Annotated in this window: 217 protein-coding genes, 3 tRNA genes, 1 other RNA gene, 1 pseudogene and 2 riboswitches (1 of these 224 running past the window's edge); of the genes and pseudogenes, 90 read left to right on the top strand and 132 right to left on the bottom strand. The window is 60.0% G+C overall.

Going from position 1 to position 228,554, the window contains the following annotated elements:
• The first annotated feature begins 326 nt into the window (after window positions 1-326).
• From ACOH1Z_RS10870 to galK, 4 genes are all read left to right on the top strand, one after another.
• On the top strand, window positions 327-812 hold the full coding sequence (locus ACOH1Z_RS10870; RefSeq protein ID WP_449648515.1) for a GNAT family N-acetyltransferase: 486 nt from the start codon (window positions 327-329) through the stop codon (window positions 810-812).
• 120 nt (window positions 813-932) lie between these two features.
• Entirely contained in the window at window positions 933-1,925 is a 993-nt protein-coding gene (galE, locus tag ACOH1Z_RS10875) for a UDP-glucose 4-epimerase GalE (RefSeq protein ID WP_449648516.1), read from the top strand.
• Window positions 1,922-3,031, top strand: a complete 1,110-nt coding sequence (gene galT, locus ACOH1Z_RS10880; RefSeq protein WP_449648517.1) for a galactose-1-phosphate uridylyltransferase — start codon at window positions 1,922-1,924, stop codon at window positions 3,029-3,031. The genes galE and galT overlap by 4 nt, the downstream gene beginning before the upstream one ends.
• The gene (gene galK / locus ACOH1Z_RS10885; protein ID WP_449648518.1) at window positions 3,028-4,218 is read left to right on the top strand and encodes a galactokinase; all 1,191 of its coding nucleotides are present in this window, start codon (window positions 3,028-3,030) and stop codon (window positions 4,216-4,218) included. The genes galT and galK overlap by 4 nt, the downstream gene beginning before the upstream one ends.
• A gap of 70 nt (window positions 4,219-4,288) precedes the next feature.
• Here galK and ssrA read toward each other — a convergent pair.
• Window positions 4,289-4,663, bottom strand: a transfer-messenger RNA (tmRNA) gene (gene ssrA / locus ACOH1Z_RS10890).
• Between the two features lie 164 nt (window positions 4,664-4,827).
• Here ssrA and ACOH1Z_RS10895 point away from each other — a divergent pair.
• Window positions 4,828-5,100, top strand: coding sequence for a glutaredoxin domain-containing protein (locus ACOH1Z_RS10895; RefSeq protein WP_449648519.1), 273 nt, complete (start codon window positions 4,828-4,830; stop codon window positions 5,098-5,100).
• Between the two features lie 24 nt (window positions 5,101-5,124).
• Here ACOH1Z_RS10895 and smpB read toward each other — a convergent pair whose 3' ends face one another.
• From smpB to prfB, 4 genes are all read right to left on the bottom strand, one after another.
• Window positions 5,125-5,604 (bottom strand): SsrA-binding protein SmpB, encoded by a 480-nt coding sequence (gene smpB, locus ACOH1Z_RS10900; RefSeq protein ID WP_009771737.1) that lies wholly within the window; start codon window positions 5,602-5,604, stop codon window positions 5,125-5,127.
• A gap of 94 nt (window positions 5,605-5,698) precedes the next feature.
• On the bottom strand, window positions 5,699-6,616 hold the full coding sequence (ftsX, locus tag ACOH1Z_RS10905; RefSeq protein ID WP_449648520.1) for a permease-like cell division protein FtsX: 918 nt from the start codon (window positions 6,614-6,616) through the stop codon (window positions 5,699-5,701).
• Complete coding sequence (ftsE, locus tag ACOH1Z_RS10910) at window positions 6,613-7,404, bottom strand: cell division ATP-binding protein FtsE (protein ID WP_449648521.1); 792 nt, start codon at window positions 7,402-7,404, stop codon at window positions 6,613-6,615. The genes ftsX and ftsE overlap by 4 nt, the downstream gene beginning before the upstream one ends.
• A 143-nt stretch (window positions 7,405-7,547) precedes the next feature.
• Window positions 7,548-8,654: a peptide chain release factor 2 gene (gene prfB, locus ACOH1Z_RS10915; RefSeq protein WP_449648522.1), complete on the bottom strand. Its 1,107-nt coding sequence runs from the start codon at window positions 8,652-8,654 to the stop codon at window positions 7,548-7,550.
• A 108-nt stretch (window positions 8,655-8,762) separates the two neighbouring features.
• On the opposite strand from prfB, the gene ACOH1Z_RS10920 reads away from it, so the two are divergent.
• Together ACOH1Z_RS10920 and ACOH1Z_RS10925 are read left to right on the top strand one after the other, a co-directional pair.
• Window positions 8,763-10,019 carry an MFS transporter gene (locus ACOH1Z_RS10920; RefSeq protein ID WP_449648523.1) on the top strand — a complete coding sequence of 419 codons (1,257 nt, stop codon included), beginning with the start codon at window positions 8,763-8,765 and terminating at the stop codon, window positions 10,017-10,019.
• A complete protein-coding gene (locus ACOH1Z_RS10925) occupies window positions 10,016-10,657 on the top strand; it encodes a LysE family translocator (RefSeq protein ID WP_449648524.1) in 642 nt (213 codons plus the stop codon). Before ACOH1Z_RS10920 ends, ACOH1Z_RS10925 begins: the two co-directional genes overlap by 4 nt.
• Here the strand turns inward: ACOH1Z_RS10925 and ACOH1Z_RS10930 are convergent.
• The 7 genes from ACOH1Z_RS10930 to ACOH1Z_RS10960 form a co-directional block, all read right to left on the bottom strand.
• Window positions 10,647-11,300 carry an SDR family oxidoreductase gene (locus ACOH1Z_RS10930; protein ID WP_449648525.1) on the bottom strand — a complete coding sequence of 218 codons (654 nt, stop codon included), beginning with the start codon at window positions 11,298-11,300 and terminating at the stop codon, window positions 10,647-10,649. The genes ACOH1Z_RS10925 and ACOH1Z_RS10930 overlap by 11 nt on opposite strands.
• 133 nt (window positions 11,301-11,433) lie before the next feature.
• Window positions 11,434-11,880, bottom strand: a complete 447-nt coding sequence (locus ACOH1Z_RS10935; RefSeq protein ID WP_449648526.1) for a Tad domain-containing protein — start codon at window positions 11,878-11,880, stop codon at window positions 11,434-11,436.
• The gene (locus tag ACOH1Z_RS10940; protein ID WP_449648527.1) at window positions 11,877-12,371 is read right to left on the bottom strand and encodes a hypothetical protein; all 495 of its coding nucleotides are present in this window, start codon (window positions 12,369-12,371) and stop codon (window positions 11,877-11,879) included. Before ACOH1Z_RS10940 ends, ACOH1Z_RS10935 begins: the two co-directional genes overlap by 4 nt.
• Window positions 12,346-12,726 (bottom strand): TadE family protein, encoded by a 381-nt coding sequence (locus tag ACOH1Z_RS10945; protein WP_449648783.1) that lies wholly within the window; start codon window positions 12,724-12,726, stop codon window positions 12,346-12,348. The genes ACOH1Z_RS10940 and ACOH1Z_RS10945 overlap by 26 nt, the downstream gene beginning before the upstream one ends.
• Window positions 12,727-12,797: 71 nt before the next feature.
• The gene (locus tag ACOH1Z_RS10950) at window positions 12,798-12,995 is read right to left on the bottom strand and encodes a hypothetical protein (RefSeq protein ID WP_449648528.1); all 198 of its coding nucleotides are present in this window, start codon (window positions 12,993-12,995) and stop codon (window positions 12,798-12,800) included.
• A gap of 48 nt (window positions 12,996-13,043) precedes the next feature.
• The gene (locus ACOH1Z_RS10955) at window positions 13,044-14,885 is read right to left on the bottom strand and encodes a BCCT family transporter (protein ID WP_449648529.1); all 1,842 of its coding nucleotides are present in this window, start codon (window positions 14,883-14,885) and stop codon (window positions 13,044-13,046) included.
• A 122-nt stretch (window positions 14,886-15,007) separates the two neighbouring features.
• Entirely contained in the window at window positions 15,008-16,054 is a 1,047-nt protein-coding gene (locus ACOH1Z_RS10960; RefSeq protein WP_449648530.1) for a Gfo/Idh/MocA family protein, read from the bottom strand.
• Window positions 16,055-16,185: 131 nt separating this feature from the next.
• Between ACOH1Z_RS10960 and ACOH1Z_RS10965 the strand changes: the two genes are divergently transcribed.
• Together ACOH1Z_RS10965 and ACOH1Z_RS10970 are read left to right on the top strand one after the other, a co-directional pair.
• Window positions 16,186-17,946, top strand: a complete 1,761-nt coding sequence (locus tag ACOH1Z_RS10965; RefSeq protein WP_449648531.1) for a dynamin family protein — start codon at window positions 16,186-16,188, stop codon at window positions 17,944-17,946.
• Complete coding sequence (locus ACOH1Z_RS10970; RefSeq protein ID WP_449648532.1) at window positions 17,943-19,547, top strand: GTPase family protein; 1,605 nt, start codon at window positions 17,943-17,945, stop codon at window positions 19,545-19,547. The genes ACOH1Z_RS10965 and ACOH1Z_RS10970 overlap by 4 nt, the downstream gene beginning before the upstream one ends.
• On the opposite strand, the gene ACOH1Z_RS10975 is transcribed toward ACOH1Z_RS10970, so the two are convergent.
• The 3 genes from ACOH1Z_RS10975 to ACOH1Z_RS10985 are packed head-to-tail and all read right to left on the bottom strand — an operon-like array spanning window position 19,544 to window position 22,574.
• Window positions 19,544-20,482, bottom strand: a complete 939-nt coding sequence (locus ACOH1Z_RS10975) for a type II secretion system F family protein (RefSeq protein WP_449648533.1) — start codon at window positions 20,480-20,482, stop codon at window positions 19,544-19,546. The genes ACOH1Z_RS10970 and ACOH1Z_RS10975 overlap by 4 nt on opposite strands.
• Window positions 20,479-21,345 (bottom strand): type II secretion system F family protein, encoded by an 867-nt coding sequence (locus tag ACOH1Z_RS10980; RefSeq protein ID WP_449648534.1) that lies wholly within the window; start codon window positions 21,343-21,345, stop codon window positions 20,479-20,481. Before ACOH1Z_RS10980 ends, ACOH1Z_RS10975 begins: the two co-directional genes overlap by 4 nt.
• Window positions 21,342-22,574 (bottom strand): TadA family conjugal transfer-associated ATPase, encoded by a 1,233-nt coding sequence (locus ACOH1Z_RS10985; protein ID WP_449648535.1) that lies wholly within the window; start codon window positions 22,572-22,574, stop codon window positions 21,342-21,344. The genes ACOH1Z_RS10980 and ACOH1Z_RS10985 overlap by 4 nt, the downstream gene beginning before the upstream one ends.
• Before the next feature lie 137 nt (window positions 22,575-22,711).
• Here ACOH1Z_RS10985 and ACOH1Z_RS10990 point away from each other — a divergent pair, with 137 nt between their 5' ends.
• On the top strand, window positions 22,712-23,077 hold the full coding sequence (locus ACOH1Z_RS10990; protein WP_449648536.1) for an ArsR/SmtB family transcription factor: 366 nt from the start codon (window positions 22,712-22,714) through the stop codon (window positions 23,075-23,077).
• The gene (locus tag ACOH1Z_RS10995; RefSeq protein ID WP_449648537.1) at window positions 23,074-24,708 is read left to right on the top strand and encodes a SulP family inorganic anion transporter; all 1,635 of its coding nucleotides are present in this window, start codon (window positions 23,074-23,076) and stop codon (window positions 24,706-24,708) included. The genes ACOH1Z_RS10990 and ACOH1Z_RS10995 overlap by 4 nt, the downstream gene beginning before the upstream one ends.
• A gap of 9 nt (window positions 24,709-24,717) precedes the next feature.
• On the opposite strand, the gene ACOH1Z_RS11000 is transcribed toward ACOH1Z_RS10995, so the two are convergent.
• The 5 genes from ACOH1Z_RS11000 to chvE all read right to left on the bottom strand — a co-directional run bounded on the left by ACOH1Z_RS11000 (window position 24,718) and on the right by chvE (window position 31,324).
• Complete coding sequence (locus tag ACOH1Z_RS11000; protein WP_449648538.1) at window positions 24,718-26,127, bottom strand: GH1 family beta-glucosidase; 1,410 nt, start codon at window positions 26,125-26,127, stop codon at window positions 24,718-24,720.
• Between the two features lie 41 nt (window positions 26,128-26,168).
• On the bottom strand, window positions 26,169-27,356 hold the full coding sequence (locus ACOH1Z_RS11005; RefSeq protein WP_449648539.1) for an ROK family protein: 1,188 nt from the start codon (window positions 27,354-27,356) through the stop codon (window positions 26,169-26,171).
• 42 nt (window positions 27,357-27,398) lie between these two features.
• On the bottom strand, window positions 27,399-28,598 hold the full coding sequence (gene mmsB / locus ACOH1Z_RS11010; RefSeq protein ID WP_449648540.1) for a multiple monosaccharide ABC transporter permease: 1,200 nt from the start codon (window positions 28,596-28,598) through the stop codon (window positions 27,399-27,401).
• Window positions 28,599-28,602: 4 nt separating this feature from the next.
• Window positions 28,603-30,132 carry a multiple monosaccharide ABC transporter ATP-binding protein gene (gene mmsA, locus ACOH1Z_RS11015; protein WP_449648541.1) on the bottom strand — a complete coding sequence of 510 codons (1,530 nt, stop codon included), beginning with the start codon at window positions 30,130-30,132 and terminating at the stop codon, window positions 28,603-28,605.
• An 88-nt stretch (window positions 30,133-30,220) separates the two neighbouring features.
• Window positions 30,221-31,324: a multiple monosaccharide ABC transporter substrate-binding protein gene (chvE, locus tag ACOH1Z_RS11020; protein WP_449648542.1), complete on the bottom strand. Its 1,104-nt coding sequence runs from the start codon at window positions 31,322-31,324 to the stop codon at window positions 30,221-30,223.
• A 356-nt stretch (window positions 31,325-31,680) separates the two neighbouring features.
• On the opposite strand from chvE, the gene xylA reads away from it, so the two are divergent.
• Both xylA and xylB read left to right on the top strand, forming a co-directional pair.
• Window positions 31,681-32,871, top strand: a complete 1,191-nt coding sequence (gene xylA, locus ACOH1Z_RS11025; protein WP_449648543.1) for a xylose isomerase — start codon at window positions 31,681-31,683, stop codon at window positions 32,869-32,871.
• Window positions 32,872-34,266, top strand: coding sequence for a xylulokinase (xylB, locus tag ACOH1Z_RS11030; RefSeq protein ID WP_449648544.1), 1,395 nt, complete (start codon window positions 32,872-32,874; stop codon window positions 34,264-34,266).
• On the opposite strand, the gene ACOH1Z_RS11035 is transcribed toward xylB, so the two are convergent.
• Complete coding sequence (locus ACOH1Z_RS11035) at window positions 34,254-34,763, bottom strand: MarR family winged helix-turn-helix transcriptional regulator (protein WP_449648545.1); 510 nt, start codon at window positions 34,761-34,763, stop codon at window positions 34,254-34,256. The two genes, xylB and ACOH1Z_RS11035, sit on opposite strands and share 13 nt — an antisense overlap.
• A gap of 93 nt (window positions 34,764-34,856) precedes the next feature.
• Here ACOH1Z_RS11035 and ACOH1Z_RS11040 point away from each other — a divergent pair, with 93 nt between their 5' ends.
• The 4 genes from ACOH1Z_RS11040 (at window position 34,857) to ACOH1Z_RS11055 (ending at window position 38,067) form a co-directional block, all read left to right on the top strand.
• Window positions 34,857-35,768: an EamA family transporter gene (locus ACOH1Z_RS11040; protein ID WP_449648546.1), complete on the top strand. Its 912-nt coding sequence runs from the start codon at window positions 34,857-34,859 to the stop codon at window positions 35,766-35,768.
• 190 nt (window positions 35,769-35,958) lie between these two features.
• Window positions 35,959-36,537 carry a GTP-binding protein gene (locus ACOH1Z_RS11045; RefSeq protein WP_449648547.1) on the top strand — a complete coding sequence of 193 codons (579 nt, stop codon included), beginning with the start codon at window positions 35,959-35,961 and terminating at the stop codon, window positions 36,535-36,537.
• A complete protein-coding gene (locus tag ACOH1Z_RS11050) occupies window positions 36,534-36,935 on the top strand; it encodes a roadblock/LC7 domain-containing protein (RefSeq protein ID WP_449648548.1) in 402 nt (133 codons plus the stop codon). Before ACOH1Z_RS11045 ends, ACOH1Z_RS11050 begins: the two co-directional genes overlap by 4 nt.
• Before the next feature lie 175 nt (window positions 36,936-37,110).
• A complete protein-coding gene (locus ACOH1Z_RS11055; protein WP_449648549.1) occupies window positions 37,111-38,067 on the top strand; it encodes a DUF2510 domain-containing protein in 957 nt (318 codons plus the stop codon).
• 103 nt (window positions 38,068-38,170) lie between these two features.
• Here ACOH1Z_RS11055 and ACOH1Z_RS11060 read toward each other — a convergent pair whose 3' ends face one another.
• Window positions 38,171-39,238, bottom strand: coding sequence for a TauD/TfdA family dioxygenase (locus ACOH1Z_RS11060; protein ID WP_449648550.1), 1,068 nt, complete (start codon window positions 39,236-39,238; stop codon window positions 38,171-38,173).
• Between the two features lie 142 nt (window positions 39,239-39,380).
• Here ACOH1Z_RS11060 and ACOH1Z_RS11065 point away from each other — a divergent pair.
• Window positions 39,381-39,462: transfer RNA gene (locus tag ACOH1Z_RS11065), tRNA-Leu, on the top strand.
• Window positions 39,463-39,590: 128 nt separating this feature from the next.
• Window positions 39,591-40,328, top strand: coding sequence for a DedA family protein (locus tag ACOH1Z_RS11070; RefSeq protein WP_449648551.1), 738 nt, complete (start codon window positions 39,591-39,593; stop codon window positions 40,326-40,328).
• A gap of 51 nt (window positions 40,329-40,379) precedes the next feature.
• On the opposite strand, the gene ACOH1Z_RS11075 is transcribed toward ACOH1Z_RS11070, so the two are convergent.
• The 4 genes from ACOH1Z_RS11075 to murI are packed head-to-tail and all read right to left on the bottom strand — an operon-like array spanning window position 40,380 to window position 43,217.
• Window positions 40,380-40,919: a HEAT repeat domain-containing protein gene (locus tag ACOH1Z_RS11075; RefSeq protein ID WP_449648552.1), complete on the bottom strand. Its 540-nt coding sequence runs from the start codon at window positions 40,917-40,919 to the stop codon at window positions 40,380-40,382.
• Between the two features lie 49 nt (window positions 40,920-40,968).
• Window positions 40,969-41,574, bottom strand: a complete 606-nt coding sequence (gene rdgB / locus ACOH1Z_RS11080) for an RdgB/HAM1 family non-canonical purine NTP pyrophosphatase (RefSeq protein ID WP_449648553.1) — start codon at window positions 41,572-41,574, stop codon at window positions 40,969-40,971.
• A complete protein-coding gene (gene rph / locus ACOH1Z_RS11085; RefSeq protein ID WP_449648554.1) occupies window positions 41,574-42,338 on the bottom strand; it encodes a ribonuclease PH in 765 nt (254 codons plus the stop codon). Before rph ends, rdgB begins: the two co-directional genes overlap by 1 nt.
• Window positions 42,339-42,380: 42 nt before the next feature.
• A complete protein-coding gene (gene murI / locus ACOH1Z_RS11090; RefSeq protein WP_449648555.1) occupies window positions 42,381-43,217 on the bottom strand; it encodes a glutamate racemase in 837 nt (278 codons plus the stop codon).
• Between the two features lie 66 nt (window positions 43,218-43,283).
• Between murI and ACOH1Z_RS11095 the strand changes: the two are divergent.
• A pseudogene (locus tag ACOH1Z_RS11095) lies at window positions 43,284-44,582 on the top strand (nicotinate phosphoribosyltransferase); the annotation flags it as partial.
• A gap of 3 nt (window positions 44,583-44,585) precedes the next feature.
• On the opposite strand, the gene ACOH1Z_RS11100 reads toward ACOH1Z_RS11095, so the two are convergent.
• Genes ACOH1Z_RS11100 through ACOH1Z_RS11110 form a run of 3 tightly spaced genes read right to left on the bottom strand, consistent with a single transcriptional unit; the run spans window position 44,586 to window position 48,252 of the window.
• Window positions 44,586-44,846: a DUF3039 domain-containing protein gene (locus ACOH1Z_RS11100; RefSeq protein WP_449648556.1), complete on the bottom strand. Its 261-nt coding sequence runs from the start codon at window positions 44,844-44,846 to the stop codon at window positions 44,586-44,588.
• A 29-nt stretch (window positions 44,847-44,875) separates the two neighbouring features.
• Window positions 44,876-46,447: a hypothetical protein gene (locus tag ACOH1Z_RS11105; protein WP_449648557.1), complete on the bottom strand. Its 1,572-nt coding sequence runs from the start codon at window positions 46,445-46,447 to the stop codon at window positions 44,876-44,878.
• Entirely contained in the window at window positions 46,423-48,252 is a 1,830-nt protein-coding gene (locus tag ACOH1Z_RS11110; RefSeq protein ID WP_449648558.1) for an ABC transporter ATP-binding protein, read from the bottom strand. Before ACOH1Z_RS11110 ends, ACOH1Z_RS11105 begins: the two co-directional genes overlap by 25 nt.
• Before the next feature lie 202 nt (window positions 48,253-48,454).
• Here ACOH1Z_RS11110 and ACOH1Z_RS11115 point away from each other — a divergent pair, with 202 nt between their 5' ends.
• The 4 genes from ACOH1Z_RS11115 to ACOH1Z_RS11130 all read left to right on the top strand — a co-directional run bounded on the left by ACOH1Z_RS11115 (window position 48,455) and on the right by ACOH1Z_RS11130 (window position 51,768).
• A complete protein-coding gene (locus tag ACOH1Z_RS11115; protein ID WP_449648559.1) occupies window positions 48,455-49,147 on the top strand; it encodes a phosphocholine cytidylyltransferase family protein in 693 nt (230 codons plus the stop codon).
• A 145-nt stretch (window positions 49,148-49,292) separates the two neighbouring features.
• Window positions 49,293-50,093: an ABC transporter permease gene (locus ACOH1Z_RS11120; RefSeq protein ID WP_449648560.1), complete on the top strand. Its 801-nt coding sequence runs from the start codon at window positions 49,293-49,295 to the stop codon at window positions 50,091-50,093.
• Entirely contained in the window at window positions 50,093-50,845 is a 753-nt protein-coding gene (locus tag ACOH1Z_RS11125; protein WP_449648561.1) for an ABC transporter ATP-binding protein, read from the top strand. Before ACOH1Z_RS11120 ends, ACOH1Z_RS11125 begins: the two co-directional genes overlap by 1 nt.
• Before the next feature lie 41 nt (window positions 50,846-50,886).
• Entirely contained in the window at window positions 50,887-51,768 is an 882-nt protein-coding gene (locus tag ACOH1Z_RS11130) for a hypothetical protein (protein WP_449648562.1), read from the top strand.
• A gap of 3 nt (window positions 51,769-51,771) precedes the next feature.
• On the opposite strand, the gene ACOH1Z_RS11135 is transcribed toward ACOH1Z_RS11130, so the two are convergent.
• The gene (locus ACOH1Z_RS11135; protein WP_449648563.1) at window positions 51,772-53,064 is read right to left on the bottom strand and encodes a CDP-glycerol glycerophosphotransferase family protein; all 1,293 of its coding nucleotides are present in this window, start codon (window positions 53,062-53,064) and stop codon (window positions 51,772-51,774) included.
• A gap of 190 nt (window positions 53,065-53,254) precedes the next feature.
• Between ACOH1Z_RS11135 and ACOH1Z_RS11140 the strand changes: the two genes are divergently transcribed.
• Window positions 53,255-55,183, top strand: a complete 1,929-nt coding sequence (locus ACOH1Z_RS11140) for a DEAD/DEAH box helicase (protein ID WP_449648564.1) — start codon at window positions 53,255-53,257, stop codon at window positions 55,181-55,183.
• 79 nt (window positions 55,184-55,262) lie between these two features.
• Here ACOH1Z_RS11140 and ACOH1Z_RS11145 read toward each other — a convergent pair whose 3' ends face one another.
• From ACOH1Z_RS11145 to ACOH1Z_RS11170, 6 genes are all read right to left on the bottom strand, one after another.
• A complete protein-coding gene (locus ACOH1Z_RS11145) occupies window positions 55,263-56,129 on the bottom strand; it encodes a glycosyltransferase family 2 protein (RefSeq protein WP_449648565.1) in 867 nt (288 codons plus the stop codon).
• Window positions 56,126-56,944 carry a CDP-alcohol phosphatidyltransferase family protein gene (locus tag ACOH1Z_RS11150; RefSeq protein ID WP_449648566.1) on the bottom strand — a complete coding sequence of 273 codons (819 nt, stop codon included), beginning with the start codon at window positions 56,942-56,944 and terminating at the stop codon, window positions 56,126-56,128. The genes ACOH1Z_RS11145 and ACOH1Z_RS11150 overlap by 4 nt, the downstream gene beginning before the upstream one ends.
• Before the next feature lie 4 nt (window positions 56,945-56,948).
• Window positions 56,949-57,977, bottom strand: coding sequence for a glycosyltransferase family 2 protein (locus ACOH1Z_RS11155; protein ID WP_449648784.1), 1,029 nt, complete (start codon window positions 57,975-57,977; stop codon window positions 56,949-56,951).
• A gap of 129 nt (window positions 57,978-58,106) precedes the next feature.
• Complete coding sequence (locus ACOH1Z_RS11160) at window positions 58,107-59,594, bottom strand: S1C family serine protease (protein ID WP_449648567.1); 1,488 nt, start codon at window positions 59,592-59,594, stop codon at window positions 58,107-58,109.
• A 171-nt stretch (window positions 59,595-59,765) separates the two neighbouring features.
• Entirely contained in the window at window positions 59,766-60,590 is an 825-nt protein-coding gene (locus ACOH1Z_RS11165; protein ID WP_449648568.1) for a PKD domain-containing protein, read from the bottom strand.
• Window positions 60,584-61,135, bottom strand: coding sequence for a hypothetical protein (locus tag ACOH1Z_RS11170; protein ID WP_449648569.1), 552 nt, complete (start codon window positions 61,133-61,135; stop codon window positions 60,584-60,586). The genes ACOH1Z_RS11165 and ACOH1Z_RS11170 overlap by 7 nt, the downstream gene beginning before the upstream one ends.
• Before the next feature lie 94 nt (window positions 61,136-61,229).
• On the opposite strand from ACOH1Z_RS11170, the gene ACOH1Z_RS11175 reads away from it, so the two are divergent.
• On the top strand, window positions 61,230-62,432 hold the full coding sequence (locus ACOH1Z_RS11175; protein WP_449648570.1) for an aminotransferase class I/II-fold pyridoxal phosphate-dependent enzyme: 1,203 nt from the start codon (window positions 61,230-61,232) through the stop codon (window positions 62,430-62,432).
• Window positions 62,433-62,444: 12 nt separating this feature from the next.
• Here the strand turns inward: ACOH1Z_RS11175 and ACOH1Z_RS11180 are convergent, their stop codons facing one another.
• The 7 genes from ACOH1Z_RS11180 to ACOH1Z_RS11210 form a co-directional block, all read right to left on the bottom strand.
• Window positions 62,445-63,260 (bottom strand): carbon-nitrogen hydrolase family protein, encoded by an 816-nt coding sequence (locus tag ACOH1Z_RS11180; protein ID WP_449648571.1) that lies wholly within the window; start codon window positions 63,258-63,260, stop codon window positions 62,445-62,447.
• A 54-nt stretch (window positions 63,261-63,314) separates the two neighbouring features.
• On the bottom strand, window positions 63,315-64,541 hold the full coding sequence (locus ACOH1Z_RS11185) for an NAD(P)/FAD-dependent oxidoreductase (RefSeq protein ID WP_449648572.1): 1,227 nt from the start codon (window positions 64,539-64,541) through the stop codon (window positions 63,315-63,317).
• A complete protein-coding gene (locus ACOH1Z_RS11190; RefSeq protein WP_009774276.1) occupies window positions 64,541-64,732 on the bottom strand; it encodes a ferredoxin in 192 nt (63 codons plus the stop codon). The genes ACOH1Z_RS11185 and ACOH1Z_RS11190 overlap by 1 nt, the downstream gene beginning before the upstream one ends.
• Entirely contained in the window at window positions 64,729-65,607 is an 879-nt protein-coding gene (locus tag ACOH1Z_RS11195; RefSeq protein ID WP_449648573.1) for a fumarylacetoacetate hydrolase family protein, read from the bottom strand. Before ACOH1Z_RS11195 ends, ACOH1Z_RS11190 begins: the two co-directional genes overlap by 4 nt.
• On the bottom strand, window positions 65,600-66,511 hold the full coding sequence (locus tag ACOH1Z_RS11200; protein ID WP_197138967.1) for a DODA-type extradiol aromatic ring-opening family dioxygenase: 912 nt from the start codon (window positions 66,509-66,511) through the stop codon (window positions 65,600-65,602). Before ACOH1Z_RS11200 ends, ACOH1Z_RS11195 begins: the two co-directional genes overlap by 8 nt.
• 2 nt (window positions 66,512-66,513) lie before the next feature.
• A complete protein-coding gene (locus ACOH1Z_RS11205; RefSeq protein WP_449648574.1) occupies window positions 66,514-67,977 on the bottom strand; it encodes an aldehyde dehydrogenase in 1,464 nt (487 codons plus the stop codon).
• A 121-nt stretch (window positions 67,978-68,098) separates the two neighbouring features.
• Window positions 68,099-68,599 carry a MarR family winged helix-turn-helix transcriptional regulator gene (locus ACOH1Z_RS11210; RefSeq protein ID WP_449648575.1) on the bottom strand — a complete coding sequence of 167 codons (501 nt, stop codon included), beginning with the start codon at window positions 68,597-68,599 and terminating at the stop codon, window positions 68,099-68,101.
• Window positions 68,600-68,746: 147 nt separating this feature from the next.
• Between ACOH1Z_RS11210 and ACOH1Z_RS11215 the strand changes: the two genes are divergently transcribed.
• From ACOH1Z_RS11215 to ACOH1Z_RS11225, 3 genes are all read left to right on the top strand, one after another.
• A complete protein-coding gene (locus ACOH1Z_RS11215; protein ID WP_449648576.1) occupies window positions 68,747-69,991 on the top strand; it encodes a cytochrome P450 in 1,245 nt (414 codons plus the stop codon).
• A 21-nt stretch (window positions 69,992-70,012) separates the two neighbouring features.
• Complete coding sequence (locus ACOH1Z_RS11220) at window positions 70,013-71,383, top strand: pyridoxal phosphate-dependent decarboxylase family protein (RefSeq protein WP_449648577.1); 1,371 nt, start codon at window positions 70,013-70,015, stop codon at window positions 71,381-71,383.
• 66 nt (window positions 71,384-71,449) lie between these two features.
• Window positions 71,450-71,797 carry a cupin domain-containing protein gene (locus ACOH1Z_RS11225; RefSeq protein WP_449648578.1) on the top strand — a complete coding sequence of 116 codons (348 nt, stop codon included), beginning with the start codon at window positions 71,450-71,452 and terminating at the stop codon, window positions 71,795-71,797.
• Window positions 71,798-71,822: 25 nt separating this feature from the next.
• On the opposite strand, the gene ACOH1Z_RS11230 is transcribed toward ACOH1Z_RS11225, so the two are convergent.
• Window positions 71,823-72,530 carry a type 1 glutamine amidotransferase gene (locus tag ACOH1Z_RS11230; RefSeq protein WP_449648579.1) on the bottom strand — a complete coding sequence of 236 codons (708 nt, stop codon included), beginning with the start codon at window positions 72,528-72,530 and terminating at the stop codon, window positions 71,823-71,825.
• 110 nt (window positions 72,531-72,640) lie between these two features.
• Between ACOH1Z_RS11230 and ACOH1Z_RS11235 the strand changes: the two genes are divergently transcribed.
• Both ACOH1Z_RS11235 and ACOH1Z_RS11240 read left to right on the top strand, forming a co-directional pair.
• Window positions 72,641-73,987 (top strand): glutamine synthetase family protein, encoded by a 1,347-nt coding sequence (locus ACOH1Z_RS11235; RefSeq protein WP_449648580.1) that lies wholly within the window; start codon window positions 72,641-72,643, stop codon window positions 73,985-73,987.
• Between the two features lie 74 nt (window positions 73,988-74,061).
• Window positions 74,062-74,646, top strand: a complete 585-nt coding sequence (locus ACOH1Z_RS11240; protein WP_449648581.1) for a dienelactone hydrolase family protein — start codon at window positions 74,062-74,064, stop codon at window positions 74,644-74,646.
• Between the two features lie 91 nt (window positions 74,647-74,737).
• On the opposite strand, the gene ACOH1Z_RS11245 is transcribed toward ACOH1Z_RS11240, so the two are convergent.
• Window positions 74,738-75,547 carry an acetoacetate decarboxylase family protein gene (locus tag ACOH1Z_RS11245; RefSeq protein WP_449648582.1) on the bottom strand — a complete coding sequence of 270 codons (810 nt, stop codon included), beginning with the start codon at window positions 75,545-75,547 and terminating at the stop codon, window positions 74,738-74,740.
• A gap of 143 nt (window positions 75,548-75,690) precedes the next feature.
• Here ACOH1Z_RS11245 and ACOH1Z_RS11250 point away from each other — a divergent pair, with 143 nt between their 5' ends.
• Complete coding sequence (locus ACOH1Z_RS11250; protein WP_449648583.1) at window positions 75,691-77,187, top strand: APC family permease; 1,497 nt, start codon at window positions 75,691-75,693, stop codon at window positions 77,185-77,187.
• Window positions 77,188-77,280: 93 nt separating this feature from the next.
• Here the strand turns inward: ACOH1Z_RS11250 and ACOH1Z_RS11255 are convergent, their stop codons facing one another.
• Together ACOH1Z_RS11255 and ACOH1Z_RS11260 are read right to left on the bottom strand one after the other, a co-directional pair.
• Window positions 77,281-78,141, bottom strand: a complete 861-nt coding sequence (locus ACOH1Z_RS11255) for a sulfurtransferase (RefSeq protein ID WP_449648584.1) — start codon at window positions 78,139-78,141, stop codon at window positions 77,281-77,283.
• Between the two features lie 116 nt (window positions 78,142-78,257).
• Window positions 78,258-79,802 carry an amino acid permease gene (locus ACOH1Z_RS11260; protein WP_449648585.1) on the bottom strand — a complete coding sequence of 515 codons (1,545 nt, stop codon included), beginning with the start codon at window positions 79,800-79,802 and terminating at the stop codon, window positions 78,258-78,260.
• A gap of 218 nt (window positions 79,803-80,020) precedes the next feature.
• Between ACOH1Z_RS11260 and ACOH1Z_RS11265 the strand changes: the two genes are divergently transcribed.
• From ACOH1Z_RS11265 to ACOH1Z_RS11290, 6 genes are all read left to right on the top strand, one after another.
• Window positions 80,021-81,388: a glutamine synthetase family protein gene (locus tag ACOH1Z_RS11265; RefSeq protein ID WP_449648586.1), complete on the top strand. Its 1,368-nt coding sequence runs from the start codon at window positions 80,021-80,023 to the stop codon at window positions 81,386-81,388.
• Window positions 81,369-82,118, top strand: coding sequence for a gamma-glutamyl-gamma-aminobutyrate hydrolase family protein (locus ACOH1Z_RS11270; RefSeq protein WP_449648587.1), 750 nt, complete (start codon window positions 81,369-81,371; stop codon window positions 82,116-82,118). The genes ACOH1Z_RS11265 and ACOH1Z_RS11270 overlap by 20 nt, the downstream gene beginning before the upstream one ends.
• Entirely contained in the window at window positions 82,115-83,476 is a 1,362-nt protein-coding gene (locus tag ACOH1Z_RS11275) for an aldehyde dehydrogenase family protein (protein WP_449648588.1), read from the top strand. The genes ACOH1Z_RS11270 and ACOH1Z_RS11275 overlap by 4 nt, the downstream gene beginning before the upstream one ends.
• A 33-nt stretch (window positions 83,477-83,509) precedes the next feature.
• Entirely contained in the window at window positions 83,510-84,298 is a 789-nt protein-coding gene (locus tag ACOH1Z_RS11280; protein ID WP_449648589.1) for a 3-oxoacyl-ACP reductase, read from the top strand.
• Window positions 84,298-85,041, top strand: a complete 744-nt coding sequence (locus ACOH1Z_RS11285) for a FadR/GntR family transcriptional regulator (protein WP_449648590.1) — start codon at window positions 84,298-84,300, stop codon at window positions 85,039-85,041. Before ACOH1Z_RS11280 ends, ACOH1Z_RS11285 begins: the two co-directional genes overlap by 1 nt.
• Before the next feature lie 68 nt (window positions 85,042-85,109).
• On the top strand, window positions 85,110-87,314 hold the full coding sequence (locus ACOH1Z_RS11290) for a S9 family peptidase (RefSeq protein WP_449648591.1): 2,205 nt from the start codon (window positions 85,110-85,112) through the stop codon (window positions 87,312-87,314).
• A gap of 28 nt (window positions 87,315-87,342) precedes the next feature.
• Here ACOH1Z_RS11290 and nadE read toward each other — a convergent pair whose 3' ends face one another.
• Window positions 87,343-88,167, bottom strand: coding sequence for an NAD(+) synthase (gene nadE, locus ACOH1Z_RS11295; protein ID WP_449648592.1), 825 nt, complete (start codon window positions 88,165-88,167; stop codon window positions 87,343-87,345).
• A 112-nt stretch (window positions 88,168-88,279) separates the two neighbouring features.
• Here nadE and ACOH1Z_RS11300 point away from each other — a divergent pair, with 112 nt between their 5' ends.
• The gene (locus ACOH1Z_RS11300; RefSeq protein ID WP_449648593.1) at window positions 88,280-88,552 is read left to right on the top strand and encodes a hypothetical protein; all 273 of its coding nucleotides are present in this window, start codon (window positions 88,280-88,282) and stop codon (window positions 88,550-88,552) included.
• Between the two features lie 31 nt (window positions 88,553-88,583).
• Here ACOH1Z_RS11300 and ACOH1Z_RS11305 read toward each other — a convergent pair whose 3' ends face one another.
• Window positions 88,584-88,976 (bottom strand): VOC family protein, encoded by a 393-nt coding sequence (locus ACOH1Z_RS11305; protein ID WP_449648594.1) that lies wholly within the window; start codon window positions 88,974-88,976, stop codon window positions 88,584-88,586.
• Between the two features lie 265 nt (window positions 88,977-89,241).
• Here ACOH1Z_RS11305 and ACOH1Z_RS11310 point away from each other — a divergent pair, with 265 nt between their 5' ends.
• On the top strand, window positions 89,242-91,119 hold the full coding sequence (locus tag ACOH1Z_RS11310) for a threonine/serine exporter family protein (protein ID WP_449648595.1): 1,878 nt from the start codon (window positions 89,242-89,244) through the stop codon (window positions 91,117-91,119).
• An 85-nt stretch (window positions 91,120-91,204) separates the two neighbouring features.
• Here the strand turns inward: ACOH1Z_RS11310 and ACOH1Z_RS11315 are convergent.
• The 3 genes from ACOH1Z_RS11315 to ACOH1Z_RS11325 form a co-directional block, all read right to left on the bottom strand.
• Window positions 91,205-91,281: transfer RNA gene (locus ACOH1Z_RS11315), tRNA-Met, on the bottom strand.
• An 89-nt stretch (window positions 91,282-91,370) separates the two neighbouring features.
• Window positions 91,371-94,256: a UPF0182 family membrane protein gene (locus ACOH1Z_RS11320; protein WP_449648596.1), complete on the bottom strand. Its 2,886-nt coding sequence runs from the start codon at window positions 94,254-94,256 to the stop codon at window positions 91,371-91,373.
• 123 nt (window positions 94,257-94,379) lie between these two features.
• Complete coding sequence (locus ACOH1Z_RS11325; RefSeq protein ID WP_449648597.1) at window positions 94,380-95,492, bottom strand: YlbL family protein; 1,113 nt, start codon at window positions 95,490-95,492, stop codon at window positions 94,380-94,382.
• A 108-nt stretch (window positions 95,493-95,600) separates the two neighbouring features.
• On the opposite strand from ACOH1Z_RS11325, the gene ACOH1Z_RS11330 reads away from it, so the two are divergent.
• Window positions 95,601-96,944, top strand: coding sequence for a zinc-dependent metalloprotease (locus tag ACOH1Z_RS11330; RefSeq protein WP_449648598.1), 1,344 nt, complete (start codon window positions 95,601-95,603; stop codon window positions 96,942-96,944).
• Between the two features lie 90 nt (window positions 96,945-97,034).
• Window positions 97,035-97,925, top strand: a complete 891-nt coding sequence (locus tag ACOH1Z_RS11335) for a hypothetical protein (protein ID WP_449648599.1) — start codon at window positions 97,035-97,037, stop codon at window positions 97,923-97,925.
• Here ACOH1Z_RS11335 and ACOH1Z_RS11340 read toward each other — a convergent pair.
• Together ACOH1Z_RS11340 and nudC are read right to left on the bottom strand one after the other, a co-directional pair.
• The gene (locus ACOH1Z_RS11340) at window positions 97,846-99,537 is read right to left on the bottom strand and encodes an ATP-dependent helicase (protein ID WP_449648600.1); all 1,692 of its coding nucleotides are present in this window, start codon (window positions 99,535-99,537) and stop codon (window positions 97,846-97,848) included. The two genes, ACOH1Z_RS11335 and ACOH1Z_RS11340, sit on opposite strands and share 80 nt — an antisense overlap.
• Window positions 99,534-100,460 (bottom strand): NAD(+) diphosphatase, encoded by a 927-nt coding sequence (gene nudC, locus ACOH1Z_RS11345; RefSeq protein WP_449648601.1) that lies wholly within the window; start codon window positions 100,458-100,460, stop codon window positions 99,534-99,536. Before nudC ends, ACOH1Z_RS11340 begins: the two co-directional genes overlap by 4 nt.
• Window positions 100,461-100,527: 67 nt before the next feature.
• On the opposite strand from nudC, the gene ACOH1Z_RS11350 reads away from it, so the two are divergent.
• Entirely contained in the window at window positions 100,528-101,529 is a 1,002-nt protein-coding gene (locus ACOH1Z_RS11350; RefSeq protein WP_449648602.1) for a phosphotransferase, read from the top strand.
• Between the two features lie 56 nt (window positions 101,530-101,585).
• Here ACOH1Z_RS11350 and ACOH1Z_RS11355 read toward each other — a convergent pair whose 3' ends face one another.
• Complete coding sequence (locus ACOH1Z_RS11355; protein ID WP_449648603.1) at window positions 101,586-103,052, bottom strand: MFS transporter; 1,467 nt, start codon at window positions 103,050-103,052, stop codon at window positions 101,586-101,588.
• A gap of 88 nt (window positions 103,053-103,140) precedes the next feature.
• On the opposite strand from ACOH1Z_RS11355, the gene ACOH1Z_RS11360 reads away from it, so the two are divergent.
• Complete coding sequence (locus ACOH1Z_RS11360) at window positions 103,141-103,989, top strand: LysR substrate-binding domain-containing protein (RefSeq protein ID WP_449648604.1); 849 nt, start codon at window positions 103,141-103,143, stop codon at window positions 103,987-103,989.
• 52 nt (window positions 103,990-104,041) lie between these two features.
• Here ACOH1Z_RS11360 and ACOH1Z_RS11365 read toward each other — a convergent pair whose 3' ends face one another.
• Window positions 104,042-107,293 (bottom strand): ATP-dependent helicase, encoded by a 3,252-nt coding sequence (locus ACOH1Z_RS11365; protein ID WP_449648605.1) that lies wholly within the window; start codon window positions 107,291-107,293, stop codon window positions 104,042-104,044.
• Entirely contained in the window at window positions 107,290-110,391 is a 3,102-nt protein-coding gene (locus ACOH1Z_RS11370; RefSeq protein WP_449648606.1) for an ATP-dependent helicase, read from the bottom strand. Before ACOH1Z_RS11370 ends, ACOH1Z_RS11365 begins: the two co-directional genes overlap by 4 nt.
• A 73-nt stretch (window positions 110,392-110,464) precedes the next feature.
• On the opposite strand from ACOH1Z_RS11370, the gene ACOH1Z_RS11375 reads away from it, so the two are divergent.
• Window positions 110,465-110,689, top strand: coding sequence for a DUF3107 domain-containing protein (locus ACOH1Z_RS11375; protein WP_449625159.1), 225 nt, complete (start codon window positions 110,465-110,467; stop codon window positions 110,687-110,689).
• Between the two features lies 1 nt (window position 110,690).
• Window positions 110,691-110,981, top strand: a complete 291-nt coding sequence (locus tag ACOH1Z_RS11380) for a hypothetical protein (protein ID WP_449648607.1) — start codon at window positions 110,691-110,693, stop codon at window positions 110,979-110,981.
• An 8-nt stretch (window positions 110,982-110,989) separates the two neighbouring features.
• On the opposite strand, the gene ACOH1Z_RS11385 is transcribed toward ACOH1Z_RS11380, so the two are convergent.
• Complete coding sequence (locus ACOH1Z_RS11385) at window positions 110,990-111,706, bottom strand: ferritin-like fold-containing protein (protein ID WP_449648608.1); 717 nt, start codon at window positions 111,704-111,706, stop codon at window positions 110,990-110,992.
• A 175-nt stretch (window positions 111,707-111,881) separates the two neighbouring features.
• Between ACOH1Z_RS11385 and ACOH1Z_RS11390 the strand changes: the two genes are divergently transcribed.
• On the top strand, window positions 111,882-113,399 hold the full coding sequence (locus tag ACOH1Z_RS11390) for a DEAD/DEAH box helicase (RefSeq protein WP_449648609.1): 1,518 nt from the start codon (window positions 111,882-111,884) through the stop codon (window positions 113,397-113,399).
• 70 nt (window positions 113,400-113,469) lie between these two features.
• Here the strand turns inward: ACOH1Z_RS11390 and ACOH1Z_RS11395 are convergent, their stop codons facing one another.
• A complete protein-coding gene (locus ACOH1Z_RS11395; RefSeq protein ID WP_449648785.1) occupies window positions 113,470-114,804 on the bottom strand; it encodes an MFS transporter in 1,335 nt (444 codons plus the stop codon).
• Window positions 114,805-115,077: 273 nt separating this feature from the next.
• Between ACOH1Z_RS11395 and ACOH1Z_RS11400 the strand changes: the two genes are divergently transcribed.
• The gene (locus tag ACOH1Z_RS11400) at window positions 115,078-115,689 is read left to right on the top strand and encodes a hypothetical protein (RefSeq protein WP_449648610.1); all 612 of its coding nucleotides are present in this window, start codon (window positions 115,078-115,080) and stop codon (window positions 115,687-115,689) included.
• On the opposite strand, the gene ACOH1Z_RS11405 is transcribed toward ACOH1Z_RS11400, so the two are convergent.
• From ACOH1Z_RS11405 to ACOH1Z_RS11415, 3 genes are all read right to left on the bottom strand, one after another.
• On the bottom strand, window positions 115,637-116,590 hold the full coding sequence (locus tag ACOH1Z_RS11405) for an L-lactate dehydrogenase (RefSeq protein ID WP_449648611.1): 954 nt from the start codon (window positions 116,588-116,590) through the stop codon (window positions 115,637-115,639). The two genes, ACOH1Z_RS11400 and ACOH1Z_RS11405, sit on opposite strands and share 53 nt — an antisense overlap.
• A 68-nt stretch (window positions 116,591-116,658) precedes the next feature.
• Window positions 116,659-117,057, bottom strand: coding sequence for a hypothetical protein (locus tag ACOH1Z_RS11410; RefSeq protein WP_449648612.1), 399 nt, complete (start codon window positions 117,055-117,057; stop codon window positions 116,659-116,661).
• A 65-nt stretch (window positions 117,058-117,122) separates the two neighbouring features.
• A complete protein-coding gene (locus ACOH1Z_RS11415) occupies window positions 117,123-117,860 on the bottom strand; it encodes an NAD(P)-dependent oxidoreductase (RefSeq protein ID WP_449648613.1) in 738 nt (245 codons plus the stop codon).
• Window positions 117,861-117,947: 87 nt separating this feature from the next.
• Here ACOH1Z_RS11415 and ACOH1Z_RS11420 point away from each other — a divergent pair, with 87 nt between their 5' ends.
• Window positions 117,948-118,652 carry a TetR/AcrR family transcriptional regulator gene (locus ACOH1Z_RS11420; protein ID WP_449648614.1) on the top strand — a complete coding sequence of 235 codons (705 nt, stop codon included), beginning with the start codon at window positions 117,948-117,950 and terminating at the stop codon, window positions 118,650-118,652.
• Here ACOH1Z_RS11420 and ACOH1Z_RS11425 read toward each other — a convergent pair.
• Together ACOH1Z_RS11425 and ACOH1Z_RS11430 are read right to left on the bottom strand one after the other, a co-directional pair.
• Complete coding sequence (locus ACOH1Z_RS11425) at window positions 118,649-119,821, bottom strand: MalY/PatB family protein (RefSeq protein ID WP_449648615.1); 1,173 nt, start codon at window positions 119,819-119,821, stop codon at window positions 118,649-118,651. The two genes, ACOH1Z_RS11420 and ACOH1Z_RS11425, sit on opposite strands and share 4 nt — an antisense overlap.
• Window positions 119,822-119,879: 58 nt before the next feature.
• Window positions 119,880-120,746 (bottom strand): PHP domain-containing protein, encoded by an 867-nt coding sequence (locus ACOH1Z_RS11430; protein ID WP_449648616.1) that lies wholly within the window; start codon window positions 120,744-120,746, stop codon window positions 119,880-119,882.
• Between the two features lie 33 nt (window positions 120,747-120,779).
• Here ACOH1Z_RS11430 and ACOH1Z_RS11435 point away from each other — a divergent pair, with 33 nt between their 5' ends.
• Both ACOH1Z_RS11435 and ACOH1Z_RS11440 read left to right on the top strand, forming a co-directional pair.
• Window positions 120,780-121,793 carry an endonuclease/exonuclease/phosphatase family protein gene (locus tag ACOH1Z_RS11435; RefSeq protein WP_449648617.1) on the top strand — a complete coding sequence of 338 codons (1,014 nt, stop codon included), beginning with the start codon at window positions 120,780-120,782 and terminating at the stop codon, window positions 121,791-121,793.
• Window positions 121,794-121,835: 42 nt separating this feature from the next.
• Window positions 121,836-123,314, top strand: a complete 1,479-nt coding sequence (locus tag ACOH1Z_RS11440) for an aminopeptidase P family protein (RefSeq protein WP_449648618.1) — start codon at window positions 121,836-121,838, stop codon at window positions 123,312-123,314.
• A gap of 62 nt (window positions 123,315-123,376) precedes the next feature.
• Here ACOH1Z_RS11440 and ACOH1Z_RS11445 read toward each other — a convergent pair whose 3' ends face one another.
• Window positions 123,377-123,955, bottom strand: coding sequence for a YflT domain-containing protein (locus tag ACOH1Z_RS11445; protein WP_449648619.1), 579 nt, complete (start codon window positions 123,953-123,955; stop codon window positions 123,377-123,379).
• Window positions 123,956-123,991: 36 nt separating this feature from the next.
• On the opposite strand from ACOH1Z_RS11445, the gene ACOH1Z_RS11450 reads away from it, so the two are divergent.
• The 5 genes from ACOH1Z_RS11450 (at window position 123,992) to ACOH1Z_RS11470 (ending at window position 127,804) form a co-directional block, all read left to right on the top strand.
• Window positions 123,992-125,323, top strand: a complete 1,332-nt coding sequence (locus ACOH1Z_RS11450) for a magnesium transporter MgtE N-terminal domain-containing protein (protein WP_449648620.1) — start codon at window positions 123,992-123,994, stop codon at window positions 125,321-125,323.
• Window positions 125,310-125,846, top strand: coding sequence for a DUF1003 domain-containing protein (locus ACOH1Z_RS11455; protein WP_449648621.1), 537 nt, complete (start codon window positions 125,310-125,312; stop codon window positions 125,844-125,846). The genes ACOH1Z_RS11450 and ACOH1Z_RS11455 overlap by 14 nt, the downstream gene beginning before the upstream one ends.
• On the top strand, window positions 125,843-127,006 hold the full coding sequence (locus ACOH1Z_RS11460) for a P-loop NTPase (protein WP_449648622.1): 1,164 nt from the start codon (window positions 125,843-125,845) through the stop codon (window positions 127,004-127,006). The genes ACOH1Z_RS11455 and ACOH1Z_RS11460 overlap by 4 nt, the downstream gene beginning before the upstream one ends.
• A gap of 94 nt (window positions 127,007-127,100) precedes the next feature.
• Entirely contained in the window at window positions 127,101-127,583 is a 483-nt protein-coding gene (locus ACOH1Z_RS11465) for a DUF2975 domain-containing protein (protein ID WP_449648623.1), read from the top strand.
• The gene (locus ACOH1Z_RS11470) at window positions 127,583-127,804 is read left to right on the top strand and encodes a helix-turn-helix domain-containing protein (protein ID WP_449648624.1); all 222 of its coding nucleotides are present in this window, start codon (window positions 127,583-127,585) and stop codon (window positions 127,802-127,804) included. Before ACOH1Z_RS11465 ends, ACOH1Z_RS11470 begins: the two co-directional genes overlap by 1 nt.
• A 101-nt stretch (window positions 127,805-127,905) precedes the next feature.
• Here ACOH1Z_RS11470 and ACOH1Z_RS11475 read toward each other — a convergent pair whose 3' ends face one another.
• Window positions 127,906-128,028, bottom strand: coding sequence for a hypothetical protein (locus ACOH1Z_RS11475; protein ID WP_449648625.1), 123 nt, complete (start codon window positions 128,026-128,028; stop codon window positions 127,906-127,908).
• A 71-nt stretch (window positions 128,029-128,099) separates the two neighbouring features.
• On the opposite strand from ACOH1Z_RS11475, the gene ACOH1Z_RS11480 reads away from it, so the two are divergent.
• Entirely contained in the window at window positions 128,100-129,044 is a 945-nt protein-coding gene (locus ACOH1Z_RS11480) for a LysR family transcriptional regulator (protein ID WP_449648626.1), read from the top strand.
• A gap of 14 nt (window positions 129,045-129,058) precedes the next feature.
• On the opposite strand, the gene ACOH1Z_RS11485 is transcribed toward ACOH1Z_RS11480, so the two are convergent.
• Window positions 129,059-130,549 (bottom strand): pyridoxal phosphate-dependent decarboxylase family protein, encoded by a 1,491-nt coding sequence (locus tag ACOH1Z_RS11485; protein WP_449648627.1) that lies wholly within the window; start codon window positions 130,547-130,549, stop codon window positions 129,059-129,061.
• Entirely contained in the window at window positions 130,546-131,934 is a 1,389-nt protein-coding gene (locus tag ACOH1Z_RS11490) for an MFS transporter (RefSeq protein WP_449648628.1), read from the bottom strand. Before ACOH1Z_RS11490 ends, ACOH1Z_RS11485 begins: the two co-directional genes overlap by 4 nt.
• A 60-nt stretch (window positions 131,935-131,994) precedes the next feature.
• On the opposite strand from ACOH1Z_RS11490, the gene ACOH1Z_RS11495 reads away from it, so the two are divergent.
• Complete coding sequence (locus ACOH1Z_RS11495; RefSeq protein WP_449648629.1) at window positions 131,995-133,557, top strand: succinic semialdehyde dehydrogenase; 1,563 nt, start codon at window positions 131,995-131,997, stop codon at window positions 133,555-133,557.
• Here the strand turns inward: ACOH1Z_RS11495 and ACOH1Z_RS11500 are convergent.
• A complete protein-coding gene (locus ACOH1Z_RS11500) occupies window positions 133,554-133,937 on the bottom strand; it encodes a sec-independent translocase (RefSeq protein WP_449648630.1) in 384 nt (127 codons plus the stop codon). The genes ACOH1Z_RS11495 and ACOH1Z_RS11500 overlap by 4 nt on opposite strands.
• Before the next feature lie 62 nt (window positions 133,938-133,999).
• On the opposite strand from ACOH1Z_RS11500, the gene ACOH1Z_RS11505 reads away from it, so the two are divergent.
• Together ACOH1Z_RS11505 and uvrA are read left to right on the top strand one after the other, a co-directional pair.
• Window positions 134,000-134,632: an O-methyltransferase gene (locus tag ACOH1Z_RS11505; protein WP_449648631.1), complete on the top strand. Its 633-nt coding sequence runs from the start codon at window positions 134,000-134,002 to the stop codon at window positions 134,630-134,632.
• A 99-nt stretch (window positions 134,633-134,731) separates the two neighbouring features.
• Entirely contained in the window at window positions 134,732-137,242 is a 2,511-nt protein-coding gene (uvrA, locus tag ACOH1Z_RS11510) for an excinuclease ABC subunit UvrA (protein ID WP_449648632.1), read from the top strand.
• 107 nt (window positions 137,243-137,349) lie between these two features.
• On the opposite strand, the gene ACOH1Z_RS11515 is transcribed toward uvrA, so the two are convergent.
• From ACOH1Z_RS11515 to dapE, 3 genes are all read right to left on the bottom strand, one after another.
• Window positions 137,350-137,523 carry a DUF3117 domain-containing protein gene (locus ACOH1Z_RS11515; protein WP_009774258.1) on the bottom strand — a complete coding sequence of 58 codons (174 nt, stop codon included), beginning with the start codon at window positions 137,521-137,523 and terminating at the stop codon, window positions 137,350-137,352.
• A gap of 94 nt (window positions 137,524-137,617) precedes the next feature.
• Entirely contained in the window at window positions 137,618-138,847 is a 1,230-nt protein-coding gene (locus tag ACOH1Z_RS11520) for a hypothetical protein (protein WP_449648633.1), read from the bottom strand.
• Entirely contained in the window at window positions 138,829-139,926 is a 1,098-nt protein-coding gene (gene dapE / locus ACOH1Z_RS11525) for a succinyl-diaminopimelate desuccinylase (protein WP_449648634.1), read from the bottom strand. Before dapE ends, ACOH1Z_RS11520 begins: the two co-directional genes overlap by 19 nt.
• Before the next feature lie 26 nt (window positions 139,927-139,952).
• Here dapE and dapD point away from each other — a divergent pair, with 26 nt between their 5' ends.
• Window positions 139,953-140,894, top strand: a complete 942-nt coding sequence (gene dapD / locus ACOH1Z_RS11530; protein WP_449648635.1) for a 2,3,4,5-tetrahydropyridine-2,6-dicarboxylate N-succinyltransferase — start codon at window positions 139,953-139,955, stop codon at window positions 140,892-140,894.
• An 81-nt stretch (window positions 140,895-140,975) separates the two neighbouring features.
• On the opposite strand, the gene ACOH1Z_RS11535 is transcribed toward dapD, so the two are convergent.
• The 4 genes from ACOH1Z_RS11535 to ACOH1Z_RS11550 form a co-directional block, all read right to left on the bottom strand.
• Window positions 140,976-142,271, bottom strand: coding sequence for a citrate synthase (locus ACOH1Z_RS11535; RefSeq protein ID WP_449648636.1), 1,296 nt, complete (start codon window positions 142,269-142,271; stop codon window positions 140,976-140,978).
• A 99-nt stretch (window positions 142,272-142,370) separates the two neighbouring features.
• Window positions 142,371-143,477: a succinyldiaminopimelate transaminase gene (gene dapC / locus ACOH1Z_RS11540; protein WP_449648637.1), complete on the bottom strand. Its 1,107-nt coding sequence runs from the start codon at window positions 143,475-143,477 to the stop codon at window positions 142,371-142,373.
• Window positions 143,477-143,812, bottom strand: a complete 336-nt coding sequence (gene fdxA, locus ACOH1Z_RS11545) for a ferredoxin (protein WP_449648638.1) — start codon at window positions 143,810-143,812, stop codon at window positions 143,477-143,479. Before fdxA ends, dapC begins: the two co-directional genes overlap by 1 nt.
• Window positions 143,809-144,810, bottom strand: a complete 1,002-nt coding sequence (locus tag ACOH1Z_RS11550) for a PIG-L family deacetylase (RefSeq protein ID WP_449648639.1) — start codon at window positions 144,808-144,810, stop codon at window positions 143,809-143,811. The genes fdxA and ACOH1Z_RS11550 overlap by 4 nt, the downstream gene beginning before the upstream one ends.
• A 115-nt stretch (window positions 144,811-144,925) precedes the next feature.
• Between ACOH1Z_RS11550 and efeU the strand changes: the two genes are divergently transcribed.
• The 3 genes from efeU to efeB are packed head-to-tail and all read left to right on the top strand — an operon-like array spanning window position 144,926 to window position 148,250.
• Complete coding sequence (gene efeU, locus ACOH1Z_RS11555) at window positions 144,926-145,783, top strand: iron uptake transporter permease EfeU (protein WP_449648640.1); 858 nt, start codon at window positions 144,926-144,928, stop codon at window positions 145,781-145,783.
• Window positions 145,783-146,955, top strand: coding sequence for an iron uptake system protein EfeO (gene efeO, locus ACOH1Z_RS11560; RefSeq protein WP_449648641.1), 1,173 nt, complete (start codon window positions 145,783-145,785; stop codon window positions 146,953-146,955). The genes efeU and efeO overlap by 1 nt, the downstream gene beginning before the upstream one ends.
• Window positions 146,956-146,984: 29 nt before the next feature.
• Window positions 146,985-148,250 (top strand): iron uptake transporter deferrochelatase/peroxidase subunit, encoded by a 1,266-nt coding sequence (gene efeB, locus ACOH1Z_RS11565; protein WP_449648642.1) that lies wholly within the window; start codon window positions 146,985-146,987, stop codon window positions 148,248-148,250.
• A 100-nt stretch (window positions 148,251-148,350) separates the two neighbouring features.
• Here the strand turns inward: efeB and ACOH1Z_RS11570 are convergent, their stop codons facing one another.
• The 7 genes from ACOH1Z_RS11570 to ACOH1Z_RS11600 form a co-directional block, all read right to left on the bottom strand.
• A complete protein-coding gene (locus ACOH1Z_RS11570; RefSeq protein ID WP_449648643.1) occupies window positions 148,351-148,803 on the bottom strand; it encodes a hypothetical protein in 453 nt (150 codons plus the stop codon).
• A 163-nt stretch (window positions 148,804-148,966) separates the two neighbouring features.
• A complete protein-coding gene (gene typA, locus ACOH1Z_RS11575; protein WP_449648644.1) occupies window positions 148,967-150,874 on the bottom strand; it encodes a translational GTPase TypA in 1,908 nt (635 codons plus the stop codon).
• Window positions 150,875-151,078: 204 nt separating this feature from the next.
• Complete coding sequence (locus ACOH1Z_RS11580) at window positions 151,079-152,881, bottom strand: ABC transporter family substrate-binding protein (RefSeq protein ID WP_449648645.1); 1,803 nt, start codon at window positions 152,879-152,881, stop codon at window positions 151,079-151,081.
• Window positions 152,882-152,984: 103 nt separating this feature from the next.
• Window positions 152,985-154,736 carry a dipeptide ABC transporter ATP-binding protein gene (locus tag ACOH1Z_RS11585; RefSeq protein ID WP_449648646.1) on the bottom strand — a complete coding sequence of 584 codons (1,752 nt, stop codon included), beginning with the start codon at window positions 154,734-154,736 and terminating at the stop codon, window positions 152,985-152,987.
• The gene (locus ACOH1Z_RS11590) at window positions 154,733-155,692 is read right to left on the bottom strand and encodes an ABC transporter permease (protein WP_449648647.1); all 960 of its coding nucleotides are present in this window, start codon (window positions 155,690-155,692) and stop codon (window positions 154,733-154,735) included. The genes ACOH1Z_RS11585 and ACOH1Z_RS11590 overlap by 4 nt, the downstream gene beginning before the upstream one ends.
• Window positions 155,682-156,611 carry an ABC transporter permease gene (locus ACOH1Z_RS11595; RefSeq protein WP_449648648.1) on the bottom strand — a complete coding sequence of 310 codons (930 nt, stop codon included), beginning with the start codon at window positions 156,609-156,611 and terminating at the stop codon, window positions 155,682-155,684. The genes ACOH1Z_RS11590 and ACOH1Z_RS11595 overlap by 11 nt, the downstream gene beginning before the upstream one ends.
• A 138-nt stretch (window positions 156,612-156,749) precedes the next feature.
• Window positions 156,750-158,357, bottom strand: a complete 1,608-nt coding sequence (locus ACOH1Z_RS11600; RefSeq protein ID WP_449648649.1) for a peptide ABC transporter substrate-binding protein — start codon at window positions 158,355-158,357, stop codon at window positions 156,750-156,752.
• Between the two features lie 373 nt (window positions 158,358-158,730).
• Here ACOH1Z_RS11600 and ACOH1Z_RS11605 point away from each other — a divergent pair, with 373 nt between their 5' ends.
• The 3 genes from ACOH1Z_RS11605 (at window position 158,731) to ACOH1Z_RS11615 (ending at window position 160,545) form a co-directional block, all read left to right on the top strand.
• On the top strand, window positions 158,731-159,522 hold the full coding sequence (locus ACOH1Z_RS11605; protein ID WP_449648650.1) for a CPBP family intramembrane glutamic endopeptidase: 792 nt from the start codon (window positions 158,731-158,733) through the stop codon (window positions 159,520-159,522).
• A 78-nt stretch (window positions 159,523-159,600) separates the two neighbouring features.
• Complete coding sequence (locus ACOH1Z_RS11610) at window positions 159,601-160,077, top strand: GyrI-like domain-containing protein (RefSeq protein ID WP_449648651.1); 477 nt, start codon at window positions 159,601-159,603, stop codon at window positions 160,075-160,077.
• 45 nt (window positions 160,078-160,122) lie between these two features.
• Entirely contained in the window at window positions 160,123-160,545 is a 423-nt protein-coding gene (locus ACOH1Z_RS11615) for a VOC family protein (protein WP_449648652.1), read from the top strand.
• A 41-nt stretch (window positions 160,546-160,586) separates the two neighbouring features.
• Here the strand turns inward: ACOH1Z_RS11615 and ACOH1Z_RS11620 are convergent, their stop codons facing one another.
• The 5 genes from ACOH1Z_RS11620 to ACOH1Z_RS11640 all read right to left on the bottom strand — a co-directional run bounded on the left by ACOH1Z_RS11620 (window position 160,587) and on the right by ACOH1Z_RS11640 (window position 167,872).
• Entirely contained in the window at window positions 160,587-162,299 is a 1,713-nt protein-coding gene (locus tag ACOH1Z_RS11620; protein ID WP_449648653.1) for a VWA domain-containing protein, read from the bottom strand.
• Window positions 162,300-162,649: 350 nt separating this feature from the next.
• Window positions 162,650-165,574, bottom strand: coding sequence for an aminomethyl-transferring glycine dehydrogenase (gene gcvP / locus ACOH1Z_RS11625; protein WP_449648654.1), 2,925 nt, complete (start codon window positions 165,572-165,574; stop codon window positions 162,650-162,652).
• Entirely contained in the window at window positions 165,574-165,945 is a 372-nt protein-coding gene (gene gcvH, locus ACOH1Z_RS11630; protein ID WP_449648655.1) for a glycine cleavage system protein GcvH, read from the bottom strand. The genes gcvP and gcvH overlap by 1 nt, the downstream gene beginning before the upstream one ends.
• A gap of 2 nt (window positions 165,946-165,947) precedes the next feature.
• Entirely contained in the window at window positions 165,948-167,105 is a 1,158-nt protein-coding gene (gene gcvT, locus ACOH1Z_RS11635) for a glycine cleavage system aminomethyltransferase GcvT (RefSeq protein ID WP_449648656.1), read from the bottom strand.
• 34 nt (window positions 167,106-167,139) lie between these two features.
• Window positions 167,140-167,242: riboswitch (glycine riboswitch) on the bottom strand.
• A 1-nt stretch (window position 167,243) separates the two neighbouring features.
• A riboswitch (glycine riboswitch) is annotated at window positions 167,244-167,364 on the bottom strand.
• 76 nt (window positions 167,365-167,440) lie between these two features.
• The gene (locus tag ACOH1Z_RS11640) at window positions 167,441-167,872 is read right to left on the bottom strand and encodes an Lrp/AsnC family transcriptional regulator (protein WP_449648657.1); all 432 of its coding nucleotides are present in this window, start codon (window positions 167,870-167,872) and stop codon (window positions 167,441-167,443) included.
• A gap of 130 nt (window positions 167,873-168,002) precedes the next feature.
• Here ACOH1Z_RS11640 and ocd point away from each other — a divergent pair, with 130 nt between their 5' ends.
• Both ocd and ctlX read left to right on the top strand, forming a co-directional pair.
• A complete protein-coding gene (ocd, locus tag ACOH1Z_RS11645) occupies window positions 168,003-169,034 on the top strand; it encodes an ornithine cyclodeaminase (protein ID WP_449648658.1) in 1,032 nt (343 codons plus the stop codon).
• Between the two features lie 7 nt (window positions 169,035-169,041).
• The gene (ctlX, locus tag ACOH1Z_RS11650) at window positions 169,042-170,034 is read left to right on the top strand and encodes a citrulline utilization hydrolase CtlX (protein WP_449648659.1); all 993 of its coding nucleotides are present in this window, start codon (window positions 169,042-169,044) and stop codon (window positions 170,032-170,034) included.
• An 89-nt stretch (window positions 170,035-170,123) separates the two neighbouring features.
• Here ctlX and ACOH1Z_RS11655 read toward each other — a convergent pair whose 3' ends face one another.
• Both ACOH1Z_RS11655 and ACOH1Z_RS11660 read right to left on the bottom strand, forming a co-directional pair.
• Complete coding sequence (locus ACOH1Z_RS11655) at window positions 170,124-171,785, bottom strand: VWA domain-containing protein (RefSeq protein WP_449648660.1); 1,662 nt, start codon at window positions 171,783-171,785, stop codon at window positions 170,124-170,126.
• 296 nt (window positions 171,786-172,081) lie between these two features.
• Window positions 172,082-172,471 (bottom strand): PPOX class F420-dependent oxidoreductase, encoded by a 390-nt coding sequence (locus tag ACOH1Z_RS11660; RefSeq protein WP_449648661.1) that lies wholly within the window; start codon window positions 172,469-172,471, stop codon window positions 172,082-172,084.
• Between ACOH1Z_RS11660 and ACOH1Z_RS11665 the strand changes: the two genes are divergently transcribed.
• The gene (locus ACOH1Z_RS11665; RefSeq protein WP_449648662.1) at window positions 172,460-173,569 is read left to right on the top strand and encodes a prenyltransferase/squalene oxidase repeat-containing protein; all 1,110 of its coding nucleotides are present in this window, start codon (window positions 172,460-172,462) and stop codon (window positions 173,567-173,569) included. The genes ACOH1Z_RS11660 and ACOH1Z_RS11665 overlap by 12 nt on opposite strands.
• 153 nt (window positions 173,570-173,722) lie before the next feature.
• On the opposite strand, the gene ACOH1Z_RS11670 is transcribed toward ACOH1Z_RS11665, so the two are convergent.
• The 5 genes from ACOH1Z_RS11670 to ACOH1Z_RS11690 form a co-directional block, all read right to left on the bottom strand.
• Window positions 173,723-174,760, bottom strand: coding sequence for an LLM class flavin-dependent oxidoreductase (locus ACOH1Z_RS11670; RefSeq protein ID WP_449648663.1), 1,038 nt, complete (start codon window positions 174,758-174,760; stop codon window positions 173,723-173,725).
• Entirely contained in the window at window positions 174,757-175,752 is a 996-nt protein-coding gene (locus tag ACOH1Z_RS11675) for a Ppx/GppA phosphatase family protein (RefSeq protein ID WP_449648664.1), read from the bottom strand. The genes ACOH1Z_RS11670 and ACOH1Z_RS11675 overlap by 4 nt, the downstream gene beginning before the upstream one ends.
• A gap of 33 nt (window positions 175,753-175,785) precedes the next feature.
• Window positions 175,786-176,274, bottom strand: coding sequence for an SOUL family heme-binding protein (locus tag ACOH1Z_RS11680; RefSeq protein ID WP_449648665.1), 489 nt, complete (start codon window positions 176,272-176,274; stop codon window positions 175,786-175,788).
• An 80-nt stretch (window positions 176,275-176,354) separates the two neighbouring features.
• Window positions 176,355-176,747 (bottom strand): DUF2510 domain-containing protein, encoded by a 393-nt coding sequence (locus ACOH1Z_RS11685; RefSeq protein WP_449648666.1) that lies wholly within the window; start codon window positions 176,745-176,747, stop codon window positions 176,355-176,357.
• A gap of 89 nt (window positions 176,748-176,836) precedes the next feature.
• Entirely contained in the window at window positions 176,837-177,196 is a 360-nt protein-coding gene (locus ACOH1Z_RS11690; RefSeq protein WP_449648667.1) for a zinc ribbon domain-containing protein YjdM, read from the bottom strand.
• Window positions 177,197-177,379: 183 nt separating this feature from the next.
• Here ACOH1Z_RS11690 and ACOH1Z_RS11695 point away from each other — a divergent pair, with 183 nt between their 5' ends.
• Window positions 177,380-177,964 carry a nitroreductase family protein gene (locus ACOH1Z_RS11695; protein ID WP_449648668.1) on the top strand — a complete coding sequence of 195 codons (585 nt, stop codon included), beginning with the start codon at window positions 177,380-177,382 and terminating at the stop codon, window positions 177,962-177,964.
• A 55-nt stretch (window positions 177,965-178,019) separates the two neighbouring features.
• On the opposite strand, the gene ACOH1Z_RS11700 is transcribed toward ACOH1Z_RS11695, so the two are convergent.
• From ACOH1Z_RS11700 to ACOH1Z_RS11715, 4 genes are all read right to left on the bottom strand, one after another.
• The gene (locus ACOH1Z_RS11700) at window positions 178,020-178,283 is read right to left on the bottom strand and encodes a hypothetical protein (protein WP_449648669.1); all 264 of its coding nucleotides are present in this window, start codon (window positions 178,281-178,283) and stop codon (window positions 178,020-178,022) included.
• Between the two features lie 122 nt (window positions 178,284-178,405).
• A complete protein-coding gene (locus tag ACOH1Z_RS11705; RefSeq protein WP_449648670.1) occupies window positions 178,406-179,080 on the bottom strand; it encodes an SDR family NAD(P)-dependent oxidoreductase in 675 nt (224 codons plus the stop codon).
• A 124-nt stretch (window positions 179,081-179,204) separates the two neighbouring features.
• Window positions 179,205-179,345 carry a hypothetical protein gene (locus ACOH1Z_RS11710; RefSeq protein ID WP_449648671.1) on the bottom strand — a complete coding sequence of 47 codons (141 nt, stop codon included), beginning with the start codon at window positions 179,343-179,345 and terminating at the stop codon, window positions 179,205-179,207.
• A 256-nt stretch (window positions 179,346-179,601) separates the two neighbouring features.
• Window positions 179,602-179,859, bottom strand: a complete 258-nt coding sequence (locus tag ACOH1Z_RS11715) for a DUF4190 domain-containing protein (RefSeq protein WP_449648672.1) — start codon at window positions 179,857-179,859, stop codon at window positions 179,602-179,604.
• A 176-nt stretch (window positions 179,860-180,035) separates the two neighbouring features.
• Here ACOH1Z_RS11715 and ACOH1Z_RS11720 point away from each other — a divergent pair, with 176 nt between their 5' ends.
• Entirely contained in the window at window positions 180,036-180,992 is a 957-nt protein-coding gene (locus ACOH1Z_RS11720; RefSeq protein ID WP_449648673.1) for a class II glutamine amidotransferase, read from the top strand.
• 119 nt (window positions 180,993-181,111) lie between these two features.
• Here ACOH1Z_RS11720 and ychF read toward each other — a convergent pair whose 3' ends face one another.
• The 3 genes from ychF to ACOH1Z_RS11735 form a co-directional block, all read right to left on the bottom strand.
• Entirely contained in the window at window positions 181,112-182,188 is a 1,077-nt protein-coding gene (gene ychF, locus ACOH1Z_RS11725) for a redox-regulated ATPase YchF (protein ID WP_449648674.1), read from the bottom strand.
• Window positions 182,189-182,262: 74 nt separating this feature from the next.
• Window positions 182,263-183,759 carry a CoA-acylating methylmalonate-semialdehyde dehydrogenase gene (locus ACOH1Z_RS11730; protein WP_449648675.1) on the bottom strand — a complete coding sequence of 499 codons (1,497 nt, stop codon included), beginning with the start codon at window positions 183,757-183,759 and terminating at the stop codon, window positions 182,263-182,265.
• A 109-nt stretch (window positions 183,760-183,868) separates the two neighbouring features.
• A complete protein-coding gene (locus ACOH1Z_RS11735) occupies window positions 183,869-184,789 on the bottom strand; it encodes a LysR family transcriptional regulator (RefSeq protein WP_449648676.1) in 921 nt (306 codons plus the stop codon).
• Window positions 184,790-184,869: 80 nt separating this feature from the next.
• Here ACOH1Z_RS11735 and ACOH1Z_RS11740 point away from each other — a divergent pair, with 80 nt between their 5' ends.
• A complete protein-coding gene (locus ACOH1Z_RS11740) occupies window positions 184,870-186,180 on the top strand; it encodes a DNA recombination protein RmuC (RefSeq protein WP_449648677.1) in 1,311 nt (436 codons plus the stop codon).
• 44 nt (window positions 186,181-186,224) lie between these two features.
• Here ACOH1Z_RS11740 and glpX read toward each other — a convergent pair whose 3' ends face one another.
• On the bottom strand, window positions 186,225-187,214 hold the full coding sequence (gene glpX / locus ACOH1Z_RS11745; protein WP_449648678.1) for a class II fructose-bisphosphatase: 990 nt from the start codon (window positions 187,212-187,214) through the stop codon (window positions 186,225-186,227).
• 212 nt (window positions 187,215-187,426) lie between these two features.
• On the opposite strand from glpX, the gene fbaA reads away from it, so the two are divergent.
• Window positions 187,427-188,452, top strand: a complete 1,026-nt coding sequence (gene fbaA / locus ACOH1Z_RS11750) for a class II fructose-bisphosphate aldolase (RefSeq protein WP_449648679.1) — start codon at window positions 187,427-187,429, stop codon at window positions 188,450-188,452.
• A 65-nt stretch (window positions 188,453-188,517) separates the two neighbouring features.
• Here fbaA and ACOH1Z_RS11755 read toward each other — a convergent pair whose 3' ends face one another.
• Window positions 188,518-189,129 carry a DUF6264 family protein gene (locus tag ACOH1Z_RS11755; RefSeq protein WP_449648680.1) on the bottom strand — a complete coding sequence of 204 codons (612 nt, stop codon included), beginning with the start codon at window positions 189,127-189,129 and terminating at the stop codon, window positions 188,518-188,520.
• Between the two features lie 3 nt (window positions 189,130-189,132).
• Window positions 189,133-190,179 carry a 4-hydroxy-3-methylbut-2-enyl diphosphate reductase gene (locus ACOH1Z_RS11760; protein ID WP_449648786.1) on the bottom strand — a complete coding sequence of 349 codons (1,047 nt, stop codon included), beginning with the start codon at window positions 190,177-190,179 and terminating at the stop codon, window positions 189,133-189,135.
• Window positions 190,180-190,314: 135 nt separating this feature from the next.
• On the opposite strand from ACOH1Z_RS11760, the gene xseA reads away from it, so the two are divergent.
• The 5 genes from xseA to ACOH1Z_RS11785 are packed head-to-tail and all read left to right on the top strand — an operon-like array spanning window position 190,315 to window position 194,540.
• A complete protein-coding gene (xseA, locus tag ACOH1Z_RS11765; protein WP_449648681.1) occupies window positions 190,315-191,535 on the top strand; it encodes an exodeoxyribonuclease VII large subunit in 1,221 nt (406 codons plus the stop codon).
• A gap of 19 nt (window positions 191,536-191,554) precedes the next feature.
• Window positions 191,555-191,809 (top strand): exodeoxyribonuclease VII small subunit, encoded by a 255-nt coding sequence (locus tag ACOH1Z_RS11770; protein ID WP_449648682.1) that lies wholly within the window; start codon window positions 191,555-191,557, stop codon window positions 191,807-191,809.
• Window positions 191,809-192,450 (top strand): DUF4245 domain-containing protein, encoded by a 642-nt coding sequence (locus ACOH1Z_RS11775; RefSeq protein WP_449648683.1) that lies wholly within the window; start codon window positions 191,809-191,811, stop codon window positions 192,448-192,450. Before ACOH1Z_RS11770 ends, ACOH1Z_RS11775 begins: the two co-directional genes overlap by 1 nt.
• Window positions 192,447-193,088 (top strand): carbonic anhydrase, encoded by a 642-nt coding sequence (locus ACOH1Z_RS11780; RefSeq protein ID WP_449648684.1) that lies wholly within the window; start codon window positions 192,447-192,449, stop codon window positions 193,086-193,088. Before ACOH1Z_RS11775 ends, ACOH1Z_RS11780 begins: the two co-directional genes overlap by 4 nt.
• 54 nt (window positions 193,089-193,142) lie before the next feature.
• The gene (locus ACOH1Z_RS11785) at window positions 193,143-194,540 is read left to right on the top strand and encodes a class II fumarate hydratase (RefSeq protein WP_449648685.1); all 1,398 of its coding nucleotides are present in this window, start codon (window positions 193,143-193,145) and stop codon (window positions 194,538-194,540) included.
• Here the strand turns inward: ACOH1Z_RS11785 and ACOH1Z_RS11790 are convergent.
• The 3 genes from ACOH1Z_RS11790 to ACOH1Z_RS11800 form a co-directional block, all read right to left on the bottom strand.
• Window positions 194,537-195,304, bottom strand: coding sequence for a fumarate hydratase (locus ACOH1Z_RS11790; protein WP_449648686.1), 768 nt, complete (start codon window positions 195,302-195,304; stop codon window positions 194,537-194,539). The two genes, ACOH1Z_RS11785 and ACOH1Z_RS11790, sit on opposite strands and share 4 nt — an antisense overlap.
• A gap of 73 nt (window positions 195,305-195,377) precedes the next feature.
• On the bottom strand, window positions 195,378-196,751 hold the full coding sequence (gene phoH2, locus ACOH1Z_RS11795; protein ID WP_449648787.1) for an RNA 5'-3' helicase PhoH2: 1,374 nt from the start codon (window positions 196,749-196,751) through the stop codon (window positions 195,378-195,380).
• A 231-nt stretch (window positions 196,752-196,982) separates the two neighbouring features.
• Window positions 196,983-197,768 carry an isoprenyl transferase gene (locus ACOH1Z_RS11800; protein WP_449648687.1) on the bottom strand — a complete coding sequence of 262 codons (786 nt, stop codon included), beginning with the start codon at window positions 197,766-197,768 and terminating at the stop codon, window positions 196,983-196,985.
• A 63-nt stretch (window positions 197,769-197,831) separates the two neighbouring features.
• On the opposite strand from ACOH1Z_RS11800, the gene trhA reads away from it, so the two are divergent.
• Window positions 197,832-198,581 carry a PAQR family membrane homeostasis protein TrhA gene (trhA, locus tag ACOH1Z_RS11805; protein WP_449648688.1) on the top strand — a complete coding sequence of 250 codons (750 nt, stop codon included), beginning with the start codon at window positions 197,832-197,834 and terminating at the stop codon, window positions 198,579-198,581.
• Between the two features lie 27 nt (window positions 198,582-198,608).
• Here the strand turns inward: trhA and ACOH1Z_RS11810 are convergent, their stop codons facing one another.
• Window positions 198,609-198,986 carry a hypothetical protein gene (locus ACOH1Z_RS11810; RefSeq protein WP_449648689.1) on the bottom strand — a complete coding sequence of 126 codons (378 nt, stop codon included), beginning with the start codon at window positions 198,984-198,986 and terminating at the stop codon, window positions 198,609-198,611.
• A gap of 84 nt (window positions 198,987-199,070) precedes the next feature.
• On the opposite strand from ACOH1Z_RS11810, the gene ACOH1Z_RS11815 reads away from it, so the two are divergent.
• Both ACOH1Z_RS11815 and greA read left to right on the top strand, forming a co-directional pair.
• Entirely contained in the window at window positions 199,071-199,547 is a 477-nt protein-coding gene (locus ACOH1Z_RS11815) for a DUF4307 domain-containing protein (protein WP_449648690.1), read from the top strand.
• Between the two features lie 67 nt (window positions 199,548-199,614).
• Window positions 199,615-200,106 carry a transcription elongation factor GreA gene (gene greA, locus ACOH1Z_RS11820; RefSeq protein WP_449648691.1) on the top strand — a complete coding sequence of 164 codons (492 nt, stop codon included), beginning with the start codon at window positions 199,615-199,617 and terminating at the stop codon, window positions 200,104-200,106.
• Window positions 200,107-200,134: 28 nt separating this feature from the next.
• Here the strand turns inward: greA and ilvA are convergent, their stop codons facing one another.
• The 6 genes from ilvA to ACOH1Z_RS11850 form a co-directional block, all read right to left on the bottom strand.
• Window positions 200,135-201,373: a threonine ammonia-lyase gene (gene ilvA / locus ACOH1Z_RS11825; RefSeq protein ID WP_449648692.1), complete on the bottom strand. Its 1,239-nt coding sequence runs from the start codon at window positions 201,371-201,373 to the stop codon at window positions 200,135-200,137.
• Entirely contained in the window at window positions 201,363-202,457 is a 1,095-nt protein-coding gene (locus ACOH1Z_RS11830; protein WP_449648693.1) for an AI-2E family transporter, read from the bottom strand. Before ACOH1Z_RS11830 ends, ilvA begins: the two co-directional genes overlap by 11 nt.
• A 135-nt stretch (window positions 202,458-202,592) precedes the next feature.
• Complete coding sequence (locus ACOH1Z_RS11835; protein ID WP_449648694.1) at window positions 202,593-203,687, bottom strand: ABC transporter ATP-binding protein; 1,095 nt, start codon at window positions 203,685-203,687, stop codon at window positions 202,593-202,595.
• Window positions 203,684-204,544 carry an ABC transporter permease gene (locus ACOH1Z_RS11840; protein WP_449648695.1) on the bottom strand — a complete coding sequence of 287 codons (861 nt, stop codon included), beginning with the start codon at window positions 204,542-204,544 and terminating at the stop codon, window positions 203,684-203,686. Before ACOH1Z_RS11840 ends, ACOH1Z_RS11835 begins: the two co-directional genes overlap by 4 nt.
• On the bottom strand, window positions 204,541-205,482 hold the full coding sequence (locus ACOH1Z_RS11845) for an ABC transporter permease (RefSeq protein ID WP_449648696.1): 942 nt from the start codon (window positions 205,480-205,482) through the stop codon (window positions 204,541-204,543). The genes ACOH1Z_RS11840 and ACOH1Z_RS11845 overlap by 4 nt, the downstream gene beginning before the upstream one ends.
• Before the next feature lie 36 nt (window positions 205,483-205,518).
• A complete protein-coding gene (locus tag ACOH1Z_RS11850; protein WP_449648697.1) occupies window positions 205,519-206,631 on the bottom strand; it encodes an ABC transporter substrate-binding protein in 1,113 nt (370 codons plus the stop codon).
• Between the two features lie 205 nt (window positions 206,632-206,836).
• On the opposite strand from ACOH1Z_RS11850, the gene ACOH1Z_RS11855 reads away from it, so the two are divergent.
• A complete protein-coding gene (locus tag ACOH1Z_RS11855; protein ID WP_449648698.1) occupies window positions 206,837-208,069 on the top strand; it encodes a winged helix-turn-helix domain-containing protein in 1,233 nt (410 codons plus the stop codon).
• Here the strand turns inward: ACOH1Z_RS11855 and ACOH1Z_RS11860 are convergent, their stop codons facing one another.
• The 5 genes from ACOH1Z_RS11860 to ACOH1Z_RS11880 all read right to left on the bottom strand — a co-directional run bounded on the left by ACOH1Z_RS11860 (window position 208,070) and on the right by ACOH1Z_RS11880 (window position 213,385).
• Window positions 208,070-208,954: a M48 family metallopeptidase gene (locus ACOH1Z_RS11860; RefSeq protein ID WP_449648699.1), complete on the bottom strand. Its 885-nt coding sequence runs from the start codon at window positions 208,952-208,954 to the stop codon at window positions 208,070-208,072. It lies immediately after the preceding gene.
• A gap of 37 nt (window positions 208,955-208,991) precedes the next feature.
• Window positions 208,992-209,558, bottom strand: a complete 567-nt coding sequence (locus ACOH1Z_RS11865; RefSeq protein ID WP_449648700.1) for a LemA family protein — start codon at window positions 209,556-209,558, stop codon at window positions 208,992-208,994.
• Between the two features lie 78 nt (window positions 209,559-209,636).
• Entirely contained in the window at window positions 209,637-210,779 is a 1,143-nt protein-coding gene (locus ACOH1Z_RS11870) for an FAD-dependent monooxygenase (RefSeq protein WP_449648701.1), read from the bottom strand.
• A gap of 27 nt (window positions 210,780-210,806) precedes the next feature.
• The gene (locus ACOH1Z_RS11875; RefSeq protein ID WP_449648702.1) at window positions 210,807-212,162 is read right to left on the bottom strand and encodes a D-arabinono-1,4-lactone oxidase; all 1,356 of its coding nucleotides are present in this window, start codon (window positions 212,160-212,162) and stop codon (window positions 210,807-210,809) included.
• Window positions 212,159-213,385, bottom strand: coding sequence for an amino acid deaminase/aldolase (locus ACOH1Z_RS11880; RefSeq protein ID WP_449648703.1), 1,227 nt, complete (start codon window positions 213,383-213,385; stop codon window positions 212,159-212,161). The genes ACOH1Z_RS11875 and ACOH1Z_RS11880 overlap by 4 nt, the downstream gene beginning before the upstream one ends.
• A gap of 165 nt (window positions 213,386-213,550) precedes the next feature.
• Here ACOH1Z_RS11880 and ACOH1Z_RS11885 point away from each other — a divergent pair, with 165 nt between their 5' ends.
• Window positions 213,551-213,853 carry a putative quinol monooxygenase gene (locus tag ACOH1Z_RS11885; protein ID WP_449648704.1) on the top strand — a complete coding sequence of 101 codons (303 nt, stop codon included), beginning with the start codon at window positions 213,551-213,553 and terminating at the stop codon, window positions 213,851-213,853.
• On the opposite strand, the gene ACOH1Z_RS11890 is transcribed toward ACOH1Z_RS11885, so the two are convergent.
• The gene (locus tag ACOH1Z_RS11890) at window positions 213,850-214,095 is read right to left on the bottom strand and encodes a PLDc N-terminal domain-containing protein (protein WP_449648705.1); all 246 of its coding nucleotides are present in this window, start codon (window positions 214,093-214,095) and stop codon (window positions 213,850-213,852) included. The two genes, ACOH1Z_RS11885 and ACOH1Z_RS11890, sit on opposite strands and share 4 nt — an antisense overlap.
• 63 nt (window positions 214,096-214,158) lie before the next feature.
• Window positions 214,159-214,845, bottom strand: coding sequence for an aquaporin (locus tag ACOH1Z_RS11895; RefSeq protein ID WP_449648706.1), 687 nt, complete (start codon window positions 214,843-214,845; stop codon window positions 214,159-214,161).
• Window positions 214,846-214,911: 66 nt separating this feature from the next.
• On the opposite strand from ACOH1Z_RS11895, the gene ACOH1Z_RS11900 reads away from it, so the two are divergent.
• Together ACOH1Z_RS11900 and ACOH1Z_RS11905 are read left to right on the top strand one after the other, a co-directional pair.
• A complete protein-coding gene (locus ACOH1Z_RS11900) occupies window positions 214,912-215,883 on the top strand; it encodes a metalloregulator ArsR/SmtB family transcription factor (RefSeq protein WP_449648707.1) in 972 nt (323 codons plus the stop codon).
• Between the two features lie 74 nt (window positions 215,884-215,957).
• Window positions 215,958-216,392, top strand: a complete 435-nt coding sequence (locus tag ACOH1Z_RS11905) for an arsenate reductase ArsC (protein ID WP_449648708.1) — start codon at window positions 215,958-215,960, stop codon at window positions 216,390-216,392.
• Window positions 216,393-216,499: 107 nt separating this feature from the next.
• On the opposite strand, the gene ACOH1Z_RS11910 is transcribed toward ACOH1Z_RS11905, so the two are convergent.
• The 10 genes from ACOH1Z_RS11910 to mazG form a co-directional block, all read right to left on the bottom strand.
• Window positions 216,500-216,573: transfer RNA gene (locus ACOH1Z_RS11910), tRNA-Leu, on the bottom strand.
• Window positions 216,574-216,606: 33 nt separating this feature from the next.
• On the bottom strand, window positions 216,607-217,923 hold the full coding sequence (locus tag ACOH1Z_RS11915) for an NAD(P)/FAD-dependent oxidoreductase (protein ID WP_449648709.1): 1,317 nt from the start codon (window positions 217,921-217,923) through the stop codon (window positions 216,607-216,609).
• A 40-nt stretch (window positions 217,924-217,963) separates the two neighbouring features.
• Window positions 217,964-219,217, bottom strand: coding sequence for a S8 family serine peptidase (locus tag ACOH1Z_RS11920; protein WP_449648710.1), 1,254 nt, complete (start codon window positions 219,215-219,217; stop codon window positions 217,964-217,966).
• A complete protein-coding gene (locus ACOH1Z_RS11925) occupies window positions 219,214-219,783 on the bottom strand; it encodes a DUF501 domain-containing protein (RefSeq protein ID WP_449648711.1) in 570 nt (189 codons plus the stop codon). The genes ACOH1Z_RS11920 and ACOH1Z_RS11925 overlap by 4 nt, the downstream gene beginning before the upstream one ends.
• Window positions 219,780-220,286 carry an FtsB family cell division protein gene (locus tag ACOH1Z_RS11930; protein WP_449648712.1) on the bottom strand — a complete coding sequence of 169 codons (507 nt, stop codon included), beginning with the start codon at window positions 220,284-220,286 and terminating at the stop codon, window positions 219,780-219,782. The genes ACOH1Z_RS11925 and ACOH1Z_RS11930 overlap by 4 nt, the downstream gene beginning before the upstream one ends.
• A 30-nt stretch (window positions 220,287-220,316) precedes the next feature.
• On the bottom strand, window positions 220,317-221,597 hold the full coding sequence (gene eno, locus ACOH1Z_RS11935; RefSeq protein ID WP_449648713.1) for a phosphopyruvate hydratase: 1,281 nt from the start codon (window positions 221,595-221,597) through the stop codon (window positions 220,317-220,319).
• Window positions 221,598-221,657: 60 nt separating this feature from the next.
• Window positions 221,658-222,611, bottom strand: a complete 954-nt coding sequence (locus tag ACOH1Z_RS11940; RefSeq protein WP_449648788.1) for a CPBP family intramembrane glutamic endopeptidase — start codon at window positions 222,609-222,611, stop codon at window positions 221,658-221,660.
• A 40-nt stretch (window positions 222,612-222,651) separates the two neighbouring features.
• Entirely contained in the window at window positions 222,652-223,944 is a 1,293-nt protein-coding gene (gene hisS, locus ACOH1Z_RS11945) for a histidine--tRNA ligase (RefSeq protein ID WP_449648714.1), read from the bottom strand.
• 36 nt (window positions 223,945-223,980) lie between these two features.
• Window positions 223,981-224,580, bottom strand: coding sequence for a TetR/AcrR family transcriptional regulator (locus ACOH1Z_RS11950; protein ID WP_449648715.1), 600 nt, complete (start codon window positions 224,578-224,580; stop codon window positions 223,981-223,983).
• A gap of 264 nt (window positions 224,581-224,844) precedes the next feature.
• A complete protein-coding gene (mazG, locus tag ACOH1Z_RS11955; RefSeq protein ID WP_449648716.1) occupies window positions 224,845-225,510 on the bottom strand; it encodes a nucleoside triphosphate pyrophosphohydrolase in 666 nt (221 codons plus the stop codon).
• Window positions 225,511-225,609: 99 nt separating this feature from the next.
• Here mazG and ACOH1Z_RS11960 point away from each other — a divergent pair, with 99 nt between their 5' ends.
• The 4 genes from ACOH1Z_RS11960 to ACOH1Z_RS11975 form a co-directional block, all read left to right on the top strand.
• Entirely contained in the window at window positions 225,610-226,401 is a 792-nt protein-coding gene (locus ACOH1Z_RS11960; protein ID WP_449648717.1) for an SGNH/GDSL hydrolase family protein, read from the top strand.
• Window positions 226,402-226,422: 21 nt separating this feature from the next.
• Window positions 226,423-226,986, top strand: a complete 564-nt coding sequence (locus ACOH1Z_RS11965) for a thermonuclease family protein (RefSeq protein WP_449648718.1) — start codon at window positions 226,423-226,425, stop codon at window positions 226,984-226,986.
• Window positions 226,987-227,116: 130 nt separating this feature from the next.
• The gene (locus tag ACOH1Z_RS11970) at window positions 227,117-228,487 is read left to right on the top strand and encodes an enolase-like domain-containing protein (RefSeq protein ID WP_449648719.1); all 1,371 of its coding nucleotides are present in this window, start codon (window positions 227,117-227,119) and stop codon (window positions 228,485-228,487) included.
• Window positions 228,480-228,554, top strand: the 5' portion of a protein-coding gene (locus ACOH1Z_RS11975) for a FadR/GntR family transcriptional regulator (RefSeq protein ID WP_449648720.1). Its footprint extends 618 nt past the window's final position; only the first 75 of its 693 coding nucleotides appear in the window; the start codon lies at window positions 228,480-228,482; its stop codon lies off the right edge, out of view. The genes ACOH1Z_RS11970 and ACOH1Z_RS11975 overlap by 8 nt, the downstream gene beginning before the upstream one ends.

The following is a 228,554-nucleotide window of genomic DNA, read 5'->3' on the forward strand; positions in this document are numbered from 1 at the left end:
ATCCTAAGATCTGACACCGAAACCCACAAGAGGTAAAACGATGTTTGACTCGACCCGAACCATAAAAGATTCCGGAGAATGGTGGTCCCCACTTGAGGCCGGAAACCTAGCAGCAGAACTGCCCGGGACTTCCGCACCTTTGGGGTGACAAGAGGAAACATTACGTGCATTCCTGCCCCCTCACCAACACCAACCACATCCCGGGCGTGTCTTTGCAACATCCTCAACAAAACACTGAGACCTAGCTAACGAAGGGACTCCGGAAACAGACAACCACGCCACAGTTTTGGAAGCAGCAATAGGACGTACTGCGAGAAGATAGTTCTATGCCCAGTTTCACCACACGCGCCGCGCGGCTCGATGATGCCGAAGAGCTCGCCTCCGTGCATACGAAATCGTGGAAAGAGACCTACACCGGGCAGTTCCCCGAACAAGCTTGGAGCGACGAAGCGCGACTTCGTCGAGAAGCAATGTGGAACGAACTACTCCTCGACGCGAACGTGACAACAGTGGTCGCTGAGATCGACGCACGAATCGTGGGGTTCGCACACGCGGAACACAACCGGGATGAACCAGCTTTGCCTGCCGAAGAACTCAAGATGATTTATGTTCTGGCGGAAGCGCATGGCTCTGGTGCCGGCCAAGCACTCCTCGACGCTGCACTGGGCGGCGCAGCGGCAAGCGTGTGGGTGCTTGAGCAGAATCTTCGAGCTCGATCGTTCTATGCCCGAAACCGATTCATGCCGGACGGCAAAGTGCGAGAGATGGATTTCAATCCGAACATCCGGGAACTTCGTCTCGTTCGCCGCTGAGGTCGGGCGCGCAGAAGACTGAGGTTGGACGCACGAACCTATTAGTCATACAATTGGATCGCTCGCAGAGTGAAAAGCTGCAATCGTGGCTGGACCACTGCCCAGACACGAGGAATCCCGATGACTTGGTTGGTAACCGGCGGCGCCGGCTATATAGGCGCACACGTCGTTCGCGCATTAGTTAACGCTCAGATGGACGCCATCGTCGTCGATGACCTCTCGAGCGGTTTCGAGGGCTTCATTCCTGACGGAGTGCCCTTCATCCAGGCGAGCATCCTCGACAAGGACGCTCTTGCCGCAGCGATGATCGCCCACAACGTTACTGGCGTCGTCCACGTTGCTGGATTCAAATATGCCGGAGTCTCAGTCGAACGACCACTGCACACCTACGCGCAGAACGTCACCGGCACCCTCTCCCTGCTCGAAGCAATGCAGGAATGCGCCATCGAGCAGATCGTGTTTTCGTCAAGCGCCGCAGTCTTCGGAACGCCAGACGTCGACCAGGTCACCGAAAGCACAGCGAAAGCTCCCCTCTCCCCCTACGGCGAATCTAAACTCATCGGCGAATGGCTACTTCGTGACCAAGCAGTAGCGGCAGGGCTGCGGCACACCTCGTTGCGATACTTCAACGTCGTCGGCTCCGGAGATCCAACGATCTACGACACCAGCCCCCACAACCTCTTTCCACTCGTGTTCGAAGCCCTCGTCGAAGGTCGCGTACCGCGCATCTACGGCAACGACTACCCGACACCGGACGGCACCAACGTGCGCGACTACGTGCACGTTGCCGACATTGCGGCCGCCCACGTCGCCGCCGCTCGTCGGCTCGACTCTCGCCAAGAAATCGAGCCCGCCTACAACCTCGGAAGTGGCGATGGGCTATCTGTGGCTCAAATCATGAGCGCTGTGGCATCCGTCACTGGAATCGAATTCACTCCAGAAATAGCACCGCGCCGCGCTGGTGATCCGCCCCGCATCGTCGCCAACGGCGACCTAGCCACTCGAGACCTCGACTGGAAAATGCGGCATACCGCAGAAGAAATGGTTCGTAGCGCTTGGGAAGCACGCCTTCGTGCCACAACCGCCAACGGCACAAACGGAAGTGCAGAATGAGCCCCACAATCACGAAACGACCAACGACTCTTGCCGATGGCCGAGAGCTCATCTACTTCGACGACGCAGACACCACTCTCGGCGAAGAACGATCCGTCGACAGCCGCACCCTCGATCCTCGACCGGCCACCGCAACCATGAGGCAAGACATCATGACCGGCGAATGGGTGTCGATAGCGGCCGCTCGCCAGAACCGTGTCTTTCTTCCCCCCGCCGATCAAGACCCCCTTGCGCCCCAAACAGCGAATAATCCCTCAGAGGTTCCGGCGCTCTATGACGTCGCCGTTTTCGAAAACCGTTCGCCATCCTTTGGTCCAGCACTTGCCGGCAGTGAAAACAGTCCGACCGGTCTTGACGATCTCGCCGAGCTCGGGCTCGGACGCACTCGGAGTTCCATCGGGCGCTGTGAAGTGGTGTGCTTCAGCCCCGACCACGAAGGATCGTTCGGCACCCAGACGGCCAGTCGGGCACGAACAGTCATCGAAGCCTGGGCCGACCGAACGGAAGCCCTATCGGCACTCGATGGCGTGCAGCAAGTGTTTCCGTTTGAGAACCGCGGAGAAGCAATCGGCGTAACCCTTCTCCACCCCCATGGCCAGATCTACTCTTACCCCTACATCACACCGAAGACGCAACGCACCCTCGACTCGATCGAGCTAATCGGCTCCGACATGTTTCAGCGCATCCTCGACTTCGAACGTGCAGGAGACCGCGTTGTACTTAGCGGAGAACACTGGACAGCTTTCGTGCCATTCGCCGCTCGCTGGCCCATCGAGATCCACATGCTTCCGCATCGCCAAATCCCCGACTTCGCGGCAACCTCAGACGCAGAACGAGACGAACTCGCCACGCTCTACCTGAAACTGCTCACAGGCGTCGATGCAATCTACGACTCCCCCACGCCATACATTGCCGCGTGGCACCAGGCTCCCGTTAATCGCGCGCGCGATACCTACCGGCTCCACCTTCAACTAACGTCGCCTCGTCGCGCGGCAGACAAACTGAAATATCTTGCAGGCTCGGAATCGGCAATGGGCGCGTGGATCGCCGACGTCACACCCGAAGCCGCTGCCGCAAACATCCGAAAGGCAATTGAACGAGCATGAGCGACACAGTGGAACAACTAAGCGAACGCTTCGTCGCCGTCGCCGGGCACGCTCCGAATGGCGTGTGGTCGGCACCGGGGCGCGTCAACCTCATCGGTGAGCACACCGACTACAACGAAGGTTTCGTTCTCCCGTTCGCGATTGACCGCAGAACCCGTGCCGCCGTTGGTCTTCGCACCGACGGAATAATTCGCGTAACCAGCACCTTCGATGACACCTCGGTGGAGTTTCCGTTAGCAGATCTCGACGCGGCACGTATCGCTGGACGTATCACCGGATGGAGCGCGTACCCCCTCGGAGTCGCCTGGGCACTCGGACAACACGGCGCAGACCTCACCGCAGTTGCGGGTGTGGATATCCTCATCGATTCCACCGTTCCCGTCGGGGCCGGACTGTCATCATCCGCCGCCATCGAGAGCTCAGTGGCACTTGCGCTCAACGACCTATGGAATCTCGGATTCTCCCGCGAAAAGCTCGCGGAAGTGGGCCAGCTCGCGGAAAACGACGTCGTCGGCGCTCCCACAGGAATCATGGATCAGTCAGCATCGTTGCTCGGGGCGACCGACTCGGCAGTGTTCCTAGATTGCCGTTCGCTCGAAGTCGAAGTGGTGCCGCTCGGACTTGCACAAGCTGAGCTGAGCATCCTCGTGATGGATACGCGCGTATCCCATTCCCACGCCACTGGAGGCTACGCAGAACGCCGCGCTGCCTGCGAAGCAGGAGCGGCAGCTATGGGAACTAGCTCATTGCGCGACGTCAGCGTCGATGACCTCGAGCGTGCGCGCGAACTCCTCGACGACGTTACTTTCCGCCGCGTGCGCCACGTCGTCACAGAAAACCAACGGGTACTCGACACGGTACGTGCACTCAACGCTGACGGTCCATTGGCGATCGGTGCTCTGCTCGATGCTTCGCATGTTTCGATGCGCGACGACTTCGAAATCTCTATCCCCGAACTTGATCTCGCCGTGGAGACCGCTCAAACGCATGGCGCAATTGGCGCCCGGATGACCGGTGGAGGTTTCGGCGGCGCCGCAATCGCACTCGTGCCCCACGCTCGCGTCTCCGAAGTAGAAGCCGCCGTAAAAGTAACGTTCGCCAATCACGGATACATCGAACCGGTCACCTTCACCGTGACGCCCTCCGAGGGCGCCAAGCGCAACGAAGGTCCATCAACTTCAGCGTGAGGCTCGAGGTACTGTGCCCTGCAGACAGGGCACGGCACCGAAAGAAACTTCACAACGCGACAACGACCGGTGGTGGAGATGGGGGGAATTGAACCCCCGTCCACTGCTGTAATTCTGTGCCTTCTACGGGTGTAGCTTGTGCAGACGTTCTACTCGGCTCTGATCTTTGCCACAAGCACCTAGATCAACAAGCCCAGCCAGAGTGCAAGTCCCACGTAGCCCTCAGGCGTAACTACGCAGCAATCTCTCTAAATTGCGCCAGAGTCCGGGTAGAGAGCATTCCCGGTCTGACGGACTTCTTTAGTGCGCTCGCTTAGGCAGCGAGGGCGAAGTCAGTGCGCTTTGAATTGGCACTTATAGTTTGCAGTCATCGTTAACGAGATAAGGCTGCATTCTCGACCCGCTTCTCACAGTTTTGCAGGCAATGTCGAAACCGATCATCCCCCTGTGTGGGTCGTTGTCGCGCTGTGGAGTTATCAAATTTGCCCAATGAACAGGCAGCCCTCAATTGTAGTTCAGAAGGAGCGCACAAGCTAGCCCACGACTGGCTCACACGCTGGAAGCGAACGTGGGGCAGAGCATCAGCATCTCGCCCGTAAAGTTGGATTCATGAGTGAAACCACAGAGGCATTGCCAACCAAGATCCAAATGTTCGGCGCGGATTGGTGCCGCGACTGCCGCCGCTCAGAAGCACTCCTCAATTCACTGGGTGTCGAGTGGGACAAGATCGACGTCGAAAAGGATCCAACCGCTGCGGACCGTGCTCACGCCATCAGCGGACGCTTGAACATCCCCGTCGTGCACTTTCCCGACGGAACATTCCAGGTAGAGCCCAGCGACAAAGAACTCACAGCAAAGATCGAAGAACTCGCCGCGATCTAACTGACGCGAGCGACAAGCCTGGGGCTATTCGCCCATGTTCTTGCGGGCAGAGATAGCCCGATCTGACTCACGCTTGTCTTGGCGCTCTCGCAGTGTCTGCCGCTTGTCATACTCACGCTTACCCTTGGCAACCGCGAGTTCGACCTTGGCCCGACCATCCAGAAAATAGATCGACAAAGGCACGAGCGTATAGCCGCCCTGCTTGATCTTGTTGTGAATCTTGAGGATCTGCTCCTTGTGGAGGAGCATCTTGCGCTTGCGACGCGGAGGATGGTTATTCCACGAGCCCTGAAAGAACTCAGGAATGTGCACGGCATCCAACCAGGCTTCAGCATGGTCGTCGATGTAGCCGTAGCCATCGATCAGACTTGCACGACCCAAACGCAGAGATTTGACCTCAGTACCCGACAGCACAAGACCAGCCTCAAAGGTGTCTTCGATGCTGTAGTCATGGCGCGCCTTACGGTTGCTGGCAACAACCTTCCGGTCACCTTCCTTGGGCATGATTCACTTCTCTCTCAGATACGTTGGGGTGCACAATGCTACGACGGATGCCGACAGTGCAGCAGACCAGTCTAGCGCGCGAGCTACCCGCAGCCTAGACCTTCAAATATCGACTGATCGCGACGCCAGCGGAAATCGCGGCAAGACCAGCCCCAGCCACAATCAGGATGGGCACGACCAGTAGTGCTTCATCCATTCCCAACAGGCTCGTATTCACCGGCAGCGTTGAGGCCAAGTAACCCCGCACGAAGAACTGAACGATCGCAACGATCGCTCCCCCGGCCAATACCGAACCGATGAGGGAGGCGAAGACTCCTTCGAGGATGAACGGAGTCTGGATGAAGCGGTTCGAAGCCCCAACGAGCCGCATGATGCCGAGCTCTCTTCGCCGCGAGAACGCACTAAGCCGAATGGTCGTGGCAATCAACAGGACCGCAGCGACAAGCATGAGCCCAGCCACTCCAATCGCCGTGAAACTGGCGGCGTTCAAGATGGAAAAAATTGGTTCAAGATAGGCGCGCTGATCTTGCACACTCTCGACGCCGGCCAGACCAGAAAGACTCTCGATCAACACATCAGCTTGCTCGGGATCAACAAGATTGACCCGGAAACTTTCGTTAAGCGTCTCGGGCGTGATGATCCCGGCGAACGTGGTGTCAGCAAACTGTTCCGTGAAGTTTTCGTAGGCCTGCTCATGAGTCTCGAATTGAACCTCATTGATATAGGGCGCCAACGTCGCGGAATCCAGCTGCTGCTGCACAGCATCAATTTGGTCTTCGGTTGCCTCAGCAAGCGTGCAATTGCCGGTCGTATCAATATCGGTACACATGTAGACCGCAACCTGGGCGCGGTCATACCAGTAGCCCTTCATCTGCCCGATCTGCATCTGCAGCAGAATCGACGCCCCCACGAAAGTGAGGGAGATGAACGTCACCAAAACAACAGAGACCACCATCGAAAGGTTACGACGGAGCCCACTACCAACCTCGCCAAGAATCAGACCGAGCCTCATGCGTCGAGCCCCCCACCGTGCGACCGCGGTGAAACCACAGTCTGGGCCGAACCCGTGGGGTCGCTAGCAGCAGGATGCGGAATTCGCTCCTGAACAGGAACCGTCTGCGTTTGGTAGCCACCCTGGCGCTCATCGCGCACAATCTGACCACCAATTAGTTCGATTACGCGGCGCTTCATCTGATCAACAATGCCCGCATCGTGGGTTGCCATAAGAACAGTCGTGCCGCCCAAGTTGATTCGCTCAAGCAGCGTCATGATGCCAGCCGCGGTAGCGGGGTCGAGGTTACCTGTTGGCTCATCCGCGAGCATGATGGCTGGCTTATTGACCACCGCGCGAGCGATAGCAACGCGCTGCTGCTCACCGCCAGAAAGTTCATGAGGAAACCGTCCTGACTTGCCGGCGAGACCGACCATCTTGAGAGCATCCGGAACTGCCTCTTGAATGAAGCCACGACTCTTGCCGATCACCTGCAACGTGAACGCCACATTGTCAAAGACAGTCTTGTTTGGCAGCAGCCGGAAGTCCTGAAAAACAACGCCGAGATTGCGGCGAAAATATGGGACCTTGCGGCTCGACAAAGTATTCAAGTGCTGACCCAGCACGTGAATAGACCCCTTAGTTGGGTTCTCCTCCTTGAGGATCAACCGCAAAAAACTTGACTTACCTGATCCAGAAGCGCCAACCAAGAAGACGAACTCGCCCTTGAGAATCTCAAGATCGACCGAGTTCAGCGCCGGCCTGGTGGTGCCCGGATAGGACTTCGAAACAGCATCAAAACGAATCATTTGAAGTCAGCCTAAAGACGTGCAGCACGGAACCGGTCAACGACGCACCGGGTGACGAGACTCACAGGTGGCCCAGTTCAGGTCACACCGTGGCTGAAATGAACTCGCGGGAAGCCACGGTTGGTGAGGTCACTGGTCTGGGGTTACTTGATGACGCGCTTGCGCCACTTGATGCCAGCAGAGATAAAGCCATCCAAATCACCATCGAACACATTCGAGGGATTGTTGACCTCGAACTCGGTGCGAAGATCCTTCACCATTTGATACGGGGCCAACACGTAGCTGCGCATCTGGTCACCCCAGCTCGCGGTGATTACGCCAGCGATTTCCTTCTTCGTTGCCGCCTCTTGCTCACGCTGCAATAAAAGCAACCGTGACTGCAGCACACGCATTGCCGCAGCACGGTTCTGAATCTGGCTCTTCTCATTCTGGCAGCTCACAACAATGCCGGTCGGCAAGTGAGTGATACGCACCGCAGAGTCCGTCGTGTTGACCGACTGACCACCAGGACCGGAAGAACGGAAGACATCAACACGGATGTCGTTCTCCGGAACTTCAACAACATCCGTCGTCTCAATAAGAGGAACAACCTCGACCGCAGCAAAACTCGTCTGGCGCTTGCCCGCAGAGTTGAACGGGCTCATGCGTACCAGACGGTGGGTACCAGCCTCGACACTGAGCGTTCCGAAAGCGAAGGGAGCGTCAACCTCGAACGTCGCCGACTTGATGCCGGCTTCTTCGGCGTAGCTCGTGTCAAGAACACGCGTCGGATACGAGTGCTGCTCGGCGTAGCGCAAGTACATGCGCAACAGCATTTCGGCGAAGTCAGCGGCGTCGACGCCTCCCGCTCCAGCGCGAATGGTGATGACGGCGGGGCGCTGATCGAACTCGCCATTGAGGAGAGTTTGGACCTCGAGGTCGCCGAGAGTCTTCTTGATTCCGGTGAGTTCAGTGCGGGCATCCGCTGCCGCCTGAGCATCACTTTCTTCATTGGCAAGTTGAACCATGATCTCAATGTCATCGAGTCGACTCGAAATGGAATTGATCTTGGCAAGTTCGGCCTGACGGTGGCTGAGGTCACTTGTGACCTTTTGCGCCTTGTCGGTGTCGTCCCAGAGATCGGGGGCACCCGCCAGTTCACTCAGTTCGGCAATTTCTGCCGCAAGTCGGTCGGTGTCGACTACCTGGCGAATGTCCGCAAAAGTGGAGCGTAGTGCCGCGATGTCGTCAGAAAAGTCCAGTTCATCCATGTCACCAACCAGACTACCCGCGATGCCCAAGGGACACCCGATCGGTCGTCCGATCTGGTTGCTGAGGCTGCCAGTGATGCGTGCCCTCACGACATACGATGGACGACGATGAGCACAACAGAACAATCCTTTAGCTGGCGCTCGATAGGGCTGCCCGTTCTTTTACCGACGCTGCTGTTTTCTATTGGTGAAGGCGCGATTATTCCGCTGATTCCGATCGCCGCTGACAGTCTGGGGGCGTCGCTGGCAATTGCGGGCCTCGTTGCGGCGGTTCTGACTCTCGGCGAGTTGTTCGGCAATATTCCGAGTGGATGGCTCATCTCTCGCATCGGCGAACGCCCGGCCATGATCGGCGCTAGTGCACTCTCGATCATCGGAGTTGTTGTCGCAATTCTCGCGCCCAACCCGGTAGCGCTCGGATTCGGGGTGCTTCTCATTGGCCTCGCGGCGGCCGTATTCGCGTTGGCCCGGCACGCTTTTCTTACCAGCTTTGTTCCCGTGTCCTATCGCGCTCGGGCGCTGTCGACTCTGGGCGGCACGTTCCGTCTTGGCGTCTTCATAGGACCGTTCATCTCTGCAGGAATTATCCACCTCACCGGAACGGTGATCGCCGCTTTCTGGATCCACGTCGTTGCTGCCATCGCAGCCGCACTTGTACTCATTCTCTTGCCAGACCCCGCGACCACGTTTGGTGCCGTGCATACCTCACGGGTTAATGATCGAACCCTCCGCGACGGAGAAGCTCTCGTGGAGCAAGAAGCCCACGGACTCTTCGCCACGATCCGACGCAACCGCGCTGTGCTTTCGCGCCTCGGTCTTGGTGCAGCGGTGATCGGTGCAATGCGCGCCAGTCGCCAGGTCATCCTCCCCTTGTGGGCCGTCAGCATAGGCATCGCCGACGCCAACACCGCCATCATTATCGGAATTGCCGGCGCCGTTGACTTCGCTCTCTTCTATACCGGCGGTCAGATCATGGATCGCTTCGGTCGCCTCTGGACAGCAGTGCCATCACTCATTGGCCTCGGAATCGGGCACCTCGTGCTCTCTGTCACTCACGACGTGAGCGCTAACACAGCGTGGTTCATCTTTGCCGCCATGTTCTTGTCTCTTGCCAACGGGCTCGGCAGTGGGATTCTCATGACGCTCGGGGCTGACCTCGCTCCCCCTAAGAACCCGGCACCCTTCCTTGGCGCATGGCGATTCACCGGCGGCGTGGGCCAAGCGGCCTCGCCGCTAATGATCGCGGGAATCACCGCCATCGCATCAATATCATTCGCCGCCGGCGCGGTAGGAATCTTGGGACTGATCGGGGCCGGAATAATGCTGCGCTACGTTCCGCGCTACATCCAGAAGCCGCAGAAGTGATCCCCACCGCAAACCTGATCGCATTCGTCCTGGTGGCCATGCCCATCATCCTGATTCCAGGCCCGAGCGTGCTTTTTCTGATCGGTCGATCTCTATCGTTGGGAAAACTCGGCGGCATCATCAGTTCGCTCGGAAACGCCACTGGCGGAGTTGTGCTTGTGATCGGTGTCGCCTTTGGCGTCGGCACGATCATCGCGCAATCAGTGATCGCCTTTACCGTGGTGAAATATTTGGGCGCTGCGTACCTGATCTACCTCGGAGTGCAGGCGATTCGCCACCGAAATGCTCATGCTGCGACGGATGCCGCTTCCCCGAAGAAGAGCTCGCAGTGGAAGGTTTTCAGCCAAGGTTTCGTTGTCGGAATCACGAATCCCAAAGCGACCGTGTTCTTTGTTGCCGTGCTCCCCCAATTTGTGAGCTTCAGCTCCGGGAGCGTGCAGCTTCAACTGCTCGTGCTCGGCATGCTCTTCATGGGAATCGCCGTGATTACTGACACGACGTGGGCGGTAGCGGCGGGGTTCGCGCGCGACTGGTTTGCGCGTTCACCCCACCGCATAACCACGCTGTCAGCAATCGGCGGTGTTGCTCTTATCGTGCTAGGCGTCGGTTCGTTGTTTATCCCGCACGCTAAGCAATAGCGGCAATAGCCTCGGAGATCGGAGTTGACCCATCCATGAACTCGATGGTCTGCCCGATGGTGTTGTCGCTGTCTATCACCGTGGCAATGACTCGAGCCACATTATCGCGCGCTGCATGCTCGGCCGTCGCGGCAGCGCCAACGTCGATTTTTCCTGATGCGGGTTCGCTGGAGAGCGATCCTGGATCAACAATTGTGTACTGCAGCGGTCCCTTGCGGAGGTGGTCGTCGGCAGCAGCCTTCGATTCGGCGTAGGCGAAGAAGTCATTATCTTCCGGCACACCATGATCGAGGCTCGCGCCCTTGTACGAGAGCATGACGTAGCGGTGAACGCCAGCGTGAGCCGCAGCATCCATCGTTCGAATAGCGGCGTCGCGGTCGACGGCGTAGGTGCGTTCGGGGCTTCCACCACCCGCACCGGCAGCGAAGACTACGGCGTCGTGTCCGGTGAAGATTTCAGATAGCTCTGCGGCACTGAGCGCCTCGATATCTGCGACAACGGGCATCGCACCGGTAGCGCTAATCTCCGCTTCTTGATCGGCGTTGCGAATCAGGGAGTGCACATGGTGACCTTCGCCACTAAGTATTTCTGCGAGGCTCATGGCAATCTTGCCGTGGCCGCCGACGATAACGATTCGTTTCATGGCTATCTCCTTCGTGGGGGTTGCACACTTTCGTCAAGTGCACCCTCTACGCTACGAAGCGAAGCTCCCTGTTTGCTGCACGAACGTTTGCTAAATACTGCTGGAGCGCTTGCTGGGCATGCCCCATTACTGGCTAGGAAAACACCGATCGCGCGGTTGCAGTGACGTCAATTCGGATGCCCTCCGGCACAAGTAGCGAGACGAACGGTGGCTTCCAGTATGCGGAAAGGGAAACTGTCGCACTCGCCGCGTCGTTCGTCGTCGCTTCTTCGATCCGAAGCTCAGAAAATCCGTCGCCGCGATTCGCCGTGACATAACTGGCAACCGCCGAGGCGACTTTCGCGTTGGTGAGTTGTGGCCGATAGCCCGTTGGGGTGAGTTCGACATCATCGAGGTCATAGGACTCGGCACCGACGAGCGCTGCTCCATCGGCGAGAGTAAAGAGTCGTTTTCGTTCGAGGTAGAGCGAAGTGGCGGCGACGACCATAAAGACGAGGACGAGCGAGAGGAAGGAGTAAAAGATCGTGAGGAGGAGCGCCGACCCTCGCTCACCGTCGAATCCCTCTTCTCTCGGTGTCATCGAGAACCTCTAAATTGTGAAACTTGTTGAGTAGCCGTGGCATCAAGGGGAATCTGCGCGGGAAAGTTTCCTGTGAGCACCGGCGGCGCGAGCGGCAAAGCTATGTCAACGGCAATGGTGACCGTGACGTAGCCACGACGAGTGAGACAGTTCGCCGGGTCGGGTGAGCAGACGATCTCTACCGAGGCATCCGAGGGATCGATCCCGTAATTGTTGAGAGCAAATTCGATAGCGCGCTCCGCAGAACTTTCGGCCTCAGCGAGAGTGTCTGCCTGAACGAACACACGCACTGCTTGGCGAGCAGCGCCCTCGGCGGCCAAAGCGCCACCTTGGATCGCAGACATCGTCAGGACCAAATAAACGAGAGGGATGAGCATGATCATTCCCACGGTGATGAACTCAAGGGTTGACGAACCTGCGTCGTCGCCCAGGCTCCCCCATTTGCGTTGAGCGAGCCGGATGACGCTAGCGAACCTGTTCGATGGGGGCAAAGCCAGACACCTCCAAACCGTCGTCAATGCCGATCAAACCGAATAGCGGCAGTGGTGTGCGCACGGTGACAATCACCGAGGGCTGGCCGAGGTGGTTGGTGGCGTTTGCTGTGACGTCGGCGGCATAGCCGGGCGAGAGCGCAGTCGAAATGAGGTCTTGAGAGCGTGCAACACCATCGGCGAGTGAAGTATCGGCGAGTGAAGCGAAGCGCGCACCCTCCGCCGCGGCATCCAACACCGTGTTTCGGATGTGCAGGGCAAGCCCCAACTGGATAACGCTCAGAGTGAGCACCGTCAACAATGCTGATACGAGAACAAACTCGACAATCGCCGAGCCAGTCTCGTCAGCTCGCAGCCGCGCAACGGCCGCGTGGCCCCAAGTGTTTGAGCGCGGTGCGGAGCAAGAGCCGCTAGCAGCGGGGCACACTAGAAGCCTGTTACGCGATCAATCGCCTGTTCGAACACCGAGCTGAGTGCTGGCCCCGCAAGACCCCAAATTATGATCACAAGACCTGCGGTCATCAACGTAATCAGCACCCAGCCCGGCACGTCGCCTCGCTCTGAGTTGAGCGTTCGGGTGCCTCGGGTAAGCCCGCTCGTCAGAATGATTTGAGATGATTTCACTCTGCCATCATTGAGGGAAACACAATTGCTTGCGCGATTTTTCCACAGCTAGTCAGAGCGGGGATCGACCTCGGGCCCGTCCTGTAGACGCTGCACTTCATCTTCAACGATTGCGTCGGCCTGAGCGATGTTGTCTGGCAGGATCAGCCCCTTGTCGGCAAGAATTGCATCCTCTGTTCCCTGCGAGATTCCTCCGCCTGTCTGAACAGCCTTCTTGCGAAGACGATCAAGAGCCGCGCGCAGCGGGTTAGAGGGCTCACGCAGAAGCGGCGCCTCAACTTCGAGGCCGTAGAAATCACCAATGTGGTCGACAAATTGTGCGCGCTGAGCTCGTTCATAGGCCCGTCGCTCCCGGCTAAAGGCGATTACTGTCGCCGCGCACATCATCAACATGACGATACTGAAGGGCAACGCGGAGAGAATTGCTGCGGTCTGCAGGGTTTGAAGGCCACCAGTGATCAGCAAAGCGATCGCCAAGAACGACGCAAGCAGTGCGAAGAAAATCCGTATGCGCTTCGGCGGTTCTGCCGAGCCACCAGTGGCGATCATCGACATCACAAGCGCGCCCGAATCAGCCGAGGTGATGAAGAAGATTCCGATCAGGAGAATCGCACCGAACGTGAGAGCGGTGCCCGCTGGCAATCCGGCGAGCAGGTCGAAGAGAGCCGAGTCGGCATCCACTGACCCGTCAGCGGCAATGAGTCCGCCCTGACCGTAGAGCTCGCGATAGATCGCGTTGCCGCCGAGCACACTGAACCAGAGGAATGTGAGCACGGTGGGAACCAGCATCACACCGCCAACAAATTCGCGCACAGTGCGGCCCTTGGAAACACGGGCGATGAAGACACCAACGAACGGGGCCCACGACATCCACCAACCCCAGTAGAACGTTGTCCAGCCCGCTTGCCACTGTTCGCCAGCATCGCCGGCGTAGGCGCTGACGTTGAAAGCGAGGCCGATGAAGCCTTGGAGGTAGTTACCCATGGACTGCACAAATTCACGGAAAAGGAACGCGGTCGGGCCGACGATCAACAGGAACACAAGCAGCACGGCCGCCAGAAGCAGGTTGGTGGTCGATAACCACTTCATGCCCTTTCCGATACCGGAGACCAGGGAGAGGATCGTGAACGCGACGATAACGATGATGACCATGATCTGGGTGGTCAGGTTCGACTCGGCTACGCCGGTCTTTTCAAGACCTGCCGAGATCTGGAGCACACCTAAGCCGAGCGAGGTAGCAACACCAAAGACTGTTCCGACCAATGCAATGACATCGATGAGGTTGCCCCAACCGCCGCGAACTCGCTTGCCGAGCAGTGGCTCCAGTGTCCAGCGGATCGAGATCGGGCGGCCACGACGGTGAATCGCGTAGGCGAGTGCCAGCCCGACAACCACGTAAATCGCCCACGCGTGCACACCCCAGTGCAGGAAGGTTTGGCTCATCGCTTTTTGCGCGAGCTCAATCTCTGTTCCGGTGACGCCGGGTCGCGGGTTCGCGAAATGACTGAGCGGTTCGGCAACACCGTAGAAGACGAGACCGATGCCCATACCGGCAGCGAAGAGGAAGGAGATCCAGGAGATCATCGAGAACTCAGGCTCGTCGTCATCCTTACCCAGCTTGATGTCGCCAAATCGGCTGAAGCCGAGCCATAGCGCGAAGGCTACAAAGAATGCCGCGATAAGTACGTAGTACCAGCTGAACGAATTGATGACGCTCGACTGTAAAGTGTCGAACACTGTCTTAGAGATCTTGGGCGCGAGCATCGAGAACGCCGTGATGACGATGATGATGCCTGCGGCCGGCCAGAAGACCCACGGTGCAAGAAACTTCGTTGCTTTAGGCCTCTCCGGTGCACCTGGTTCGGTGGGGAGGGTCGATTCTGCGGTCATGGCAACTCCGATCGCGTGGTTTTGACGCTAATCAGCGTACAGACTCATTCCGCTGCACACTCACCATTTCCCCGTATTGGCTGTGCTCGCAACGCGACTTCCTCGTGGTTGATCCGGTGGCGCTACTGCTCCGAATCGAAGCGATATCCCAATTGCCAGCGAGCGCTGTCGATGGTGTCGAGGATGGCGACCGTCTCGTCGAGTGAATGCACGGGTGATTCGGTGAGCCCCTGCGCTACATAACCGGCGAGTGCTGTTGCTTGATAGCTGAGTCCGCGGTGGCCGACAACGCCTGTCTCGTCGTTCCAGTGAATTGATTCCCCACTGAAGCCGGGCTGAGAAAGAGTGAGGCTACTCGGGGTGAAGAAGGCTCCGCCGACCTGAAGTAGTGCAGCGGTGCCCGCAACAAATGCCGTGATGGGAGTGCGTGCGAGCAACGTTGTGCTGAGTTGGGCTTGAGCCGCGCCCTCGTAGCTGAGAGTAAGGAGGGATTGGGCATCCACCCCGGTCTCAATGAGCGAGCCGACGTTGTGGATGGCGGTTGGGGTACCCAGAATTTGCGAAGCGAAGGCGATCGGGTAGATGCCGAGGTCGAGCAGGGCTCCTCCCCCACTCTCGAGCGAGCGAACCCGATGCCCCTCCGGGATGAACTGGCCGTGATCGGCAGTGACGAGGTGGATTTCGCCGAAGGTGCCGTCGGCCATGAGCTGGGTGATGATCGAGGTTTGGGGAAGGTAGCGAGTCCACATCGCTTCCATCGCGAAAACTCCGGCGGCGCGGGCGGCGGCAACAATCTCGCGGGCTTCGGCCCCGGTCATTGCGAAGGGTTTCTCGACCAGAATGTGTTTGCCCGCGGCGATGGACTGAAGCGCGAGATCGCGGTGCACGTGCTGCTGGGCGGCAATGTAAACAACGTCAACGTCGGGATTGGCGAGAAGTTCGGCGTAGTCGCCGTAGGCGTTCGCGATGCCCCAGGTGTTGGCAAAGTCTTGGGCACGGTCGAGGCTGCGGGATGCCACGGCGACAAGTTTTTGCTCGGTGTGGGCTTGCACGGCGGCGGCGAACGTCGCGGCGATTCCACCGGGCGCCAGGATGCCCCAGCGCAGTGCTGGCACGGAGTCTGCAGGAGGAATGATTGGGGCTGGGAACGTGGTGGGGAACAATTTCATCCTTGTCGTTGTCGCGCCACCTGCTTACCGCAGGCCTCGACCAGTCTAGAACCCGAGCGTCACTCCAGAACATGGCGCGGTTGCTGTCAAAAAAGTTAGCGAACTGGCTCCGCACCCGGCATGCTTAAGCGGTGACCGACAATAGTGTGCCCGCGATCGTGTCACTCGAGCGCCTGCGAGCCTCGCTCGCTGATGCTGGCTTGACGGTGACTCTTGACGATGTTGCGGTGCAGCGAGAAGCTGCGGCGGCGGCTGTACGTCAAATCGATGATTACATTCGCCCACGGCTTGCCGATCTTGATGCTCCTCTTCTTGCGGTGGTCGGTGGGTCGACGGGCGCGGGTAAGTCAACGATCGTGAACGCCCTACTCGGTGTCGCGACGACGCGTGCCGGCGTAATCCGTCCCACCACTCGTCAACCCATTCTTGTTCATGCTCCCGTTGATGCCGGGTGGTTTGCGAGCGACCGAATTTTGCCGGGGCTCGCGCGCGTGCGCGGGCGAATTAGTGCCCCAGGCACGCCAGCGTCGAGTGCGGGAGATGCGCCCGAAAAGTCGCGCATCGGCGAGCTCATGCTGCTTGAGCATGAAAGTGTTCCCCGTTCACTCGCGATTATTGATGCACCGGACATCGACTCGGTCGCAGACGAAAATCGCGCCCTCGCCTCGCAATTGTTGGCTGCTGCCGATTTGTGGCTGTTTGTCACGACCGCCAATCGCTACGCCGATGCGGTGCCGTGGCGACTACTCGAAAGCGCCGCAGCACGATCGATCACCGTGGGCATCGTGCTCAACCGCGTGCCGCCGGGAGCTGTTGCTGAGGTGTTGCCCGATCTGCGCGAAATGCTCGCTGAGCGTGGTCTTTCCGATGCTCCCGTGTTCTCTATTGACGAGCAGCCGCTCGACGAACTCGGAATGCTTCCCGCTGGTGCCGTCGCCGGTGCGCGCGCTTGGCTCGAGGGAATCGCCAGCGACCGCGAAGCCCGCACGCGCATCGCTGCCCGCACCCTGAGCGGCGCGATCACTGACCTCGACCGTCACGTGAGGCTCATTGCGGATGCCCGGCAGCAGCAACTCGACTGGCTCGACTCCGTGCATGCTGCCGCCGCTGCGCACTATGAGACCGCAATCAAGGCCGTGGACGAAGCCACTCAGAACGGCGCACTGATGCGCGGTGAGGTGCTGGCACGCTGGCAAGACTTCGTAGGAACCTCCGACTTCTTTCGCAAAGTTGATTCGTGGTTCTCGCGCACCCGCGACAAAGCGACCGCCTGGATTACGGGCAAGCCGAGCCCTGTTGTCGAGGTCGAGACCCAGATCGAGACGGGATTGCAGGCTGTCATCGCTGACCAGGCCGGGCGGGCGGCTGCAGCTGTGTGGGCCGATCTTGAGCGCAGCGCTCCTGGTCGCTCGATCGCGGAGCAGCATCCGACGCTGTCAGCTGAGAGCCCGGAACTGCGTCAGGCCACGACGTCGATGATTCGGGAGTGGCAGGGCGCGCTGATGCAGCTCATTCATGACAATGCGGGCAACAAGCGCATCCGGGCACGCGTGCTTTCGCTCGGCCTGAATGTCGTAACGGTTGCGCTCATGATTGTCGTGTTTGCGTCAACCGGTGGCCTGACGGGTGGCGAGATTGCGATCGCCGGCGGTTCTGCTGTGCTCGGTCAAAAACTGTTGGAGACCGTCTTCGGCGAGGATGCCGTGCGTCACCTTGCGAGCCAGGCCCGCCTCGATCTGCAGGAGCGTGTGCGCGCCCTCTTCGATACCGAGATCGCGCGAGTGGATGCGGCGATGGAACCTCTCCGTTTCGGTGCGGACCCCGCAACCTTGCGACGCGAATCGCAGGTGCTCATCGACGACGTGGCGCGCGCGGCGAGGAACGACTCGTGAGCGCGGCCAAGCCGAGCCTCGATGAGCGCATTGCCGCTCTGCGCACCGTGACCGAGGCGGGGGTTGGGCGCATCCCCTCCGAGCTTATGGATGACGCTCGCGCGCTTGTGCAGCAAGCGGAGGCACGTCGCTCGCGCTCATCCGAACACACGGTGGTTGGCGTTTTTGGTGCGACCGGTTCTGGCAAATCAAGTCTCGTGAATGCGCTCGTGGGCGCTGAGGTGGCGGTCGCTCATGTGCGCCGCCCGACTACCTCGCAACCCCTTGCCGTGCTGTGGGATGCCGCGGGTTCTGCCGACCTGCTCGACTGGCTAGAGATTCGCGAGCGTGTCGAACGCCCGATGCCGATTGACCCGCGCGCCAGCAAGCTCGTGCTCGTTGACCTGCCAGACGTGGACTCGGTTGAGGCCAGCAATCGCGCGGTCGCCGAACGACTTGCTGGTCAAGTGGATGCTCTGATCTGGGTTGTTGACCCGCAAAAGTATGCCGACGACGTGTTGCACGCGCAGTTCATTGCGCCTCATGCCCGTCATGCTGCGGTGACTCTGGTCGTGCTCAATCAGGTGGATCTGTTGAGCGCGGATGATCGTGTCGCTGTCGTGAAGTCGCTGCAAGCGATTGTCGAACGGGACGGCCTCCCCCGTGCCCGGGTGTTGCCGGTGAGCGCCCGCACGGGTGAAGGTATTGATGCTTTGCGCGCCGCGATCGGTGACCTTGCCGCGTCGAAGGCGGTGCGGGATGCGCGGCTGAGCGCTGACGTGCAAACTCTTGCCGCCCGCATTGACGACCCCGGCACGCCGCAGAAGGTGAGCGCGAAGAGCACGGCCCGCCTGCGCGACGAGGTCGGCACCGCTGCGGGTGTCGACATCGTGGCATCCGCTGTTGCACGCTCGTACCGCAAGCGTTCCGGGCAGGCGACGGGCTGGCCGCTCGTGTCATGGATTGGTCGCTTGCGGGCTGACCCCCTCACCCGGCTGGGTCTTGGTCCGAAGCGTCGCGGCGATGACCCGGATGTTCACCGCACGAGTATGCCGCTGTTGAGTGCCGGTGCCCAAGCTCGGATGTCGATGGCGGTGCGCACGTTCACTGACGAAACCGTGGCGAGCGTTTCGCCCCCGTGGCGGGCTGCCGCCCGCACCACGGCGGAGCAGGCTCTCGACGCCCTGCCCTCCACTCTCGATCTTGCGATCGCTCGCACGCCGTTGCCCGCGAAGGGTTCCTGGTGGTGGGTGCTGGTCGGCATCGTGCAGTGGATCGCCGTTGTTATCGGATTGGGCGGAGCCCTGTGGCTCGTCGGTGCGGCGTTGTTGCCCACCTTCGGCTTGCCGGCGTTCCCGCTCCCTGCCGTTGAGGAAGGTCCGTTGGCAGGTTGGGCGATACCGACGCTGCTCTTAATTGCAGCGGTACTGATCGGCATCGTGCTTGGCTTGCTTTCGGCGGCGCTCAGCGCCCTGACTGCAGGTGGCCGCCGCCGTCGTGCCCGCCGTCGCCTTCTCGCTTCTGTTGACGAGGTTGTGCAGCGGGATGTTGTGGCTCCCGTGGTCGCGGCTCTTGAGCAGGCGCGTGCGGTGTCGGCCGCGCTGCAGATCGCGTGGCGCTAGAACCCGACCTGCAACACGAAGATGCCAGGGAAAATCGCGAACGCGATGGTGATCGGCAGGATGAGGAACACGAGGGGGAAGAGCATCGCGACCTCCTTCTTGCCGGCGAGCTCGAGCAGTTCGCGCTTGGACTCTTCGCGAGCATCCTGCGCCTGAGCTTGCAGCACTTCTGATAGCGGGGAGCCACGATCGAGCGCGCCCAGAATCTGGTCGACACAGCGCGCAAAGGGTGGGAGTTCGAGCTCGCGCGAAAGCGCACCCAACGTTTCGCCGAACGGGAGTCCCGTGTTCACGGACGCCACAACGCGGGCGAGTTCGCGCGAAAGCTCGCCGCCGCTGACCTGCGAAACGCGGCGCACGGCATCCAGAATTCCCTCACCAGCAGAGAGGCTCAATGCGAGGAACTCAAGCACTACTGGCAACTCGGCGGCGAGACGACGGATGCGGTTCTTCGCAGATCGCTGAAGAAGATAATCGCGCACCGTGATTCCGACAACGCCACCAACCACCACCAGCACCGCCTGCGCGACAAGGGGAACCTGCTGCGCGTTCGCGACTGTCACGTCGAAGACGACCCCCAACAGTGCACCGCCGAGCACCGCAAGTAGTTGCTGTGAGCGATAAGTTTCGACGCTCATCTCAGAACCGGCCTGACGCAGACGTCGCGCAATAAGATCGCCACCGCCAGCAACTGACGCCAAACTGCTGCGCAACCAGCGAACCGCAGGAACGAACAGCACCCCCAAGACAGGAAGTGGACCGATCGAGCGCGGTGCGACATGCTCGCGGGCGCCCGCCGAAACGTCGATCACATACGGGGCAACACGGTTTGCGAGTGTCGGCCGACTGAGACGCGGGATGAGACTGAGAATCGACCACAGGCCGAGCCCGCCGGCGATGCCAACAACGATGGCCCAGGCGAGAGAGTCGCTCATGCGAACCACCTCGGCTGCTCGGGAAGTCGGCCGATGCCCGCCATGATTCGGTAGGCAATAACGGACAGCGCAAGCCCAGCGACTATGAGCGCGATTCCTCCCGTTGAGTTGTAGGCGAGAGCAGCCTCAGGGCGGGTGGTGAGCAGAAACAGAACAACCCATGGCGCCGCCAGACCAAGGCGGGCCGCGTTCATTACCCACGACTGGCGCGCCTCGATCTCGGATCGGATCGCCGCCTCCTGGCGCAAATACACGCTCAAGCTTCGCAAGACGTTGGTGAGTTCACTCCCGCCGACCTCGCGTGACATCCGCAAGGTTTCGAGGATGCGGTCGGCAACAGGATCGGCGAGCGCTACCTTCAATTCGTCGACAGCGATGGAGAAATTGCCGGTCGTTCGATAGCGCCGAGAGAAGGACACGAATGCGCTGCGGGTCGCTGCTGGACCAGTCTGCGCCAGTGTCATGAGGCTGTCGGGGAGGGCAAGCCCCGATCGCACAGCCGAAACCAGCTGATCAACTACGTCTGGCCATACAACCCGGGTTGCTCGACGTCGAACCCGCGCACGCCAACTGATTGCGAGCGTTGGCGCTACGAGCGCGGTTGCCGCGGCACAGACCACGACAGCAAGAACTGTAGTGAGCACAAGCGTGAGCGCGCCAACCGCCAGCGCGAGCACAAGAGAAACGATCACGACCACGGCGGGGCTTGTTGTGGGGAGCCCCGCCTGTACGAGTCGTTCTCGCATCCGGCGAGACCACGCTGAACGTTCACGCGCTTGGCGTTCGCGGCGTGCCGGCCACATAAAGGTCGCAGCGATCAGCACTGTGCCCACCGAGAGCGTGATGCCAAGCAGGAGACTCACGCGACTGCCGTCAACAACAGCGAAACGGGGTCGGTTCCGGCAGCATGGAATTTGGCTAACCGCGCCGGAATTGCACCGGTGTGGACGAGCGTGCCCTGTACCGTGCGAAAGAGAGCCATGCTTTCGACCGCCCCTTCGCTAACTTCACCACTGAGCGACGCGATCTCAACAACCCGCCTAGTGCCCTGTGATGTCAGCTCGCAGTGCACGACGACATCCACAGAGCTGGCAACGGTGGGTACGACAAAGCTGGAGTCGATGTTGCGGCCGGCGAGCAGGGGCAGGGTGCACAGCTTGACGAGCGCTTCGCGAGCACTGTTGGCGTGGATGCTCGACATCCCCGGCAGCCCACTATTGAGAGCGATGAGGAGGTCGAGAGACTCGGCATCGCGCACTTCGCCGACGACGATCCGGTCGGGGCGCATCCGCAACGCTTCTTTGATGAGGCGCCGCAGACTGATCTCACCGGTTCCTTCGAGGCTGGGCTGACGGCACTGCATACCGACGCTGTCGCGACTAGGAACGCTCAGCTCGAACGTCTCCTCAACCGTCACGACTCGTTCGTTGGGCCGCCCGGCAGCAAGCAGCGCATTGAGCATTGTGGTCTTACCGCTCTGCGTAGCACCAGACACCACAATGTTTTGGCCAGACAACACGCACAGTCGCAAATAGTCGGCGGCATGCTGGGTGAGGCTGCCGAGTTCGACCAAACGATCAAGGTCGCGGATGTGTTTGCTGAACTTGCGTACGTTCACCGCCCAGTGTTTGCGAGTGACATCGGGAATGACCACGTGCAGTCGCGAACCATCAGGCAGCGAGGCATCAACAAACGGAGAACTAAGGTCAACACGGCGACCGGAGGTTTGCAGCATCCGCTCGACGAGGTCTCGAACTTGAGAGTCAGTGAGGCGGATGCCCGTGAACTCGGGAACCCCGTTGCGGGCAACAAAGATCTGCTCGGGTCCGTTAATCCAGAGCTCCTCAACGGTGTCATCGTCAAAGAACGGCTGGAGCGGACCGTACCCGGTCAGCGCAGCTACCACCTCGCGGGCAGCCTGCGCCTCGTCCCCGAGCAACGGCACTGAACCACCAAGAGCACGCTCGCTGTAACGCCGCACCTCATCGCGAACGTAACGCGAGGCAAGTTCGCTGTCGCGCGAGAGGTCAACCCCGTCACGACGTACACGTTGGCGAACCTGATCGGCGATGGTCGCCAGAGCGTTAGACATGCTCATATTGTGTCGAGCGGGCGCGAGAACGCCTTCCCGTTGTCCACAGGAACCATTGCGGGGAGGCAGATCGGCAGCGCTCCTATTGTTGATATGATGATTCCATCAAGTCATCAAGCAAAGACGAGGAACGCAGCATGGATCTTCTCGATGAGCGCAGGCCGCTCTACGAAATCAAAGCGAATCTCTTCAAGGGGCTCGCGCATCCGTACCGTATTCGTGTGCTCGAAATCTTGTCGAGCACCGACGAAGCGTCGGTCACCATGATGCTCGTCGATACGGGGCTCGAAGCATCCCACCTCTCCCAACATCTTTCGGTGCTGCGCCGCTACGGCCTCGTCGTCTCCGAACGCCGCGCCAGCGTCGTTTACTACCGTCTCGCGCTCCCCCAGATCGCCGAACTACTGCGCGTAGCCCGCGTGCTCCTCAGCGAGATCCTCACCGATGCCGGCAGCCAACGCGGGCTCGTCGAAAGCCTTCCCGCGATTCCGGATGCCCGATGAAGCGCTCGTGGCGCACACTGCTCCCCAGCCTGAGCGACTACCGCGAACTGCGCACGAGCTGGCGCGGCGACCTGCTCGCCGGAGTCACCGTCGGCATCGTCGCGCTCCCCCTCGCGCTTGCCTTCGGGGTGAGCTCCGGAGTCGGCGCCGAAGCCGGACTCATCACGGCCATCGTCGCCGGCCTCGTCGCTGCCGTCTTCGGCGGCTCCAACATCCAAGTTTCCGGCCCCACCGGCGCAATGGTCGTCGTGCTCGCGCCGATCGTCGTCAGCCAAGGCGTGGAAGCGGTCGCGATCGTCACCCTGCTCGCGGGCATCATCGTCGCGATCGCCGGCGTGCTGCGGCTTGGACGCACCGTCAGCTACATCCCCTGGCCCGTCATCGAAGGCTTCACCGTTGGCATCGGCATCATCATCTTTCTGCAACAACTACCATCCGCGCTCGGCACCGAAGGCACAGACCACCCCACCAACGTCATCCTCGCCGCTGGGGCCTTCATCGCCGCCGCCGAATGGCCCGCCGCCCTCATACCCCTCGCCGTCGTCGCCACCGTGATCGCGATCATGCTGCTGCTCTCACGAATCAGCGGACGCCTGCCCGCATCATTCATCGCCATCGCGGTCGTCACGATCGCCGCTCAAGCCCTCAACCTTCCGCTGGCGACCATCGGCGAACTTCCCGCCTCGCTGCCCGCACCCTCCGTACCCTCGTTCAACTTCGACCTCACCACCCTCATCGGGCCCGCGTTTGCCGTCGCCGCCCTCGCCGCCATCGAATCGCTACTCTCCGCCCGCGTCGCCTCGAGCATGTCCGACACTGGGCCATACAACGCCGACCGCGAACTCGTTGGCCAAGGTCTGGCATCCGTTGCCTCCAGCTTCTTTGGTGGGATGCCGGCCACCGGCGCCATTGCCCGCACCGCCGTGAATGTGCGCTCAGGCGGTCGCACTCGACTCTCTGCAGTTGTGCATGCCCTCGCGCTGCTCGTGGTCGTGTACCTCGCCGCTCAGGTCGTGGCGGTCATCCCTCTAGCCGCGCTCTCGGGTGTCCTCATGGCCACCGCCGCCCGCATGGTCTCGCCCACCCTCATAAAAACGATGCTGCGAACCGGCAAATCTGAAGCCGCCGTCTTCGTTATCACCGGTGTGATCACCGTGAGCTTCGACCTCATCATTGCCGTCGGAATCGGCATTGCCGCCGCCGCCTTCTTCGCCCTCCGAGCGATGAGCAAAGCCAGTGGCGTTCACCGCGAAGAACTGCCCGGCTCCCCGGAACCCGGCGACGAACGCATCGCCCTCTTCCGCATCGACGGCTCGCTCTTCTTCGGAGCAGCAGAACGCCTCATCGATCGCATCAACGAACACGAAGGACTCGAAGTCGTCATCGTGCGCCTCTCACAACTGCACCTCATCGATGCCACCGGAGCGCACACCCTCACGGAGCTCATCACCGCCCTCGAAAAGCGCGGCGTGACCGTGATCATCAAAGGCATCCGTCCAGAACATCTCGATGTGCTCAGGCGGCTCGGCGTCATCCGCTCCCTACGCCACCCGAATCACCTGTTCGAAGAGCTCACGCCCGCGATCGAACACGGCCGCTCACACATTCGGCGCGCCATGCTCTCCCCGTAGGCTCGCGCCCTACTTCAGCGCCGGGGTCACCTTGGTCTTAGCCACGTCAGACACCCACAACCCACTGTCTTTCACGATGCGTTCTTGAGTGTCGTAGTCGACCCGCACGATGCCGAAGCGCTTCGAGTAGCCGTAGCCCCACTCGAAGTTGTCGAGGAGCGACCACACGAGATAACCCTGCAGATTCACCCCACGCTCGATAGCGCGATGGGCTGCAGTGAAGTGCCGGTTGAGATAGTCGACCCGCTCGGGATCATGCACCCGACCATCCGTCACCTCATCATCGAACGCGGCACCATTCTCGGTGATCATGAGGGGAAGATCAGGGAAGCGTTCGCCGAGATCGACCAACAACTCTTCGAGACCATCGGGCGCAATATTCCACCCCATCGCGGTATACGGGCCCGGCTGCTCAAGGAACTCGACATCTCTGCTGCCCGGCCACGGTGATCCGCCCATATCTTTGTGACCGTCATTGTTGATACGCACCGTCAAGCCGTCCCACATCTTCACCGTAACGGTGGAGTAATAGTTGACGCCCAAGAAGTCGAGAGGCTGGTGGATGCTCTCCACATCGCCCGCGTGAACGAACGACCAATCGGTTACCTCACTCGTGTCAGCAATGAGGTCATCGTCGTACCGGCCAAGCAACATGGGGCTCGTGAACGCACGATTGGCGAGAGCATCGATGCGACGGGTCGCTTCGGCATCCCCGCCCCGAATCACATGGAAGTTCAGAGTCGCCGACACCTCGGGCGAATTAGTAGCGGCAGCACGGATGCGCGGAACCGCTAAACCGTGCGCCAAGTTGAGGTGGTGAACCGCGGCGAGCGCATCGGCACCATCCATGCGGCCAGGAGCATGCGCACCCGAACCGTAGCCGAGATACGCCGAGCACCACGGCTCATTCAGAGTTGTCCAGGTGTGTACGCGATCGCCAAGCGCTGTCGCCGCGAGTTCTGCGTAGTCCGCAAACCGCAGCGCCGTGTCACGCTCGGGCCAGCCACCCTCATCTTCAAGCTCTTGGGGAAGATCCCAGTGATACAGGGTGGCAATGGGGCGGATGCCGCGGCTCAACAGTCCATCGACAAGTCTCGAGTAGAACGACACTCCCTCAGGGTTTATCGCACCGGAGCCTCCGGGCTGAAGGCGCGGCCAGGAGATCGAGAAGCGGTAGGCGTCGAGTCCCATCTCCGCCATGAGATCGAGGTCAGTCTCGAAACGGTAGTAGTGATCGTCGGCGACATCGCCAGTGTCACCGTTCCACGTCTTATCCGGTGTGTGACTAAAGGTGTCCCAAATTGATTCAGTGCGACCGCCATCACGAGCGGCACCCTCCACTTGGTAGGCCGCCGTTGCTGATCCGACAATGAAGTTCGGCGGAAAAACGAGGCCACTATCGCGGTAATCAGGATTCATGGAATAACCCTAAGCCTCAGGCCCGCCAAAAAGGCAAACGTTTACACCGCAGAAGGATCGTCCAGAAGAGGAGCAAAGGCGAGTTCGGCGGCACCGATCATCAGAAGGTCTGCTCCGAGCTGCGCTGGAACGATTTTTACTCCCTCGAATGATGCCTCAAGCGCTTGCGAACCTACACGTTCAATGAGGAACTCGGGATCGGCCGAGAAAATGGATGCCAAGAAACCACCAAGCACGATGACTTCGGGATTGAGAACGTTGACAGCGTTTCGCAGCGAGGTGCCGAGCGAAAGCAATTGGCGACGCACAAGCGCACTGACTACAGGGTCGGTGGATTCGCGCAGAGCCGCATCGAAGGTTTCGGAGTCAACATTGGTCAGGCCGAGAGCGTGCACGAGATCCGCCCGGTTCACCTCCGTCTCAAGGGTCCCCTCTTCACGCGTTCCCGTCTCGGTGGCACTGTTCACCACACGCACATGACCGAACTCTCCCGCATAGCCGGCACGGCCTGTCAGCGGGAGTCCGCCGCTGATGATGCCGCCACCAATACCGCTAGCACCACCGTTGAGGTAGATCAGATCAGAAATTCCGCGACCGGCACCATAAATGTGTTCCGCGAGCGCACCAACGCTGGCATCGTTCGCGGTCCAGACGGGGTAGCCGGTTGCTGCAGCCAGAAGCTGGCTAACTGGCTCATCCCGCCATTCCAAGTGAGGTGCCCACCGCACCAAACCGTCTTCGACGCGAACCAAACCGGGAGCAGCAACACCAATGCCGACCACCCGACCGGCAGTCTCGTATCCACCTTTGAGGCTCTCGATGATGACACTTGAGATCTTCACGAACTCAGTCACCGTTGATGGCGTGTCTGTCTCATAGCGGATGCGCTTGAGTAGTGTGCCGTCGAGGCCAACTACTCCGACGGTGATGGCATCGACCTCGGGGTTGATCGCAATCGCGACGGTGCGAGCATCCGCGTTCACCATCGGCGATGGACGACCAACCTGACGCGTTGGATCAGGTTCACTTTCGTAGGCAAGCCCCAGTTCGCTCAATTCGGCTACGAGAGCCGCGATTGTTGAGCGGTTCAGCCCGGTTTGCGATGTCAGCTGCGACCGCAATTGCGCCCCGCGATGGAGGAGCGTGAGCACGCGTGACAGATTGTGGCGCCGAGTGCGATCGCCCTTGCCACCGGTGCCGCTTGACGGCGGCAGAGAGTTACTGTTCACGGGCTGATCCACTCGGTTAGCAACGAATACGTGCGACTAAGCCTAGCGACGTCCCGCGCGACGCTTGCTCATGACATCGAAAGCGACGGCGAGCAATAGCACGAGTCCCTTGATGGCCTGCTGCCACGCGGCATCCACGGAAAGAATCGACAAGCCCATATTGAGCACGCCCATGATGAGCGCCCCAATGACAGCACCGATGACTGTTCCGACACCACCGGTCACGGCAGCACCACCGATGAAGACTGCAGCAATTGCATCGAGTTCGAAGTTTTGCCCGGCAGACGCAACTGCGCCACCGGCCCGGGCTGTTGTGACGACCCCGGCAAGTCCAGCCAGCACGCCCATGTTCACGAAGACGAAGAAGTTAATCCACGAGGTCTTCACGCCGCTCATTTGGGCGGCGAACAAGTTTCCACCGATCGCATACACGTGACGGCCGAACACCGTTTGATTGAGCACAAAAGTGAACAGCAGGATGAGCACAGCCAGAATGATCAGGATGATCGGTGTGCCACGGTAGGCCGATAGCTGGAACGTCAGCGCGATAATGGCGACCGCGGCGATAACATTCTTAGCCCAGAACGAGATCCCGCTCTCGACCGGCAATTCGAGGCGGCGCTGTTTTGCGCGGTTGCGCAACTGCTGACCGATGAGCAACGCTGCAGCGAGAACACCGAGCAGAATCGTGAGGATGTCGCGATCACCACGCCCCTCACCGATCGTGCCAAACAGCTCAGGCAACCAGCCGCCACCAATAGCGTTGAACTCGCTGGGAAGAGCATTGATTGTTCCACCGGTCAGAAAGACCAGGGTGAGGCCGCGGAAGAGGAGCATGCCGGCCAGCGTCACAATGAAGGCTGGGATGCCGACGAAGGCAACCCAGAACCCTTGCCACGCGCCGACAGCAGCCCCCAAGAGAAGCGCGAGGATTACAGCGCCCCACCAGGGAAGCCCCCACTGGGTCATCGAGATCGCTGAGACCGCACCGACCATGGCAACCAGCGAACCGACCGAGAGGTCGATGTGGCCGGCGATGATCACGATCACCATGCCAACTGCAAGGATGAGGACGTAGGCGTTCTGCTGGATCAGGTTGTTGATATTTCCGGGCAGCAGCAGCCGGCCATCCGTAAGCACTTGGAAGAGTAGGACGATTACGGCGAGTGCCGCAAGGATGCCGTACTGCCGAAGGTCGATCTGAACTTTGGGTCGCTTGCGGGCTTTAGTGGTGTCGCTCATCGGGTTAGTCCTTTCCCGCGGTCATCAAGTGCATGAGTCGTTCTTGGGTTGCTTCGGCGCGATCGACCTCGCCAGTGATTGTGCCCTCGGAGATCGCATAGATGCGGTCACACAGCCCGAGGAGTTCCGGAAGTTCAGACGAGATCACGACGACTGCTTTGCCCTGCGATGCCAAGTCGTTGATGATTCCGTAGATCTCGTATTTGGCACCGACATCGATTCCTCGCGTCGGTTCGTCGAGGATCAGGATGTCGGGGCCAGAGAACATCCACTTGCTCAGGACAACCTTTTGCTGGTTTCCGCCAGACAGGTTTCCCGAAAGCACAGAGACATTGGGAGTCTTGATGTTCATTTGTCCGCGGTAGCCCTCTGCCACCTTGTTTTCAGAGAAGCGGTCAACGATTCCCCAGCGCGAGATTTTCGATAGCGCTGCAGCCGAAATGTTGACGGCGATGCTGCCGATCAGATTGAGGCCGAAGTGTTTGCGATCTTCGGTGGCATAGGCAATTCCGTGGCGAATTGCTTCGCTGACAGTCTTGACCGAAATCTCGGCACCCTTTTTATAGGCAGTGCCGCTGATATGGCTGCCGTAGGACCGCCCGAAGATACTCATGGCCAACTCGGTGCGGCCAGCCCCCATCAGGCCGGCAAAACCAACGATCTCTCCGGCTCGAACCGAGAATGATGCGTTCTCGACCACCTTTCGAGTCGTATCGACCGGATGATGCACCGTCCAGTTCTCCACCCGAAACAACTCTTCGCCAATCTCTGGCGTGTGCGGCGGGAACATGCTGTCGAGGTCACGCCCGACCATTGCGCGGATGATTCTGGCTTCCGAAGCATCCTGTTCATCCATCGCGAATGTCTCGATCGTCTTGCCGTCGCGAATGATCGTGACTTTGTCCGCAATGTTGCGAATCTCTTTGAGCTTGTGCGAAATGATGATGCACGTGATGCCTTGACCGCGCAGGCTGCGAATGAGATCGAGTAGATGCGCAGAGTCTTCATCGTTGAGAGCCGCCGTCGGCTCATCCAGAATCAACAGCTTGACCTTCTTGGAGAGCGCTTTGGCGATCTCCACGAGTTGCTGCTTGCCGACACCAAGTTCAAGAACCCTCGTGCTTGGCTGCTCGTCGAGACCGACGCGGGCGAGCAAGAGCGTTGCTTCGCGATTGGTCTTGGCCCAGTCGACAACGCCCCTGGTGGCGATCTCATTGCCGAGGAAGATGTTTTCCGCGATAGAGAGGTAGGGACTCAACGCGAGTTCCTGATGGATGATGACGATGCCGTCGTGTTCAGAGTCATTGATCGACTTGTACGCGGTTTCGTGGTTTTCGAAGGTGATGCTGCCGTCATAGCTGCCCGCGGGGTAGACCCCACTGAGCACCTTCATAAGGGTTGATTTTCCGGCGCCGTTTTCGCCGCAAATAGCGTGAACGTGCCCGCGCTCGACCTCGAGGCTGACGCCGTCGAGTGCGCGGACTCCGCCGCTGAAGTCTTTGGTAATCGTGTTCATGCTGAGGATTGCAGTCATGATTAGCTCCGCTCGCAGTGACTTTCAGGGGACGGCAACTGCGCCGTCCCCTGATCGTCGAATCGTATTGCTTCTGACTCAGTGCGGGCTAGAGTCCTACGTCTGACGCCTTGAGGAAGCCGGAGTCAATGAGCTTGGACTGAACGTCATCCTTGACTACAACCTCAGGAGTGATGAGGAACGAAGGAACAACCTTTTCACCGTTGTCGTACGTTTCGGTGTCGTTGATCTCAGGCTCATCGCCGTTGAGGATTGCTTCGACAAATCCGAAGACAACCTTGCCGAGTTCACGGGTGTCTTTCCAGACTGTCATCGACTGCTCACCGGCGAGGATGTTGACCACGCTGGCTTTGTCACCGTCTTGACCTGTCAGCAGGGGCCAGTCGTCGCCGACCGTGTAGCCAGCGCTACGAAGTGAAGCTGCGATGCCTTGCGCCAAGCTGTCGTTCGGGGAGAGAACGACGTCGATCTTGTCTCCACCGGTGTAGAACGATGCAATGCGGTTGTCGAGCTCGGCCTGAGCCGAGTCTGACTTCCAGCCGAGGATTCCGATGCTTGCCCAGTCGTCATTGCTGGCGGGCGACTTACCGGAGGGAACAACCAACTGTCCGCTCTCGACGTAGGGAAGCAGAACATCCCAGGCACCGGAGAAGAAGAACTTCGCGTTGTTGTCGTCGGGGCTGCCGGCGAAAGGCTCGAGATTGAATGGACCTGCGCCATCAGCCAATCCGAGCTGTGCCTCGATGAATTCACCCTGGAGCTGGCCCACCTTGTAGTTGTCGAATGTTGCGTAGTAGTCAACGTCGGGCGTTCCATTAATGAGACGGTCGTAGGCGATGACGGTGATGTCTTGCGCCTTGGCGTCTGCAAGCACGGGGGCAAGCAGCTTTCCGTCAATCGCGGCGATGACAAGAACGTCGACGCCAGAAGCAATCTGGTTCTGAATCTGGCTAATCTGAGTGTCAGCCTTGTCGTCTGCATACTGAAGGTCTGCAGAGTAGCCGGCATCTTCGAGCTGAGCCTTGAGGCCCTCGCCGTCATTGATCCAGCGTTCGAGGCTTCGCGTCGGCATCGAAATTCCGACGCTGCCGAGGTTGTCGCCGCCGGCGCCTGAGCCACCGCTGCTGCAGGCAGCGAGCCCAAGTGCCATCACAGTCGCCGCTGCGACCGCAATTATCTTCTTCATTGACATCGTGTTGTCCCTTTCGAATGTGATTGCCGTACAAGAGCCGGAAGCACTGCGAGTGTTGCCGGCAGAGGGCCGAGCGTGTTCCTCGCGAAAGGGAAGGTGTCGCATCGGTTGCCCGAGGCGTGCGTTACTTCGTTGTATCGCGAGGGCTGCGCTGGGCACCCCTTTTGTTGACATTGAGAACATATATGGGTTTACGGGTTGAACGCAACATCAATTCCGAAAATCGCATAACAATTCGCTGTTAACCGCAGTAGTCGCCGAGTGTTGAGCATGCGAGCTCCACATTGACGGAATGGCTTCACCCCAGTAAGTTGTTACAAATAACTTATTGCCACAGTCGTCAACGGAGATCAAAAATGTCTACACAACCAACCCCAGCCGACAAGTTCTCCTTCGGGCTCTGGACAATCGGCTACAACGGCGCAGATCCGTTCGGCGGCCCCACCCGTGCCCCCCTCGATGTTGTGCACGCTGTCGAGAAGCTCGCCGAATTGGGCGCCTACGGCCTCACATTCCACGACGACGATCTCTTCGACTTCGGAACAACCGACGCCGAGCGCCAAAAACAGATTGACCGCCTCAAGCAGGCCCTCAGCGACACCGGGATGATCGTTCCGATGGTCACAACCAACCTCTTCAGCGCCCCCGTCTTCAAAGACGGCGGCTTCACTTCCAACGACCGCGGTGTTCGTCGCTTCGCAATGCGCAAAGCAATGCGTCAACTCGAACTCGGCGTTGAACTCGGCGCCAAAACCTTCGTCATGTGGGGCGGACGCGAAGGGGCAGAGTACGACTCCGCCAAGAACGTGCGTGCCGCGCTCGAGCGCTACCGCGAAGCCCTCAACCTCTTTGGCGACTACGTCACAGAAAAGGGCTACGACATCCGCTTCGCTATCGAGCCCAAGCCCAACGAGCCACGCGGCGACATCTTGCTGCCCACAGTTGGTCACGCGATGGCCTTCATCGAAACCCTCGAGCGCCCAGAACTGTTCGGAGTGAACCCCGAAGTTGGGCACGAGCAAATGGCTGGATTGAACTTTACGTCGGGCATCGCCCAGGCGCTTTACCAAGACAAGCTCTTCCACATCGATCTCAACGGCCAACGCGGAATCAAGTACGACCAAGACCTCGTCTTCGGCCACGGCGACCTCCACAACGCGTTCTCGCTCGTCGACCTGCTCGAAAACGGTGGGCCAAACGGTGGCCAGAGCTACACCGGTCCCCGCCACTTCGACTACAAGCCGAGCCGTACCGAAGATGAAACCGGTGTGTGGGATTCCGCAGCAGCCAACATGCGAACCTACCTGTTACTCAAGGAGCGTGCCGCGGCATTCCGCGCCGACCCTGACGTTCAAGAAGCACTGGTCGCAGCGCGCGTCTTCGAGCTCTCGGAGAACACTCTCGGCGAGAATGAAAGCTATGACGACCTGCTCGCCGACCGCGCATCGTACGAAGACTTCGACACCGATGCCTACTTCAATGGCAAAGGCTTCGGCTTTGTGCGCCTTCAGCAGCTGGCGACCGAACACCTCATGGGTGCCCGCTAAATGACGCTCGTCGCGGGGGTTGACTCGTCAACCCAGTCCTGCAAAATTGTGATCGTGGATGCCCTGACCGGAGCGCTCGTCCGCTCCGGTCGCGCGTCTCACCCCGCAGGCACCGAAGTTGATCCCGAATATTGGTGGTCGGCCCTCCGCGACGCAATTTCGGATGCCGGAGGCCTCGAGGACGTCTCCGCGATTTCGGTCGGTGGACAGCAGCATGGCATGGTCGTTCTGGATGCCGCCGGCCGCGTCATCCGCCCCGCCCTGCTGTGGAATGACACTCGCTCTGCTGCTGCCGCCAACACCCTCAGTTCGGAGTTCCCCGATCTTACCGAGCGCACAGGCTCCGCGCCGGTCGCATCGTTCACGTCAACGAAACTGCGCTGGTTGCGCGATAACGAGCCGGAGAATGCCGCTCGTGTTGCGGCGGTCTGCTTACCCCACGATTGGCTAACCTGGCGCTTGCGCGGTTTCGGCCCCGAGAATGCCGACCTGACCCAACTGACCACTGACCGATCAGATGCCAGCGGAACGGGCTATTTCAGCTCGGTGACGAACGAGTACGACGACGAGGTGCTCACCGCTGCCCTTGGTCGCGGCATGGCAGCCGATGGGGTGGTACTGCCCCGCGTCATTGCCCCAGGTGAGCCTGCTGGAACCGTGGCAGGAACTGCGACCCAGATTGCGTGCGGAGCTGGCGACAATGCCGCGGCCGCACTGGGGCTTGGCGCACGCGCCGGGGATGTCGTCGTCTCCATCGGCACGAGCGGCACAGTTTTCGCCGTTGCCGAGACTCAGGTGCCTGACGCCTCCGGCACAGTGGCCGGATTCGCGGACGCCAGCGGAAACTTCCTTCCCCTCGTCGCGACGATGAATGCGGCCAGAGTGCTTGACAGCACGGCGGCTCTCCTTGGCGTCGATCACCACGAACTCGGCGCACTCGCGCTCGTAGCTGAAGCCGGTTCTGGCGGTCTCGTTCTGCAGCCCTATTTCGAAGGCGAACGAACCCCTAACCTTCCGGATGCCACGGCAACCCTGTTCGGCATGACTCTCGCGTCAACGACCCGCCCGTCACTCGCGCGCGCCGCCATCGAGGGCCTGCTGTGTGGTCTCGCTGATGGTCTCGACGCTCTCCGCACCCAAGGAGTCTCAGCTCACCGCATCCTGCTCATCGGTGGTGCTGCCCAAAATCCTGCCGTGTCGACAATTGCGTCTCAAGTTTTCGTCGTGCCTGTCGTTGTCCCCGAGCCTGGTGAATACGTCGCGCTCGGCGCTGCAGCGCAGGCCGCGTGGGTGCTGACCGGGGCTCGACCAGACTGGAAGATTGCGACAGTGGCGGAACCGGCATCCGATTATCGCCCGGTGATTCGCGAGCAGTACGCCCGCTACTCGGTCTGAGCCGGGCCACTTTCGTGCGCGCCGAGAAGTGCACCAAGTAACTTCTCGAGTTGGCGTCTCTCGGCAGGAGTGAGCGACTCGAGCAGGCGTTCTTCGTTCTCGATGTGATCGGCGAGCGCAGCTTCGATGACTTCCGCGCCGCGCTCAGTGAGAGCCACGCATACTGCGCGGCGGTTCTCGGGGTCGATTTCGCGCGAGATGAACTCTTTTGCGACGAGTCGATCCAGTCGATTGGTGATGGCCCCTGAAGTGACCATGGCGCTGTCGGAGAGGGCTCCGGCGGTGAGTCCGCGGGGTCCAGCATCGGAGCGCAATAGCGTGGCAAGGATGTCAAACTCCCCCGGCTGCAAGCCGTGCGTCGCAAACACGTCGCTCTGCGCTCGCTCGAGCAGGCGCGTTACTCGGGAGAGGCGCCCAAGGACGCCCATCGCTGAGACGTCGAGCTCTGGTCGCACGTGTGCCCATTGGGCGAGGATGCGATCGACGCTGTCTGCCATGAGCTTCCCTAATCCCTCAACGTTGAACTGTTTGACGGATTCAGCATAACTCTCTATATTGTTTAACGTTCAACTATTTAGCATTGAGGAATTATGACGCAGCTACGCGACACCATGGTCACCGCGATCGCACCAATTGCCTGGGGCACCACGTACATCGTGACTACACAGCTGCTGCCCGATGGCCATCCGCTATTTGCCTCACTCGTGCGCGCCTTACCCGCGGGTCTCATAGCGCTCGCCCTCGCGCGACAATTGCCCAGCGGCGCGTGGTGGTGGAAGTCGCTCGTGCTCGGCATCCTCAATATCGGCGCCTTCTTCCCCCTCCTCTTCATCGCTGCATATCGCCTACCCGGCGGCGTCGCCGCCACCCTCGGTGCCGCCCAACCACTGATCGTCGCTGTACTTATCGTCGTGATTTTGCGCCAGAGTGCACCCTGGCGACTCGTCATCTGGGGCATCGTTGGCGCGCTCGGCGTGGCACTGATTGTGCTGCGAGCAACGGCGCAACTCGACACTCTCGGGCTTGTCGCCGGACTCGCGGGCACGGCATCCATGGCAGTCGGCGTAATCTTGTCGAAGCACTGGGGAAAGCCACCCGAGGTGTCGGCCCTCGGATATGCAGGCTGGCTTTTGACCGCCGGCGGAGTGTTCCTATTGCCGATCACCATCATCAGCGAAGGAATACCGGCAGCCCTGGATGGGCCAGCAATCGCTGGCTATGCGTGGCTCGGCATCGTCGGCGGCCTCGTAGCGTACACACTCTGGTTTCGGGGAATACGCCTCGTGCCGCTGACCTCAGTGGCAGTGCTCGGATTGCTCTCGCCGTTAACGGCAGCAGCACTCGGCACGCTTCTTCTCGGAGAACGCTTCAGCCCCCTGCAACTAATCGGCTTTGCGCTTGCCTTGGCCGCGATTGTCGGAGCTCAGATTCCCTCCCGGTCCGCTCGAGTCGCTCGACCAGCTCCAGAACGTACCCCGATGTACCCCGATTCTTCTCGCTAAATTGGTCTAGAAATAGGGCGAATTCTCAGCAACGGCCCCACGTGTTGAGGGGACAGACAGAACGTTCTATGCAGTAATTGTCTAGGCAATTTTCACCGACACCCAAACGGGGGGCTACTACCCCGCATCGGGGGCTTGCATGCTTCAGTAAGAAAGAAGCATAAGAACTACTCCTGGGGGGAGGTATCAGATGTCAGAGCACGTAATCCTGTTTGCAGGGCCCATGGGCGCAGGTAAAACCACTGCCATCCGTGCCCTCAGCGAGATCGAAGTTGTCAGTACAGAAGCCGCGAACAGCGACCGAGCTTCAGCAGACAAAGCGACAACAACGGTTGCTCTCGACTACGGCGAGATCAGCGTCAACGACGCAGAAAAGGTTCGCCTCTACGGCATCCCTGGCCAGAAGCGCTTTGACTTCATGTGGACCATCCTCGCGGAGCGAGCCGAAGGTCTCGTGCTCCTCATCAACGCCGATGCCGAAAACCCCGTCGAGACCGCTATCGAGTACGTCAAAGAATTCTTCGCCCTCTATGAGCGCGGTGGAATTGTCATCGGGCTCACTCGTGCCGATCTCGTGCCCCAAGCACTCATCGAGGAGTACGCCAACACCCTGGCCGACGAAATGCCCGATGTTCTTATTCCGGTATTCACCGTGGATGCTCGTTCGAACGCAGACATGAACGTGCTGCTCATGACGGTGGTTGCCAACGTCGAACTCAAACGTGCTGTTGCCGCCAACTCAGCACTGACATCAGGGAGGGCACGATGATTGTCGCAACCCACCTGGACCCCACATACATTTCGCGCGGCGAACTTGCCCTCAGCGGACTCAAAGAACTTGCCCCGTCACTGGCCTACGCCACGGTCCTCACCGAGGATGGCTTCAGCGTCGTCAGTGTTGAAGGCAACGCAGTCGACAGCAACCGCTTCGCGAGCATGGCCAGTTCAACTCAAGCCCTCGCCGATGCTGTTGCCCGAGAACTTCAACTCGGAGACAACGAGTTTGTGATCGTCGCGGCCCAACAGGGCCACGTCGTGCAGGTACGAGTCGACGGCCATCCGCTGGTGCTCGCTGCCCTCTTCACCGACAAAGAGACGATCGGCAAATCACTTGCCGCTGCTCGGCGAACTGCACGAAGGCTCACCGTCTTTCTTACCGTCGAGTAACACACAGTTTTCACCCGCATAACCCGAACCACCCGAAGCAGGACCAGTAAATACGAACAGCGAACGATCACTCGTCTAACCCGCAGATCGAACGCTGAATCGAGGAATTTTACCCGCGAGCAGGACCGCGGTGCACCCTCGGCACCGTACACGAATTCACGCAGGAGGCGTGAAGATGACTACATACACAACCCACATCCCCGCCGGCTGGTACCCCGACCCGCTTGGACTCCCCCAGCTTCGCTGGTGGGACAACCACACGTGGACTGACCAGATCTCTGGAGCGCGCGCCCCCCTCGTGCACCAGCTCGTTGACTTCGCTGACCCCACAGAGCTCGAGGGCGACGCCACCATTCACGCCGCTGCCGAACCCGAGTCGGCAGCGACGGGTGGCGCCGTCCCTCCTGAATCAACCTCTACAACGAGCACGCTTCGCCAGCTTGAAGCACCGCTTCCCGAGGACGCCGTAGATTCGGCGACTGCAGGCGATCCCACCGCCGGCTACCGCGATCCCTCCGATGACGACACTGACTTCACCGTTGTCGCCTCTGAGTGGGCTCAAGTCGCCGAAGCGATCAAGATTGCCTCAAGCAACAAGCAGGCAACGGTGTTGGCGATCACGTCATCCAGCTTTCCCATGCTCGTCATCGATGTATTCGAGCGTTCGTACTGGTGGAAAGCCGAAATCGCTGACTTCCCCACGTTCCCGGTGAGTATCAACATCCGCAGCCATGTACGCGATGAAGTAATCATGCCCAGTGGTGCAGGGTTCGATCTGAGCTCACTGCTGTGGATGGTCGGCCTCAACGCCTACGCTCACGCTCCCGCGCCGTGGCTCACCGACGGTGCACGCTACCGTTTGCGCCGCTGGCCAAACATCACGAACCTTCCGCACGATGCCGACCAGCTGCGCATGACCTCGATCCTGAGTCACGCCCCACTCTCGGCGAAAGAACTGGCTGCCATCGCAGAGACTGAGCCTCGTTCGGCCCACGCTCTCGTTGCTGCCCTCAGCCTGATGAACATCCTGCGGGTTCTTCCTGGTGCGAACGAGGAAGAATTTGGGGCCGCCCCAGCAACACCGGCACCCCGCGGATTCTTCGCTCGCCTGCGTGGTCGCCACAGCAAATAGCATTTAACGCACGAACGCGAGCCGTCTGCCTGAGCAGACGACCCGCGTTGTGACGAACCAGCTAGCCCTAGGGCTAGCGTTGGCTCGCTATGAATCCGTGCCTTTAGCTGTGGACCGCAGCGAGCGTGCGACGATCCTCGAGCAGCTGTGGCCAGAGCTTGCGGCGGTCGCGAACAACGAAGCCACGCGCAATGAAACGGTCCTTACCGTCGAAGCGGGGGGCATACATAGAGCGACCGTGCATAGCACGCAGGTTGTCGAGCATGAGCAAGTCACCCGCCTGCAACACGTGAGCATCGCGGTGTTCGATGTAGGTCTCAACAACCTTGCCGAGGAGGCGCTGGGCTTCAGCGGTGATGCCGTGCATGAGGTCCTGGTCAACGAGAATGTACGGGTCATCTTCTGGACCGGTGAGGATCGGGAAGGGGCCGCGTACGTCATCCGGACGAGGAATGTACGGCTGGAAGGACTCGTCAATTGTGGTTGCCCACAGCGGCTGGCGCAGCTTTGCTACGTCTTCGGCTGACATGTGCTGCACAAGCTTGCGACCCGAGAATGCATAGGTCTTAGCGTTTTCGTCGCCACGAAGGGCACCGAGGATCACGTAGTCAGGCTTGAAGACAGAGAAGCACTGCTCGGTGTGAGCTTCAAGCTCAACCTTCGAGCCCTGCGACTGCTGGGTGACAGCAAGCTTCGGGTTCGGAACCATGTCTTGGATGAGGTGGCCGTTGCCCTCAGCCTCGTAAGCGACCATGCTTCCGAGGAGGTGCGCGAGCATCCCCATCTCCTTAGCGAAGACGGTGCGAGCACCGAGACCGCTCTTGTTGTCGAGCGGGGTATCTGTCAGGTCTTCATCGACGTACAGTCCACGCACAACCATGATGCCGGCTTCAGAGCCAACTTCAGCAAAATTCAGAACAGCTGCACGAACCTCTTCGGGCAAGCTAAACGCTGCCGCCAGAGCCTGGCGACCGAAGTCATCCGGGTTCTCATTCGGGTGAGCGGTAATTCGCTCTGCAGCAGTATGGATCGCTTCGGCAGTAGCCGAGTCGAGAGTGAACAGGCTCGATTGGAGCTCGTGAACGGTAATGTCGCTCTCCTTGCTTCGTGCGGCGCGCAAGCTGTGGCTCATATGGCTCTTGGCAGGCGCGATCGCGGACATCGTCTCCATAGGGAAGACACCTCTCAAATTACACCCTTCGGGCCCAAAAGTAAGGGCGTCGTCAACGAATCTCGGGGCGTGCACAGCAAAAACGAAGCATTAGCAGAGGTGAACCACGGCGCCCATTTCTCGCGATAAGATTGTCCGGCCAGCGGGAGTGGTGAAATTGGTATACACGCAGGATTTAGGTTCCTGTGCTTTCGAGCGTGCGGGTTCAAGTCCCGCCTTCCGCACAACTGTTTTTCTTCCATTCCGGGGGTAATCCCCACAGCGGTGACTCCGTGACTCGCGATACTCTTCTGGTAGTTCATTGCTAACGTCGCCGACTACGCGCACCTAGCCGACGATTCTGGAGAACCTTTTGGTAGGCACCGCCCTCATCCCCTGGCTAGACCCGAACAACCTCATTGAGGGTTTCGGAGCCTTTGCCTTGCTCGGTGTTGCCTTCATCGTTTTCGCGGAAACGGGACTACTCGTCGGCTTTCTCCTGCCCGGTGACACCCTTCTGGTCATTGCCGGCGTCCTCACGTTCACCGGCGTTATCGGCTTCGACATCTGGTGGGTCTGTCTGGCCATAAGCGTCGCTGCATTCCTCGGCGGCGAAGTCGGATACCTGATTGGGCACAAGGTGGGCCCTCGGATATTCGAGCGAAAAGAAACCGGGCTTTTTAGCGTCGAAAATGTGAAACGCACCAACGCCTTCTTCAGCCGCTTCGGCGGCCTCGCCGTCATTCTGGCTCGCTTCGTTCCTGTCGTGCGCACCTTCGCCCCGGTCGCTGCTGGCGTTGGCCACATGGACTACCGCAAATACTCCATCTACAACGCCATTGGAGCGCTTATCTGGGGTTCAGGCCTCACGTTCGCAGGCTACCTGCTCGGCTACATTCCGCCGTTGCGTGACTTCATCGTCGAATACATCGACCTCATTCTTCTCGCCGCTGTCACCGTCTCAGTGCTCCCCACCGCGTACCACTACTTCCGGTCGTCCTACAAAGCGAAAAAGGCACGCGATGCGGGTCGGGCAGACGCCATCAGCGATGCCGAAGCAGAGCAGCTTTCGCTGCACCCCAAAGACTTCGACCAGAACCTCGACGACTAAGCGGGGTCTGCTCAGCGGGGTCTGCTACTCGGGTCTGCTGAGCGAGTTCTGCTAACCGAGACGCTTACGAAGAGCAGCGACAGCCTGCTGAGCGCTGCGACGAACTTCAATGTCTTCATCCTTGACGAGGGCAGACATCGCATCGATATCGTCAGCTGTGCCGACCGTGCCCAGGGCGCGGGCGGCTGAGGCGCGAACGCGGGGAGTTTCATCCGAGAGGAGCGCCACAAGCTGCTCACGAGCGTCGAGTCGACGAGTGGCAACAACACGCGTCGCCATCTCACGCACTCGCCACGCTTGATTGCTGAGGGTGGTGACTACGGCATCCGCAGCACTGTCATCCCAGGCGTGCAGCAGGGCACGGGTGCCCCACAGTTCTGGCCAATAGAGCACAGGGGCGCCGTCGAGAATGCCCTGAGCGTGCTCTCCTCCGACGATCAGCAGAAACTCTTTGCCCTCGTTGTTGCCCGCGATAAGCGAGACGGCGCGTTCGACAATGACAGCTTCACCATGTCGTTCGCTGGCGGCCGCGATGCGGGCGGCAATGGGGAGTTCAAGATCTACGGCGTGGGGATCATCATGTTCAGACACCCCACAACTGTACGTTGTTGTGCTGTGTGTGCCGACCGAAGCCCGCGTTTTAGCTTGTGCCGAGCAGTTGAGCGCGAACCGTGGGCATAAGTGCGGTGAATGCCTGAGCTCGGTGGCTGAGGGCGTCTTTCTGCTCTGATGTCAGATCTGCCGATGTTCCCTGCTGACCGTCCGGACGAAAAATGGGGTCGTAGCCGAAGCCCTCAGCACCACTGCGCTCGGTCGCGATCGTGCCAGGCCAGAGCGCGAGTTCAACAAACTCGTGAGTCTCAGCACCGGTGATGGCTGCAGGAACCACGAGGGCGGCGGCACAGGCAAACTGGGCGGCGCGATCATCCACGCCGTCCATATTCGCGAGCAGTAGCTCAAGGTTGTCCGTGTCATCGCGCGTGCCCGCGTACCGCGCCGAGTGGATGCCTGGGGCACCGCCAAGCGCATCAACACAGATTCCGGAGTCGTCAGCGAGCGCCGGCAATCCGGTGTGGGCGGATGCTGCCCGTGCCTTGATCAACGCGTTCGCCTGAAACGTGTCGCCATCCTCTACCGGCTCTGGCCCGTTATAGGCGACGAGTTCGAGGCCGTCGAGCGCTGGGCCAAGGATGCGGCGCAACTCAGCGACTTTGTGAGCGTTGTGGGTGGCGAGGACGACTTGCATTAGTTGGCGGCTGCTCCAGTGGTATCTGCATCAGGAGTGTCTTCGGCGAGCGATGCGACTTGCATGGCGGTGAGGTCAACAGCTCCGGCGAGCGCAAGGTCGAGAAGGGAGTCGAGTTCGCGACGGTCGAATGGTGCGCCTTCGGCTGTGCCCTGAACCTCGACGAAGAGACCGCGGCCGGTGACGACAACGTTCATGTCGGTCTCGGCGCGAACGTCTTCGACGTAGGCGAGGTCGAGCATCGGCTCACCGTCGATGATTCCGACGCTGACGGCAGCGAGCGAGTCAAAGAGGGCCTTCGAGTTCTTGCCGATGAACTTCTTCTCGCGACCCCACTCGATCGCGTCAGCGAGTGCAACATAGGCACCGGTGATGGCTGCCGTACGGGTACCGCCGTCGGCCTGAAGAACGTCGCAGTCAATCACGATCGTGTTCTCGCCCAGAGCCTTCATGTCGACGACAGCGCGCAGGCTGCGACCGATGAGGCGCGAGATCTCGTGAGTGCGGCCGCCAACCTTGCCCTTGACGGCTTCGCGGTCCATACGGCTGTTCGTGCTGCGGGGAAGCATCGAGTACTCGGCCGTGACCCAGCCCTTGCCCTTACCCGCCATCCACCGCGGAACGCCATTGGTGAAGGAAGCTGTGCACAGCACCTTGGTCTTGCCGAAGGAAATCAGCGCTGAACCCTCAGCCTGGTCGCTCCACCCGCGCTCGATCGTGACTTTGCGGAGTTCGTTGTTTTCGCGACCATCGTGACGTGTCATGTGCTTCTCTCTATCGGTAATTCGGGGTCGTGGTGAAGCTGCTCAGGGCAGCGGCGGGAGATTAATCACGCCAGTATCAAAAGTTTCGACGCGCACAACGTTTGGCCCCATGAAGCGGGACGCCAAACGGGTGAAGCCTGATTTGTCTGGCCCGGTCGCTTCAAAGGTGTGACTCGCTGGTTGAGACGGATCGCGCAGCAGGTCGTGCGCCACAAGGGTGCTGTAGACGTCAAAGGCGGTCTCTTCAGCACTCGAGACGAGGGTAACGTCGCGGCCCATCACATACTGAATTGCGGCCGAAATGTGCGGATAGTGGGTGCAGCCAAGCACGAGAGTGTCAATCTCGGCGGCTTTGAGCGGTGCAAGATATTCCTCGGCCACCGCGAGCACTTCCGGCCCGGTCGTGACTCCCGCTTCTACAAACTCCACAAATCGTGGGCAGGCTTGAGTAAATAGTTCGATGTCGGATGCCGCAGCAAAAGCATCCTCATAAGCACGCGACTTAATCGTGCCCTCGGTGCCAATCACTCCGACGCGACGATTGCGGGTCTGACGCACTGCCGCCCTCGTGGCGGGCTGGATCACTTCAACAACCTCGATGCCATACGCCTCGGTGTACCGCTCGCGTGCATCCCGCAGCATCGCAGCAGAGGCGGTATTGCAGGCAATCACGAGCAACTTCACCCCATCGTCAACGAGACGATCCATCACTTCGAGGGCATAGCGCCGAACATCCGCTATCGGCTTGGGTCCATACGGCGAGTGAAGAGTGTCACCAACGTAAACGATCGACTCGTGGGGCAACTGGTCGATGATGGCACGGGCTACGGTGAGGCCGCCAACTCCGGAGTCGAAAACGCCAATGGGTGCATCAGTCACGCTCTCAATCGTAGTGGGGGATGTCCGTTGAGACCCTGACAGCCCTCACGGTCTGTCGCGTACGCTAATCAGGTGAGTACCGCTCTGCTAACTGACCAATACGAGCTCACCATGCTCGACGCCGCAATCGGCAGTGGCCGCCATGAACGCCCCTGCGTTTTCGAAGTGTTTGCCCGCCGACTTCCCGACAGCCGTCGCTACGGCGTTGTCGCTGGAACCGGTCGCCTTCTTGAACTGGTTGAACAGTTTCGTTTCGGCGACGACGAGTTGTCGTTCTTGAAGCAGAACAAGATCGTTGGACCAAACACCATCGACTGGCTAGCCAACTACCGCTTTACCGGAAACATCACGGGCTACCGCGAAGGTGATGCCTACTTCCCCGGCTCTCCCGTGCTCATCGTCGAGGGCTCATTTGCTGAGGCTGTACTGCTCGAAACTTTGGCGTTGAGCGTGCTCAACTATGACTCCGCCGTGGCATCCGCTGCTGCGCGCATGGTGTCTGCCGCCGACGCGCGACCCATCGCCGAGATGGGATCACGTCGCACTGGCGAACGTTCTGCCGTGGCATCCGCTCGCGCCGCCTATGTTGCAGGGTTCAGCGCAACGAGCAATCTCGAAGCCGGTCGCAGTTGGGGCGTGCCAACGATGGGTACCGCAGCACACTCATTCACGCTCTTGCACGATTCAGAAGAAGAAGCATTTCAGGCACAGGTTGATGCTTTTGGGCCTTCGACGACACTGCTCGTCGACACCTATGATGTCGAAACGGCAGTAGCGCTTGCGGTCAAGGTCGCTGGCCCTGACCTTGGCGCGGTGCGAATCGACTCTGGTGACCTTGCCGTTCAGGTCGCTGCCGTTCGCGCTCAACTAGATTCTCTGGGTGCAACCAACACCCGCATTACCGTCACCAATGACCTCGACGAGCATGCGATTGCTGCGCTGCGGGCGGCACCCGTCAACTCGTTTGGTGTGGGAACTTCGGTCGTTACCGGCTCGGGGCATCCCGCTGCTGGCATGGTCTACAAGCTGGTGGCCCACCACAACGACGCCGGTGAGTGGGTGTCTGTTGCCAAGAAATCGACAGCAAAAGCTACTGTCGGTGGGCACAAAGCTGCCATCAGAACTCTCGAAGGCGGTCTGGCCGAAACCGAGTTGATTTATCAGGCTTCTGAGGGCCGCCCCGCGGTGACGGGTCGCGACCTCATTGTTGACCTGGTCTCGAATGGGTCGGCGGATGCTCGTTGGCTTGGTCGCGAAGGAACCCTTGCCGCACGGGAGCACCACCAGAACGCTCTGGCAGAGCTTCCCCAAAACGCTTTCCGGCTGTCACGAGGCGAACCCGTTGTGCCAACCGTGTACCGCTAAGAGCTAGGCTTTCATCTTTTCGTAGACCTCTTTGCAGGTCGGGCACACAGGAAACTTCTCAGGGTCGCGGCCCGGGGTCCACAGCTTTCCGCAGAGTGCGCGGATGGGTTTGCCGGAGAGCGCTGATTCCATGATTTTGTTCTTGGGCGCATAGTGCGAGAAGCGTTCGTGGTCGCCCTCTTCAACCTGCTCTTGATTGAGCAGTTCTTCAAGTTCGCGGTCGAGAGTGTCGGTTCCGCCGCCAGTGTGATCGGTGTCAGCCATGCGTCAATTCTACTTCTGCAGAACCCATTTTAGTTCTGTGAAGAAAGTGCGAGCAGTTCTGGGCCTCGACGCACCATAATGCGGCCGCCCCAGTACACGCCGATGACCATGATGATCAACCCAAGCGAAACGCCAACCAAGAGCGCGGCCCAGTGGGGTTGAAGGTCGGTGAACGGGTTGAAGAACACTACGGCGAGCACGGGGACCGCGAACAGAAGGGTCAACGCGAAGGTCAAACTTTGCACTGTTGCAGCATTGGAGACGAGCGCTTGGGGCTGCATGAATGCGCCGTGACCCGGAAGCGGCGCGGCGTACGGGAACGCGGCCGAACTGACGCTCGAAATTCCGAGCCCAGTGAAGAGAACGCAAAGGCTGAGCCCGATCAGTCCTGGCAGCGCAACGGAGTTGCCAACGATGAGAACGGTGACGATGCTCCCGATGATGGCTAGGGAAATTCCGACCATCAAGTTGGGAACAATTCGCCCCCAGCGGTCGTCAGCACCGCGAGTGTGAGCTGATACGTGAGTCCACAGCGCGGTGTTGTCATGCGCTACGTCATTGTGCGCGCTCCAGCCGAGGAACAGACACATGACGGGAACGGGGATCCACGCAATGACGTCAGCTCCGATTCCTCCAACGAGGAGGGCGGCAACCATACCGATAGGAATGATGGGGATGGCAGCAAGCGCAACGAAGTAGCGGGCGTCACGCGCCCAGTAGCTGAGGCTTCGTGCCGCAATCGCCCCTAGCGGTGTTGATGGCATGACGCGGAACCAGCCCAAGCCAGAACGATAGGTCTCTACGGCACTTCTCTCCGGGCGCGAAAGCACGTAGCCGAGCAGAAAATACCATGCGGCGGCGAGCACAACAAGGAATCCGAAGGCCATCCCGAGCCGAGCGGCCGCTCCACTTACGTCGCCGGCGACGCTGGCGGCCGGCGCGCTGAAGGCGACCCCCAGCGGCGTCCATTCGAGAACGGAAGCTACTCGGCGTAGCACTGGCAGTACTTGCGATTGGTAGTCAGCTAGTGCGAGCAGCACGGCGATGGGCAGCGACGCAACGACGAGGGTCACTGCGGCAAAGCCGAAGCCTTCGCGCAGTCGGCGAGTGCTCAAATAGCGCGCTGCGACAAGGCTTGCTAGGCGGGAACCAATAACTGCGGTGGCGATCACGATGAGGCCAGAGACAACGGCGACGAGGGCGGATGTAACTGCTCCCGACCAGGCAACGACCTGAGCAACCACCAAACCAACCAACATGAGGGTGGGGATGCTGATGGCGCCGGCGAGCAGTAACAGCAGCGCGAGCCGGAGCCGGCTGAGCGGCAGGTAGGAGAACCGGCGGGGGTCTAGCGCATCATCCGCGTTCCAGCCGAGCGGCATGAGGAGGAATCCCGCGAGCAACACTGACCCGAAGACAATTAGCGTGCTACTGGCGACTTCTGCGGTGGTTTCACGCAGGTTTGCGACGGCAATGACCGCAATCACAAAAAGGGCAGCGCTATAGAGCAGCACCAAGACCATGCTTGAGGCAACGAGTGGCCCTCGACGGAACGTGTTCGCGAGGAGGGTCAGTTTCAGTCGGAGAAACTGCTCAACCACTCGAGCCCTCCCCCACTGGAGTTTGTTCCGGTCAACTGCACGAAGCGATCTTCCAGCGACATACCGTTGCGAACTTCATCAATTGTTCCGTCGGCCAGCAGAGTGCCTTCAACAATTACGGCGACGTGGCTGCAGACACGCTGCACAAGTTCCATGCGGTGGCTGGAGAGCAGCACAGTTCCGCCAGCGTTCACATACTGCTTGAGGATGCGGGTGACAGTTGCGGCGGACACCGGGTCAACGGACTCAAATGGTTCGTCGAGCACCAGCAGTCGCGGTGAGTGAATCATGGCGGCGGCGAGCGCGACCTTCTTGAGCATGCCGGATGAGTAGTCGCTCACGAGCCGGCCCATCACGTCATCAAGACCGAATGCTGTTGCCAAGTCTGAGGAACGCTTGCGCACCTCAGCGGCGTTGAGGCCACGCAATACTCCCGAGTAGTACAGCAACTGCGAGCCTGTCAGGCGATCGAAGATGCGAAGACGGTCGGGAAGCACACCGATAGAGCGTTTGGCGATCTCTGGGGAATCCCACACATCGATCCCATTGACGCTTGCCGTTCCCGAATCTGGGCGCAAGAGGCCTGTAATCATCGACAGGGTTGTCGTTTTTCCTGCACCGTTTGGGCCGACGATGCCGTAAAAGACTCCAGCACGAACGTTGAGATCGATGTCGTTAACAGCAACCGTCTCGCCAAAGTCTTTCGTCAGACCGCGAACCTTCAAAACGATGTCGCCGGATGTCGGCTCAAGTGCATGAGACAGCGTCTGAACGGCAACCACACCGTCACTCTCGGACACAAGCTCTGGCTCAGGTTCTGCCTCTGGTGAGGGCTCCGGCACCAACTCGGGTTCCGGCTCTGGCTCTGGCTCTGGCTCTGGCTCAGGCTCTGGCTCTGGCTCTGGCTGAGGCTCGATTTCGGGTACGAGAACAGGCTCGAGAACAGGCTCAGGTTCGACTTCAGCCTCGAGAGCTAACCCTCGTTCGAGTTCTTCGTCGTCTGGCTCTGGCTCGGCGACTTTCTCGGGTGCGGGTGCAGCAACAGCAAATTGAGCCGCGAGCGCGCGCAACCGAGCAAGGCCTACGAGAACAGCGTCGGGCTTTTCCGTAGGTTCAGGAGCCGCAGCCTCGACTTCAGCGCTCGTGGCCTCAGCTTCAGGTGCGATCGTCGTTTCCGCAGCCACTTCCGTGACTTCGGTGGGCTCAGCATCAGGTTCTGACGTCACAGCGGGCTCAGCAGCTGCAGGAACTACCGATACTGATTTCTCGAGGTGGGCGGCAGTTGTTGCCTCGCCAGAAGAACTATGTGGGGAAGGAACAGCCTCCGCTGCGTTGGGGACGGAGTCACCAGGTGTCGCGCTAGTCGGCTGCGATTCGCTGGCGTTCGACATAATCGGCTTCCGCACCCCTGATCGTGGCGCCCTCGGCTTGGGGTCTGTCGACCTTGGCACCGTCGGCTTGGGGGCAGCTGGCTTAGGAGTCGTTGAGCGCGGCGTTGACGTTCGTGACGCTGTCGGCGTCGCGCCAGCAGCTTTCCCCGTCGACGCGCCCGATCCTGCTGCTTTACTTGCGGCAGCCTTAGTGGCGGCAGCCTTCGCCGCAGCAGCGCTCTTAACAGGAGCGGTTTTGGATGCGGCGGGTTTCTTGGCGGCAGGCTTACGAGTAGCAGAGGATGTAGACGTGGCGGGGCTCGATTGTGCTTGAGTTCCGCGGGCCGCAGCGGGCTTCCGGGGGCTCGTTGCGGGCTTCGTTGCCGGCGTTTCTACAGTCTTCTTGCCCTCGTCGGGTGTTTGGGCGTTTTCCACTGTCCAAACCTACCAATCAGATGCCGAGCGCATGAGCGAGTATCACAAATAGACAACAACCCCGCAAAATCGATGGAGTTCTCGGCGGGCACCGTTAGCCTGACTATCGCACAAGGGTGTGTCGATATTACCAATCTCGGGTGAACAACAGGTTAATCACTTAGCCTCATCCCCGAATCCCAGAACTACTGAGGAGACCACCATGACTACACAAGTCGTAATTTTAGCTGCCGGAATGGGCAGTCGCTTGGGCCGTTCGCTCCCGAAGCCGCTTACTGAGCTCAATGATGGCCGCACCATCATGCAGCAGCAGTTCGACAACATCCACCACGCGTTTGGCACCAACGTCAAGGTGACCATCGTTGTTGGCTACAAGCTTGAGCACATCATCGAAGCGTTCCCCGAAGCATCGTTCGTATACAACGAGCAGTACGACCAGACCAACACGTCCAAGAGCCTCATGCGTGCACTGCAGGCATCAACTCCCGGTGGAGTTCTCTGGATGAACGGTGACGTTGTCTTCGACCCGACCGCTCTTGAGCGCGCCGCCGTCATGGTCGCTCGCGACCAGTCCTTCGTGAGCGTCAACACGGCAAAGGTTTCTGACGAAGAAGTCAAGTACACGACCGACGCCGAGGGCTTCATCAAGGAACTCTCCAAGACCGTCAAGGGCGGCCTCGGCGAAGCCGTTGGCATCAACTACATTTCGCGCGACGCCAAGGCAACACTGTTGCGCCACCTCAAGAAGGTTGGCGACCAGGACTACTTCGAGCGCGGCATCGAGCTCGCAATTGACGAAGATCGTCTGCTCATCGAGCCGATCGATATCTCAGACCTCTACGCCATTGAGGTTGACTTCGCTGAAGACCTCGAGCGCGCAAACCTCTTCGTCTAGGCAAAACTTTTCGGCTCCACGAGCCATGCAGCAACGCCCGCCCCGCACACAGTGCAGGGCGGGCGTTGCTGATTAAAGCGAAGAATCGCTCACCCTGCTGCGAATGAGTACAGCTTCTGTCGAATTGCCCGCTTACTATTGGGGCGTGGCGAACACAGCATTGGGCCGGCCAGCATGGTCTCCCCTCACCCGATATCGCCGCACTCTCTGGTTGCTCACTGTCCGTGACCTGCGCGTGCGGTACTCCACCTCAGCCCTTGGCTACGTGTGGAGCATCCTCGACCCCCTGGTAATGGCGGGCATCTACTGGTTCGTTTTCACACAGGTCTTTGACCGCACCGTTGGCGAACAGCCGTACATCGTTTTCCTCCTTACCGCCCTATTACCGTGGATGTGGTTCAACGGCGCTGTGTCGGATGCCACCCGCGCCTACCTGCGTGAGGCCAAGCTCATCCGGTCCACCAAAATCCCTCGCACGATCTGGGTCGCGCGCCTCGTACTTTCCAAGGGAATCGAGTTCATTGCTAGCCTGCCGGTGCTCGCGTTCTTTGCCATCGCCACTGGAGCGGTCTTGCACTGGGAAGCGGTGTACTTCGTTCTGGGAGTAGTGCTCCAGGCGATTCTTACCGTTGGTGTCGGACTCATCGTCGCGCCGCTCGTGGTCTTTTTCCGCGATCTTGAGCGAGCAACCAAGCTTGCTTTGCGCTTTCTGTTTTATGCCTCCCCCATCATTTATGGCATCCCCGATCTTGCGAGGTTGGGGCTCGACGGACTCGCTGCGTTCAACCCGCTCGCCGGGATTTTTTCGCTCTACCGAGCAGCATTCTTCCCTGACCAACTCGACTGGTACGCGGTGCTCATCGGAGCTCTCATGAGCCTCATTTTGGTTGCCGTCGGAATCCTTGTCTTCGTGCGCACCGAACGTGCCGTGCTGAAGGAGATCTAGTGCCCGACAATTTTGTGATTCAGGTGCAGGATGCCGGCATCCGTTTTCGACTCAATCGACGGTCCCGTCGCAACTTCAAAGACCTTTTTGCCGGTCGCAAACGCCGCGCACGCGCCGATGAGTTTTGGGCGCTGCGCAATGTGAGCTTCGATGTCACGGCCGGCGAAGCAATCGGTGTCGTAGGACGCAACGGTCAAGGCAAGTCGACCCTCCTCAAACTTGTTGCCGAGGTCATGCTCGCCGACGAAGGCCACGTGCAGGTTGGCCAAGGAGTCGCCCCGCTCATCGAGATCACGGGAGGTTTCGTTGACGATCTCAGCGTGCGCGACAATGTGTACCTGACCGCTGGGCTGCACGGCATGACGAAACGGGAAATCAGCGAGCGATTCGACGAGATCATCGGTTTCGCCGAGATTGAACGCTTCATCGATACGCCGTACAAACATCTCTCGAGCGGAATGAAGGTGCGCATTGCCTTCGCAGTAATTTCCCGCCTTGAAGAACCCATCATTCTGGTGGATGAGGTTCTCGCGGTCGGAGACAAAGCGTTCCGCGAAAAGTGCTACCGCCGCATAGAAGATCTCCTTGAGGGCGGGCGAACACTCTTCTTCGTCTCCCACAATGAGCGAGATCTGCGCCGCTTCTGCAGCCGCGGACTCTACCTCGATAAGGGTGAACTCGTGCTCGATGGACCCATCAACGATGTGCTGGCGCGATACAACGAAGATTACGGTTCCTCAACACCAACCTAATTCTCGGGATGGCATCAGATCACTCCGGTACGGTTAAACCCATGGCTTCTAGCGAACTAAACACGTCGCACCCCATGGTTGTGCGTGGTATCGACCGCGTTCTCACGGTTCAGCGTCCCGTCGTGCTCGCTCACATTCGCAGCATCCGAAAAGGCAAGCCGAACGCGAGCACCGATGAAATCATCGCGATTCTTGAACGACGCTATCTTGCCGCAGTGACGACCGGCGGTGCCCTCGTTGGCGCCAGCGCTGCCATTCCGGCAGTCGGCACCGGAGCGTCGTTGGCGCTCTCCAGCGTTGAAACGGCTGGCTTTCTGGAGGCAAGTGCCCTCTTCGCCCAATCTGTCACCGAAGTTCACGGAATCGTCGTTGACGATCCTGACCGCGCACGAGCCCTAGTAATGACAATGGTGCTTGGCACCGCCGGCAGCGACCTCGTGAAGCAGCTCGCCGCTCAAGCCACGGGAACCGGCGCTGTTCGCTCTGCCTATTGGGGTGAAACCCTCGCCAAGGGAGTGCCTACCGCGCTGATGGGCCCCCTCGCCGACCGCATCAAACGCACCTTCATGAAAAAGTTCGCAGCAGCCCAGGGCACCAACATTGTTGGTCGACTCATTCCCTTCGGTATTGGCGCTGTGATCGGTGGTGGTGGCAACCACATTTTGGGGCGACAGATCATCCGCACCGCACGCCAAGGGTTTGGTCCAGCACCAGCCACCCTGCCGTCGTGGCTCGAACCCGTACTCGTCATCAAGGCAGCCAAGACACCCAAGCCCGCCAAAGAACCCAAAGCGCGGGGCGACCGCAAGCGTGCACGACCGTTGACCACGTTGCGCAAAAAGACAGGGTGGGTCGAACTGGAGAGCTTCGCCGACCTCAACGATCACGTCGACATTGATGCCCTAACGGATGACCGCCCCTAGTCGCTACTCGGCAGCAGGTGACTCGTCGTCGTCATCCTCAAAAGGATCGCCTTCGCTGCCCTGACGGTCACCAATGTGGATCTGGGCGTGACGGTGCCAGAGCGCTACCAGCGACTCCACTGCGTCGTGGAACCGGGCTGTCGCAGCACCGGGACTGGTATCGCCAAAGTGACGTTCCGCCCAATACCCCAAACGTTCTTGCGCTTCAGCATCAAACTGAACTCGCTCGACGATCGACAAAATATTTTCTGCCTGATCAGCGGGCAACCACTCGCACGCTCCTAGGTACCCTGCCTCATCGATATCGGCCAAAGGCGATGCCGGGCGAGCAACAATCAACGGTTTGCCCGTGGCGAGCCGGTCATAGACCATTGCCGAAACGTCAGTGATCGCGACATCCGCCGCCACCAACTGCCAACCCAGCTCATTTCCGTCATCGTAAATGTGCTGAACTGAAGGATCAGTCTCGTTGGCTTCAGCAATCGCCGCAATGATCGCAACGTTCGCATTCTTGTACTCCGTGTCAACAACGCCACTTCGGGGGTGCGGACGGTAAATGAAGCGGTGCTTGTCGCTGGCAAGCACCGCTGTGGCCAGAGCAACACCGTGAGTCGCAATGGAACCGTATGCTGCAGCTTCGCGGTCGCCCTCCCACGTTGGCGCATAGAGAACGACAATGCGGTCATCCGGTGTGTAAGGCAGCTCACCAGCGAAATGATCGGCCTGCGGTCGCCCGATCGGGATGGCCCGCTTCTTGAGATCGAAATCCCAGAGCTTATGGCTGAGGCGATCAAGGGCAGCCTCCCCGGCCACGAAACTGAAGTCGTAAGCCTTGAACTGGTTGGTCGTCATGTACATCTTGTCGCTCTCACCATGATTGATGAAAACGTGCCACATGCGGCCATAGCGGAACATCTGAAAGTTTTTGGCATTCTGATTGACGTAAAACACAATCTTCAGCGGCTGCTCCGAAACGAACTGTTCAAGCTCAGAAACGCGACGCAGGTAAACAGTGGGAACTGGCGCCTCATCCCACAACGCCAACACCGAACTGGGAGACCGGGCGATGATCGAAACCGGAAAACGCTTAGAGAGCTCGGCAAGCGGTGCGTACCACTGACGCATTTGGTAAAGATTTACTTTGGTGTCAGCAAAGTAGACGGCGATGCTTACGGAGCCAGGAGTCGGTAGCGGATGTTCGCCAACGATCTGGGCGACTCGACGTCGATTGCGGCGCGAGCGCAGCATTGTGCGCACCACTTTGCGGGCAGTCGTGAAGTCTTTCAGTAGCGCCATGGTCTCAATCAAATCAGTGGTGGGCCGGTGCAACGCACTTCCCACCACACCGTTATCGAGCCGATGCTGATGCGGTGGAGTGAAATTGGGCCGCTCTTTCGATAGTACTCGCCATCGTTGATCTGGCATTGGTGGGGCAGAGTACTGGAATCCGCAGGTTTTCGCAGGTTTAGAAGGTACGATTGATAGAATGACCGATTCTGATTCAACCGCACCGTCTGACTCCACCGAGACCGCGATCACTTTCTCCGACCTCGCGCTCAGCGATGCGGTATTGAAAGCGGTCCGTGACATTGGCTACGAGACGCCTTCGGCTATCCAAGCAGCCACTATTCCTACTCTTCTGGAGGGGCGTGACGTAGTCGGCCTCGCCCAGACCGGCACGGGAAAAACCGCAGCGTTCGCGCTACCAATTCTCTCGCGCCTCGACGTTTCCCAGAGCAAGCCCCAGGCTCTCGTGCTCTCCCCTACTCGCGAACTCGCGTTGCAGGTGTGTGAGGCTTTCGAGAAGTACGCAACCCACATGCGTGGCGTACACGTGCTTCCCGTTTACGGCGGCCAGGCCTACGGCGTGCAGCTGTCGGCCCTGCGCCGCGGTGTTCACGTTGTTGTCGGTACTCCCGGCCGCATCATGGACCACCTCGCTAAGGGCACCCTTGACCTTTCCGAGCTCAAGTACCTCGTTCTCGATGAGGCCGACGAAATGCTCAAAATGGGTTTCGCCGAAGACGTTGAGACGATCCTCGCCGATACCCCAGATGACAAACAGGTTGCACTCTTCTCAGCCACGATGCCGGCTCAGATCCGCCGCATCTCCAAGAAGTACCTGAACAACGCTGAAGAAATCACCGTCAAGTCGCAGACCACGACTTCGGCAAACACGAGCCAGCGCTACCTCGTTGTCTCGTACCCGCAGAAGGTCGACGCGTTGACGCGCATCCTCGAGGTTGAAAACTTTGAGGGCATGATCGTCTTCGTTCGCACCAAGAGCGAAACCGAAAACTTGGCTGAGAAGCTGCGGGCTCGAGGCTACTCAGCTGCAGCAATCAGTGGTGATGTAGCTCAAGCTCAGCGTGAGCGAACCGTCAACCAGCTCAAGTCGGGCAAGCTCGACATCCTCGTCGCAACAGACGTTGCTGCTCGTGGGCTCGACGTTGACCGCATCAGCCACGTCGTCAACTTCGACATCCCGGTTGACACTGAGTCGTACGTTCACCGCATTGGTCGCACCGGCCGCGCAGGTCGCAGCGGTTCAGCAATCAGCTTTGTGACCCCTCGCGAGCGTCGATTGCTCACCGCAATCGAGAAGGCAACGCGTCAGCCACTCACCCAGATGCAGCTTCCCTCCGTTGAAGATGTCAACTCCACGCGACTCACTCGCTTTGATGACGCCATCACTGAGGCGCTCAACCAGCAGCCGCGCATTTCTGCTTTCCGCGACATCATTGCCCACTATGTTGAGCACCACGATATTCCTGAGGCGGATGTTGCTGCCGCCCTTGCCGTTGTAGCTCAGGGTGAGACTCCCCTGCTGCTGTCGGCAGAAGAGGAACGCGCCCAGCGGTTCACGGAGCGCGAGGAGCGCAATTCGCGCAACGACCGCCCCGAGCGTGGTGGCGACCGCGGCAGTGACCGCGGCGACCGCCCAGAACGTCGCCCACGCTCTACCAAGCCGATGACGGCGTACCGCATTGAGGTTGGCAAGCGCCAGCGCGTTGAGCCCCGCCAGATCGTTGGCGCTCTCGCCAATGAGGGTGGGCTAAACCGTGACGACTTCGGTCACATCCAGATTCGTCCAGACTTCTCGCTCGTCGAGTTGCCCGCCGACATGTCGAAAGATGTGTTGGATCGCCTCCGCGATACCCGCATTAGCGGAAAGCTGATCGAGATCAGCCCCGACCGCAAGGCAAATGGCGGCGGAGCACGGGGCGGCGACGGAAAGTACCCGAGCCGCGATCGTTCCTTCGAGGGTGGCGCTCGCGCCAACCGCGAACGTGAAGAGTCACGTGGCTACAACAAGCGCGACTCGAGCCCTCGTGATGACGCTGGACGTGACAGCGGTTCTCGCGACAGCGGCAGCCGGTACGAAGATCGTCCGACGCGCAAGCCACGCAGCTAGCAGCATCTTTGCTTCAGCGGCAGCCTCGACACGGAAACGTGGAGGCTGCCGCTGAGTCAGTTAACGGGTGTTAGAGGAACTAGATCACCGGAGGGCGACCGGCACGGGCCATCCGCATCACGGTTTCCCAACTGAGGCTGCGACGGCCACCAGGATTCTGGCTCCATCCCGCAAACCAACCGCCCCACCACGCTCGCATGCCGACAGGGTTTCTCGCGGATCTCAGAATCTGTATTGCCGTCCAACTGGCGACATAGACGGGAACGAGGAGCACCGGCAGGTTGCGTTTCGCTAACCAGATGCGGTTGCGGGCGTTGAGTCGGTAGTAGTAGCTGTGGCGGGCAGGGTCGATAGCGGGATGATTCGCGACCAGATCGCCGGCATACCAAGCTCGCTTTCCTGCTCCCCACACTCTCCACGCAAGCTCTATGCCTTCATGGGCATAAAAGTACGGGTCGCCCCAGCCGCCGATCTCATCGAACAGGGCGCGAGGCATGAGCACAGCGCCCTCCCACACCGAAAAGACGTCACTGGGGTGCCGCGGGTCGCCCTTGCGAATGCGTGGGATCCAGCGGCGAGGATTCTCTTTGCCTTCAGCGTCTTCCACGCGCGGCTGCAGAAGCCCAATTGTGGGATCAGCAACTATCTTCTCAACAGCATCGCGCAAGAATGTTGGTGACGGGATGCTGGCATCGTCGTCGAGGAAGAATATCCAGTCACCGTGCACGTGGTCGACGCCGCGATTGCGACCAGCGGGAATACCTAAGTTGTCGGCCAGGTGTAGGCCGCGCACGCCATCCGGGAGCCCAACCGGTTCCCAGCCGTTGCCGACGACGATGATGTCGAGATCAACATCCTGCTGCGCCTGAAGGGTGGCCAGTCCTCGGGCGAGGTCGTCGGGGCGCTTTCCCTGCGAAAGGGAAACAACACCAATTCGGTGGATCATGAGCGAACGCGCTTGGACGCCATAATCGCTACGAAATGCCCAGCCAACGCGAGTGCTGCGAGTGGAAGCAGGATGAGGAGCACGGTGCGTTCTGCAGCGAGTGCGGGCACAAAGAGGGCGATGATTGCTGTTGCAAACGCGATCATCGTCAGTTCTACCGAGTGGTACAGGCGGTGGAAGGGAACGAATCGCGCGAGCCGACGCAGTTTCGCGACGAGGCTGTGGCTGGGTTCTGCTTCGCCCTTGCGGTCGCTCAGTTTCTCAAGACCGGCATTGGCGCGTGCGACATGAACCATGTCGTTGAGTGCTTTGTTGAGCACGATGAGGAGTGCGAGCGCGAAGCCTGCGGTTGTCCAGGCGAAGTCTGCAGGAAAGTCGAGAGGCCAGCCTGCAGCCCGGATGCCGAGAGCAATGGGGATGAGGGCTTCGGTGCTGTAGTGCCCGACCTTGTCAAGGAACACTCCTGCCGGTGAGCGCGTGTTCCGCCAGCGGGCGACTTCACCGTCGCTGCAGTCGACGAGCATTTGCATTTGGCCGAGGATGAGAGCGAGGGCGGCGCCGGTGAATCCGGGGATGAGGAGGGCGGCGGCGGTTAGCCAGCCGGTGAGGATCATGAGGCCGGTTACGCCGTTGGCGCTGATGGATGTCTTCAGCAGCATCCAGGTGAGGTACGGCGAGATGTCGCGTAGGTAGAGCGAGGCCGTCCAGTGTTCGGCATTGGCACGCATCCGAACTTCTGGTGGTTGCGTTACTTCTCGTAGTTGCGCGATGCTCTGCGGTCGGGCTGAGGGGTCTGCTGGTGTGGGGGTGGACACGCTGTTACCTTCCCGTATGCGCAGTGATGTTCTTGGTGAGCTTGAGGAATCCGAGGATGAAGCCGGTGCCCCATCCGAAGTGGATGCACGGCAATACGATCAGATACCAAAGACCTGATCGTAGCCCCTCTTTTGCTGCGGCGATGCCGGAGGCGGCGAGCACGAAGAGTGCGTAGATGATCGGGGCGATGTAGGCGAGGCTCAGCCAGCTCGCGTTTGTGGCGCTGCCAGTGATTCCCAGGATGAGTCCGAGGAGCGTGCCGAGCACGGCTAGGGGTGGCGCAAAGTAGCGCAGAGAGTTTGCGGTGCCGAAGCGGCGGGCGAGTTCTCCACGCCAGATTCCGGTGGCCACAAATTGGCGGATGAGTTTGCGAAGACTCGAGCGCGGACGGTAAACGACTTGAAGTTCTGGGGTGAACCACACTGTTCCGCCGCTTGCGCGGAGTCGACGGTTGAGTTCCCAGTCTTGACCGCGTTTGATGTCTTCGTCGAAGAGTCCGACTTCGACGAGGCGGTCACGTTGAAACACTCCGAGGTAGGCGGTGTCTGCTGGTCCAGCTTTTCCCCCGGTGTGGTGTTGGGTTCCGCCGAGACCTTCTGGTGAGCCGTAGGCGTGGGCGACGGCACGCTCGAACGGCGTGCGGCCTTCAGCTTTCATGATGCCGCCAACGTTGTCGGCACCGGTGCGTTCGAGCGTTTCGACTGCGATGCGGGTGTAGCTGGGTGGCAGCACGGAGTGGGCGTCTACCCGCACAACGATGGGGTGGGTTGAGGCGCGAATGGCGGCGTTGAGGCCACCAGGGGTGGAACCGAGTTCGTTAGGAATGTGACGGATGCGCGGATCGAGGCGCGCCATTTCGTCGATGACAGCGTTTGTTCCGTCGACGCTGGGGCCGAGCGCAAGCACGATTTCGAAGGAGCCTTCGTAATCTTGCGCGGTGAGGCTGTCGACGGCGGCCTCAATGTGCTCAACTTCGTTGAGTACGGGCATCACGTATGAAACACCCGTGAGGGCTTGAGCCTTCTTTGCCATGTGTTCCAATACGTCAGACTGAATTGTCGGTCGAGCTTATCGCGTTGGCCGCCGACTGCGGTGGTTACACACGTAAACGGCACGCACAGGCGTTGGCCTGTGCGTGCCGCGCACGTGGTTCGGTTCGCGTTACTGGAGCGAACCTAGGGTGACGTCGACGGTGTATCCCTTGCCGTCGCGCACGTAAGTGATGCTGGTGGTTTCGCCGGCCGAGTACGCACGTACTTGGGCGGTGAGGTCAGTCTTGTTGGTGATGGGGAGACCGTCGAAGCTGGTGACGATGTCGCCTACTTTGAGTCCGGCATCCGCTGCTGCTCCGCCGTCTGAGATGCCGACGATGCTTGCGCCAACAACTTCGGCATCGCTCTGGGCGGGGTCGTCTGTGACGTCGGCGACGGATGCTCCGAGAAGGCCGTGGGTTGCTGTGCCGCTTTCGAGGATTTCGTTTGCGACGCGGCTGGCGAGATTTGCGGGGATCGCGAATCCAACACCGATGCTGCCTGCGGTGCCACCAGAGGAGGCAATGGCTACGTTGATTCCGATGAGTTCACCGTCTGAGTTCAGTAGTGCACCTCCGGAGTTTCCGGGGTTGATGGCGGCATCCGTTTGTATCACCGAGAGCGCCACTGAGGCTTCGTTTGCTGTGCTTTGACCGCCGTTGCCGTTTTCGCCGAAGAGGTCAAAGTTCCACAGGTCGGGGGCTTGGCTTCCGTCGGGCTCTGGAGCAGTTTCGGGGTCTTCTGGCAGGGCCGATGATGCGATGGTAATGCTGCGGTTGAGGGCACTGACGATTCCGCTGGTGACGGTACCGGAGAGCCCGAGGGGTGCACCGATAGCGACGGTGGCATCTCCAACGTTGAGTTTGCTGGAGTCTGCAATATCTATGAAGGGCATATCGCTAGCGTCATCAATGTGAATGACGGCGATGTCTGAGATGGAGTCAAAGCCGACGACTGTTGCTGAGAGGAGGCGGCCATCGTTGGTGGTGACGGTGACTTTCGGGTCTGCGACTTTGCCGTCGAGGGTCACTACGTGGGCGTTGGTGATGACGTTGCCGTCTGCGCTGATAATGACGCCTGATCCGCTGCCGCCGGTGTTTTGCCCGCTCACGTTGATGGTGACGATGGCGGGTGCTGCTTTTGCTACCACGGAGGTCACGAGGGTGGCGTTGCCGGGGTCGTTGATGGTGATGGCGGCGGGGCTTGTTGATCCGCTAACGGCTGAGGTTGCTTGGTTGCCGACTGCCCAGAGTGCTACGCCTGCTCCGGAGGCGCCTCCGAGGAGCGCGACGATGGCGAAGCCAGCGACGAGTCCGAGTGTCATGCCGGATTTCTTTTTGGGGGCTGCAGTTTCTGTGTTGGCGTCAGCGGCGGCGGCGGTCGCGCCAGGGCCGAAGCTTGCTTCGGTTGCAGCGTTGGGCGTCCCTGCCGGGGCTGGGTAGGCGCTGGTGACGGCGGTGCCGGGGGTTGCGGGTGCTGCGGGTGCTGCTTCCACTGGTGCGGTTTCGTTTGCTACGGCATCTGTGGATGAAGTTTGTGTGGGTTCGGGGTTGTTGCTTGGGGTGCTGTTTTCTTCGGGGTTATTGCTGGGGTCGGATTCTTGGGGGTTCTCGGTCATGGGGTGCTCCTTTCAGCGGTGCTAGCCTCCATCGCCAACCTGTGCATTCTATTTAGGTCGGCTGTGGGTGGGCTGCGCGCTAGGCAGGAGTTCGTCGGGGTGTTGCGTTGTTGTTGTTGGTGGGTTGGTGGGTTGGTGGGTTGGTTGGTTGATTGGTGAGTGTTGTGGTTGTTAGCAGCCGATTCCGGTGGGGTTGGTGTTGCAGTCTTGGTCGACGAGCACTGTGGTGGCGTGGCCGGCTGTTGCGGTGAGTGGTGGGGCGTTGATGGTGAGGGTTCCGATGACGTTTTGCCAGTTGGTTCCTGCGACCCGGTATTCGGCGGTGTAGGTGACGGCGAGGGTGATTGTGTAGTTGCCGGGTTGGTTGTAGATGTGGCTTGTGGGTGTTGGGTCGAATTCGGCGATCTTGTATTTGGCCCAGGTTGCGCCTGCGGAGTTGAGGCTTGTAGTGGTTCCGTCGCCGTAGTTCCAGTTGTATCCAACGGGCGTGAATCGCACTTGGGCGGTTCCACCAAAGAGGGTGCCGTTGACGATGTGGGCGGATGCGGTGGCATAGAAGTTGGTGTCTAGACCCACGATCATCCACTGGTTGGGTTGCATTGCCGCGACTGGCGTTTGCGGTCGGAAGCTTGCGATGTCAGAGATGGTGATGGGGCCGGACGCTGTGTCAGCGGCGGGTGGCGTCCACGGCACGCACGGAAGTCGCTGAAGATCACACCAACTCTCCCCCACAGAGTTGACTGGCTCTATGGGAGCCTCAAAACTGACGCCATCCGCAGAGTTGTCGTTCGGCGCGGTGCCGCCCGTCGCGGGCACCTCGGTTGTGGCGCCGAGCTCGACGTACCCATCCCCGACAGTTCCGGTAGCCGGACATGCCGGTCCATCATCAAGTTCATCGCCGGCTTGACAAGTAACTGTTGAGGCGACGCCGCCGACCACCGAGGGAATGAGCGTGCCGGAAGCGACAACTATCAAAATAAGTAGATGGTTCAACAAGGTGACTGCTTCCACGGCTGTCGATCAGACAGGAAAAGTTTTTTGTCACTAGGTGAGTAGTCAAAACTGACTTGAACTATCCGCGGTGGCACATCGTCGTCCTTCACTCGGCTGCCGCTTGCATCGACGAGAAATGCCTTGGAGAGATCCTCACACACGTAGATCGTCACGAGTTCTTTTGCTGATCCATCTCGCGAATACCTCTGCAATTCAACCTGATCGAACGTAATGTCTGACGTCGAGTGTTTACCCTCGGATGCTAGTCGCGAGTAGACCGCGATTGCATCTTCCAATTCAGCCCCCACCGCTACGGATTCAAGGAGCACTTCGTCAACAGCCGCATTGCGTAGCGTCACGTTGATTACACGCACGTACTCCGCATAGGCCTCCTCCGCCGCCGCAAGGGCTTCTTCGTCGGTCGCGTAGGGCGCAACGAAGGTGGAGGTCGGTTGAGGTGGGGCCGCAGCATCGGGCGGCGCGCATCCGCTCAGCAAAGTGAGGAGGAGCGCGCCACCCGACGCACGTACGAGGTTCGGTAGCCGCATATGTCGACGCTAAACAGCCCACACGAATGAGGTGCTCGACTTTCCACAGCCAAAAACTGAAACCGGCCCCGCAACTCGTTAGGCTTGCGGAACAATGACTGTTACTGGATCTTGGGAACGCGCCGCCAATGGCGCCATGCTGCTCGGCACCGACGGGCAATTGAGCCAAACAATCTTCGCCGAAATGTCGGCACTCGCCGTGAGCACCGGCGCCATCAACCTCGGGCAAGGATTCCCGGACGAAGATGGCCCCATCGAAGTTTTGGATGCCGCACGCAAAGCCATCAGCGATGGTGTCAACCAATACCCGCCAGGCAATGGCCTTCCCGTGCTGCGCAATGCAATCGCCGAACACCAAGAGCGTTTTTACGGAATCGAAATTGATCCAGACACCGAAGTGCTCGCGACAGCAGGTGCAACCGAAGCGCTAGCAGCAACAATCCTCGCACTCACTAACGAAGGCGACGAGGTCATCACCCTCGAACCCTTCTACGACGCCTACGGCGCCATAATCAACTACGCGCGCGCCACCCACGTGACCGTTCCGCTGCGGGCCCCCGACTTTCAGCCCAACCACGACGACATCGAAGCAGCGTTCAGCGGACGCACCCGACTGATCATCCTCAACAGCCCCCACAACCCCACTGGCAGCGTTCTCAGTCGCGAAACCCTCGAACTCATCGTTGAACTCGCGCACAAATACGATGCCCTCATCGTGACCGACGAAGTCTACGAACACATCACCTTCGGCCACGAACACATCCCCATCGCGAGCCTGCCCGGTGCCTTCGACCGCACCATCAGCATCTCCAGCGGCGGAAAAACGTTCAACACCACCGGCTGGAAAATTGGCTGGATCACCGCACCACAGCCCATCCTGCAAGCCATCATGGCGGTCAAGCAGTACCTCACCTACGTCAACGGTGCACCATTCCAACCCGCAATCGCTGTCGGTCTCGGGCTACCAGATGACTACTTCGACGGCCTCGCCAGCGGTCTCGCCAGCAAACGCGACACCCTCGGCGCAGGTCTACGCAGTGCAGGATTCGACGTCACCACACCCCAAGCTGGCTACTTCATCATCGCGGATGCCGCACCCCTCGGAGTCACGGATGCTGCCGACTTCTGCCGCACCCTGCCCGACCTCGCGGGTGTCGTCGGAATCCCCGTCACCGCCTTCGTACACCCCGAAAACCACGGCGACTACAACACGCTCATCCGCTTCGCGTTCTGCAAACAAACCGACGTGCTCGACCGCGCTGCCGCCCAGCTCTCCGGAATGAAACCGCGCCACTAAGTCCTGGGAGCGCTACCGCTCTTCGCGCGGATGCACACCATAACGGCGCAGCTCCAGCGCGGGATTGATCGCCCTCACCTCATCAAGGCGAGCGTGCTCAATGTGGGCGACCGCGACATCCGTTCGCTCACCAATCGTCACCAACTCAACGCCCATCGGGTCGACGACCATGCTGTGGCCAACACCAATTGGCGGTGCATGATCGGCGGCCGCCACAAAAATAGTGTTCTCAATCGCCCGTGCCGTGAGAAGTGTGCGCCAGTGATACTCCTTCAGCGGCCCACGCACCCACTCGGCAGGCACGACAATGAGGTTGGCTCCGGCATCCACCAAACGGCGAGACACTTCAGGGAAACGGATGTCGTAACAGGTCTGCAAACCGACAGTGAAGCCCTCCCACGAGAACGTCTCCGGCGCACCAATCGACCCCGGAATGACCCAGTCGGATTCTCGCTGACCAAACGCATCGTAGAGATGCTGCTTGCGGTAAGTCGCAACCAGAGCACCTGTCGGAGCGATCGCCACGAGAGTGTTCGAGAAGCGGCCGATTTCATTGCTCGACTCCAACATTCCGGCAGCGACATGAATGCGCAACCGCTGCGCTAATGACGTCAGCGCCTGAACGAAAGGACCATCGAGAGGTTCGGCCGCCGCCAACCAGTCATCACCCATTGTCGGCGTGAAGTAGGCCGAGTACTCGGGGAACACCACAAAGCTCGCACCACGTGACGCCGCCCGCTCAGCAAGCTCAGTGATCGTCGCGATGTTCCCATCGCGATCGTCACCGGGGGCGAACTGGGCTACAGCAATAGTCGAAGCGGAAGTCATTCCCCCACCCTACGACCCGACCCCAGCAACAGGCCGGGAACGAAAGCAGAAAAGCTAAACGCCACCCTCAGCAATGAGTTTGCGATACGGCAGCAGCGCGGCCTTCATGCCAACACCCAGCACGCCAACGAGACGGTTGTCGCGGTAGTAGCCCACGGCAGCCTGCTCGGTGAGATCCCCTTCGAGGATGCGGATGTCATCATCCGACACCAAACCCAAAAGGCCATAAGCCTGCAGCTTGATCTCGAACTGGTTCGACCAGAATGAGGGCATCGGAGCGAACGGTTTCGCCACGACCTCAGCAAAGGTTTCATCGTCGGCCAGGCGCGCCGCCAACACAGCACCAGCACGCTTGCCGGTGTCAGTCGGAATATTCCAGTGCTCGATTCGACGCGGAACATCATCGAACATGGGGTTCGGAAAGCGCGCAATATCGCCAACGACATAAACATCATCGCGAGCGACACCATCGACAGTCACGGCGCGCATCGCATTATCGGCGAGCACCCCATCACTCAAATCGAGATCAGTGCCCTCAAGCCACTCAATGTTGCAGTCCGATCCGACCGACTCGATCAGAACGTCAGTATCAATGACACGGCCGTCGCTCAGCTCAACAGACTCAACCGAAGTCTCGCCATTGATCGCCGCAACCGTCACGCCAGAGAAAATGTCCACGCCCTCCTCGGTGAGCCGGCGGCGCATTTCTTTCGCCACCAACGACCCAAGTGGACGAATCATCGGTTCAACGCTCGGCGTCACAATCGTGACCGAGCAACCCAACTTGCGAGCGGTTGCGCTCAGTTCGCAACCCAAGAAGCCCGAACCGACAACAACAACGCGCGCACCCTCAGTGAGCTCTGCGCGCAACGCCATCGCGTCATCCAGTGAACGAACAACGTGACGGCCAGCAATCGGGGCAAAATCCAAGCGGCGAGCTCGCAGGCCCGTCGCGATAACGAGCGCACGCCACTCCTGCACGTTGCCGTCGTCAGTGGTCAGGGTTCGCGCATCAAGGTCGACCGCGGATGCCCGCACCCCGAGCATCCACTCAACATCACCCATCTCAGCGCGCGACGGAAACGCCACAGCCTCGTGGGTCACGTCCGTGGCCAACACCTCTTTCGACAGAGGCGGACGGTTATAGGGCGCATGCAGCTCGTCGCCAACTACGCGGATCGCACCGGTGTAGCCCGAACGACGAAGAGACTCCGCCGCGCGCAGCCCACCCATCGCCGCACCGACAATAACGACCGGTGCGGCGGGGTTAGCCTCAGACACTATTCGACGATTCGAATGGCCTGCATCGGGCACACATCAACAGCGGCTTCAATGTTGTCGCGCTCCGAGTCGGGCGCTTCCGCCACATACTCAAGCTTGTCGTCGTCGTTGAGCTTGAAGTTGTCTGGTGCCTCGAACACACACTGGCCGTAGTGCTGGCACTGGTTCATGTCGACTTCAATTTTGATCATCGCTTTTCCTCAACTTTCGACGGGTAGAGATCTTTCGACGGAGTTCGAATGCCTCGGAACTCCCAGTCGCCACCCATTGCGGTCGACATTACCTCTTCACTCTCCGTGGGCTGTGCCCCCACGTCGGTGCGGATCGGAGTCGGGCCCGTAACGATACGGTTCGTGAGCTTGCCCAGGCCTTCAACTTCGACCTCGACAACGTCGCCAGGCTGCACCGGACGCGAGAACGCTGGCGTTCCCGAGAACAGCATGTCGCCGGGGCTCAGCGTGATCGTGCGTGCGATGTCGGCCACGAGGTAGTTCATGTCCCACTCCATGTTGTCGGTGTTGTCGTCTTGCTTGACCTCACCGTTCACGATGGTGCGCAACTGCTTGCCGCGGAAATCCCAGTCCGTGACGAGACCGGGGCCGACCGGGGCGAGCGTGTCGCTTCCCTTGACGCGCAGCATTGAACCGGCATCCGTGTCTCGGAAATCGTGCAGACCGTAGTCGTTGCCGATCGAGTAACCGGCGATATAGTCGCTGGCCTGCTCTGGCGAAACGTTGCGGCACGTACGACCGATAACGATGACAATTTCACCCTCGAAGTTCAACCACTTGCAGCCTTCAGGCCGCACAACATCACCCTTGTGGGTGTTGAGTGCGGTAACCGGCTTCTGGAAGTAGGTCGGAGCCGACGGCAGCTTCGTCATGAACTCTTCAGTGCGACTCGCGTAGTTCAAGTGCACAGCGATGATCTTGCTCGGCTCGGTCGGCGGCAAATGGATGGCATCTTCGACGCCAACCTCGCGGCCGTCGCCAGCGACGAGAGTCTCGCCGTGGCGCGTTACCTGCGTCGGGTATCCATCAAGAAGTATTCTGCGGAGTTCAGTCACGAGAGAGAACCACATCCTTTGCTGCTGGGAAGCCACCTTCTGGCTTCGGGAACCACACGTGCACCTGACCGGTGCCGATGGAGTTTTCGTAATCGCTGTACATTACGCCGGGAGCGGTGCACGCTTCTTCGCCAATGGCGCCAGCGGTCATGAGCCAGTGGCCGAACATGGCCTCGGGGCGAACCTTCTGGAACGCGGGCATGGTTTCCAACACCTGCGCGTGGTCGCCGGCCTTGAACCAGTCGAGACGTTCGTAATCTGCCTCGCGGGCAGCATCCGAGAAAATGTGGGCCGGATCGGCCATCTCGTGCTTGCGCAGATCGCGCAGCTTGTAGAACGTGTGCGAAAGTGCACCAGAAGCGAGCAGGATGACGCGACGGTCGCTCTTGGCGATCGCCTCACCAATGGCACGCCCCGCGCGCAAGAAGTCTTCATCGGTCGCGGTCTGGCAGATCGAGACGCTCACCCACTTCTTGTCGGGGAGACCCTTGCCCAGGTACTCCCACAGGTTGATTGTGGCGTACATGATCGGCAGATATTCGTCGTCGATCGGAGTGATCCAGGTGCCGTTCTTTTCGGCCTGCTCCCCCATGAGCTTTGCGAGCTCGGGGTCTCCAATGAAGTCGTAGGGAACGCCGCTCATTCCGCGGGGCAGCTCTTCTGACGTGAACTTGCCGTGACGACGCTCGTGCGCCGTGACAACAAACTCAACCGTGGTCGCCCAGTGGCTATCGAGTACGACGACTGTGTCGTAATCGTCATTCTCGAAGTAGTCCTTGCGGAGTCGTTCGAGGCCTTCGACGAGCGTTGAATCTTTGCCCTCATTGAGTTCCATGCGGATCTCTTTGGGCAACATGATCGTAGGTACGTGAGCGATCAGCCCAGCGCCAACAACTTCTCCCATGACTATTCCTTCCATCCGTTCGGTGAAACCACCGTGTTCTTTACATCTGCGTAGAAATCAAACGACCAAGTGCCGCCCTCGCGGCCAACCCCCGACTTCTTGGAGCCGCCGAAGGGGGCCCGCAAGTCGCGCACGAAGAAGCAGTTGACCCAGATCGTGCCGGCCACCAGCTGCTTGGCGATAACGTCGGCGTGCTCGCGGTTGCCCGAAACGAGAATGGCGGCGAGACCGAATTCGGTGCCGTTCGCCATGTCGACGAGTTCGTCATCCGTCGTGAAGGTCTGCATCGTCAGCACCGGCCCGAAGACCTCCTGCGTGACAATTTCACTGCCGACCTCGGGGTTCTTGACGAGCGTCGGCGAGAAGTAGAGCCCGCCGAGTTCAGCGTTGGGGCCGCCTCCGAAGAGGATGTCTGCTCCGCCTTCTTTCGCGCGATCGACGAATCCCTTAATGCGCTCGAAGTGCACGCGGTGAACCTGCGGACCGATGTCGGTCTCGAGGTCGCGCGGGTCACCCTGGCGCAGGGTCGCGACCTTGGCCTTGAATGCTTCGGCAAAGGCATCCGCAATGTTCTCGTGAACAAGAATGCGCGTGCCCGAGAGGCAGACCTGCCCAGCGTTGTCGTACTGCTCAACCGCGAGGGTAGCCGCGAGTTCAAGGTCGGCGTCTTCCATCACGATGCAGGGGCTCTTACCGCCGAGCTCGAAGCTGCACGGAGTGAGGTTGTCAGCGGCCGCGCGGGCAATCGACTTGGCCGTCGGCACCGAGCCGGTGAACGAAATGCGGCTGAGGTCGGGGTGGGCGACAAGCGCGGCGCCCGCTTCTTTTCCGTACCCCTGAACGACGTTGAACACGCCGGCGGGAAGGCCAGCTTCGGCGGTGATGTCGGCGAAGAGGGAGGCCGTGAGCGGCGTCCATTCGGCCGGCTTCAGCACGACCGTGTCGCCAGCGGCGAGCGCCGGGGCGATCTTCCACGTGGCGAGCATCAGCGGTGCGTTCCACGGCGTGATGAGCGCGGCGACTCCCGAAGGGTCCCACGAGACGTGGTTGTTGTGGCCTCGAGTTTCGAAGTCGGGATGCCCGAGGTCGTTCACGAGGTAGTCAGCGAAGAAACGGAAGTTGTGGGCCACTCGCGGCATCACGCCGCGCAGGTGGCTGCGCAGCAGCGCGCCGTTGTCCATCGTCTCAACGTTGGCGAGGTCGCTGACACGTTCTTCGACGAGGTCGGCGATCTTGTGCATGATCGCTGCACGGTCCTGGGGGCTGGTGGCAGCCCAGCCGGGGAAGGCGGCGCGAGCGGCGGCGACGGCCAGGTCAACTTCGCGTTGACCGCCTCGGGAGATCTCACCGAGTGCGCTGGCATCGATCGGTGACACGTTGGTGAAGGTGTCGTCTGAGGCGACGCGTTCTCCATTGATGAAGTGCCGCGTATCGACGGTCACTCCGGCTACTTCAACGTTGGTCATAGTGTTCCCGTCTCGAATCGCTCGCCGTTAAGTCATTCGGATGCTAATGACTTACCTTAGCGAGTGATTCGAGCCCAAACAAGAGTTCGGGGCATTCGGCAACTAAAAAACCGCGGGAAAGCTAGTTCTTTGGCTCGACACCAGCGGTAATCACTCGAAGCATCTCCGCGAGCTCTTCACGCTTGTTGGGATCTACGGGGCCAGTAACGGCCTGCTCCTGCAGGTTGAACGCAGGAAAAAGCTCCACCATCAGTTCGCGGCCGCGATCAGTGAGCTTCACCACAACTAGACGACCGTCACTGACGCTGCGAGCGCGAGTGAGCCAGCCACGACGCTCGAGAGTGGAGAGAACGCCGGTGAGAGTGGCTTTCGAAAATCCTCCTTCGAGCGCGATCTGGCGCGTCTCGATGGGCTCCCAAATCCACGTGACCCACAGCACAACAAAAGCCGTCCACGACAGGTTGTGCTCAGAAAGCACCGTGCGTTCAAAGTGGTTCCGCACGGCGTTCGCTGCGCGAAACAGATTCGAAGCAACTGCCATCGCCGAGTAGTCCAGCGGTAACCCGCCAACTTTCTCCTGCACTTGACGCTCTGTTTCAGTGAGTGTGTGTGGTCCGGCCACGGAGGGTCCCCTCGCTCGCATTTAGCTGTCGTTACTCTATCCAACCCCCGGCGTTCAGAAAGTTTTTGTCCGCATCGCTCGCAGAATCGTGACGATGTGGCATATTGTTTGTATCCAAACAACCCACGGAGGATTGAGTTGACTTCAATGGCGAACGTCACCCTGGCAGACCTAGATCTGTTCGAGAACGGCACACCCTGGAACGTATTCGACAAGCTTCGAGCAGAGGCACCCGTGCACTGGTCGGAAGAACCGGCGCCCAACCACGGCTTCTGGTCGCTCACTCGGTACCACGACATCGTCTCCGTGTTGCGAGACACCGAGACGTTCTCGAGCGAACGCGGAACCGTCAACCTCGAAGAACTCGACGCTGACCAAATCGAAGCACGCAAATCGATGCTCGAAACCGATGGCGTTCGTCATCGTGCGCTGCGTCGTCTCATGCAGGGCGAGTTCACCCCTCGGGCGGTTGCGGGCTACGAGACCTTCCTCCGTGGTCTCACCGCCAGCACTCTCGATGCGGCATTCGCGAACAAAGAATTCGAATTCGTTGACCAGGTCGCGGCCGACTTCCCCATCCGTGTGCTCGCCAAAATGCTTGACGTGCCAGACACCGATATCTACAAGCTCATTGACTGGGGCAACCGGATGATCGGCAACGACGATCCGGAACACGCCGATGTTCTCGCGAGCTCCGCTGAGAGCGAGCAGTACCGGCTCTTGCCGTTCCGCTCCCCCGCCGCCCTCGAAGTGTTCGAATACGGCAACGCTCTTGCCAACGAACGCCGCGGCAAAGACGGCACCGACCTCGTCTCGCGCCTCGTCAATCAGACGCCAATGGACGGCAAGGAACTCAGCGAGCGCGACTTCAACAGCTACTTCCTGCTGCTCGTCGTCGCCGGCAATGAAACCACGCGCCACACGATCACTCACTCCATGAACTACCTCATGGACAACCCTGACCAGATGGCTCTCCTGCAGGAAAAGCCCGAGCTGATCCCCTGGGCTGTTGAAGAATTCCTGCGCATGGCCAGCCCGGTCTACCACTTCCGTCGCACTGCGACGAAAGACACCGAGATCAACGGCCAGGCCATCAAAGAAGGCCAGAAGGTCGTCACGTGGTTCGCTGCAGGCAACCGTGACCCCGAAGTGTTCGAAAACCCATACAAGATGGATGTCACCCGTAACCCCAACGAGCACATGGCATTCGGTCGCGGAGGCCCGCACATGTGTCTCGGAAACTCTCTTGCACGGCTAGAGATCCGTATCATGTTCGAGAACCTGTTGCCCCGGATCTCCGGAATGACGAAGCTCAGTGAACCTGACCGTCTGCGCAGCAATTTCGTCAACGGAATCAAACGACTCCCGGTAAGCGTCGAACTAGCAAAGTAGGCCCATGAGCGAGGTAGTCACATGAGTGAAGTTCGGCCACAAGGCAGACCACACGCAGTATGGGGCGACGAGACTGAAGTAGTACAGCTCGCCCTCGACTGGACCGCCAAGCGAATGGTTCGCGAAACCGACCCACTGTCGACAGCACGGCCTGCAGCCGAGTTGGCGGCAGCGGTCGGCGACGCGATCCGCCCGGAAGGCATTGGTGGCGCAGAAGCACTGCGCATTTTTGACGAAATTCTTGAGCCAGCAACTCGCGCTCAAGATGACCCGCTCAACCTCGCCTACATTGCTGCCGCTCCCACCCGAGCTGCAGTCGCCTTCGACCTCGTCACGAGTGCGGCCAATATTTTTGGCGGCCTCTGGGAGTCCGGTGCTGGCGCAATCTTCGCCGAAAATCAAGCCCTTGAGTGGATCATCAGCCTGCTCGACTGGCCAGACACCGCCGGCGGCACGTTCGTCTCTGGCGGCACCTCCGGCAACCTCTCCGCGCTCATGACCGCGCGCGAAACGGCCAAGACTCGTCGCGGCGGACGCCCGGCCGGCGGTTGGCAACTTGCCTGCACCACGAACGCTCACTCATCGATCAACTCCGCCGCGAAAGCGCTCGACGTTGACGTCGTCGATGTCCCCATTGACGAGCGAGGGCACATGACCGGGGCAGCCCTGCGGGCCGTTCTCGAACAGTCACCCAACGTCTTTGCTGTCGTGGCATCCGCTGGAACAACCAACGAAGGCCTCGTCGACGACCTTGCCGACATCGCCGAAGTGTGCGAAGAGTTCGGTGTGTGGATGCACGTCGACGGCGCCTATGGCGGTGCAGGGCTCGCAGCCCCGAGCATCCGCCACCTCTTCGACGGAATTGAACGGGCAGACAGCTTTATCGTCGACCCCCACAAGTGGCTCTTTGCGCCCTATGACTGTTGTGCCCTCGTGTATCGCCAGCCTGAGCTAGCGCGCGCCGTACACTCCCAGCACGCCAGCTATCTGGATGCGATCGACCGCAATGAGTGGAACCCAAGCGAGCTCGCCCTGCACCTCTCGCGTCGCGTGCGCGGGCTGCCGCTGTGGTTCAGCCTCGCCACCCACGGCACCGACAAGTATCGAGATGCCATCGAAAGCTCGGTGACGACGGCGCGCGAAGTCGCCCGTGCGATTGAGGCGACCGACTACCTCGAAATCGTGCGCGAACCCGAACTCTCGGTGCTGCTTTTTGTGCGCACTGGCTGGACCGCTGAGCAGTATTCCGAGTGGTCTAAACAGTCTGCGCACGACGGCGTCATCCTGTGCGTGCCGACCTCCTGGCGCGGCCAAAGCGTGTTGCGGCTTGCTTTCGTGAACCCTGACACCGAGACCGTCACAGTGATGGCGGCCCTCGAAACGCTGCGCTGAGGCGGCCCTGCGGTAGCTTTACCCTAGGGCGCAGTGCGGCGACCCGAGCAGGAAGGGCGTCACGAAATGAAGACAACGGTTTCTTTGACTGAGATGGCAGCGACGGAATTGGCGAGTGCTGTCGCGTCGAATAATGGGCGCAGCGCCGTGACCATCTGCGGTGGACGCGATGCCCAGCTCCGACAGACCCTAATGGCCCTTCGCGCCGGTGAGGGCCTCTCCGACCACTCCAGCCCCGGAGAAGCTACGTTGCAAGTTCTCCTTGGCCACATCACGCTGCGCACCGCCGACGAGTCGTGGGAGGGCACGCCAGGTGATCTCCTGCCGATCCCGACCGCGCTTCATGCCGTGGACGCGCTCGAAGATTCTGTGTTTCTCCTCACCGTGGTCAAAGCTCAACCGTCAAAATCCTGAAGACTCTTTTGTCGCGATCGTGCTGTTAGCCGAGCTTGGCTACGCGGTCGAGGAAGGCATCAACGAGTGCAGCAGTGCGCTGGCCCGCGACCCCTTCTTCCGCGCGCGTTTGCGCGATCATGGCCGCAGGGTTCTGCCCGTCGGCGACCACTTCGTCGATGCCGCCCTGATCGAGCCAGCCCTCGAGAATCGCGGCGTTGAGCTCGGGATGAAACTGCACGGCAAGACTGCGGCCGTAAGTAAATGCTTGAGGCGCAACCGGGTTGCGGGCAATTTCGACGGCGCCGGCGGGCATCGTCCACTGGTCATAGTGAAACTGAAACCACGGGCCATTCGATACAAGCGAGGTGTCGTCACTGTGAATCGCCGTCCAGCCGATTTCGGCCTTCTCGCCCCGCGCTACGGTGCCGCCGAGGGCGCGAGCAATGAGCTGTCCTCCGAAGCAAATTCCGAGCACCGGGATGTCCGCCTCGATAGTCGCACGCACCCAGTCAAGTTCCGGAGCCAACCAACGGCCGATGCAGGCGTCATCCCACGCCCCCCACGGCGCACCCATGGGAATCACAAGGTCGTATTGCGACACATCCGGAAATTCGAAGTCCACATTGGGGTTATCGAAATTCTCCTCGGCGACAACCATGATTTCGTCAATCTCAAAGCCGCGCTCACGCAGTCGATCGCCGACTGGGCCGCTGGCGGTGACGTGATCGTGTTGCACCAAGAGAGCTCTCATCTGTGTACCTTTCAGGTAAATTTCTCGCGATGAGTGGACAGCCACACCGCTATGTGGCTTAGTATCTCACTAATCGTTCAGTGCCGAACGATTTATTTTTCGGAGGAAGAATGACTCTCGACATAGCAGCGCTTCAAGCAGACTTGCAGGCAAAAGGGATCGATGTTCTGCGCCTGATTTTCCCGGACGTGCTCGGAATTACCCGCTCAAAAGATCTTCTCGTCAGCCAACTGCACCACAGCAAGTCACCGCTGTTTTGCCAAGGAGTCTGGGTCACAACCACGGGCGGCGATGTGCTCGATGGCAACGACATCATGACATCCGGTCTTCCCGACCTTCTGACCCAGATCGACCCGAATACGCTGACGATGATGCCGTGGGAGCCTGGTGTCGCGATGGTGGTCGGTGACGCCTTCAACCCCGACCACAGTGTCAGCGAGGTTGCGCCCCGATCCGTTCTGCAGAGTGTGATCGCCCAATACAAAGCCATCGGCCTCACCCCCACCCTCGGCCCAGAGCTTGAGTTTTATATCGCGAATTACGACGAAGAGAACGGCTGGAGCCGCAGCCTCAGCCGCACCGGTCGCGTCTACACAACCGGCGAAAGCGTCGACCCAGGCGGACAGTTTCTCCACCTCATGCGCATGCTCGACGGTATGGATATCGGTGTCTTCGCCGGCAACCACGAATTCAGTCCCTCGCAGTACGAGATCAATCTTTGGCATTCCGAAGCTCTGGATGCCGCCGACCGAACCTTCCTCTTCAAAACGGCAGTCCGCGACATCGTCGCTCACACTGGCAAGCACGCTCTCTTCGTTGGCAAGCCGTGGGACGACGAAGGCGGAAGTGGATTCCACCTTCACTTCTCGGTCGTCGACGAACAGGGAAACAACATCATGTCGGATGGCGGGCAAGGCCTCTCGGAGGTCGCCAACCACATGATTGCTGGCATCCTCGAAAACGCCGGAGCCATCGCAGCGCTCTCGAACCCCACGGTAAACGCCTACAAGCGACTTGGACCAGACACGCTCGCTCCGTACCGCGCCAACTGGGGCCACGATAACCGCAGCGCAATGCTGCGAGTTCCGCCCGAGCGCGGCGCCGGCACCCGACTCGAAATGCGACTCGGGGATGCTGCCGCAAACCCGTACCTGCTCATCGCCTCCGTTCTGGCCGCCGGCCTTGACGGCATCACACGGAGCCTCACAGCCCCAGCGCCGGTCGCAGGATGGGCGTACGAAGACAACTCCGCCCCCATCCTGCCGATGTCGCTCAAGGCCGCTCTCGACGCCTTAGACGACGACACCGTTATGCGAAGCGCAATGGGCAGCACAATCATCGATGTCTTCAGCGTGCTTAAGCGTGACGAAGTGCGCCGCTACGAAGACTCAGTCGCCGACAACAACACCCGCGACGTAAGCCAATGGGAGATCGACGAGTACTTCGCCGACTACTAAATCGCTAGCGCGAATGTGTGTCTGCGACGCCCGCCTCTTGACAGAGTGTCAGTCGTCGCAGGCACACTGCTTTCATGACAAATATCGCGTTGTTTCACTCCGTTCTTGGCGCACGCCCTGGCTTTGATGATGCGGCCGAGCGGCTGCGAGCCGAGGGTCACAACGTCACCGCTGTCGATCAGTACGATGGCCGCACCTTCGACTCGTATGACGAAGCGAGCGAGTTCGCCGAAGCCATTGGTTACCCAGCGCTCATGAGTCTCGCCGCGCAGGCCGTCGAGCACCTGCCTGATGGTTTCATCACAGCAGGGTTCTCCAACGGTGGCGGCATGGCGGAGTACGTAGCGACCCAGCGAAATGTGGCTGGAGTTCTGATGTTCTCGGGTGCGTTAGATCTGTCGATGCTCGGCGTCGACGCCTGGCCCGCCGGGGTTCCCGCTCAAATTCACTACGCGCTCGATGATCCTTTTCGCAGCCAGGCCGAGATAGACGCGGTCACGCAATTGGTGCGCGCTGCGGGAGCGCCAGTCGAGGTGTTCGACTATCCGGGTGCCGGCCACTTGTTTACCGACAGCTCCCTGCCAGCAGAGTTTGACGCAGAATCCACTGAACTGCTGTGGTCCCGTGTGCTGCCGTTCTGCGCGTCGCCTCCGGCCTAGCGCGTAGCGTTCATTTTTCTGGTCCCGGGCTCAATAACGCACGAAGCCCCGCCGAGCAGGTCGGCGGGGCTTCTCTTGGTACTAAAGAAACTTAGATCGCCTGTGAGCGGTCCTCTACGAGTTCGCCACCATTGAACGTGACACCGATCTCGCGATAGTAGCCGCCGAGAATCTCTTCGACGGGCAGAATCGAGTGCAGTTCATCCCACTGCGAGTCACCCAAGTGAAGTTCCGCATCGCCCTTCCAGGTTTCGCCGATCTCAACATCAGTGCCACCCATGGTGATGAGCTGGTCGAGCGACATGCCGGCATCCTTGCTAATGGATGGCATGAACCGGCTGTGCAGCATCTTGTGCCCGTTGACAAAACCATTGCTCTCGGCAGGCTCGCGCAGCGTAACAACCGCGGACGCGAGGCGGTGATCGTAGGCCGCGATGGAGGCACCGAATTGGCCGCCGTTCTCGAGCTTTGGCGTTGCCTTGCCGGCATTGAACACCCGCGTGACCGCGATGTTGCCGAGCTTCTTGGGGTAACCCTGGAACCAACCACGGCCGATGGCGAAGTCTTTGTTCACCCAAATGGCGACGCAGCGGCTGTACACGATGCCCTTGTGCGAGCAACGCACAACCATGAACGCTTCGAGATACTGGGCGCGCACGGGGTCTAGCAGCTCGAGGCCGCCAGTGCTGCACGATTGCCAGTCAGCCCAGACGATGGCAACGGCGCCAGGCTGCTCAGGGGCAAGGTCAATATCGTCAGGAAGAATCGCGCGCACGTTTGCTGGATCGGTCAAATACTCGACAGTGAGTAGCGTTCCCGAGTAGTACCAGGGCATCTTCGGCACGAGCGAACTTGACCCTTGCGGGGTGAGCGGGGGAAGGAATCCTTTGAGTTCGGTCATGCGCCAGAGTGTAGCCCAAAACGGTTCGTATCCGAATGAATTTCCTAAATAGCTTGACTAAGACACCCTGTCTTCGCCATTGTTGTACCCAACTCGTTCGGATACGGACGACATTGATTGAGAACTCAACGAGGAGTTTCACCATGGCGCTTGACCAGAAATCCCAGGAAAGCCCCGATCGGACCCTGCGCAAAGGGCGACTCGGCGTAATCGGAATTGTCTTCTTTGTTGTGGCAGCAGCCGCACCGCTCGTCGGAATGACTGGCGCGGTACCCGTCGCCATCGTTCTTGGCAACGGAGCAGCAGCCCCCGGTGCTTACCTATTCGCGGGAATCATCCTTCTCTTGTTCAGCGTCGGCTATGCCGCGATGAGCCAGCGTGTAACCAACGCCGGAGCTTTCTTCGCGTACATCGGGCGCGGACTCGGTCGCAACGCCGGAATCGCAGGATCATTCGTTTCGGTGCTTGCCTACCTCACGATTCAGCTCGCAATCTACGGCTTCTTCGGCGGCGTCATGGCCGGCCAGGTCGGGCTGCTCCCCTGGTGGGGCTGGACACTTCTCGCCTGGCTCGTCGTTACCGCGCTCTCACTGGCGCGAGTCGACATCGGAGCCAAGCTGCTCGGTGTGCTGATGCTCGCCGAACTTACGGTGCTCATCATCGCGGCCGTCGCGATCCTCGCCGATGGTGGCCCAGAAGGGCTCAACTGGGCAGCATCCTTCTCCCCTGACCTGATTCTGGCCGGTGGCCTTGCCGGTTCCGCCGGAATCGCATTCGCCTTCGCCTTCGCATCGTTCATCGGATTCGAAGCAACTGCCATCTACGGCGAGGAAAGCAAGGACCCGAAGCGCGCAGTACCCCGCGCTACGTACCTCGCGGTTGGCCTCATCACGGTGCTCTTCGCGTTCACTGCATTCGCACTTGTCACCGGAATGGGCGCCTCAAACGTTATCGAAGAGACCCTTGAACGCTCGGCAGGTCTCGAAGACCCCGCCGCAGTACTGTTCACCCTTGCCAGCCAATATGTTGGCCCGTGGCTCGCAACGCTCATGAGCATCCTCGTACTATCGAGCCTGTTTGCTGGACTTCTCGCCTTCCAGAACGCGGCAAGCCGGTACCTCTTCGCCCTCGGCCGCGGTGGCGTCATCGCCAGCTCAGTCGGAACCGTGAACGGTCGCGGAGCTCCTGGCCGCGCATCCATCATCGTGTCGATCATCACCGGAATCGTGATGTTCCTCTTCGCTGTCTTCCAGCTCGACCCCATCGGCAACATGTTCTTCTGGTTCAGTGGCCTCGCAGTTGTAGCGATTGTGCTGATTGAAGCGCTCGTCTGCATCGCGATCATCCGCTTCTTCCTGCAGAACAAGGGCACCGAAAACATCTTCGTCACGATGATCGCGCCGATCCTGGCCTTCATCGGTCTCGTGCTCGCCGAGTACCTACTGATGTCGCGCTTCGGCCTCCTTGCCGGTGAACTCACGCTTAATGCCGGTGTTGACCCGACGGTCACCGCATTCGGACTCAACGCCTTCGGTTGGTTCCTCGTGCTCTCCCCATTCATCGTTCTCGTGATCGGCTACATCGTGTCGCTGACCCGCAAGAACCTCAACGAAGAACTACTGCAGGACGTTATTTCCTAACCTCTGCGCACGAAGGGCCTCGACACTGCGGTGTCGGGGCCCTTCGTAGTTAACAGGACAGGTGCGGCGTTGCGAGCTACGCAGTGGTTCGAGTTACGGGGTAGCGCCGGTCGCGACCGGTCGCTCGGGCTGGTTGGCCCACGCCGACCAGGAACCAGGAAAGAGCGCCGGTCGGAAGCCAGCAACGGTTAACGCCAGAGCATCGTGCGCCGCCGTAACTCCAGAGCCGCAATACACCCCAACCGCCCGATCGAGGCTGACACCGAGGGCCTCATAGCGCTCGCGCAACGTTTCGGGATCGAGGAAGTGACCAGCATCATTGAGGTTGCCCGAGGTGGGTGCGCTGATCGCTCCCGGGATGTGACCGGCTCGGGGATCGATTGGCTCGACCTCACCGCGGTAGCGCTCGCCCGCCCGCGCATCAAGCAGCACACCAGTCTCGGCAAGAGCGGCAGCGTCATCCGTGCTCAATACAGGTTCGTTGCCGGCACTCAGCGTTACCGTGCCGGGTTGAGCGTTCTTGATGTCAGCTAAACCTGCTGCGAGTGGATGCCAGGCCGCCGTCCACGCGGAAAGCGCACCATCGAGCACCCGCACGTTCTCGACACCCATGTAGCGCAGCAGCCACCAAGCGCGGCCCGCGGCGAGACTATTCCAGTCGTCGTACACAACAACGGTGTCGCCATCGTTGATCCCCCAGCGTCGCGCGACTGACTGGAAATCTGCCACAGCAGGAAGAGGATGGCGACCTTCGTGAGGTTCACCGTGACGCGCGAGTTCGGTATCAAGATCGACATAGACGGCTCCGGGAATATGACCCGCCTCATAGAGAGGTAGCCCGTCTGGTCCGCCCAAACTCCAGCGCACATCGAGAACACGAATGGGTGCTCCCCCACTGGCTGCGTCGTCGAGCAGCGTAGCGAGTTCATTCGCGGTGATGAGGGGATGAGGCATCCGATGCTCCGATCATTGGGGTGGTTCCATGATCGCACTCCGAGCAGTCATTCGCTGCGGTGAAATTGTGTTCCCGTCGACGCGACGAACGCAGCCGACGGGAACACAAGAACTCCTTAGATGCGGGGTTCGTCCCGACCGTCGGTGGCGAGGAGTTCCTCCTCGACGGCACCGCCATAGCCCTCCTTCTGAGGATCGCCGTGGAGACCGCCAGAGATTGCGTACTCCTCCTCAGGCGAAAGCACGAGACGCTTGCGACCGTAGAGGGCAAAGATGACGAGCATCACGATGTAGACCACCGCAATTGCACCGATGGCGGGGCGAGCGGGTTCGTTGATGAAGAACCCAAAGAAGATCGCCAACGAAAGAACGCCGGCGATGATCGCACCGGGAACACCCCAAGGGCTGCGGTACGGGCGGCTCGCGTTCGGGAACTTCTTGCGCAGGATCAAGAACGACACCATCTGCAGAACGTAAGCGATCACGGCACCCCACACGGCAATGTTCAGAACGATCGCACCGGCTACACCGTCGGCGCCACCGAGCGAATCAACAAGCACGAGCGCCACGTAGCCGATGATCGCGCCTACGAGCAGGGCGACCGCGGGAGTCTGACGCTTACCCGTGAGCGAAAGGAACTTCGGGTAGTAGCCAGCGCGAGACAGCGAGTACATGTTGCGCCCATAGGCGAACATGATTCCCTGCAGCGATGCGAGTAGTCCGATCAGTGCAAACAGGGCTAGAGCTGCAGCGGCCTGGTCGCCCACGATGGCGCGGAAGCCGTCGAGCAGTGGCTCGCCCGAGCTCGAAATCGTGTCGGCTCCGACGATGCCCGTGTTAAGGAACAGCACCAACAGTCCCGTGATGATCAGGGTTGTGCGTGCGATCAAACCAGCCTTGGGAATGTCGCGAACCGGGTCGTGTGCCTCTTCAGCGGCGAGAGGAAGTTCCTCAATGCCGAGGAAGAACCACATCGCGTAGGGAAGCGCGAACAGGATCGGAATCACGCCGTGCGGCAGGAACGATGACTGCCCAGGATCCGGAGCGATGTCGAACAGGTTGTCCCAGCTGAAAAGGCCGGAGAATGCTGCCATCGCCGAGAACACAAGAAGGATAGCGATCGAAATTACCGCAACAATGATCGCGAATTTGAAGGAAATCGCCGCACCCGCGGAGTTGAGGCCGATGAAGACGGCGTAGAGGATTAGCCACCAGACGGGGGTGGGAAGCGAGAAGTCCAACAAATTGCTTGTAATGAAATCTACATAGCCCGCAGAGAAGTAGACGATTACCGCGGTAGTTGCGACGTATTCGATTGTCTCAGCGAGGCCGGTGACGAAACCGCCCCAGGGTCCCATTGCTGCTCGGGCGAAGGAATACGCGCCTCCCGTATGCGGCATGGCCGAGGCCATCTCACCGATGCTGAAGATCATTCCGTAGTACATGAAGATGAGGAGTGCGAAAGCGATCAGCATTCCGCCGAAACCGGCAAAGCCGATTCCGAAGTTCCAACCGGAGAAGTCTCCTGAGATAACGGCGGCGACGGCGAGACCCCAAAGGCCCCAGATTCCGGCGGTGCGTTTGAGGGTGCGTTTTTCGAAATACCCGGCCTCAGCCGTGGTGTATTTCACCCCGGAGACGTTCAGTGTGTCTTTGGACATCCTGTTTCCTTTGCGCTCTGGTTGGGTGCAACGACGGGTCGGGCACACAACTCTGTGAGAATCCTTGCGATGACTATACGGCGATCAATGGTTGTTGACTACCCATAATCACGAGAATTTTGCCGGTTTGACGCGAGTATTGTGACCACATCCCTCGGGTATCTGTGTTCTAATGGTTGGAAAGTGCACCATTTGACTCGCTCAATGAGGAGAAGTTTATGACCGCCCACTCCGGAAACCTCACGCTCGATGAACTGTCGGCAGACGTCGCGTCCGGCGCGATCGACACAGTCCTCGTGGCATTCACTGACATGCAGGGGCGACTCGTGGGCAAGCGACTGTCGGCACGACTCTTTCTGGAGGATGCCGCCGCTCACGGTGCTGAGTGCTGCAACTACTTGCTCGCTGTAGACGTCGACATGAACACCGTCGAGGGCTACGCGATGTCGAGCTGGTCGCGCGGCTACGGCGACATGGTCATGGTGCCAGATCTGGCAACGCTTCGTCGTGCTCCCTGGCTCGTAGCCACTGCGCTTGTTACCGCCGACCTCCAGTGGCACGACGAATCGCCCGTCGCGCCCTCGCCCCGCCAGATTCTCAAAGCCCAGCTTGATCGTCTCGCCGAACGCGGCCTCGACACCTTCGTCGCTACAGAGCTCGAATTCATCGTCTTCGATGACAGCTACCGGGAGGCATGGAAGAAGGGCTACCGGGAGCTCTCCGCTGCCACCGACTACAACATTGACTACAACGTACTGGCGTCTACGCGCATGGAACCGCTGCTCCGCGACATCCGTAACGGTATGGATGGCGCCGGAATGTACTGCGAAGGCGTCAAAGGCGAGTGCAATCCTGGCCAGCAAGAGATCGGCTTCCGCTACGCCTCAGCACTCGACACCTGCGACAACCACTCGATCTACAAGAACGGCGCGAAAGAAATCGCCGACGCCCACGGTAAGAGCCTCACCTTTATGGCGAAGTACAACGAGAAGGAGGGCAATAGCTGCCACATCCACATCAGCCTGCGGGGAACGGACGGAACCGCAGTGTTTGCCGATAAGGATGCCGAACATGGCATGTCAAAAATGTTCCGCCATTTCATCGCCGGTCAACTCGCGGTCATGCGCGAACTCACTCTCTTCTCTGCCCCGAACATCAATTCCTACAAGCGCTATGTTCCGGGAAGCTTTGCGCCGACCGCGCTGGCCTGGGGGCTCGACAACCGCACTTGTGCGCTTCGCGTCGTCGGTCAGGGACACGGAATGCGAGTAGAGAACCGCGTTCCCGGCGGCGACGTGAACCAGTACTTGGCCGTCAGCGCCCTCATCGCAGCAGGGCTCTATGGGATCGACAATGAGCTCGAACTCGACGATGCCTACGAAGGTAATGCGTACACGAGCGACGTAGCCCGAGTGCCGTCCTCGCTACGGGAAGCCACCGAACTGTTCGCGGCCTCGACGTTCGCCAGGGAAGCCTTTGGCGATGAAGTGGTCGACCACTACCTCAACTACGCCGCCGTTGAGCTAGCGGCCTACGACTCGGCAGTTACCGATTGGGAAAAGGTGCGTGGCTTTGAGCGTCTCTGATCGGCCCGTTATCGGCCTGACTACCTACCTCGAACAAGCTCAGACCGGTGTGTGGGATGTTCCCGCCGCGTTTCTACCGAAGGCCTACTTCGAGGCGGTCACTCGCGCTGGCGGCATCGCGGTGCTACTTCCACCACAGCCCGTGAGCCCAGAAATCGCCCGTCGGGTGCTTCAAGGGCTTGACGGACTCATCATCACCGGGGGCAAAGACTTCGACCCAGCGCGCTATGGCCAAGAACCGCACCCGACCACCGACGAACCTCGACTCGACCGCGACGCGTGGGAAGACGAACTCGTTCGCCAAGCGCTCGATGCCGACCTGCCGTTCCTTGGCATCTGCCGTGGTGCTCAAGTGCTCAACGTCGCCCTCGGTGGCACCCTGCACCAGCACCTACCTGACGTCGTTGGCCACGGAAATTACCAGGTGGGTGGCGGCATCTTCAGCCATCTTCCCGTCGAGATAGAAGCCAATTCGCAGATCGACCAAGTGCTCGGCGGTCAAGCTGAGCCTCTTGTTGTTCCGCTCTATCACCACCAAGCAATCGATCGCCTCGCCGACGGACTCGTCGTCACGGCACGCACGAGCGACGACGTGATTGAAGCTGTCGAACTGCCGTCAGCAACCTTCGCGGTTGCCGTTCAATGGCATCCCGAGGCAGCACCAGAAGACATCCGACTGTTCGAAGGGCTCGTCGAAGCGGCGCGTCACTACCGAAAGGCTCTCGCGTGAGCACCTACACCGTCATCAACCCAGCGACTGAGGCCGAGATCGGCACAGTCGATCTGCTCGATATCGAAGCGACGGATGCGGCAATCGCCCGTGCCGCCGTCGCCCAGAAGGCGTGGGCTCGCGTCTCACCCGCCGACAAGGCGCTGATGTTGCGCCGCTTCGCGCAGACGGTAGACGGCGACCTCGAAAATCTTGCTGCACTGGAGGTCAGCAACTCCGGGCATCCGATCTCGCAGGCTCGGTGGGAAGCCGGTCACGTTCGCGACGTTCTCAACTATTACGCTTCAGCCCCTGAGCGGATGTTCGGCCAGCAGATTCCCGTGGCTGGCGGCCTCAACGTGACGTTCCACGAACCTCTCGGCGTCGTTGGTGTTATTACGCCGTGGAACTTTCCCATGACGATCGCCGCATGGGGATTCGCGCCGGCCCTTGCGGCAGGCAACGCAGTGGTGCTGAAGCCTGCTGAGTGGACTCCGCTCACGAGCATCCGACTGGGCGAACTCGCTCTCGAAGCCGGCCTTCCCGAGGGACTGTTCCAGGTTCTGCCTGGCAAGGGTTCCGTCGTCGGCGAGCGCTTCGTCACCAACCCCACCGTGCGCAAAGTCGTCTTCACCGGGTCGACCGCTGTGGGCAAACAAATTATGGCCGGATGCGCGGACCAAGTGAAACGGGTCACGCTAGAGCTCGGCGGAAAGAGCGCCAATATCGTGTTCGCGGATGCCGACCTGGAGAAGGCGGCCGCTGCAGCACCCTACGGAGTTTTCGAAAACGCTGGCCAGGATTGCTGTGCCCGCAGCCGCATCCTCGTCGAACGCAGTGCTTACGACCGTTTCATGGAACTTCTTGAGCCTGCCGTTGCTGGCGTGCGCGTTGGCGACCCCAATGATGAAGCGACCGAGATGGGTCCGCTGGTTTCAGCCAAACACTTGGCTTCGGTGCAGTCGTATGTGCCCGCGGATGCGCCCGTCGCGTTCCGCGGAAACGCCCCGGACGGGCCAGGCTACTGGTTCGCGCCCACCGTACTCACCCCTGAATCGCGCCAGGACCGCTGTGTCACCGACGAGATCTTCGGGCCCGTCGTGACGGTGCTGCCGTTCGACGACGAAAACGATGCACTCCAATTGGCCAACGATTCTGAATATGGGCTCTCTGGTTCTATCTGGACGAGGGATGTCAGCCGAGCCATCCGGGTGTCTCGCGGCGTCGAAGCCGGCAACCTGTCGGTCAACTCGCACTCGTCAGTACGTTATTCGACTCCGTTTGGCGGCTTCAAGCAATCCGGCCTCGGCCGCGAACTCGGCCCCGATGCACCACTGAACTTCACCGAAACCAAAAATGTTTTCATCGCCGTCGACTGACAAATTCACCCCTTCCCACTCAAGGAGCACCGAATGAGCATCACCCCTATCGACCTCACGCAGCGCCTCGCCGGCAAAGTCGCCGTCATCACCGGCGGCGCGAGCGGAATCGGTCTCGCCACTGCGCGCCGATTCGCTGCCGAGGGTGCAACCGTCATCATCGGTGACATGGACGAGACAACAGGTCTCGCGGCCGCTGAGCTTGTTGGTGGCCACTTCATCAAGGTCAACGTAACCAACGAGGAACAGGTGAATGCGCTGTTCGACACCACCGCCAGCACGTACGGGTCAGTCGACATCGCTTTCAACAACGCCGGAATTTCACCGCCGGAAGACGACTCGATCGTCACTACAGAGTTGCCGGCGTGGGAGAAAGTTCAAGACGTCAACCTCAAGTCGGTTTACCTCTGCTGCCGTGCAGCCCTCCGCCACATGGTCAAGCAGGGCAAGGGGTCGATCATCAACACGGCATCCTTCGTCGCTATCATGGGATCAGCGACCAGCCAGATTTCCTACACGGCGTCTAAGGGTGGCGTGCTAGCGATGAGCCGTGAGTTGGGCGTGCAGTTTGCCCGGGAGGGAATTCGAGTCAATGCACTCTGCCCCGGCCCCACGAGCACTCCCCTCCTCCAAGAGCTTTTTGCCAAGGACCCTGAACGGGCCGCTCGCCGTCTCGTCCACATCCCGATGGGCCGCTTCGCTGAGGCAGAAGAACTTGCTGCCGCGGTTGCGTTCCTTGCTAGCGATGACTCATCGTTCATCACCGCGTCGACATTCATCGTTGATGGCGGCATCAGCTCTGCCTACACGACGCCCCTGTAATGGATGAGCCGACCGGTCTCCACGGCGAGTTGCTGCTGCGCCCTGTGCGTGGGGGCAACTCGTTCGAGGAGACCGTTCAGCGCCTCCTCCAGACGGTTCGTCTCGGGCTCGTCGCTCCCGGCGAACGGTTGCCCGCCGAACGGGAACTCGCCACGATGCTCTCGGTCAGCAGAGACACCGTGCGTGACGCTATCGCCTCGCTCAGCGACGCTGGCTATTTGGTGTCTCGACGCGGTCGCTACGGGGGAACGTTCGTCAGCGATGTTCTGCCGACACATATTCCGGGAACAGCTCACGACGATGCGCTCGAACCGGCACGCGACCTATCCCCGGAAGCTATCGAAGACACGCTGACCCTGCGAGAAATTCTTGAAGTCGGAGGGGCGCGCCACGCAGCGGGTCGTGCCCTCACCCAGAGCGAGCGCGAACTGCTGTGGCTGAGTCTTGCTGAGGCGAATGCCGCCACCGATGAGGAATATCGCCGCCTTGATTCGCGCTTCCACCTTATGATTGGCGAACTTGCCGGATCTGCCTCGCTAACACCGCTCATCGCAGACGTGCGCATGAGGGTGAACGAACTACTCGACAACATTCCCTCGCTCGGCCCCAACATCGCGCACTCGAACGCTCAGCACGAGCAGATCGCTATCGCTATCCTGACCGGGCGACCTGACGCCGCGGCACAAGCAATGAGCGAACACCTAGCAGGGACTGCTCTCCTGCTACGCGGGTTCCTCGAGTAGCAGTTACTCGTAACCAATTCGGTCTCCTGTCGTGCCCGCTACTCAGAAATCGGGCATACGCTGAAGGCATGCTCACCCCACCTGAAGCCGCAAAGGTTCCTACCGAACGCATCCAGCATGGCGACCACTACGTCGACAATTACGAGTGGATGCGCGACAAAGAGAGCCCCGAGACCCTCGCGCATCTCCATGCCGAGAATGCCTTCACATCGGCCCGCACGAGTCACCTCAGTGTGTTGCAAGAGCAGATCTTTGAGGAGATCAAGGCCCGCACGCAGGAGACCGATCTGAGCGTTCCGGTTCGCCGGGGTCAGTGGTGGTATTTCAGCCGCACTGAAGAGGGCAAGCAGTACCCGATCCACTGCCGCGCACCGATCGCGGATGCCACTGACTGGAATCCCCCGACGATTGCCGAGCCTGCTGCTGGTGCGGATGCTGCTGGCGTTCCCGCCACGCTCCCGGGTGAGCAAATACTCCTCGACGACAACATCGAAGCTGAGGGTCACGACTTCTTCAGCCTTGGCTCGTTCTCGCTCAGCGACGACGGAACGCTGCTGCTCTACGGCGTCGACACTGAGGGCGATGAGCGCTACACGTTGCGCGTGCGCCAACTCGGTGACTCCGCTGCGGCAAGCACCGCGAGCAGCGCCACTGACGCGGACGCCGTCATCCGCTTCAGTGCAGCCAATGACCTGCCTGACGAGATTCCGGGCACCGCGGGCGGCGCGCTTTGGGATGCCACGGGCAAGTATGTCTTCTATACGACGGTTGATGATGCGTGGCGCCCCGATACCGTCTGGCGCTACGAGCTGGGCACTGCTGCGGCATCCGCGGTGCAGGTTTTTCATGAACCTGACGAAAGTTTCTGGGTGGGCGTTGGTCGTTCACGCAGTGGCAAGTATGTGGCGATCGAGGCAGGCTCGCGCCTGACGAGCGAGACGCGACTGCTCGACACGAGCGACCCGACCGGCGAGTTCGAGATTGTCTGGCCGCGCGAAGTTGGCGTTGAGTACGACGTCGAGCATGTTGTGGTTGGCACGCAAGATCGACTGCTGATTGTGCACAACAAGGACGCAATTAACTTCGAATTGGTCAGTGTTGCGGCGGCGGATCCCCTCGGCGAGCGCCGCGTGATCCTCCCCCACAACGAAGCAGTGCGCCTCGAGGGTGTGGATGCCTTCAAGGACTTCGTGGCAATCGAGTACCGTCGTGAGGGCCTCACTCGTGTGGCGATCGCAATCGTTCCGAAGAATGGCGGACGGTACGAAGACATTCCCCACGAGCTGAAGTTCGACGACGAACTCTTCACCGTTGGCCTCAGCTCAAACCCCGAGTGGAACCAGCCGAGCATCCGCCTCAGCTATGGCAGCTTCGTGACACCGACGATCGTGTACGACTACCTCGTAGATGACAACGAGCTTGTCATGCGCAAACAGCAGCCGGTGCTTGGCCGCTTTGACCCCGCGCTGTATACCCAACGTCGAGAGTGGGCCACCGCCTCCGACGGAACTCGCGTGCCGATTTCACTCGTCTACCGCAACGACCTTGTGGTGCCAGGAACCCCAGCACCGACCGTGCTCTACGGTTACGGGTCCTATGAGATCAGCATCGACCCCGGCTTCGCTGTCGGCCGCCTCAGCTTGCTCGACCGCGGCATAGTCTTCGCTGTCGCTCACGTGCGCGGTGGTGGCGAACTGGGTCGCACGTGGTATGAGGGCGGTAAGAAACTCCACAAGCGCAACACGTTCACCGACTTCGTGGCGTGCGCCCATCACCTCATCGACACCGACATGACCGCCAGTGACCGCCTCGTCGCTGAGGGCGGAAGCGCCGGCGGCCTGCTCATGGGCGCCGTCGCGAACCTTGCACCGCAACTGTTCTCGGGTATCCTCGCGGTCGTCCCCTTCGTTGACCCCCTCACCTCGATCCTCGATCCATCGCTGCCGTTAACGGTCATCGAATGGGATGAGTGGGGCGACCCTCTCCACAATGAGGAGGTTTACTACTACATGAAGTCGTACTCCCCCATCGAGAACGTGCACGACACCCACTACCCGCGCATCCTTGCAGTGACGTCGCTCAATGACACCCGCGTGCTCTATGTCGAGCCAGCTAAATGGGTTGCCCGACTGCGCGAAGTGGGGGCGGATGCTCTGCTCAAGACCGAGATGGCGGCCGGCCACGGCGGCGTTTCCGGTCGCTACGACGCGTGGCGCGAACGTGCCTTCAACTACGCGTGGATGGTGGATGTGACGCGGGACTCGCGAGGCTGATCGCGCGCGTCACAGGCGGACTAGCGCGCTATTCGGTCCACCACTCGTCGTACATTGACACGGGAACGGTGCGCTTGTGGCGCGTGTTGAGGTACTTCGTCTCGATCTCCACGGCGACCTCGGCAGGCACGTCGCGGCCCTCGAGGTAGTCGTCGATGTGGTCATAGGTTACGCCGAGGTTGGCTTCGTCGGCCTGGCCCGGCGTATGGTCGAGCAGGTCAGCGGTGGGAACTTTTTCGTAGAGGCGCTCTGGCGCCCCTAGCTCAACGAGAAGCTGCTTGCCCTGACGTTTGGTGAGCGCCGTGAGAGGCAAGACATCGGCACCGCCGTCGCCGAACTTGGTAAAGAAGCCCGTGACGGCTTCGGCCGCGTGGTCTGTTCCGACTACAAGGTAGCCGAGCTGCCCGGCGATGGCGTATTGCGCCACCATGCGCTCGCGAGCCTTCACGTTGCCCTTGTTGAAGTCCGTTATTGGCTCCCCCAGGGCATCCGCAAACTCGGCTGCGATGCCGTCGACGGCTCGCTGGATGTTGAACGTCACTTCGCGGTCCGCTTCAATAAAGTCGAGCGCCAGTTGCGCATCGTCCTCGTCGTGCTGCACCCCGTGCGGCAGTCGGACGGCCACAAACTGTGCCTCGGCACCCTCCGCGCGCAGCTCTGCAACGGCGAGTTGGCACAGTCGGCCGGCGAGCGAGGAATCCTGCCCGCCGCTGATCCCCAACACGAGACCCTTGGCGTGTGATGCCTTCAGGTATTCCTTGAGAAAGTCGATGCGCATGCGGATCTGCTCACCAGCGTCGATCGTGGGTTGGGTGTTCAAGTCGTAGATGATGCGCGCCTGCAACGGAGTCATACGTTAAATCTAACCCCGCGACACCTCATTAGGATTGTTCACTTTTGCTGCGCCGCGAACTAGCAGCGGGTTAGCCTGAAACTGTTACGCCCACGAAACACAGGAGCCCAGGATGATCGACCAACTACTTCGCCCCAAGGTTGCCTTCTGGGCGGGAGCTGCCCTTACGCTCGCCAGCTTCATTGTGTTTAACTTTCTGCTTCCGGCCCTGTACCTCGCCATACAGTCGATCTACTTCCCCATGACCCAGCAGTTCGTCGGGGCTCTCACCGCGGGGGTTGAATCTCTCGGCCAACTTGCACGCCTTTTCGGCCCCGCTTTGGTGGTTGGTGCGCTCATCCTTCTGAAGATCGAACGTGCGGCTGCAACAACGCCCCGCGCCTAGATCTACGAGGCTTCTGAAACTCACGCGTGAACTAGCCGAGCTCTTGCGCAATTTCCCAAGGAAGCCCTGACGGGTCAAGAAACACCGCAGTGCGGCGGCCCCACGGTCGATCAATGGGGCCGTTGACGAGGTCAACGCCCCACTCGCCCAGAGCAGCACACACGGCATCTACATCGGCCACATTCACCGTCAACATCACGGATGCCGCGGCCCCCGATTTCGCGATCGGTTCTGGTGTTACGAGCGCTGGGGCTTCCGTTCGCGCCAACACGTTGATCACGATGGCACCGATGCGCAGTGCGACCGAGACTTCGTCTTCGAAGAGGATGGGCGCCCCAAACACTGCCGTGTAAAACTCCCGAGATGCCGGAATGTTATCGGAGAACACGGTAATGGCTTCAACATTGTCAAGCGAGCTGATCATTGGTCTTACCTTTCCTTAGCAACGCAATGTCCAGAACATTACTCAGGCATGGTGGTCCCGGCCGGTTTTACATAGCTGCGCACGAATCCCGAGCCCAGGAGTGGGCACCACTTTAACCCCGAACAGCAGTTAACCGTGAGTCACGTTGACGATCGTGCAGGGGCGGGGCACACTTCGTCAATTCGTTGGCAATTCTTGGCTGTCTCGACCGATTGCGCGTACGTTTCATAGAAGCTGGTTCGCTAGAGGAGGATGTCGACTGCCTATGGGAGACTCTCTGCGCCGCCTCAGCATTGTCGTGCTTCTCGTGGTTGCCTGCGCCGGAAGCGTTCCCTCCCTTGCTGTTCCCGCTTCAGCTACCGTCCCCGTGTTAGCGGCTGCAGCGGGGAGTGCCCATTGGCCTACTCACGCCGCAGGATATGCGACGCCGATGACCACACCGGTAACGGCAATCGATGATCCGACCGATCCCGTCGCCCCCGTTCCCGGAGAGACAATCCCAACCCCCGCCCCTGTCCCTACGGGCGCACCAACGACCACTCTTCCTCCGGTTTCAACGCAGACTCCGACTCCGACACCGACAGACACTCAGGCGCCGACCCCGACCGATAGCCCAACGCCTACCGAGACGCCCGCCGTCGACGAAGCGGACGAAGTCATCCCCCTCCCGTCGGTTCCGCCCAGTATCGCGACCACAAACGTGTCGCTCACGTCACTGCTCATTGCAGTCGCTGTGCTCGCCGGCAGCATCCTTGTGCTGTGGCTTGTGCTTCGTCGACGTTCCAGCGCCGCTGCAGCCACCACCGCGACCTCGTCACTCACCCGGGCACAGCCTGCGACCGTCGTGCTCGATTCACTGGCGGATGTCGGCGAAGTCATGATCGATAGCGGCTACCCCGTGAGTATGGTGCGGACCGCCTTGCACGATGTTGCAACCGCGAACGGGTACGCCTCAGCGGAAGTCGTTGTCTTCCCGACAGCGCTGTTTGTATCGCTTGATGACAACGGCGCCACTCTTACGCGAGCAGTATCGGCCGGCGGGCAGTCCTACCTCCTCCACCAGGTAGACGTAATTGATCGCGTAGTGAAAGTGGGTCGGGTTCGTTCCGGTTCGAGCGCGTGGGTCACGCGGCAGCTGACGAAAATGCGGGAGCTCGCACCGCCATTCACCAGCGCCCAACGCGTGCTCGCCTATGCCCTCACCACCGGCGCAATCTCCGTGCTCCTTGGCTCATCCTGGCTCGGAGTCCTCATCGCGGCACTCTTGGGCGCCGGCGTCGGCACACTACTCTTACTCAGCGAACATCTACCGGCAAGCTTCAACGCCCTCGTGATCGTCGGCGCGGCCCTCGGATCGTCACTGATCGTGCTGCTGGCTGCCCGTGCCGCAGATGATCCTGGAGTCCTGCCTTCTCTGGTGGCTCCGGTCGTCATCTTGCTCCCCGGAGGTCTACTGACCACCGCCGTCATCGAGCTTGCCACCGGGCACATAATGTCGGGGTCCGCACGCGCAGCTGCGGGAGCAATGCGACTGTTGCTGCTCGCCGTAGGCATCGTCTCCGCCGCAGCCCTCGTCGGCGTTCCCGCACTCGAGCTCACCGCCACCAGCGAACCGCTGGGCCCCATCGCACCCTGGGTTGCTGTTGCCGTGTTCGGCGTCGGGATCACCATCTACCAGTGCGCCCGACCAACATCGATTCCGTGGATCCTGCTCGTGCTCTACGTTGCCTACGGCGCGCAGGTGATCGGTGACGTGCTCTTCGGCGGAGTGCTTTCCGCGCTCATCGGCGCGATCGCCATGACTCCGGTTGCCGTACTCGTGGCCAGACACCGCACCGGCCCTCCCGCGATTGTTAGCTTCCTTCCGGCATTCTGGTTGCTCGTGCCTGGCGGGCTCGGACTCGTCGGAGTCACCGAGGTACTGGGCGGAAACGATGGCAGCAGCACCTTGATCACGATGCTCGGCACCATGATCGCCATCGCCCTCGGTGTGCTCATCGGACTCGCCGCATCCAGTGCATTCCGCGATCGCAGACTGCCGAACCTTTTCGATTTCCTCGAACCTGTTCCTGACGCCGACCGTGAGACGCAACCGGTTCCGACTAAGACGCCGCGCCAGACGAAGGATCCCGAGAACACGTAAGTCGCCCAGGCACCGATCTCGCTCATGTCACTTGCGTCGCTTAACGCAAAAGTCCCGGTCTCTTTCGAGACCGGGACTTTTTACGTGGTTGCGGGGACAGGATTTGAACCTGCGACCTCTGGGTTATGAGCCCAGCGAGCTACCGAACTGCTCCACCCCGCGGCGTGCTTAAAGACTAACACAGGGTGAACGGTGCCAAGACCGAACTCAGCGGGCTCGCAGTGTGCTGCGGCCCGCTGAGTCAGAATCGGCTACTGGATTGCGGCGATTGCCCGCTCGATTGCGGCGACCATTTCCTTGTCAGCTTCCGCTGCGGCAACGAGGTCGTTAGCGGCGTAGGCGGCGTTGCGGTCAGCAAGTGCTGCCTTGTAGTCAGCAATTGCCTTGTCGAGCACGGGGTTGTCACCCGGCGTTACTGGGTCGACAGGCGCATCCGGATCAACAGGGGCATCGGGGTCAACGGGAACTTCAGGATCTACCGGAACCTCACCATCGCCAGCTTCAGCACCAGAGTCTCCACCGAACAAGGTGTCGAGCGCCTGATCGAGAGTGTCCTCGAAGGCAATCTCATCACCGAATGACACGAGAACCTTGCGCAGTAGCGGGTACTGCGTTCCGCTCGTTGACTGCACGTAGACGGGCTGCACGTAGAGCAGTCCCCCACCAACCGGCAGCGTCAGCAAGTTACCGAGCTTAACCTCAGTCTCACCGCGCTGGAGCAGAGCCAACTGGTTGGCAACAATGGTGTCAGTGTTGAAGCTGTTCTGCACCTGACCTGGACCCGGGATGGTGTCCTTCTTCGGCAGGTTCAGCAGGGTCAACTTGCCGTAGTCGGGCCCAGCATCCGAGTTCGCCGTGAGGTAACCGGTGAGAACGCTTCGTGTTGCGTCCGCGCTCCCCTTAGGAATGAACGTCGAGTAGAGCGTGAATGCGGGGTCTTCCGTTCCCGGTACCTGCATTGTCAGGTAGTAGGGCGGCTGAAGCGAACCAGTTGTCGAAACCGGGTCTTCAGGGCTGACCCACTGGTCATCACTCGAGTAGAACGAGCCGGCATCCGTCACGTGGAAGGAACCCAGAATCTCGCGCTGCGCCTTGAACAGGTCAGAGGGGTAGCGCACGTGATCCAACAGTTCAACGCTCATGTCGCTCTGCGGAAGCAAAGTGTTCGGGAAGATCTTGTTCCACGTCTTCAGAACAGGATCAGCGTCATCCCAGGCATACAACTTCACCGAGCCGTCATAGGCGTCAACAGTCGCCTTGACCGAGTTGCGGATGTAGTTGATGTCATCGAGCGCAAACTGTGGTGCCGGTGTGTTGGTGTCGGCAATCGCGCTAGACAGTTGCTCGACCTGTGAGTAAGGGTAGTTTGCGCCCGTCGTGTAGCCGTCGACGATCCATACAATGCGACCGTCCACAATGGCCGGGTACACGTCTCTATCGACGGTGAGGTACGGGGCAACCTTCTTGACACGGTCGAGAGGTTCACGGTCATACAGAATCTGCGACTTCTCAGTAACAGCTGACGAAAGGAAGATCTGCTCCGACTGGAACTTGATCGCATAGACAAGCTTCTTGAAGATGTTGTCTAGTACCGGTCCGCCGTCACCCTGGAAAGTGGTAGTCGCATTCTGGTTGCTATCTTCGCCACCGGACGGGTAGTCGAGCTCAATGTCGTCTGAGCCTTCAGGCGCACCAACGATCGAGTACTCCGGAGACTTTTCACCGAAGTAGACACGAGATTCGAAGTCGCCTAGTGCACCGGTGCTGGGGATGCCAGACTGCAGGAAGACGGGCTGGCCGTCAGCGGCACGCTGGTTACCGAAAGCCGCAACGACGCCATAGCCGTGGGTGTAGACGACAGCATTGTTGTACCACGATTGCGAATCGCCAAGTCCAGACTGGTTGAGCTCGCGGACCGCAATAACGGTGTCTTGAGTTTCGCCATCAATTTCGTAGCGGTCGACATCGAGGTGGCTGTCGAACTGGTAATACTGCTTGAACTGCTCGAGCTGGGCAAAGGCCTGCGGCGCGATAGCAGGGTCAAGAATTCGAATATTCGCCGTGGTCGTTGCGTCTTCACGCAACGCCCCTGGTTCAGCATCGGTAGTGGCGCTATAAGGAATCTCTTCGACATCAGCGACACCGTACGCGTCTCGAGTTGCCTGAATACTTCGATCGATATATTCGGCCTCGTAGGTGCGCGCGTTGGGATCTACCTGGAAGCGCTGAACGACCCACGGGTAAAGGTTTCCGACGACGAGACCGCTGATCAGCAAGAGTGCTGTACCGATCATGGGCAGTCGCCAGCGGCCGATGATGGCCGTAACAATGAAGAGAATCGCGACGATTGCCGCGATGCCGGCGAGAATCGCGCGACCGGGGATGGTGGCATTCGCTTCGGTGTAGCTTGCACCGGTTTGCAGGAAGCCTTGGCTCGCCGAATACAGCGTCGTGTACTGGTCAAGCCAGATGCTGACGGCCTGAAGGGCGAAGAAGAGGCCTGCAGTAATCGCCAACTGGATGCGTGCCGAACGCGAAATGCGAACCTCACGACCATGCACGCTGAGAGCACCGTAGAGGTAGCTCGTAGCAAGCGCTCCGACGAAGGAAACCAGCAGCACTGCTGAAGCGAAGCCAACGATGCCGTGATACATCGGCAGTTCGTAGAAGTAGAACCCGATATCAAGGTTGAACTGGGGATCAACTTCGCCGAATGACGTGCGGTTCAACCACTGAAGAGCCACAGGCCAGCTACCGGCTGCCGAGACGCCACCGAAGATTCCCAAGAGCACGGGGATGCCGACCATGGCGAGCTTGCGCAGCGGCTCAACAACCTGCTGGTAGCCCTCGAGTTGCGCATTGAGTTTCGCGTAGATCGGGCGAGCGCGGAAGGCAACGAGCAGGCTGATACCCACTGGAACTGCCATCGCCACAAATCCGATGACGAACATTACAGCGTTGGCGATCCACTGGGTGGTGAGCACCTCAAGATACCCAGCCTGGTCAAACCAGAGAACGTCCGCATAGAGATTGGAGAACAAGAAGAAAGCAACAACAATGACGGCGAGAATTATCGCCGTAATCGTAAACGCAGACCTCGTCTTGCTCGGTGGGGCTGATTGGGTTTGGCTCGACACAGTACTTCGCTCCTGAAATTGGGGGCCTAGAGGTATCTTAAAGGTGTTTCATGGGCGTAGGGCAGATGATCGCTCTCAGCGTGACTCTCGGCAAAGCTCAGGGCAACGATCACTCAGTTGCGCTCAGCTTGCATCGCACGACGGTAGCCCGGCTCCGCTTAGCCCAGCACGAATGCTGGCAAGCGCAACGAGGGCATCGTTGAGATCGTCGATTGCATAAACGGTGAGGCCCTTGGGGATGTTTCCCACAACCTCATCGCAGTTTTCGATGGGCGCGAAGAAGAAGCTCGCTCCTGCTCCACGGGCTCCATACATCTTTTGTTGGATTCCACCGATGGGGCCCACATCGCCGCTTGCGGTGATTGTTCCGGTGCCCGCGATTTCTTCGCCGCCGTTGATTGCACCGGGGGTCAGCTTGTCAATGATCCCGAGCGCAAACATCATTCCCGCACTCGGACCGCCAACGTTTTCCAACTGAATTTTGACATCAACGGGGAAGTTATAGGCACTACCGACAATTACCCCAATTACTGCAATCGGATCGTCACCCTCAGTGAGGGTCGGGATGATTTCTTCCGTCTGCTCTTCGCCATCACGTTCAAAGACCACCGTGGCCGGCTTCGTCGTGCCATTCGCGGCAATCTCATCGCGAAGGCCGGTGACGTCAGCGAAAGTCTCGTCGTTTACTGACCGGATGATGTCGCCAGCCTGCAGCACGCCATCCGATGGTCCACCTGCGCTCGTCTCAGCAACCGTGAGCGTTGCATCGAATTCGTAACCGCGTTCAGAGAGGGCGGCAGCGATCGCTTCCTGCTGCGAGCTTTCCATCTGGATACGGCCAGCTTCGGTCGACTCTTCGATGGTCACGCCGACCGGATAGACAGCTTCGACGGGCACAATGGCGCGACTGCGATCGAAGAAAGCTGCGCCAACCTCGAACCAGCTGAGTGGTGAATCCGGGTTTCCCCGCACGTTCACGGTGAGCATGTCGAGCGCGCCCTTAGTGGGATACGTCGTCTCGACCGGGATCTGGATGAGCGGCACCTGCGCGCCCTCGATTTCTACGTCACCCAAGGTGTCGTAGACGGGGCCGGGTTGCTCGATGATGTACGGCGATGGAACGAGTGTTGCTAGCAGCGTGCCGATGAGCGCAACACTGAGAATCAGCCATCCTAGCCAGCCACTTCGGGCGCGGCGCGATGACGGTTCGGGACGATTATCAGTAAACAGGGCCACCTAGGTCCTTACGGGGTGGAAGCGGTGTTCGCCACAGGCGCACGGTAAGAGTTACTAGCCTAGGTCAAAACTCAGCCGCGCACGGCATCGAGCGAGTAGCGTTAAAACATGGCTGACGATGCTGACAACAATTCCGAAGACGAGTTCCGCGACATGATGCGCGAGTTCCTCTCCGGTGATGGTGAAATCGATCCGGCGAAACTTGCTGCCGCCGCGGGGCTCCCGAACGACCCCGCCATGATCCAACAATTGCTCAGTCAACTGCAGAATGCCTTAGGCAAGAGCGGCGATGGGATCAATTGGGACATCGCCCTAGAGCAAGCCAAGAACATTGCTTCTCAGAGCACCGTGGTTTCCCTTCCCGCCGAGCGTTCCAAGCTCGAGCAGGCGCTCCACGTTGCATCGCTCTGGCTCAATGAGGTCACAGATATCTCCGAACTCACGGTAGAACCTAAGCTTTTGAGCCGCAGCGAATGGGTATCAATCACGATGCCGATTTGGACCCAGCTTGCCGAGCCGGTGGCAAACTCAATCGCCAATTCCCTCACCGATGTTCTCAAGCAGAACGCGCCAGAAGAGATGAACGAAATGCTTTCCGGCGCAAGCAAGGTGATGCGCGACATCGGCGGCACTCTGTTTGCTATGCAACTTGGCCAGGTCGTCGGCCAGCTCTCGAGCGAAGTCGTTTCTGGTGGCGACATTGGCATCCCGTTGCTCGATGAACAGCAAGCAGCTCTTATCCCGCAAAGCGTCTTCGCTTTCGGCAATGGCCTCGACATTCCCGACGAAGAGGTGCACCTGTATTTGGCAGTGCGAGAGCTTGCTCACGCCAGGCTGTTTCGGCACGCACGGTGGCTTCGACTGCAATTGCTCACGTCGATCACGGCGTACGCCCACGACATCCACATTGATTCGGATGCGATTGCTGAGCTTGCGAGCGGTTTCGACCCGAATAATCCTGAAGAGCTGCGCGACGCTATGACTAACGGTTCGCTGATTCCACCGAAGAGCGAAGAGCAGCGCGAAGCACTTGAACGGCTAGAGACCGTTCTTGCACTTGTCGAAGGATGGGTGGATGTCGTTACCGCCGCAGCGACCACGCGCTTGCCTGCCCGCGGTGCGATCGCCGAGACCGTGCGTCGACGCCGAGCATCCGGTGGACCTGCAGAATCCGCCTTCGCTACTCTCGTCGGCCTCGAGCTTCGACCACGCCGGTTGCGTGAAGCAGCAGCGATGTGGCAACACGTCAGCGACGAACTTGGTGCAGAGATGCGCGATTCGCTCTGGTCACACCCCGACGTGATGCCGACAGCCGCAGATATTGACGACCCCGCTGCCCTTGTTGCTCGACTCCGTGACGGTGGCAGCACGCCAGACGACATCGATCAGGCCATCGACGCGCTTCTTAACGACGAATCCGGAGACCGCCCCCACGAGGGCGACAACTCCTAATTCACGAGCCGGGGAGCGCCGACATCGGGAACTCTCGTTGCGCTGTGGAATCTTCGCACTGACCGCTCGGACAGTGTGCACAATGGGCACATGATCCTGCGAGTAGACCCCCGACTACCACTGGTGTGGCGCTCCCCCACGAGCGCCCAAATCGGCATTGACCCTCCCGCCGTCGTACTGGCCCATGTCACCGACGCGCAAGAAAAGATTCTCTCCGCTCTCGTGGCTGGCATCAGTCGTAGCGGTCTCGGCATGCTCTCCAAATCGCATCCTGCTGATTGCGACGACCTGCTCGACGCCCTCTCTGGCGTGCTCCTCGCGACACCGCCTCAGTCACCAAGCGCCAACGTTGCTGTACTCGGTGTTGGTTCCTTGGCCGAATCGATTGCCCGTGTTCTCGCCGCTAGCGGAGTGAACGTTCGTGTCGCTGAGCACGCGGATGAGTTGGTCGACCCCGATCCTGATCTCGCGATTATGGTTGGCCACTACGTAATCGCCCCCTCGGTGCATTCGCATTGGTTGCGACGGGATATACCTCACATCCCCGTGGTGATTTCAGACTCTGGCGCCGAGATCGGCCCAGTGGTCACTCCTGGAATCACCGGATGCCTCCTCTGCGTCGAGCTTCACCGTCGCGATGCCGATGCAGCTTGGCCCGCTATTGCCACTCAGCTGATGGGGCGGTCTTCCCACGCAGAAACGCCGGTGCTCATTGCGGAAGCTGCGGCAGAAGCGTGCCGGATGGCGCTTCATCGTTTGGGTCGCGTCGGCTACACCGTCTTTGATCAGACGCCGGCCGACGCAACATCATCGGTGCGCATCGATCACTCAACGGGGCGGCGTGATGAAAGCTTGCGGTTCCGTCACCCCGAGTGCGGATGCCAGCAAATTGGCGCCGTGGCTAGGGTTGTGAACGATCGCGCACATCGTCCAGAAAGCGACTGGGGGCACGACGCCCAGCCCGACCTGTTTGTGCGCTAGCTGACCAAGACATCCCGAGTGATCGGCGTGCACGAGTAATTCCGACGTAGAGCAACCGTCGCTCTTCGTCGATCGCTTCGGGGGTGCGGGCATAGCTAATCGGCAGCAGGCCCTCGTTGAGCCCGACAATGTGCACGCAATCCCATTCCAAGCCTTTTGCCGAGTGCAGGGTGGCGAGGTTTACTGCGGAGCGCAATGGTTCATTGTTGCTGCTCTGACGGTCAACAAGGTCGGCCACAAATTCGCGAAGAGTCATCTCTTCTGGTGCATCCTCGGCTAGGCGCATGATCACGTTGAGAGATTCCCACCGGTCCCGAACAGCACCAGCACTCTGAGGAGGTTCTTGCGACCATCCGATAGATCTCAAAACATCGCTGACTGACTTGAAGAGTGGCTCTGTTGCTGTCGTAATGGAGGCTCCGCGCAACAGCATGATCGCTTCTTTGACCTCGCGCTGGTCAAAGAAGCGGGTTGCTCCGCGAACAAGGAATGGCACCCCAGCTGCAGCTAGCGCAGCCTCGATTGGTTGCGACTGAGCGTTGATGCGGTAGAGCACCGCAATCTCTTCAGGGCTGGTTCCGGCCGCAATCTGCCCCGCAATGGTCTCCGCAATGGCAGTCGCCTCAGCTTGATCATCGTCGTAGGCGGTAACTGCAGGGATCCCGGAGTGTTCTTTCGTCGCCGACTGCAGGGTTAGCGCCCCCGGCTGATTCGCCATCAGTTTGTTCGCCGTGTGCACGATCTCGGGAGTTGACCGGTAGTTGCGTTCGAGTCGCAACACGATTGCGTTGTCATGCTGCGAGGCGAAACGCAGCAGGAAGTCAGGGCTTGCTCCCGCAAAGGAGTAAATAGTCTGGCTGACGTCGCCAACCACACAGAGATCATCACGGTCTCCCACCCACAATCGCAGCAGCTCATGCTGAAGTGGCGAAACGTCCTGATACTCATCAACGACAAAAAAGCGGTATTGCTCACGCACTTGCTGCGCGATACGAGGTTCCGCTTCGATCATTCCGGCCGCGGCAAGAAGTACATCTTCAAAGTCAATCTGGCGGCGGGCATCCTTGGTGGATTCATACGCTGCCTGCAACGCGACCATGCGGTCAACGGTGAGCGCTGCCGGCATTGTTCGTTCAGCGTTTCCATACTGCTCGATCGACATGCGGGAGGTCTTGCGCCATTCAATCTCCGCCGCAACATCGCGAAGAGTGGCGGTGTCGAGCTTGATTTTTAGAGAGTCGGCGGCATGCGCGATCATCCGCGCCTTGCCCTCAAGCAGTCTCGGCATGGTTCCGCCGATAGTTTGCGGCCAAAACGCGTTGAGTTGAGAGAGTGCTGAAGCGTGAAATGTTCGAGCGGAAACGCCTTCCGCGCCCAAGCTGCGAAGGCGGCCCCGCAGTTCACCGGCGGCGCGGTTCGTGAAGGTGAGCGCCATAACTCGACCCGGAGGATAGACACCGGTGGCAACCCCATAAGCGATGCGGTGAGTGATCGCTCGAGTCTTTCCCGTTCCGGCGCCGGCGAGAAGACAGACCGGCCCTAGGAGGGCTTCGGCAGCCTGCCGCTGGCCCTCATCGAGCGCGTCGAGTAGTTCGTTTGCTTCTAGAGTCACGGTTGCTCGTCAATCGGCTGGCCGTACCAGTGCTCGATGATGGCGCGAGCAATAGACGAATGACCCGGCAGGCGGATCTGAGTTAACGACGCAGCGAGTTCGTCCCGGCTGAACCAACGCAGGTCGAGGATTTCGGTTCCGTCTGGGGTTCCTAGCCCAGTGAATCCTGGAGCGACTGAGGCTGTGAATCCGAGCATGAGTGATGCCGGGAATGGCCAGGGCTGGCTGCCCAAATAGACCGGGTCGACTACTGGCACTCCCGATTCTTCAAGGATTTCGCGCTGAACGGCCGACTCCAGTGACTCTCCAGGCTCGACGAATCCGGCGAGGAGGGAGTAACGGTTCGACTCCCAGAGGGCGTTGGAACCCAATAGGAGCCTGTCGTTCTGATCCGTGACGCCGACGATGATGGCGGGGTCGGTTCGCGGAAAAACTTCGAGCTTTGACGCGACATCACGGCGCACCCATCCGGCCTTTTCTACGACAGTCGGCTCTCCGGTCCGCGGAGAAAAGAGGTGCGAAGAATGCCAGTTCAATATCGCCAGAGCTTCGGTAAAGAGTCCGGCATCCCGGTCGCTCAATTGGGTAGCGATGGAACGTAAATTGCCCCAGTTTGCTTCGGCGAAATGCCCGGCGTCCTGAAGCTCGACGGTCACGATCGGGGTGCCAACGGGCTCAGGGCTCGTGGTCGACATCGACCGTCCCAAGTAGACGACAGTATGGCCGCGATCGATTGCATCCGGACGTAGCAGAGCGAGCGAACCATCAGCCGCGAGCAGTGCGGAACCGTCAAATATCGGCAAAACTCTCGTAGCCGGATCGCGCCACAAGCGGTCGAGAAGTCGAGGGTCTTCTCTCGCAAGGTGGTCACGATCAATTTCATATCGCGATAGTGGCAGGCGTGAAAGAAAAGCCTGTGACATGTATCGACCCCGTCCCAAGTGCGTGGCGTGCGGCAAATGCGCGTCTGAGCAACCTACCCTGAGTGTTATGGCCAGATCACATCTCACTCTAGCCGCGCTGGCGACCTCTGCTGTCGAAGGACTCGATGTTGCCGCAGCCGCACCGTTCGGCACCGGCAACGGAAACGACTTCGACTCCGCGCTCATTACCGGGCGCGACGGCAAGCACTGGATTATTCGAGTGCCCCGAAACACTTCAGCAGAAAATGTGCAGTCCGCCGACCTCGTAGCGCTACGCGCGCTCAGCGCCGGTGTTCGCACCAGACTGCCGTTCGCTGTCACCAGCTATGCCGGCCAAGTTCCGGTTGGCCAAACTCGCGGAATCGTCTACGAATTTGTCTATGGCAGCAAAGTGCCCATGCGTTCGTACACCACAGGGCCGGGCTCGCTTTCAGCCTCAATCGGCACCGCCATCGCAGCAATTCACAGCCTGCCGACAAGCTTTGTCGCGGATGCCGGACTCCCCGTGCAGACCGCAGGCGAAAGTCTGCGATCGTGCATTTCGATTATCGACCGTGCCGCGGCCACAAAGCTCGTTCCCGCTGGACTACTCGAGCGCTGGCGCGAAGCCACTGAAGATTCCAAACTCTGGCAGTTTCAGCCAACCGTGGTCAACGGTTCCCTCGTCTCAGATTCCTTCTTGACCGCAGACAACGCGGTCACGGGTGTGCTGGGTTGGCAAGACATCAAAGTCGGCGACCCCGCGACAGACCTCCAGTGGCTCCTCGGCCCCCGCAATGACGCCATCATCGAATCAGCGTTTGGTGCCTACGCGGATGCCCGTGGTGCCGGAGATCGTCAACTCAAGCAGCGCGCCACCTTCTATGCGGAGCTTTCGGTAGCCAAGTGGCTCCTCCACGGGACTGAAGTGCGCAGCACCGAAATTGTCGACGACGCCGTTGAAATGCTCACCACATTGCTCGACGACATCCGAGACGATGTTATGAACCCGATTAGCGCCAACACAATGCCCACCATGGCCGTCGACGAGGTCGAAGCCATGCTGCGCAAGAACAACCACGCGGTCTAACGCTTTCGTTCCGCTTGCGCGGCGCCTGGTCGATGGCTGTCAGCGCAGGTGTTGGGCTACCTGTTGAAACGATCCTCTTGCTCCGAACGGCGCTTGGTCGCTGAGCGCGAAAGCGAGGAACGCAGTCGGCGCAGCTTGTTGTGAGCAATGGGCACCTGTACGGCATCCGCATCGACGATGGTGATCGGCTCGGTAATGGCACGCGACTGATGCCGGGGCACTATCGCGACCCACCGGCCCTTTCGGCGCGGAGCCACTGTGACCGTAAGCTGACCCGATCGCGCCAGAACGATTGCGATCACTATCGCGACAACAGCGGGCACTCCCCCAGCAATGACGAACGCTACTTTGGCGCCCAAGAGCTCGGCGATGGTTCCCATGAGCGGACCGCCGACTGCTTGACCGCCAAGAATTACCATCACCCAGAAGGCCATAACGCGACCACGGATGACCAGGTTCGATGACAGCTGAACCATTGTTTCGGCAGCCGTCATGAGGAGCAGGCGGCTGAGACCAATGCCGATGAGCACACCGAGAAATAGTCCGTAGATCGGAACGATTCCCGCGAGCATCATCATTGCTCCGTAGAGCACCGCCCCGAAGATGATCGTTCTCAGCCGAAGGCTCGCCCGGCGGGCTGACGCGAGCGCCCCGAGCAAAGCTCCAATCGCGGCGAGCGAGTTGTAGAGGCCATAACCGCTGGCACCGGTGCCGTAAACAGTGTTCGCCATCGCGGCGAGCAGCGTCGGCATTGGCATTCCGAACACGGCGACGACGAAAATCATCACCATGGTCCAGAACAGGGTGGGCTTTTTGCGAATGTACCGGATTGCTTCGCGAATTTGGCCCTTGGATTCCGGAGCGCGAGGCGCGATCAGCAACTCGTTCTTGCGCATCGATGCAAGGATCACCACGCCGATAACCACCGCGACCGCGTTAATGCCGATCGCCCAGCCGGAACCAGCCGCGACAATGAGCACCCCGCTGAGCGCCGGCCCCAAGAAGGCACCGGAGTGGAAAATTGAGGCGTTCAGGCTGATGGCGTTGCGCAAGTGGCGAGGACCAACGAGCTCATTCACGAAGACGGCACGCGCCGGGTTATCGAAAACTTGGATGATGCCCATGAACAACACCAACAAGTACACGAGCCAGAGCTGTGCCGCACCCATGATTGTGATGATGGCGAGAGAAAGACTAAGCAGCCCGATGATCGACTGCGCGACCATGAGTGTCGCCCGCTTATCGAAACGATCAGCGATGACGCCGGCATAGGCCCCAAGAACGATGGTCGGAGTGAACTGGATCGCGATCGTCAGACCAACGAGCGCAACGTTTCCCGTGAGCTCAAGAACGAGCCAATCAACAGCGATGCGTTGCACCCAAGCAGCGGTGTAGGCGATGAACTGGGCGATCACATAGAGGCGGTAGTTGTGCAGCCGAAGGGAACTGAAGGTGTCGCGCCAGAGTGGGCGTTGCATGACTGCCGAGATAGGCACAGTTGCCGGAGAGGTCTCAGATGTCATAGCCACGTATTCAACCGTATTGTCTCGGCACTCATTCCAGTGCATAATCGAGCCTATAAATTCAATTACGTTTCGTAATGGAGCACTGGTGTTTGATCCCGTACTGCTGAAATCGTTTGTCGCTGTCGCCGACACGCTCAGCTTCACCGACGCCGCCCGAACGTTGACTCTGAGCCAGCCGACGATTAGCCAGCACATCCGCAAACTCGAGGCTGCCGCTGGCCGTAATCTTGTCGTTCGCGATACTCGCGCGGTATATCTCACTGACAACGGCGAAGCGATGCTTGGCTTTGCTCGCGCGATTTTGGCGGAACAGGATCAGGCGGTGAAGTACTTCACGGGATCGGCGATGCGCGGTCGTTTGCGCTTCGGTTCTGCCGACGACTTGGCGCTCAATGAGTTGCCGGGCATCCTGCGCAATTTTCGTCAGCTCTATCCACAGATCAATCTCGAACTCACCGTCAGCCAAAGTGGCGCTCTGGTCCGACGCCTTCAGGCTGGCCAACTCGACCTGATTTTTGTGAAGCAAGGGACAGGTATTGAAGGCGGGCGACTAGTGCGCCGCGACCGAATGGTGTGGATGGGCCACAAGAGTACGACCCTTGAGGCTGGTGCACCGGTTCCGCTGATTGTCTATCAGGCACCCAGTCTGGGGCGTGCCTATGCAATGCGCGCTCTCGAAGCTAACGGCCGTACCTGGCGGATTACGTGCAACGTGAAAGAGGTGAATGGAGCTCTCGCCGCTGTTCGGGCGGGAATCGGTATTGCCGTGTTTCCGCAGTCTCTCATTCCGGCGGATCTTGCTCAGTTGCCCGCCACTTTCGAGTTGCCAGAACTCGGCGACGTCGACTTCGTTTTGCTTGACAACCCGCTTGCCGCCCGTGAGCCCATCGATGCGCTCAGTACAGCGATTCTTAGCCGCCCAGCGCTGCTTTAGCCCGCTGCGGCTGTCTTGACTCTAGACAGGCGTCTAGTCACTAGGCCGGCGTCTAGCCGCCGAAGCTCGGAGCCGCACCGACGGATCGTTCCCAAGCCCCACGAAGTTCGCTTTCGCTCGAGATGTGTTCGGGGCGAACCACTGTGTCGTCAGCCACAAAGTAGAACGCTGCATCGATCTTGTCTGGCGCGATGCCTTTCCACTGCGCGTACGCCAGTCGGTAGAGCGCGAGTTGCAATTGCTTGGCTTCAAGATCGGCGGCATCCCGCGGGGCACGGCCCGTCTTCCAGTCGACAATCTCAAATCGGTCGCCATCGGAGTACACGGCATCGATCTTGCAGATCACGACCCGGTCGTTGAAGGGAACGTGAATCTCAATCTCAACGTCGACGGGCTTGCGCGTTGCCCAGGCTGAACGTTCGAAAGTGGACTGCAACTCGGCAAGCTTTTTGGCATCCGTTGCACCGTCGGTGTCGTCACCGTCGAGCTCGATGGGTAGAGCATCGAGCGTCTCTGCGGATGCCGAGGCACCGAAGCGAGCTTCGACCCACTCATGGAATTGGGTTCCCAATCGCGTGGCGCGGTACGGCTTTTCGGGCATGGGGCGCCGCAGCGAGAGCGCGACCGCTTCGGGGTCGGCGATGTAGTCCTTGAATCGAGAGGCGGGAATTCGTTGAGGCAGCGGTGTGCGCTTGGCTTCGCTCGCGGCTCTGTTGCGTTCGGCAACGAGAAGGTCAATCTCGTGCGACCACTGGCCGTCGCCGCCGGGATCTGCCGTTCGAACGAGGTGAGCGGCCACTTCTACGCTGGTGCGACGATTACCGAGTGGGTCGAAGGGCCAGAGCGGGTCGACGACATCGTTCAGCGTTGGATTTTCGTCGTTCACTGGGTCAGTCGGCAACTCGGCGATGAGTGCACGTTCTTGGAGTTCTTGCAGAAAAATGCTGGGCGCTTGCGGCTTGCTGCGGCTCGACCAGAATGACCCGGTCAGCAGCAGATTGTCGCGCGCTCGAGTGATCGCGACGTAGCCGAGTCGTCGCTCTTCTGCTTGATGACGGTCAGCGAGAGCTGCCTTGAAATCTTTGAGAGAGGCATCGAAGTCGGACTGGTAGTTTGCGGTTTCCCATTCCAATTCGGGAAGCTCAGCGGCATCGCCACGGAAGGCGAAGGGAAGCTTGCCGAAACCTACCCAGCCTTTTCCTTCCCGCGATGTCGCAGGGACTTCTCCGGCAGACAGCCGCGGCAGTGCGACCAGATCCCATTCCAACCCCTTGGAGGCGTGGATCGTGAGCAATTGCACGGTGCCGGCTTCGGCATCGTCGCTGCGCGGCCCCATCATGTCTTGCTGCGCAGCCCTCCTCAACCACGACAAGAAGCTGCCGAGGTTGGCTTGATCGTCACTGGCAAGAAAGCCAGCGAGCTCATCGTGAAACGCATAAAGGTTGGCCATGCCCTGGGCCTGGGGACGACTAGCGACGACCTCAATATCGAGGAGCAGTTCCTGCTCAAGAAGCCGCACAAGGTCACCGAGGTCAAGGCCAGCTCGCGAACGGAAGAACGCCAATTGCTTTGCTGCGGCTTTGAGCCGCGAAACACCTTCTTCGCTAAACGCCTCAAGCTGCGAATGCGTGGCGGGTGCTTCACCAACAAAGTCGAGAGCATCGACAATGGATGCCGAATCATCGACCGCGACGGAGTCCCGCATGTGTTGCTTCACTTCGTCGCTCAGCTCGTGTTGCGTGACGGAGCGGCTGAGCAACCACCGCGAGAGTCCGGCGAGTGCTTGCAGGTCGCGGGTGCCGATGGACCAGCGTGCGCCCGATAGTAGCCGGATGAGCTCTGACCCTGCTGTGGGGTCGTGGATTACGGTGAGCGCGCTGACGAGATCGACGATTTCTGGTGTTGACAGCAGTCCGCCTATTCCCAGCACGTGGTACGGAACTTCTTCGGCCCCGAGTGCTGCGGCGAAGCGATCCATGTCGCTGCGCCGTCGGAACAGGATGGCCGCCGTTGGCGGCGAAGGAGCAATCGCGTCGGGGTTGGGGTCGTAGCGGTTCCAAGTTTGCGGCGCGAGCGCTCGCGAAAACCATGTGGCGACTCCCCTGGCCTCTTCGTCGATGTGTTCAAAGTAGTGGGCGTCGATTGTGCCCTCGGGGGCGGCGGGACGTGCATCCAGTGATTCGACGCGCACTGGTGAACGAACACTGAGCGGTTCGACGATGACGTTGGCGGCGTCAAGCACACGAGTGGCGTTGCGCCAGCTTGTAGAGAGGGCAAAGTATTGAGCGTCACCGTTGTCGGTGAAGTCGCGACTGAAGCGGGCGAGGTTTGCAGCGCTCGCTCCGCGCCAGCCGTAGATCGACTGGTGGGGGTCGCCGACGGCCATGACCGAGTGGTTGCTGAATAGTCGCGCGAGCAGTCGCGTTTGCACGACGCTGGTGTCTTGATATTCGTCGAGCAGCACTACCCGGTAGCGGTCTTGGTAGTGCTCTACGACATCGGAGGAGCGCTCGCTCACTTCGAGAGCGAGAGCAACCTGGTCGCTGAATTCAAGCAACCCCTGCTGTCGTTTCTGCTGGGCGTACTGCACGGCCAACGCGAGCAATGGCGCGAGCGATCCGACCTCGTTGACGGCTTCAACTACAGAGACATAGGGGGTCTTCTTGCGTGCGGTTTCGGCATAGGGCAGCTCGGAAAGTTCGGTAAACCGCTTCGCGTAAGCTGCGACGTCGTCGGCGTTTGCCACGTTGTCGCTGAGCGCGTGGCTCAGGCTCAGCACCGCCTCAGTGAGGGCATTGATGGACTTTTCGAGTCCGATGAGTCGTTCATCAGTGCTCGCGACGACGAGCTTGCGGGCCAGTTGCCATGAGGAGGGATCGTTGAGCAGGGTCGACTCTGGTTCCCGGCCGATCAGCAGTGCATTTTCGGTGAACAGCGCACTGGCGAAAGAGTTGTAGGTGGAGATTGTGGGCTGGTCGAACTCGATCGATGCGGTTTCTGGCGTGGCCGTGAATCGTTCGGGATGCCGATCTTGCACGTCGCGCAGGATCGCTATGCGTTCGCTGACCCGCTTGCTGAGCGAGCCGGCCGCTTTGCGGGTGAAGGTGAGTCCGAGGATCTGATCTGGCGTGGCGAGGTTGTTGGCAACCAGCCACACCACGCGGCTTGCCATGGTGTCGGTTTTTCCACTGCCCGCACCGGCAACAACAAGCGCGGGAGTTAGCGGAGCCTCAATGACGACCTGCTGTTGCGGTGTTGGCGCGTGGATTCCCATGAGCCCGGCGAGTTCTACGGAAGAGATCATCGGGCGCTCACCGCCGGCACGACGTGGATGCGGCAATTGCCGAAACTCCACGGGTCGGTGCAGTGGCTGCTCATTCGGGCCACGAAGACATTGGAGGCCATTCCTCGTGCGTCGTCGATCACTCTCTGACGGAAAAGTTCGAGCTGTTCATCGGTCATCGGTGCCTGTTTCGGGTCAACATAGTCCCGGGTCTTAGCACTCGGCGACAGCACGACAAGTTTGGCACCACCATTGGCGAGCCCCTCAGGCACTCCCTCGATCGCCCCGGACGCAAAGGCAAGCTGATACGCCGCAAGCTGAGGATGGTCGGCAACAGCGCTGTCGGTGGATGGTTCGTTCTTGCCAGTCTTGAGGTCAACGATCACTGCTGTTGTTCCCCCATACAGTTCGACACGGTCAATCTTTCCGCTGAGCAGAGCCTGCTGGAGCGGAAGCTTAAATTGCATCTCGTTGCTGATGAGTTCTCCTCCATCGGCGGCGAAATCACGCAGATACGTCGCCAAGTGTTGAGTGAGTTTGCGGGCTCTCAGCTTCTCGGCTTCCGACTGCCACGATGCCTCAAAACTCATTTCGTCCCAGCGGTCTTCGACGGCACGAAAGAGAGCCTCGGCGGTGAAGTCAGTTGCCGTCTCGGCAACGCCATGGATGAGCGTTCCCAAGTTTGAGGCGACGTTCGACGTTGATCCCCCCAACTGATCGATCGCCCAGTGCAGCGGACAGCTTTCGAACGATTCCATGCGCGATGGCGAAACTCGCACTTCGGCATCAGGATCACTCAGATCAACAAGCGGCGCCGTCGTGCTTGGGTCGCGCAGTCCGTACCACGAGCTGGGGTCGGCACCAGGAACGCCCTCCTGCGCGAGCCGCGCGAGAGAGGCTGCTGCCGGACCGGGGTTCGCCGAGCTCGTGAGTTCACGCCGAAGCACCCCGACTAGTCCGCGCAAGCTCAGCGGTGGTCGAGCGCGCAGGGGTTCATCCGGCGTTGGGATCAGCGTGAGGAAGGGTGATGGCATGTTGTCATCACCCGCGACTGCGGTAACAATTACTTCACTCGTGGCCCGCGAGACTGCTTGGGCGAACATCCGCAACTCGTCGTGCAAAACTTCACGGCGACGGTCGGCGACCGCCAGCTTTTCGCCAGCCAGCACTCGAGGCAGATCGTGTGCGCCGAGGAGTGAACCACGCACGCGCAGGTTGGGCCACACGTTCTCTTGCAGTCCGGCGATGACAACAACGTCGAACTCTTGGCCGATGACGGATGCCGGTGTTCCGACTGTGACGGAGTCCACGATGGAGCGAGCAGCAAGAGTGTCTTCTGACACGTCTGCCGAGAGCCACTCGTTGAGGAAAACGTTGGCGGGGGCATCCGGTCGACGTTCGACGAAACGTTTGGCGGAAGAGAACAGGGCGACGACGGCATCGAGGTGGCGATTGGCTTCTTCAGCGACAACGCCCGAGCCGAGTGCTTGAGCGAACCAGCGGTCGGCGAGGCCGCTGCGTTGCCATGCACCCCACAGCAACTCTTCGATCGTGTCGCCGGCGTCTCCCGCGGCAGCGGTCTCGCGGAGGTTCTTGGCCACGGCAGCGGCCTGCCGGGCTACCCGCGTCTCGATGCTGGTGAACCCTGCCGGTGCGGCTAGGGCGCTGGCGATGAGTTGATCGGCCGGCTCGTAGTTTTCGGCAGCCAGCGCTTCGTGGCGCAGGGCTGCTTTCAAGCGGCGCAATGACACGGCGTCGAATCCGCCGACTGAGCTGGAAAGCAACTCGACCGCCGTCGCAGCGTCGAGCGCTCGACGCCCCAACGCAAGTTCGAGGAGAACGATCAAACCATTCACGCTGAACTCATCTCGAACCGCACTGCGAGCACTTGACACACTCGTAACAACTTCGAGTGTGCGCAACTGGCGTGCGAGCGACGGAATCAGCGAGCCGGTGCGCACAATTACCGCCATGCGCGACCACGGCACTGATTCAAGAACGTGCTTCTCCCGAAGGCTTCGAGCGATGAATGCCACTTCTTCTGCCGGGGTCGCCAACTGATAACTATGGATGCTCGACGGCGCGGTCGCGACCGCCGGCGACTTGCGCTGCTCAAGAAGCCCAGAGACTCCGATGCGCTGCGTGAGCTCGGTCACGGTATGGCGGAGAGCTGCGCTGTGCCGGTGCACAGAGGAAAGAAAAAGCGTCTGGCAGTTATCGAGCTGAAGCCGCAACGCCCAGGCCGCGAGAACGGCAGGCTGAGCACCCCGGAACGATCCCGTTGTGAGATCAGGGTCGCCAAACCCGATAATCGTGATGCCGCGACTGGCGAGCGCCCGCAGCAAAGAAATGGTGGCTTCTGTGAGCTCGTGGGCATCATCCACAATCACCAAACGCAGTCGGTCGATTGCGGCATAGTGGCCGTCAGCGACGAGTGCGGCAGCCTCGGCGAGCAATTCACTCGCATCGAAGTGTCGGTCGCGATAACTGGCCTTCACGGCGTCGTAAACAGAAATGAACGCGGATGCCGCCACCCACTCCGGGCGATCGGTGCGTTCGCCCAACTCTCTGAGCTCGTGGGGCGTGACGCCGAATTCGACACAGCGCATCATGAGATCTCGCAACTCGGTGCGGAACCCCCGAAGCTTGCGCACGTCAGGATCGAGGTGGGCTGGCCACGGCGCACCCGCATGGTCGGCAATTTCGCCGGCTAACAGGTCGGAGATGATTTGGTCTTGCTCGGCGCCGGTGAGCAGCGTGGGGGCGCCTTCGCCAGCAGCAGCAGCGGCCTCGCGAATCACTTCGAAGGCCAGCGAGTTTGCCGTGCGAGCCATCGGCCCAAGAGTGGGAGCGTCGATTCGGGCTGCGAGGCGATCTCTCAGTGCCGTAGCGCTCTGGCGAGTCGCCGACAACACAACAATCTGCTCAGGAGACCACCCGCGATTGTGAACCCGTTCGGCCACCACCGCTACGAGCGTCTCGGTTTTACCCGAGCCTGGCGCTCCAACCACAATCGCGCTCACGCCTTCCGTGAGCTCGACGACGGCTCGCTGAGAAGCATCGAGCGTGTGCGGCTCGGGTGCCGCGACATCCGCGCGCCCAGCGGGCAATGTGACCATGAATCAACGTTATCTGGATGCGCTGACAGAGAACGGACATTCACCGACTCTGGTTGTGTCGTAATCTTGGCGTGTGGACATAAGCATCGGTATCAACAACAGCCCCCGTGAGATCAACTTTGAGTCGGCACAGTCGTCGAGCGAGGTTGAGTCGATCATTGCCGAGGCATTGAACTCGGACGCCAAGTATGTGAGCCTGCGCGACGCCAAAGGCAAGCTCTACATCGTTCCGACCGTGGCTGTCGCCTACGTCGAACTCGGCGAAGAAGAATCTCGCCGCGTCGGATTCGTGGCCTAGCGTGGAACTGCTCTTCGTCACCGTCATCGGTGCGTCGATCGCCGCAATTTTGCGTTACATGTTGCCATCACGCGGCCTGTACGGTTCCGCACTGCTGCCTGCTGTCGGTGCCGCCGTCACAGCAACCGTGTGGGTTGCTCTCGTGTGGATCGGGCTCACCTTTGATGGCACCTGGATCTGGGTTATTAGCCTCGTAGCCGGTGGCGGTGCAGCTCTCGCTACCGCACTGCTGCTTCCTCGCTACCGTGAAGCGGCGGATGCTCGCGCGTTCGACGACTTGGCCCGCGGCTAGATCATTCGCTAGGCAGTAAGGCCGAGCGCATCCATTCTGCGGGTGTGAGCGGCAATGAGTTCGGTGAAGACCGGCTCAACCTGTGCCTCGGTCGATCGCGTGTGATCGGGGAAAACAAGAGCTGACCGCGCAGCGAGCATCATGTCGCCGACGAGCCGCCGACCCCACATTGCTAGGCGAGAGTCGAGTCTCGGGTTGGCGTCGATCGCTGCCTGGAGGTATTCCGCAAGCACTTTCTCGCCAGATTCTCCCGAGAAGATAGCGACGAGGCGTGTGTGCGACTCTGTGGGAAGGCCCGCAGCGAGTCGCGCATAGAAATCATCGAAGAATCCGGCACTCAAGTAGGCCGTAATCATTGCCTCGTACCAGTCGGCACCGCGGGCGACCCGCTCGAACTGGTCGAATGCTTCGGTGAACGGATCCATCACTTCTGCCGGCGATCCGCCAGCTTTAACAATTTCGGCGACGAGAGCGCGGTGCTTGCCCAGAGACAGTTCTGCTGCTTTGCCGATGGCAGTTTTGGCTGCAGTTGTTGGGGCGTTGGTGATGACCCTGGACAGATTTTCAAAGATCATGAGTTGCACGTAAGCCGCACGCCCCAAGAACCCGAGGATGTCGGGAGCGAACTCCGCTAGCGCTATTTTTTCGGTCGGCAAATCGTGGGAACGTGACCGAAGGCGAGGCACTTCGATGCGTCCTGACGTGCGTGAAAACCACTTAACCACGCAGCTAGCTTAGAGCGTGTTTGTGCTAGGTCCCGCTGCAACGACTCGCCTCGCCGCCTCGCTTCACGGCTTCAGCCCAGTCCGACCCGCTAAACTTCGGGCATCCCCCCGAATCTGGAGGGGGTCCGGCGCCCCAGGTCAAAAAGGGCGCATCGCACCTAGACGGGCTTCATACGTGACTTTCTCAGAACTCAATATCGATCAGGACATGGTCGATGCTCTTGCCACCAAGGGCATCATCGAACCTTTCCCCATCCAAACTCAAACCATCCCCATGGGTCTTGCCGGCCAAGACATCATTGGGCAAGCAAAGACCGGTACCGGCAAGACGCTCGGCTTCGGCCTCCCCGTATTGCAGTCGCTTGGCCTCGATCCTGAGCCAGGCGTAAAAGCGCTCATCGTCGTTCCGACTCGTGAACTGTGTGTTCAGGTTGCCGAAGACCTCGTTCTTGCAGCATCGAACCGGTCAACCAAGATTGCCGCGATCTACGGCGGCAAGGCCTACGAGGGCCAGGTCGAACAGATCAAGGCCGGCGCGCAGGTCATCGTCGGCACGCCCGGTCGTTTGCTCGACCTCGCCAGCCAGCGCATGCTGTCGCTGAAAGACATCAAGGTGATGGTCTTGGATGAGGCAGACAAGATGCTCGACCTCGGCTTCCTCGCCGACATCGAGAAGCTGTTCGCGCAGACGCCTCCTACTCGTCACACGATGCTGTTCTCCGCAACGATGCCAGGCCCGATCGTGGCTCTCGCTCGTCGCTTCATGAACAAGCCCATTCACATCCGCGCCACCGACCCCGATGAGGGCCTGACGCAGAAGAACATCAAGCACGTCGTTTACCGCGCGCACAACCTCGACAAAGACGAGGTCATCGCGCGCATCCTGCAGGCCGAGGGCCGCGGCAAGACTGTTGTCTTCACGCGCACCAAGCGTGCTGCTGCCAAGCTTGTTGAAGAGCTGAACGACCGCGGCTTCAACGCTGCTGCCGTGCACGGTGACCTCAACCAGGAGCAGCGTGAGCGCGCCATGGCTGCGTTCAAGGCTGGCAAGAAAGACATTCTTATCGCGACGGATGTTGCGGCTCGCGGAATTGACGTCAATGACGTTACCCACGTGATCAACCACACCATCCCCGACGACCACGACACCTACCTGCACCGCGCTGGCCGTACCGGTCGCGCAGGCAAGACCGGTGTTGCTGTCACGTTCGTGGACTGGGCAGACATGCTCAAGTGGACCCACATCAACAAGGCGCTCGAGATGGGCATCCCTGAGCCGACCGAGACCTACTCCTCGAGCCCGCACCTTTTCAGCGACCTCGACATCCCTGAGGGAACCAAGGGCCGCCTACCCGGATCCCACGCACCGGTAGTGCGCGCGGCTGCGACTGGTGGCTCGGGGTCAAACGCTGGTGGCCGTACCGGCTCCGGTTCGGGCAATGGTCGAGGCCGCGACTCGCAGCGCTCAGGCGAAGCCTCGTCGCGACCGCCCCGCAGCCGTTCACGAGCTGCCGGATCTGACTCGTCTTCCCACAGCGATAGTGGTTCTGTTTCTAGTGCGCGTACCTCCGACGAGAACGTTCGCCCTGAGGGTGGCGGCACCCACGATGGTGGAGCACCGGCGCGCCGCAAGCGCACTCGTCGTCGCCGTGGCGGAAACGAAGGCGCACCTACCGCGCCTCCCACCGCTTAGGTCGCTCAAGACTCACGGTTAATCAGAAAGCCCCACCTCGCGTGGGGCTTTCTGCGTTGGTGTCACCCGCTCAGTTGTGCTCCAGCGGTTCGGTAGCAGGCACCGATTGCGTTGTTCCGGCGTATTGCTTCGAGAGGAATCGATACGACTTTGTGGAGAAGGCGACGACCGCGACTACCACCATGAGCGATCCCGCGATGAGGAAGACGAGAGCGATTCCGCGTGCGGCTCCGTCGCCGAGTAGCCACCTGAAGGCATCCTGTCCGTTCTGAGAATCCATGTACGGGATGATGAGAAATTGGGCGATGGGTGCGATCGCGAATGCTGTAATCGGCGCCGCAGCTGCTTCGAAGGCTTGGGCGAATCCAAATACTCTGCCCTGCGTGCGGTACGGCACGATCTTCTGAATGACGGTCTGCTCTGCTGCTTCAACCGCAGGAACCAGAGTCATGTAAAGGAGGATGCCGCCAGCATAAAGCCACCACCAGTCGCGGATCGTGAACATGGCCCCGAGAATCCCCATGAGGCCAACGAGAAACAGCATGGTTCGGATGGGGTTGCGCCCCAGCCCGAACTTGGCGACGAGCAGTCCGCCGATGATGAATCCACTCGACGATACGCCGAGCACAATTCCCCACAGCTCCACAGGAAATAGTTCAAGTCCGTAGGGGTCCATGAGCGCAATGTAGACGCCGCCGATGAGGTTGTTGAATGTCGAGAAAATGATGAGCGCAAAGAGCCCGGTAGCGGCGCGAACGGCGGTGATACTCCCCCGCAGGTCGACGAGTGGTGAGCGCCCGCCTTCCTCGGGTTCCGGCTTGTCTTCCGGAATGCGCAACACCGTGAGATGGATGAGGGCGGCAGCCGACAGCGCGATGGCAATAACCAAAGTCCAGCCCATCCCGAGTATTCCAATCGAGAGCCCGCTGAACACGCTCGTCACCAAAAAGGAGAGGCCCTGAACCGTGCCAACCATGCCATTGGCGTTGGCGTGGCGCTCGCGAGGAACCAACAGGGTCACAGTTGTCGAGAGTGCGATATTACGCATGTTTTCGATGACAGCACCGAAGAGGATAATGCCGGCAAAGATCCAATACATGGGCCCGCCGAGGTTGAGCAGAACAGACTCGGGAAAGATCGCGTAGAGAGTTCCCGCGATGCCGAACGCCACGAGCGTGACCATACCGGCGAAGAGCATGACGGTGTGCTTGCGGTGTCGATCAACAATGGTGCCGAAGACCATCGAAAATGCCGCAACCAGAAGCATGTAGGCGCCGCCAATAATGCCCGTTGCGAGCACCGACCTCGTCTCAAGATAGACCCAGAAAGTCAGCGCGAACCACAAGTAACTCGTGGTGATATTTGCTACTGCAGTATTGACGAGAATCTGCAGAAATGTTGTCATCCCACCGGGCACCGGTCCTCGAGCGGGGGTCGTGTCGGATGAGGTTTCGTTGAACTCAACCATTTGCTGATTTTACACATCTCGCCGCATTGTGCAGCGGCAAACGGGGCACTGGTTTTATCGGAATAACAGGCGCACAATAGAACAAAGTTCCTCAGCGCACGGTAGCCAAGGAGGAGAACTATGCCGGTGCAACAGAAGAACGCTTCACCAGACTTCATGCCCGTTCTTTCGGCCGGACGTCACCGAAACCCACGCCGGGGTGGATGTTTCATGGAGTTCGCCTCATACCTTGCCGGAGAAAAGTGGAGCGACCATCCGCCATGCACCCATCCGGCACTCGCCCTGTTAGCGCGAATGGTCAATGACTGCACCTCTGACCGCGAGCGTTCAGAACTGGCCGAACTCATCCCTTCGGTGATCGGAGTGACCAGCGCGGACCCTCGCATACAGCTCCGCATCGCGCTTCGCGCCGCAACTATGGCGCTCCCCGTCGCCAGCGAGGGGCGTCAACGGGCACTGGCAGTGGGAATCATCTCAACGCAGGCACGATTGGCTGAGCTCGAACCCTTCCTCGGGGCTACGCTCGCCAGCGATGTTGCTTCCGCGTTTGCGCAAGCACCGGCAGCCGAAAAGTGGGCGAAAAAGTTCAGTGCTCAGTACCGCGTTGAGGGGCACGGTCGTGCCGTTACGTGCATGACAGACTCCATCATCCGCACAGCTGTGGTTGGCATCGCTGAAGGCTGCTCGCCCCGAGCAGACCAGCGAATGCGGCAACTGCTCCGGAGCGCAATCGAAGATTGTCGCGCCATCGTCGATGGCAACGCCACCCCTACTGTCGTAGCGAGTCGGCTACCCGTCGGAGCCCGGTCGCGGACTCGGTGAGCAGTCGCAGCTCGTTCTCGCTAAACGTTGTCTCCTTGATCGGCGTTACGCCAGAAGCGCTCACGATGCATGGCACCGAGAGGGCAACACCACTGAGCCCGTGGAAATCGGTGAGCACTGGCGCGACCGGCATGACGGAACGCTTGTCTCCCAGGATCGCCTCGACGATGTGAGCCGAAGACAAGCCGATCGCGTAGTTCGTCGCACCCTTGCCTTCGATCACCTTGTAGGCGGCATCGCGGACGCCGATGGCAATGTCGTCGAGTTCCTCCTGCGTCATACGCGGGTGACCTTCGCACTCCCATTCAAGAACCGGGACCCCGCCGATCGTTGCCCGGGACCACAGCGGGAACTCCGAATCACCGTGCTCTCCAATGATTGACGCGTGAACGCTGGATGGCGAGACCCCGGCACGCTCGGCGAGCTTCCACCGCAGTCGCGAAGTATCGAGCACGGTTCCCGACGCAAAAATGCGCTCAGGCGGGAGACCAGACTGTTCTTGGGCAAGCACCGTAAGAACATCACACGGGTTCGTGACGATGACATAGATCGCGTTCGGAGCTACCTCGATCAGCTGGGGAATGATAGTGCCGAGCATCCGAGCATTGACATCGGCAAGCTCAAGTCGAGTCTGGCCCGGGTTCTGCTTCGCACCAGCCGTGATGACAACAACGTGCGAGCCTGCCGCCACCGAAATGTCGCTTCCGCCGATGATCTGGCTCGACCCTGTGAACTGGGTGCCGTGGGCGAGGTCGAGTACTTCGGCATCCACCTTCTTGGTCGCTATGTCGTAGAGCGCAATCTGCCGAGCGGATCCCCGGATCAGGGCCGCGTAAGCAGCACTCGCGCCGACGCTGCCGGCGCCCACGATGGTCAGTTTGGAGTTCTCGACAACGCTCATGCGATCAGTGTGGCACGCAGCGCTCTCGGTCGCCTCACGAAGTTCGTGAAGGCGTTGACGTGGGCGCGCTACTCGAACGAAGGGGGAAGGAGATTGTAGACAACAGCGATGCCCGCCAGGAGCGCATACAAAAGTGCAATGACACGGAATTGCAGACTCCGTCTGGTCAACTTCTGGGCCGGTCCGTCGATCATTTCGGGTTCGCTTGACTTCGCCCGACGCGATAACACCAGAGCAGTTGCGAACAGCAACGCAGTCGTTCCCGCGAGCATGACAGGCCAGTACCAAAGGAGGAATATGAGGAGCCATGATCCTGAGGGGCCCTCGATGCGCTCCTGCTGAACAGCGATCATATAGAGCAGGCCCATAACCGGGCTTAGATACAGAAAGAGAATTGCAATCGCTGGAATGGTGGCGACAACGCACAGCAAGAAATAGCCAGCTATCTTTCTGAGCGCATGTTGCATAATGCGATCATGACAGATAATCACCCTTTCCGAGCTTTCCGCCCGCGCGAGGTTAGCGGCTGCAGCTATGCGTGCGCGGACGAAGCGTGTGCCACGGCGGATTCGCTGCGGCATCCGACGATTGCTGGCGCTTGGCCGATGAGGGCGTCATTGGTGATCGCCTCCACCATGAAGAGGGCAAAGTCGGTTCGGCGTGTGAGGTTGCTCTCGAGAATGGGGTCTCCAATGGCAGAACTCCACACTGGCAGTCCCTCACTCTCGCCTTCCTCAAGGTCGCTCCCGCGCACGAGCGTCCAGCGGGTGTCGCTCGCGAAGATGCGTTCGGCTGCACGAGACTGGTCGGCGATGTCGACAGCGCGCACCAACTTGGCGAGCCAGGATGCGATGGCAACGGTCGCGAGGAACTTACGCGAGTAGACGTCGTTTGCGCTCGCACGCACGTGCCAGCCACACGAGAAGATCAGGCGAGCATCTGGTTGCGCAAAGTCGAGCACGGCTTGCGCTGTGCGGGATGAATAGTCGCGCACACCCCACGGCGCGAGCACGGTAAGCACGGCGCTACAACCTGCTACGGCGCGTTCGATAACGCTGCGATCAGAGGTCTCACCAGCAATCACGGTGATGCGGTTGCCGAAGTGGTCGAGTTTCGCCACGCTCTTCTGGCGACACACTCCAACGACCTCATAGCCGCGATCGAGTGCGTGGGCGGCCAGATATTGACCGAGCTTTCCGGAGATTCCGACGATGCACACCCGCTTGCGTGCTGGTGGCGGTGTTGGACGGCTACTGGCTGACGTGCTCATGGTGATCCTCTCACATTAACCTTACGTTGTAAGTTAACCTTACGCAGTAAGATAGTCAATACCCCCAAACCGACCAGGAGAATTCGCGTGGCAGACTCGAATCGAGCACGACCAACCAAGAAACGCACGCCCATCACGCGTCAGGCCGTTCTCCTCGCCGCCCTAGAGCTCGCCGACGCTGAAGGCTCCGAGGCCCTCACGATGCGTAAACTCGCGGATCGTCTCGGCGTCGAAGCGATGTCGATCTACTATCACGTGCCCAATAAAGAGGCGATCCTCACGGGCCTCGTCGACCTCGTCTTTGCCGAAATCGCGTTGCCAACCAGTGAGAACGGCTGGCGCGCTGCCATGCATGACCGCGCACTCTCGGCCCGAGACGCTCTCATTCGCCACCGCTGGGCGATCGGCCTCATGGACTCGCGTCGAGATCCTGGGCTCGCCACTCTTCGCCACCACGACGCCGTCATCGGTGTGCTCCGCGCCGGTGGCTTCTCCATCGCCGGCACCGCACACGCCTTCTCCGCTCTCGACAGCTACATTTACGGCTTCGTCATGCAAGAGCTCAGCCTGCCATTCGACACCTCAGAAGAACTCACCGAAGTTGCCGAGGCAATCGTCACCGAGATGCCCGCCGGTGAATTTCCGCACCTGACGGAGATGGCCGTCGGACACGCATTACTCCCCGGCTACAGCTACGCCAACGAATTTGAGATCGGTCTCGACCTCATCCTCAACTCTCTCGAACAGCGACTGCCGCTCCCCGGCTGGGGCGAGGAAGCCACCAGCCGCTAGGCAGTCATTGCCGCAGCAAGCTGCGCGATAATGCGCTCAAGAATCGGGCGAGACGTCGCCAAGTTCACGCGAATGTGGCCAGCGCCGACAGCGCCGTACCCCACACCTCCATTGACTCGGATGCCCGCCTTCTCGGCCAGCATTTCCGCAAGTTCTGACTCATCCGAGTAGGCGCGCAAATCAAGCCACGCCAAATAGGTGCCCTGCATGGGAGCCATGCGGGCCTCAGGCAACAGCTCAGCGAGCGCCGCCCGAGCGTACTCAATGTTGCCCTCAATGTACTCGCGCACCTCGAGCAGCCACGGCTCACCACGAAGGTAGGCGGCCGTGTTGAGCTTCATCCCTGGCGTGCTGGCGCCGTGCGTCGCGAGCCAGCTCAGCGACTCCCATTGTGCGCGGTCGGCGTCGTTGCTGAGGATGATCTGCGCACACTTGAGCCCGGGCAGATTGAAAGCCTTCGACGTACTGGTAGCGGTGATCGCGGCACGCGCACCGGCATCCGACACACTCGCCAGAGGCACGTGCTTGTTGCCGAAGAGGGCGAGGGGCGAGTGAATCTCGTCGCTGAAAATGCGCGCACCGTGGGCGTCAGCAACCGCGGCGAGCGCCACCAGTTCGTCGCGGGAGTACACCTTGCCGGTGGGGTTGCCGGGGTTGGCGAGAATGAGCAGGTTAGCGCCGTCGGCGAAGTGGCTGGCGATGTCGTTGAGGTCGAGAGCAAAGCTGCCATCGTCGCCACGCAGCATGGGCGACTCGATGACCTCGCGGCCGAAGTCCCTCGGCACAGCCAGGAACGGCATGTAGGCGGGAGTCGGCACGATGACCGCGGCTCCTGGCGCACTGAACTTCGTAATGGCAAGTTCGAGCCCCTTGAGCACGTCAGGGAGAGGGTGCACGTCAGCAGCATCGAGCTCCCAGCCGTACTGCTCACGGTGCCACTTGGCTGTTGCCGCGTTCATTTCGAGCGCGACCGACTCGTCGGGGTAGCCGAAGCCGAAACGATCGGCGATAGCCGCCCACTCGTCGAGCACTGCTGGTGCTGTGCCGAAGTCCATCTCAGCAACTCCAGCGCACAGCAGCTCACCTTCGGGCGCGGTCCACTTGTTGCTTCCCCTGCTGCGGAGGATTTCGGGGTTGAGGGCATTCCACTGTTCGGCGTTGCTGGTCATGGCGTCTCCTGCTCAAGGGTGAATTCGGTAAATGACAATGGATACGGCTGGCTCGTCGCTACGAGCCGGCGGCAGCGATGAACGGCTTCGAGCCGGTCGCGCGCGCAATGAGTTTCTCGAGAACGTCAGGTTCAGTGGTGTTCTCGGCTAGTCGGTTGGGCTTTCCCTCACCGTGGTAGTCGCTGGAGCCGGTGATTTCGAGACCAAACTTTTTGACGACCGTGAGCAACCACGCTTTGCCCTCTTCTGAGTTATCGCGGTGGTACACCTCAAGCCCAAACAACCCATTGTCAACGAGATCGCGGATGACCGAGTCATCCATTGACCGGTATTTTCCGTGGGCGGCCGGATGCGCGAGCACGGGCACTCCCCCGGCAGCGACGATCATCTTCACTCCCTCGAGCGGACTCGGGGCGTAATACTTCTCGTAGTAGCCCCCTTGCCAGTGCAGGATGCTCTCAAAGGCGGCGCTGCGGTTGGCGACGTGCCCTTTGCGAACGAGCGCGTCGGCAATATGCGGGCGACCAAGAGTGGTTCCGTCAGATGACTCAGCGAGCACGTCATCCCAGGTCAGGTCATAGTCCCGAGAGATTTTCTCGACGATGCGCTCTGCTCTGCGCAGGCGTCCATCCCGAATGCGTGCTGTTTCGGTGATGATCGTGCGGTCGAGCGGGTCAAAGAGGTAGGCAAGAACGTGCACACTTGCTGGGCCATAGTTGGTACTCAACTCCATGCCCGGTATTACGTTGATTCCCGCCGTCGTGGCCGCGGCGATCGCCTCCTGCCACCCCGCCGTTGAATCGTGGTCAGTGAGCGCGACAGTGCCGAGCCCAGCTCTCTTGGCGGACCGAATCAGCTGGGTGGGGGTTTCGGTGCCGTCAGACACCGCACTGTGAGTGTGCAGGTCGATCGGTGTGTTGCGCATTGTGCAAGCCTATTGCTCTAGGCTCGGGTCGCTATGTTTCCACGCATCCTTTCGGCGGTCTTTATCGTCGCCATCGCCGCCGCCCTCGTCGTCGCGGCCTGGCCCCAGCTGTTTTCCCTCGAACAGACTGCGATTATCGCGCAGGTAGTTTCCCTGCGCGGACTCGCTGCCGCCGTTGCCTTTGTTGCTGTTCTGGGGCTGACATTGATCTCCCTACTGTCAGTTCGACTGCACCGCTTCACTGCATCCCTCGCCGTCGTTGCTCTCGCCTTCAGCGCACTCAGTCTTGTTGTACTTGCGACGCGCGGTTTCGGTAGCCCGGGATTCGAGACCAAAGCCGAAGGCGATGTCACCGTACTTTCATGGAACACTCTCGGCGATGCGCCCGGTGCTGCCACAATCGCCGAACTGGCACTCGCTAACGATGCGGATGTGGTGACCCTTCCGGAAACTACCCGCGAGCTTGGCATCGAAATCGCCCAATTGATGTCAGCGGCCAACCACCCCATGTGGGTTCACACGCTCGCCTATGACGAGATCTCAAAATCCCGCTCAACAACAATTCTGATTAGCGTCGACTTGGGCGAATACGACGTTGACCTTTCTACCCGCACCACGTCGACACTCCCCAGCGTGGTCGCGGTACCGCAGGACGGCGACGGCCCGACGTTAATTGCGGTGCACGCTGTTGCGCCGATCAGCGGCGAAATGGCCAATTGGCGCAGTGACCTCGACTGGCTGGCAGAGCAATGTCGTGCGAGCAATGTCATTCTGGCTGGCGACTTCAACTCAACAATTGACCACTATGCCTCGCTCACCGACGGCGCCGACTTTGCGCTCGGTAGCTGCACAGATGCCGCATCCGTGACCGACAATGCGGCGATTGGCACCTGGCCAACACAACTTCCTGCGCTGCTCGGAGCACCCATCGACCACGTCATGGCTTCGAGCGAGTGGACAGTTATCGGGATGCGCGTCGTCGAATCGAATGACGGCGATGGCAGCGACCATCGGCCCGTTCTCGCCACCCTCTCGTCAACCCGATAGTCCAATAGTGCCTTTTGGGGCACTAGGGGCGACACTAGATGTATGGCAGATTCATCAGTACCCACGCCCCGTGCGACCTCTAACCGCTCGACGACTCCCCAGTCTTCGGGATTCGCTGACTACATCTCTTCTGGATGGGCCGAGCGAGAAGAGATCGATGTCACCCCCCGCGATCAGGCAGCCTTTGCTGCAGACCGACGGGCACGACTTTCCGCACTCCACACCGGCAAGCGACTGATCATTCCGGCCGGTGCCGCGAAGGTTCGCTCCAATGACACCGACTACCCGTTCCGCGCCCACAGCACCTTTGCCCACCTCACCGGATGGGGCTCAGACGCCGTTGCCGGCAGCGTGCTCGTAATGGAGCCGACGGATGCCGGACACACCGCAACCCTGTACTTCCGACCAGCCGCAGGCCGAGACACCAACGAGTTCTATGCCAACCCGGATGTCGGAGAATTCTGGACCGGCCCCCGCCCGTCACTCGGTAACGTCGCTAGCGATCTCGGCATCCAGACCTTGCCTCTGACCGACTTTGAGGCGGTGCTCGACCTTGTCGACTCCTCCACGCTCATTGTGCGCGATGGCGACCGCGACGTCACCGATCACGTTGATGGTCGTCGTCTTTTGACCGCCGATTCTGAAGCGCTCGAGCACGATGGCGATAATGACCTGAGCCGCGATCTGAGCGAACTTCGTCTCGTGAAGGATGCGTTTGAGGTTGAAGAGATGCGCGCCGCGGTCAATGCCACCCAGCAGGGCTTCGACGATGTCATTGCTGATCTTCCCAACATTGTGGAGCACGCTCGTGGTGAGCGTCTCGTCGAGGGAACGTTCAATCGTCGCGCTCGTGCCGAAGGCAACACTGTTGGCTACGACACGATCGCTGCCTCTGGGCCGCACGCGTGCATCCTGCACTGGACCCGCAACGACGGCCCGGTGAAGCCAGGTGACCTCATTCTTATCGATGCCGGTATCGAGCTCGACAGCTACTACACGGCGGATATCACGCGCACACTGCCGATCAGCGGAACCTTCACCGAGATTCAGCGTCGCGTGTATAACGCGGTGCTCGAGGCGGCAGATGCCGCCTTTGCGATCGTTCGCCCCGGAATCAAGTTCCGCGAAATCCATGCCGAAGCAATGCGGGTAATCGCTGAGAAGACCGCAGAGTGGGGCCTGCTGCCCGTTTCTGCTGAAGAATCGATGCTGCCAGACAACCAGTTCCACCGTCGCTACATGGTGCACGGCACCAGTCACCACCTTGGCATCGACGTGCACGACTGCGCAGCTGCCCGACGCGACATGTACCTCGACGGTGTGCTTGAGCCAGGGATGGTCTTCACGATCGAGCCTGGTCTCTACTTCCAGCCTGATGACCTCACCGTTCCCGAGGAGTACCGCGGGATCGGTGTGCGCATCGAAGACGACATCCTCGTGACAGAAGATGGCGCCGAAAATCTTTCGGTCAACATCCCACGCAGTGCGGATGCCGTCGAAGCGTGGATCGCACGCTCCTAGCGCTGACGGCGCGCGTCAGCGAGAGTGTGGCGCGCGCCTAGCTAGTACCGGTCAGGTGCTTGCTAATTGGCTGACTGGTCGGAGTCGTTACTACCGGCGCGTTCTGATGGGCTCGGCACGTGAGGGGCGGCGTGCACGCCGAGTTGCCCACCAGCCGAAGTGCCGAGAATGCCGTGAGCTTTGGCTGCGAGGTCGGGCGAGATGATGATCTCGTAGCGATCAGCAATGAGTTGCGATGTTGCGGCGTAGTCGCGACGTTTGCGCATCATCGCGTAGTTGACGACTCCGAAAATCATTCCGATGCCAGCACCGGTGAGAATGGCGGCGAAGAAGATCCCTACCTGCTGGGGTGTTACCGGCGCCAGAATCGTCGTGATCAGCCCAAAGAAGAGACCAAGCCACGCGCCAGTCGTTGCCCCGGCAAGAGCTGAGCGACCGTAGCTCAATCGGACGGTGACGACCTCGACTGTTGTGAGGTCGCGGCCGACGATGGCGACGCCTTTGATGTCGAATTCGGCCTTGGCGAGGGTGTTGATTACAGATTGCGCGTCGGTATAGCTTTCGTAGCTGCCGAGAACGTTTCCGCGCGGCACGCTCGACCGTTGCCGCGCACGGCGGGAGAATCCACTGAAGTTACTCATCAGTTCATTGTCCCATGCAAGGGTATGGTTTTAGTTGTGAGCAACTCAAGAGTATTCGTCGCCCGATTGGTGGGCTGCTCGGTCTTCGATCCCAACGGAGACCGCGTTGGCAAGGTTCGCGATGTTCTCGTCGTCGAACGCGCTGATGCGAGCCCGCGCGTTGTGGGAATGATTGCCGAAGTCCCCGGCAAACGCCACGTTTTTCTCTCCATTGGCCGCGTTACGAGCATCGGTTCTGGACAAATCATCACGACGGGTCTGCTCAACTTGCGTCGCTTTGAACAGCGCGGTGGCGAGATTCGTGTCATGGCTGAACTGCTCGGTCGTCGAGTTGGCATGCGCGACGGTTCCGGTGAAGCTCAAATTGAAGATGTTGCGATTGAAGAAGTCGACATCGGCGAATGGGAAGTGAGTCAACTCTTCCTCCGTCGCCCCAAAACTACTGGCGCTCCCCTCTTTGCAAAGGGAGCGACTGATTTCGCTTCGTGGGACGAAATAAAGCAAGACACTCATAAGGGCGAAGCGCAGTCAGCAACCCAACTTGTCGCTAGCTTCTCTGATCTGCTTCCAGCCGACCTTGCCAATGCCATGCTCGAGTTGCCTGAGCAACGCATGATGGAAGTTGCCGGCGAACTTTCTGATGATCGTCTCGCCGATGTCCTCGAAGAGATGCCCGAGAAAGAGCAGGTTGATCTGCTCAACAAGCTCGATGATGATCGCGCCGCCGATGTGCTCGATCAGATGCAACCGGATGACGCGGCCGACCTCATCGCCCACCTCACTGACGAGCGCGGCGAAATTCTTCTTGATCTCATGGAGCCAGAAGAGGCCGAAGACGTTCGCTTTCTGCTGAGCTACGACTCCGATACTGCTGGCGGTCTCATGACCACCGAACCGATCATTGTGTCTGCTGACGCGACCGTCGCTGAGGGTCTTGCCCTCATCCGTCGTCATGAGCTGGCGCCAGCTCTTGGTGCTGCTATTTGCGTAACCTTGCCGCCCTATGAACCGCCAACAGGGCGGCTGCTCGGGATGGTCCACTTTCAGCGGATGCTGCGCTACCCACCGAACGAGCGCCTCGGCGCATTGATTGACCAGTCGCTTGAGCCCGTGCGTTCGTCGACGACGGCGGCAGAAGTTTCGCGCATCCTCGCCAGCTATGACCTGGTTTCGGTTCCCGTGGTTGATGACAACCACCGACTACTCGGGGTGGTGACCATTGATGACGTGCTTGATCATCTGCTTCCCGATGATTGGCGAAGTACCACCGACGAGTCTGCAAGTTTCGACGACACTTCTACTCGACCGCTAACCATCGTTCAGCAGAAAGCAATTCGCGCAGGGAGGGCACCACGTGGCACCAGCTAAGCGGTCACTACGATCACAGCGCAATGACTTGCGCCTTGATACTCCCAAGGGTCTTCGCAGCGGTTTTGGAATGTTCCAGAGTCGCGACCGCATGGGTCGCTATTCCGAAGCGTTTGCTCGAGGGATGGGCACGCCGTGGTTCCTTGTCGGCCTCTCCGCCTTCGTGGGCGTCTGGCTGATTTACAACACCAGCGCCCCCATCGGTGCCCAGTTCGACCCCCGGTCGACAAACTTCACACTCTTGACCCTCATCCTGTCGCTGCAAGCGTCGTATGCGGCTCCCATGATTCTGCTCGCCCAGAACCGGCAAGATGACCGTGACCGGGTTCAGATTGAGCAAGACCGCCAGCGGGCTGAACGCAACCTCAATGACACTGAATACCTTGCTCGCGAAGTAGTTGCTTTGCGTCTAGCGATGACCGATCTGGCGAGCAAAGATTTCATTCGAGCCGAGCTTCGCTCTCTGCTGGAAGAGCTCGAGAAAGATCCCGAGGCCGACGACGAAACATCGGCGTCTTCGTGACTCCTCACGACGCTACGGGCTCGGTTGACAGTTCTGCACCAAGCAATCCCCTTGAGACTGCGGTGCTCGCCTCGCTGACGTCGGTGATTGATCCCGAGATTCGTCGGCCGGTGACAGAACTCGACATGATCTCGGGCGTCTCGGTCGATGACGCTGGTGCGGCATCCGTCGGTCTCACTTTGACGATTGTCGGATGCCCGGCCGCGACTTCCATCGAACGTGACGTGCGCGAGGCTACCGAACGTGTGCCCGGCATCACGGCGGTCACTGTTGACGTGTCGATCATGTCGCGAGGCCAACGCGATGCTCTCACCGAAAAACTGCGCAAAGGGCGCCCGAAGACGATGCAGTTTGGGCCTGACTCACTGACGCAGATTGTTGCCGTTACGAGCGGCAAGGGGGGCGTTGGCAAGTCAACGCTCACCGCCAATCTCGCAGTTTCGCTCGCACAAAGCGGACTGAGAGTCGGCGTGATCGACGCTGATGTTTTCGGCTTCTCGATTCCGGGTCTGCTTGGGCTCCAAAGCGCGAAACCTACCCAGGTCGGCGACATGATTCTGCCGCCAGTCGCGTACGACGTGAAGGTCATTTCGATCGGAATGTTTGTTGAAGAGAACACGGCTGTGTCGTGGCGCGGTCCGATGCTGCACCGCACGATTCAGCAGTTCTTGACCGATGTGTTCTTCGGCGACCTCGATATTTTACTGCTCGATCTTCCGCCAGGCACTGGCGACGTGGCGATCTCACTCGGGCAGTTGTTGCCCCACTCCGATGTCGTTGTCGTGACGACGCCGCAGTCTGCGGCCGCCGATGTTGCTGAGCGCAGCGGCCTCGTTGCCCGACAAACCGGTCAACGCGTGATTGGCGTCATCGAAAACATGGCGGGCTTCCCCCAGCCTGACGGCAGCGTGCTCGAACTCTTTGGCTCTGGTGGTGGGGCGAATGCCGCAGCCAAGCTTTCTACGCCAGACGAGCCCGTCACGGTGCTGGCCTCGATCCCGCTCAGTATTGCCCTCCGCGAGAGCGGCGATTCCGGGGTTCCCGTGGTGATCGCGGCTCCCGCGGATCCGGCGGCCCAAGCGATTCGCACCCTCGCCACCACTCTCCGTTCGCTCAAGCGCAGCGTTGCTGGCCGCAAGTTGGGGCTGAGCCCGCGCTAACGGCCACGTTCGCCCTGGCGCATCCGGGTGCCATCCAGCCACTGCTCCAGCATTTTCTATTGACTTTCAATAGATATCCATCGATTATCGATCTATGGAACTTTCTTTGCTACGACCTTCGCTCGGAGCAGCAATAGCCACGTGGATCGCACTTGGTGTGCTCGCGGTCGCGGTAGCGGCGAGTTGCATCGCGCTAATGCCGCTGTCGCGCATAGCCGCGACCGAATACCCGGAATTCGAGGATCTTCGGATTCCGCTGCTCACTCTAGGCCTCGCATTCGGATTCTGCGTCGAGGTGATTCTCGCCTCCACCGCTGTTCTAGTTGGCTTCATTCGGCAAGATCACATCTTCAATCCCGACGCAGCCCGATTGGTAAATCTGCTCATCGTGAGTGTGGTAGTTGCCACCATCACGGCGGGGGCAACCCTCGCTTTCATACCGGGCCCACCGCTACTGGCATTGGCAGTAGTCGCCAGCGTTCTGGTTGGAGTGACACTCTTTTTCGTTTTGCTGGTGCTGAAATCCCTGCTAAAACGAGCTGTGCTGATGAGAACTGAACTCGACGAGGTCGTCTAGTGGCGATCCGCATTCTGATCGACCGCCTGCGTGTCGAGCGCGGCATGTCAGTCGGCGAGTTCGCGGAAGCGGTCGGTATCACTCCAGCGAATGTCGCCGTACTCAAAAACGGGCGAGCTCGTGCTGTGCGATTTTCCACCCTAGATGCGATATGCCGCGTTCTCGAATGTCAGCCTGGAGACATCCTTGTGTGGGACGACGACGAGCACGTGGATCCCTAGCGCCTGCTATATCCGCCAACGCCACGTCACGACTTGGCAGTTAACGCAAAAACACCACAGCATGAGTTGCTGTGGTGTTGCGTAAACCGGCTGGCGGTTGGCTACGGCATGGTGTTGTAGCGACGGGTGGGCACGCGACGGTATCCGTCGGTTGCTACGGCGCGCAGGGTTGCGATGATGCCGAGTGCGGACAGTGCCCCAATGATGATCAGTTCGAAGTTCATGTCTATATTCCATCAAGCTTGATCATTTAGAACAAGATGATCTTTCTTACCTAACCTTGTAGAGTAACTACATGGAAATCAGGCGCCTCGAACTGCTACGTGAGCTCGCTGACCGCGGCAGCATTACGGCGGTCGCTAAAGCCACGATGCGCACGCCGTCGGCTGTTTCGCAGCAGCTAAAAATTCTGGAACGGGAGGCCGGCATCCCCCTCACTGAACGAGTCGGTAGAGGCATCGTTTTGACGTCGGCCGGGCGTGCGCTTGCCCAAACTGCTACGGATGTGGCTACCGCGATCGAAAAAGCTGAAGCTCTCTGGAATGACTTTCGAGAGTCACCTCGAGGCGAAGTCACAATGACAATCTTCCCGACCGGTGGCGAAATGCTGCTGCCCGGGCTCTTCCATTCGATCAATCGCCTCGCCGGCCTCACCCTGCACTGCAATGACCAAGACTCGGTCCTTGAGGATGTCGCGAACCTCACCGCTGACTACGACGTCGTTGTGTCCGATTCTCCGCACGTGCTCCCAGCGTGGACCGAGCGCGGGCTCGCCGTTGTTCCTCTGATGCGTGAGTCTCTGGATGTCGCCCTCCCTGAAGACCACCCCCTCGGTCGGAAGGCCGCGCTCACACCAGCGGACCTGATCGATGAAACCTGGATCGGCGTGCCCTCTGGGCTTCCATTCGATCGAATCCTTCGCCGCATCGAGGCGGCAAACGGTGCTCCGGCAAAAGTTGCCCAACGTCTGACAGATAACAGCATCGTCGAAGCCGTCGTCGCGGCAGGGCACGGGATTGCGATCTTGCCGCGCTTCACCACCCGAGACCGCGAAAATGGCCTCATCACTAGACCCCTCAAGGGAGTCCCGTCGTCGCGCCTCATTTCTGCATTGCTGCGACCTGACCGCGCCGAACGTCCCTCAGTGCGTGCGGTCGTCAAGGCTCTCGTGGATGAGGCGACACGCTTCGAACGCGAGCACACCGTCGAGCCCGATGTCGGCAACGCGCAATCTGGCTAGAGCCAGTCCAGAGCTCAGCTGGTTGGCTCCACCAGTCGCGCCAACAATTCAGTGAGCAACCGCTCAGTGAGAGGTGCAGGCAAAGCGCCGATCAGCGCCAACAGGGGCGCCATGCGCTCCGGGAGTCCATCTTGTGCCCCTGCGAGTCCGATCGTCGCAAGCAGCTGCGCCGCGGCCTCTGACGTGAGCACAGGGGCATCCGGAGCCGCCAACGCGGCGCGTACCTCAGCGGGTAACGCCGCGAGCGCCATCTCGGCAGACACCGCGGGAATCCCTCGAACCTCGTCAGCCGCCGTGCGTAGTGCGGCGCTTAACTCGTCGAGCACGCTTTCCGTCACCGGTGTGATCGTGAGGTGCGTTGTCGCTGGCAGCGTGCTGCCATCGCTTTGTACAAGCGACGGTTGCAGTTGAAGCAAGAAACCATGCATTCTCACTTGATCGGCCCAGTGGTGCGCGTCAACACGGCGATCGGCAGCAACACTCTCATCGGATGCCACAGCGAGCAACGGACCAACCGGGTCGCCAATAACACGCAGTCCATCAATCCCGTCGACAACGTCGCGCAGTGCTCGGGTTGAGCGCGCACACGACTCCGAGAGTTCAGCGAGACCGCTCGTTCCCAGCGCCTGGATGATCGCCCACGCCGCGGCTAACGGACCGGCAGATTTCGATCCCAAAATTGTGGGGTTCACGATGGGGTATCCCGGCCACCGGGTCGTCGCGAAGTACTGGGCGCGCTGGCGGTCTCGCCCGCGCTGCAACAGCACAGACGCTCCCTTGGGGGCGTATCCGAACTTGTGAAGATCTGCGCTGATACTGGTGACACCGGGCACGGTAAAGTTCCACGGCTCAACGCCCTCCCAGAATGGGAGCACCCAGCCTCCGATGCACGCATCGACGTGACACGCGATACCGTGCTCGGCCGCCGCAGCAGCAACCTCAACCACCGGATCCATCGCTGCGTGGGCATAGCTCGGTGCCGACACGACAACGATCGCGACATCGTCACCGAATCGGTCAATCAAATCTTGGGCGGCAACCACACCGTCAAGGCCGACGGGCACGAGATCCAGTTCGAGCCCAAAGTAATGAGCTGCCTTCTGGAACGCCGCATGAACCGTCACGGGCGCCAGCAAGCGTGGCGTACCCGTTCGCGCCGAATCCCCAGCACCGCGCCACACGTCGCGCGCGGTCTTGACCGCCAGAAGACAACTTTCCGTACCTCCCGTTGTTACCGTGCCAACGACATCCTCATCACCGCCAAGCAAGTCACGAGCAAACCCCAGAACTTCACGTTCCATTACCGCGACAGAAGTGAATGTTGTCGGGTCGAGACCGTTTACCGGCTGCACAGCGCGAATCGCGCTCGCGGCAAGCTCGTCGAGCTCGGCTAATCCTGAGTCGTAGACATAGGAGAGCACTCGCCCACCGTGAGTGGGAGCATCCGCGCTTCGCAGTTCTTTGAGACGATTCAGTATGTCGGCGGGTTCGTGGTCGAAATTCACTGGTTCTCCTGATCGCGATTGGCGCTAGCGGTCGCACCAGTTTCGGTGTCGGCCTGATCGATGTCGTGACGGCGCAATGGGTAACGCCGGAAGGTCAGCACAGAAAGTCCGATGATCACCGCGGGCACAACGCTGAAGCTGATGATGATGCCGGCGATCGCCGAGGCAGGTTGAACCACGGTTTGGTTCGCGACCGATTCGAGGTAGCCGGATGCCGCGAGCACAATCGTGAGAACCGTTGCGCCGAGCGCCATGCCGGTGGTTTCGCCAGCGGTCCAGACTCCCCCGAAGGTGCCTGCCGAGGCGATCTTGTGGCGTCGAGAGTCGTGGGAGATCACGTCGGGCAGCATTGACATGGGCAGTGCCTGCATTCCGGCGTAGCCGGCGCCGGCGAGCGCGACGGGGGCGTAGATCCAGGCGCCTGGCCACCACAGTTGCGGCACGATGAGCAGGGCACCAATTCCGTAGCAGGCTGATGCCCACACAAAGGCGCGCTCTTTGCCGATGCGGCGAGAGATAGCAGCCCACACGGGGGCTAGGAGCAGTGCTGGGCCGATGAGCGAGACGAAGAGAATCGCAACCCCGGTGCCGAGCACCCACGTTGCCACATACTGCGCGCCGGCCAGCATGACGCCGGTTGCGAGCCCTTGCAGCAGGAAGGTCAGCAGCAGCGCGCGGAACGGTTGACTGCGTTTGAGGGCGGCAACGCCCGCGCGATAGGTGTCAGCGATCGACACCGTCGGCGCAACGGCGGTGAGTCCGGTGGGGGCGGAGAACGACGAGATGATGAGCGAGATTCCCATGAGCGCGGCCGCAGACACAGCCATGATGAGATAGCCGAGCCGTTCATCCGCAAATGCATCCCGGATTTCTGGTGCACCGGCGCCGAAGAGCAGAATCGCAATCGTCAGCACAACAACACGGGTCGCCAGCAGCCGAGTTCGTCCGTCATAGCTGCTCGTTAGTTCCGCAGGCAAAGCAATGTACGGCACCTGAAACATGCTGAACGCTGTTGCAGCAGCGATGAACGCGACAAGAACCCACAAGCCAGAGGCCAGAGGTCCAATCCCTGCGGGAACCGAAAATGTCAGAACGAAAAGTATCGGAAGAAGAATCGCGCCCGCCAGCATGACTCTGCGCCGGGTGCCCCGATGGGCAAGACTGCGGTCGCTTCTAGCTCCGATCACCGGATCGATAAGTACGTCCCACACCTTGGCAACCGTCACCAAAATTCCGGCGGCGATCGCAGCAATTCCGAGGGTGTCGGTCAGGTAGTACACCAGCACAAGTCCAGGCAGGGCGGCGAAACCCCCTGTACCGAGGGAACCAATGGCGTAGGTAGCGATTGTGCTTCGGGTAAGAGCTCGCGGCGCAGCGGTCGTCATCTTCGTCAGCCTAGCGCTTTGCACAGGCGAAATTGGGCTACTCGGTCGTAGTGTTGAGGCATGTCGCCACACACCGTTGCCGCGCTGCTTGGGGTTCGCCGTCGCGATGCCCTCGTTGCTCAGTTGAGTTGCACAACCGCACACACCGCCACCGTAATCGCGCCGTTTACCGGGCAGCGGCTACACGAGTTGCCACAGAGTTCCGTCGATGATGTTCGGGATGCCGCAGCATCCGCTCGGGTGGCCCAGCTGGCGTGGCACGCCGCCGGTTTTGCCCACCGTCGCCGTGTGCTTTTGCGCGCCCACGACCTCCTCCTTGAGCGACGCGAAGAGTTGCTTGATCTGCTACAAACTGAGACTGGCAAGACTCGTGGCCAAGCCTTCGAGGAAATCTTTCAGGCCGCATCCGTCACTCGCTACTACGCGGTGTCAGCGAAACGTGTGCTCGCCAGCACACGCCGGAGATCAAGCATCCCGTTGGTGCTGAGCACTCGAGTTAGTTACCGCCCCAAGCAACTCGTCGGCATCATCACGCCGTGGAATTACCCGATCGCTCTCGGGGCTATGGATGTTGTTCCCGCGCTCGCCGCCGGAAGCGCCGTCATCCAGAAGATCGACAACCAGGGCGCCCTCGCGATGCTTGCTACTCGGGAGGCCTACATCGACGCGGGAGTGCCAGCGGAATTGTGGCCCATAGCCGCTGGCCCCGGCAACGAAGTGGGCAACGCGGTAGTCGACGCGTGTGATTACGTATGCTTCACCGGGTCAACACCGACGGGAACGAGCGTCGGCGCGAGAGCTGCAGGCCGACTCATCGGGGCTTCGCTCGAACTCGGTGGCAAGAACCCCCTACTCGTGCTCGCGGATGCCGATCCAGCTACAGCAGCAGCGGACGCGGTCTATGCGTGCTTCGCCTCGATGGGCCAACTGTGTGTCTCCATCGAACGCATCTATGTGCACGAGTCGATCGCCGAAGAGTTCACCCGCGAGCTTGCTACCCGAGTGACGTACCTCAACCAGACTGCGGCACTCGACTACAGCGGTGACGTCGGATCCCTCACCTCGGCAGCCCAGCTTGAGCGCGTTCAGAAACACGTTGACGATGCGTTAGCAAAGGGCGCCGTCGTGCATGCGGGAGGGTATGCGCGACCCGAGATCGGACCATACTTTTTCGCTCCAACGGTGCTCGGCAACGTCACTCCGGAGATGGAATGCTACGCAAACGAAACGTTCGGGCCCGTCGTAGCAATCGCCGCGGTTGCGAGCGATACGGAAGCTATTGACCGAGCCAACGATTCCGAATTTGGCCTGAACGCCGCTATCTTCAGTGGCTCGGTCACCCATGCCAGACGGCTAGCTGACCGCCTCGATGCGGGAAGCGTGAATATCAACGAAGGCTATCGAGGCAGCTTTTCTAGCGTTGATGCACCCATGGGTGGCATGAAGAGCTCAGGGCTTGGTCGCCGCAATGGGCCAGAAGGCATCTTGCGGTTCGTGCAATCGCGCACAGTTTCGCAATCGAACGGGATTCTGCAATTGCCGCGTACTGGCGCAGAATTCGCGGCGCTGGCTGGCATCATGATCACGCTGCTGAGCGCGCTGAAGCTCTTGCGACGACGCTAGGTGGCTTCGTTGTCGAACGGCGCTTTCTCCCCGGAAGGGAGTTCGCTCTTGCTCTTGGCGAGAGCAGCCTGACGTTCTGCATAGGCCGCTGACCGCGGGGGCCGCACCGTCACCGGCGGAGTGTCATCGTCGAGAAGCGCGTCACGGATGATGCGGCGCGGGTCATACTGGCGCGGATCAAGTTGCTTCCAGTCGATCTCGTCGAAGTCGGGGCCCATCTCTTCGCGCATGCGATCTTTCGCACCATTGGCCATGTCTCGCAGCGAGCGGACGAGGCGAGCAAGCTGAGACGCGTAGTACGGCAAGCGTTCTGGCCCAAGCAAAAAGACAGCGATAAGCCCAATGATGAGCAGCTTGTCGAAACTGAGACCGAAGGACACCCGTTTAGCTTACCGGCGGCAACGCTCGCTGCGTCTACAGTTGAGGCAGCGATAGGAGCAATGTGTCAGACAAGCAGTTGAGCTGGAAGTACGCCGAGGAGTTCGTTGTCGAACGCCCAGAGATCGCTGCGGCGCGCGTACATTCCAGTGAACTCGGCATTGAAGCTGTTTCGCCAGCAGTGGGAGCGCAATTAGCGATACTCGCTGCCGCAACCAGCGCCAAGAGCATCATCGAAGTTGGCACCGGCGTTGGCATCAGTGGACTGTGGATGCTCGCCGGTAGCCCAACAGCGCTACTCACAACCATCGACTCTGAACTTGATCACCAGCAGGTAGCGCGCGCCGTCTTCGCGGAGGCCAATATTCCCGCGAATCGGGTTCGCCAGATTGGCGGAAAGGCCTCTGAAGTACTGCCGCGCATGAACGAGTCAAGTTATGACCTCGTCTTCATCGATGCGGACCCTCAATCAGTCATCGAGTATGTCGAACACGGACTTCGACTCGTCAGACCGGGCGGCGTCGTTGCTGTCGCTCATGCTCTGTGGCGTGACCGGGTCGCTGACCCTGCTCAACGTGATGCCAACGTGTCGAACTTCCGGTCGCTGCTTAAAGAGATCTCTCAGTCTGAGGCGGTAATCAGTTCACTCATTCCCGTCGGTGACGGTCTGCTGCAGCTCACCAAGCTGAGCGACTAACAACGCACTACCTCGCTTCGAAGTCGGCACGCGGCGCTGTGCCGTTAGCCCTATACCGCGGTTAGCTCACTCTCAGCCCGGGTACGTAGTGTTGAGACAATGACACTGAACGATGTGGATGGCTGGGTACAGGTGCGGGGTGCTCGTGAGCACAATCTCCGCAACATCGACGTCGACATCCCTCGAGACTCATTAGTGGTTTTCACCGGAGTCTCTGGCTCAGGAAAGTCTTCGCTCGCCTTTGGCACTCTCTACGCGGAAGCCCAAAGACGCTACTTTGAATCGGTAGCGCCTTATGCTCGCCGCTTACTCAATCAAGTGGGCGCTCCCGACGTGGGTGAGATTTCGGGATTACCACCGGCTGTGGCACTCCAGCAACGCCGCGGTGCCCCAAGTTCACGATCAAGCGTTGGCACCATCACGACTCTGTCGAATTTGCTGCGCATGTTGTATTCCCGCGCTGGCAACTATCCCGCGGGCATCGACCATCTTTCGGCCGAAGCATTCTCCCCAAACACTGTCGCCGGCGCGTGCCCTCGCTGCCACGGTCTCGGCGTTGTGCATGACGTCACGGAAGAGCTTCTCGTTCCCGATACGTCCCTCAGCATCCGCAATGGTGCCATTGCGGCGTGGCCAGGGGCGTGGCAGGGCGCGAACCTGCGCAGCATCGTTACCGGTCTCGGAATCGATATCGAGAAGCCGTGGCGGTCACTGACTCGCGCAGATCGGGACTGGTTGCTGTACACAGAAGAACAACCATCCGTGCTGGTGAAGCCCGAGCGAGACCGGGTTGACTTCGGCTACTACGGCAAATTCTGGAGTGCACGCAAGCACATCATGAACGTGCTGGCACAGTCACAGAGCCAGCGGATGCGCGACCGCGCGTTGCGCTTCGTGCAGAGCATGGGCTGCCCCGACTGCGCCGGTAGTGGGCTCCAGCCAAACGCGCGGGCAGTCACGTTCGCTGGCCTCAGCATCGCCGAGATGAATGCCGTGCCGTTGGCCGACCTCGCCGTTCAGTTGCGTCAGGGAATCGAAGCATCCGGTGCGCCACAGGCGACTGACTCGACCGCACCGCACGACCCCAACGAGGTAGCCGCTCGTATTGGTAACGACATCATTGCCCGCGTTGAGGTCCTGCTGGATCTAGGCCTCGGCTATCTCAGTCTCGGACGAAATTCCACCACGCTCTCCCCCGGTGAATCTCAACGACTACGCATTGCGACCCAACTGCGTTCCGGCCTCTTCGGCGTAATCTACGTTCTCGATGAACCCTCCGCGGGATTGCACCCTGCCGATGCGCAACCGCTACTCGATGTACTCGACCGGTTGAAGGCATCCGGCAACTCGCTCTTCGTAGTCGAACACGATCTCGACGTCATCCGTCGCGCCGATTGGGTGATCGACATCGGTCCCCGAGCGGGCGAAGGCGGCGGAGAACTCGTGTACTCGGGGCCCGTCGCTGGGCTGCAGGACGTTGACGAGTCCATAACGGGCCACTATCTCTTTCCGCGGGCCGAAGCTCCCGCTCATACAATCCGTGAGGCTCATTCGTGGTTGCGCCTGCGGGGCGCCTCGCTCCACAACCTTCGGGATGTCTCGGTGGACATTCCGCTCGGCGTCATGACCACGGTGACCGGCGTTTCAGGGTCAGGCAAGTCGACTCTCGTCACTCAGGTGCTCGCGAGCGTCGTGCGCAACTATCTCGGTACGGCACCGGATGATGCAGACGACGCACAGCTGCAGGTGGAAGTGGATGCCGCCACTGGCGTCGAAGCGTTCAGTCGCCTCGTGCTTGTTGACCAGCGCCCCATCGGGCGAACACCGCGATCGAATCTCGCCACCTACACCGGAATGTTCGATGTCGTGCGCAAACTCTTCGCAGCAACGGATGCGGCGAAAGCACGCGGATTTAGCGCAAGCCGTTTCTCGTTTAACGTTGTTGGCGGCCGCTGCGAGACCTGCCAGGGCGAAGGATTCGTCTCGGTCGAGTTGCTCTTTCTGCCCGGTACTTACGCGCCGTGCCAAACCTGCCACGGTGCGCGCTACAACGCGGAAACGCTTGAGGTCGAATATCACGGAGAGTCGATTGCGTCAGTGTTGAAGATGACCGTCGACACAGCAGCAGAATTCTTCGCCGACGTGCCATCGGCCTCCCGCAGTCTCGAGACGCTTCGGGATGTCGGGCTTGGCTATCTTCGACTCGGACAGCCAGCCACGGAGCTCAGCGGTGGCGAGGCGCAACGCATCAAGTTGGCGACCGAACTGCAGCGCGCTCATCGCGGACACGCGCTTTTCTTGCTCGACGAGCCAACCTCTGGCCTCCACCCCGCGGATGTGCGGCTACTGCTCGAACAATTGCAGCGTCTTGTAGACGCCGGAAACACTGTGGTGCTCGTAGAACACGATCAAGCCGCCATCACAGCAAGTGACTGGGTCATCGATTTGGGGCCCCGCGGTGGCGATGCAGGCGGCCAGATTGTGGCGGAGGGTACGCCAAACGACATTGCGCAGGGCACCGGAGCGACCGCGGTGCACCTGGCGGCCTGGATCGCTCAGCAGCAGGCGGCAACGAGCGCACCTCAGCAATCAGCGACTGCACGCCCGTAGAACCACGAAAGCGCCAACCGGAACCCGGCTGGCGCTTTCGTTGAAACTAAATGCTCGGGAAAGATTGCGGAAGATTCCGCACAATCACTGGCACTGAGTGGAGCTACCTAGACGGAAGCTACAACACCCGCAAGTGCGTCGTGCAGTTCTTTAGCTTCGTCATCGTTCACAGAAACAACGAGACGACCGCCGCCTTCGAGAGGTACTCGAACAATAATGAGTCGACCCTCTTTGACAGCCTCCATCGGCCCGTCACCGGTCCTCGGCTTCATGGCTGCCATAGCTAGTCCCCTTTCATCGGTACTTAGTTCTATTATCCCGCATAGATCGCCGATACTGAAACTCTGTCGGCTCATCTCTGGAGAACTCGTCACTTTATGGTGGAGTCCAGTCGTAGTTGTCGACCCACCACGCGATATGGATCCACGCCCACTGGCCAGCAATACAGGCGAGTAACAAGAGGATTCGGTAGGTGGGTGACCGTGGCTGCGCGAGCACTCCCGCCAACGGGAACATCGGCATCAGCAGACGGAACGTGCTCGATTGGGGAAAGAACACCGCCAAGAGATAGAGCGCATAGCTCGCCAGCCACAAACGTAGATCAACGCCTAAGCGGCGTGCCGGCCGAGTAAGCAAGAGCCCGAAGAAACCGACAACAGCCGCAACCAACAGTGCCGAAAGTAGCCACTGCGGGATGTTCCACCACAGCTGCCAGAAGCCAGCGGCCTGGAACCAGGCGGTAAACGGCACAAGTTCGACCTGACCGATATAGGGAGCGCGCCACGCCAATTCAGTATCGGTGTAGGCGGTTATGGACCCGGTCATCGCAGCCGCAATGAGCAACCACGCAAACCCCATCACCACGCTGAACACGGTTGCCGAGATCGCAGCAATTGCCTCGTTCCGCGGGAAACCATCGCGGTCGCGAACCCACCACCGATAAACAACATGCAGCCCAAGGGCGAGCGCGAACGCAAGCCCGCTTGGTCTCGTCAGCGACATGACGGCAATGACCGGCAGCAGCATCCAGTACTGGCGTTTCATGAGCCAGTACAGCGCAAGCATGAGCAAAAACAGTGACATCGACTCGGCGTATGACACTTGCAGAATGGGCGACAGCGGAGCGAAACAAAAAACTGCCACAGCGAACAGCGCCGAATTCGAGGGAAGCACGCGGCTCATCAGCCGGTAAAACAACAATGAAGAACCGAGCGCGAAGCCAACCGAGACAATCACCCCGGCGTAGGCGAAGTCGAGGGTCGTCACCATCATGACAAAACGCACTACGGCGGGATAACCGGGCATGAACGCCCACGCATTCTCAGCGACGTGCCCGGCTTCATTCATCGGCAGCTCCGTCGGATAGCCCGTGAGCGCAATGATGTAATACCAGTGCCCGTCCCAGATCTTCGCGAACGAAAAATAGTCTGGCTTGGGCCCCGTCCACGCGTTGGCGCCCTGTACGGATGCGTACGCCAACAGCAGCGACGTCGTCACCATTCGCGAGGCAACAAAAATTGCGATGACCGCAATCCACCATCGCTCAGGAGCGAGTACCGCAGTCGTCGCGCGGCGCACCACGGAGGCTAGCGAGCCGTCAGCCACGCTCTCAACCCTTGCTCGCAGGCCACAATCTCCCGCGTCGCCACGCGCTCATCGTCAGCGTGAGCACGCAGAGGGTTTCCCGGTCCGTAGTTCACGGCTGGCACGCCGAGTTCAGCGAAGCGCGCTACATCGGTCCAGCCATATTTCGGTGCCGGCGTTCCACCAACGGCGGCGAGAAAGTTTCGCGCGAGCGGAGCATCGAGTCCAGGGCGAGCACCACCAGCAAGGTCAGTGACAACGAAATCGAAGCCAGCAAAGACGTGGCGCAAGTGCTCGATTGCCTGATCGATGCTGCGGTCGGGCGCGAACCGGAAATTGACGGTGACTGTCGCGGCATCCGGAATCACATTGCCAGCAACGCCACCAGTGATGCCGACGGCGTTGAGGCCCTCGCGGTAAACCAGCCCATCAACTTCGTGCTGCTCTGGCTCGTAGGCCGCCAAGATCGCCAGAATGGGCGCTGCTGCGTGGATTGCGTTCTCGCCCATCCACGCGCGCGCTGAGTGTGCGCGAAGGCCAGTCAACGCGATGTCGATGCGTGCGGTTCCATTGCAGCCACCTTCCACCGTGGCGTTCGAAGGTTCACCGATAATGGCGAAGTCGCCGGCCATCAAATCCGGACGATTGCGGGCGATACGACCGAGCCCGTTGAGCTCAGCGGCAACCTCCTCGTGGTCATAGAAAATCCATGTAACGTCAACGGCGGGGTCAGTGAGTTCTGCAGCCAACTTGAGGGCAATCGCAACGCCACCCTTCATGTCGACCGTGCCGCGGCCAACCAGATGTTCCTCGCCATCAATCGTCTCAACGGTAGTTGGCAGGTTTGCGTTCACTGGAACAGTGTCGAGATGGCCAGCGATCACTACACGCTGGGCCTTACCGCCGTTCGTTCGAGCAACGACGGCGTCCACATCCCGAATCACCTCAAGGTGGCTGAACGCCCGAAGCGCAGTCTCCACGGCGTCCGCGATGCGCTCTTCATTGCCGGAGACCGACTCAATATCGCAAATTTGGCGGGTCAGTTCGGGGCTCGAGGCACCCAAATCGAGCACGGGAACGGTGGGGTCGGTCACAGGCATGCACCCAGTGTAAGTAACCTTGAGGCATGACTTCGCGCACAGCATGGGGATACGGACTCGCAACAATCGCCGGCGACGGAACAACACTCGATGTGTGGTTCCCCGCTCCGCACTTGGGATCCATCCCAGAGGGCACCGACCCGCACTACGCCCCCGCCAATCTCGAACAGCACTTAGGGGCAGACGATCGCCGCCGCGTTACCACCGAATTCGTGACGATCGAGATCGATTTGGATGCGGCACCGCAGAACACGGCAGACGCCTACCTGCGACTTCACCTACTCAGTCACCTGCTCGTCGAGCCAAACAGCATCAACCTCGACGGACTCTTCGGCGCACTGCCGATCGTTGTCTGGACGAACGCCGGAGCCGTTCATCCCAACGATTACGCGGAATTGCGCGACTCCCTGCAGCGCGCTGGCATTGCAATCACTGGGATCGACAAGTTCCCGCGCCTGCTCGACTACGTCGTACCCGAGCGCGTTCGTATTGCGGACGCCTCGCGAGTGCGCCTCGGCGCCTACCTCTCCCCCGGCACCACCGTCATGCACGAGGGATTCGTTAACTTCAACGCCGGAACGCTCGGTAGCTCGATGGTCGAGGGCCGCATCTCTCAGGGCGTTGTCGTCGGTGACGGTGCCGATATCGGCGGCGGAGCATCCATTATGGGAACTCTCAGCGGTGGGGGCACCGAGCGTGTCTCCATCGGCGAACGCGCACTACTCGGCGCCAATTCGGGAATCGGAATCGCGATCGGCGACGACACCGTCGTCGAAGCAGGGCTCTATGTCACGGCAGGCACCAAGGTCACCATCATTGATGGTTCGGCGACGCCGCGCCGCGTCAAGGCTGTCGAGCTGAGTGGCGTGAACGGCCTCCTCTTCCGCCGCAATTCGCTCACGGGCGGCGTTGAAGTTCTCCCTCGCAGCGGCAGCGGTGTCGTGCTTAATACGGCACTGCACGCCTAGCGTGAAGCCCTAACCCAGCAGTCGCGAAACGGCCGGCTTCCCCAGGGAAGCCGGCCGTTCGTGATTAAGCGGTGTGTGCGACTAGCGCTGGGGCCACGCCCGGGTTTCAGGGCCCGTGTACAACTGCTGCGGGCGACCGATTTTCGTGTTCGGGTCTTCATTCATTTCGCGCCAGTTGGCGATCCAGCCAGGAAGGCGGCCAATCGCGAACAGCACGGTGAACATGCGTGGAGGGAAGCCCATCGCCTTGTAGATGACTCCCGTGTAGAAGTCGACGTTGGGGTAAAGCTTGCGCGAGATGAAGTAGTCGTCCGCGAGAGCAACCTCTTCGAGTTCGCGCGCGATGTCGAGCAGGGGGTCGCTGACGCCAAGATCGGCGAGCACCTCATCCGCACTCTCTTTCACGAGACGCGCACGCGGGTCAAAGCTCTTGTAGACGCGGTGGCCGAAGCCCATCAACCGCACACCTTCTTCTTTGCGCTTGACGCGTTCCACGAACTTCTGAACGCCTTCGCCAGACTGCTGGATCTCGCCAAGCATCTTGAGCACGGCCTCGTTTGCGCCGCCGTGAAGCGGGCCGTAGAGGGCATTGATGCCTGCAGAAATCGACGCAAAGATGTTGGCTTCTGTCGAACCGACGAGCCGCACCGTTGAGGTGGATGCGTTCTGCTCGTGGTCTTCGTGCAAGATAAGAAGGCGGTCGAGCGCCTTGCTCAGCACGGGGTTGACCGTGTAGTCCTCGGCCATGTTGCCGAAGTTGAGCTTCAAGAAGTTGTCGACGAAGCTCAAAGAGTTGTCGGGGTAGAGCAGCGCCTGACCAAGAGACTTCTTGTGAGCGTAGGCGGCGATGACGGGCAGCTTCGCGAGCAAACGGATGGTCGAAAGCTCGACCTGTTCGGGGTCGCGCACGTCATGCGAGTCTTCGTAGTAGGTCGACAAGGCTGACACTGCGCTTGAGAGCACAGACATGGGGTGCGCGCTGTGCGGCAGTGCATCAAAGAAGCGACGGAGGTCCTCATGCAAGAGAGTGTGACGACGAATCTTTTCGTCAAATTCCTCGAGCTGTGACGCAGAAGGAAGCTCACCATAAATGAGCAGCCACGCGACTTCGAGGTACGTGGAGTTCGCGGCAACATCTTCGATCGCATAACCGCGATAACGCAGGATGCCACGATCGCCATCGATGTAGGTGATCTCACTACGAGTCGATGCCGTGTTAACGAAACCTTGATCAAGCGCCGTATAGCCGGTCTGCTTCATGAAGGTCGAGATATCGATGCTGTTGTGACCATCGACTCCACGAATTATCGGGAATTCGGCAGCGCCACCCGGAAAATGGAGGATGGCCTTCTCTGGGTCTTGAGGGGCTTCATTCACCGCTACAGCCTATCGGGCTTGAATGGCCAGTGTCACACCAGCCAAGCAAACCGCTCATGCTTTAGAGGTCAAAGACAAGGCCTTGGCGATTTAGTGCACTTAAGACAGCAATTCGAGCCGCGCGACCGCATCTGCAATCGTGTCATCGCTTGCCGTCAGCGCAATCCGCACATGCCGTGCCGGGGACTCGCCATAGAACGATCCCGGAACAACAAGGATGCCTGACTGAGCAAGATCTCCGACTGTCTGCCACGAATCTTCATTCTTTGTCGCCCACAGGTAGAGCCCGGCGTCACTGTCATCAATCTGGAATCCGGCACGCTCAAGCGCCGGCAGCAACTTCGCTCGCCGCGCACGATACAGCTCGCGTTGATCTGCGACATGAGCTTCATCACGCAGCGCAGTAACCATGGCCTCTTGAACAGGCCCTGGCACGATGAGCCCAGCGTGCTTGCGCACCGCAAGCACTTCAGAAATGAGAGCCGAGCATCCGGCGACAAAAGCGGCACGATAGCCAGCGAGGTTCGACTGCTTGCTCAGCGAATAGACGGCGAGCACTGACGAACGATCGTCGCCGATTACCTCGGGGTCAAGGATCGATGGTGTGGGGTCGTGACCCTTCCAATTGAGCTCGGCGTAGCACTCGTCTGACGCAATCACCGCCCCTAACTCACGGGCGCGCTCAACCGCGGCCCGCAACTGGGCGACATCCGCTACCCGACCATCGGGGTTACCCGGGCTATTGAGCCACACGAGGGCGGTGTTTTCGGGCCACTCTGCAGGATCGTCTGAGGCAAACGCGGTCGCGCCGACCAACGCGGCGCCAATTGCATACGTCGGATAGGCAACCGAGGGATGCACGACCGTGTCGCCTTTGCCCAGCCCCAGCAGCAGTGGCAACAGCGCCACCAGCTCCTTGGAGCCAACCGTTGGCAGAACATTGTTGACCGTCAGCCCGGTGACACCACGGCGACGGGCGAACCATTCGACAATTGCTTCGCGCAATTGCACCGTGCCGGTCGTTGTGGGGTAGGCGTGTGCATCCGTTGCTGCAGCCAACGACTCGCGGATGATCGCCGGGGTCGGGTCTACCGGAGAACCAACTGAAAGATCTACGAAACCGTCAGGATGAGTGCGTGCAATAGTGCCGTAGGGAACTAGAGCATCCCACGGAAAATCGGGCAACGCTAACGGTGTGCGCCCCATCAGTCTGAGGATCCGCCACCCTCAGGAAGTGCAGCAACAAGCGCGTGATCCTTGTGAATCACGCCAACCTTCGCAGCTCCACCTGGCGAGCTGTTATCAAGGAGATCGAAGAACTCGACGTTGGCCTTGTAATAATCTGCCCACTTATCGGGCACGTCATCTTCGTAATAGATGGCCTCAACGGGACACACGGGCTCACACGCACCGCAATCGACGCACTCATCGGGCTGGATGTAGAGCATGCGGTCGCCCTCATAGATGCAATCGACGGGGCATTCGTCGACACACGCGCGATCCTTCAGATCGACACACGGCTGGGCGATGATGTACGTCAAGAGATATCCGCACCTTTCACGGGAGAGTTCAACTCAATGTTATCGCGGCTCGACACCGAAGCCTGACGATTCACCCGAGGCCACCCCACCACCAGCAGAACGATCAAGACTGGGGCAAAGGTCCACACATAACCCGAGAGATTTCCGGGGATCAGCATTGATCCTCCCGGCATAGCTGTCGCCAAAATTGCCGACATCAACAACACTCCAAGCGAAGCAAAACCCGGCGCAACTCTCGTGTCATAGATCAAGCGCAATCCCAAGACGAGAGCCGTCGTGAGGGCAATCGCAGCAATGATCCCCCACGGCACCCGCACCCCCGCCAGAGTGATAGTCGACTGGTGAACAGCGGTAAGCACTAATCCGACCAGTGCGCCAACAGCTGTCGAAACGATAGCGAGCATGACGCGTTCGAGACGATTGCGCTCGCCGATCACCAATTCCCGGCGACGAAGACGTCGCAAGTACTCCGAAGGCGTCGAAACGCTCTCACCGATGGGCGGCTCAGTGCTGTAAATCTCCATGGCACGACGCTTGAACGCAATAGCAGTGGCAGACGAGACAGCAACGCCCCGATCAACAGGCACCGAGGATGCCGTATAGAAGGGAACCGCGGCGAGCTCAGTTGCGAGCGCCGTCGCCTCACGCACGAGCCGCGCATCCGACTCATGCTCACTGCCGCTGGCATAGGAGGCATAGCTAACAACGACATCCGGCTTCAGTGAGGTTATGGCTGCGGCCAGATCCGCAGCGAGGTCGCGCGGGGACAGTCTGGTGAACTGCTGCCCGCCATCTTCTCGCAAGATGTGGTGCGAAGTGATGCCCAAAATCTGGCGCGCGGCGGCGTGGGCTTCGTCTAACTGCGGCGAACTGCTGCACGCAAGAACGATGAGTTCTGTGCCGCGCTGAACGAGAGAAGCAATAGTGGCACCGAAGACTCTGGCCTCATCTTCGGGGCGCGCAGCAATAATCAGCACCCGCTGTGCTCGATCTTTCATGGCCTGACCTCCACTGGTTGCTTGCAGTGAACAGAATAAGCACAGGTAGGCAGAATACGGTTGCTTAGGTTAGGCTTACCAACCTGCCCAAATTTCATTTCTACGAGAGAGTCCAGTGCTCGCTAACTTTCTGATTGGTCTCCGTGAGGGCCTTGAAGCCGCACTAGTAGTAGGCATCTTGATTGCCTACGTTCGCAAGATCGATCGACGAGACGTCCTCCCCCGCATTTGGCTCGGCATTGGGCTAGCCGTTGTCATTTCTCTCGGACTCGGCGCGAGTCTGACGTTTGGCGCTTACGGGCTTTCGTTCCAAGCTCAAGAACTTATCGGCGGCATCCTCTCCATCATCGCCACTGCTTTTGTCACGTGGATGATCTTCTGGATGCTGCGCGCCGCACGCGGTCTCGGTCGCGAACTCCGCAACGAAGTCGACTCGCACCTCACCGGCGCTGGCTGGGGCCTCGTTCTCGTGGCGTTTCTGGCAGTCGGTCGCGAAGGAATTGAGACGGCATTGTTCATTTGGGCCGCAGTTCAGGCAAGCGGTTCAACAGCGTTGCCCCTCACCGGCGCCGCTCTGGGCATCGCTGCCTCGATCGTGCTCGGTTATCTCATCTACCGCGGCGTAGTGAGCATCAATCTCACTCGCTTTTTCACGTGGACTGGGGCCATTCTCATCGTCGTCGCCGCTGGCGTTCTCGCCTACGGCGTTCACGATCTGCAGGAAGCTGGCGTGCTGCCAGGACTCAACGCCCTTGCCTTCGACGTCAGTGCCATTATCCCGCCAAGCAGCTGGTACGGCACGATCCTCAAGGGAACCCTCAACTTCTCCCCCGCCACCACCTGGTTGGAAGCAGCAGTGTGGATCGGCTATGTAGCAACTGTTATGACAATCTTCATTCGCACCGTTCGCGGGCATGGGCGCTCAGATAAGCCCATCGCTCCCGCAGCATCCCTCAGCACTCAAGGAGCCTGATGACCACCCGCCCCTCCCGCCTCGGATTCCTCGCGGCGGCTACTGTCGCTGCGCTCGCGCTTACCGGCTGCGTTGCCAACAACACCGGCGCTGCCGCAGACAACACCATTACGGTCGACAGCAGCGCCACTGAGTGCACCGTGAGCGCAAATGAAGCGCCAAGCGGCAACCTCGTATTCTCTGTGACCAACTCTGGCGACCAGGTCACCGAGTTCTATCTCCTCGCGGATGACGGCTTACGCATTGTTGGTGAGGTAGAGAACATTGGCCCCGGAATCAGCCGCGATCTCGTCGTGCTTGCTCAGCCCGGTGACTACTTCACGATCTGCAAACCAGGAATGATCGGCGAGGGTGTCGGCAAGACAGCATTCACCGTTACTGATTCAGGCGCTGACCTTTCCTTCAGTGGGGACATCGCCGAGCAGGTTGAGGCGGCGAACGCCAACTACAAGAGTTACGTGAAAGACCAGATCGAAAACCTTGTTGTCGGCACCGAAGATTTTGCTGACGCTTACATTGCTGGCGATGACGACACCGCCCGCGCCCTTTACGCCCCCACCCGCGTGTTCTGGGAGCGCGTCGAGACTGTCGCTGAGTCCTTCGGCGACCTCGACCCCCGTATGGACCTCCGTGAGGCAGACCTCGAAGACGGCCAAGAGTGGACTGGCTGGCACGCAATCGAGAAAGATCTCTGGCCAGCGGATGCCGAAGCCGGTTTCGAAGCATACGACCAGTCGAAGCGTGAAGCGCTTGCCTCGCAGCTCGTGGAAGACACGAACACGTTATACGCCAACGTGCAGGGCCTCGAGTTCACGCTCGACCAGCAAACCAACGGTGCCATTGGACTGCTCGACGAGGTTGCCAGTGGCAAGGTGACAGGCGAAGAGGAGTTCTGGTCGCACACCGACCTGTGGGATTTCCAAGCCAACATTGATGGTGCCCGCGTTCTTTACGATGGCGTTCGCGACATCCTCATGGTTAAGGATGCCGAACTTGCTGAGACTCTCGACGCTGAGTTCGAACAGCTCCAGACATTGCTCGACGAGCAGCGAGTCGGCGATGGCTTCCGTCTTTACACTGAGCTATCGACGACTGAGATTCGCGCGTTCTCTGATCAGGTCAATGCTCTGGCAGAGCCTCTCTCCCGCCTCACCGCGGTACTGGTCCTCTAGGCAGACGACTCAACCCCGAAAGATTAGCTATGGCGAAAGATGAAACCACCGGCCTCTCGCGGCGCGGCCTCTTCGGGCTAGCCGGAGCCGGCGTGATTGGCGCCGGCTTGGGCGTCGGTGGAACATTCGCTCTCGGCGGCGATTCAACCGCGACCGGCAACGCTGTGGCGTCAACCTACCCGTTTTTCGGTAAAAACCAGTCGGGAATCACTACTCCAGCACAAGACCGGCTCCACTTTGCGGCGTTCGATGTCAACGAGATCTCGCGTGATGAGCTCATTGAGTTGCTCCGCGACTGGAGCTACGCGGCAGCGCGAATGACGGCGGGTGATGGCGCGGGAGACTACGGCCCCGCCAGCGGTCCCTACGATGCCCCACCGGATGACACGGGAGAAGCGCTCGACCTCCCACCCGGGGGCCTCACGATCACCTTTGGTTTCGGCCCGAGCCTGTTCGATGACAGATTCGGACTCGCAAACAAGCGTCCGTCTGCGCTCATCGACCTGCCTAAGTTCCCTAGCGACGCGCTGCAGCCCGAACTAGTCGGCGGCGACCTCTGTATTCAGGCGTGCAGCGACGATCCGCAGGTGGCGGTGCACGCGATCCGCAATCTTTCTCGTATTGCCTTCGGTAGGGCTACTCTTCGCTGGTCGCAATTGGGCTTCGGGCGCACCTCGTCAACGACTCGAGCTCAGAAGACACCTCGCAATCTTTTCGGTTTCAAAGACGGCACTGCCAACTTGCGCGCCGAAGACACTGCAGGTGTCGAAAAGCATGTGTGGGCCGCTGCCAGCGATGGCAGCTCGTGGATGGCCGGAGGCTCATATCTCGTGAGCCGCAAGATTCGCATGACCGTCGAAACTTGGGACCGCACTTCGCTTCGGGAACAAGAAACAATCTTCGGGCGCACGAAGGGCGAAGGCGCCCCGTTGAGTGGCGGTAGCGAGTTCACTGACCCCGACTTCAGCCAGACTGGTCGCGATGACGCGCCTCTCATCGATGAAAATTCTCACGTGAAGTTGGCGCATCCCGAGAGCCATGGTGGTGCGCAGATTCTGCGTCGCGGCTATAACTTCGTGGATGGAAACGATGACCTCGGTCGTCTCAATGCCGGCCTATTCTTCATCAGCTTCCAGCGGGACCCCGGCACACAATTTGTGCCTATCCAGCTCGCACTTTCCCGCAACGACCTCATGAACGAGTACGTGCGATATGTGGGTTCGGCTATCTTCGCCGTGCCTCCGGGCACTACAGCGTCCAGCTTTGTCGGCGCCGGAATGTTCGACTTGGCCTAGTTCACGGGTCGTCGGCGGCCGTCGATCGCCCCCGTGAAGCGTCGTTCGCCCACGTCAGGCGTGGATCTCCCAGCTGAACGGTACTGCGGCGTTGAGCAGACTATTCGCTTGCGGGTGCCACGGTGTAGTTAGCGGTGTAGCCGTCATCGGTTTTGGCGACGATTACGCCACCTACCCAGGTGTCACTCGTGAAGATGACGGTGCCTTCACCGTCGGAGTCGGCGCCCTGCAGCTGAAGCTCGAAGCCAGCATCCTTCAGCGCCGTCTCGATACCGTCGAGGGGTGATTCCTGCCCGGCCAAGATCGTGACGTTATAACCGCGTTGGTCGCCCTCTCCCGCTGCGATTCCAAACTGCACGTCACCGGAGACGACAGGAACCTCGCTGGGGAAACCCTCGGGGATCTCTTTGCCGCCCAAGTCGACCTGCCCGCCCGTTGCCTGCTCGACGATGTTCTCAATAGGGTTGCCGAAACAGCCCGAGAGTGCCGGGGTCACGCCCAAGGCAAGAACTACGGCAATGGATGCACTGATGCGTCGTTTCGGGCTAATCATGACAACTCTCCTGCTGTTCGTGACGGGGCTGATGTTCAGGACGGACAATACGCGCCATGGCTGTCGCTCGGGTTAACGAACAATGCAGCCACGGCCTGATGACCGTAGCTGCATCGTACTCCCGCAAGGCTAACGATTCCTCGCTAGCTCCTGAGGTAAGGGGTTAGGCGTTCTGCTTCTTGAGACGCGAAGTGCTGCGTGCGCGAGCGTTGCTGTCGAGCTCGACCTTGCGGATGCGGACGAACTCGGGCGTAACCTCGACACACTCGTCTTCGCGGGCGAATTCGAGGCACTCTTCCAACGTCAGCTTGCGCGACGGTGTCATACGCTCGAACGAGTCCGAGGTCGACTGGCGCATGTTGGTGAGCTGCTTTTCCTTGGTGATGTTGACGTCCATGTCGTCAGCGCGTGAGTTCTCGCCGACAACCATTCCTTCATAGACCTCTTGAGTCGGCTCTACGAAGAACGACATGCGCTCTTGAAGGGCAACCATCGCGAATGGGGTAGCAACACCGGCACGGTCGGCAACGATTGAACCGTTGACGCGGGTGAGGATTTCGCCTGCCCACTGCTCGTAGCCGTGAGACACAGCGTTGGCGATACCGGCACCACGCGTGATGGTCAAGAACTCGGTGCGGAATCCGATGAGTCCACGCGAAGGAACGATGAATTCCATGCGAACCCAGCCGGTGCCGTGGTTGCTCATGCCTTCCATGCGGCCCTTACGAGCGGCAAGAAGCTGAGTGATTGCGCCGAGGTATTCTTCCGGCGCATCGATCGTGAGGTGCTCGAATGGCTCGTGAACCTTGCCGTCAATCTTCTTGATAACTACCTGCGGCTTGCCGACAGTCAGCTCGAAGCCTTCACGACGCATCTGCTCGACGAGGATAGCGAGAGCGAGCTCTCCACGACCCTGGACTTCCCAAGCATCCGGGCGACCGATGTCGACGAGCTTGAGCGAAACGTTACCGACGAGCTCGCGGTCGAGACGGTCCTTGACCATGCGAGCGGTGAGCTTGTGGCCCTTGACCTTGCCGATAACCGGCGAGGTGTTTGTACCAATAGTCATCGAGATCGCGGGCTCGTCGACCGTGATGGTCGGAAGCGGGCGAACATCGTTGGGGTCACACAGGGTCTCACCGATGAAGATGTCTTCGAAGCCGGCAACAGCGACGATGTCACCGGGGCCAGCGCTCTCGGCAGGGTAACGGTCGAGAGCCTTGGTGATCATGAGCTCGGTTACGCGCACGTTGGCGACGCTTCCGTCGTGCTTGACCCAAGCGACCGTCTGGCCCTTTTTGATCGTTCCGTTGAAGACACGCAGCAAGGCGAGGCGACCGAGGAACGGTGAGGAGTCGAGGTTGGTAACCCACGCCTGAAGGGGGTGCTCATCGTCGTATGACGGCGCGGGAACGTGCCTGAGGATTGCATCGAACAGGGGCTCGAGGTCGTCGTTGTCTGGCAACGAGCCGTTCTCGGGCTTGTTCCAGCTAGCGGCACCAGCGCGGCCCGAAGCGTAAACGATCGGGACGTCGAGGATAGCGTCGAGGTCGAGGTCGGGAACGTCATCTGCCATGTCGCTTGCGAGGCCCAAAAGGAGGTCCTGGCTTTCGGCAACAACTTCGTCGATTCGCGCGTCTGGGCGGTCAGTCTTGTTGACCAAAAGAATGACGGGAAGCTTGGCTTCAAGCGCCTTACGCAGCACGAAGCGGGTCTGCGGAAGCGGGCCCTCACTGGCGTCGACGAGCAGAACTACGCCGTCAACCATGCTCAGTCCGCGCTCAACCTCGCCACCGAAGTCGGCGTGGCCGGGGGTGTCAATCACGTTGATCGTGATGGGGCTATCGGTGGCGTACTTGCCGTTGTACGAAATCGCAGTGTTCTTCGCGAGAATCGTGATGCCCTTTTCGCGCTCGAGCTCGTTCGAGTCCATGGCGCGCTCTTCGAGGTGCGCGTGCGCCTCGAACGAGTTCGTCTGGCGAAGCATCGCGTCAACGAGGGTGGTCTTTCCGTGGTCAACGTGGGCAACGATTGCTACGTTGCGCAAGTCGCTGCGAGTGGCCATAGCCATAGCAATATTCCTTAATTCATTGGAGGCTTTGCGGTCTCTCACCGCAGACGCTGCGCAGAAAATTTCGGCAGCAGATCGGCGGCCAAATGCCACCGGGTAAAGATCATGGGAGGGCGCAGAAGATCGTTCAGAGTATCCTGCTCGATCAGTTTACCCTGTTTAGCAAGAATTATCGCCGACTGCGCTCCAAGCGCAATGCAAGTACTACGGTTTCCAGTCCCAGACGTTCCACCAGATGCCAGGGCTCAACGATGAAAGCGATACTTCGGAAACTCGATCTTGGTCGTATGCCGCTGTCACGGGATACTGGAACAGCGGCATTCCGTAGCTGTTTTTCCAGAGTTCGGCATCTGCCTTCGCCAAAGAATCCGTTCGATCGGCTGCATCGAGAGTCACCGAATTTGCTTCCCGAAGGAGCGAGTCAACTCTCGAGTCTGAGAAGTAGTTGAGATTCGCGTAACCATCGGTTGCGAACACCGCTGGAGCGACTCCAACCCCCGGTTGCTCCGCCTGCCAGCTGAAGAGCGCCGCGTCGTAGGCTTCCGGCGTTCCGAGCGTCGCGCGCCAGTCTTCTGCCGAGCAATCGCTCACAACGAATCCCGCAGCCGCCGCAGATTCCTTGATCAGTTCGAACTCGATGAGACGCATGGGGTCCTCAGCAGCATAAAGAACGCACACAGCTGGCTTGGTTACGCCTGCTTCAGCCAAAAGTTCCTTAGCCAGAGTGATGTCAACTTCCGCGAAGAGGTCCGAACCATTGCTCGAGGTCACGCTTCGGTAATCGGGATCATGGGGAGCGAAGAGAAAAGAATCACGGAGTGTTGGCCGTGGCTGAACATCAGCAAGGGCGGCAGCGGCCAATTCCTTGCGAGGAACCGTCAAGAGGAAGGCTTCACGAACCGCGGGGTCGTCAAAGGTGCCGTTTTTAGATTCACCAAATTGGAGATCGAGGTGTTCGAAACTGTCGGTCGTGCCATCGATGACGGTGGCATCCATGGTTTCGAGCGCATCGCGAACCTCGGACCCCATCGTGGGAACCGCTATGTGCACCGAGCCGACGAGCAGTGCTTGAGCCTGCGCAAGCGGGTCAGCCATGAACCGCACGGTGATCTCTTGGAAGGTGGGCTGGCGGTCTCCGCTGTAGTTTTCGTTGGCACGCAAGGTCACATACTGGTTCGCTACGAGGTCAGAAACGACATACGGCCCATTCGATACAACCAGACTTGAGTTTGCCGGCATCCCTTGAAAATTGAAGACTGTATTCCAGGTGCGGGCAATCTGGGCAAGATCAGTGGTGTCATCCGCCGTAATCGCCGCATAGACCCGCTCCTTGGCCGTGATCGCGTCGTCATTCGCGAATGACATCATTCCCACGACATGCGCGGGCTTTGCCGCAGAACCGGCACCGAAGAATGCGGTCTGCCAATCAGCGAACGGCTCATCGAAGACCAGAGTGAGCGACATGCGATCATCACTAATCTGAGGAAGTTCGGTGACGAGATCGATACCGCTATTGCGTAGTGCCCCAGCATCGAACAGGACACGGTCATCCGCACGATCACGAGGAGCGCCGGTTTCAGGATCAACGGTTTCTGCCGGGTCGGCGTCCGGAGTGTTGAGAGCTCCGGATGTAGCCGCCCATTCCAGGAGGAGGTCCACCGCATCAACGGCTGTTCCATCTGACCACCGCACACCGTCAGACACTGTGTAGGTCACCGCAAGCGGGTCATCCGACACTTTCTCGTAGTGCCCAAAAGACTCGTCGCGAACCAGTTCGGATTCGTCGGTGAAGTAGTTGAATCCGGTGCCGGTCGCATAGGCAATATTGGCGTTGGTTTCGCCAGCACCAAAGGAGGTGACCGGGTTTGCCGATGTGTAGGGCTGAGAAACGGCGACGGTGAGTTCTGAACCGTCAATCGTTGTGGACTTCTGCGGGATGCAACCGGTGAGCACTAGCGCTGCACTGGCGGCAACCGCAATGGCCGCCATGATTCGTGTGGCGCTCACTAATCCTCCTGCATACGATCACGCGATGCACGGTGGCACGCTTGCGTCGATTCTAAGCGAGAAGGGCCGCCCCTAGTGGAACGGCCCTTCTCCCCTCATGAAACTAGGCGCCCAGCTTGATGTTGGCGCCGGGGATCGCCTCAAGCAGCTCCTGCGTGTACGGGTTGGTCGAATTCTCGAATACCTCGTCTGTGGTTGCCGCTTCAACAATGCGGCCACCCTGCATTACACACACGTTGTCAGCCACCAACCGCACAACCGCGAGGTCGTGGGTAATGAACAGGTAGGTGAGGTCGAGCTCGGTCTGCAACTCGGTGAGCAGGTTCAGCACTTGACCTTGGACCAACACGTCAAGGGCCGATACTGCTTCGTCAAGTACGAGCACATCGGGCTTGAGCGCAAGAGCGCGCGCAATGGCGACGCGTTGGCGCTGGCCACCGGAGAGCTCACCGGGATAACGGTGGCGAGTCGCCTGAGGCAGTGACACCTGATCGAGAAGTTCGCTCACACGGTTGAAGCGCTCCTTCGGAGTGCCCATGCTGTGCGCCAGCAAAGGTTCAGCGATCGTGTTTCCGACGCTGTATTGCGGGTCAAGGGAGCCGTAGGGATCCTGGAACACAGGTTGCACTCGGCGTCGGAAGTTCAGGAGCTCTTGCCCCTTGATTCCGGCCAGGTCAACCCCGTCAAACTCGATGCTTCCGCTCGTGAGGGATTCCAATTGCAGAATCAGTTTGGCGACAGTCGACTTGCCAGAGCCCGATTCGCCAACGAGGGCGGTTGTCGTTCCCTTTTTGACACCGAACGAGATGTCATTCACCGCAAGCAACTTGTCTTTGCGGAATCCCTGTTTGCGGATCTCGTAGACCTTGGTGATGTTGTTGACCTTGATGAGGTCAGTGCTTGCGCCTGCTTCGCGGCTTGCCGCACGCGCGATAAGCGCATCATCGAGCGAGCCCTGCCCGAAGATGTGGATATCGTTTTCGGAGCTTGTGTGCGACTTGATTGATTGGATGCGACGCGACGCGAGGCTCGGAGCTGCAGCAACGAGACGCTGAGTGTACGGATGCTGGGGGTTCTCGAGAATCTCGCGAGACGGACCCGACTCGACAACCTTGCCCTTGTACATCACGACTAGCTGCTCTGCACGTTCCGCGGCGAGGCCGAGATCGTGGGTGATGAACAGCACCGAGGTGCCGTAGTCACGCGTGAGCGTCTGCAGGTGGTCAAGAATCTGACGTTGCACTGTGACGTCGAGCGCTGAGGTTGGTTCGTCGGCGATCAGCAACTTCGGACGTGCCGAGAGGCCGATACCAATGAGTACGCGCTGACGCATTCCGCCCGAGAACTGGTGCGGAAACTGCTTGAGGCGTTCGCCAGCATCGCTGAGCCCTGCCTCTTTCAGTACTTCAATGGTGCGAGCCCGTGCAGCTTTACCCTGCGCGATTCCGTTGGCCTTGATGGCTTCTTCTACCTGAAATCCGATGCTCCACACCGGGTTCAAGTTCGACATCGGGTCTTGAGGTACATAACCGATTTGGCTTCCGCGAACCTCGGAAAATTGATCATCCGAGAATTTTGTGAGGTCGTTGCCTTCGAATTCAATCGAGCCGCCAAGCACCTTGCCTGTGCCGGGAAGCAGCCCGATCACTGCTTGCGCAGTGGTGGATTTTCCGGAACCGGACTCACCAACGATGGCGAGCGACTGTCCCTGATACAGAGTGAGGTCGATACCGCGCACTGCCTGAACAATGCCGCGCTGCGTTTCGAAACCAACTTCGAGGCCCCGAATTTTGAGAAGCGGGGTCTCTTCGTTTGAGGACCCTGAGGTCACGGGAACTGTTTCTGGATTAGTCATCGGCGTGCTCTCGCTTCCGGGTCAAGGGCATCGCGAACTACGTCGCCGAACATCAAGAAGGCGAGCACTGTAATTGACAGCGCAGCCGAAGGCAGCAAGAGGGTCTGCGGGTGAGTACGAACAGTGACACGCGCCTGGTTAATGTCGTTACCCCAGGACATGACCGTTCCCGGGAGACCAATGCCAAGGAATCCCAGAGTCGCCTCAGCGACGATGAAGATACCGAGCGACACCGTTGCGATAACGATGACCGGCGCGATGGCGTTCGGAATGACGTGGCGAACAAGTGTCGTGAAACGCGAGACACCGAGCGCAGCAGATGCTGTCACGTAGTCGGAGTTGCGAGCCGAGAGCACTGAACCACGCATGATTCGCGCGATCTGCGGCCAGGCGAAGAGAGCGAGAACGAACGAAACGCTCACCGCATCCCGCACGGGGATGACCGAGATAACGACGATTGCACCAAGAACGGTCGGAATGGCGAAGAAGATGTCGCCGATACGCGAAACGAACGAGTCAAGAATTCCGCCATAAAAACCCGCGAGGGCTCCGATGATTCCGCCAAATAACGTGACCATGATCGTCGTGAGAAGACCAATCGTTACAGATGCTTGGGTTCCGAAAATGATTCGCGAGTAGACGTCGCAGCCTTGGCGTGTGAAGCCGAATGGATGCCCGGCTTGGGGATCGCCGTTGCTGAACTTCAAGTAGCACTCTGTTGGGCTATATGTGACGAAGAGGCTCGGGAAAGCAGCGACAACCACAATGACGAGGATGAGCACTGAAGAGATCCAGAACATCGGACGACGACGCATCGACTCCCAGGCGTCAGTCCATGTGCTGCGCGCCTTTCCTGATTCATCGACCTGATCGATCTCAGCAACCGGAGTGTCTGCGAGCGACGCGATGTAGTGTTCTTGGCCAGGACGATACCGGCCAGTGTTATTACTTGGCATAACGAATCCTTGGGTCGAGCGCGGCGTAGAGCAGGTCTACGAGCAGGTTGGCGAGCACGAAGATGATGACCATCACCGCGACGAACGAGACGACCGTTGGGCCTTCTCCCAACGTGATTGCCCGGTAGACGGTTCCACCGACACCGTTGATGTTGAAGATTCCCTCGGTGACGATCGCACCAACCATGAGCGATCCGATATCGACACCCAGGTAGGTAACAACCGGAACGAGTGAGTTGCGCAGTACGTGCACGGTAACCACTCGACGTCGAGATAGTCCCTTTGCTGTAGCGGTGCGCACAAAGTCAGCACCGAGGTTGTCTGCCACGCTTGCACGGGTCAATCGCACGATGTACGCGAACGAAACCGACGCCAACACGATGGCCGGCAGAATCAATTCGCCCCAGGGAGCGTCGCCGCTCACTGTCGTTCGAGCCCAACCGAGTTGGATGCCGAATACAAGTTGGAGCACAAAACCAACGACGAAGGTCGGCACTGAGATCAGCAGCAGGCTGATAACGAGAGCGGAAGCGTCGAACAGCTTTCCCTTGCGGAGCCCAGCTACGAGTCCAACGATGATGCCGAAGAAGGCTTCGAAGACGAGAGCGAGCAGTGCGAGTCGAGCGGTGATCGGGAACGCCTGAGTCATGACGTCAGCGACAGGCCGACCAGAGAAGGTTGTTCCGAAGTCACCCTGGAACAGTCCACCGATGTAGAGGAGGTACTGCACGAGGAAAGGCTTGTCGAGGTTGTACTCAGCTCGAATAGCTTCGATAACCCCGGGAGCTGGTGGATGATCACCGTAGAGTGCGGCGATGGGGTCACCTGGCACCGCGAAAACCATGAAATAGATCAAGAAGGTTGCGCCGAAAAACACCGGAATCATCTGGAGGAAACGCTTGCCTGCGTACCAAAGCATCAGATAGTTCCCTCGATGGAACGGATAAACATAGGAATCACAATCGCTGAATGAAGGTACTCAGTGTAATGCCCGGGGCTGAAGATAGCCCCGGGCATCACACATTGAGCATGGAAACTGGGTAAAACTAGGAGCTAATTAGCCCTTGGTTACCTCGTCGTACAGCGGGACAGAGTCCCAACCGAATACAACATTGTCAACGGAGTCTGAGTAGACACCGGTAACGTTCGAGTACCACAGCGGGATCGAAGGAAGGTCGACCAGGAGGATTTCCTGAGCTTCCTGGTACTTCGCCGTTGCTTCTTCTACCGACGATGCGCTTGCGCCCTCTGCGAGGACCTTCTCGAACTCGGGGCTCGAGTAGCCTTCCTTGTTCGAGCCAGCGCCATCAACGTAGAGCGGGCCGAGGAAGTTGTACAGCGACGGGTAGTCAGCTTGCCATCCAGCACGGGTTCCACCGGTGAGCGCGTTAGCGTCACGGTCGTTGAGCGCGTCCTTGAATGTGGGGTATGCCTTACCAACAGCCTCGATGCCGAGCGTGTTGCTGATGCTGTTTGCTACAGCGTCAACCCATGCCTGGTGTCCACCATCGGCGTTGTATGCCAGGTCGAACACGGTGTCACCATAAGGCGAGATCGCGTCGGCTTCAGCCCACAGCTTGACAGCTTCTTCTGGGTTGAAGTCAAGAACTTCAGCTCCCGCAAGGTTGTCAGAGTGACCGGCGATTACCGGCGAGGTGAAGTCAGTCGCGGGAGTGCGGGTGCCCTGGAAGATGACATCCGTGATCTCTGCGCGGTCGATCGACATCGAGATAGCTGCACGACGCAGCTTGCCCTCGTCGCCCGACCAGTGCTCGAGGTAGTACGGCATGTTGAATGCCTGGAAGATCGCAGCAGGCTGGTTTACCGAACGACCCGGGAAGTCCGACTCGTAGGTTTCGAATGCGGAGTCTGGGACAGCATCGAGGATATCGAGGTTGCCACTCAGAGCGTCAGCATAGGCAGCGTCCTGGCTCGTGTAGAAGATGATCGACACGCCACCGTTGGCCGGCTTGCGAACACCGTCATAGTCAGGGTTCGTCACGAGGTCGATCTTGACGTCGTGCTGCCATCCGTCTTCGGCGATCATGTACGGACCGTTGCCGACGGGGTTCTCACCGAAAGCGTCGAGGTCATCCCATGCGGATTCTGGCAGCGGCATGAATGCCGAGTAGCCGAGACGCAGCGGGAAGTCAGCCTCTGGGTTGATCAGTGCAACAGTGAACTCGGTGTCGCTAACGACGTCGAGGCCAGTCAGCTCTGAGTTCTCGTCATAGCTGAAGCCCTCGATGTTGTCGAAGAAGTATGACGAGCTCTGTGCGTTGTCGAGCAGTGCGCCGTAGGACCATGCCTTGACGAACGAGTCAGAAGTGACCGGCTCACCGTTGGTGAAGGTCCAGCCATCGTTGAGCGTTACGGTCCAGTTTTGTCCATCTTCGGACTCAATTGACTTCGCAACTTCATTCACTACATCGCCGTCAGCGGTGTACGAAACGAGACCAGCGAAGATCGAAGTGATGACCTTGCCGCCACCGGTCTCGGTGGTGTTTGTCGGAATGAGCGACTGCTGTGGCTCACTACCGTTTGTGGTGATGATCGCGGCGCTGTCGCCCTCTGCGGGCTCCTCGCTTGCCGAGCACCCCGCAAGAACTAGTGCCGAGGCTGACAGCAGCGCGACGGCGCTGAAGCCTATGCGTGATCTTTTCAAAGTTTCCTCCTGTGCAGAATTTTGCTAACGGCACGGAATTTGTGGCGCCGCACCGCGCTTGATAGTTCACACCCTAAACGGGGTATTGCCCCATTCAAAACTGTAGAGCCAAACGTTACACACCGGTAACGCCCGTGATGATTATGTGCGGAGGTTGCAGTATTTTCGCGCACAAACCGCAGCGGACAGTGAAATAGTGCGCAAACGCTCGGTGACTGGCGCACAGCATCGTGAGTTAACATCGATCCATGGCGGCCTCCTGCACTACTAGCGAGCGATCACGAGACGAGCTCATCCTCGACGCAGAAAGCCTATTTAGCGGTCGTCATCGCTCCACGATGGCAACCCCAGCCTGCGCCACGCGCGACCCCGAATGACGGCGTCGTCGCCTCTCGCACAATCGCGAGGCAAGCTCTGGGCGGAGATCTCACTTGTGCTCGCGCTCTCCCTTGGGGCATCCGCTATCTACTCTGTTGTATCGATCAGCGACAGACTCACCCGCGCCGTACCGCTTTCGGAACAAACTGCGACGCTCAACAGGTCGCTGAGCGAGCGCCCCAATTTTGATCTGATTTACCAGCTATTGGGGATAACTTTCGACCTCGCACCTGTCGCCCTCGTAGCCTTTCTGCTGTGGAGCGCAACCAAACCGAGATTGTCTCGATTGGGAGTGGACTTTACCCGTCCTGTTCGCGATGGCCTCAGCGGTTTTGTGCTTGCCTTGGTCATTGGCATTCCGGGCATTGCACTCTACTTTGTGGGCCGAAGTCTCGGCATCACAGTCGATGTGGATCCAGCAGCACTCCTGCAGCACTGGTGGACAGTGCCTGTGCTCTTACTCTCAGCACTCCGCGCTGGCATCACCGAAGAAATTATCGTGATCGGATACCTGTTTGCGAGGCTCAGAGACGTGGGCTGGAGTCGCTGGCAAATCATCATCTCGACATCCCTACTTCGAGGCACCTATCACCTCTATCAGGGAGTCGGCGCGTTCGTGGGAAACGTCGCAATGGGCCTGCTTTTCGGTTGGCTCTACTCGCGCTACCACCGAGTGCTTCCACTCGTCATCGCGCATACGCTGATCGACGCCGTGATCTTCGTAGGCTATGGCTGGGCGGTCGGCACCTTCCCCAACTTCTTCGGATCAAGCGACTCGGCCAATTAGCGCCCCTCAGGTTCACGCCAGCCAACCTCCAACCATTGCAGGTACCTTTCGATCGGCATGGAGCGTAAAGTGTCGAACATGGCGCAGGAAATAGCTGTTGAAACCGTGCCAACCCGGCTAGTGGCCGGGATGGATTTCTCCACGACCATGGAGACACTGCCTCGCGACATGACTGCCGCGATCAAGAATCTCTTCGCTCAAGTCACCGATTCGCACGTGACCGAGGCCGGCCCCGTCATTGCCGTCTACACCGAAGCGATGCACCCGGACCGTGCGTGGATGTGCGAAGTGTGTGTTCCTGTTGCCGAAGCTTTCGCTGAGCATCCGACCCTGCGTTGCCACGAGCTGCCTGGCGGCGTTGTCGCGACCGTCACTCACGTCGGTTCCTACGACGGACTAAAAGACACCTACGAAACGGTCTTCGCGTGGTTCTCCGAACACGGCCACACGTATGCAGGAGCACCACGCGAGATCTACCTCAATGGCCCCGATGACGCTCCCGAGGCGCAATTGCGCACCCGGCTGGAGTTTCCGGTCATACTCGCGAGTACATAATGCTGCACGGCCCTCAGGCCTGCACTCCCCGAGGAAGGAACGACGATGAAGTCCAATCCCTATGTGAGCTTCAGGGACAACGCTCGCGAAGCGCTAGCGTTCTATCAATCTGTATTCGGCGGCACCACCGAGATCCACACCTTTGCCGACTTCAACGCCAGCGAAGATCCCGAAGAACAAGAGTGGGTCATGCACGGCCAGCTCGAATCCCCCGCCGGAATTACGCTGATGATGGCCGACACCCCCAAGACCATGGAATACTCCCCCGGCGGATCGATGTCCATCTCCATCGCTGGCTTTCTCAGCGAAAGAGCGGCCCTAGAGGCCTATTGGGAGAAGCTCTGTGACGGCGGCCAGGTGACCATGCCCCTCGAGCGCGCCGACTGGGGCGGAACCTTCGGCATGGTCATTGATCGCTATTCAGTTACTTGGCTAGTGAGCATTAGCGACGACAACGAGACTCGCTAAGCGTCACGCGTTCGATCGGCAACTCTCACCGGTAATTGACGCTACGAACAGTTCGGACGACAAGCACGCTGGGTGAGAGCATCCACGAGCACCTTGCCGAGATCCTCTGGAACAGCGGCTGAATAGGCCGCTCCGCCCGTTGACTGCGCAATTGTCTTCATGGATGCGAGGTCAGTGTCTGGGCCAAAACCGATCAGGAGCACCGGGACGGGCTTCGTCGGATCTTCAATTGCCTTGAGACTGTCAAGAAGCGTCTGCAGATCAATGCCGTTGTCATCCTCGTTGTAGCCATCGGTGATGAGCAGAACCGAGTTGACCTTCGAGGGATCGTAATCTTCTTTGACTCTCTTTACCGCCGCCAGAATGGTGTCGTAGAGGCCTGTGTATCCATAGATTCGATCCGGCAGCGACGCAATAACGCCGTTGATCTGCTTCACGTGCGCGGGATCAGAGAGCGGAGCAATCGGCGACAGATCTTCCCAGTCTTGACTGCCAACACGGTTCTGCGAGAAAACCCACACACCGAGTTCAGCCTCGCCAGAGAACTTTGACAGCGCCTCGCTTGCGGCGAGCTGGAACACGTCAATTCTTCGAAGCCCATTGTTTGCCGGATCGAGCATAGAACCAGAGGTATCAATCACAACGAGAAGCCGCGAACGAAGAGTGAGAACACTCCACGCGCGCAGAATTTCAATCTGAACTGCCGCGCTTGCGGTCGGCTGAGCCGCGGTTGAGGTTTCTGTAACCCCGGCCATCCGCAAATCACCCCCACCATCAGCATCGCGGAAACCCGCATCGGCGAGCACGTCAGCCGCAGAACGCGCTGCCGCTGACAGCGCGGTGAGGAGTTCCTTCGGAGCACCCGCCGTCACCGGCGCGCTCTCATCAACGGCAACAGCATCCTCGCCGTCACCGGCTGCACCGGCGGACTCTTGGGAATCACCGATCGCAACGACAAAGGGGTACGTCAATTCGACTGTTCCATCTGTCGGATAGAGCGCGACTATCGGCGCTGCTGACGACGACGAGTTGTGAGCTGCGACATCGCGCTCCGTTGTCACGACAACAGTAGGAACTGTGGCCTCTGCGGCAAGCTCGAATGCGGCCTCTGCGGAAGATGGGATTGTCTTGCCCATAGCGATCATCGCCCCGGCAAACTGTCGCGGATCAGTCTCAGACGAAACCGACTTCACTTGAGCAAGCCCGGCGAGACTTGCGGCCGACGACTCCGGATCGGGCAACAGAGTGCTTACTGTTCCAGATAGCAAGGTCGCCCACGACAGCGGAGTCTCGGCAAGGGCCGATACCTGTGACGCTGAGCTAGCAAACACCACAGGCGTGCTCGCAATATTGTCGTACGTGTCGAATTCTGGTGCGGCACGGCCTAAGGAAATCGCCGTAGTCGCTGCGCGATCGAGCCAAGCGCTCGAGTCGGGAACCCACGCATCCAGGTCTCCAGCAACACCAGTAGCGAAGAGTGCTGCAGTGTCCGCAGAGACAAGGGAACGAATCTCCGTTGTCGTGCAGTTGACGGAAGTCTCATCAAACTCCGCCGCAATGATCGTGAGCGCCGGCGCGATCGATGGATCCGCAGCAACAACGATTGACCGCCTATCGTTGCATCCCCCGGCGATCGAACCGAAAGCGCTACCGAGCCACCCGACAGCACCAAACTGGATTCCCGCAACGGCCACTGCCACAACGGAAACCAGCACGATCGGCACCATCCACCAGCGTCGCTTAAGCCTCTCCAAGAAAGACTTTCGGTGTCGATGCCGGCGGCTAGTCACGAGGGTCTCCAGTCGGTGAAGCGGCGCAGGGAGGTCGTCGGGTCGACCTCACGCCGTACACCAGACGGACACTACAACATGAAGCGAGAAAATATCCAGCAAATCACGAGAAAATCTTCGCGCGCACAAAGCGATCCCAGTAGATCACTGTGTCCCGCATTCGGGGGACACATTTTTGCGTCGCCCAACCTTCGTCTCGACGCTCCACGAGCGAGGGATTAACCGCGTGAGGCGCATGCAGAAACGGACTGGACCGATTCCGCACGCGCCTCACGTCGACTAGAGAACTAGCAGACAGACCGTGACCAATACTTTTAGTGCGCGAACGCCTCAATGGGCGGGCACGAGCAGACCAAGTTTCGGTCGCCGTATGCGTTGTCGACACGACCAACCGGTGGCCAATATTTGCCAGACACGAGCGAAGTCAGCGGATAGACCGCTTGCTCGCGCGAATAGGCATGCGGCCAATTGCTCGACACCGCAGACTGCGCGGTGTGCGGTGCATTGACGAGAGGGTTGTCGTCGGCCGGCCACGTTCCGGCCGCCACGGCATCCGCTTCATCCTTGATCGCGATCATTGCGTCGATGAAACGATCGAGCTCAGCGAGGTCTTCACTCTCGGTCGGCTCGACCATGAGGGTGCCCGAGACCGGGAACGACATCGTCGGGGCGTGGAAGCCGTAGTCGATCAAGCGCTTTGCGACGTCGTTATTGTCGATTCCTGTCGCTTCCTTGAGCGGACGTAGGTCGAGAATGCACTCGTGAGCGACAAGTCCGTTGTCTCCGGCATACAGCACTGGGAAGTGCTCCCGCAGGCGAACTGCGATGTAGTTGGCCGAAAGCACAGCGGCACCCGTTGCAGCCTTGAGGCCCTCCGACCCCATCATGCGAACATAGGCCCACGTGATCGGCAGAATGCTTGGGCTGCCATAGGGTGCAGCGCTGATTGCTCCCCCAGCGTGAACATACGGGCCAGCTTCGCCGGTCTGCATGTCAAACGCAGGGTGGTGATGGCTCTGAGCCATCGGATGTCCTGGCAAGAATTTGGCCAAGTGCGCTTTCGCGACAACCGGTCCAACACCTGGCCCGCCACCACCGTGAGGGATGCAGAAGGTCTTGTGCAGGTTGAGGTGGCTGACGTCGCCGCCAAAGTCACCGAACCGCGCATAACCGAGCAGGGCGTTGAGGTTGGCACCGTCAACGTAAACCTGTCCACCAGCGTCGTGCACCGCCTGCGTGATCTCACGCACTTCGTGCTCGTACACACCGTGAGTTGAGGGGTAGGTGATCATGAGGGCGGCGATTTCACTCGCGTGCTCGGCGATCTTGGCACGCAAGTCTCCAAGGTCAACGTTGCCGAGGTCGTCACAGGCCACCACAACGACGCGCATTCCGGCGAGCACTGCGCTGGCAGCGTTCGTGCCGTGTGCACTCGAGGGGATGAGGCAGATTGTGCGGTCTAGGTCGCCGTTGGCTCGGTGGTAGCCCCGAATCGCGAGGAGGCCAGCAAGCTCGCCTTGGCTGCCTGCGTTCGGCTGCAGTGAAGCGGTGTCGTAGCCGGTCACTTCGGCAAGCCACGATTCCAGGTGCGAAATCATGACGAGGTAGCCGGAGACATCTTCCGCGGGTGCGAAGGGGTGGATGCCCGCAAACTCTGGCCAGCTCACCGCTTCCATCTCGCTTGCCGCGTTGAGCTTCATCGTGCACGAGCCCAACGGGATCATGCCGCGGTCGAGCGCATAGTCCTTGTCGGCGAGGTACTTGAGGTAACGCATCATGCTCGTCTCCGAGCGATGCGTGTTGAATACCGGGTGGGTGAGGTACTCGCTCGTGCGGTTGAGAGCGTCGGGGATGCTGACATCCTCTGGGCTGTAGGAGAAGCCATCATCAAGCCCGAACGCCTTCGCGAGGTCGTTCTTCTGCGACGCGAAGATACCCTCGTACGGCTGTGTCGAGACTTCATCGAAGCTCAAACGTACGGTGTCAGCATCCACAACATAGAGAAGGATGTCGAGCTCGAGCGCCTTGGCGGCAATTGCGTATGCTTGCCCCTTCTTGGTTACCGAAAGGGTGTCGAAGAACGTCTCATTTTCGACCGTGTAGCCCGCAGCGGTCAAGCGTGCTGCGAACTTCGCGGTGTCGTGGTGGATGCGCTGGGCAATCCGCTTGAGGCCCTGGGGGCCATGATAAACGGCGTACATCGAGGCCATAACGGCGAGCAACACCTGAGCTGTACAAATGTTGGAGGTCGCCTTCTCGCGGCGGATGTGCTGCTCGCGAGCTTGCAACGACAGACGGTAGGCGGGGTCGCCAGCCGCGTCCTGAGACACGCCAACAAGTCGCCCAGGAAGCTGACGTTCGAGCCCCTTGCGCACCGACATGTAACCGGCGTGCGGTCCACCGAAGCCCATCGGAACGCCGAAACGTTGTGTCGTTCCGACAGCAACATCGGCACCAAGTTCACCTGGCGACGTGAGAATCGTGAGGGCGAGCAGGTCTGCGGCAACAACAGCGAGTCCGCCGTGAGCCTTGACCGCCGCAATAACTTCGCTGGAATCCCACACACGACCACTAGCGCCCGGGTACTGGATGAGCGCACCGAAGCATTCCGGTAGCTCAGGGTTCGCTCCCAGTGTTGCCAGGTCAAGCTCAATAAGCTCGATACCGACAGCCTCCGCCCGATTCTCCAACAGAGCCTTGGTCTGAGGAAGAGTGTCAGCGTCGACGATAAACACGTTCGATTCCACGCGAGTAGCACGGCGAGCGAGCAGCATGCCCTCGACAGCCGAAGTGCCCTCATCGAGCATCGAGGCGTTCGTCGTCGTCATGCCAGCAAGATCAGCAACCATGGTCTGGAAGTTGATCAACGCTTCAAGGCGCCCCTGCGAAATCTCGGGCTGGTACGGCGTGTACGCCGTGTACCAGCTGGGATTTTCGAGCACATTGCGCTTGATGACGGCCGGCGTAATGGTGTCGTAGTAACCGAGACCAATCATGCTGCGACGAACCTTGTTCGCGTTGCCGAGGGCACGCAGTTCGGCGAGCGCTTCCCGCTCCGAAGCCGGAGTAGGGATCGTGGAATTGACGACCGGGGTCTGGTGGATCGCTGGCGGAACTGCGGCATCGACAAGGGCTTCGAGGCTGTCGTAGCCGACGGCGGCAAGCATGCTCGCCTGAGCGGCAGCATCCGTGCCGATATGACGGTCGGCGAAAGTGCCGCTGATGTAAGGGTTGGGCATTATTCGCCTGTCAGTGCGGTGTATTCGTCGAGGCTGAGCATCGACGGAAGTTCGGTGAATTCGATCTTGACCAGCCAGCCTTCGCCGAAAGGGTCGCTGTTAACGAGTTCTGGGCTGTCGGAGACGGCGTCGTTGGCTTCAACGACGGTTCCCGTAACGGGAGCGAAGAGTTCACCTACCGACTTCGTTGACTCAATTTCGCCGACAATTTTGCCTTCAGCGACGGTGGCGCCCACCTTGGGGAGGTCGACGAAGACGATGTCACCGAGCTTGCCCGCGGCAAAATCGGTGATGCCGATGGTCGCAACGTTTCCATCAACGAGCACCCATTCGTGCTCGGCGGTGTACTGCAATTCGCTCTTCTCAGCCATGATCAGGCCTCTCTCTTATAGAAGGGTAGGGAAACAACGGATGCAGCAATGCGACTGCCCCGCACATCAATGTGAAGCTCGGTGCCGATCTCGCTCACGTCGGGATCGACGTAGGCCATAGCGATCGGGTGACCCAGAGTCGGCGAAAGTGCACCGGAGGTAATGATTCCGACCTCGGTGTCGCCGTGGAAGATGAGATAGTCTGCGCGACCGGCACGACGGCCCTCGGCGGTGAGTCCGACGAGAACGCGAGCACCGGCATCCGGTCCTGCTTCGATTGCAGTGCGGCCAACAAAATCGCCATCCTTGCTGAGCGCAACAACACGACCAAGACCGGCCTGGACCGGGAAGGTGCTGAGGTTCAACTCGTGACCGTACAGCGGCATGCCCGCTTCGAGGCGCAGAGTGTCTCGGCACGCAAGGCCGGCGGGCACGAGACCGAGAGGTTCGCCGGCGACCGTGAGCGCTGCCCAGAGGTCGGCTGCGGCATCCACCTGAATGTAGAGTTCGAAACCGTCTTCGCCGGTGTAACCGGTGCGACCAATGATGAGGTCGGTGCCGGCGAACGTTGCGGCCGTCTCGCGGTAGTACTTGAGTTCGTCAAGCGGCGTAGCGAAGTCGGTGAGAGCGGCAGTCGCTTCGAGAATCGCCCGCGAAACCGGGCCCTGCACGGCGATGAGCGCGTAATCGTCACTCTCATCGGTGACAGCAACATCAAAGCCCGCAGCGCGCTCGGAAAGTGCCACCGCTGCGGCAAAACGGTTCCCCGCGTTTGCGACAACCAAGAAGTGATCATCACCGAGACGATAAGTGACGAGGTCATCAATGATTCCGCCGGCCTCGTTAAGCAGCAGACTGTACTTTGCCTGAGCCAAGGCGATGCCGGAAAGCTTGCCAGCGAGCGCGAAGTCGAGAAAAGCACCAGCATCGGCACCACGCACATGAATTTCGGCCATGTGAGAGATGTCAAAAATGCCGGCTGCCGTGCGCACCGCATGGTGTTCGGCAAGGTCTGAGCTGTATCGAACCGGCATCATCCACCCGGCGAAGTCGGTGAACGTGGCACCCAACTGCTCATGAATGCTGTGCAGCGGCGAATACCTCACGACAGCAGGTGAAGATTCAGCTGGTGATGCTGCAGAATTTGATACATCGGTCACGGAGTTCTCCCGGCGCGTGGCTAGTGAATAGAACTCCCCCTCTGTGATGAGCCTGAGAGCTTCACGCACCTTCAAACTAGTGCGCTTTCACCGTCGGCGGAACCTCATGGTGATGCGAGGTTCTCTTTCCAGAGTGGCCAGTGCGATGCGGTACATGAACCTGAGAGATTGGCGGGGAGGCTTGCTCCTTCGGTGCCGTGCTGGCGTCTAGTCAGAAAGATGACCCACGCCGTGTGCCCGGCTCTCCCGCATCGTGTTGCGGCCCGATGTTCAGTTGTTAGCTCAGCATAGCAATGCTGGGCGGATGCTCGCGCCTATGCCACTGCCAAAAAGGGTTAGAGGAGCGCTGAGCTGAGCAGCAAACTCGTCTCACTATTGACGACGCCGTCAACATTGCGCATGCTCGCCAGCACTCTGTCGAAGTTACTCAGGCTGTCGGTGCGGATGTCAGCGACGAGATCCCAGGCGCCATTTGTGGTGTGGAGTTCGTGAATCTCAGGAACTCCGCGCAGCTTGCGAATCACGGCATCCGTCGACCGCCCCTCGACCTCGATGAACGATATTGCTCGAATAGTCGACGGGTCCCGGTCTTCGCGAATGCGAACCGAGAATCCGAGTACCGTTCCGCCACTAACGAGGCGGTCAATACGACTAGTGACGGTTGCCCTCGTGACGCCAAGTCGGCGTGACAGGCTCGCGATTGACTCTCTCGCGTCGGCCCTGAGGGCGGCGAGAAGACGTCGGTCGAGATCATCCAATTGAGGCATGAGCAAATTGTACAATAGCGCTCTCAATTTTGCTCAGTTGTTGTGAACTAATCGCGTCTAATGGTTGTTGTGTGTGCATAGTGCATATTCGTAACGTGGGAACCAGTAACACCGAAACGAAGGGAGTGACATGGTCCACTATGTAGACGTCAACAACATGGGGCGCTGGATTGCCGACACCGGAATCGAGCCAATCATTATGGGCATCGTCAGCTACCTTGAGCAGGATTATGCCAAGTGGCCTCAGTTCGACAAGTCCGCTCGCGTTGCCGCTCATTCGGCAGAGGGCGTTATCGAGCTCATGCCAACAAGCGACGGCGAAACGTACGCCTTTAAGTACGTTAACGGCCACCCCTCAAACCCAGGAAACGGCTTCCAGACCGTCACCGCTCTCGGCATGCTCGCGCGAGTTGACAACGGTTATCCCACATTCTTCTCAGAGATGACGCTGCTCACAGCGTTGCGTACCGCGGCAACATCAGTACTCGCCGCTCGCGCCCTTGCTCGCCCTGACGCACAAGTGCTCACCCTCATCGGCACCGGTACCCAGTCAGAATTCCAGGCACTCGGATTCCGCGCAGCCTTTGGTATAACCGAGTTGCGCATTTGGGACACCGATCCCGCTGCCCTCGACAAGTTCATCCGCAACCTTGAACCACTCGGCTTCCAAATTGTGCGCGCGACCTCTGCAGCGGATGCCGTTTCTGGCGCCGACATCGTCACCACCTGCACGGCAGACAAAGCGAATGCCACAATTCTCACCTCCGACATGATCGAGCCGGGCATGCACCTCAATGCAATCGGCGGCGACTGCCCAGGTAAGACGGAGCTCGAAGCGTCAATCGTGCGCGATGCAACGGTGTTTGTTGAATTCCCCGAGCAGACCCGCATCGAGGGTGAGATTCAGCAGCTCGAAGCAGACTCGCCGATCACCGAACTGTGGGAAGTCTTGGCTGGCCGCGCTGCCGGTCGCACCTCGCCAAGCGAAGTGACCCTCTTCGACTCTGTTGGTTTCGCGATCGAAGACTTCTCAGCGTTGCGCTACGTTTTCGATGCTGTTCGCGGCACCGATTACGCGACAGATCTAGATCTCATCGCCAATCCCGCCGATCCGAAGGACCTGTTCTCACTCGTCTCGCGCGCACCAGCGCTGACCGCGTAGGGCCTCAGTGAGCGTTCAAGCGCCGTCCGCCGCCGTTCTCATTCGCCCGCATCTGTTTACACCGAATAGTCAGACCGCGAGCGACAACGCATTCCAGTCGACCGATCCCACCCGCACTCCGGATGAGATTGCTCGCGCCGCGTATGCCGAGTCGACGATGGTGGCGGAGACGTTGCGCGACGCTGGTGTCAACATCCACGTGTTCGAAGACACGGAGAGCACGCGCCCCGATAGCGTGTTCCCCAATAACTGGTTTTCGACGCACAGTGGCGGCCGTGTTGCGGTCTACCCCATGTATGCACCGAATCGTCGCACTGAGCGTCGCACCGATGTCGTCGAAATGCTCAAGCACGACTTTCGCGTGCAAGATGTTGTCGACTATTCCGGTCTAGAGCACGACGGAATTTACCTTGAGGGCACCGGCGCGATGGTCATCGACCACACCAACCGGGTTGCGTATGCGGCGGAGTCGCACCGCGCGAATCCGCTCGCGCTGGAACGCTTTTGCGCCTCATTCGGTTATGAACCGATGATGTTTGAGGCCCGTGATAGCCACGGGGTACCGATTTATCACACCAATGTGATGATGTGTATTGCCACGGATTTCGCGATGATCGGTCTCGATTTGATTGCTTCTGGTGATCGTCGGATGGAGATCGCGGAGCGCTTGACGGCACCGGGACGCACCCTCATCGATCTGACTGCAGACCAGATCGCTAACTTTGCCGGAAACGCACTAGAGCTTAAGGGCTCGAGTGGGCGCATCTTGGCGTTGTCGACGCGCGCGTTGTCGAGCCTTACTGCTGCGCAACGTTCAGTGATTGAGGCTAGCTGCCAGATTGTGCCCTTGGATATTCCGACGATCGAGTTGGCTGGCGGGTCGGTGCGTTGCATGGTTGCTGGCATCCATTTGGATCGGCGTTCACGAATGGCTTCGGATGTTGCTGCCGGCGTTCCAGCCGCCGGTTCTGCCGAAACAGCACCGACGGCTGGCGCGTGATCGACCTGAGGCTCTGACGGGTCCCTCCGTCGTCGACTCGGGCCACAGAGCACTGCGACGCTAGGGCGACGCAGTGCTCTGTGTTTTCGCTAACTGCAGTTCGGGCGGCAGTCGCGTTGGGACAACGCCTCGAGCATCACATTGCTGAGCTCGGTGGGGTTGTTTGCTTGGTAGGCCGTTCCGCCGGTGGCTTGCGCAATCTTGCGCATCGCTTCGACGTCGGTGTCTGGCCCGATTCCGACGAGCACGACAGGCACTGGTTCGTCGGTGTTTTTGTCGATCATTGCGGTGAGGTTGTCGAGAAGTTTCTGCAGCGAGATGCCGTGGTCATCTTCGTTGCGCCCATCTGTAATGAGCAGCACTGAGTTGACCTTGTCGGCGTTGTAGTCTTCGCGCACATGGGTGACGGCAGCGAGCACAGTGTCATTGAGCCCGGTGTATCCATTGATGCGGGCGGGTAGCGAGTCGATGATCGCCTGCAGGTTTTCGACATGCTCGGGGTCGTTCATCGAGCGGATGCCGGCGACATCTTCCCAATCCTCAGCTCCGACGCGCTCTTTGGAGAACAGCCACATTCCGAGCTCGTCGTCTTCTGAAAGGGTGCTGAACGCATCTTCGGCAGCATTTTGGAACATCTCGATGCGGCGTTGCCCGTCCCAAGCCCGTTCGAGCATCGATCCAGAAACGTCGACGACCGTCAGGATGCGTGAGCGCAGGTTGAGTGCGTTCCAGTTGCGCAAGATCGAGACGAGCTCGGTGGTGTCTCCCACCGACTTGGTTGCCGTCGGTGCGGCGATAACACCGGAAGCAAGAATCTCCCCTCCCCCGGCGTTGTCACGGAAGCCTTCAGCGTTGAGCACCGCGTCTGACCCGCGGACCAGTTCGGCGAACTCTTCAAGCAACGAGGCCCTCGTGGTTTCTGCTTCTGCAATCGTGGCACGCTCCTCTTCTGTCATGCGCGACAATTCGAGTTCCGAGACCGTTGTGTTTCCCACGAGTACGAAAGGGTACGTGAGGGCTGCCGTGCCTTCAGCGGGATACAGCGCCACTAGCGGATCATCCGGATGGGAGGCATTGTGCGCCACAATTTCGCGCTCCGTTGCCAACGCAACCATGCGCGAGTCTGAAATTTGCAGTTCGGTGAAAGCCGCTTGAGTGGAGTCAGGAATGGAACGACCGAGAGTGATGAGGGCTCGGTCGAAATCGGCCGGATCACCATCGGAAGCGAGATCGTTGAGAGTTGCGAGCGCGATCATGCTTGCGGCTGAGCTATCGGGGTCGGGTAGCAGAGTGCGATAGCGGCCCGAAAGTACCGCCGACCATCCGACTTCTGCAGCCTCAAATTCGCCAACCTTTACCGCAGGAGTCGCAAACACCAGAGGACTCGATGCAACCGAGTCCCACTCCTGAGTTACCGGGACTTCGCGACCGAGTGAAGTGGCAGTGCTTTCCACGCGATTGAGCCACACCGGCGAATCGGGAATCCAGGCGTCGGCACCGGTTGACGTTCCCGAAGCAAGCAGGGCTGCAGTGTCAGCGGAACGCTGCGTCACGACCTTGGCAGAGAGGCACTGGCCGATGTGCTCTGAATTGAAAGCATTGGCAACGGTTTGGACTGTCGACGAAATAGTGGGATCGGCGACAACAATGAGCTCGGTAGCGTTGGAGCATCCGAAAGTCTGGGCGACAAAGTCGTCAAGCTTGTTTTGCGCTGCGAGAGCCACAATCGCGCCGCCGCTGGCGAGCGACAAGGTGAGCAGCGTCGCCAATGCGGGCGTGCTTATACGAATGAGCCAAGATTTAAGTGTTCTTGAACGGTGGCGGGGTCGGGACACGGGGACTCCATCGATCACGGGTGCACTCGGTTTCGGGGGAACCGAGAGTTGACCCCCTTTCAGGGGTAATGCACAATAGTGACACAAAATCGCGTCACTAAATCGCCTCTCCACAGGTTATTTTCAGTTTTTGCGCGGAAAAGTGACAAAACATCCCTTGGCGCGACAAATAGTCACTAGTAGCGCAAAATTATTGCGCCCGAGCCGTTACCCTAGGCGCGCAACTCGACCGCCACCGACTGCCCTGCGGTTCCCCGAACTTTCTGCGCTAGCCGAATGGCCGTGTATTTGGCACCGTACTTTTTCTGCAGAGCGGCATCCATCGCCTCTAGAGCTTCTGCATCATCGCGCACAACTGCGGTGGCAATAACGGTTTCGGCGCCGTCTGCGACAGCGCCTCGTATATCGCAAGGAGTCAGCTCAACACGATCCGTGTGGCGGATGCGCTTCACTTTTCCTGAGGAAGGTGCAGTAGTCACGAGCAGTCGGTCGCCATCCGCGACGATCCATACCGGGGTCGACACCGCATCCCCTGACTTGCGAAAGGTGGTCAACGAAACGTACGTCTCGTTGGCGAGGGTGGAAAGCTCGTGGGGCGTCATCCTTCCATTATTGCCGCAGTTCTGATGTCGATTCGCCGCGGTGGCCTGTGCTGGATGCCTGCTGAGGAGTACTGTGTCGCCATGGATGTCACGACATGGCTCTTGGACTCCGACCCATCAATTCGGTGGCAAACTTTGCGAGATCTCGCTAATGCCCCGGTCGAGGTTGTCGCATCAGAGCGAGCGAAGGTTGCAACGACGGGATGGGCCTCCCGCGTGCTCGACCTTCAGGGCGCCGACGGTCAGTGGGCAGGCGGAGCTTACTTTCCCGAACATTACAACGGGGCTGGGCAGCCCTGGACGGCGACCGCATTCAGTCTCCAATTTCTGCGTGAGCTCGGGGTGGATCCGGCGGCCTCACGCGTTCGCGGCGCTGTGGCGCGCGTGCGCGAGAACAGTCGTTGGGAGTATGACGGTTCACGATTCTTTGATGGCGAAGTAGAGCCGTGCATTAACGGGCTCACGGTGGGAATCGGTGCCTACTTTGGCATGCGGGTTGAGGGGATCGTCGAACGATTGCTTGGCGAACAGATGGAAGATGGCGGGTGGAACTGTGAAGCCGAAAACGGTTCGGTACGCAGCTCTTTTCACACCACTCTCGCGGTGCTTGACGGCCTGCGCGAATATGAAGACGCCGTTGATGGCAACGATGCGGTAGCACTTGCTCGCTGGCGGGGCCACGAATATCTTCTAGACCGTCACCTAATGCGCCGGCTCAGCACCGGTGATGTTGTCAATGACAAATGGCTGCAATTCTCGTTCCCCCCACGATGGCACTATGACGTGCTGCGCGCGCTCGACTACTTTCGGGCATCCGGAACTGCTTATGATCCACGGATGGATGAAGCACTCGCGCTTGTCGAAAGCAAACGCGGCGAAGACGGGCGGTGGCTACTCGAGAACACCCACCCGGGGAGCGTTCACCTCGAAATGGAGGACGGCGACGGCAAGCCCAGCCGCTGGAATACGCTGCGAGCGCTGCGCGTGCTCGAGCGGTTTGGGCGCAACGCCGCAGCACGGGGCGGACGAAGCAGCGATACGGGCTTTGGCATCGACACCGCTTCCGTCGCCAGCACGAATGCGAACGAAGCAGCCTGAGTCGACCGCAGGCCAAGAGAGGCGCGCACGAGTAGTGGCAAGTCTCGGCGCATCCCGACGCTTACCGTCGGAGGTGCCCCCTTCCCCGATTCGATTCGATTCGATTCGATTACTACGTTCGGGGAGGGCGACGCCGACAAGGAGATCGGATTCTTAGGCCATTGAGGGCGCAATCTTTGCGTCGACCACGGGCATGACGTGCGTCACGAGGGCCTCGAGGATACGAGTGTTGAACTCGACCCCGAGCTGGTTGGGCACGGTAACCAGCAGAGTATCGGCGGCCTGCACTGCTGCATCGCGCGCGAGTTCAGCGGCGATCACGTCGGGACCTCCGATGTAGGAGCGGCCGAAGCGGGAGCGCGAGCCGTCGAGCATTCCGACTTGGTCGCGTTGTTCGACTTGCCCCTGAACACCAAAGTAGTACTCGGTCTCGTCATCGATAATGGGCAGGATGCTGCGGCTCACCGAAACCCGTGGCGCGCCGGCATGCCCGGCACTCGCCCAAGTGTCCCGGAACAGAGAGATCTGCTCAGCCTGAAGCTCGTCAAAGGGAACCCCTGTGTCTTCAGTGAGGAGCGTTGAACTCATGAGGTTCATGCCCTGCTCGGCCGTCCAGATCGCGGTGGCACGGGTGCCTGCACCCCACCAGATGCGTTCGCTGAGTCCTGGCGCCTGCGGCTGGATTGGTTGAAGAGCGCTCGTGCCCGTCATCTGCGGGTTGCCGGGGGCGAACCCAGCGCCTGCGATCGCACGACGAAACAGGTCAGTGTGAGTGCGAGCCATATCGGCATCGCTCTCTCCCGCTGTCGGTTCATAACCGAAAGCGCGCCATCCATCGATCACAGTTTCGGGTGAGCCTCGGCTAATGCCCAACTGGAGTCGTCCCGCGGCAATGAGGTCTGCCTGCGCCGCGAGTTCTGCCATCGCCAGCGGGTTCTCGTAACGCATGTCGATGACACCAGTGCCGAGCTCGATTGTTTTGGTGCGCGCAGCGGCAGCGGAGAGCAACGGCCACGGTGATGCATGCTGGCGCGCGAAGTGATGCACGCGGAAGTAGGCACCGTCGACTCCGACTTCTTCTGCGGCAACGGCGAGCTCCACTGCCTGGAGCAACGCGTCAGCTCCGGTGCGGGTGCGTGACCCCTGAACGTCTTGCCAGTGTCCGAAGGAGAGGAACCCAATTTTCGTCATACTGGCAGAACAGGTGCAGAGTCGGCGTTATTCCACAGCGAGAGGGCGACACCGTCGAGGATGTCGTGCTCGCTGGTCGTAATCCACTCCAGCGGGTGACCGGCTGCGCCTGCGGCATCCGCCACTCGTTGCAGGACGATGGCCCAAATGACGGCACCGGCCGCAATGACGTCGACACGACCGGGGTGCATGTAGGGCAGGGCGGCGCGTTCGGCGCGCGGCATGCGAGTGAGAGCTTCGCACGATCGAAGAACCTCAGCGAGGGGAAGGCGACTGCCGCTGATCGCGACAGGGTCGTAGCTCGAGAGGCCGAGAGCGTGCGCTGTGATTGTCGTGACGGTGCCGGCGACTCCGATGACTTCCGTCGCTTGCGAAAGGTCGACGGTCGCGGTGGCGATGTCGAGGGCTGCGGTGACGTCGCTGTGGATGGCGGCGAGCTCAGAATCGGAAGGCGGGTCGCTCACGATGGTGCGTTCAGCGAGGCGCACACAGCCCACATCCATCGAATATGCCGCTTCGGGGATGTCGCCGCCGAGGACGAGTTCGGTGGAACCGCCGCCGAGGTCGACGACGAGGTGCTGCGGCGCTGGCGCGGTGTCGTCGGGGCCGAACGCGGGCAGCGCCGTGAGTGCGCCACGGAACGACAGCGCGGCTTCTTCTGTTCCGGGAATCACTTCAACCGGCACGCCAAGAATCGCAAAGACCGCGTCGGTGAACTCGGCACGGTTGGCGGCATCCCGAGTGGCAGATGTTGCCACGAAACGGATGCGCTCAGCGCCATGCTCACGGCACAGCGCGGCGTAGGTGCGTACTGCCGTGAGGGTGCGGTCGAGCGCACCCGGGCTGAAGCGGCCGGTGCGGTCGACGCCCTCCCCCAGTCGCACGACTTCGAGGGTGCGCACGACGTCGCTCAGACCGCCGAACCCATCAAGGTCGGCGATGAGGAGGCGGATTGAGTTGGTTCCGCAGTCGATCGCGGCAACACGGGTCATGATGTGCTCCTGAAGGGCGGGGTGGTGGCGTCGCTAGCGGACGACAACGAGGGCTTCGTTGTGCTTGAGGAAACCTGGCTTCCACGGCGGGTCAAAACGAGCAAAATAGACGGCGCCGAGGGGCGCAAGACAGTCACGCTTGAGGGCGGCGAGCAGAGCATCCGCATTCTGTTGGTATTTTTCTTCGTTCGAGCCGCCACTGAATCGTCGCGCAGCTACACGCTGTTCTGGCACGTCGATAGTGCGCACGGTGGCATCGCGGGGTGCCGGAACGCTCGTCACCCCGGCGGGCATCACGAAACTCACGGTGTATCTCTTGGCTTCACCCGGCGCTTGAATAACCGGTGCCGTCATCGAAATATTCGAAGCACTTATGTAGCGGATGAGAGGACGAAAGCCCTGATTGCCGGCCTCGAAAAACGAACCGTCAGCATCAACTTGGGCAAGGATGTGTGCGGGATAGAGCCGCACTTCGTAACCATCATGCTCAGAGATGAGGGTGTACGGCTGCTTTTCGGTCATGCCGTCACCCTACGCCTGCGGCCCTTCATCTAGCTGGGACTTCTCGCGCAGGCTTGCAGCACAGCACAAGTGAACTGCCTCTAGTAAGAGAGCTTCTCGAAGACCATCGTTGCCTGAATTCGGTCACCGCCACCGAGGCCCTTGGTCCCGGACGTAGCGGTCGTGATGGTGTGCAGGCGGTAGCCGAGCGCCGCTTGAGCGTTTACCGCCTGTTCGAGTTCGGTAAGGTTTCCCGATCCGGTGCCCCAGAGCTTCTCTTTCAGGATGACTTGGAGCACAACGTAAGTCGCGCCGGTCGCTGCTGGTCGAGGCTGGGCACCCGCAACGGCCTCTGCTTCAATTCTGTTGATGACGCCGCCGAGCCCGCCCTCCTGCGGTTGTGGGTCCTGATACTGATCCGTCCAGACTTGGCCGTCCCACCAACGCTGTCGGTCAGATCCATCGTCGTACCAGCCTGCCGTAGGGAGCACCATCGGTTCCTCATCTCGTCTCAACTCTGTGACGTCGCCATACTATGCCGCACCAGAGTTTTACCGAGGGAGATTCAGGTTGAACGTGTCAGCTACACCTTCTTGACCACACTTGACTTGAGCTGCATTTGGCCAAAACCGTCAACCTTGCAGTCAATGTCGTGGTCGCCAACACCATCAACGAGGCGGATGTTGCGCACCTTCGTTCCGACCTTGATCGATGTGGTGCTGCCCTTAACTTTGAGGTCCTTAATGATGCTCACCGTATCGCCATCGGCGAGCGGAGTACCGAACGCATCCTTGATGACCGCAGCGCCATGCTCGGCTTCGGCAGCGGCATCCGCTTCACTCGGCGACCATTCGTGACCACACATCGGGCACACCAACAGCGCACCCATCTCGTAGGCGAGGTCGCTTGAGCAGTTCGGGCAGAGGGGTAGAGCGTCAGGCATGGGGAACTTTCGGTTGAGCGCGCGGTCTGCAGCACAGACACGGAAAACGTTTCGTACTTATCGAACTGTACGACGGATTCCGGGACGGGTTTGTTGCCCGCGACGGAATACCTCCACGCGCACGTCGGTTGCATCCTCCGACATGGCAGATCTGTTCTGCACCGGATTTCGAAAGGCCCCTTCATGACCATGCTTCACGACCGCCTCGCCGCGACCGACTCCCCCATCCTCGATGTGCTGGCCGAACGGTGGAGCCCCCGCCATTTCGACTCCGCCGCACCGCTCGATGAGGCGGCGCTGCAGAACGCTCTCGAAGCTGCCCGGTGGGCACCGTCGGCCTATAACAGCCAGCCGTGGCGCATGATCGTCGCTCGTCGCGGCACCGCCCAGCACGACGCGATCCTCTCCACTCTTAGTGGCTTCAATCAGTCGTGGGCCGGCTCTGCCTCAGCCCTGATCATCTTCCTCACGGAACACCACAACGCTGAAGGCAAGGCCCAGCCGACCGCCGCCTATGACACCGGCCAGGCCGTTGCCTACTTCACGATCCAGGCTCAGAGCCACGGACTTTTTAGCCACCAGATGTCAGGCTTCGACCCGGATGCCGCAGCAGCAGCCCTCGCAATCGATGGCCGCTTCACCCCCACCACGGTCATGGCCGTTGGCGCACTGGGCGACCCCGCCGAAATGACGGACGCAATCCGTGAGCGCGAAACCGCACCCCGTGCACGACGTGCCTCCGCCGAATCGGTGCTCGTTAACGCCTGACATTTAGTGGCGCGTGGGGTCCACGTTGTAGCTGCGCGGACCCCACGCCGCTTGGCTACTCATCTCGCGATGCGGGGGCCGATCGCCCGTCTCGCGGATTCATGACGATATGGATCAGGCTCCCGAACATCCCGATCACACAAAGTACCAAAACCGAGAGCACGGGAACTAGGTAGTGCCACGCTTGCTCGAATTCCCATTCGTCGTCACGGGATCTCACTACGAGCGCGCTGCTCCAATCGCCCGAGAACTCGGGAAGTCCAGCGATAAACGCGCCTAGGGAAAAGTAAGCCCCCATGGCTGCAAAAACAGCCAGCATAATGACCCTGGCTCTGCCGCGACTTGGCGGCGAAGCCAGCCAGAAGTCCACTGGCCGATGCGGATCGTCTTTATGCCACAATGTCGCCCGCGATCAGTTCTCGCAATGCAGCCAAAATCCCGCTACTCGCGGCCATCTTCGAGCGGGATGAGCATCGTGCGGAACTCGCCTGCCGCGGCGTGAATGTCCCAGATGCGTGACGCCACATCGTCGATGCCGTTGGGCAGCTGAAGCTTGGGAATGCCGCCCGGGATGATGAGCTGACGCACGCGAATATTCTCGTCTTCGAGGGCTTCGTGAAGCATCTCGCCGTAGGCACTCTCCGACGGGAAGGCAACCGAGGTTCCTGCGAAGCCGGCGCGTGACTTTACCGAGGTTCCGCCGTTGATCAGGATGATGCTGCCGTCGCCATTCTCACGCATCGCGGGTAGCACAGTGCGCACCGCATGAATGAGACCGAGCGCTGAGAACTGCAGCGCTTCGAGCGCGAGTTCGGGGGTCAGCTCGAGTACTGGCTTCAGATAAGTGCGTGCCGGGAGCGGGCTGTACTGCAGCGTCGTGATCGGCCCAAGCTCGGCAGCTGCGCGCGCGAGTGCGGCCTCCAGAGCCTCTGGCTCTAGCACGTCAGCCGCGTAGCCGCGGGCGGTCACGCCATCGGATTCAAGCTCCGCGGCGAGCGCATCGAGCTTCGACTGATCCCTTGAAATCAGGGCGACAGCGAAGCCTTCGGTTCCGAACCGGCGGGCGACTGCTGCGCCGAGTCCGGGGCCCGCTCCGATGATGGCGATAACGGGCATGAGATTCCTTCGATCGAAGTGTTCGGCGGGCCGTGCTGCTTGAAAAAGCTTACCGGCACACTCCCGCGCAATTTAAACGGGATGACTTACGGACAAGTGGCTGTGACGCAAGCGAGTGCTGCCTCTAAAACTCCTCGTCGGTAATGCCGAGTTTCTCTTTCGTAGCGGCCGCTTCGGCCTGGTCGAGCCAAGCGAAGTCGTAGCGACCGTTGTGTGGCGACTTGTGCCCGCTGAATTCGAAATATCCCGCTTGCAGCTCCCGCACGGTGATCCACGACGGATAGTCCTCCTGGGATAGCTCGTGAGTGCCGTCGGCCCAGACGACGATGTACCAGACCCACCATGTCTACTGAAAGAGACTCAACGGCGATACGAAGTGCCCTACGACTGACGCGATGTGGCCGGCCAGGACGCCATCTTTCGTTAAAACACCAACGCCTCCCCTGAACGGATCCACGGTTTCGTCCGGGAGCGGAGGCTTGACGTGCTTCTTCCAAAAGGACCGAATCATGGTCGAGGCCCTAGCCCAGAAGGCCGCTCTGCGCGATCCCAGCAGTCATAAGGGTCAGCCAGAATCCGAAGAAGGCGACTTGGATCAGCGTGCCCAACATTCCGATGATGATCGCCGCGCGAGCAAGCCCGCGACCGGACTCCCCACTCGAAGTGATTTGCTTGCGACCCATTGCGCCCAGCACCACTCCCACGATCGGAATCATGAATGCGGCGATGAAGCCGATGAGTGCGAGCGTGTTCGTGCGCGGGACAGGATTTGTTGTCATACGTCATAGTGACACGACCGCGGAAAGCCGTCGTGCGACACTGCGAGCCGCGGCTAGTTGTTGAAGCGGAACTCCACCGCATTCCGTAGCCGATTAACCTGGGTGTGCTGTTCAGATGACCAGCACCGGCTACATGCACCAACGGTAGGATGACAGGAGCCCAACGAAGGAGACGTATGTGCCGCGTGCTCGCCTACCTCGGTCCTGAGACACCACTGGAGAACCTCCTCCTCACGCCAGAGAACAGCCTGATCAACCAGGCACTCGACCCCGAACGGCACCCCGAGCTCCAGTTGGCCGGATGGGGATTCGGGATCTGGGGCGAGCACCTGCTGAAGCCCGAAGAACCCTTCATCTACCGCCGGCCCATGGCGGCCTTTTACGACGACAACGCCACCCGGATGATCCCCAGCCTCCAGGCCAGCACGATGTTGGCGCATGTGCGGGCCGCGGCGTACGACTCGAAGGTCGTGATGGTCGACGAGAACTGCCACCCGTTCTCCTTCGAGGAGACCCCGTGGATCGTCGCCCAAAATGGCTACCTGCCCAACTGGCAGCTTCTGCAGCGCGAGCTGCTGCAGCACTGCGAGGATCGGTATCTCAAGCAGATGCGCGGGAACACGGACACCGAGTTCATCTACGTGCTACTCCTCTCGCTGCTCGAGGGCGACAGCAATGAGGACGTCCAACGAGCGATCGAAAAGCTCATTGAGCTGATCGCCCAGGCGATGAAGAAGCTCGACCTAGGCGCTCTGACCAAGCTGAAGATGGCGCTCGTGTCGGACGGCCGCATCATCGGTGTCAACGTCGGCCTCGGTCACCACGGTGAGTCCAACCCCGCTGGTGACTGGAAGGAGCTGCGGAAGTCAGCACCCGACAGCGACGACTTCGCGCTCTCGATGCTCCTCGAACCGATGTACCTACTGATGGGGCGCAACTTCGAGGACGACGCAACGACCTACGATTTTGAGGAGTGCGGCGAGGATGACGCGACCGGTGTCATATTCGCCTCCGAGCCCTTGACCGAGGGCGACGACTGGTCGCAGCTCAAGTTCGGCGAGATCGTCTTCCTCGAGAAAGACGGTGAGCGCATCACCAAAACCGTCAACACACTGAAGGTCTCAGCGCGCTAGGTGTTCGCCTCACGGAGGTTGTGATCTTCATGGCGCCAAATTCTTTCTCTGGCGACCTCACACACGTCGTGCTTGAGCACTGAGCGGACGAATACCCCTACGCCCGGATCAGGAAACCCCTAGTTGTTGAAGCGGAACTCCACGACGTCGCCATCCTGCATGACGTATTCCTTGCCCTCAACGCGAGCCTTGCCCTTGGAGCGAGCCTCCGCGATGGAGCCGGTCTCAACGAGGTCGTCGAAGCCGATGACCTCAGCCTTGATGAAGCCCTTTTCGAAGTCAGTGTGGATGACGCCGGCAGCCTGGGGTGCCTTGGCGCCCTTCGGGATCGTCCAGGCGCGAGTCTCTTTCGGACCAGCCGTGAGGTACGTCTGCAGGCCGAGAGTGTCGAAGCCGATGCGGGCGAGCTGGTCGAGGCCGCTCTCGTCTTGACCGGTGCTCGCGAGAAGTTCTGCGGCATCCTCTTCGTCGAGGTCGATGAGTTCGGCCTCCAACTTTGCGTCGAGGAAGATCGCCTTCGCGGGGGCGACGAGAGCAGCCAATTCGGCGAGCTTTGCGGTGCTGCCGAGCACCTCTTCATCCACATTGAAAACATAGATAAACGGCTTGGAGGTGAGCAGACCCAGTTCGCGGATCAGTTCGAGGTCAATCTTCGTTGCCGCCGACAACGGCTTGCCCTCATTGAGGAAAGCCTGGGCGGCAAGCGCAGCCTCGAGAACGGCAGGCTCAACGCGCTTGGTCTTGAGTTCCTTCTCATAACGAGCAACAGCCTTTTCCAGCGTCTGCAGGTCAGCGAGAATCAGCTCAGTGTTGATGGTCTCCATGTCGGATGCCGCATCAACCTTGCCGTCAACGTGAATAACATCCGGGTCGCTGAAACCGCGCACGACCTGAGCGATAGCGTCAGCCTCGCGGATGTTCGCCAAAAACTTGTTGCCCAACCCTTCGCCCTCGCTGGCGCCCTGCACAATGCCGGCGATATCAACGAACGAGACCGGAGCGGGCAGGATGCGCTCACTCTTGAAAATTTCCGCCAGCACTTTGAGGCGCGGGTCGGGCAGGTTGACGATACCCACGTTCGGTTCGATGGTCGCGAACGGATAGTTCGCGGCGAGCACCGAATTCTTGGTCAGAGCGTTAAAGAGGGTGGACTTGCCGACATTCGGGAGTCCAACGATTGCAATAGTGAGAGCCACAGAAGCCAATCCTACCGGCGATAGCGGCCCCGAGAAACGGGACCGCTACCACTGCGGAGAAAGCCAGCCAGTTGCTAGCCGTTGTTTTGCGGGAAACCCAGGTTGATTCCACCGTGGCTGGGGTCGAGCCAGCGGCTGGTGACAGCCTTCTGGCGGGTGAAGAAACGGATCGCATCCGGGCCATACGCCTTCGCGTCGCCGAATGCCGAATTCTTCCAACCGCCAAAGGAGAAGTAGGCAACCGGAACAGGAATCGGAACGTTAATACCGACCATGCCGACCTCAACTTCACGCTGGAAGCGACGAGCCGCTCCCCCATCGTTCGTGAAGATCGCGGTGCCGTTTCCGTACTGCGAAGAGTTGATCAGTTCGAGACCCTCTTCATAGCTCGCCACACGAATCACGCTGAGAACGGGGCCGAAGATTTCGTCTTTGTAGACATCCGAATCGGTCGAAACGTTGTCGATCAGGGTCGGGCCAAGCCAGAAACCGTTCGCGTCACCATCAATCTCGATGCCGCGACCATCAACAGCGATCGTGGCGCCGTCAGTCTCAGCGAGGTCGATGTAGCTGGCGACCTTGTCGCGGTGCTGCTGTGTGATGAGCGGACCCATGTCGCAATTGCGGGTTCCATCGCCGACCGTGAGGCCGGCCATCCGCTCGCTGATCTTCGCAATCAGCTCGTCGGTAACGGGCTCAACAGCAACGATGACCGAGATCGCCATGCAGCGTTCCCCGGCCGAACCGAAACCAGCGTTGACGGCAGAGTCAGCAACGAGGTCGAGGTCAGCATCCGGAAGCACAAGCATGTGGTTCTTTGCACCACCGAGAGCCTGAACGCGCTTGCCGTGGTGGGCAGCCGTTTCGTAAATGTACTTGGCGATCGGAGTGGAGCCAACGAATGAAATGCTGGCGACATCGGGATGCTCGAGCAAGGTATCGACGGCGACCTTGTCACCGTGCACTACGTTGAACACGCCATCCGGCAGTCCGGCTTCGGTGAAGAGTTCAGCCATCCAGAGCGACGACGATGGGTCCTTCTCGCTGGGCTTCAACACAACAGTGTTACCCGCGGCGACAGCCATCGGGAAGAACCACATCGGCACCATGGCCGGGAAGTTGAACGGGCTAATGATCGCGGTCACACCGAGGGGCTGCTGCAACGAGTACACGTCGACACCCGTCGAGACGTTTTCGCTGTACTCGCCCTTGCTGAGGTGCGCGATGCCGCAGGCGAAGTCGAGAACTTCGAGGCCACGAGCGATCTCTCCAGCGGCATCCGACAGCACCTTGCCGTGCTCGGCTGTAATGATCGCGGCAAGCTCATCCTTGCGAGCGTTGAAGAGCTCACGGAAAGCAAACATCACCGCGGTGCGCTTAGCGATCGAAGTATTGCCCCACTCAGGGAAGGCAGCCTTAGCCGCGGCAACACCAGCGTTGACATCAGCGACGGATGCGAGAGGAACCGTGCGAGCGACAGCGCCGGTTGCAGGGTTGAAGACATCGCCACGGTTGGGCGAGTCGCCCTCGGTAGCTGAGCCATTGATCCAGTGGGGAATCGTGGAGTACATGGGCCTACTTTCGATCGGAGGTAGCCCCAGTCTGTGCCCGCAGCGATCTGCGATCAAGACCTATTCATGCACGGTCAATCTGCAGAAATGCAGATACTACCGCGAGACGCTACTCGAGCGGCAAAAGCTCCGACGCGCGACGGGCAACCTCGCGGTGAAGAGCAGCCCGCACTAGCTGCACCGCCTCAATCTCGGCTGCCTCTTTGCGTATCGACAGCGCAAACTCGAGCCGGAAACTCACCTCGTCGGGCAGCACCGCAACAAGCCCAGGCTCCGGCTCAGCCATAAACGCGTGCAGCAGGCCAATGCCGGCTCCGCGACGAGTGGCCTCAAGCTGCGCAAACACACTCGTCGAGCCAAACCCCACGCGCATGCCGCCGAGCACCGGGGCTAGATCGAGCTCGCGAACCGTGAGCAGGGCATCCACATAGAAGACCAGCGGATGACTGTCGAGGTCGGCAACGGAACGAATCGGCGGATGCGTCGCGACATAGTCGGGCGAGGCGTAAAGCCGCAGAGCGTAGGCGGCGAGAGGTTCGGAGGCGAGGCGCGATGTTGCCGCCGAGCCGATCGTGATCGCTAGGTCGAAGCCGGCGCCGCGCAAACTCAGCGGGCGCGTTGAGGTCACCAGTTCGACCGTGATTGCCGGATGCTCCGCCTGCACTGCCGCGAGCGCTGCAGTAACAAAGGTGGCCCCGAAGCCATCGGGCGCGACGATTCGCACGGTGCCGCGCACTTCGTCGGCACCGCCGCTGGTAGCCCCAACGACGTTTTCGACAATGTTTTCGAGGCCTGCAGCGCGGGTGGCGACTTCGCGGCCGATGGCGGTGAGTTCCCAGCCGTCAGCCCCGCGGTCGAGGAGGCGCACGCCGAGAGCTGCTTCGAGGCGGTCAATACGGCGGCGCACTGTCGTGTGGTCGACGCCGAGCAGGGTCGCGGCCGACACCATTCGTCCGGCGCGCGCGACAGCAATGAGGTACCGCAAATCGTCGGTGCTCACATCAAGCGGATGCACGGAATCGCTGGCCATTGACCCAGCCTAGAGCGACGAACCGGTCGCCCTCCCGCATTGCTCCCCGAAATGTCCGCGCCGGCTGGCACACTGGCGGAATGGATCCCATCCTTGCTCTCATCATCGGCCTTCTCGTCGGCGCCATTCTTGGCGTCGTCATTGGGTTGCTCGTCGCCCGCGTGCGCGCAAGCGCTCCCACTGATCAGGTCGACCCTGAGGTGATTGAGGCGCGACACCTGGCAGCGATTGCTCAAGTGACAGCGCAGGAGCGCGAGGAGCAGTCACGACTTTCGGCGGAGCTTGCATCCATTACGGCTCGCGCCGGGGCGCTTGGTGAACAGGTTGCTTCCCTGCAGCAGCAGTACCGCGAAACTCTCGACCGCCAGCGTGAAGAAGCGACAGCGCTTGCCGAACGCGAGCGCCGCGAATCCAAGGTGCTACAGGCGCTCACTCCGGTGCAAGAGACTCTGCGCACGATGCAGAACAAGGTCACCGAGTTGGAATCGCAGCGAAGCCTTCAGCACGGCGAACTGAGCCAGCAGCTGAAGTCGGCCACCGAATCCGAAGAGCGCTTGCGCAGCACCGCCGAGTCTCTGGCTTCGGCACTGCGCAACAACTCCACGCGTGGAGTGTGGGGAGAAACCCAGCTGCGCAACGTTGTGCAGGCCGCTGGGCTCATCGAGCGAGTCGATTTCGATGTGCAGTCGAGCATCACTTCGGATGCCGGTGCCGGTCGCCCCGACATGGTCGTCCACCTTCCCGGCGGCAAAAACATCGCGGTCGACGCGAAGGTACCGTTCAGTGCTTTCCTTGAAGCAAGCCAGATCTCGGTCACTGCCACCGGCGAAGAAGGCGCTCGACGCGAAGCACTCATCAAACAACACGTCAAAGTGATGCGCGGCCACATCGACACCCTCGCGAGCAAGGCTTACTGGGCAGGGCTCGACGCCTCCCCCGAACTCGTCATCGCCTTCATCCCCAGCGAATCGCTCGTATCGTCGGCGATGGAAGCTGACCCCTCGATCATGGACTACGCGTTCGGCAAGCGCGTCGCGCTCGCCTCCCCCGTCACCCTCTGGTCGGTACTCAAGACCGTCGCCTTCTCGTGGCAACAGGATGTGCTCACTGACCAAGCCAAAACACTGTTCGATCTCAGCAAAGAGCTTTACCAGCGCCTAGCCACGCTTGCCGACCACGCCGACAAATTGCGTCGCTCAATCGACACCACCGTGAACAGCTACAACCAGTTCGCCAACTCGCTAGAGACTCGCGTGCTCGTGACCGCCCGCAAGCTCAATGCCCTCGACGAATCGAAAGTCATCGGCACCACCAACACGGTTGAGGGCACGCCGAAACACATCACCGCCGTCGAAATGGATCTCGCCCAGCCCGAAGACGACGACGACTAAAATAGACGTCGAGAAGCGACGCCTAACAGGCAGGCAAAACGCTCTTAGTGGTCAAGCCACTTCTCAGCGAGGTGGTCAGCCGAAATGCGGCGGATTGTTCCCGAATGTGAACGCAATACAATCGACTCCGTGCGAATGATGGGGCCGAAGCGGCGTACACCCTTTACAAGACCACCGTCGGTAACGCCCGTAGCAACGAAGAACGTGTTGTCGCTGGCCACCATTTCATCGGCCGTGTAGACGTGATCGAACTTGAGCCCGGCATCCATACCGCGTTGACGTTCGTCATCGGTCTGCGGGTACAGGATCGTCTGAATTTCGCCGCCGAGTGCCTTGATCGCGCACGCCGTGGCAACACCCTCAGGGCTACCACCGATACCGACACACATATCAATGCGCGTTCCATAGAGCGCCGCGTTGATTCCGCCAGCAACATCACCGTCAAGCATCAGACGGGTACCAGCACCGGCCGCACGGATGTCATCAATGAGCTGCGCGTGACGCGGGCGGTCAAGCACGGCAACCACGATGTCTTCGGGAAGCTTGCCCTTGGCTTTAGCGAGGGCACGAATGTTCTCACCGATGGGCTTGTGGATATCGACAACCCCCACGCCTTCAGCGCCGGTAACAATCTTGTCCATATAGAAAACAGTGGACGCGTCGAGCATGGTGCCGCGGTCAGAGACAGCAATCATTGAGATCGCGTTCTGTCGCCCGGCCGCCGTCAGCGAGGTGCCATCGATCGGATCAACGGCGATGTCGCAGGCCGGCCCACGACCGGTGCCAACATGTTCACCGTTGAAGAGCATGGGAGCGTTATCTTTTTCGCCCTCACCGATAACGACGAGGCCATCGAAGTCGACGGTGCCCAAAAATTTGCGCATCGCATCAACTGCAGCGCCGTCTGCACCGAGCTTGTCGCCCTTGCCAATGAAGGGAACAGCGCGAATGGCGGCCGCTTCGGTTGCCCGCACAAGCTCAAGAGCTAGGTTGCGATCGGGGTGGAGGAATAGCGTGCCGGTTTCTGTACTCACCTAGAGGCATCCTTCGTTGAGAGTGGTCGACTGGGGACGCGCCGGTGGTGGTCAGCGCAGCCCTCAGTCTAACCGAATCGTTACACCGCCTTCGGCCCTTACCGCAGAGATCGCACCAACGTGCAACAGTTCGCGCCCGCCCCGAAGGGGTCGCTAGAATCAAGGCGAGCCGGACCAAAGCGGTAGTCGGTACCGCATGAGGAGAGACAACAATGCCCGTCGCAACCCCAGACCAGTACGCAGAAATGCTCGACAAGGCGAAGAAGAACTCCTTCGCCTACCCCGCCATCAACGTTTCGTCGTCGTCCACCATCAACGGCGTGCTTCAGGGCCTCAGCGATGCCGGCTCTGACGGCATCATCCAGGTCACCACCGGTGGCGCTGACTACTTCGCCGGCCAGTCCGTCAAGGCCCGCGCCTCAGGAGCACTCGCCTTCGCCGCCTTCGTCACCGAGGTCGCCAAGAACTACCCGGTCACCGTTGCGCTGCACACTGACCACTGCCCTAAGAGCGCCCTCGACGACTTCGTTTACCCGCTCATCGCGGCATCCGAAGCTGAAGTCAAGGCCGGTCGCAACCCCATCTTCCAGTCGCACATGTGGGATGGCTCGGCTGTTCCGCTCGACGAAAACCTCGCCATTGCGCGCGAAATTCTGCCGCGCATGAAGGCCATCAACTCGATTCTCGAAGTTGAGATCGGTGTTGTCGGTGGAGAAGAAGATGGTGTCAGCCACGACATCAACGACAGCCTCTACACAACTTTGGATGACGTCATCGCTACCGTCGAAGCGCTCGGTCTCGGCGAGCAGGGCCGCTACATCGCAGCTCTCACCTTCGGCAACGTGCACGGCGTCTACAAGCCAGGAAACGTGAAGCTTCGCCCAGAACTGCTCGGGGAAATTCAGGCAGGAATTGCAGCGAAGTACGGCACCGACGCCAACCCGCTCGACCTCGTCTTCCACGGTGGATCAGGTTCAACGGATGAAGAAATTGCGACCGCTGTTGCCAACGGTGTCATCAAGATGAACATCGACACCGACACGCAGTACGCCTACAGCCGCTCGATTGCGGACAGCGTTCTGAAGAACTACGACGGCTTCCTCAAGGTTGACGGCGAAGTCGGAAACAAGAAGATTTACGACCCCCGCGCCTGGGGCAAGACGGCAGAGTCCGCTCTCGCGTTGCGCGTTGTGGAAGCAACGAAGCAGCTCGGTTCGGCTGGATTCTCCGGCAAGTAGCCACTAACGCAGAACGGGGTCAACCTTCAGGTTGGCCCCGTTCGGCGTTTAACGTGGTGTTTGCGTTACTGCATGCTGTCGACGTAAGCCATGAAACCGGGATCGTTGAGCACAGCAACAAGCATCGCGACAACGAGCACCACTCCGGCTGTTGCAGCACCGACGACGGGAATCCAGAATGCTAGACGCCGGCGTTGAATCTGGATGAGCGCGAACACGATAGTGAGAATCAGAACGGCGACACGAATAATATTTGCGGTGCTTCCGGCCTCAGCGGCAATGTCATCCGAGGTGAACGGTCCAGCTCCCTGAGCTGCGAGACCTTCGCGCAGAATAGGGCCAAGGTTGGCCACGGTGGGAAAACTGTTGATGATGTCCGCTACGCCGAGAAGCAGCAGCGTCGCCGTGAGAAATACATCCCACATGCGTCGTTTGCGTTCGGGAACAACAGCATCGCTCGCGGTGTTGGCGAAGGCGGGTTGGGGAGAACCCAGTGGCGCTCCGCTCCGCTGCGCTGGCGCAGAAGGTGCCGGGTACGACGGGCTAGTAGAGCCTGCGCTTAGGTCGTGCGAACCAGTGCCTGAATCGGCACCGCCCGCATCACCAACGTGGCCGGGGGCAGCGGGCGGCAGTGGTGCGTACTCGCCATATTTCGGTCGTGGGCGCGGGTCAGTCATGGTCTATTGCCAATCAAGTTTGCGATTGCGCCCGCCTAGGCCGCGCTCGTCTGGGTTGCCTGCCGCGTCGGTGCGCAGCTCTTTGGGCAGCGAGAACATGAGATCTTCCTCGGCGGTCACCACGCTGGATACATCACCGTAGCCTGCGTCAGCAAGGTCGGCGAGAACTTCTTGAACCAGAACTTCAGGAACGGATGCCCCGCTCGTGACACCGACAGTCGAGATGCCGTCGAGCCACTCTTGTTTGATTTCGCTGGCGTAGTCGACCCGGTAGGCGGCTTTTGCGCCGTACTCTAGGGCAACATCCACCAGTCGAACCGTGTTTGAGCTGTTTGCGCTGCCCACAACGATCACGAGTTCTGCCTCTTCGGCAACCTTCTTGATGGCGACCTGGCGGTTCTGGGTGGCGTAGCAAATGTCGTCACTTGGCGGGTCTTGCAGTGTGGGAAAGCGTTCGCGCAGCAGGCGAACCGTTTCCATCGTTTCGTCGACGCTCAGAGTTGTTTGCGAAAGCCACACCAAGTTTTCGGTGTTCTCGACCACGATATTGGGCACGTCGGCGGGGCTGTTCACGAGGATGGTGCGCTCAGGCGCGTGGCCCATTGTGCCTTCGACCTCTTCGTGCCCGTCATGGCCGATCAACAAGATTTGGTAGTTGTCGCGAGCGAATCGCGTTGCCTCACGGTGCACCTTGGTGACGAGAGGGCAGGTTGCGTCGATCGCGTGCAGCTCGCGGTCGGCTGCGCCCTTGACGACAGCAGGCGAGACACCGTGGGCAGAAAACACCACCGTTGATCCTTCGGGAACTTCGTCGACCTCATTCACAAAAATGGCGCCCTGTGCTTCAAGGGTCGTCACGACGTGGATGTTGTGCACAATCTGCTTGCGAACATAGACCGGAGCACCGTAGTTGGCGAGCGCTTTTTCGACCGCGATGACGGCCCGATCTACTCCTGCACAGTAGCCACGAGGAGCGGCCAACAGCACACGTTTGCCGCCCGCAACCGGCAGATTTTGTAGCTGTTCGCGGCGTGCAGGCATCGGGGGCATCGCTAGCGCTTGGGCGCTTCCGTTAGAAATGGTGCTCACTTAAATGATTCTACCGAAGAGTGCTGCACGAAAGCCGAGCGCACTGCGGTATCAGCGGCATCCTCTACCCTGTAGTGACGAGCTTGAGGAGGCTAGGTGACGATCACAGAGGGCCCGCCCACCGTTGATACTCCGTGGCCAGTGTCGGTGCTGTCGCAGAAAATTCGCGGCTGGATTGAGAAACTCGGTACCGCCTGGGTTGAAGGCGAAATCACCCAGTGGGGTGGTTCTGGCGGCAACATTTACGGCAAGCTCAAAGACCTTGAGGTCGACGCCACAATTTCGTTCACGGTGTGGTCGTCGGTGCGCACCAAACTTCCCAACGATCTGAAGCAGGGCGATCGCGTTGTTGCTCTCGTCAAACCCAACTACTGGGTCAAGGGCGGCACCCTCACGATGCAGGTCTTGGAAATGCGCCACGTCGGTCTCGGCGACCTGCTCGAACGACTCGAGCTTTTGCGCCAGAAGCTGCGAGCTGAGGGCCTGTTCGAGCACAAGAAACCCCTACCGTTCTTGCCCAATTGCATCGGCCTCGTCACGGGCAAAGACAGCGATGCCGAGAAAGACGTGCTGCGCAATGCGCAATTGCGGTGGCCTGCCGTGAAGTTTCGCACCGAGCACGCCGCTGTTCAGGGCGAGCGCGCTGTCAGCGAAGTAACGAAAGCGATCCGACTATTGGATGCCGACCCCGAAGTCGATGTCATCATCGTCGCGCGCGGCGGCGGAGACTTTCAAAATCTGCTCGTGTTCAGCGATGAATCGCTAGTGCGCGCCGCCTCGGAGTGTGTCACTCCCCTTGTCTCCGCGATCGGGCATGAGAACGATCGACCACTGCTCGACGAGGTTGCCGATCTGCGAGCATCCACCCCCACGGATGCGGCAAAACGGGTGGTCCCCGATGTTGCTGAGGAGTTGAACCGGGTGCAGCAGGCACGCGCGGGAATGCGTTTGCGCATCACTCAACGTTTGGGCCATGAGGGTGACAGGCTGGAGTCGCTGCGTACGAGGCCGGTGTTGGCGAATCCGGTATCTCTGGTTGATGCGCACGCCGATGAACTTTCTCGTTACGTTTCGCGCAGCAATGAGCTGGTGGAGCGTGCGATTGAGAAAGCTCACGCTGGCGTTACCGAGCTCACCGGGCAGTTGCGGGCGTTGTCTCCGCAGCGCACACTGCAGCGCGGGTATGCGATCGCTCAGTTGCCTGATGGCACGGCGCTGCGCTCCACCGCGGACGCTCCCGATGGCACTGAGCTCCTGCTCACGGTTGCCGACGGCAAGATTTCCACCACTGTCACCGGCCAGCCGGCAGACACCTAGAGAACAGTAGAATTACATCGTGGCTACCCCCAATGAGACCCCCGTCAGTGACCTCAGTTATGAACAGGCTCGGGATGAGCTCATCGCCGTTGTCAACGAACTAGAGCAGGGTTCAGCGACTCTTGAACAATCACTCGCGCTCTGGGAGCGCGGTGAAGCACTCGCACAGCGGTGCGAGGAGTGGCTCATCGGAGCGCGTGCGCGGCTCGATGCCGCTAGAAGTGTTTCTCCAACGGATTCTGGGTCCGCTGGTGATGCGAGCACTGACCAGTAATGGCCAAGAACACCGAACCGCGCGTCGTCGCCGAGCTTGGTCGCCCTGAGACCCCGGAGGAAACGTTCGCCCGCAAGGCGGAGAATTCGCGCAAGCACCGCGCCAACCAAACGTTATTCAATTTGGTAATTGCCACGGTCGCGTCTCTCGGCATCGTGCTGTTCCTGGTGTTGGTTGTCGTTCGCCCCACCGACGAAGTTCCGGTAACCGCCGACTACCAGACGATTGCCGCCGATGCGCAGACGAATGCCAGCGAACCTCTCTTGTCTCCGTCACTGCCCGATGATTGGTACGCGAATTCGGCGCGGCTCGGCACCAGCTCTTCTGTTCAGACCTGGTACATCGGCTTTGTGACTCCACCATCGCCCTCGACCCAATTTGTTGCTCTTGAGCAGGGAATTGAGGCGAATGAGACGTGGTTATCGATCACCACCGACGGTGCGCTTGCTACCGACACCACAACGATTGACGGAATTGACTGGACAATTTATGACCGTCGCTCTTCCTCAGACACCGGAAACTACGCATACTCAATGTCGGCGCAGATTGCTGGAAGCACGGTAGTGCTGCATGGCACAGCCACAAATGACCAGTTCGAACTATTGGCAGTGGCAATCGCTGCCGAGGCGGAGGCGCAATGACGAACCCCACCAGAACACCGTCACAGGTCTGGAATGAAATGGCGCGCGGCAACGAGCGCTTCGTAGCGGGGGTGCCCAACCATCCCCGACAAGATGTTGAACGACGCACGGAACTCGCAATGGCTCAAGCGCCGCACGCCGCCCTCTTCGGATGCAGCGACTCGCGACTGGCCGCTGAGATCATCTTCGATAAAGGACTCGGAGACCTCTTCGTCGTGCGAAACGCTGGCCAGATCATCTCCGACTCCGTCATCGGATCGCTGGAATATGCGGTCGGTGTGCTGAATGTTCCGCTCATTCTGGTGCTCGGTCACGATGAGTGCGGTGCAGTAGCGGCAGCGATCGAGTCACAGGCTGCAGACGCTCCGACGCTTCCCCCGCACATTCAGTCCCTCATCTCGAAAATCGTGCCAGCCGTCCGTCGCGTAGCCGGCAGCGAGACCGGCGCCATCGACATCCAGAGCATTAGTTCTACGGATGTCGGCCGCGAGCACTTGCGCGAAACTATTGCCGAACTGGTGGGTTCCTCTGAACTCATCAGCGACGCAATCGCCGCGGGTACGCTAGCCGTAGTAGGCGCTAACTACCGTTTGCTTGAAGGTAGAGCCGTTCCCGACGTCGTCGTCGGCACCGTATAGCGCTCTCCGCCACGTTCTCACCCAGTTCGCTCACAAACAAAGGATTACAACGCTGTGACGAGTTCCACCGAATACCGCATTGAGCACGACACCATGGGCGAGGTACGAGTGCCCAAGGACGCCCTCTACGGCGCCCAGACGCAGCGTGCCGTCGAGAACTTCCCCATCTCTGGCACTGGCCTCGAACCAGCCCAAATCGTCGCTCTCGCCCGCGTCAAGCGCGCAGCAGCCATCGCAAACGCTGAACTCGGCAAGCTGGATTCCGGCATTGCCGACGCCATCGTCAACGCTGCCGACCAGATTATCGACGGCCAGTACCACGACCAGTTCCCGGTAGACACCTACCAGACCGGCAGCGGCACCTCCTCGAACATGAACATGAACGAAGTTCTTGCTCGACTCGCGAGTGACTCATTCGGCAGTGCAGTGCACCCCAACGACCACGTGAACGCGTCACAGTCGTCAAACGACGTTTTCCCCACATCGGTCCACCTCGCCGTGACCGGTGCGCTCATCGGTGACCTCATCCCGTCGCTCGAGCACCTCGCGGCAGCCCTCGACGTGAAAGCAGAACTGTGGAAGGGCGCCGTCAAGGCTGGTCGCACCCACCTCATGGATGCCACCCCCGTTACCCTCGGCCAAGAATTTGCCGGCTACGCCCGCCAGATTCGTCTCGGCATCGCCCGCATCCAGTCGGCAATCCCCCGCGTCGCAGAGGTTCCCCTTGGCGGCACAGCAGTCGGCACCGGCATCAACACCCCACTGGGTTTCCCCCAGCGCGTCATCGCGATCCTCGCTGAGAACTCGGGACTGCCCATCACCGAGGCTGAAGATCACTTCGAAGCTCAGGGCGCCCGCGACTCGCTCGTTGAAGCATCCGGTGCCCTGCGAGTGATCGCCGTCTCCGTCACCAAAATCTGCAACGACCTGCGCTGGATGGGCTCGGGCCCCAACACTGGGCTCGGCGAATTGCGCATCCCCGACCTTCAGCCGGGCTCATCGATCATGCCAGGCAAGGTCAACCCGGTCATCCCCGAAGCCGTACTTATGGTGTGTGCCAGGGTCATCGGCAACGACGCCACGATTGCGTGGGGTGGAGCATCCGGAGCATTCGAGCTCAACGTCGCAATTCCCGTCATGGGAACCTCGCTGCTCGAATCGAGCAGACTGCTTTCCAATTCGTTGCGCGCCCTTGCAGACAAGACCGTCGAAGGACTCGAAGCGAACCTGCCGCGCGCACTCGCGCTTGCTGAGTCATCGCCGTCGATCGTGACGCCGCTCAACAAGATCATTGGCTACGAAGCCGCCGCCAAGATCGCCAAGCACTCGGTCGCACAGTCGATGACGGTGCGCGAAGCAGTGATCGACCTCGGCTTCGTCGAACGTGGCGAAGTAACTATCGACCAATTGGATGCGGCACTCGACGTTTTGTCGATGACCACGCCTGGCTAATAGCCGAGATCCACCAGCGCGAGGGGCGCACCGTCGAGAGCTTCGACGGTGCGTTCTCCTATGGGGTCGTTCAGTTTGATCGGAATCAGGACCGAACCGGTGATGTCTTCACCGAGCTTGCATCCCTCAGTATTGTCAGGAACTGAACCATCGTCCGGAGTCGGCAACCCATAGAGCACTGCGAGCTGAACCCGCTCAGGGGTTTCGATCGCCACCACACGACGCGGCACGCACAGCAGCGGACCTCGCACCTTGACGACGACATCCGCCTGACTGATCGTGGAATCAGTCTCGCTTGGCGTGCTGCCGATATAGCCGGGGATGTTGGTGGTGCCCAGTCGAGAAAAAGGCTCGAGATCGAGCAAATAGAGTGGCGCTCGCTCTTCGTCATTCACCGGCAAATAGCTGTCGATGGGCACATCAACGAGAGTCGCGTCTGCCGAGACGCTGGTCTGAAACGTTCGATACACCAGCAGCGGTTCGGGGGTTCCCCACGTCTGTTCGATGTCATTTGCCCGCGGCGGCTCTACCGGTTCTTTCGCGGCGGAGGCGAGCACTGTGAGCACAATAGCGAGTAGGGCAACGCCCAAAGCGATGGCCGCGATGAGCTGCCGGTACGCGAACGCCGCACCCCCGGGCTCTGAGCTGTGGGTATCGGCAACAGACCAAGAAAACAGGCTCCGCCACTGATTTCGGGGAGCAAAAAGCGCCCACAACGCGGCGACCCCTAAAGGAACCGCAAGAAACCACCAGACCGAGCCCACGAGAAAACCTTACGTTGTCTGAGCGCGCCCCGCGAACACTCGCGCGGCGCGCTCGGACTTCCCAAGACAATTGTCAGGCGATTTCGTTGCCCTCCAAGAGTTCGGTAACGAGCGCAGCAATCGCGGAACGTTCCGAACGAGTCAGCGTGATGTGCCCAAAGAGCGAGTGACCTTTCAGGGTTTCGATCACTGAAGCAACACCGTCGTGGCGACCAACCCGCAAGTTGTCTCGCTGAGCCACATCGTGAGTGAGTACTACACGAGAGTTCTGGCCAATGCGGCTGAGCACCGTCAGCAGAACGTTGCGTTCAAGCGATTGGGCCTCGTCCACGATGACAAAAGCATCGTGGAGCGAGCGTCCGCGAATGTGGGTTAGCGGGAGCACCTCGAGCAGACCACGATCGAGTACCTCTTCGAGCACGTTCTCCGACACCACTGATCCCAAGGTGTCGAATACTGCCTGCGCCCACGGATTCATCTTCTCGGAAGCATCACCTGGCAAGTACCCCAACTCTTGACCTCCCACCGCATAGAGCGGACGGAAGACCATGATCTTGCGGTGTTGTTGCTTCTCCAGCACCGCTTCGAGACCAGCGCAGAGTGCGAGAGCAGACTTGCCGGTGCCGGCGCTACCGCCAAGCGAAACAATGCCCAGCTCTGGGTCGAGAAGCATATCGATTGCTAGTCGCTGTTCAGCGCTGCGCCCATGAAGACCGAAAATGTCACGGTCGCCGCGCACGAGCGACATCTTGCCGCGCGCTGTCACCCGCGCCAAGGCCGACCCCCTTTCGGAGTGGACGACTAGTCCCGTATTGATCGGCAAATCGCCCACAGTTCGAGAATGCAACTCTTCTTTGTCATAAAGCTCAGAAACTTGATCACCGTTGAGTTCAATCTCGGCCTGACCAGTCCAGCCAGAGTCAACGGCAAGCTCTGCACGGTACTCCTCGGCTGCGAGACCGATGGATGCCGCCTTCACCCGCAAAGGAAGATCTTTCGAGACCACAGTGACGTCTAGACCCTCGTTGGCAAGGTTCAGCGCAACGGCAAGGATTCGCGAATCGTTATCGCCCAATTGCAGGCCGGAGGGAAGCACAGACATATTGGAGTGGTTGAGCTCAACCCGTAGCGTGCCGCCATCGTCACCGACCGAAATCGGAAAGTCGAGCCGCTCATGCTTGATGCGCATCTCATCAAGGCTGCGCAACGCCTGCCGCGCAAAGTACCCGATCTCGGGGTCATTGCGTTTGGCTTCGAGTTCGGTGATCACCACGACGGGCAGAACAACGTTGTGTTCTGCAAACCGTTTGATCGAGCTCGGGTCGGAGAGCAAAACGGAAGTGTCGAGAACGTAGGTGCGCTCGGCTTGTCGTTTGGCCCGCCCTCCCGCCTTCGACGTGGCGATCGTGGTCTTGGGGGTAGCTAGGTCGGCCAACGTGCACTCCATCCCCGAGTGCGCGAGCACTCGGATCCAGTCTGCGAAGACGGCCAGTACTTTACGAGAACGAACTTACGTGGCCGTCTCGATCAGGCGCCATACCTGATGAATTGAACGCTAAACCTGTCGCGCTATCTGAGCGTCACGACACGCCACGAGAAACCGTTGCGTCACTAACTGGGGGCAAAGTTCACTTTGCCAATGGGTTCCGTCCCGGGTTCGACCACGGGCCGCACTGGGCTAGTGGCCGAAGCGACGGCTGCGTCGCGAGAAATCTCGCAGAGCCCGCAAGAAGTCGACCTCACGCAGGTCGGGCCCCAACGCTTCCACAAAATACAACTCGCTGTGGGCAGACTGCCACAGCATGAAGTCACTAATGCGCTGCTCACCCGAAGTGCGGATGACCAGATCAGGGTCAGGTTGACCCTTCGTGTAGAGGTGTTCGCCGATGAGTTCTGGCGTCAACAGTTCCGCCAACGCTTCAAGGCTGTGTCCCTCAGCGCTGTGGTTGCGCACGATACGACGCATCGCTTCTGCGATTTCATGGCGTCCGCCGTATCCAATCGCGAGATTTACGTGAAGCCCAGTGTTCGAGGCGGTGCGGTCGCGGGCTGCAGTGAGCTGAGCTTTGAGCTGTTCGGGGAGGCCGGCATCCGATCCAACATGTTGCACACGCCACTCACGGAAGTGGGAAAGATCCTCGGCAAGATCACCAATGATGGTGAACAGCTCCCCCAGCTCTTCAGGGGAACGACCCGTGAGATTGTCTGTCGACAGAAGATAGAGCGTCGCGACGGAAATGTCGAGGTCGTCGCACCACACCAGGAACTCTCGATACTTTGCCGCGCCCGCACGATGCCCATGCGCGGCAGTCTCGAGGTCCTTCAGCTTTGCCCAGCGCCTGTTGCCATCAATGATCATGGCTACGTGGCGCGGCAATTGCTGGCCCTCTAGTTGGCGCCGCAGCTTCTTCTGGTAGAGACCGTAAAGAAAACCGCGCCCGAGTGGAAATTGTCGCTGACTCACGCAACTACGTTAGACCACTGCGACGCGCAGCAAGTGAAACTAGACCGGGCGTAAACTGTGGGCATGAATCAAGAAGCCTCAGAATCTGCTGCGCTCGAGGCCGTTGACCACGAGGATGCTGCCGGACTTCCCCAGCTTCCCCTCGTCGACGATGCGATCGCTTATGACGCCGTTAATGCAAAGCCGACTTGGCGTGGCTGGATTCACGCGGGAACATTCCCGGTCGCCATTGTGCTTGGCGTCATCCTGTTGGTCATGGCCGATGGTGTCGCTGCCACGGTGAGTTCGGCAGTTTTCGTCGCCTCATCGCTCATGCTTTTCGGAATCTCAGCGCTCTATCACCGCTTCAACTGGAGCGATAAGACTCGGATGTTGCTGAAGCGCTTCGACCACTCCAACATTTTCTTGCTGATCGCTGGCTCCTATACGCCCATCACGGTTCTCGCATTGCCACCCGAGAAGGCGACCATTCTGCTCTGGATCGTGTGGACGGGTGCCGCTCTCGGCATCGGGTTCCGCATCTTCTGGGTTGGCGCCCCGCGCTGGCTCTACGTGCCGTTGTACGTGCTACTGGGCTGGGGCGCGATGATGTTCATCGTCGACTTCTTCCAAGCGAACTGGATCATGATGACGCTCATCATGGCCGGCGGACTTTTTTACACCGTTGGCGCCGTCATCTATGGTCTCAAACGCCCCAATCCGATCCCCGGAGTTTTCGGCTTCCATGAGATCTTCCACACGCTGACGCTATTGGCGTTCCTGTGCCACTGGGTCGGCATCTTCCTCGTGGCGACTAATCCGCCCGTTGTGTAAGCGGAACGTCAGTGTGTAGGCGGAACGTCAGTGTGTAGGCGGAACGTCAGTCTCTGGCGCACTGCTCGATGCCTCATCGCTGGCAGCAGCCGAGGTGCTGGCGTCTGTGTCTGTCGCACCGTCATCGATGGTGGCGGTGGCGTCGGCGTCAGCGTCAGCAAGCGCCTGCTCGTTGCGGATGGCCTCTTGAGCGAGCTCACGGTACCGGACACGTCGAACGCGACGATTCATGTCGGTGATGATGAGCAGGGTGGCAACAGCAATGAAGAGGGTGGCTGCGAAGCCGATAACCCCAGGAGTCACCAAGTTAACGTCTCCGTCAAACTCTGGGTAGAGGCTCGGTTCTGGGCTGGGTGTCGCGGTCCAGAGAATCGCACTGTGGGCGAGCGAAGTGAAAGAAATCAACTGTTGTCCTCTGGAATGTGCACCCGATGATTTCATCATCCGAGTTTGCGAATAGCCTTGTAGTAACAAGAATACCGTCGCCGAATGGAGCCACGCGTGCCCGAAGCATCCAGTAACACCACTGGCAGCGCTGACGCCCCTGTCATTGTCGACGGTTCCGCCCATTCTCGAGCCGACCTCGATGCGCGCTACGGGCGCAGCCCGAAGGCTAAGCGAAATAACCGCGTCATCGTTGTCACTGTCGCGATCGCCTTTGTTGCCGTGTTTACGGCTTGGCTAGTGTGGGGCGGGTTGCTCGAAGCACCGGCCCAGTTCGAAGCAAAAGACACCGGTTTTGAGCTCGTCAACGATTCCACCGTCACCGTTCGCTGGCAATTCAATGTTCCGGAGAATACGGATGCTCGCTGCGCTGTTCAAGCGCTCAACTCAACTTTTGCGATCGTGGGCTGGAAAGTTGTCGACGTTCCTGCCAGCGATCAGCGCAACCGTGCCCTCAGCGAAACCATTCGCACAACAGAACAAGCGGTCTCTGGCTTGATCTACCGGTGCTGGCTCACCTAGGCTGTAGCAAATCATCTCGAAACCGGTCGTTTTCGGCCGGTTTCTCTTTTGTATAGGGAGAAGCACAGTGGCTGCACAAGATAACGTCACGTGGTTGACCCAGGAGGCGTTCGATCGTCGCACCGCCGAACTGGAACAACTCACTGGCGAAGCACGGTACGAAATTGCCAAAAAGATTGAGGCTGCCCGCGAAGAAGGCGACCTGAAGGAGAACGGTGGCTACCACGCTGCCAAGGAAGAGCAGGGCAAGATTGAGGCCCGCATCCGCGTTCTCACTGAACTTTTGCGTCACGCCGTCGTTGGCGATGTTCAAGACGCCGATGGTCTCGTTGAGCCCGGCATTCTCGTAACGGCCAAGATTATGGGCGACGAGAGCGTGTTCCTGCTCGGAAGCCGTGAGATCGTTGCCGACGATAGCGACCTCGATGTGTACAGCGAAAAGAGCCCGCTCGGCTTGGCGATCAACGGCCTCAAGGTCGGCCAATCGGCTACTTACACCGCACCCAATGGCAAAGAGATCACCGTCGATATTTTGAAGGTCGCAACCTACTCAGGCTAGAAACAGCCTTGGTATGGTCCGCAGTCGACTAAAAGTCGATCTGCGGGGCGAATCCTTCGTCCCTGAGCCGCGCGAGCACTGCTTCTGCGTGCTCAGGGCCACGGGTCTCGATGTGCAGTTCGAGCTCAACCTGGCTGAACTGCACCTTGTTGTTGTGTCTGCTGTGCAACACTTCGACGACGTTGGCGCTTGCCTCAGCAACAATGCCCGAAATACGAGCGAGCTGACCGGGGCGATCAGGGAGTGGGATCCGCAACCGCAGGTACCGTTCGGATGCAGATAGTCCGTGACTGATGATTCGTTCCATCATCATGGGGTCGATATTGCCGCCGCTGAGCAGGACAACGGTGTTTCCGCTTGGTGCAACTTTTCCAGCCAGAATCGCTGCGACACCGACCGCGCCAGCCGGCTCGACAACAAGCTTGGCGCGCTCGAGAAGCACGAGCAGCGCGTAGGCGGTCTGGTCGTCGCTGACGGTGATGACTTCGTCTACGAGGTCGCGCACCATCGGAAAGTTGACCTCGCCGGGTTTGCTGACAGCGATACCGTCAGCGATGGTCGGAGTGGTGGTGATCTCTACGATCTCGCCTTTTTCGAGCGAGACTGGATACGCTGCGGCGTTTGCCGCTTGCACGCCAATTACCCGCACATTACGGCCGTCTTCGCGAGCGCGCTGCTTGATTGCTCCCGCAACACCGGAGATTAGTCCTCCGCCACCGATCGGCACAATGACCGTATCGACCTGAGGCACCTGGTCGTACACTTCCAACGCCAACGTTCCCTGACCGGCAACCACATCGAAGTGATCGAACGGGTGGATAAGCACGGCGCCAGTGTCTTCAGCGAAACGCGCTGCCGCCCGAAGGGGTTCGTCGACCGTGTGTCCACGAAGAACGACTTCTGCCCCGTAAGCGCGAGTGGCCTGCAGCTTAGGCAGGGGAACACCTACTGGCATGAAGATCGTGGATTTGATCCCCAACTCGCGAGCAGCGAATGCGACACCCTGAGCGTGGTTTCCTGCCGAAGCGGCAACCACTCCCCTAGCTTTCTCATCGTCGGTGAGGCCCGCAAGACGGTTATAGGCTCCGCGGATCTTGAACGAGCCGGTGCGCTGGAGGTTCTCGCACTTCAAGAACACTGGTGAGCCGAGAATCTCCGCGAGAAAACGCGACGTCTGCATTGGCGTGATGTCAGCAACTTCTGCGACCCGTTCACGTGCTGTCTCATAGTCAGCAAGAGTGGGGCCGGGCATCCGATTATTTACCATTACCGAGAACATCATCCAGAGTCGGGTGCGGGTTGGTTCGCCATTCGCCGCCAGCAATATATTTGGTCATTACGTTGACCACGGCCACGAGGGGAACCGCAAACAACGCTCCGGGAATTCCGGCAACGAATGAACCAGCGGCTACAGCGAAGACCACCGCAAGGGGGTGGACCTTCACCGCAGTGCCCATGATGAGCGGCTGAAGAATGTGACCCTCAAGCTGCTGCACGAGCAAAACAATTCCGAGCATGATTACTGCCGGGAGCGGACCGAGGAAGACAAGCGCGATGAAGATCGCCAGCGCGCCGGTGATGAGGGCACCAACCACCGGAATGAACGAGCCCAAGAACACCGCAACGGCGATCGGGATAACGAGCGGGAAGCCGCCGTAGAACAGACCGAGGATCCAGGCTCCAGCACCGATACCAACGGCATCCACCGCAGCAACAAAGATTTGCACCTTCACGAAAGTGGTGAGAGTGATCCAACCCGCGCGGCCCGATCCATCAACTGCGGTGCGCGCACGACGCGGGAAGAGACGCACAGTCCACGCCCAAACGCGCTTGCCATCGATCAAAACAAAAATTGTGGCGAAGACGCTGAGCAGCGCACCGGTCAAGACGTGCCCGGCGGTGGAGCCAACGGAAAGAATTCCCGAGACAAGCGCTTCGCTATCGCGTTGAACGATTTCGGTTAGCTGCCCCAAATAGCCGTCGATATCCTGATCGCTCAGTTGGAGCGGAGAGTCACTCAGAAAGCTTCGGAAGTTGTTGAATGCCTCAATGGATTGTTGCTGCAGCGAAGGCAATCCAGCGCGAACTTGGCCGACAACAACAATGACAAGTCCGGAGACGACGGCAAAAAACCCGAGAAGAGTGACGGTAACGGCAAGCCACTTTGGCCAACGATGACGTTCAAGAAATTGAACGAGAGGAACGAGAAGCGCACCGATCAGAATCGCGATCAAGAACGGGATCACGATGTACTTGAGAGTAATGATCAAATAGATCAGCACAGCGATAACGCCAAGCACAACGAGCAAGCGCCAGGAGAACGCTGCGGCAATGGACAGGGCCTCGGGCACCGCTGCCGACTCCGTGGTGTTGGCGCGTGACTGTACCTGACTGGTTGGTTTCGTACGTCGTCCGAATAGCACGTTGCCCATCTTAGTTGTGCTGGAGTGTGCTCTCGCTGCGTGTGACAGGCAGCAGGTGGAGGACTACTTTTTCTCCTTCGGCGGCAAGGCGCTCACCGGCGCACCCTTGAGGCGCACCGTGACTGTTTCGCCGGGCAAGGGATGCCGTTCCACCTCATGCTGGACAGCAACGACGGTTCCGTCGTCGAGTCGCACACGCGTGCGGCGCAGGGAACCCAAGAAGCTCGACGAGATGACCGTGCCGGCGATTCCGTCGGTGGAGAGGGCGATGTCCTCCGGGCGCACGAGCGCGATGACGGGACCATCGGGCATGGGGTCGCCGAGGAGGTTGAGGCTGCAGCCGTGGAGGGTGACTTGGCCGTCGATGAGTTCGGCGGGCATCCGATTGCTGAGGCCAACGAAGTCGGCAACGAAGGCATTGGATGGCGTTGCGTAGAGCTCTTCTGGTGTGCCGATCTGTTCGATACGACCTTCACGCATGACGGCGACTCGATCGGCAACGGCGAGCGCTTCTTCTTGGTCGTGCGTCACAAACACAGTCGTGATGCCGAGTTCGGTTTGTAAGCGACGGATCTCTTCGCGCAACTGCACGCGCACTTTGGCGTCGAGGGCACTCAACGGTTCATCGAGGAGCAGCACGCGCGGACGCGTGACGAGGGCGCGCGCGAGCGCAACGCGTTGCTGCTGGCCGCCGGAGAGCTGATGAGCAAAGCGTTCGCTGTGCTTGGTGAGGCCGACCATGTCCAAGGTTTCGAGGGCACGTTCACGACGACGAGCGGCAGCGACCTTGCGCATCTTGAGACCAAACTCCACGTTCTCGAGCACCGTCATGTGCGGGAACAGCGAGTACGCCTGAAAGACCATCCCGATGTCGCGTTTATTTGTGGGAGTCTCTGCGACATCCACACCATCGATGAGAATGCGACCGCTATCGATGCTCTCAAGCCCCGAGATGCTGCGCAGTGCGGTGGTCTTGCCGCAGCCTGATGGGCCGAGAAGTGCGACGAGTTCTCCGGGCGCAACCTCAAGGTCGATGCTGTTGAGGGCGGTATGCCCAGCGAAGGCCTTGACGACGGCACTGAGCTGAACCGTTGCTCCCGTGGGCTGGGCTGGGCTGGCAGTTGGGGTGGGGCCCGTCAGGCTGAACGTGGCGGTCATGATTTTCTCCTAGAGGGCGTTGCTGAGCCGAGGCGGCCAATGATCAGCAGCAAGACGAAAGCGAGAGCGAGTGCCGCGAGCGCAAAGATGACGGCGACCCACGGGTCAGATTGTGAAACCTGCAGCAGCGCGGTTTGCAGGTTGCGGCGATTGAGCAGGCTCGCGATCGTGAACTCGCCAAGCACAACTGCAATCGAGATGAAGGATGCCGCGAGCACTCCCCGGCGCAGGTTCGGCAACAGAATCTTCCACAGCACGGTCATCCAGCCGGCACCGAGCGTGCTCGCCGCTTCGCTGAGGGTCGTCACGGGGATCGCATCGAGGTTGCCCTGAATGGCGCGATAGGCATACGGCAGCACGGTGATGCCGTAGGCGAAGGCGAGAGTCCAAGTGGAGCCGCCGAGCACGTGCACGACCACCGAGTAGACGGGCGCGAGGCCGACAACGAGCACGATGGCGGGCACCGTGATGGGGATGATGCAGATGAATTCGAGAGTGCGCTTGAGGCGCGGAAACTGCATGTGCACGAGCACCATCGTTGGCAGCAACAGCACGAGCACGATACCGACGGTCACTGCAGCGAGCACGAGCGAGTTCTCGATCGCTTGGTAAAGCCCGCGGTAGGTGCGGGCACTGTCTTCACTGACGAGGCCCGTCCAGTGGCTTGTCGTGTAGTCGCCTGCAAGACCGTTGCGGAAGGTGAACTCGATCATCGCGATTACGGGGATCAAGAAGATGCCGCCGATTATTCCGAGGATGAGGCGGCGCGCAAGAGTGCTGGGCTCGGCCCCAATGCGCACGGCTTGGTTGGCGGGCTTCGCTCGCGGGCTCAGCGGCGCGGCCACGTCGGCGCTCACTTTTGCCACCGCGAGGTGCGAGCCTGCAGCACCGAGTACGCCCACATGACGACGACCATGACAACGATCATCCCGAGCGCAAGAGCACCCGCCATGTTCTCGCGACCCAGCACGGTTTCGCTGACGAGCGCCGCGCGGATCTGGAGGGGAACGATTTGCGAGCCCTGGCTGATGAGCGCGGCGGCAGTAGCGAACGACGAGAAGGCGTTGGCGAAGAGCAGCAGCAACGAGCCGAGGAACGCGGGGGCGAGCACCGGGGCGGCGATGTGACGCCAGTACGCGAAGCGAGTACCGCCGAGCGTTGCGCTGGCTTCGGCCCATTGCGGGCGCAGCGCGGTAAGGGCGGGCAGGAACGTGATCACCATGAGAGGCACCTGAAAGTAGACGTAGGGAAGGATGAGCCCGGGCACCTGATAGAGCCAGACGCCATCCGCAAAAATGTCGATGCCGAAGGTGTCACGCAGGATGACCGTGATGAGCCCCTGCACACCGATCGTCGCGATGAACGCGAAGGCGAGCATCACCCCGCCGAACTGGGCGAGCACGCTGGCCGCCGATTCGATGATCGTGCGCAGGAGTCCTCCGACCTTGGTTCCGAGCATCGCATAGCAAATGAGGGCACCAACGATGGCACCAATCACGGCGGTGATTCCCGAGAGCCAAAACGAGCTACCAAAGGTGGCGAGGATGGTCGGGGTAAACAGTCCCGTGATGTTGTCGAAGGTCAGCGAACCGTCGTCGGAGAAGAAGCCCGTGACCACCGCGAGGATAGTGGGGAGGGCGAGAAAGATGAGAACGTAGGCCGCAAACGGCGTTAGCCCCGCATAAGCGAGGCGACGACGGCGGTTTGACGGCTTGACCAGGGCCACCCGAGGATGGTGCCGAGCGGTGAGCTCGACACCATCCTGTTCGGGCGCTGGCGCGGTGGCTAGCGACACGATGTATTTAGCGAAAGGTGCGTGAGGGAACCAGCGTTAGCTGATTGCCGCAGCCCACTTCTCAGCAAGGATCGTTGCGTTTTCTTCAGCCTGCTCGGGGGTCGGGGTGACCAATTCACCCTCGAGGGCGCCGAGAGCGTCGAGTGCTGCGGTGTCAACGGTTCCGGCATCCTGCAGAGCCTGAATCGTGACGGGGTACGCGCCACCGACGATGAAGAGGTTCTGCGCTTCGGGGCTGTAAAGGAATTCTTGCCAGAGGCGAGCAGCAGCCGGGTGCGGGGCATCCTTGCTGACGGCCTGGTTGTAGAAGCTCGTGTAAACAGCGCCGGGAAGAGTCGTAACCTTCCAGCCGTCAACCGTTGCGGCGGCTGCGAGGTTGTTGTAGCTCCAGTCGAAGGCAACCTTGGTCTCGCCAGCAGCAATGGTTGCTCCCGTGACGTTCACCGGGATGAAGTTACCGGCGTCGTTGAGCTTCTCGAAGAACTCGATACCGGGCGTGAAGTCATCGAGGGTTCCACCGCTGTGAACCGTTGCGAGTCCGACAGCAGCGAAAGCTGCTCCAGCCTGCGTGGGGTCGCCATTCAGCGCAACAGCGCCGCGGTAGTCCGGCTTGAGCAGGTCATCGAGGCTCGTGGGCTCGGGAACCGAGTTGGAGTCATAGCCGATCGACATGCTGCCCGTGTAGTCGTTGACCCAGAGGCCGGTAGCTTCCTTGTTGCCCTCAGGAATTTCATCCCAGTTGGCAACCATGTAGGGAGCGAAGTAGTCGAGGCTGTCGAGCGTGACAGCGGTACCGAGGTCGAAGACGTCCGGTGCGGTGTCCTGTCCCTTGAGATTGTCAGCGGCGGCGATTTCTTCGGCGCTGGAAACATCGGGGTCAGCCGAGTTGACGACGATGTCGTACTTCTCTTCGAAGAGAGCCTTGATCTCCCCATAGTTTGCCCAGTTGTCAGGCAACGCAATGACATTGAGTTCGCCCTCAGCCTGCGCGGCTGCGATAAGAGCGTCCATTCCGCCGAAGTCTTCAACGGTGGTAGCGGTCGATGCGTCAACATCGCCAGCAGCTGCCTCAGTGGTGCTGCAACCACTGAGTGAGATCGCCGAAGCTGCAACGAGTGCAACAGCGGCGAGGGTGCGCTTAGTGAACAAGACTTCCTCCAACGACCGTCACGGCCGCCCGCGCTGTGAGCGGGCAGAGGGTACCGAAACGATCCGGAGTTGACGGTACGCAGCCGTGACTAGTGCTCCCTGTCATCCCGGTAAACGATCGATGAACGACACAAACACAATTGTTCGGCGGGGCTGTCCGTTGCGAGAGAGAATGGATGTCGCTGGCGCTCGGTAGAGTCGAGCCGTGGCTGATTCCCTCTCTGCAGCGCAAGCGCGCCGAGTGCTGCTCGCCGCCCAAGGCTTTGGGCGCGGCAGCGCGAGTGCGACTAACCCTGCGGGGACGCGACAGCTCAACCTGCTCTTTGACCGCATCCGGCTGCTGCAACTCGACTCGGTCAACGTGTTCGAGCGCAGCCACTACCAGCCCGTGTTTGCTCGCCTTGGCCACTACGACAAAGCGGCGCTCGATGCCCTGACGTTCCGCAAACCGACACCGCGCAGCCCCGGTCGCTACGTCGAATACTGGGCCCACGAAGCCGCGCTCATCCCGCTCGAGTCCTGGCCACTGTGGCGCTGGAAAATGGATGCGCTGCGCGAACGCGATTCCGACCGCTACGAATGGGTGCGCAACAACCAAACCATGCTGCAGTGGTTGCGCGAAGAACTCGCCACCACCGGTCCCGTCACCGCGCGCGAGATCGAGCACGACGCGAACAGTCGCACCGGACCCTGGTGGGGCTGGTCCGACGTCAAGCAAGGCCTCGAAATGCTGTTCCGCTGGGGCGAAGTCGTCAGCGCCGGCCGCACCCGCTTCGAACGCACCTACGCGCTCACCGAACACGTTGTTCCGACCGAGCTGCGCGAGCGCGAGGTGAGCCGCGCCGACGCGCATCGCGCCCTTATCGCTGAGTCATCACGGGCGCTGGGAGTCGGCACGGCATCCGACCTCGCCGACTACTTTCGGCTCAAAGGCGTCGACGTGCGCCAAGCTATTGCCGAACTCGTGGATGCCGGCGAGCTAGTTCCCGTGACCGTGCGCGGTTGGGACCAGCCCGCCTGGCTGCACCGGGATGCCCGCATCCCCCGCCGCATCGAGCACGTCGCGCTGCTCTCGCCCTTCGACCCCGTCGTGTGGGATCGCAAACGCGCCGAGCGCATGTTTGGGTTTCACTATCGCATCGAGATTTACCTGCCAGAGCCCCAACGCACCTTCGGCTACTACTCACTTCCCGTGCTGGTGGATGACGCGCTCGTTGGCCGCATCGACCTCAAGACCGATCGCCAAGCAGGCGTACTTCGTGTGCAATCCGCGTGGCACGAAGATGGACTCGATGCGCTGCCCGGAGGCACCGGCGCACTAGCGGAACGCATCGTGCCCACCCTGCGCGAGATCGCACACTGGCAGGGCATGGGCGAGATCGCGGTGACTGGCCGCGGCACCCTCTCCCCCGCCATCGAGGCAGAATTGCAGCGCTAGCTAGAAGCCGCCGCCGATCTTGCCCAGTCGAGCAACGCGCTCAGCGAGCGGAGGGTGGGTGCTGAAGAGACGGTCCATGATGCCCGGCTTCGTCGGATCCGAAATCCACATGTGCGCCATCGTCGAGTTCTGCTTCTTCATTGGTCGGCTGTAATCCGACAGCTTCTGCAAAGCGCTAGCCAGAGCATCCGGGTGACGCGTCGTCAAAGCGCCAGTAGCGTCCGCAAGATATTCGCGCTGACGCGAAATGGACGCCTGCACTGCCGCAGCCACGAGAGGCGAAATGACGAGCGCCGCCAAACCAACCACAATCATGATCGGGTTCGAGTTGTTGTTATTGCCTCGGCCACCGAAGAGGGTGAAGCGCAGTGCAATGTCGGAGATGAAACCGACAGCGACAACAAGGCCGAAGACGATCATCGATACCCGGATGTCGTAGTTCTGCACGTGACCCATCTCATGGGCCATCACACCCTCAAGCTCAGAATCGTCAAGCAAATCGAGGATGCCGGTCGTTGCCGCAACAGCAGCATGCTCCGGGTCGCGCCCGGTCGCAAACGCGTTCGGCGCCGGGTCGTTGACGATATAAACCTTGGGCATCGGCGTGCCCGTCGTGATCGACAAGTTTTCGACGATCCGGTACAACCGTGGATTGTCGGCTTTCTGAATCTCGATCGCGCCACTCATCGCCAACGCCTGCTTTGACGCCGCGAAGTACTGAATCAGCGTGAACGCGCCGGCACCAATGATGGTGCCAATCGTGACCGTCAATGGATCGCCACCCATCAGGAAGCTCAGCGCAAAGCCGAGGAACCCAATAAGGATGACGAACAGGATGATGATCAGAACGGTGTTGCGCTTGTTTTTCGCTATGGCGCGATACATCTAAACTTCCTGGTCACGCAAGGTAGTAAGAAACGAATTAGAACTGAACGCGGGGAGGCTCAGCGATGGAGGCGGCATCCGCGACCTCGAAGAAGTCGCGCTCGTGGAAACCAAGGTTGCGCGCGAACAACGTGTTCGGGAAGATCTTGATCTTGGTGTTGAGTTCGCGCACACCGCCGTTGTAGAAGCGACGGCTGGCCTGAATCTTGTCCTCGGTGTCAACCAGTTCGCCCTGAAGCTGGAGGAAGTTCTGGCTGGCCTGCAGCTGCGGGTACGCTTCAGCAACCGCGAAGATGCTCTTCAGCGCAGACTGCATGTGGTTCTCGGCGGCAGCAGCATCCACCGGGCCCTGAGCGTTCAGAGTCTCAGCGCGAGCCTTTGTTACGGCTTCAAAGACACCCTTTTCGTGAGCCGCGTAACCCTTGACCGCCTCGATGAGGTTCGGTAGCAAGTCAGCACGACGCTTCAACTGCACCGTGATGTCGCTCCACGCCTCGTCAACGCGAACGTTGAGAGTCACCAGCGAGTTATACGTCGACCACAGGTAGATACCAACGATGACGACGAGCAGAACAATGACGCCAAGTACGATCAGGAATTCCATGACTCAACTATAGGGCGCGCTGCTGTGCCTCCACCGAGAAAAATGGCGACAACTGGCCCCCAATCACGGGCGGAACGACTATTTGCTCGGCTTCGTACCAGTGATCCTCGACGTGACAAACTTGCCGAGAAACGGAGAACGCAACAACGCCAAGGAAGCGCGACGTACCCACAGCTGAACGCGGGTGTGCGGCAGGAAGCCACTCGCAGCACGACGCCCGGCGGCCTGCTTCTCGAGAACGACCGGCATCCATTCGTCTTCATATTCAGCAAAGGCGGCACTGAGTTCGACCCCGCTCGTGACTTTCTCCACGAGCAGCACTCCCCCAGCAATCGCCAACGAAGCCCCCTGGCCGGCAAGCAGCGACACTGCTTGGCAAGCATCGCCCGCGAAGACAACACGGCCGCGACTCCACACCGGCAACTCCACCTGGGCGACCTGGTCGTAGTACACGTGCTCCGCATCGGGGCACTTCTCAATGGCCTCAGCGATGTCATCGCCCATCCCTTGATAGGCATCGCGAATGGCCTGCTGGGGGTCAGCCGGAAGAACAGTATCGGCAACCCGGTGCGCCGCAAAAAGCGCCACTGTGCCATTGCGCAGACCATAGAGGCCGACCATGCGATCCAGCTCATCGCTAGAGACCAAGGCGTCACCCAATTTTTTGTGAAGCCGCGGAGAGTCAAAGGTATAGGCGCACGTGTGCATCCCCAGCTGCCGATCGAACGCCGTCGAATGGCCGAACACATCGTGGCGCACCGCCGAGTGGATGCCATCAGCTGCCACCACAATGTCGCCAGAGATACGAGACCCATCAGCCAGCACAGCCGTGACATAGTCCGTGCGATCTTCAACAGAGACGACGGCGCTACCAAAGCGCGCATCGACACTCTCCGGAAGCGCGTCGAACAGCACCTGCTCAAGATCTTGACGCATCAAACTCAAGAGTTTGCCGCCCTCATTAGCCGCCACAATTCCGTAATCGATCGCTTGGCTTCGACCATTGGGCCGAACAAAACGCGCCTCGCTGATCGGGTAGTGCAGTTCACGTAACCGGTCGATGATGCCGATCTTCTCTGCCGCGTCATAGCCGGGGCCAAAGAAATCAATCATGTAACCCTGAGTGCGACGTTCAGGCGCAGCCTCGAGGAGAGTCACCTCCCAGCCCTTGGTCGCCAACTGTCCAGCGACCGTAAGCCCAGCAATTCCTGCTCCACACACAATGGCTTTGATAATCGCGCCCTCTCATTACTGCCCTAAAACCTGACGCAAATAATCGTTCGCAAACACGCGACCGGGATCGAGCCGGTCACGAATCGTCAGGAACTCATTGAAACCCGGATACACGTCCCGCAACGACTCGGCATGCCGGTTATGAAGCTTTCCCCAGTGTGGCCGACCATCATGCGCCACCATAATCGCCTCAACCTCACGGAAATATTCGGTGGGATCTTCGCGCCAATACCGGTGCACCGCGACATATCCGGTGGCGCGCCCCGACGCGGTCGACAGCAGCAGAGAGTCCGCAGCCGCCGAACGCACCTCGATCGGGAAGGAAACTTTCCACCGCCTGTCAGTGATCAATTTTTGGATGGCGGGAACGGCATCCGAAACAGCATCGATGGGGAGGGCATATTCCATTTCGCGAAAGCGCACGGTGCGATCGGTGACGAAGACACTGCTCGACACGTCGGTGAATTCGCGATTGCCCGAGAGCTTCACCGCAAGACGATTGATGGGCGGGATGATCGCGGGCGCGCGGCGACCCGCGGCACAGATGGCGCGGAAGACGCCATTGGCCATGAACTCGTCATCGAACCAACTCGAGAACTTGGTGAGCGGATGCCGCGGCGCATCCCCGGCGAGGCGCGTGTTGCTCTTGGTGAGTGCCGTATCCGTGTGCGGCCACACGTAGAACTCAAAGTGATCGGTTTCGGCGCTGCGTTGTAGCCACTCCTGTAGGACGGTGTCAGCGGGTTCTGGCCGCTCAATGGCATGCAAGAGAAAGGTGGGAACGCATTCGATCGTGACATCAACGAGGATGCCGAGGGCACCGAGTCCCAGCGCTACCGCCGGGAGAAGTTCGGTGTTCTCTGTCGCGCTGATGCGCAGCACTTCGCCCGCCGCCGTGACGAGGGTGACGCCGCGCACTTGGGTGGCGATGCCGCCGAATCGCGCGCCGGTGCCGTGGGTCCCGGTCGAGATTGCACCCGCAATGGTCTGGCGGTCGATGTCGCCCATGTTGGTCAGCGCGAGACCGAGGGGTTCGAGCAGCCCGGGCAGCTGGTACAGGTTGGTGCCGGCCCCGAGAGTGACGTGGGTGCCCTCTACCGCGATCAGACCCTCGAGAGCACTGAGATCGAGGTGCACGCCGTCAGTTGCGGCAATTGACGTGAAACTGTGGCCTGCACCCCATGCTTTGACGGTGAGGCCGTGGTCGCGTGCGAAGTTGACGGTTGCAGCGACCTCCTCGACGCAGGCCGGTTGTGCCAGGAACTCGGGGTGCGCGCTCTCTGAGCGCCCCCAATTGCGCCACTCCGTTCCCGGGCCAAGAGCCGGGGGAAGAGCCGGGGGAAGAGCCGGAGTCTGCGCGGTCGCGCTCACAGAAACGCCTTGCCTTCGCCACGATACGTCGGCACAGTCTCGATAATGCGGCCGTCCTCGACCACGGCAAACTCATTCAGGTGCTCCGACAGCTCGCCCGCTTTGGTGTGCCGAAACCAGACACGGTCTCCGATGTTGAGCGCTTCTGCGCCGGGGCCAGTGAGTGGTGACTGCACCTCGCCCGCGCCCTCGCGCGGCAAATACTTGAGGCCAACGGGCCAGGTGGGCTGGGGCATCCGATCGGGGCTGGGATCACCGGAAGCAATCCAACCGCCACCGTGAACTGTGGCGATGTGGGGCGAAAATTTGCGGTCGACGGAGAGCGCAAACGCGGCAGCCGGGGCCGGAGTGAAGTGGCTGTACTGGTCGAAAAGATGCGGGCCGAACAGCCCGCTGCCTGCCGCCAGTTCCGTCACAGACGGATCGTTGGCTGTGGATTCGAGCGAGCCTGTTCCCCCGCCGTTCACGAACTCAAGCTCAGCGATCTCGCGCACCGAAGCCACAATTTCGCCACGGCGCTCGCGCAGCTCCGTCGCCGAAGAGCGCTGCACAGCATCGAGCACACGACCATAGACCGGCTTGCCCGGCGGACGATTGCCAACCCCCGCAATCTGCGCCTCATAGGCCATCACGCCAACAAGGGTAAAGCCATCACGATCAACGACCGTGCTTGCCAAAGTGCGCGCCTGAGCCGCTGAATGCACCGGCGAGCGGTGCGCACCAACATGCCCGAGCAGAGGCGAATGCCACGACGCATCCACATCAATGCAGACCCGGATCGTTTCGCGGTGTTGGGGCGAGAGCACCGAATCAACAAAGTCGAGGTGCTCGACCGAATCAATCATGATCGTGACACGTTCGGCGAGCGCCGGGCTGGTTCCGAGCGCGGCAATCGCAGCACGGTCCACCGAGGGATAGCCGACCACCACATCATCAATCGAGTCAGCAAGCCAGAGCGCCTCGGCAAGGGTGTACGCGAGAACACCGCGGTAGTCATCGAGGGCGAGTACCGCATCCATTACTTCGCGAACCCGAATTGACTTGCTCGCAACCCGAATGGGAAGACCGGATGCCCGCCTCACGAGATCGGCGGCATTGTGCGAGAGCGCTGCGAGCGAAAGCACCCCATAGGGAGTATCGAGGGCTGCAGTGGCTTCGCTGAGTTGCTGCCAGTACTGCTCGGGAGTGTGCCAGGGGCTTGCAGGGGTGCTGAGCAGCTTCACAAAGTTCCTTCGGGTGCACGGCGATGAGCATCGAAACGCTGGTGAGCCCGGGTGCGGCTTCAGCGCCTTGGTTGCTCAACTTTCTCAGAACGCGGTGTCAAGCACAACGACGTTCACGCCCACCCTTTGCTTGACCCATGCTGCAAGGTGCTCTTGAGTGGAGGAATGACTTTTGCAAACGTAGGAACTCTTGGTGTGAAACTTGGCCACCGCGACGAGGTTGTGGCGATTCTCACGCGCCGCAGCACCGACCTCGATGGGGCCGGATGCCTCAGCTATGAGGTTGGCGTGAGCGACGAGCATCCCGACACTGTGTTCGTTTCTGAGCTCTGGGAATCGGCCGAGGCCCACCAGCTCTCGCTTCAGCTAGCGAGCGTGCAGGCCGCGATCAAGGAAGCAATGCCACTGCTCAACGGGGAGATGGGCGGCAGCCGGTTCGACGTTGTCGGGTCGCCGCTGCGCGACTAATGTTTGCGATGGGTTTCGCGGGTGAAACCGGGAAGGCCGGCGTTCTTGCGCATGATGCGCCAGATTAGCCACGCGAGAAGACCGATTATCGGAAACAGGATGAGGGCGGTGATCCAGAGTGCGGTCATCCACGGAAAAGCGGTGGGATCTCGCACGGTGACCACGATCGCCCAAATCGTAACGATATAGAACGCGATCAACGCGAGTACTAATACGAGCTGTAGACCGGTGAATTCAGCCATGATGTTCCTCCTTGGCGAAACCCTGATGCTGGCTTTGCCCTGAGAGTACTCCCGCCAAGGCGACTATGCCATGCGACGCTCAGGGAAAAGCCATCGCACGAGTAAATAGCCGAGACCAGCCCCCACGAGTTGGGCCGCGATAAAGCCGGGAGCGGACGTGGGCGCGATTCCCGCAAAAGTGTCGCTGAACATGCGGCCGATGGTGATGGCGGGGTTGGCAAAGCTGGTGGAGCTCGTGAAGAAGTAGGCACCGCCGATGTACGTTCCGACAGCGATGGGAGCCAAGCTTGCGCGACCGGTGCGCACGAGGGCGAAGATCACGACGATGAGTCCGGCGGTTGCAACGACCTCGCTGAGAAAGTGTCCCGGAGTGAGGCGCACGGTGGTGCTGAACGTGACGGCGGACTGCCCGAACATGAGGTTGGCGAGAATAGCGCCGCCGATGCATCCGACAATTTGGGTGGGAATGTAGAAGGCGGTGTCGCGCCACGAGCGCAGCCCGCTGAGCGAGTCGACGATCGAGACGACCGGGTTGAAGTGGGCGCCGCTGACGGTCATGAAGACGAGGATGAGCACGCCAAGACCGAATGCGGTGGCGAGAGCATTCTCGAGAAGTTGTAGGCCAGTGTCGCCCGGTGACAGCTGTTGGGCGGCAATACCGGAACCGATGACGACGGCGGCAAGACCGGCGCTGCCCACAAATTCTGCGGTGAGGCGGCGGGCGAGGGCAAGGCTGCGGGGCGCGGTCATTCCGCGATCATACCTAAACATTGATAACTGTCTATGAATCCGTCTCTGACGTTTAGACTGCTGTCTATGTCAGCGACCGGATCCAGCTCGACCGAGCGTGCAATCGCCGAGCGAATCGCTCACAGCATGCGGGCGATCGCCGACCCGACACGAGTGCAGATCTTGCGCCTGCTGATGGATGCCCCGGATGGTCGTCGTGGGGTCACCGACCTCGCCGCGCGCCTCGGACTCACGCAGCCCACTGTCAGTCACCACGTTCGCATCATGGCCAACGATGGCATCCTGCAGAGCGTCCAAGAGGGGCGCCAGGTCTGGTATTCACTCGTACAGTCTCGCCTGAGTGACGTCTTTGATTTTGTGCAATGCTCCCCCGCCGATGCGTCCGCCGCCACCGTTGATTTCCCCGTGCTCGCCCGAATCTCCGACGATCTCGCCCTCCGCTTTGCTGGTGTCTTCTCGCGCGAAACCATCGCCGAATACGTGGCGAGTAGCTATGAACTTTTGCGCCGGGGTTCCCCGCGCGATCGCCACTTGTCGTCGCACACCTCACGATTCGCCGCCGATCGCTTGGGCTCCCTTGCCGATGCGAATGCCGCTGCGGTGACGAATAACGCAGCGGTGACGGATGCCGCAGCATCCGATTCCCCCACCAGCGTGCTGTTCGTGTGCGTGCAGAATGCGGGTCGCTCACAATTGGCGTCCGCGATTTTGCGCGCTCTTGCCGGAGACCGCGTGCGTGTCTTGACTGCCGGCTCGCAGCCCACCGAAACGGTTAACCCCAAGATTGTGGCGGCTCTCGACGAGATTGGCGTTTCGATCGATGGCGAGTATCCGAAGCCTCTCACTGATGAGGTTGTGCGGGGTGCGGATGTCGTGGTCACGATGGGCTGTGGCGATGCGTGCCCGATTTACCCTGGCCGCCGCTACCTCGATTGGGAGCTTCCCGACCCTGCCGACATGGCGATGGATGGCGTGCGTGCCGTGCGCGATGACATCGATCGTCGGGTGCGTGAACTCTTGCAGTCGCTGCCCCGGTGAACGCTGAGTGAACTAGTTGCTCGCGCCGGGGCCACCCCTCGCGCAATCCATAGACAATCATCTATGCTTTAGAAATGACCACCGAGACTGCCACCGCCGCTTCCGAGATCCGCAAGCCTGTTGTACTTTTTGTCTGCATACATAACGCTGGGCGTTCGCAAATGGCCGCCGGCTACATGACCGCCCTGTCGAACGGCGCCGTCGAGGTGCGCTCGGGCGGTTCTGAGCCCGGCAACGAGATCAACCCGACCGCAATCTTGGCGATGGCAGAAGAAGGCATCGACATCTCGCAGGCGGTTCCCCAACTCATGACAACAGACCAGGTTCAAGCCTCGGATGTTGTCATCACGATGGGCTGCGGTGACGTCTGCCCGATCTTCCCCGGCAAGCGCTACGAGGACTGGGAGCTCGTCGACCCTCGCGGCAAGGGCCTCGATGAAGTGCGCCCGATTCGCGATGACATCAAGGCGCGCATCCAGAAGCTTCTCGCGGAGATTCTGCCCGCCTAAGTGAATCCAGATCTAACGCATGAAGGCGGCCGCAATGCGACCGCCTTCATGCGTTAAGCGTTCACTTACCTGCCGATTGCACGGCCAGCGAACGCGATTAAACACTGTGCCCCGACAGGGACTCGAACCCTGACTGTGATGATTTTAAGTCATCTGCCTCTGCCAATTGGGCTATCGGGGCACGCCCCACGCAGTGCGTGGGGCTCAGCAAATACTACTTGGGGCGTGAGGCGAATTCTTCGAATGCGCGGCGCGGTTCTACGCGTGCCTCGATCGAAATGGTGTCGCGACCCCAGAAGAAGTTCGTGATCCAGTTGCTGAAGACACGAGCCTTACGCTCGAACATCGGCATCGCCATGCCGTGGTATCCGCGGTGCATGAACCACGCCGGGAAGCCCTTGACCGCGATTTTGCCGGACTGGAAGACACCGTGGTAGAGGCCGAGACCGGCAACTGCACCCTGGTTCTTGTGGAAGTAGTCCTTGGTGCCTTCGCCACGAAGCGAGGCGACGATGTTCTTGGCCATGAGCTTGGCCTGGCGAACAGCGTGCTGAGCGTTCGGAACGCAGAAGCCGCCAACGCCACCACCGGTGAGGTCAGGAACAGCACACACATCGCCAGCACCCCAAGCACCCTCGACAACGCCGTCGTCGTTGATAACACGGAGGTCGGCCTGCACGCGGATGCGTCCACGCTCTTCAATGGGGAGATCAGTGCTGCGCACAACCGGGTTGGCCATCACGCCAGCAGTCCACACGATGGTGTCTGACTCGAAGCTTTCGCCCGTCGACAGCTCAACGACGCCGCCGACAGCAGACTTCAGCTGGGTGTCGAGGTGAATCTTGGCTCCACGCTCGTCAAGGTTCTTGATAACCCACTTGCTGGTCTCCAACGAAACCTCGGGCATGATGCGGCCCATGGCTTCGATGAGGTGGAAGTGAGTGTCTTCGAAGTTGAGGCTCGGGTAGAGCGGCAGCAGCGATGACGCCAGGCTCCGCATTTCGCCGAAGGCTTCAATACCGGCGAAGCCGCCACCGACAACAACGAACGTCAGCAGACGGTCGCGCTCAGGACCAGCTGGCAGGTTCGATGCCTTGTCGAAGTTGGTGAGAAGACGGTCACGAACAGCAACAGCCTCTTCAATCGTCTTCATGCCAATTGCTTCGTCAGCAACACCCGGAATCGGGAACGTGCGCGACACAGCACCGGCGGTGACGACGACGAGGTCGTAATCCATCTCCCACGAGTCACCAACCTCTGGCTGAATCGTTGCCGTCTTTGTGGCGTGGTTGATTCCGGAGACCTTCGCCGTGACGACCTTGGTGGTCTTCAGGTGGCGACGGTGAGGAACAACCGCGTGGCGAGGCTCGATGGAGCCTGCAGCAACCTCAGGCAAGAAAGGCTGGTAGGTCATGTAAGGAAGAGGGTCAACCATGGTGACCTCTGCTTCACCGCGACGCAGCCACTTTTCGAGCTTACGAGCAGTGTAAAAACCGGCGTAGCCGCCGCCGACAATCAAGATTTTTGGCACGAGTCAGAGTCTCCTAAAAGGGGCAAGTTCGCCACCAAACCTACTCTGTCTCGCGCGTACTCCTAAACCGACGCCAGAACGCAAGGCCCCAGACAGCGAAAATTGTCAGAAAAATGCCATAAACAGCAAGTGGTACCCCCACATTGCGAAGCATGCTCACTGTTGGGAGCAGTGTTCCGAGCGGGCTAACCGGGCCAGCGGCATCCGGAACACCATCAGTTTCGGGCGCTGGGGCGGGGGTAGAACTCGAGCTCGGAAGCGGCACAGGGATCGACTCTGCACGACGATAAATAGTTATCCACTCGGCCAGGCTGCCCATGGGATTCGCATTGACCAACGGCACGGAAGCCTTCACAGCAGCTTCAGCATCTATCAGCCCGAAACCGTAGATCGCATCGGTGCCAGGCGCACCAGTGTCATGCGCGGTCTTCACAATGCGATTGATGACGTTGGCAGCATCAAGTTCAGGATGCGCGGCTCGCACAAGCGCCACGATGCCCGCCACGATCGGAGTTGCCCCACTGGTTCCGTTCCACAGCACGTGCGAACCGCCAGGAGCAACACCCACGAGATCTTCACTTGGCGCCGCAACACCAATGGTGATGCCCTGAGTGGAAGCGTTGAAGCTCGCCACACCGTTCACGTCGACACCGGCGACCGTCAGAACACCCGGCATCGTGGCCGGGGCGCCAACCGACGTTGTTCCACTGCCACGGTTTCCCGCCGCCGCCACCACGACAACATTGTTATCCATGGCGTAGAGGAATGCGCTGTCCCAGCTCAGAGGCCAATCCAAGGTTTCGCGAGTGAGCGACAGGTTGATGACATCCGCGCCCTGATCAACGGCGTAACGCACGGCTTGAGCAATCTGGTCATCCGAACTGATCGGTCCACCAGTGAAGCCTATCGAGATCGCCAAAATATTGGCTTCGGGTGCAGCGCCAAGCACACCGGAATCGGTGCCTGTGCCACGACCGGCAGCCAGCGACGCCACGAGAGTGCCATGGGCGGGGTTCTCGTCACCGACCGGAGTCTGCCCATTGGGCGATCCCTTGCCAGAAAAATCTGTTCCGCCGGTAACCGCACCGACAAGCTCTTGCACACTGCCATCGACGCCGGTGTCGATCACGGCGATAGTTACCCCGGCACCCTTGGTGACTTGCCACGCAGCCTCGATGCCGTACTCCTGCAGCCAGTACTCCTGATCACGAACCGCATCCGCGTAGGCAGGCGTAGCAACCAGCAGCGAGGCCACACTCGCCATCAGAACTGCGCCAGCCGCCCACCGCTTCATGGGCCGCTCTCCCCCGCCGCGTTCGCTGAAGCAACATTGGCAGAGTCGGCGTCGGCCTCGGCGACTGAATAGTCGGGGCACTGGCATACCGTCGGGGTCCACGACGCACGCTCAAGGGCGATGTCGCCAATGGGGTTCACTCCGGGGCCGGCGGCGAGCGAATGCCCGACCAAGGCGTGCAAGCACTTGACTCGAGTGGGCATGCCGCCAGCAGAAACACCGGCAAGCTCTGCAACGACCTCGATGCCATCGCGATCAGCAATGTAGGCGTCATGCGCTGCTTGATATTGCTCAGCGATTTCGCCCTCAAGCAGTGCTGCAAGTTCTGGCATGTGCCCTTCGGCTTCCAGCGTCGACACGGATGCCGTCGCCGCCGGGTGGCACAGGTAATAGATGGTGGGAAACGGCGTTCCATCGCTCAAGCGCGGCTTGGTCGAAACCACGGTTGGCGCGCCACACACGCAGCGGGCGGCAATGCCGATCACGTCACGGGCGGGGCGACCTAGTTGGAGCGACACAATGCGCACATCTTCATCGCTGACGGTGTCAAACGGTGGGGTGGTCATTGCGTTGGTCCTTCAATCACGGGGGCGGTCAGCTTGTCTGGCGCATCTTCAGTGAGACCAGCAGTGTAGATGGATGACACGAGAGTTGTCACCCAATCAATTTTGGTGGTCTGGATGCTCGTGCTCACGGGCACGCCGTCGTTGGTGGTTACATCGGCGGCGTCGCCGGTAACCAGGTAGCTCACTTCGCCGGGATAGACGTAGTACAGCCGGTCACGGGCTTGCGACTCGATGTAGGCGCGATCGTTCCATCTGGCGGCATTCTCGGTGAGGTCGTCAACAGATTCTTGGGCCTCATCCACTTCTGTCTGCAACTGCGCGATGGTTTGCTGTTGTTCGATCAGGATGCGCAGGTTGGGCGCAAGAACGATCACGGCGAGTATGAGCAAACCGAGCATGAGCACGGTGAAGCCCGAGAAGCGGATCGTGCGCAACCAGTGTTCTGGCGCGCTCTCCTCGGGCAGCGTCACCGCTACCTTTTTTGCTCGTACTCGCCTAGCCATGCGTTCGATGCTAGACGACGCTGACGGGCGCTAGCCGACGAACCGCGGGAACGCGGAACGGCCGGCGTAAACTGCGGCATCGCCGAGCTCTTCTTCGATGCGCAGAAGCTGGTTGTACTTAGCTACGCGCTCGGATCGAGCCGGTGCACCAGTCTTGATCTGACCGGTGTTGAGCGCGACAGCGAGGTCAGCAATGGTGGTGTCTTCTGTCTCACCGGAACGGTGCGACATGACGGCCGTGTAGCCGCTGCGCTGTGCGAGAGAAACTGCGTCGAGGGTTTCGGTGAGCGAACCGATCTGGTTCACCTTCACGAGGATCGAATTCGCCGTTGCGAGCTCGATTCCCTTGGCGAGACGCTTGGGGTTGGTGACGAACAGGTCGTCTCCGACGATCTGAGTCTTGGCACCGATCTCGGTGGTGAGCTGAGCCCAGCCCTCCCAGTCATCTTCGTCAAGCGGGTCTTCGATCGATACGAGCGGGTACGCAGCAACGAGTTCCGCGTAGTACGCGCTCATGTCGCCTGCCGACTTCGAGGTTCCTTCAAAGGTGTAAACACCATCTTTGTAGAACTCGGTGGCGGCAACGTCAAGACCAACAGCAATGTCCTTGCCAGGCGTGAAGCCGGCCTTCTCGATGGCTTCCATGAGCAGGTCAAGAGCCGCGCGGTTGCTGGAGAGGTCGGGGGCGAAGCCACCCTCGTCTCCGAGGCCGGTGCTGAGGCCCTTGCTCTTGAGCAAGCCCTTGAGCACGTGGTAGGTCTCTACGCCCCAACGGAGGCCCTCGCTGAAGGTGTCTGCACCGTGCGGGAGGATCATGAACTCTTGAATGTCGACGTTGCTGTCGGCGTGCGATCCACCGTTAATGACGTTCATCATCGGCACGGGAAGCACGTGGGCGTTTGGTCCGCCGAGGTAGCGGAAGAGGGGAAGGTCTGCAGAATCCGCAGCAGCCTTGGCAACAGCAAGCGAGACACCGAGGATCGCGTTGGCGCCCAGGTTCTTCTTGTTCTCGGTGCCATCAACGGCAATGAGCTCAGCATCAACGAGACGCTGGTCGGAGGCGTCGAGGCCTTCAATGGCGGGGCCGAGGTCGTCGATTACGGCGTCAACAGCTTTCTGCACACCCTTGCCGAGGTAACGGTCTTTGTCACCGTCGCGAAGCTCGTAAGCCTCAAACGCACCGGTGGATGCTCCCGAAGGAACTGCGGCGCGAGAAACCACACCGTCGTCGAGCAAAACTTCGACCTCAACGGTCGGGTTGCCCCGAGAGTCAAGAATTTCACGGGCGCCAACTGCTTCGATCAAGGCCACAGGGGATCTCCTTCAAGAAAGATTGTTTGGACTAGTAGTGGTGGATGTCCGGGGGAAAGCCTACTCCGAGCCAGCGATCGATGCCGACTCAGCAGGTAACTCTGAGTCTCGCGGTGCTGGAGCGCGAAACTGTCCTGTCGCCAACAAAACGATGACAAGGACCAGAGGAACGAGCCATCCAGTCCAACCCAAAATTGTTGCCTCGAGCGGGCTAAATACCTCGCCAGCCATGACAAACACCAACGAGAACCCTGCCGCCGCGTTAAAGGCGCCATGCGCGAGAGCTGCTGGCCACACAGACTCTGAGCGGATGCGCAGCCACGAGAACACCGCACCGATCACGATTGTCATGCCAACCATCGCGCTGAGCGCGAGCCACCCAGGCGCGTCGCCGTAGTTGTAGCCGAGCAGGATGAGGGGTGCGTGCCATAAGCCCCAAATAACACCCGAAATCAGAATCGCGGGCACAGCGCCCAATGTCAGCAGTTTGGGCAATAACCAGCCGCGCCATCCCAACTCCTCGCCAAGCGCCGGAATCACGTTGATGACCGAACCAATGAGCACATTGATGAACTGTGCTGCGACAAGGAGAGCAATCGGCACGGGAAGCGGATCTTGCCCGAGAGCCTCGAGTTGGGCATCCACTGTCTCTTGGAAGCCCGAGAAGTCAACGAAATCTGCCGGGTAGACGCCGAAGACCACGCCGACGAGCAGCGCTGCGAGGATCAGCGCCGGAGGAACAAACAGTGCCAATGCCAAATACTTCAGAAAGCGCCCGACCGGTCGAACCGACCCCAACCCGAGCGCACGGCGTCGCGAGCGACCATCGGGGTGTTTTTCGACGAAGAAAACAACGACAAGAGCAGCGATAGCTGGCGTGAACATTATCGCCAACGCAAAGACAATAAAGAGTGGACTCTCGAGGCCCCCGCCGAACCACAATGGCAGAGCAATAAGCCACGACAGTCCGAAACTTAGCCCTAAGAAAATGGCAATCGGAGCGATCTTGCGCATCACAGCTTCCCCTCGACGTCGAAGTGCCGTTGCCTGATAGCTACTGCGCAGCGAGCGGCTTGAATTCAAGGCTAGCAACCGTTCCAGAATCCGCGCGGACGGCAGCGAAACTGGTGAAGCCAGCTTCGCGCAACTGTTCGAGCAATTGCGGCAGTTTTCGAGGGCGAACCTCGAGTCGCACGCGCTTGCCCTCACGAATCAATTCGGCCTGCAAACGAACGATCGTAGCCGGATCAACATCGGTGTCATAGACGAGAGCAATCTGGTCATCGCTAGCCGCATCATCCAACTCAACAAGATCGACAAGGCGCTCGAAACCGAGCGAGAAACCGACAGCGGGCACATCGCTGCCCAAGAAACGACCGATCATTCCGTCGTAGCGACCTCCGCCCCCCAGCGAGTATCCGAGTGACGGGTGAGTCACCTCGAAGATCGCTCCCGTGTAATAGCCCATCCCCCGAACCAACCACGGATCGAACTCAATGAGCGCGCCAGAATCACCACGGCCCGCCTCGACCGCGTGGCCGATTGTTGCGAGCTCGGCGATCACTGTTTCATTCACGCCGGCGGGAAGTACCGCCCGGATGGCATCTGCCGTGAACTCAGGCTTCGATTCCGACTGCGGGCGCTGCAAAAATTCGGCGAGCGCGGCGACCGGGGCGTCAGGGAACGCACGCTCACGCAACTCGGCGACCACTCCATCCGGCCCTAACTTGTCGAGCTTGTCGACAGTGATGAGCACAGCTTCGTGCTCCTTGGCCGGAAATCCGAGCACGCTGAGCGCACTCGTGAGAAGGCGGCGGTCGTTGACTCGGATCGTGCACCCGGCAATGCCGAGGGCGTCGAGCGTCGCCGCCGTGGCAGTGATCAGCTCGATCTCTGCACTCGCGCCAGGCTCACCCATAATGTCAATGTCGCACTGCACGAACTGGCGGTAGCGGCCCTTCTGTGGTCGCTCCGCTCGCCAGACCGGCGCGATCTGAATTGCACGGAACACCTTCGGCAGTTCGGCACGGTGGCTGGCATAAAACCGGGCGAGCGGCACGGTGAGGTCGAAGCGTAACCCCAAATCGGCAAGATCGAGCGCTTCGGATGCCGCCTGCAGCTTGTCTGCTGTGAGCCCCCGCTTCATGACGGCGAAGGCAAGTTTCTCGTTGTCGCCGCCCAATCCGGCGTGGAGCCGTGAACTGTCTTCCATCACGGGAGTTTCAATCTCGTCGAAACCGTGGGCCCGGTAGCTGCCGCGAATCACACCGAGTACCCGCTCACGGCGAGCTTTATCTGCGGGGAGGAAGTCTCGCATGCCGCGAGGAGGATTAACAGTTGACGCCATGATTTCTATTCTCTCGCACGCGGCGAGGTTTCGTGGCTAGCGCGCGACTTCGCCGATTAGCGCTTCAACTCTTTGCCGATGGTGGCGCACCGCAGTCTCAAAGACGGCGGCGGATGCATCAATGTCCTCATTGAGCACGAGATCGAATTGCACACCGTGGAAGGTGTTGATGAGCAACCACGACTCTATTTCGGCGTGCTGGCGGTCAATGCCGAGCGCCACCAGCGCCCTGGTGCCGAGTTCAACCCACTGCATGAAGTAGTTGCGTGTGATGGAAAAATCGTCGCGATCGACGGCTTCGAGCAGCCCTGCTTCGAATTCGAGACGTTGGCGATGCAAATTTTCTGGCAATTGGGTCCACTGCCAAGAAAGATACAGGCTAGAAAAGTACTCTTCTAGCGTGCTTGCGGGCAGAGCAGATGCTTCTTCGGGGGTGACCCCGCGGGCATTAGCGCGAACGATCTCACGAATTAGTTCAGTTCGAGTGCCGAAATGGTAAACGAGCGTGAAAGTGCTCACGTCGAGAGCTTTCGCTAGAGAACGAAAAGTGAGACTAGACAGCGGCTTATCAACAAGAAAATAGAGTGCCTGTTGGATCAACGCTGGCTTGCGAGTCGGGTCGGGTGTGCGAGCCATGGTTATTAACATAACGGTTGTTTGCTTATCAAGTCGGCAACGGTTATGATTTCTCCTTGTGCCACCTGACTGTTAGTGACACCACAACTACTTGAATACCCCTCACCAGGGGCTTCTCCAACGCTGGATCGGTAGGCCGGGTAATCCCACCGATCCGCTAGCGCGCGATGCCTTCAATTAGATGATCGACGTGCGATCACATGTCTCATCTATTGGCATTGCGCCGGTGCCCTCTCTATTCGGGTTAGGGAGGGCACCACCCTTTTAATCTTCGTTTGACTCCAGCTCGTGCGCCTGAATCTCGTTACTCAAACCACGCACTGCCGTGCGCAACGCTCGCTCTGAATCGAGACCATTGGCTTTGGCGGACGCAACAATCGCCAGTAATAGCGGACCAAGTTCGTCTTCTTCTGTGACGTTGATTGCGCCAGGAACCGTGGCATCCAGTAGTCCAACTTTGTGCGCGCGACCCAGCATCTTGTCTGCGAGAGCCAGCGCTGGCATTGCCATCGGGATGCCATCGACCGCGCTCGTGCGGTGCGGTTTTTCAGTCTTCTTGAGGTCATCCCACACAGCAATGACGTCGTCGGCAGTTTCTGCGGTTGTGTCGCCGAAAACGTGCGGATGACGACCAACCATTTTGGCGGTCATGTTCGCGGCAACATCTTCGAGCGTGAAACGCCCTTCTTCGGCAGCAATATCCGAATGGAAGAGAACCTGATAGAGCACATCCCCGAGCTCTTCCACCATGTCAGTCGGCTCGCCAGCCTCAATGGCTTCAACAAGTTCGTAGGTCTCTTCAACCAGATATTGAACGAGCGACTCGTGGGTTTGCTCGCGATCCCAGGCACAACCGCCCGGCGCCCGAAGCCTTTCCATGGTGCCGATCAGTTTTTCGAGTTCAGGGTGCGTGGTCGCAGGCTCGGTCATGCACCCATCTTCGCACTCTAGAAAATAAGCGAAGATCACGTACTGCTTGTGGGCATGTCCTGTCTTCGGCGACCTGCATGCGGCCGCACTATGGATTCCGTGGTTAAAGCGAACAAGCGATCTCTCCCCGCTACCGCTGCCACCCCTCAGCGATCAGCGGCTGGCCGATTGACCGGCGCAGTCATTCGCCTTTTCCGACCTCTGCTCAAAGTGAATCTGCTGGGCTACCGGATAGAAATCGCCAACGCCCTCTTTCCCGATGGCCCGGCTGCTGGCGAGGTCGCTGGTCCTGATCCGGTTCGGTTGCTCTTTATCGGCGATATCGCTGTTTCTAGTTACAACCTGCGGAATCATGGTCTCGGGCTTGCCTCACAAACGGCTCGCTATGTTGCACGAGACCACGGCATCGGATGCTCGTGGACGACGATCTCGGACACCGAGCTAACGATGACTCGCGCAGCCCGAGCGCTCGAGTCTGAGGCTCTGGACGTCGATGCCGTGATCGTCGTTGTTGGTCCACCCGATGTTTTGTTGGGAACTACCAGCGCCGAGTGGTCTCGCAGTCTGAAACAGATCACTGAGGCTGTACGTAACAGCACGAACCCTGACTGCCCGGTGATCGTCGCCGCAATCCCCCCTATGCACCGTTTTCGCGCTATGCCCATCTTCGTTCAGCGCATCCTCTCGCTGCAGGTCCAGCGACTCAACCGCGCCTCGGTCGCTGTGGCATCTTCACAGACCACATTGATCTACTCTCCTTTTCCCAGTCTCTCGGCACCCGGAGTGTTCATCGAAGATGCGTTCAATTGGCGCACCGTTCACAACCATTGGGGAAAGCAACTCGGTGCAGTGACGTCACGGGCGTTGAAGCCGGGCACGGCGCGCTCCTAGGTCTCATGCGAGAATCGTCGAGTGTTAGTCACGCGCAAACTTCTCAACAAGCTCGGCTTCACGACCGCAGCGGCCTTCACCGTCATCCTGGCAATCTCGGGGTGCACTGTTTCCTCAACGACCGTTACGCCCGCACCGGTCTCTACAAGTTCTGCCCCAGCGATTCCTTCCAACGCTTTCGCGGCGACCGTCAACTATGTGCACGATGGTGACACGCTTTACCTCGATGATGGAAGCACCGAACTCAAGGTGCGACTGATCGGAATTGACACCCCAGAGCTTGACAGCAAGCAAAACCCTGACGCGGGAGAATGCTACGGCGAAGAGGCCAGGGAGCTGCTCAGAGACTTTCTTCCCGAAGGCACTCCCGTGTGGGCGTCAGAAGATCGCGAACCGGAAGATCGTTACGGGCGCTCGCTGCTCTACGTCTATCTCGACGATGGAACCTTCGTGAATCTTGCCATGATCGAATTGGGGGCCGCCCAAGCACTCAAGGTGGGGCTCAATGACCGCTATTGGCCCGAGCTTCGCGCTGCCGAAGACGATGCGCGCTCGGCGGGACTCGGCATGTGGGGTCGTTGCTAGCGGTCGATTTCCCACTAGATTGGTCTGACCACTCACCACTGGGAGACTACTTGTGATTTGCATCGAAGCAATCAACTTGCACGTTACGGCCATCAAAACGCGGATTCCCTTTCGCTATGGAATCGCCGAGATGACCGCAGCCCCGCACGTGGTTGTCGAGGTGATCATCCGCTCCGATTCGCAGACCGCTCGCGGCCTCGCCTCAGAACACCTCCCTCCGAAGTGGTTCACCAAAGACCCCGACTCGCTCTTCGTTGATGACGTTGACGACCTCGTCGTCGCCATCGAGAGCGCTGCGGCACTCGCTCGAGGCACCGAAGCCGAAACACTGTTCGAGCTGTGGTGGTCGCTCCACCAACGCCACACGACCTGGGCCGCCGAGCACGACGTGCCGGGGCTCGTCGCCGGTCTCGGCACAAGCCTAATTGAACGGGCACTCATCGACGCAACCTGCCGCCTCCTTGAATTGCCATTTTTCCGCGCAATCCACACCGAGACGTTCGGAATTGACCTCGGCCGAATTCACCCGGAACTAGCCGGGCGCACTCTGGCGGAGTTCGTGCCAGCCGAGCCTGCATCAACGATCGCGATTCGGCACACCGTTGGGCTCTCTGATCCTCTCAGCGATGATGAAGTTCAGGATGATCCCGCCGACGGTTTGCCCGTCAGCCTGGTCGCCGTGCTCAAACATCACGGGGCAAAGTACCTGAAGATCAAGACGGCCGGCAACGCAAGCAACGATATTCCTCGCCTCAAGCGAATCGCCGCGCTCTGCGCCGAACTCGATATTGACGCGCAATGGACAATTGATGGCAACGAATCAATGCGCACGGCATCCGAGTTGCGGGCCTGGCTCGACGCCCTCACCGCTGATGCCGAAGTGGATAGCCTGCTGAGCGCAAAGCTCATTGCCATCGAGCAACCAATCCACCGTTCGCATGCTCTCGACGAGTCGAGCCGAGCTGACCTTCAGCATGTCGGCACGCGCTTTCTTGTCATCATTGACGAGTCGGACGACGCGCTCGACACCGTTCGACGCGCGATGGACCTTGGTTACGCTGGCGGCACCTACAAGGGCTGCAAAGGCGTCATCCGTGGTCTTGCCAACGCTGCGTTAGTGAACTCTCGCGCCCGACTGGATGCCTCAGGCCGGCCGTCAACGATCCTTACCGCCGAGGACCTCTCGACAGTGGCTCCGCTCACGCTCAATCAAGATCTTGCTGTCGCTGCCACCATCGGGCTCACCCATATCGAGCGCAACGGCCATCACTATTGGGGAAAGGCAGCGCCCCTAACGGCAAGCATCGACCGCGAACTGGTCGCAGCCCACCCCGACTCCTTCGCGCGCAGCGGCGACGGGCCGGCCAGGCTCACCATCACCAACGGCGAAGTGCAGCTCGGCACAATTCTGGCCGCTCCCTTTGGCGTGGCGCTCGACCTCGATGTGAGCACCCTTGAGCCACTGACTGTTGAAACCGCGCGAAGGATTGCCGGTGCCTAAGACTCCCGGCGATCGTGCCAGCTTTACGGTTCTGCCCATTGCGAATGGGCAGGTCTATAACAGCGTT

It is taken from the genome of Rhodoglobus sp. (assembly GCF_053580035.1).

Coding starts and splice junctions, on each gene's coding strand:
- ACOH1Z_RS10870 (WP_449648515.1), top strand. CDS start 327: ATGCCCAGTTTCACCACACGCGCCGCGCGGCTCGATGATGCCGAAGAG.
- galE (WP_449648516.1), top strand. CDS start 933: ATGACTTGGTTGGTAACCGGCGGCGCCGGCTATATAGGCGCACACGTC.
- galT (WP_449648517.1), top strand. CDS start 1,922: ATGAGCCCCACAATCACGAAACGACCAACGACTCTTGCCGATGGCCGA.
- galK (WP_449648518.1), top strand. CDS start 3,028: ATGAGCGACACAGTGGAACAACTAAGCGAACGCTTCGTCGCCGTCGCC.
- ACOH1Z_RS10895 (WP_449648519.1), top strand. CDS start 4,828: ATGAGTGAAACCACAGAGGCATTGCCAACCAAGATCCAAATGTTCGGC.
- smpB (WP_009771737.1), bottom strand. CDS start 5,604: ATGCCCAAGGAAGGTGACCGGAAGGTTGTTGCCAGCAACCGTAAGGCG.
- ftsX (WP_449648520.1), bottom strand. CDS start 6,616: ATGAGGCTCGGTCTGATTCTTGGCGAGGTTGGTAGTGGGCTCCGTCGT.
- ftsE (WP_449648521.1), bottom strand. CDS start 7,404: ATGATTCGTTTTGATGCTGTTTCGAAGTCCTATCCGGGCACCACCAGG.
- prfB (WP_449648522.1), bottom strand. CDS start 8,654: ATGGATGAACTGGACTTTTCTGACGACATCGCGGCACTACGCTCCACT.
- ACOH1Z_RS10920 (WP_449648523.1), top strand. CDS start 8,763: ATGAGCACAACAGAACAATCCTTTAGCTGGCGCTCGATAGGGCTGCCC.
- ACOH1Z_RS10930 (WP_449648525.1), bottom strand. CDS start 11,300: ATGAAACGAATCGTTATCGTCGGCGGCCACGGCAAGATTGCCATGAGC.
- ACOH1Z_RS10935 (WP_449648526.1), bottom strand. CDS start 11,880: ATGACACCGAGAGAAGAGGGATTCGACGGTGAGCGAGGGTCGGCGCTC.
- ACOH1Z_RS10955 (WP_449648529.1), bottom strand. CDS start 14,885: ATGACCGCAGAATCGACCCTCCCCACCGAACCAGGTGCACCGGAGAGG.
- ACOH1Z_RS10960 (WP_449648530.1), bottom strand. CDS start 16,054: ATGAAATTGTTCCCCACCACGTTCCCAGCCCCAATCATTCCTCCTGCA.
- ACOH1Z_RS10975 (WP_449648533.1), bottom strand. CDS start 20,482: ATGAGCGACTCTCTCGCCTGGGCCATCGTTGTTGGCATCGCCGGCGGG.
- ACOH1Z_RS10985 (WP_449648535.1), bottom strand. CDS start 22,574: ATGTCTAACGCTCTGGCGACCATCGCCGATCAGGTTCGCCAACGTGTA.
- ACOH1Z_RS10990 (WP_449648536.1), top strand. CDS start 22,712: ATGGATCTTCTCGATGAGCGCAGGCCGCTCTACGAAATCAAAGCGAAT.
- ACOH1Z_RS10995 (WP_449648537.1), top strand. CDS start 23,074: ATGAAGCGCTCGTGGCGCACACTGCTCCCCAGCCTGAGCGACTACCGC.
- ACOH1Z_RS11000 (WP_449648538.1), bottom strand. CDS start 26,127: ATGAATCCTGATTACCGCGATAGTGGCCTCGTTTTTCCGCCGAACTTC.
- mmsB (WP_449648540.1), bottom strand. CDS start 28,598: ATGAGCGACACCACTAAAGCCCGCAAGCGACCCAAAGTTCAGATCGAC.
- mmsA (WP_449648541.1), bottom strand. CDS start 30,132: ATGACTGCAATCCTCAGCATGAACACGATTACCAAAGACTTCAGCGGC.
- chvE (WP_449648542.1), bottom strand. CDS start 31,324: ATGTCAATGAAGAAGATAATTGCGGTCGCAGCGGCGACTGTGATGGCA.
- xylA (WP_449648543.1), top strand. CDS start 31,681: ATGTCTACACAACCAACCCCAGCCGACAAGTTCTCCTTCGGGCTCTGG.
- xylB (WP_449648544.1), top strand. CDS start 32,872: ATGACGCTCGTCGCGGGGGTTGACTCGTCAACCCAGTCCTGCAAAATT.
- ACOH1Z_RS11035 (WP_449648545.1), bottom strand. CDS start 34,763: ATGGCAGACAGCGTCGATCGCATCCTCGCCCAATGGGCACACGTGCGA.
- ACOH1Z_RS11040 (WP_449648546.1), top strand. CDS start 34,857: ATGACGCAGCTACGCGACACCATGGTCACCGCGATCGCACCAATTGCC.
- ACOH1Z_RS11045 (WP_449648547.1), top strand. CDS start 35,959: ATGTCAGAGCACGTAATCCTGTTTGCAGGGCCCATGGGCGCAGGTAAA.
- ACOH1Z_RS11050 (WP_449648548.1), top strand. CDS start 36,534: ATGATTGTCGCAACCCACCTGGACCCCACATACATTTCGCGCGGCGAA.
- ACOH1Z_RS11055 (WP_449648549.1), top strand. CDS start 37,111: ATGACTACATACACAACCCACATCCCCGCCGGCTGGTACCCCGACCCG.
- ACOH1Z_RS11060 (WP_449648550.1), bottom strand. CDS start 39,238: ATGGAGACGATGTCCGCGATCGCGCCTGCCAAGAGCCATATGAGCCAC.
- rdgB (WP_449648553.1), bottom strand. CDS start 41,574: ATGCAAGTCGTCCTCGCCACCCACAACGCTCACAAAGTCGCTGAGTTG.
- rph (WP_449648554.1), bottom strand. CDS start 42,338: ATGACACGTCACGATGGTCGCGAAAACAACGAACTCCGCAAAGTCACG.
- ACOH1Z_RS11100 (WP_449648556.1), bottom strand. CDS start 44,846: ATGGCTGACACCGATCACACTGGCGGCGGAACCGACACTCTCGACCGC.
- ACOH1Z_RS11115 (WP_449648559.1), top strand. CDS start 48,455: ATGACTACACAAGTCGTAATTTTAGCTGCCGGAATGGGCAGTCGCTTG.
- ACOH1Z_RS11130 (WP_449648562.1), top strand. CDS start 50,887: ATGGCTTCTAGCGAACTAAACACGTCGCACCCCATGGTTGTGCGTGGT.
- ACOH1Z_RS11135 (WP_449648563.1), bottom strand. CDS start 53,064: ATGGCGCTACTGAAAGACTTCACGACTGCCCGCAAAGTGGTGCGCACA.
- ACOH1Z_RS11140 (WP_449648564.1), top strand. CDS start 53,255: ATGACCGATTCTGATTCAACCGCACCGTCTGACTCCACCGAGACCGCG.
- ACOH1Z_RS11145 (WP_449648565.1), bottom strand. CDS start 56,129: ATGATCCACCGAATTGGTGTTGTTTCCCTTTCGCAGGGAAAGCGCCCC.
- ACOH1Z_RS11155 (WP_449648784.1), bottom strand. CDS start 57,977: ATGGCAAAGAAGGCTCAAGCCCTCACGGGTGTTTCATACGTGATGCCC.
- ACOH1Z_RS11160 (WP_449648567.1), bottom strand. CDS start 59,594: ATGACCGAGAACCCCCAAGAATCCGACCCCAGCAATAACCCCGAAGAA.
- ACOH1Z_RS11170 (WP_449648569.1), bottom strand. CDS start 61,135: ATGCGGCTACCGAACCTCGTACGTGCGTCGGGTGGCGCGCTCCTCCTC.
- ACOH1Z_RS11175 (WP_449648570.1), top strand. CDS start 61,230: ATGACTGTTACTGGATCTTGGGAACGCGCCGCCAATGGCGCCATGCTG.
- ACOH1Z_RS11180 (WP_449648571.1), bottom strand. CDS start 63,260: ATGACTTCCGCTTCGACTATTGCTGTAGCCCAGTTCGCCCCCGGTGAC.
- ACOH1Z_RS11190 (WP_009774276.1), bottom strand. CDS start 64,732: ATGATCAAAATTGAAGTCGACATGAACCAGTGCCAGCACTACGGCCAG.
- ACOH1Z_RS11200 (WP_197138967.1), bottom strand. CDS start 66,511: ATGGGAGAAGTTGTTGGCGCTGGGCTGATCGCTCACGTACCTACGATC.
- ACOH1Z_RS11205 (WP_449648574.1), bottom strand. CDS start 67,977: ATGACCAACGTTGAAGTAGCCGGAGTGACCGTCGATACGCGGCACTTC.
- ACOH1Z_RS11215 (WP_449648576.1), top strand. CDS start 68,747: ATGGCGAACGTCACCCTGGCAGACCTAGATCTGTTCGAGAACGGCACA.
- ACOH1Z_RS11220 (WP_449648577.1), top strand. CDS start 70,013: ATGAGTGAAGTTCGGCCACAAGGCAGACCACACGCAGTATGGGGCGAC.
- ACOH1Z_RS11225 (WP_449648578.1), top strand. CDS start 71,450: ATGAAGACAACGGTTTCTTTGACTGAGATGGCAGCGACGGAATTGGCG.
- ACOH1Z_RS11230 (WP_449648579.1), bottom strand. CDS start 72,530: ATGAGAGCTCTCTTGGTGCAACACGATCACGTCACCGCCAGCGGCCCA.
- ACOH1Z_RS11235 (WP_449648580.1), top strand. CDS start 72,641: ATGACTCTCGACATAGCAGCGCTTCAAGCAGACTTGCAGGCAAAAGGG.
- ACOH1Z_RS11240 (WP_449648581.1), top strand. CDS start 74,062: ATGACAAATATCGCGTTGTTTCACTCCGTTCTTGGCGCACGCCCTGGC.
- ACOH1Z_RS11245 (WP_449648582.1), bottom strand. CDS start 75,547: ATGACCGAACTCAAAGGATTCCTTCCCCCGCTCACCCCGCAAGGGTCA.
- ACOH1Z_RS11250 (WP_449648583.1), top strand. CDS start 75,691: ATGGCGCTTGACCAGAAATCCCAGGAAAGCCCCGATCGGACCCTGCGC.
- ACOH1Z_RS11255 (WP_449648584.1), bottom strand. CDS start 78,141: ATGCCTCATCCCCTCATCACCGCGAATGAACTCGCTACGCTGCTCGAC.
- ACOH1Z_RS11260 (WP_449648585.1), bottom strand. CDS start 79,802: ATGTCCAAAGACACACTGAACGTCTCCGGGGTGAAATACACCACGGCT.
- ACOH1Z_RS11265 (WP_449648586.1), top strand. CDS start 80,021: ATGACCGCCCACTCCGGAAACCTCACGCTCGATGAACTGTCGGCAGAC.
- ACOH1Z_RS11280 (WP_449648589.1), top strand. CDS start 83,510: ATGAGCATCACCCCTATCGACCTCACGCAGCGCCTCGCCGGCAAAGTC.
- ACOH1Z_RS11285 (WP_449648590.1), top strand. CDS start 84,298: ATGGATGAGCCGACCGGTCTCCACGGCGAGTTGCTGCTGCGCCCTGTG.
- ACOH1Z_RS11290 (WP_449648591.1), top strand. CDS start 85,110: ATGCTCACCCCACCTGAAGCCGCAAAGGTTCCTACCGAACGCATCCAG.
- nadE (WP_449648592.1), bottom strand. CDS start 88,167: ATGACTCCGTTGCAGGCGCGCATCATCTACGACTTGAACACCCAACCC.
- ACOH1Z_RS11300 (WP_449648593.1), top strand. CDS start 88,280: ATGATCGACCAACTACTTCGCCCCAAGGTTGCCTTCTGGGCGGGAGCT.
- ACOH1Z_RS11305 (WP_449648594.1), bottom strand. CDS start 88,976: ATGATCAGCTCGCTTGACAATGTTGAAGCCATTACCGTGTTCTCCGAT.
- ACOH1Z_RS11310 (WP_449648595.1), top strand. CDS start 89,242: ATGGGAGACTCTCTGCGCCGCCTCAGCATTGTCGTGCTTCTCGTGGTT.
- ACOH1Z_RS11330 (WP_449648598.1), top strand. CDS start 95,601: ATGGCTGACGATGCTGACAACAATTCCGAAGACGAGTTCCGCGACATG.
- ACOH1Z_RS11335 (WP_449648599.1), top strand. CDS start 97,035: ATGATCCTGCGAGTAGACCCCCGACTACCACTGGTGTGGCGCTCCCCC.
- nudC (WP_449648601.1), bottom strand. CDS start 100,460: ATGTCACAGGCTTTTCTTTCACGCCTGCCACTATCGCGATATGAAATT.
- ACOH1Z_RS11350 (WP_449648602.1), top strand. CDS start 100,528: ATGGCCAGATCACATCTCACTCTAGCCGCGCTGGCGACCTCTGCTGTC.
- ACOH1Z_RS11355 (WP_449648603.1), bottom strand. CDS start 103,052: ATGACATCTGAGACCTCTCCGGCAACTGTGCCTATCTCGGCAGTCATG.
- ACOH1Z_RS11365 (WP_449648605.1), bottom strand. CDS start 107,293: ATGATCTCTTCCGTAGAACTCGCCGGGCTCATGGGAATCCACGCGCCA.
- ACOH1Z_RS11370 (WP_449648606.1), bottom strand. CDS start 110,391: ATGGTCACATTGCCCGCTGGGCGCGCGGATGTCGCGGCACCCGAGCCG.
- ACOH1Z_RS11395 (WP_449648785.1), bottom strand. CDS start 114,804: ATGACAACATTTCTGCAGATTCTCGTCAATACTGCAGTAGCAAATATC.
- ACOH1Z_RS11400 (WP_449648610.1), top strand. CDS start 115,078: ATGGAGTTCGCCTCATACCTTGCCGGAGAAAAGTGGAGCGACCATCCG.
- ACOH1Z_RS11405 (WP_449648611.1), bottom strand. CDS start 116,590: ATGAGCGTTGTCGAGAACTCCAAACTGACCATCGTGGGCGCCGGCAGC.
- ACOH1Z_RS11410 (WP_449648612.1), bottom strand. CDS start 117,057: ATGCAACATGCGCTCAGAAAGATAGCTGGCTATTTCTTGCTGTGCGTT.
- ACOH1Z_RS11415 (WP_449648613.1), bottom strand. CDS start 117,860: ATGAGCACGTCAGCCAGTAGCCGTCCAACACCGCCACCAGCACGCAAG.
- ACOH1Z_RS11425 (WP_449648615.1), bottom strand. CDS start 119,821: ATGACCAGCAACGCCGAACAGTGGAATGCCCTCAACCCCGAAATCCTC.
- ACOH1Z_RS11430 (WP_449648616.1), bottom strand. CDS start 120,746: ATGCGCAACACACCGATCGACCTGCACACTCACAGTGCGGTGTCTGAC.
- ACOH1Z_RS11435 (WP_449648617.1), top strand. CDS start 120,780: ATGTTTCCACGCATCCTTTCGGCGGTCTTTATCGTCGCCATCGCCGCC.
- ACOH1Z_RS11440 (WP_449648618.1), top strand. CDS start 121,836: ATGGCAGATTCATCAGTACCCACGCCCCGTGCGACCTCTAACCGCTCG.
- ACOH1Z_RS11445 (WP_449648619.1), bottom strand. CDS start 123,955: ATGAGTAACTTCAGTGGATTCTCCCGCCGTGCGCGGCAACGGTCGAGC.
- ACOH1Z_RS11465 (WP_449648623.1), top strand. CDS start 127,101: ATGGAACTTTCTTTGCTACGACCTTCGCTCGGAGCAGCAATAGCCACG.
- ACOH1Z_RS11475 (WP_449648625.1), bottom strand. CDS start 128,028: ATGAACTTCGAACTGATCATCATTGGGGCACTGTCCGCACTCGGCATC.
- ACOH1Z_RS11480 (WP_449648626.1), top strand. CDS start 128,100: ATGGAAATCAGGCGCCTCGAACTGCTACGTGAGCTCGCTGACCGCGGC.
- ACOH1Z_RS11490 (WP_449648628.1), bottom strand. CDS start 131,934: ATGACGACCGCTGCGCCGCGAGCTCTTACCCGAAGCACAATCGCTACC.
- ACOH1Z_RS11495 (WP_449648629.1), top strand. CDS start 131,995: ATGTCGCCACACACCGTTGCCGCGCTGCTTGGGGTTCGCCGTCGCGAT.
- uvrA (WP_449648632.1), top strand. CDS start 134,732: ATGACACTGAACGATGTGGATGGCTGGGTACAGGTGCGGGGTGCTCGT.
- ACOH1Z_RS11515 (WP_009774258.1), bottom strand. CDS start 137,523: ATGGCAGCCATGAAGCCGAGGACCGGTGACGGGCCGATGGAGGCTGTC.
- dapE (WP_449648634.1), bottom strand. CDS start 139,926: ATGCCTGTGACCGACCCCACCGTTCCCGTGCTCGATTTGGGTGCCTCG.
- dapD (WP_449648635.1), top strand. CDS start 139,953: ATGACTTCGCGCACAGCATGGGGATACGGACTCGCAACAATCGCCGGC.
- dapC (WP_449648637.1), bottom strand. CDS start 143,477: ATGGGGCGCACACCGTTAGCGTTGCCCGATTTTCCGTGGGATGCTCTA.
- ACOH1Z_RS11550 (WP_449648639.1), bottom strand. CDS start 144,810: ATGAAAGATCGAGCACAGCGGGTGCTGATTATTGCTGCGCGCCCCGAA.
- efeO (WP_449648641.1), top strand. CDS start 145,783: ATGACCACCCGCCCCTCCCGCCTCGGATTCCTCGCGGCGGCTACTGTC.
- efeB (WP_449648642.1), top strand. CDS start 146,985: ATGGCGAAAGATGAAACCACCGGCCTCTCGCGGCGCGGCCTCTTCGGG.
- ACOH1Z_RS11570 (WP_449648643.1), bottom strand. CDS start 148,803: ATGATTAGCCCGAAACGACGCATCAGTGCATCCATTGCCGTAGTTCTT.
- typA (WP_449648644.1), bottom strand. CDS start 150,874: ATGGCTATGGCCACTCGCAGCGACTTGCGCAACGTAGCAATCGTTGCC.
- ACOH1Z_RS11585 (WP_449648646.1), bottom strand. CDS start 154,736: ATGACTAATCCAGAAACAGTTCCCGTGACCTCAGGGTCCTCAAACGAA.
- ACOH1Z_RS11590 (WP_449648647.1), bottom strand. CDS start 155,692: ATGCCAAGTAATAACACTGGCCGGTATCGTCCTGGCCAAGAACACTAC.
- ACOH1Z_RS11595 (WP_449648648.1), bottom strand. CDS start 156,611: ATGCTTTGGTACGCAGGCAAGCGTTTCCTCCAGATGATTCCGGTGTTT.
- ACOH1Z_RS11605 (WP_449648650.1), top strand. CDS start 158,731: ATGACGGCGTCGTCGCCTCTCGCACAATCGCGAGGCAAGCTCTGGGCG.
- ACOH1Z_RS11610 (WP_449648651.1), top strand. CDS start 159,601: ATGGCGCAGGAAATAGCTGTTGAAACCGTGCCAACCCGGCTAGTGGCC.
- ACOH1Z_RS11615 (WP_449648652.1), top strand. CDS start 160,123: ATGAAGTCCAATCCCTATGTGAGCTTCAGGGACAACGCTCGCGAAGCG.
- gcvP (WP_449648654.1), bottom strand. CDS start 165,574: ATGCCCAACCCTTACATCAGCGGCACTTTCGCCGACCGTCATATCGGC.
- gcvH (WP_449648655.1), bottom strand. CDS start 165,945: ATGGCTGAGAAGAGCGAATTGCAGTACACCGCCGAGCACGAATGGGTG.
- ACOH1Z_RS11640 (WP_449648657.1), bottom strand. CDS start 167,872: ATGCCTCAATTGGATGATCTCGACCGACGTCTTCTCGCCGCCCTCAGG.
- ocd (WP_449648658.1), top strand. CDS start 168,003: ATGGTCCACTATGTAGACGTCAACAACATGGGGCGCTGGATTGCCGAC.
- ACOH1Z_RS11660 (WP_449648661.1), bottom strand. CDS start 172,471: ATGACGCCCCACGAGCTTTCCACCCTCGCCAACGAGACGTACGTTTCG.
- ACOH1Z_RS11670 (WP_449648663.1), bottom strand. CDS start 174,760: ATGACGAAAATTGGGTTCCTCTCCTTCGGACACTGGCAAGACGTTCAG.
- ACOH1Z_RS11675 (WP_449648664.1), bottom strand. CDS start 175,752: ATGACCCGTGTTGCCGCGATCGACTGCGGAACCAACTCAATCCGCCTC.
- ACOH1Z_RS11680 (WP_449648665.1), bottom strand. CDS start 176,274: ATGACCGAAAAGCAGCCGTACACCCTCATCTCTGAGCATGATGGTTAC.
- ACOH1Z_RS11685 (WP_449648666.1), bottom strand. CDS start 176,747: ATGGTGCTCCCTACGGCAGGCTGGTACGACGATGGATCTGACCGACAG.
- ACOH1Z_RS11690 (WP_449648667.1), bottom strand. CDS start 177,196: ATGCCTGACGCTCTACCCCTCTGCCCGAACTGCTCAAGCGACCTCGCC.
- ACOH1Z_RS11695 (WP_449648668.1), top strand. CDS start 177,380: ATGACCATGCTTCACGACCGCCTCGCCGCGACCGACTCCCCCATCCTC.
- ACOH1Z_RS11700 (WP_449648669.1), bottom strand. CDS start 178,283: ATGCTGGCTGTTTTTGCAGCCATGGGGGCTTACTTTTCCCTAGGCGCG.
- ACOH1Z_RS11705 (WP_449648670.1), bottom strand. CDS start 179,080: ATGCCCGTTATCGCCATCATCGGAGCGGGCCCCGGACTCGGCGCAGCA.
- ACOH1Z_RS11715 (WP_449648672.1), bottom strand. CDS start 179,859: ATGACAACAAATCCTGTCCCGCGCACGAACACGCTCGCACTCATCGGC.
- ACOH1Z_RS11720 (WP_449648673.1), top strand. CDS start 180,036: ATGTGCCGCGTGCTCGCCTACCTCGGTCCTGAGACACCACTGGAGAAC.
- ACOH1Z_RS11730 (WP_449648675.1), bottom strand. CDS start 183,759: ATGTACTCCACGATTCCCCACTGGATCAATGGCTCAGCTACCGAGGGC.
- ACOH1Z_RS11735 (WP_449648676.1), bottom strand. CDS start 184,789: ATGGCCAGCGATTCCGTGCATCCGCTTGATGTGAGCACCGACGATTTG.
- ACOH1Z_RS11740 (WP_449648677.1), top strand. CDS start 184,870: ATGGATCCCATCCTTGCTCTCATCATCGGCCTTCTCGTCGGCGCCATT.
- fbaA (WP_449648679.1), top strand. CDS start 187,427: ATGCCCGTCGCAACCCCAGACCAGTACGCAGAAATGCTCGACAAGGCG.
- ACOH1Z_RS11755 (WP_449648680.1), bottom strand. CDS start 189,129: ATGACTGACCCGCGCCCACGACCGAAATATGGCGAGTACGCACCACTG.
- ACOH1Z_RS11760 (WP_449648786.1), bottom strand. CDS start 190,179: ATGCCCCCGATGCCTGCACGCCGCGAACAGCTACAAAATCTGCCGGTT.
- ACOH1Z_RS11775 (WP_449648683.1), top strand. CDS start 191,809: ATGGCCAAGAACACCGAACCGCGCGTCGTCGCCGAGCTTGGTCGCCCT.
- ACOH1Z_RS11780 (WP_449648684.1), top strand. CDS start 192,447: ATGACGAACCCCACCAGAACACCGTCACAGGTCTGGAATGAAATGGCG.
- phoH2 (WP_449648787.1), bottom strand. CDS start 196,751: ATGGAGTGCACGTTGGCCGACCTAGCTACCCCCAAGACCACGATCGCC.
- trhA (WP_449648688.1), top strand. CDS start 197,832: ATGAATCAAGAAGCCTCAGAATCTGCTGCGCTCGAGGCCGTTGACCAC.
- ACOH1Z_RS11815 (WP_449648690.1), top strand. CDS start 199,071: ATGGAGCCACGCGTGCCCGAAGCATCCAGTAACACCACTGGCAGCGCT.
- ilvA (WP_449648692.1), bottom strand. CDS start 201,373: ATGGTAAATAATCGGATGCCCGGCCCCACTCTTGCTGACTATGAGACA.
- ACOH1Z_RS11835 (WP_449648694.1), bottom strand. CDS start 203,687: ATGACCGCCACGTTCAGCCTGACGGGCCCCACCCCAACTGCCAGCCCA.
- ACOH1Z_RS11860 (WP_449648699.1), bottom strand. CDS start 208,954: ATGTATCGCGCCATAGCGAAAAACAAGCGCAACACCGTTCTGATCATC.
- ACOH1Z_RS11865 (WP_449648700.1), bottom strand. CDS start 209,558: ATGGAATTCCTGATCGTACTTGGCGTCATTGTTCTGCTCGTCGTCATC.
- ACOH1Z_RS11885 (WP_449648704.1), top strand. CDS start 213,551: ATGACTTTTGCAAACGTAGGAACTCTTGGTGTGAAACTTGGCCACCGC.
- ACOH1Z_RS11890 (WP_449648705.1), bottom strand. CDS start 214,095: ATGGCTGAATTCACCGGTCTACAGCTCGTATTAGTACTCGCGTTGATC.
- ACOH1Z_RS11895 (WP_449648706.1), bottom strand. CDS start 214,845: ATGACCGCGCCCCGCAGCCTTGCCCTCGCCCGCCGCCTCACCGCAGAA.
- ACOH1Z_RS11900 (WP_449648707.1), top strand. CDS start 214,912: ATGTCAGCGACCGGATCCAGCTCGACCGAGCGTGCAATCGCCGAGCGA.
- ACOH1Z_RS11905 (WP_449648708.1), top strand. CDS start 215,958: ATGACCACCGAGACTGCCACCGCCGCTTCCGAGATCCGCAAGCCTGTT.
- ACOH1Z_RS11920 (WP_449648710.1), bottom strand. CDS start 219,217: ATGAAGCGGTGGGCGGCTGGCGCAGTTCTGATGGCGAGTGTGGCCTCG.
- ACOH1Z_RS11925 (WP_449648711.1), bottom strand. CDS start 219,783: ATGACCACCCCACCGTTTGACACCGTCAGCGATGAAGATGTGCGCATT.
- ACOH1Z_RS11930 (WP_449648712.1), bottom strand. CDS start 220,286: ATGGCTAGGCGAGTACGAGCAAAAAAGGTAGCGGTGACGCTGCCCGAG.
- ACOH1Z_RS11940 (WP_449648788.1), bottom strand. CDS start 222,611: ATGCGCAAGATCGCTCCGATTGCCATTTTCTTAGGGCTAAGTTTCGGA.
- hisS (WP_449648714.1), bottom strand. CDS start 223,944: ATGGCGTCAACTGTTAATCCTCCTCGCGGCATGCGAGACTTCCTCCCC.
- ACOH1Z_RS11950 (WP_449648715.1), bottom strand. CDS start 224,580: ATGGCTCGCACACCCGACCCGACTCGCAAGCCAGCGTTGATCCAACAG.
- mazG (WP_449648716.1), bottom strand. CDS start 225,510: ATGACCGAGCCTGCGACCACGCACCCTGAACTCGAAAAACTGATCGGC.
- ACOH1Z_RS11970 (WP_449648719.1), top strand. CDS start 227,117: ATGACCGCAGCCCCGCACGTGGTTGTCGAGGTGATCATCCGCTCCGAT.